Raw genomic sequence first — 230,686 nt, forward strand, 5'->3', positions numbered from 1 at the left:
GCTAATGATAAGTTGTCTCACCATATTTTTATAGAATTAGGTAAAAATTTCATTACCCCTTTTGATCGAGAAGATATACATCAGTTAACTTCTGCACTTGATGATATTGCTGATATCTTGTTCGCATCCTGTAAATACATATTACTGTACAAATCTCCGTATATTCCGGCATATTTTACATTTGCAAATCTGATACATGACTGTGTATTAGAGCTGCAAAAAGCAATCTATAATCTAAGAAACTTTAAGAAACCCAAAGAGGTATTGGCTTCATGTGTAGAAATCAATAGAATTGAAAATGTTGCCGATGACTTTTTTAGCAAAGAAATTGGAGATTTATTTGAAAGCAAAAGAGATGTATTAGATATTATAAAACTGAAAAATGTATTAGAATATTTAGAAGATGTCACAGACAAATGTGAAGATTCAGCAAATATTATAGAATCTATTTTAGTTAAATATTCATAACCTTTTTTCATGACTCTACTTATAACCATCGTCATATTAGCATTAATATTTGATTATATTAATGGTTTTCACGATTCGGCAAATTCAATAGCCACGATTGTATCGACAAAAGTATTAACGCCATTCCAGGCAGTATTATGGGCAGCATTTTTTAATTTTGTTGCCTATTTTGTTTCTTTATATATCGTAGGAGAATTTAAAATAGGAAATACGATAGCAAAATCTGTTCATGAGAATTTTATTACTCTCGAAGTTATCTTTTCAGGACTGGTAGCTGCAATCATATGGAATTTATTTACCTGGTGGGCGGGTATTCCTTCTTCTTCATCCCATACATTAATAGGAGGATTTATAGGAGCGGCTGTTGCTCATGTTGGCGGTTTCAGTAAAGCAGGAGAAACAGTAGTCAATTATCCCGTAGTTATCCCAATTATTTTATTTATTTTCATAGCACCGATAATTGGAATGATCGTCTCATCCATCATTACACTCATAATAATGAATATTTGTAGAAATGCCAATCCTTACAAAGCAGATAAATGGTTTAAAAAATTACAATTAGTGTCTTCTGCAGCTTTTAGTATAGGTCATGGAGGTAATGATGCTCAAAAAGTAATGGGAATTATTGGTGCAGCCTTTATCTTCTATGAAGTGAATATTGCCCATTCTGCAGAATATGTTAATCTAACGACAGCCGAAAGATTTCAGCATTTTACAACCGATTATTGGTGGGTGCCCATAAGCAGTTTTATAGCAATTGCTTTAGGAACTATGTCAGGAGGATGGAAAATTATTAAAACAATGGGAACTCGTATTACGAAAGTAACTCCTTTAGAAGGGGTAACAGCAGAAATATCCGGTGCAATTACCTTATTCCTTAGTGAACATTGGGGGATTCCGGTAAGTACAACCCATACTATAACAGGTTCAATAATTGGAGTAGGATTGGTTAAAAGGGTATCTGCCGTACGCTGGGGAATTACCATTAAATTATTGTGGGCATGGGTTCTAACTATTCCGGTAAGTGCAGTATTAGCAATGATCGTTTATTCTATAGTTAAACTCTTTATGTAATACTAATAAGCCTATCTTTTAGACGAAAAAAAATTTTTTAACAATAAAGAACATTCATCTTTTAAAACTCCCGATACGTATTCCGTTTGAGGATGAAGAGATAAGCCTTTAGACTGAAAGCCTCTTTTTTCATCTGATGCCCCTACAACAACTCTGCTTATTTGAGACCAATATAAAGCTCCGGCGCACATTGTACAAGGCTCTAAGGTAACATACAAAGTACAATTAGTAAGATATTTTGCACCCAGTAAATTACTGGCAGCGGTAATAGCTTGCATTTCGGCATGAGCCGTAACATCAACTAATAATTCAGTTAAATTATATGCTTTAGCTAAAATTTTGTTATTACTGACTATAATGGCACCCACCGGGACTTCATCCTTATACATAGCTTCTTTAGCTTGTTGTAAGGCTATTTTCATATAGTATTCATCGGTAAACATGATTAGTTATAAAATTTTAAATCAACTGTTTAAATCATTATTTTTAGTAGGAGTATTTAAAATATGACCGCAATGTTTACAGTATATAGCATCCGCTTCATTATTTATGGTATTACAAAAATTACACTTTTTACTGTTTAATTGATTTTTTTTATGTCTGGTATATTCAGCAGATAACAAACCTGCCGGAACGGAAATAATAGAATATCCTAAAATCATAATTCCCGATGCAATAATTTTCCCTAAGACCGTTACAGGAGCTACGTCTCCATAACCAACAGTTGTCAAAGTAACTACGGCCCAATACATCGATTGAGGAATACTGGAAAAACTTTCTCGATTTCTTCCTCCTTCAATTACATACATTAAAGATCCTAAGATTAACGTAGTAATTATGATGAAATATAAGAATACAAAAATTTTACGTTTACTTCGTCGTAAGGAAATTAAAAGAGAATTACTTTCATCGATATAAGTACCCATTTTAAAAATCCTGAAGATTCGCAAAAGCCTTAGTATACGTATGATGGCTAAATAATGCGATTGTACGAAAAAAATACTTAAATAGGTTGGAATGATCGATAATAAATCAATAATTCCATAAAAGCTGGTCGAATATTTTTTTGCTTTTTTGGCACTGGATATTCTTAAAATATACTCTACGGTAAAAGAAATAGTAACCCACCAATCCAGTATATAAAGCCAAAATCCGATTTTTGAACTAATACCAGGAACACTTTCCAACATAATAATTAGAGTGCTTAAAGTGATGAAAAAGAGAAGAATGATGTCAAATATTTTACCTTTCACCGTATCAGACTCAAAAATAATGTCGTGAAGTTCAGCCTTCCAAATGGCAGTACCTTTTTTACATTCCGGTGTCTTACCTATAAAAAATAATTTTATTTCTTTTACAATTTTTTTCACAACTAAATTATTAATAGTAAAAAAATTATCTTATTATTAATTAATATGATAACAAAGATAAAAATAAAATTAATTATACTTAAAATGAATACCCTGAATTGTTCATTTAGTAGCGAATTTGTTTATATTTTAAAGAATTTATATAAAAACATGTATAGGTTGAAGATTAATTTTATATATTTGTAAAATAAAGATAAATTAAATTAACAAACAATAAAGTTTTTTACCATGAAAGAGAAATTTTATATAGATGAAACTGATAAGAAAATTTTACAATTTTTATCTATTAATACCAGAATGCCTTTTACCGAGATTGCAAAAAAAATGGATGTATCCGCAGGAACAATACACGTAAGAGTTAAAAAGATGGAAGATGTAGGAGTTATTAAAGGAACATGTTTAAATATTGATTATAATATTTTAGGTTATAGTTTTATAGCTTATGTTGGGATTTTATTAACCAAATCAAGCAAAACTCAAAGTGTATTAGAAAAATTAGCAGCAATACCAAACGTAACAACCGCTAATGTAATTTCAGGTAAATACAATATTTATTGTAAAATCAGCGCAAAAGATGCTGAAGATGCAAAAAATGTTATTTATAAAATAGATGATATTGATGACGTATTAAGAACAGAAAGTATGATTTCTTTAGAAGAAAGCATCAATGATCAAAACCGATTAATGGATGCTTTGTTTAAATAAAAATAATGCTTCCTGAAGAAAAAGAAATTTATTTTAAAGTAGCAATTTCTGTATCTTTGGTTTTATTTGGGTTTGATGGGGAAATGCTGCGTATTTTATTAAGTAATGATACAAAAAATGGACCTTTTAAAGGAGCTCCAAGACTTCCCTCAGTTTATGTGAAAGCCCATGAGGGCATTGATTCAAATGTAGAAAAATTATTATTCTTACATACACAAAAAGACCACATATTTGTTGAACAACTAAAAGCTTTTGCAAAAGTTTTTAGAAATCCACTAGGAAGGGTAGTAAACATTGCTTACTACGCAACGGTAAAATTAGATGAAGAACTATTGCAATACACTAAAGAAAGAGGTGAAGAATGGGTTGAATACTCAAAAATCCCGGACTTAGCATTTGATCATAATGAAATCATTGATTATGCAAAAGAACGGTTGAAACGGAGAGTTAAAAGAAGACCCATAGGTTTTTATCTATTACCGGAACATTTTACCATTTCGCAATTACAAAAGTTGTATGAAACCGCATTAAATCGAGAAATGGATAAAAGGAATTTTAGAAAAAAAATTGTTAATTCTCAATTGATTTTAGAAACAGGTTTAACAGATAATTCCTCGTCAAGAAAATCAGCAAAATTGTATAAATTTGATGAAGAAAAATATCAGAAACTTAGCTTAAAAGGATACGATTTTTTATTTTAAAATTATCAAAAAATACTTCATAAATTAGATGAACAGGAGGAATATTATTCCTCCTGTATTTTTTATATACCATTATAAATGTTGTATATTTACTTAAGTTACTAAATAATAATATATGAGTAGTGATGAAGAAATTTTCGGAAAGCGCCCAAAAGAATATTTTGAAGTAAAAGAAAAAAAATCAATACCTTTTATTCTTTCATGTATTTACATGGGCTTTATGGGCTTTATACCTATCTTTCTGGGTATTCTTGGCTTTATGAAAATTTATTTTCCCGGTGCTCCCGCTTGGTTTTTTATTCTAAATATCATTTTAGGAATAGTAATGATTATCGGATCGATCAGTACCTATTATTTTAAAAAATGGGGAGTTTTTCTTTTCGGTTTGACCTTATTTGTAGATATTTTATTTCATTTATCGTTAGGATTTGAAGAGCTTGATGCAATTAACGGCTTATATTTATTTATAGGTTTTGCTTTAGTTCCCATAATACCTCGATGGAAATTTTTTAACTAAATGATACGATCATACAAAATATTGAAAAATTAAAATATCCTATAGGCACTTTTAAAATTCCTGAAAACATATCTAAAGAAGATATAACTTTATGGATTACTCAATTAAAATCTTTTCCGGAAAGATTAAAACAAGCAGTACTTCCACTATAAGACACGCAGTTAGATACGCCTTACAGATCGGGTGGATGGACTATAAGACAGCTAATGAGCAAGTAATCGGTTATTTACATGGCATGGATATTATCATTTAGCCCATATAACAAATTCAATTGATTTATAGCTATATAGTTCTAATACTCAGTAATCCTTTAAGTTAGTTATAATTGTAATATATAATTTTTTTCTGTATATATACGAAAATCTTAAATGATCCAAAGGTCAGAATCGGCTGAATTTAAAATATGTAGATATTCGAATTAATAAAAAGGCCATAAAATACTGAGAATTTTTTTAATAGCTAAATTAAAATAATAAAGACTTAGTTAACATTGTCGGTTGATATAATTAATCATTAAACGTTACTTTTGTATTTCAATCATTGCCAAATTAAAAATGTATGAGAATAGATATTATAAGTGCGGTGCCAAAACTACTAAAAAGTCCTTTAGAAGAATCAATTATGAAAAGGGCGCAAGACAAAGGATTGGTACAACTATATTTCCATGATTTACGGGATTATGGACAGGGAAATTATAGGCAGATTGATGATACTCAATATGGAGGAGGTGCAGGAATGGTTTTAATGATTGAACCGATTGATAAATGTATTTCCCAACTACTTTCCCAAAGATCATACGACGAAATTATCTATATGACTCCTGATGGCGATACTTTAAATCAGAAAACATGCAATACACTTTCACTAAAAGAAAATATAATTATACTTTGTGGGCATTATAAAGGTGTAGATCAAAGAGTACGTGATTTATATATTACCCGTGAAATATCTATTGGTGATTATGTACTAAGCGGAGGAGAATTAGGAGCTTGTGTACTGGTTGATGCCATAGTCAGGCTGATACCCGGGGTTTTAAGTGATGAGACATCTGCCTTATACGATTCATTTCAAGATAATTTACTTGCACCTCCGGTTTATACCCGTCCGGAAGAATATAAAAATTTGAAAGTTCCGGATATACTCTTGAGTGGTAATTTTGCAAAGATAGATGAATGGAGACAGGAAATGTCTTACAAACATACACAAGAGAGAAGACCCGATTTACTAAATGAAAATTAATACCACTATTAATTAAAAATTATGGATGAAATAATTAATAAAGTCGAAAAAAGCGGACTCATTACTCTAGATTTAGAAGATTTTTATCCTAAAGAACCCAGGATGCTATTTGATTTAAAAGACTATTTATATGAAGGTTTAGTTTTAAGAGAAAAAGAGTTTCGTGAGAGTCTTTCAAAATTGGATTGGAAAATGTATGAAAATGCTTATGTAGCAGTAACTTGTACATCTGATGCAATTGTGCCTTCCTGGTCATATCTATTAATTGCTAATTATTTAACAGGAGTGGCAAAGTTAATATCATTCGGCACTTTAGAGGATTTGGAAAGAGACATATTTACAGAAATTATAGATAAAATGGACGTGGATAGTTATAAAGATAAAAAAATTATTATTAAAGGCTGCTCACGCAAACCCGTTCCACAAAATGCTTATTTACAACTTATACAAAAACTTAAGCCTATAGCTTCTTCCTTAATGTTTGGAGAGGCTTGTAGTACTGTTCCTATTTTCAAAAAGAAAAAATTATAATTTAAAATTTCAAAAAATTACTGACAGGAATAAAAAATTGTTAATAATTTTTAGTTATTTAACTGTTTCATTCACTAGTATTTGACTGTGAAATTATTAACTTAATAAAAGTTTTTGAAAAAGTAAAATTTAGAAAACTGAAGCTAATAATTCAACGATTATTTTTTCTCTAACTTATTTTTTATTCGGTTAGCTTCTTTAATGAATTCATATAAATGTTTAGATTCTCCATTTTCCAAATAAGATTTAAATTTAGTCAACTTTTCCAAATAAGTAGTAAGAATAGGTAGAATATATTTGGAATTTTGTTCAAAAATAGGAAGCCACATATCAACGGAACTTTTAGCCAGTCGAACAGTAGAAGCAAACCCTCCGGATGCTAAATTGAATATGGCAGCATCATCTTTTTCTTTTTCAAGAACGGAAACGGCCAAAGCATAGGAAATAGCATGAGAAAGATGTGAAACATACCCCACATGTTCATCATGAGATTCCGCATCCATAAGAATAAGTCGCGATCCCAAATGATAATAAACTTGAGAAACCAGATGAACTGCTTTTGGATGAGATTCATTGGAGTTGCATAGGATAGCAGCCCGATCTTTAAATAAACCATGAAAGGCAGCAGATGGACCGCTATATTCCGTTCCTGCCATGGGATGAGAAGGGACGAATGATTTTCTGTTTGAATGATTTTTAACCTTTTCAATCAAAGAAGATTTAGTACTTCCCACATCCATAAGTACCGAACCGTCAGGGAGAATATCCAATAGGTGAGGTAGAAGTTTAATGCTTACATCGACCGGAGTGGATAGAATGGTTAATTCGGAAGAACGTATTGCCTCGTCCATCGGCATAATTTCATCGACAATGGATAATTCCAAGGCTTCTTTTTCGTGAAGTTTAGACTTATCGGTCCCTATAACTTTTGAAGCAAATCCGCTTTTTTTAAGATCCAGAGCTATAGAACCTCCAATCAAACCTAATCCGATGACACTTATAGTTTTTGACATATAAAGATTCAAAGATAAAAAAAATCGGTTCTTAAAAAAAGAAACCGATTGGGTATTTTAAAAGTATGTTAAGAACGGCTTATACTGTCATGATCTCTTTTTCCTTAACGGAAAGATGTTCTTCTGCCAATTTAACATATTTATCAGTCAACGATTGTATTTGCTCTTCTCCATTTTTCTTTTCATCTTCTGAAGCACTCTCTATCTTTTTTATATCGGCATTTGCTTCTTGTCTGGCTTTTCGAATACCAACCTTAGAATTTTCGCATTCTGCTTTTGCTTGTTTTACTAAGTCTTTTCTTCTTTCTTCTGTTAAAGGAGGAATGTTAATAATAATATTTTCCCCGTTATTATTTGGAGTAAAGCCTAAATTGGATTGAAAAATAGCTTTTTCAATAGCGCCCAAAGTAGATTTTTCCCAAGGCTGTATACTAAGAGTCATTCCATCGGGAACGGAAATATTGGCAACTTGAGATAAAGGAGTAGGAGTCCCATAATATTCCACTAAAATGTTTTGTAGCATGAGTGGGTTAGCCCGCCCTGCTCGTATTTTATTAAAAGCTGACTCTAAATGTTTTAGAGAGGATTCCATGCTTTCCTTAGTCGTATCTATAATTAAATTTATTTCTTCCATAATTTTCAGATAAGTTGCCTTGCAAATATAAACTATTAATTAATTAAATAGAAACTAAAGTTCCTACTTCTTTACCTTCAATAATTTTTCTTAAATTCCCTTCTTTGTTCATATCAAATACAATGATAGGAAGCGCATTTTCTTGACTTAACGTAAAAGCAGTCATATCCATAATTTTAAGTCCTTTTTTATAAACTTCATCAAATGAAATACTGTTGAATTTTACTGCATTTTTATTTTTTTCCGGGTCTGTATCATAAATACCGTCTACTCGAGTCCCTTTTAAGATAACTTCAGCGTTAATTTCGATAGCTTTTAATGTAGCGGCTGTATCAGTAGTAAAGTAAGGGTTTCCGGTTCCTGCACCAAAAATTACAACTCTTCCTTTTTCCAAATGTCTGTCAGCTCTTCGCTTAATAAAAGGTTCTGCAATTTGATCCATTTTTATGGAAGTTTGCAATCGGGTATGTACTCCCATTGCCTCCAAAGAACTTTGTAAAGCCATTCCGTTAATAACCGTGGCAAGCATTCCCATATAGTCGCCTTGAACCCTGTCAATACCGGTAGCAACTCCCGCAACTCCTCTGAATATGTTTCCGCCTCCTATAACAATTGCTATTTCTACTCCCATTTCAGAAATTTCTTTTATCTGTTTAGAGTAACTTTGAAGAATTTCAGAGCTTATTCCATATTGTTGATTTCCCATTAAAGCTTCTCCACTTAACTTTAAAAGTATTCTTTTATATTTCATGATTAACTAGCGTATATTTATTATTTTTTGACAATGAATTCGAAAAGGATAGTAATGCTATATACTTAAATAGAAGAGTTAAAAGAAAGTAAATAGTTACAGAAAGTACTATAAATAGTAATAAAATCATTTATGTTAAATTTCTGTATGCAAATATAATAAGGAATTTTTTAAAAAATGTAACTGCTTTTTATTTTTCCCTTAATGTGCTGTTCTCACTTCCATTTAAGAATTAAACATATTTTACGATTTATGAATTCATTAAAAATGTTTTCAAATCGGAAAAATTATTTTCAAGAGGCGTAGCCGAACTTATTTTATGATCCAACTCTTTTACTTGTTCAGGTATAATAATTTTATTTTTTAAGTTTTCAGGATATACATCCATAAATTTACAAGGATGAGCAGTAGATAAAAATATGGTGAAATCTTGTGGATGATTATACTTCTTTGCAGCTAAATAAGCAACTGCAGTATGAGGACAAGCGATATAGTTGTATTTTTCATATAATTCATTAATACCGTTCATCGTTTCTGAATCTGTAAATGAATAAGCAGATATAAGATTACGCAAAGAATCTAAGCTTTCATTAAATAAATCGGTTATTCGTACCCAATTACTAGGATTTCCTACATCCATGGCGTTAGATAAAGTTTGTATGGATGGTTTAGGTTCATAAGAACCCTTTTGTAAATATACGGGAACAGTATCATTTACATTAGTAGCTGCAACAAAATGTTTTACAGGGAGACCTGATTTATAGGCTAGTAACCCGGCACCAATATTACCAAAATTTCCACTGGGAACTACAAAAACTATATCTTTCTTATTCTTTTTGACTGCTTGAGCATAAGCATAAAGGTAATAGAAAGTTTGCGGCAATAACCTTGAAATATTGATGGAATTAGCAGAAGTTAATCGTAATTTTGAATTAAGTTCAGCATCATTAAAAGCCATTTTAACTAAAGCCTGACAGTCATCAAAAGTTCCATTTACCTCCAAAGCTCTAATGTTTTGACCGTTTGTAGTCAATTGTTTTCTTTGTATTTCACTGATTTTACCTTTCGGGTATAAAATAGTTACCCGAGTACCTTCAACCCCTAAAAAACCTAAAGCGACAGCACCTCCTGTATCTCCTGAAGTAGCCACCAGAATATCCAACGTTTTATCGTTTTTGTCGGATAAATAAGCCATAAGTCGACTCATAAAACGAGCTCCGAAATCTTTAAATGCTAACGAAGGTCCGTGAAATAATTCCAATACAGCCAAATTTTCTTCTAGTGATACCAATGGGGCATCAAAACTAATCGTTTCCTTTATAATTTTTTCCAAGTCTTTTTTAAGGATATCTTCTCCAATAAAAGAATGGGCAATTTCTAAAGCCATTTCAGGAAAAGAATAATCCGTAATATTCTGAATAAAAGTTTCCGATAATTTTGGGATATGCCAAGGCATATACAATCCTTTATCAGAAGGAAAGCTGGTAAATACGGCTTCTTTAAAAGAAACGGAAAGATTTTTATTATTTGTGCTATATAGTTTCATGATAGAGTAGATTATATGGCTGAATTATGAAAGTACAGTTGCTCCTTTACAATTTATAGGAGAGGAATAACCATTGCTTTCTATTTCGTGATTTTTAAGATGTTCTTTAAGTTTTGAAGTAATTGTTTTTGCTGTTTCAATTCCTTTGGTAAAAGCAACTACTGAAGGTCCGGAACCTGAAATACCGAAACCTAAGGCCCCGCATTCCATAGCAATTCTTCTCATGGCTTCAAATTCGGGTATAAGAATGGAACGGGTAGGTTCAATTAATTTGTCTTGTAAACTTCTGGACAGTAAGTTGTAATCCTCTGTAAATAAACCTGTTATTAATCCGGCAATATTTCCCCATTGGGAAACGGCGTCTTTTAGTTCAACTTTATTCTTTAAAATTTGTCTGGCTGCGCGAGTCTGAACCTCTACATGAGGAAAAATAATGGAACAACAAAGTTCCGTAGGCACGGGAAGGTTAATTACTTCCAACGGTTGATAGCTTCTAATTAAAGTTATCCCACCCATTAAAGAAGGGGCAACATTATCGGCATGGCCATGCCCGCAAGCCAGTTCTTCACCCTTTAAGGCAAAAGGCAACAGTTCTTTTTTAGATAATGGTTCTCCTAAAAGCTGGTTAATAGCATACAGACCCGCTATTGTACTTGCAGCACTAGAGCCCAGACCGCTACCGATAGGCATTTTTTTATGAAGTTCTATTTCAATTCCGTAATTTTTTTTACCTAAAAAATCGAGAATCATTTTTACACATGCACTTACCGTATTTTTATCCGGATGGGTAGGTAAAAGTCCTTGATCTCCGGTTATCTTAGTAATTCTTATTCCGGGTTCATCCACGCGTTTTAAAAAAACTTCATCTCCCGGCTCATTCAACGCTAATCCTAAAATATCATATCCACAAATAAAATTAGCTGAAGTCGCCGGAGCAAATACATGCACACTATCTTTTTCTTTCATCGAAATTTGAAAACGTTCAATTTTTAGTGAGACAAATGTAAGCTAATTATATGTGATTTCAAAAGACTAACTTTTTTAAACAATAGGTGTATCAGGTTTATAATTCTATAAGATTTAATACTTTTCTTAAATATTACGATGCGATTAAGTTGTCCTATTTTTTAATAAATTTTATATGTCTTATTTTATAATAAAGCCTATACCTAAATTAAAAAAAATAGTTTTCAACCTAAAATCTAATAGATATCTAGATTTTATAAAAAATTAATTAGCTCCTACATTAATAAGATCAGCAAAAACCCCCGCTGCGGTAACTTCAGCACCTGCTCCCGGACCTTTTATTACCAATGGATTAAATTTATATCGCTCTGTTGTAAATGAGATAATATTATCACTTCCCGTTAAATTGTAAAAAGGATGAGAAGCATCCACGAATTCCAAATTTACGGAAGCCTTTCCATCTTCCAACTTTCCTATATATCGTAATACTTTATTTTCATTTTCAGCCTTTTCTTTCAGCTCGTTGAAATAAGAATCAGATTTTTTTAATTCTTCATAAAAGTCTTCAATCGAGGGAGCTTTGAAACAGCTTTCAGGAAGGATAGCTCCTAACTCAACATCTTTTTCTTCAATTTGATATCCGGCATCACGCGCGAGAATTATCATTTTACGCATAAAATCTTTTCCGCTCAAATCCTCTCGAGGATCCGGTTCCGTATAGCCTAATTCATGAGCTTTTTTAACAATCTCATAAAAAGAAGTATTGCCTCTAAAATTGTTGAATATATAAGAAATAGTACCGCTTAAAATAGCCTCAATTTTGATGATCCTGTCCCCGCTGGTCATTAAATCCTTTAAAGTCCGTATGATGGGTAATCCGGCTCCTACATTCGTTTCATAAAAGAAATCGACGCCTCTTCTTCTGGCAGTATCTTTTAAATCTTTATAATCTTTATATGAAGAGGAATTAGCTATTTTATTACAGGTAACTACCGAAACATTAGATTCGAAAAGTTCTTTGTAATAAGTTCCGGTCATTGGACTTGCAGTATTATCCACAAAAATACAGTTGGAAAGATTCAATAACTTTATTTTTTGGATGAATTCATCCAAATTAGAGGGTTCTCCCTTATTTATTCTTTCTTGCCATTGTGTAAGATCAATGCCTTCTTCATCAATAATCATTTTTCTGGAATTAGCTATTCCGTTTATCTTTACTTCAATACCATTGTTTTCACGTAAAAAATCACTTTGAGCATCGATTTGTCGCAACAAGGTTGCCCCGATATTTCCTGTTCCTACACTGAATACATGAAGTGTTTTAGTTAGTTGAGTGAAAAACGCATCATGAACAGCATTCAGAGCTTTAGATATATTTTTACGTTTTATTATAACCGAAATATTGTATTCGGATGATCCTTGTGCAATAGCATGTATGTTGATTCCATTACGTCCTAAAGCCTGGAAAAGCTTGCCCGAAATCCCCGGGGTTTGTTTCATATTTTCACCAACTATGGCTAATACACATAAGTTTTCTTCAATGATTGGCGGATTTAGTTTATTGGTTTCCAGTTCCAATTCAAATTCATTGTTGAAAAGCTGTTTTGCTTTATGAACATCCTTGGGCTCAATGGCAAATGTAATGCTGTGTTCGGAAGACGATTGGGTAATAAGGATTACATTAATATGTTCGCGTGCTAATAAAGAAAAAAGTTTGCCGCTGAAGCCAATCTTGCCAATCATTCCGCTTCCCGTAATATTGATCAGGCTGATTTCATCTATGGAAGAAATACCCCGAATCGGGTATGCATTTTTATGAGTATGTTCTTCAATCCTTGTTCCTTTAAAAGAAGGATTAAAGGTGTTTTTCAATACAATAGGTATTTTTTTTCGAAAAGCCGGAATCATGGCTGGAGGATAGATAACTTTCGCTCCAAAATAAGATAATTCCATTGCTTCCGTATAGGAAAGTTCAGATAATGAAAAAGCCTTTTTTACGACACGAGGATCTGCGGTTAACATACCGTCTACATCAGACCAAAGCTCAATTTCTTCTGCATCTAAGGCGGCAGCTATTATGGCCGCCGTATAATCACTGCCTCCTCTTCCTAATGTCGTAATTCGATTGTTTTCATTGGAGGCTATAAAACCTGTAAAAAACATGATTTGATGTGAATGCTCTTTGTAAAACTCTTGCAATAAATGTTCTGTAACGGGAGTATGTACTCGGGCATTTCCAAAATTGCTGTCTGTTTTTATAAGGATTGAAGCATCTACATAAATACTTTCTGAAAAATATTGTTTGGCTATTTGACTCAATAAAAAAGTGGAGCATTTTTCTCCATAACTTAAAATAAGATCTTTGCTTTGAAGACTGAGTTCCCTCAAGCTATAGACTCCTTGCAAAAGATCTTCGATCTCGTTTATAAAAATCTTAATCTGAGTAAATGCAGGATTTTGATTTTTAACCGTAATCATTTCTTTAATAACCGTAAAATGTCTTTGTTCAATTTCAATAAGACCTTTTTTAAAATCCTTTCCCTCAGAGGCAATTTGTGCTAGTTCCGTTAAAATATTGGTAACTCCGCTCATGGCAGATGATACAACTATAAATTTTTCGCCTGAAGCATATTTGTTCTGCAGAATATTAAGTACATTTTGTATACTTTGACCGGAACCGACAGATGATCCTCCAAATTTTACTATTTTCATACGATTACTATCAATTGGTTACAATTTTAGTGAAATTTTATAGGATTAAAAAATATTACTTGAAAATGCATTTAAATATTTTTTATAGAATAAAAGTATATTCAGATAAGTTGTTAAAACTTTGAATTAAATATATGCATAATTTAAGATCAGTTATTTTTATGTAATGTTTGATAAAAAATTAATTATGATTTAACAGAAGTATTACAGCTCAAGATTGTTAATTATATATAAATACATTATATATAAAGATATAAACCATATTAAATAAAAAATAAGTTTTTATTTATTTTTGTGTGGAAAATAAAAGCTTATTAGAGAAAAATATGAATTGGATCTTGTTAATTATCGGCGGTTTGTTTGAAGTCGGATTTACCTTTAGTTTAGGGCAAGCAAAAAATTCTCAAGGAAATGCCGTATACTATTGGTATATCAGTTTTTTAATTTGTATGATTTCGAGCATGTTATTGTTGATTAAGGCTTCTCAAACCCTTCCGTTAGGTACAGCTTATGCAGTATGGACCGGTGTAGGAGCAGTGGGCACAGTATTGTTAGGAATATTTGTTTTTAAAGAACCGGCAACCTTTTGGAGAATATTTTTTATAATTACTCTGGTTAGCTCCATAGTAGGCCTTAAATTTGTATCTAATCACTAAAAGCAATTGATTAATTGTTTATTATAATTTACAAAAGAATTTATTTAAAATTTTTATACATAATTAAAAACGATTTAATCTACTAAATTTTATAAAACAAAAAAAGCAATTAACTTTCAATTAGTTAATTGCTATTTATTTTGATGCATATGAAGGGAGTTGAACCTTATAATTTATTTACATTAGATTATTATTAAATATATTTATATAAAATGTATAAATATAAATAGGTGTAAAATAATCTAATTAAATACAATATAATCGTGCAAATATCATTCATATTCTTGCTTTTGTATAAGCGCAATTATAAATCATAAAACCTTGGCTAATAGTTAATTTCTCTATTGAAGCAAATCTAAATTGGAAATAAGAGCAATAACACTTCGCTTAATTTATAAGAACGAAATAGACCTATTTTATTAATACAGGTTATATTTCACATAGAAAATTTTGGTTTAAAAGTGATGGTAAACAACATGATTTGCCTTATGATAAACTTGCAGGAGTAAAAAAAGAGAAAGATGATTTAGGTAAATTAGAAAACCATATTATTGAAATATTCAATCTAGATAATAATGATGATATTGAAATAAGTAAAGATTTGTTAAAGTTAAAAATAGATATTTTCATTAAGAGAAAACCAGAGAATGAAATTAGCCAATATGACATATCAGAGAAGTATTATAAATTAGGAAAATTAGTATATTTATATGAAAATTAAAACCTGTTATAAATGAAGAAAGTTCTTGCATTTATAAGTATATGTTATCTTATATCAGGTATAATAGGGGTAATTATCTGGAATATTCCGAAGTCACAAAATACTGTTAATCCCATTCAGTTACTATTCACATTGTTATTAATGATTACTCCTGCTTTAGTAGCATTTAAAGTAGAAAAAAGGAAATTTTTGGTAACATCAGAAAAATTTCAATTAAATTTTAAAAATATTAACTGGAAACAAACTTTTAAATATCTGCTGATAACCAATTTGTTACTTCCGATTTTAGTGATGTTTTATGGGTATTTATTTGGGAATGTATTAGAAATTGAACCCTTTGGAAAACTAATTACAAGTTATCGACAATTAAGTCCAGAAATTTTACAAAAAATACCATCTATATTAAAAATCGACTATTTATTATTCCTATTGGTTCCACTAATGTTCATCGCAAGTTTAATGTCCTCAATATCTATAAATGGTTTCATTGCTTTGGGGGAGGAAATTGGTTGGAGAGGCTTTTTAGAGAAAAATTTAAATTTTTCTTTTTTTAAAAAAAATATAATAATCGGGATCATTTGGGGAGCATGGCACACACCCATAATAATATCTGGACATAATTATCCTAACCACCCTTATTGGGGGATTCTTATGATGGTTTTATTATGTATTGCTATATCATTCTACTTTTCTTTTGCCTTAAAAAGAACACAAAGCCTATTTGTCATTGGCGCTTTACACGGAGGGATTAATGCTATTGAACAAACGTTAGCTTTTATACAGATTGATTATAATGATTTATTTGGCCCTATTGGATTATTAATGTTTTTCTCAGTATTAACAGTATTTTTAATAGATTTTACTTTAAGTAAAAAAACAAATGAACCATTAAATTTTATTTCATAAATTTATAATAAGAATATCTCTTTTAAATTTTTTTAAAAAAATAAATGAAAATCCAGTAAATTGTTGAATAAAAAAAATTATGGAAGCTATCTTTTTAGCATCCCTAGAGCTTTATAAGATCATTGTTGAGGAACAGTTTATAAATAAATTTTCTCAAAACAGTATTTATACTTTATTAAAATACCTGTCAAGAATGATTACAAGTTGTACTCCTATTGAAATATCTGTCGGAGTTAGTTTAGGCATATTTTCAAATGATAAGAATCGAATCATGCTAAATAGGTTGAAGCTATTTAAAAATCATGTTTAATTGAACATGAACGAACAATTTACAATTATTTAGGAAATAAATAAACAGCCTCTAAATATGATCTTTTTACATCCATAAGCGAATATTCTTATAAAGAGACGTTAAAATATTTTGAATATGTTTACAAAGATGGTATTAGAAATCATTCTTAGTGTTAATATAATCGTGCAATAGTTTTGAAAATTCTATAAAATAAAAAAGCAACTAACCTTTATTCAGTTAATTGCTTTTAATTTTTGTACGGATGAAGGGAATCGAACCCCCACGCCTCACGGCACTAGATCCTAAGTCTAGCGTGTCTACCAGTTCCACCACATCCGCTTACTGGTTTTGGACTGCAAATATACATTTATTTTATAAAACGGAAAATAATATTTTAATTATTTTTTGAGATTTTGATTAATACATTGATTCAATATAATTTAAAAATCAAACTATTTTAGTAAGGACTATTCATTTAAATATACTAATAATGAATGAGAATAAATTTCAATAGAGTAAGATAATGCGTTGTAAAACAAATCTTATAGGAATAAGGAATGTATAAAAAGTAAATTTAACCCGAAATAAGGTGAGCAAAGGTTCTTATAAACAGTTTAATCACTATAAAACAGTTATTTTGTGTTATTTATAATGATTCCAGATTGTTAAATATAGATTAAAAACAGTTACTTAAACTTTTCAAGTAAAATTCATTATTGTATATTTGCAACCTAACATTAAAATAAAAATGACTAAAAACGGTGTAAGCCCTGATAAAGAGATAGTTTTTAGCAGCGAATCCTTAAATAAAGTACATGAAATAATTGCAAGATATCCGGAAGGTAAGCAAAAATCTGCTTTAATTCCTGTGTTGCATTTGGCTCAAAAAGAATTTGGAGGATGGCTAGATGTCCCTGTTATGGATTATGTGGCTTCTTTATTAAATATTTCACCAATAGAAGTATATGAAGTAGCTACTTTTTATACAATGTTTAATATGCAGCCTGTCGGAAAATATGTGTTGGAAGTATGTAGAACCGGTCCATGCATGTTAAATGGAAGCGATCAAATCATAGAACATATTAAAGAAAAATTGCAGATAAAAGAAGGAGAAACAACCGCAGATGGTATGTTTACTCTAAAACCGGCAGAATGCTTAGGCGCTTGCGGGTATGCCCCTATGATGCAAATTGGTAAATTTTATCATGAACATCTGACAAAAGAAAAAGTAGATGAAATCATTGACCTTTGCAGGGCGGGAAATATTGCAATTGATTAAACAATAAGTTAGAAGCATATATTATAATATAATGAGTAAAAAATTATTGCTTAAAAATATTGATGTAGAAGGAATAAAAACTTTTGAAGTTTTTAGAAAGCATGGAGGCTACACTGCAGCGGAAAAAGCCCTTAAAATGACTCCTGATGAAATTTTGGAAGAAGTTAAGACCAGTGGACTTAGAGGGCGTGGAGGTGCCGGATTTCCTACGGGGTTGAAATGGAGCTTTTTGGCTAAGCCGGAAGGAGTGCCGCGCTATTTAGTGGTTAATGCAGATGAATCAGAGCCGGGAACTTTTAAAGACCGATATTTAATGGAATATATACCTCATCAATTAATAGAAGGTATACTTATTTCATCTTTTTGTTTAGGAGCCAACGTTTCCTATATATATATACGAGGAGAATATTCTTGGATTCCCGAGATCTTAGAACACGCAATACAAGAAGCAAAAGCCAATGGCTTTTTAGGTAAGAATATAAAAAATACAGGATATGATCTGGAAATTTATGTTCAACGCGGTGCAGGAGCTTATGTATGCGGAGAAGAAACCGCATTGTTGGAATCTTTAGAAGGAAAACGAGGTAATCCTAGATTGAAGCCACCTTTTCCGGCCGTTAAAGGGTTATACCAATGCCCTACCGTGGTTAATAACGTAGAAACCATTGCAACTGTACCGGCTATTATTTCCATAACCGGAGCAGAATATGCTAAAATGGGAGTAGGAAGATCTACGGGGACTAAATTAATTTCCGCTTGTGGAAACTTGAATAAACCGGGAGTATATGAAGTTGACTTCAATTTAAGTATAGAAGAATTTATTTTCAGCGAAGAATATTGCGGAGGAATACCTAAAGGTAAAAAATTGAAAGCCTGTATTCCGGGTGGATCATCAGTTCCTATTTTACCCGCTAAATTATTACTAAAGACAGCTAACGGCGAAACCCGTTTGATGAATTACGAAAGTATGGCAGATGGAGGGTTTATTACTGGAACAGCCTTAGGTTCAGGTGGATTTATAGTGTTAGATGAAGACCAGTGTATAGTAAGACATACGATGACTCTGGCGCGTTTTTATAATCATGAAAGTTGTGGACAATGTACACCTTGTCGCGAAGGGACCGGATGGATGTACAGAATACTAAAAAAAATAGAAGAAGGACGGGGAACATACGACGATATCGATTTGCTATGGAATATACAAAGTAAGATAGACGGTAATACGATATGTCCTTTAGGAGATGCAGCGTCCTGGCCGGTTGCAGCAGCTATTAGACATTTTAGAGATGAGTTCCAATGGCATATAAATAATCCAGAATGTTTAACAAAAAATTATGGTATAGCTGAATATGCAACTATTTAACAAAAGTAATTTATTGTTTTTATTAGCAATATTTACAATTGGTGCAGTAGATGCCCAAGAACAAGAAAAGAACAAAAGAAAAGCCCACAGAAAAGGTGAAGTATACGCCTACTGGGGTTGGAACCGAGCCTATTATGGAAGGTCATCCGTCCATTTCACAGGTAATGATTATAATTTTACCCTACATGGAGTAAAAGGCGATGATAAGCCGATTGGCTGGAATTTTCACGATTTTTTAGACCCAACCAGAGTAACGATACCTCAAGTAAATTATAGAATCGGTTATTTCTTCAAAGATAACTGGGCAGTTTCTTTAGGTATGGATCATATGAAATATGTAGTTAGACCGGGGCAATGGGTTAAATCAACAGGAACAATTAACACTCCCGGATATGAGGATGCAATCGTTGACGGAGAATACATTTATTTAACTGATGATTTTTTACATTTAGAACATACTGACGGTCTAAATTACTTGAATGCAGAAATAGAATATTATCACAATTTCATAAGCTCCGGCTTTTTTAAATTTAATAGTATAGCAGGAGGAGGTTTAGGATTGCTGATCCCAAAAACCAATGCAACTATAATGAATAATGAAAGACATGATAAATTTCATTTAGCAGGATGGGGGGTAGATGCAAAAGTGGGAGCAGAATTGCTGTTCTGGGATCTTTTTTTCCTTAGAACAGAATTAAAAGAAGGAGTTATATCCATGCCGGATATTAGAACAACATCCAATAGTTCAGATAAAGCTTCTCAAAATATTTTGTATCTCCAATGGAATTACACATTCGGATTCAGTTGGCATTTTTAATGCACCAAGATATATTAAAATCTAATGAACGAAGAACCAAATAAAATAAAAGTAACAATAGATGGAATTACTGTAGAAGTAAATCCAGGGATTCCAATTGTAGAAGCAGCACGACAAATAGGAGGAGCCTCTGTTCCGCCTACTATGTGCTATTATAGTAAATTGGAAGGAAGTGGGGGACGTTGCCGCACTTGTTTGGTGGAAGTGACTAAAGGATCAGAAAAAGATCCACGTCCTATGCCTAAGTTAGTACCGGCTTGTCGTACCAATGTAATGGATGGTATGGAAGTTAAAGTTATTACTTCTGAAAGAGTAATACAAGCCGTACAAGGAGTTACAGAATTTTTATTAATTAACCATCCTTTAGATTGTCCTATATGCGACCAGGCAGGAGAATGTAAACTTCAGGATTTGGCTTATGAGCATGGGTTGGATAAAACCCGTTCTGAATTCCCAAGAAGAACTTTTCAATCCGATGATTTAGGACCGTACATAAAATTAAACATGAACCGATGTATTCTTTGTGCAAGATGTGTATTAGTTGCCAATCAACTTACCGACCAAAGAAATCAAGGGATACTATTCAGAGGAGATCATGCGGAAATAAGTACATACATAAGCAAAGCTATTGAAAATGATTTTTCAGGAAACATGATCGATGTTTGTCCGGTAGGAGCTTTAACAGATAGAACCGCTCGATTTAAAAGTAGAGTTTGGTTTACAGAACCTGTAAATGCAACTTGTACTTGTGAAAAATGCAGCGGCAAAGCAGTATTATGGATGAAAGGAGATACCATTATACGGGTAACAGCGCGAAAAGATGCATACAATGAAGTAGAAGAATTTATATGCAATGATTGTCGATTTGAAAGAAAAGACCTGAATTATTGGAATATAGAAGGTCCTGCCCATATCAGCGATCATTCTGTAATTTCGGTAAATCATTACGAATTACCATTACCTAAAAATGATCCGCATTATAAAATCGAAAAATTTAAAGCTAAAACATTAGAATAATATATATAATATGTGGTTTACAGTAGTATTGGTAGTTATTTTATTTGCGTTGTGTTTAGGAGCTGCAGCTTATGAAACCTTAATGGAGCGAAAAGTAGCAGCCTTTTTACAAGATAGAATAGGACCCAATAGAGCAGGAATATTTGGTTTAATGCAACCTTTATGCGACGGAGGAAAACTTTTTTTCAAAGAAGATTTTGTTCCAAAAAATGCAGAAAAATGGTTGTTTATCATATCACCGGGAATATTAATGCTAATAGCATTAAGCACAGGAGCAGTGATTCCTTGGGGAAAATCTTTATTTATAGCAGGAGAATCTCATTTAGTTCAAGTAGCAAACATTGATGTAGGAGTTCTGTATATAATGGGTATTGTATCCATCGGAGTATACGGAATCATGCTGGGAGGTTGGGCTTCCAATAATAAGTATTCATTGTTAGGGGCTATAAGAGCTTCTTCACAAATGATCTCTTACGAGTTGGCTATGGGATTATCCCTTCTTTCAATCATTATGATGACAGGAACATTGGATTTAAGAGCCATGGTAGAGCAACAAGCTTCCAACTTATACGGATTATCATTTTTAAATGGTATGGCTTGGAATGTATTTTATCAACCCTTAGCATTCGTATTGTTCGTTACCTGTTCGTTTGCAGAACTAAACAGAGCCCCTTTTGATTTGGCAGAGTGTGAATCCGAGCTGATCGGAGGTTATCATACAGAATACGGATCCATGAAATTCGGTACATTCCTTTTTGCTGAATATATAAACATGTTTATTAGTTCAGCTTTAATAAGCACTCTATTTTTTGGAGGTTACAGCTTTCCGTTTATGAATGAATTGGCCAAAAACGGAACACTCGGAGAAAATGCAATAGGAATTATAAGTATAGTAGCATTTTTAATAAAAATAGTCTTTTGTATATTCTGTTTTATGTGGGTAAGATGGACATTACCTAGATTCAGATACGACCAATTAATGCGTTTAGGTTGGAGAGTCATGATACCTTTGTCCATTCTCAATTTATTAATAACTGCTACTATAGTAGTATTTGGCTAAAATAAAGAAAAAAGTAAAGAAAGAAATTAAATTTATGCAGAGGCTTACCAATAAATCTAAGATAATTTCAAATAAAGAAATGACCTTAAAAGAAAAGATATATCTTCCTGCAGTATTAGGAGGTATGAAAATCACTTTTAGTCATTTTTTCAAAAAACCGGTTACCACTTCATATCCAGAAAAGAAAAGAGAGTTTAGTCCTGTATATAGAGGCAGACATGTACTCAAAAGAGACGATGAAGGAAGAGAGCGTTGTACAGCTTGTGGATTATGTGCATTAGCCTGTCCGGCTGAAGCCATTACAATGGTTGCCGCTGAAAGAAAGCGAGGAGAAGAACACTTATATAGAGAGGAAAAATATGCTGAAAACTATGAAATAAACATGTTACGATGCATATTTTGCGGAATGTGTGAAGAAGCATGTCCTAAAGAAGCCATATTTCTTACTGACCGTTTAGTAATGCCGGAACATTTACGCAAAGAATTTATCTACAAGAAAGATAAGCTTGTAGAAAGCATGGACAATAGAATAGACGTTTCACAAAGGCAAATAAAAAAATATACGGTAGAAAAATAAAGAATATGGAAGCAATTTTGTTTTATTTAATATCTGCTAGTGCAATTGTGAGCGCATTATTTGTTGTATTCAGTAAAAACCCTATGTACAGCATCATTTCATTGATCATAACCTTTTTTTCCATATCAGGTTTATATATAATGTTAAATGCTCAATTTTTAAGTGTAGTTCAAATTATAGTTTACTCCGGAGCCATTATGGTTTTATTCCTATATGTGCTCATGATGTTGAATTTGAAAGAAAAAGACGAGCCATTAAAAGGAAGTGCTTTTCGAATTTTGGCAACCATATGCGGAGGATTAGTATTCATTGGATTTATTGGAGCATTAAGAGGATATCAACAAATAGATTTTCCTACGAATCCCGACAGTCAAATTGGATTAACTAAAAATTTAGGACACTTATTATTTAGTCAATACGTATTACCCTTCGAATTAGCTGGGATTCTATTTTTAGGTGCATTAGTTGGTGCAGTTATGATAGGAAAAAGAGATTTATAAAAAAATATTTATTTTCTTGAAACAAAAAAGAAATGGTTAACAGTTTATTACAAAGTATACCGGTAGATTATTTTATATACTTATCCGCATTACTATTTTGTATAGGAGTAACAGGAGTATTAGTAAGAAGAAATGCAATCATAATTTTAGGATGTGTGGAGCTGATGTTGAATTCAGTGAATCTATTGTTGGCAGCATTTTCTGCCTACAAAGGAGATGCAGACGGTCAAATATTAGTATTTTTTATTATGGTTGTGGCAGCAGCCGAAGTTGCAGTAGGATTAGCCATCATAACCATGATGTATAGAAATACACGATCTGTAGATGTTAGCTTATTTAATAGATTAAAAGGATAAGAAATGGAGAATATAATATATTTAATACCAATTTTACCACTTATAGGATTTATTATTTGTGGAATTTTTGGAAGTAAAATGCCTAAAACGGCAGTAGGAACAATTGCTAATCTTGCTGTTTGGATACCTTTTTTTCTATCCGTATATTTATTTTGCACGTTTACAGAACCCGTTAAAGCATCCCTGTTTAATTGGTTTGCAGTTGACGCTTTAAAAGTTAACTTTTCCTTTCAAATAGATCAATTATCCTTAGTGATGATGATGATTGTTACAGGAATCGGATCTTTAATTCATCTGTATTCCATTGGATATATGCATGAAGATAAAGGCTTTTATAAATTCTTTTCTTATTTAAATCTCTTTATATTTTCCATGCTCTTGTTAGTAATGGGAAGTAATTTCTTAATACTATTTATAGGATGGGAAGGAGTAGGATTTTGTTCCTATTTACTTATTGGCTTCTGGTATACCAATAAAGAATATGGATATGCTGCCAGAAAAGCATTTGTAATGAATAGAATAGGAGACTTAGGGCTCTTAATAGGAATATTCATGTTATTTTATTACTTTGGAAGTGTAGAATACTCCGACATAGCAGCTAAAGCCCATTTATTTAAATTAAATGACCCTATATTAATTACAGCTACTGTATTTCTATTCATAGGAGCTATGGGTAAATCTGCTCAAATACCACTTTATACATGGTTACCTGATGCGATGGCAGGGCCTACACCGGTTTCTGCATTAATTCACGCCGCTACCATGGTAACAGCAGGTATTTATATGATTATCAGATCCAATGCCATTTATAGTTTAGTGCCGATTACTCTGGACTTTATCATGTATATTGGTTTAGCTACTTCTATACTCGCAGCATTCATCGGATTAAGACAGAACGATATAAAGAAAGTGTTGGCTTATTCAACAGTTTCACAACTGGGACTAATGTTTACCGCTTTAGGAGCAGAAGCTTACACTACTGCTTTATTCCATGTAATCACTCACGCATTCTTTAAAGCTTTATTATTTTTAGGTGCGGGTAGTGTTATTCATGCGATGAGTGGAGAACAAGATATGAGATACATGGGAGGATTAAGAAAAAAAATCCCGGTAACTTATTGGACATTCCTAATTGGAACATTAGCTATTTGCGGAATACCACCTTTAGCAGGGATGTTTTCTAAAGACGAAATTTTAGTAGCACTTTGGACTAAAAACAAAATTATTTGGGGACTTACCTTGTTCTCAGCTGCTTTAACCTGTATATATATGTTTCGCTTACTATTCCTTACATTCTTTGGAGATTTCAAAGGTACTGAGGAGCAAAAGAAACATTTGCATGAAAGTCCGGCTATAATGACCATACCTTTATTGGTTTTAGCTTTATTAACCGTTGTAGGCGGAGGAATAAACTTACCTCATTATTTAGGAGAAGGAATTTCTCAAAAATTGTCGCATTGGTTGCATCCTATTTATGTAGGTTTACCTATACATCAAGAACCTTCTTTAGGTACTGAAATGATGTTACTAGGAATAACTTTAGCTGTAATAGCTGTTGTAGCCCTTGTTACCTACAACAAATATGTTACCCGAAAAGTACAGGCAACTATTGTAGAAAATATGACCGGATGGGAAAAATTTTCAGCACATGCTGCTTATATCAATGAATTTTATAATGAAGTTATTGTTAATCCGGTTTTAAACTTAGGAAAATTTCTGAAAAATATAGTTGATAAATATATAGTAAACGGAATAGTAGAAGGAACAGCAAAAACAGTTAAGGGATGCGGAAGTGTCCTTAGACTAATACAAAACGGAAATGTAGAATTTTATGTATTTGCAATGTCCTTGGGAATATTCATATTATTATTAGTTGCAGAATTTTTAAGTCATTAATTAAAATACAAAAAGTAAAAAGATATAATGTTAACTTTAGCAGTACTACTTTTACCAATCATAGGATCAGGCTTATTATTTGCCTTAAAAGGGAATATTTCAAAATATATAGCATTTATAATTGCAATATCCGAATTGGTATTAACCGCTATTATATGGTGTAATTTCAAAGCAGATTCAGGAATTCAGTTTGAATTTGGAAAAGAGTTGTATTTTTCACCGATTAAATCTACGTTACATTTCGGAGTTGACGGATTAACTGTCCTAATGCTTCTATTAACCAATGTATTAACGCCAATTATACTTTATTCATCATGGAACGATGAACGCCCTTCCGGCTTTTATGCATTAATTTTATTAATGCAATTTGGATTAGTGGGTATTTTCTCTTCCTTAGATGGTTTAATGTTTTATGTATTTTGGGAAGTAACTTTAATTCCTATTTGGTTTATATGCGGAATTTTTGGAACAGGTGAAAACAGATTGAAAATAAACTATAAATTTTTTATTTATACTTTTTTTGGATCTTTATTTATGCTTGTTGCACTAATATATGTTTACTTGCAAGCGGGATCATTTGACTTAAATGCCTTATATGCAGTTAAAATTCCTGCACAAGCTCAAACATTCATTTTTTGGATGTTTTTCTTAGCATTTGCAATCAAATTACCCATATTTCCTTTCCACACTTGGCAAGCAGATACCTATACAATGGCTCCTACCCAAGGCTCCATGCTATTATCCGGTATCATGCTTAAAATGGGAGTATTTGGAATCATAAGATATTTATTACCTCTTTCACCTGAACCGGTAGGAGGAACTTCCGGTTCCATAGCCTTAATTTTATCAATTATTGGAATTGTATATGCATCTTTAATCGCTATCGTTCAAAAAGATATTAAGCGACTAATTGCTTTCTCTTCAATGGCACACGTGGGACTTATTGCTGCAGGTATATTTGCAAGTGCAATCGTATCCATGCATTGTGGTATTGATAGTACCGGTATTGAAGGAGCCTCAATTCAAATGTTGGCACACGGAGTTAATGTGGTCGGTTTATTTTATGTAGCGGATGTATTAATTAAAAAATTCGGCACCAGAGATTTAAGTAAAATGGGAGGATTAGCATCTAAAGCTCCATTTTTAGCTGTTTTATTTATGATAATCTCTGTTGGAACTATGGCTGTTCCGTTAACCAATGCATTTATAGGTGAATTCCTTTTATTGAAAAGTATTTTTACATTAAGCATTTGGGGAGCAATTATAGCCGGATTAACCTTAATCTTATGTGCCGTTTATATTACCAAAATGTACGGAATGTCAATGTTTGGTAAAGGAAATCAAGAATTTTTAGAAGGTCAGAAAGATATTAATTTACAAACTAAATTAGGATTGATCGTAATAGCGGCTTTAATTATAGTTTGTGGAATTTATCCTCAACCCCTATTATCATTATCTTCAGAAACGGCTCAACACATAGTATCTCTTTTAGTTAAATAAGTTACTTGATCAATAAGTAGCAATTTTTCTAATAGTTGTAATTTTCGGGTTAGTTTAAAAAATTTAACATTTTGAAATTTGGCAGATATTGATGATATAAATTCATTTCTATTGATAATTTTACTATGAAAATGAGTGATAAATGTGAAAAATTTGGAAAAAGACTATTCCAAGAAATAAATCATTTATTATTCATATCAATTGTTGTTGAAATTTATCTTCCTTTTATTATTTACAAAATTATTTAGCTAATTAAAGCATAAAATGTTTTTTTATTTCCAATTTCTAATCTAAAATTAGAGATTAAGAAACTATCATCTTTAAGAAAAGGAAGAAAATAATTCAAAAATTGTAAATAATAATTTTAAAGTTGTTTACTTTTTATATTTCTCCAGAAGTTTTAAATTTACAAAATGTCAGATTTATTAGATCCGGATAAGAATAAATATTCAAAAGAAGATATCGCTCAAGAAGAGCAGGTGCGTCCTAAAAGTTTTTACGAATTTGTAGGTCAATCTCATATTATGGATAATCTGGAGATTTTTGTAAAGGCTGCCAAATTAAGACGCGAATCTTTGGATCATGTATTACTACACGGTCCTCCGGGGCTAGGTAAAACTACTTTAGCTAATATCATTGCAAATGAATTAAATGTTGGAATAAAAATCACTTCAGGGCCTGTATTAGATAAGCCCGGTGATCTGGCAGGTTTATTGACCGGATTGGAAGAAAATGATGTACTGTTCATTGATGAAATCCATAGGCTTTCTCCCATAGTTGAAGAATACTTGTATTCAGCCATGGAAGATTATAAAATAGACATAATGATTGAAAGCGGGCCCAATGCTCGATCAGTTCAAATCAATTTAAATCCTTTTACCTTAATTGGAGCAACGACCCGCTCGGGATTGTTAACAGCTCCGCTTAGGGCGCGTTTTGGAATTAACTTTAGATTTGAATACTATCACACAGAATTATTAAGCAGTATTGTGGAAAGAAGTTCGCGCATAATGAATATGCCGATAGATACGAAGGCTGCTATAGAAATAGCTTCCCGTAGCAGAGGAACTCCGCGTATTGCCAATGCGTTGCTACGAAGAATCAGAGATTTTGCGCAAATTAAAGGTAATGGAAAGATAGATCTTACCATTTCTGAAATTGGTTTAGAAGCGTTAAAAGTAGACAAACACGGTCTAGATGAAATGGATAACAAGATTTTAAGTACCATTATTGATAAATTTAAAGGAGGACCGGTAGGATTAACAACTATAGCAACAGCAGTAGGAGAAAATCCGGGAACTTTAGAAGAAGTATATGAACCTTTTTTAATTCAAGAAGGCTATCTTATGCGTACACCCAGAGGTAGAGAAGCAACTGAAAAAGCCTATAAACATTTAGGCAAAATAAAAATGCCGGGTAATCAATCTGAACTATTTTAATATGAAATCCTATATCTATTTATTTATAGCTATATGCTTAGAGACGGCGGGGACCTCTTTACTTCCGATGACTAAAGAATTTACTAAATGGAAACCAACAGTCCTTTTTTTTGCTCTCTTTTTTGCAGCTTTATATAGCCTGACTAAAGCCATTAGAGTCATACCAATCGGGATAGCCTATGCTATTTGGTCAGGAATAGGAATTGTATTAATAAGTCTTTCAGGCTATTTTTTATACAAACAAAAATTAGATATTCCGGCTATTATTGGAATCGTATTTATCATCATAGGCGTACTTATTATAAACCTATTTTCCAAAACAGCAGGACATTAACTTCAAATAAATAAACAAATGATACTTATTGAAAACGCTACAATTATAAATGAAGGACAATCGTTTATAGGATCGGTTTTACTGGAAAAAGATATCATTTCCGAAATATACAGAGGCGAGGTTCCTGCGGAAATTAGCGCTCAATCAACCAAAATAAATGCAGAAGGTTTATGGCTGATTCCCGGAGTTATCGACGATCAAGTACATTTCAGAGAACCGGGATTAACCCATAAAGGAGATATTCATAGTGAAAGCCGTGCTGCTCTAGCCGGTGGAGTAACTTCATATATGGAAATGCCTAATACCAATCCACAGACCACAACAATTGAAGCCTTGGAAAATAAGTTTGCCCTTGCTTCACAAAAATCGTATGCGAACTATTCATTTTACCTGGGAGCGACCAATGATAATAGAGAAGAATTAATGAAAGTTAATCCCAAGAAGGTTTGCGGAATAAAAATATTTATGGGTTCATCCACAGGAAATATGCTGGTTGACAATAAAAAAGCCCTGGAGACTATTTTTTCTGAGGTTAATATGCTGATTGCAGTTCATTGCGAAAAAGAAGAAATTATAAAGAAAAATATCGAAAAATATAAAGCTATTTATGGCGAATATATACCCATACCCTGTCATCCTTTAATTAGAAGCGTAGAAGCTTGCTATCAATCCTCATTCGAGGCAATTGAATTAGCCCATAAATATGGAACACGTCTTCATGTTTTACATATATCCACAGAAAAAGAATTGAGTTTATTTGAAAATAAACCATTAGAAGAAAAGAAAGTTACCGGAGAAGCTTGCGTACACCATTTGTGGTTTACCGATGAAGATTATGAAAAATTAGGATCCAAAATAAAATGGAATCCAGCAGTAAAAACAAAAAAAGACCGAGATTCTATACTTAAAGCAGTTGTAGAAGATCGGTTAGACGTTGTTGCAACTGATCACGCTCCGCACTTATTGAGTGAAAAAGAAGGCGGATGCTTGCAAGCTGCCTCAGGAGGTCCTTTAGTACAACATTCTTTAGTAATGATGATAGAATTATTTAAACAAGGGAAAATTACCAAAGAAAAAGTTATTACTAAAATGTGTCATGCCCCGGCCCAACTGTATCAGATTAAAAAAAGAGGCTATATACGTAAAGGATATTATGCAGATTTAGTTTTGATTAATCCTGAAAAGCCATATACAGTATCACAAGAGAACATTCTTTACAAATGTCGATGGTCACCGTTAGAAAATATAACTTTTAGTTCATCCGTTGAAAAAACTTTTTTGAACGGAAAATTGGCTTACAGTGAAGGAGAAGTAAAAGAAGTAAGAGGAATGGCATTAGAATTTGAAAGATAAAATTGTATAAAAAATTAAGTCAAGAATTAAAGTCTGGGAAATATTTGCATGAGTAAGCAGAAAATACATAAAACGAATGCGGCGAGATTACTAGATTTACACAAAATTACATATGATCTTATTCCCTATGAAGTAGATGAAAATGATTTAAGCGCCATACATGTAGCAGAGATTTTAGGGGAAAATATAAATCAGGTTTTTAAAACCTTGGTATTAGAAGGGGATAAAAATGGTTATTTTGTTTGTGTAATTCCCGGAAATGAAGAAATTAATTTAAAGCTTATGGCATTATTATCCGGTAATAAAAAATGCGACTTGATTCCGATGAAAAATCTAATAGGATTAACGGGCTATATCAGAGGAGCATGCTCACCCATAGGCATGAAAAAATTATTTCCAACCTATATAGAAGAATCCTGCTTGAATTTCGATTCCATTTACATTAGTGCCGGACAAAGAGGATTACAAATTCAATTAAAAGCACAAGATTTAATTAAACTCCTTCAAGCAAAAATTTTTAAAAACAATTGAATAAAATCAATAAATATTTTTTGTGTTCATAAAAACAAAAAAGGTTTTAATATTAAGATAACAATTTCGTAAAGAGATAATTACAATCCAAGAATAAATAAAAAATTATTTTCGATATATTTAAAAAACGCAATAATTTCATTTATAAAACTTTCGTAAATTTGTATCCTAAAAATTTTAGAAGAATGATAAAAATTACTCTTCCTGATGGAAGTGTGAAAGAATTTGAAAATTCCGTAACACCGTTGGACATTGCCAAATCCATATCTGAAGGTTTGGCTAGAAATACAATTTCTGCAATAGTAAATGGTAAACAAGTTGAAATTACTGATCCTATTACGGAGGATGCAACGGTACAATTATTAACATGGAATGATGATTTAGGTAAGAAAGCGTTTTGGCATTCTTCTGCCCACTTATTGGCACAGGCGATTATGGAGTATTATCCAAATGCCAAATTAACTATTGGTCCGGCCATTGAAAACGGATTTTATTACGATGTTGATTTTGGAGATGAAGTTTTTTCAGAAAAAGATTTTGAAAAAATTGAAAAGAAAATGTTGGAAAATGCCAAAAAAGACTCCACATTCGCAATCCGTTCTGTTTCCAAAAATGAAGCATTAGAAGCCTATAAAGATAATCCGTTTAAAACTGAATTAATTGAAAATTTAGAAGATGGATCGATCACATTTGTAACACACGATAATTTTACTGATTTATGTAGAGGTGGACATATTCCTTCTACCGGAATAATTAAAGCCGTAAAAGTATTAAATGCAGCAGGTGCTTATTGGAGAGGCGATGAGAAAAATAAACAGTTGGTTCGTGTCTATGGAATTTCTTTTCCAAAACAAAAAGAATTAACAGAATACTTAGAAAGAATAGAAGAAGCAAAAAAGCGTGATCATAGAAAATTAGGAAAAGAGCTACAATTATTTACTTTTTCCGAAAAAGTAGGAGCAGGATTACCTTTATGGTTACCAAAAGGAGCAAAACTAAGACAAAAACTTATTGACTTTTTAGGAGCGGCACAGCGAAAAGCAGGATATGAAATTGTAGCAACCCCTCATATTGGGCATAAAGATTTGTATGTTACCAGCGGACATTATGAAAAATACGGAGCAGATAGCTTCCAACCTATAAAAACACCTAATGCGGGTGAAGAATTTTTATTAAAACCGATGAATTGTCCACACCACTGTGAAATTTATCGATCTTCCCCTTGGTCGTATAAAGATTTACCGAAACGATTCGCAGAATTTGGAACCGTTTATAGGTATGAGCAAAGTGGAGAGTTGCATGGACTTACCCGAGTAAGAGGATTCACTCAGGATGACGCCCATATCTTTTGTACTCCGGATCAATTGATCGGGGAATTTGAAAATGTAATAGATCTCGTATTATATACATTTAAATCCTTAGGATTTAACGAATTTATTGCCCAAGTTTCATTGCGAGATAAAGAAAATAAAGAAAAATACATTGGAAGTGATGAAAATTGGGAGAAAGCTGAAAATGCGATTAAACAAGCAGCTGAAAAGAAAGGATTGCCGACAGTTGTTGAATATGGCGAAGCAGCTTTTTACGGACCAAAGCTCGATTTTATGGTTAAAGATGCCTTAGGTAGAAATTGGCAATTAGGTACTATTCAAGTAGACTATAATTTGCCTGAAAGGTTTGATCTTTATTACATAGGAGCAGATAATGAGAAACATCGTCCTGTAATGATACATAGAGCGCCTTTCGGTTCTTTGGAACGCTTTGTGGCCATTCTGTTAGAACACACTGCCGGAGATTTACCTTTATGGTTAAGTCCTGAACCATTTATTATACTTCCTATTAGTGAAAAGTATGTAGATTATGCAAAAAAAGTTTTGGATTTAATGGAAAATTCGGATATTTGCGGACGAATAGACGATCGTAACGAAAAGACAGGTAAAAAGATACGAGATGCAGAGATCAATAAAATTCCTTACATGTTTGTAGTAGGAGAGAAGGAAGCTTCCTCCGATACTGTGTCGATTCGTAAACGTGGAGAAGGAGATTTAGGTACTTTTTCTTTAGAAGAAGTAGTAACGATGATGAAAAAAGCAACAAATAATCAATAAAATTTAAATACCATAGCACTTAACAGAAATAATTCAAGAGGGAAGTATATCCCAAAGAAGCAAGAGCCAGAACACAAAATTAACGGAAAAATTGATGTTCCGGAAGTTCGTTTAGTAGGAGATAATGTTACTCAAGGAATCTATCCTATAAAAGAAGCATTAGCTATTGCCGAAGATTTAGAGTTGGATTTGGTAATGATCACAGAAAGTGCAAATCCACCTGTTTGTAGAGTTGTTGATTATAAAAAATTCCTGTACGAACAGAAAAAGAAGCAAAAAGAACTTAAATCTAAGCAAACCAAAGTAGTGGTTAAAGAAATTCGTTTTGGACCACAAACCGACGAACATGATTTCGAATTTAAAAAGAAACATGCTCAAAAATTTTTGGAAGAAGGTTCTAAACTAAAAGCTTACGTTTTCTTTAAAGGGCGTTCCATTGTTTTTAAAGACCAAGGACAAATTTTATTATTAAGATTAGCGCAAGAATTAGAAGAATGGGGTAAAGTAGAGCAAATGCCAAAGCTCGAAGGGAAAAGAATGATTATGATGATGTCTCCCAAAAAATAAGATAAAAATAAATAGCTACAAAAATAGCTATTTATTCTTTTATAGTAAGTATACATAAAAAGAGCTCTTTATTTTTTATTCTGATCTTATCTTGATAGTAACTAAATTTGTATTACTTATCAATTGAGTAAGATAAAACATCAATTTTAAATTTAAAATTGATACCTATAGACTTATATAATTTTTTACAATTATTAGTTAGTTAACTTGGATGTTATTTTTTCCATGTTCAAAGAATACGTAATTTATTTTCATAATTTTTTTAGATATGGTTATTTTACTCATAAATAAATGTAATTAAACCATTGATAAAGAAATTCATTGGTTTTATTAATATATTATATTGTATTTTTTTAATGATATAAATTTATCATTTGGGAATTTTAAAAATAAAATATCAGAATAGAAAAGGAAAGTCTAAACAAAAAATTTTGCTAAAGTCTAAATGATTTGTTTATTTTTTGAAAAATATCTAATTTTGTATCATTGATAACGAGGTAAATAAATAAGAAAATGCCAAAATTAAAAACAAAATCAGGTGCTAAAAAGCGTTTTTCAATTACCGGATCAGGTAAAATTAAAAGAAAACATGCATTTAAAAGTCACATTTTAACTAAAAAAAGCACAAAACGTAAACGTAATCTGACGTATTCTACTTTAGTAGATATCGCAGACGAAAAAAGCGTTAAAAGACAATTATTAATTAAGTAAGAGAGAATATCTTTTTAAAGATATTCCGGTTTTTTAAAAATCATTTAAGAGTTTAACCCTGGATTGGGTAAAAGAAGAGAAGATAAAAAATACTTCCACCCACTTCAAAAAAACAAAAAAGTATGCCAAGATCAGTCAATTCAGTAGCGTCAAGAGCGCGCAGAAAAAGAGTCCTAAAATTAGCTAAAGGCTATTACGGGAGAAGAAAAAATGTTTGGACAGTAGCGAAAAATGCTGTTGAAAAAGGTTTGCAATATGCCTATGTAGGTAGAAAGCAAAAGAAAAGAAATTTCAGAGCTTTATGGATACAGAGAATTAACGCAGGTGTCAGACAATACGGTCTTTCTTATTCTAAATTTATAGGTTTACTAAAAGAAAAAAATATAGATTTAAATAGAAAGGTTCTTGCAGATTTAGCTATGAACCATCCAGAAGCTTTCAAAGCGGTTGTGGATACTGTAAAAAAATAAATTTAATAATATTTTCGTTATCATAATAAAAACACTCACTATATAGTGAGTGTTTTTTATTTTTAGTATACTTGATTTAAATGCTAAAAATACGCAGAAGACTCACAAGATGCTGCCAAAGTTTTAAAAAGGCATATCAGAATCCTGATCATCAATAGTATCATCAATTCCAAACGAATCGCTAGGATTAATAGATGGAATATTTATGGAACTGTCAAATGAAGTTTCATCATTGATTTTACTTTCAAAAGTGGTAGAACTTATACTTTCCTGTACGGAAAAATAATCTTCATCTATATCCGAAAATTTAGCCTGAGAACTCGTAAAACGCAATCGAACATCTTCCAGAGCACCGTTTCTATGCTTTGCAATAATAAATTCTGCTTGACCTGTACAAGGTGTTCCGTCTTCCCAAGTATCTAATTTGTAATATTCCGGTCGATATATAAAGGTTACAATATCGGCATCCTGTTCAATAGCCCCCGATTCCCTCAAGTCCGAAAGTAAAGGTTTTTTACTTCCTCCTCGAGTTTCCACAGAACGGGATAACTGCGAAAGTGCTATAACAGGTATTTCAAGCTCTTTAGCAATAGCTTTTAATGAACGAGAAATCGTAGCGATCTCTTGCTCCCTATTTCCTATACCTTTTCCTCCTGCCGACATTAATTGGAGGTAATCGATCATAATCATTTTTACTCCATGCTGAGAAACAAGTCTACGAGCTTTAGCTCTTAAATCGAAAACAGAAATCCCGGGAGAATCATCTATAAATATCGGCGCATTTTCCAATTTATTAACACGGGAATAGAGTTGTTGCCACTCTAATTCGGATAAATTCGCTTTTCTCAACTTTTCAGATTCTATTCCGGTTTCACTGGATATCATACGCATCATCAATTGTTCCGCGGACATTTCTAATGAAAATACACCGATAGGAGTTTCAGCCCCTATGGCAATATTTCTGGCCATGGAAAGAATAAAAGCCGTTTTACCCATACCGGGTCTTGCTGCAATAATTATAAGATCCGAAGGTTGCCAACCGGCAGTAATTTTATCCACATGCTTAAATCCGGAAGGAATACCGCTCATCCCTTGTTTAGATTCTAAAGATTTAATCTTTTTTAAAGCATTGGAAACTAAATTTTTCGCTTCATTGAATGTTCGTTTCAAAGTACCGTTGGTAATTTCATATAACTGACTTTCAGAATAATCCAACAAATCGAAAACATCTGAAGTTTCATCATACGATTTTTCAATCATATTAGATGATATTTCAATAAGTTTCCTAAGTATATATTTTTCAAGAATAATTCTTGAGTGGTATTCAATGTGAGCCGAAGAAGATATTTTGTTGGAAAGTTGAATCAAATAAAAATCTCCTCCTGCAGCGTCTAAATTACCTTGAGATCGTAATTTATTGGATATAGTAAGAATATCAATAGGGTCTGTTTGCTTAAAAAGATCTTCTATGGCTTCATAAATTAGTTGGTGCTCTCTTTTATAAAATACTTCGGGAGATAAAATATCTATAATTTCATCTAACCCTTTTTTATCGATCATCATGGCACCTAGTACAGCTTCTTCTAAATCAATAGCTTGAGGGGGAAGCTTTCCTTTTTCTAAGTTAATGATTTTGTTGGATTTAGGAATTTTATTGTATTTAGATTCTAGTTGTTCCATATCAGTTTCAAAAATATGCAAAATTATAAGGTAGACCTATCTTTTTTCTAAACAATTTTTTTAGAAGTCAGATGTAACGTTCAATAAACTATTGCAATAATTATTCATATATGTAAATTCATCTAAACAACTTATGAACAATTTTGAGATATACTGCCTTCTATTCGTTTTAGTAAATAATGTAAACGATTTCCGGCTATCGATTTCCTGTCTATATAAAACTAAATTAATTAAGCCTGAGATAAAAAAAGTAAACTTGTCAAATAATTCAATTATTATATAAAGGTAAGGGAATTAGAAAAGTTGATCTATCTTTGTTTACATGAAATGGGATGAAATAATAGGCCAGCAATATTTAAAAAAGCAATTGCAAAATTCAATCAAGGAAGATAGAATTAGCCATGCGCAACTGTATATAGGAAAACCGGGTTACGGAGTTTTACCGCTTGCACTTGCCTATGCTTCAGAAGTTATTTGCAAACAATCTGAAAAATGTTTATTACAGATTAATCAATTGCAACATCCCGATTTGCATTTATCTTTTCCTACCATTAATAATTCAACAGAAAAAAAAGAAGCCATAAGCTCTGACTACATTAAACAGTTTAGGGAGTTTATTATCGAAGATCCTTATAGGGATATAAATCAATGGTATGCATATATTAATGAAGATAAAAAACAAGGGATCATCTCTGTTAAAGAAATAGAAAATATAATTGATAACCTAAACTTAAAAAGTTTTGAAGGAGGCTATAAAGTTCAAATAGTTTGGATGGTAGAAACTATGAGAGTAGAAGCTGCCAATAAATTACTTAAAATATTGGAAGAACCGCCTGCTAAAACTTTGTTTATACTCATTGCTGAAGATGATAAAAAAATTCTTCCAACCATATTGTCTCGTTGTCAAAAAATAACTGTTAATGCTTTGGAAAACAATGAAATATCCGATCATTTACAAAATAGGTTTTCCTTAGACAAAGAAACGGCCGATATTTTAGCAAAAAGGGCTGAAGGCGATTGGGATGTAGCTTGTAAGCTAATAAAAAACAATACCTTACAAGAAGAATTCGAGAAATATTTTATTCGATGGAACCGTGCAGCGGTCATGGCTCCTAAAAAACCACAATTTTTAAGAGAAATAGTAGATTGGTCTTTAGAAATATCTGCTTGGGGTAGAGAAAAACAAAAGAATTTCTTACAATTTTGTGCCGAAACTTTTAGACAAGCCTTACTTCAAAATTACGAATCATCAAGCTTAGTAAATAATCCATTAACATATGAAAACTTTAAATGGGATAATTTTAGTCATTTTGTTCACGGGAAAAATATAGAAGATATTTTAGAAGAAATTAATAACGCATTTTTTCATATTGAAAGAAATGGAAGTGCTAAAATCATTTTTTTAGATATGGGTATTAAATTAACACGATTTTTGGCTAGAAAAAATGAGTAAATTTTGCCGTATAAGATAAAAAAAGCTGTTTTTTCATCTGGTTTTTAGAAAGGTTATTTGCGTGTATTTCAATTTAATAAGCTGTTTAACAGCTAGATAAAAGCGATCGTTATTTAGAATAATTACAAATTAACAAAAACTAAAAGATATGTTAAAAAAAACATTTGGCAATATAGAGCATATTTTTATTTTTGCATAAGTCGCTTTTAATGGGACAATTATATTATAAATAAGTTTCATTCAATTGAAATCAATTATTATGAATAAAATTATAGCAGTCTGTATGCTGACTCTCTTTACAAGTGTTTCTGTTTTAGCGCAGAAAGTAAATGGAGATGTAAAGAATGGAGAGAAATTATTCAAAGACAATTGTACCGCTTGTCACGCGTTAGACCGAAAACTTACAGGACCTGCACTAAAAGGAATTGTAACAAAATTAACTGAAGAAGGCGCTGATGTAGAATGGATCCAAAAATGGATCATGAATAATGAAGCCTTAAGAAAAAGTGGAGATAAGCGTGCGAATAAAATCTTCGAAGAGAACAATCAAATTGCTATGGATGTTTTCGAAGGCAGATTATCAGTACAAAATATCGATGATATTTTAGCCTATCTTGAAAATCCACCGGCTCCACCGGAAGAAGCTGCTCCCGCCGTAGTTGAAAAGAAAACATCAAATGATCTTAACTATATTTTACTTTCCTTTGCCTCAATAGGGGTAATATTGATTTTTACCTTACTGAAAATCAACAAACTAGTAAAACTAAAAACTTCTAGCGCTGAATTATCAGAACTTGAATCTACAAGAATTAGAACTTTTTCACAATTTTATGTACAATACAAAGGGGTCTTGTATGGATTGGTAACTTTACTATTGGCTTTATCTTTTTACGGAGTATGGGCTTGGTTGATGGGAATAGGAGTCGATAAAGGTTATGAACCGGATCAACCTATTTATTTTTCACATAAAATTCATGCAGGAGAAAATAAAATCAATTGTCAATTGTGTCATTCCGGAGCAAAATATGGAAAAGTTTCCGAAATTCCTTCTCTAAGTGTATGTATGAATTGTCATAGAAATATCAGCGAATATACCGGAAAATATATCGAACCGGGCAAATCTAAAGAATTCTATACTGCTGAAATTAAGAAAATTTATGACCATATTGGTTGGGATGAAGAAAACCAAAAATACACAGGTAAACAAAAACCGGTGAAATGGGAAAGAATTCATAATATGCCGGATTTCGTATATTTTAATCACTCACAACACGTAGTGGCAGGAGAAAAAACAATAATAGCCGATTTCAATAAAAAGAACCCGAACCATCAAATTGACGTGGTATGTAAAGCCTGTCATGGTTCCATAGATACCATGAATGTTGTAAGAATGGCGAATGATTTCACAATGGGATGGTGTGTAGATTGCCACCGTACCACAGAAGTCGATATGACCAATGGATATAATGCAGCTTACTTCAATAAACTTCATGAAAAATTGAAGAAAGAATATGGAGAAGATAAATCTAAAATAACGGTAGATGCCATAGGAGGTTTAGAATGCGGTAAATGTCATTATTAATTAATTAAAATCATCAGAAGATCATTATGGCTTCAAAAGATAAAATAAAATTTAGGAGTTTAGAAGAATTACAAGATCCTTCACTACCAGAGAAATTAGCAGCAAATGAATTTGTAGAAGAGCTTTCTATCGATGAATTTTTAGGAGATGATCAAGCAATGTATTCTACAAAAACTTCTCGAAGAGATTTCTTAAAATTCTTAGGTTTTGGAACAGCAGCTGTAACTTTAGCAGCCTGTGAAGCTCCAATTATTAAATCGGTACCTTATGTGGTTAAACCCGAAGGTATCATTCCGGGAGTACCCAGTTATTACGCCTCAACTCTTTACAATGGATTTGACATTGCCAGTGTTTTAGTTAAAACAAGGGAAGGAAGACCCATTAAAATTGAAAGTAATAAAAATGCAGCCTTTTTTGGTGAAAGCACCGCCAGAAGTCAAGCTTCTGTTCTTTCATTATATGACAATAACAGAGCTAAAGCACCTAAACTGAATGGATCTGAAACTGATTGGAAATCATTAGATGAATATGTAAATAAAGAATTACAGGCAGCTAAGGTTTCGGGTAAAAAGATTGTAATTTTAACACCATCTTTTCCTTCTCCCTCCACTAAAAAAATCATTGAGGATTTTACAACCCTATTCCCAAGCACAGAACATGTCGTTTACGATGCGATTTCGTATTCACCGGCTTTAGATGCTGCTGAAGAAGTTTATGGAGTAAGAGCTTTACCATTATATGATCTAACTAAAGTCGAATTATTGGTTTCTTTTGGTGCTGATTTTTTGAATGATTGGAATGGAGGGCATTTTGAGGCAGATTATGCGAAAGCCAAAACCCCGGGGAAAACTATGCTTAAGCATATTCAAATTGAACCCAATTTAAGTTTATCAGGGGCTAGTTCCGATGAAAGAATGCCGTTAAAACCTTCGGAAGTTCAAAAATTATTGGGCGAAGTGTACAAAGCATTGGATGGAACTTCTTCCAATCCTACTGCTCAAAAAATAGCTAAAGAACTCACAAAAAAAGGTTCAAAAGCGGTTGTATTTGCGGAAGGCGATAAATCAGCCTATGTGATAGCCAATCTGATAAATCAAAAATTAAATTCATTAGCAGTTAGAAAAGATAAAGTATTATTGACTAAAGAATCCAATGATGCTCGTTTTTCGGAACTACTATCTTGGTTGTCAACCGGACAAGTTGGAGTATTACTTAACTTTAATACCAATCCGATTTATTCATACTCAGAGGGAGAAAAACTGAAAGATTTATTTAAAAAGGTGAATTGTTCTGTATCTCTTTCAGAATATGAAAATGAAACAGCTTCTATATGTAAAGCCATTGCACCGGTTCCCCATTGGTTAGAATCATGGGGAGATTTAAATCCGGCAACAGGGGTTTACTTATTATCACAACCAACCATCCAAAGAATTTTTGATACACGTCAATTCCAAGATTCATTATTGGTTTGGAGGAATGCGGGATTACAAACAAATGCGGTTAAAGAAAATATCACAATTGCTCCCGTTGGTTCGACTCCTTCGGTTGATTCTTTAGCTACTCAATCTAAAAAAGATACGGTTCAAGATGCAACCACTCCGTTTAATTCTACCTATACTACTACAGCAACACCTCAGCAAACCAATGCTTATTATAATTATTTAAAACAATATTGGCAAACGCAGTTAGGAACTAAATTAGGTTATAGTTTTAATCAGGCTTTATATAATGGATACAATGAAACATCCGAAATTACAGAATTAAATGTAATCGGAGGAAATGCTGAACAGGCATTGTCTAACTTAGCAGCTATTAAAGCGGGAACATTTGAATTAAACTTATATCTTAAAACAGCTATTGGAGACGGAGTTCAAGCAAATAATCCTTGGTTGCAAGAGTTGCCGGATCCTATCTCTCGTCTAGCATGGGATAACTATATTACAATTTCATTAGAAGATGCTAAACAATTAGGAATTAAGAATGAGACCAATGGCAGAATGCAATTGGATGGTTCCTTAGTAGATTTAACGGTTAATGGAAAAGTAATAAAAAGTGTTCCGGCATTAATTCAACCGGGACAGGCTAAAGGATCGATTGGATTAGCCTTAGGTTACGGTCAATCAAAATCCGGAAAAGTTGGTCAAACCGGAATAAATGCCTATCCTTTTTATCTTAACTCTAATTTAATTCAATATAATATAACTATTAAACCGACTCAAGGAATTCATGAATTTGCGTCAATGCAAATGCAAGGCACCTTAATGGGCAGGTATGAAATAGCAAGAGAAGTTTCCTTAGATACTTTCTTAAACGAGGATCCTAAAAAATGGAATGAGCCGTTAAAAATGGATTCATACGTAGGAGAAGTTCCTATGAATAAAGTAGATCTATGGAGAGATTATGACAGTACAGACGGTCCACATTTTAACCTTTCAGTTGATTTAAATGCATGTACCGGATGTGGTGCTTGTATTATAGCATGTCAAGCCGAAAATAATGTTCCCGTAGTTGGAAAAGAAGAAATAAGGATGTCAAGAGACATGTATTGGTTACGGATAGACAGATATTATTCTTCTAAAAAGCAAATAGAGCAAAAAGAAGAAATTTTGGAAAATTTGGATCAAGTTCCTATGTATAAGGAATTAATTGAGCCTAATCCAACTAATCCGGATGTAATTTTCCAACCGGTGATGTGTCAACATTGTAATCATGCACCTTGTGAAACGGTTTGCCCGGTAGCGGCTACCTCTCATGGAAAACAAGGACAAAATCATATGGCTTATAATCGATGTGTAGGAACACGCTATTGTGCCAATAACTGTCCGTATAAAGTACGTCGTTTCAATTGGTTCAACTACGCGCTTAACAATAAGTTTGACTATAATATGAATAATGATTTAGGAAGAATGGTATTAAATCCTGATGTCGTTGTTCGTTCCAGAGGAGTCATGGAAAAATGTTCCATGTGTATACAAATGACTCAGGCTACCATCTTAGAGGCTAAAAAACAAGGCAGAAAAGTGGAAGATGGAGAATTCCAGGTAGCATGTTCACTGGCTTGTTCTAGCGGAGCAATTAAATTTGGAGATATTAATGATCCTTCATCAGAAATTGCAAGGCTATCAAAAGATAAAAGGAAATATGTATTGTTAGAAGAAGTAGGTACAAAACCTAATGTATTCTATCAGCACAAAATTAGGAATAGAAAAGAATCATAAAAATTTTAAGAAAGTTACTATGTCAGGACATTACGAAGCACCTATTCGCGAGCCGTTAATTTTAGGGGATAAAACCTATCATGACATTACGGAAGATATTGCCCGTCCTATTGAAACCAAAGCCGGGAAACTTTGGTGGTTTGCTTTTTATATTGCTTTAGTAGCCTTTATCTATGGTGTAGGGTGTATCGCTTATACGATAGGTACCGGAATAGGGGTATGGGGACTAAACAGAACGATAAATTGGGGATGGGATATTACAAATTTCGTTTGGTGGGTAGGGATAGGTCATGCAGGAACTTTGATTTCTGCTGTATTATTGCTTTTCCGTCAAAAATGGAGACTTTCCATTAACCGTTCTGCGGAAGCCATGACTATTTTTGCGGTGGTTCAGGCTGCCATGTTCCCATGTATTCATATGGGGCGTATATGGTTAGCTTATTTTGTATTTCCTATAACTAACCAGTTCGGAACTTTATGGCCCAATTTCAACTCCCCCTTATTATGGGACGTATTTGCCATCAGTACCTATTTTTCGGTTTCTGTGGTTTTTTGGTATATCGGACTAATTCCTGATTTTGCCATGGTTAGAGATCGAGCGGTTAAACCGGTAACTAAAAAGATTTATACTATATTAAGTTTTGGATGGGGAGGAAAAGCCAAGCATTGGCAAAGATTTGAGGAAGTTTCATTAGTTTTGGCAGGTCTTGCAACTCCTTTAGTTTTTTCTGTTCATACCATTGTTTCCTTTGACTTTGCAACTTCAGTTATTAAAGGATGGCATTCAACAGTATATCCGCCGTATTTTGTTGCGGGTGCTATATTTTCCGGTTTTGCTATGGTTCAAACCTTGCTTAGCGTGGTGAGAAAAGTATGTCATTTAGAGGATTATATCACTCAAAAGCATATCGAATATATGAATATTGTAATTGTTGTGACGGGAGGAATGGTAACAGTAGCTTATATTACAGAATTCTTTATCGGATGGTATTCAGGTAGCAGATATGAAGATTTTACTTATTTCTCAGTTGGAGCTGCCACTGGACCATATTGGTGGGCATTTTGGTTATTAATCCTTTGTAATGTATTAATTCCTGCTTCTCTTTGGATAAAAAAATTAAGAAGAAATTTTCTATGGACCTTCATTGTTTCCATTGTTATAAATATCGGTATGTGGTTTGAAAGATTTGACATTATTGTTATCAATCTGTCACGTGATTATTTACCGAGTGCATGGACAATGTTCCAACCTTCTTTTGTAGACGTAGGAATATTCATTGGAACAATAGGTTTCTTTTCAGTATTATATCTATTATATGCAAGGACTTTCCCTGTTATAGCGCAGGCAGAATTGAAGACAATTATAAAAACATCAAGTGAAGGGTATAAAAAACATCATTTAGAAAATGAGCACCACTAAGACAATTATTTACGGTTTATACGGAGATGATGATCTCCTTATAGATGGGGTTAAGCAACTTCGTGATAGAGGAATTGAAATTAATGAAGTTTATACACCTTTTCCGGTACATGGATTAGATAAGGCAATGGGATTAAAAGAATCGAGAATGTCTGAATTTGCTTTTTTCTATGGAGCTATGGGGTTAGCTGTTGCTTCTGTGCTTACTTGGTATACGATGAATTATGATTGGCAGCAAAATATAGGAGGAAAACCGAGTTTTACTTGGACAGAAAATATGCCTGCTTTTATTCCAATTATGTTTGAGCTGACTGTATTTTTTGCCGCTCACCTTATGTCCATAACATACCTTATTTTAAACAAGCATTATCCGGGACAAAAAGCTCAAAATCCTGATCCAAGGACTACCGATGATAAATTTTTAGTTGAAATTTCTAATCAAAATTACGACCAAGTAAAGGAAATTTTGATTGCTACAGGTGTTGAGGAAATAACTGTAAAAAAAATTGAAGATGAAAAAAATAACTAAATATATTCTTTTTGCTATAACAGGAAGTTTGTTTATAATTTCTTGTAGTAAGAAAAAACCCAGTTTGGTTTATTTTCCAGATATGTACTATCCGGTAGCCTATGATCCTTATCAAGAGGCAGTAATTGCTTATGGGGAACAAGGCACGACGGTTCCTTTATTTTCAAAACAAGGAGGAGCAACCGCATTAGCGCCTGTACCCGGAACCATAGCTCAAAATCCCGAAGGAATTCTACCTATGGATTTGCCAAATACCCCTGAAGGATATGATGCTTCTAAAAAAATAACGGTTTCACCGCTAAACCCTTTAAACATAGATAAGGACTTAGACAGAGGAAAAGATTTATATATAAAAACATGTTCGGCTTGTCATGGTACAGCCGGAGACGGACAAGGTGATATTGTTCAATCCGGAGCATTTTCGGGAGTACCTAATTATAAGGATAGGGATATAACAGTCGGATCTGTACATTATGTTATGGAACATGGAAGAAATGCCATGGGATCTTATGCGGGGCAACTTTTACCCGGAGATATGTGGAGAGTTGCAGAATATGTAATAAACGAATTTAAACCTTCTGCAACATCAAACTCTGCAGAACAGACACAAACAACAGAACAATAATACAGCTATGAGATATACATTTTCATCAAGTCTTAAATTAACGTCCATAGTATTAATCGTAGTAGGATTGATAGCCTTTGGTATAGGGTATTATCAGAATTCACGTATAGATGAACATGCTGTTAAGGAAATTTTACATCATAATGAAGAATTAGCGGGAGCTCAACCCATGAATTCAGTTTATAAAGGAGATGTTTCGCACTCCAAAGAACATATTGAACATGCTGAACATCAGATTCATAACAGACCGTGGTCGGCATTTTTTGTTTCTTTGATGTTATTTTTTGGTATTTCAGCTACCGCCTTGTTTTTTGCTGCTGTGCAACATGCAGGTAATGCCGGTTGGTCTATTGTTGTTATCAGAGTAATGGAAGGTATAGCTTCATTTTTACCTGTTGGCGGCTTATTAATGGTCATATTTATTCTTCTTTCATCATATGGTGGTGAACACGGAGGACTTAATCATTTATATCATTGGATGGATCCGTCTTTAACCGATCCTAATTCTTCGCATTTCGATTTACTTATAAAATCTAAGGAACCGTTTTTAAATAGACCGTTTTTTGTTATTAGAACTCTGATTTATGTAGCCGGATGTATTTTCTTTTTATGGAAAATAAAATCTCTAACTAGAAAGTTGGACGAAACTAAAGATGTTTCCGATTATAAAAAAGTTTATAACTGGAGCGTAGGTGCTATTGTTTTCTTTGCTTTGGCTTCCGCTTGCTGGGCATGGGATTGGTTAATGTCCATTGATCCTCATTGGTATTCTACTTTATATATGTGGTATGTATTAATCAGCTGTTTGGTTTCTTCTGTTGGAGTGATGTTGATTATTTCCATATATCTGAAAAAGAAAGGTTTTTTACCGGCATTTAACGATAATCATATGCATGATCTTGCTAAATTTTTGTTTGGATTTAGTCTTTTATGGTCTTATCTGTGGTTTGCGCAATTTATGTTGTATTGGTATGCTAATATTCCTGAGGAAACGGTATATTTCTTTGGAAGATACAAGTTATATGGACCTACTTATTTTACCATGTTGATTCCGAATTTAGTTTTACCGTTTTTGATATTAGTAAGCAGTAAAGTGAAGAGAAATTATGTCATTGTCCCTATTATGGCTTGTGTGGTACTATTCGGTCATTATTTGGATATGTTTAATATTATTATGCCGGGAACAGTTGGTGCTTTCTGGGGTATAGGACTATTAGAAATTGGGGCTTTTATTTTTATGTTGGGATTATTTATATTTACTGTAATGTATTCTATAAGTAAGCTTAATTTAGAAGCTAAAGGTAATCCATACTATCATGAAAGTGAATTATTTGAATATCCTTTCTAATCATTAAAAGTATTTATTATAAAAAAAGCATCTCTATTATGAGATGCTTTTTATTTATTATGGAATTTATTTTTGTCTGAAATATATTTCAATCGGTACACCTGTCAATTCAAAATTTTGACGTAATTTATTTTCAATAAATCGTTTATAGGGTTCTTTGATATATTGCGGCAGATTTGCAAAAAATGCAAATTGTGGAGTTCTGGTGGGAAGCTGAGTACAGTATTTAATTTTTATATATTTACCTTTTATACTTGGCGGAGGTGTAGATTCAATTATAGGAAGCATAACTTCATTTAATTTACTGGTTTTGATCCTGCGTGAACGATTTTCATAAACTTTCATGGCAGTTTCTACCGTTTTATACACACGCTGTTTAGTAATAGCCGAGGTAAAAATGACGGGTACATCCGTAAATGGAGCAATCTTTTCTTTTATAAAATTTTCAAATTGTTTTAAGGTATTGGTTTCTTTTTCAACTAAATCCCATTTGTTAACGACGATAACAACTCCTTTTCGGTATTTTTGGGCTAAAAATAAGATGTTCATATCTTGTTTTTCCCAACCTAAGGTTGCATCTATCATTAAGATTACAACATCTGAATCCTCAATTGAACGTATGGAACGCATTACGGAATAAAACTCAAGGTTTTCATTTACTTTAGTTTTTTTCCGCATACCGGCGGTATCAATCAATACAAATTTATATCCGAATTTTTCATATAAGGTTTCGATACTGTCTCTGGTAGTACCGGCTATATCTGTTACGATATTACGCTCGTTTTCCAATAAAGCATTGGTAAACGTTGATTTTCCCACATTAGGCCTTCCTGCAATGGTTATTCTCGGCAAGCCTTCAAAAGGGTCTACATAATCATCTTCTTTAAATGTGGCAACTATATCATCCAGCAGGTCTCCTGTACCGCTACCCGTCATTCCTGATATAGTATAATATTTCTCCATTCCCAATGAATAAAACTCCATGGCTTCCGTTTCCAACATAGCATTGTCAACTTTGTTAACAACTAAAAAGACAGGTTTGTCTGTTTTTCTTAAAAGATTGGAAACCTCTTTATCCATATCGGTGATGCCTTCTGTTACATCAACTAAAAATATAATCGCAGAAGCTTCATCTACAGCAAGTTCAACTTGTTTTCTTATTTCTTCTTCGAAAATATCTTCTGATCCAACTACGTAACCTCCGGTATCAATAACAGTAAAATCGACTCCGTTCCAGTCACTTTTTCCATAATGCCGATCACGAGTAACCCCGGCCACACTATCAACAATTGCTTCCCTCTTTTGTAGTAATCGATTAAAAAGAGTAGATTTTCCTACATTAGGCCTTCCTACAAGCGCTATAATATTTGACATATCATATTTTTTGCAAAGGTAAATAAAAATAAATAGCAGATTTATATATGGAGTATATAAACGTTATTGACGCTATTATAATAATTGTTTTAAATGTTTGTATTCAATAAATTATGCTCTAAATATAAAATTATGTATATTCATTGTGAGAATTATAAATTTTGTTATATTTTTGATTTTTAAATTTTAATAATTAAAGGCGTTTTTTGATTTTGGAAAAAAGAATTAATGTAACTAAGGTATTTTTACCTCCTTTATCTGAATATAATACATATTTAGATAAAGTTTGGAAAAATCAATGGCTGACCAATAGAGGTGAATTAGTTTTAAAACTTGAAGAGAAACTCAAGAAGTATTTAAATATTACTAATATATTAGTTACTAATAACGGTACCGTCCCTATTCAAATAGCATTGAAAAATATTGCTGAGGGAGGAGAAGTTATTACTACACCTTTTAGCTTTGTGGCCACTACTTCCGCCATTATATGGGAAAGCTGTAAACCGGTGTTTGTGGATATTGATCCGGATCATCTGACTATAGATGAATATAAGATTGAAGAAGCAATTACAGATAAAACTACGGCAATATTAGCAACCCATGTGTTTGGTAATCCTTGCAATGTAAAAATAATTGAAAAAATTGCAAAGAAATATCAAATAAAGGTTATTTATGATGCAGCGCATTGTTTTGGAGTAGAGCATGACAGCAAATCCGTATTCGAATATGGTGATATAAGTACCTGTAGTTTTCATGCTACCAAGCTATTTCATACGGGAGAAGGAGGAGCTATATTTTGCAAAGATTCAGAATTGATGAAAAGGTTAAATTATAGTCATAATTTTGGATACACTGAAACCAATGATATATGTGGTGTAGGAATTAATGCTAAAATATCTGAACTACAAGCAGCAATGGGCTTGTCCGTATTACATTATATTGATTATATAATTGCTGAAAGGAAAAAAGTAGTAGATTTTTACAATGAATCTTTAGATTTTAGTAGATTAAAATCAATTCAAATAAGAGAAAATACTAAGTGGAATTACAGCTATTATCCCGTTATATTTAATTCTGAAAAGATACTATTAAAGGTATTACAAAAATTAGCAGAAGAAAATATTTTACCCAGACGTTATTTTTACCCTTCATTAAATACAATAAATTATGTTAAAGGTAATAAAATGCCTGTATCAGAGTCCATATCAGAAAAAATTTTATGTTTGCCTTTATATGTTGGTTTAGAAAATAGTGATTTAGAAATAATAACAAAACTTGTAAATAGGTATAGTGAATAATAATTTTATATTTTTAAAAAAGTAATCATTTATAAATTAAAACGGGATTCTTTAAAAATTTTTGTTAGTTATAGATATTTAGTAACTTTCAAATTAAATTGTATTTAATTTTAATTTAATAATATGATCAAATAGTAAATCATAAAATTCACATTATGAAAGTAAAAGAACCTGAGTCTAAATACAGAGTACGATTTGCAGATTGTGACCCTATAGGTCATCTTTCTAATCTTCGTTATTTTGATTATATGCTAAATGCTAGGGAGGATCACTGTTTAGATAATTATCAGTTAGATAATTTTGAACAATCTAAAAAAACCGGATGTTTATGGGTTGCTTTACAAAATCAGATTGCTTATATCAAAGAAGTTAGATATAATAAAGATATTATAATTACTAGTAAAATAGTAAAATATACAGACAGGACTAACACAGTTGAAGTGTTAATGTTAAATAAAGACAAAAGTTTGACACATGCTGTTTTATGGGTTACTTTAATATATTTTAATTTATCTACCCGAAAATCTGAAGTTCAACCGCAAAATTTTTTGGATTTGTTTCAAGAAATATGTGTAAGTATACCGGAAAATTTGTTTGAGGAACGAGTGGAAAGTTTAAGAAAACAAAATAAAAAAATTAGTTAAAAAAATAGATGATAGTAACTGAAACCACACTTAAAGGATGCTATATTTTAAAACCGCAATTTTTTGAAGATTCACGCGGATTTTTTATGGAGACATTTAATCTTGATACATTTGAAAAAAAAGTAGGATATAAACCCAATTTTGTTCAAGATAATGTCTCTAAGTCTTCATATGGGGTTATACGAGGTTTACATCAGCAGTTACCCCCCTATTCTCAAGCTAAATTAGTATATGTATTGCAAGGTAAAGTAATTGATGTTGCCGTTGATGTTCGAAAAAATTCTCCGACTTTCGGGCAATATATATCAGTTGAATTATCGTCAATCAATAAGAACCAATTGTTTATACCGAAAGGTTTTTTACATGGATTTTCAGTAATATCAGAATCAGTTATTTTTGCTTATAAATGTGAAGGATTTTATCATAAGGAAAGTGAATTGGGTGTTAATCCTTTAGATAAAGATTTAAATATTGATTGGGGAATAGATGCTGGGGATAGAATTATTTCTGAAAAAGACTTAAATGCGATTTCTTTTAAAGAATTCAAACCCGTTGAATTATAATAGATTATGAAAAAAATATTAGTTACAGGGGGAGATGGGCAATTAGGAAGATCTTTAAAGCAAAGATTAAAAGAGAAACCTCTTGCAAATTATAGTTTTACATTTACAGATGTTCAAGAGTTAGATATATTAGATGAAATATTTGTAAAAACGTATTTTTTTTCAAACAAGTTTGATTACGTAATTAATTGTGCTGCCTATACTGCTGTTGATAAAGCAGAAACAGATATTGAAATGGCCGAAAAACTTAATGCTGATGCTGTTAAGTTCTTAGCAAAAGCAAGTGCTTCTCAAAAAGCTACTTTCATACATATTTCAACAGATTATGTGTTTTCAGGAGATGAATCAACACCACGCAAAGAAGATGATCCAGTAGCACCTTTAGGTATTTACGGTAAAACCAAATTAAATGGAGAGATACTAGCTCAATACTATAATCCAAAAACATATATAATAAGAACGGCTTGGCTATATTCTCCTTTTGGGAATAATTTTGTGAAAACGATGTTAAAATTATTTAAAGAAAAAGAAGAAATAAATGTTATTAACGATCAAATAGGATCTCCTACAAATGCATTAGATTTAGCAGATGCTATCTTAACTATTATACAAAATGATATAGGAGCTTATGGAATATACAATTTTTCAAATGAAGGCGAATGTTCTTGGTATCAATTTAGTGAAGAAATAAAAAAAATAAGTAAATCTAAAATTAAAATCAATCCTATTCCTACTTCAGACTATCCTACTCCCGCAAAACGACCGCAGTATAGCTTGTTAGATAAAACTAAAATTAAAAATACATTTGGAATTTCAATCCCTGAATGGAAAGATAGTTTAAAAGAATTGCTCAATAGATGAATATAATAATTTAAATTATCTATATTTGTATAAAAAAAATATGATAAAATTTATTTCAATCTTCATGTTAGGGCTAACTCTACTACTTACTAGTTGTGATAAACCGGTTAACGGTCAAGAAGTGGCGCCACCAAACAGGTATTCTTTCCAAGTTATTGAGTCTGCTGAAGGATTAAGAACCTATGTTTTTGATGGTAAAACTGGAGACGTTTTCGTTAGAACCCCTGACGGAAAATGGTGGAATGATTCTGGTATTAAAACTGCACAAAAAAGCAAATAAGAAGATAAATACTTCTATAAAACTCTTAATTATACTTTTTACTAATTAAGAGTTTTTAATTGGTTAAATCTTCAAAGTATTAATTTATTAAAAATATATTTACATATAGTTTGCTATTTATATATATTATAATGAAATATTTTAATCAATCATATTTATAGACTATATTTTAATAAATATTATATGGGCAATAAATTATTTCTATTTTATGGGTAGAGATATAAAAGTTCTTTTATTTGATTGTAAATTATTCAATAGGAAATGGCGATTTCATCACGCAAAATTAGTTTAAACATCTTTATTATAAAGGCACTTACTCTTGTTATAAATTTATTAATTGTTAGTGTTTCTGCAAAGTATTTTGGATTATCTTTAGATAGGGATATATGGATTATAGCTACTGCATTTATAGTCAATTTAAACAATACATTTTTTAATCCTATATCAGATGTTTTTAGGATAAAATATGTTCAAGTTAAAGAGGAAGAATCGGTTCAATCAGCATTAATTAAAACGGGTTCTTTATTGCTTGTCTATACTATTATGGTTATTTTACTAGTAGTTATTTTTTTCTTTTACGGTAAAAATATTATTCATAGTTTATTCACTGTGGATGGTTTATTACTAAATAGATATTGTTTATTTGTTAATATTTTACTTTATAGTATTTTGTTTACGCAATTTACTTCAATCGGTATAGGTATATTAAATGCAAATAATATATTTTATATACCAGAAATAACATCATTTTTTACATCATTTTTTAACTTAGGGATAATATATTTTGGTACATCATATATAGGTATTTTCTCTTTATATGTGGGTCAATACTTTAATTTACTAATTTTATCTTTAGTAATAATCTATTTTTTAAGAAAAAATAAATTATTACCTATTTTTAAATGGAATAAAACTTTTATATCTCAAGCGAAGGTATTTATAGTATTTGGTATCCCTTTTTATTTTCCTTATATAGTTGGTCAAATAAATTCATTAATTGAAAAAAGTTTATCCAATAAAATGGGAGTAGGTATTGTTTCAATGATTGATTATGCACAAAAATTCACTTTATTATTTCAGGTTGTTTTTACTAGTATTATATTAACAGTCATAATTCCTCAACTTACTAAAAATTTTTATAGAAAAGAATGGGAAGAATATTATACTTCCTTTTATAATTACTTGAAATTTATAATTTTAATAGTGAGTTTTTTTGTTCCCTTACTATATTTAAATGCTTATGAGATTAATTATATATTTTTTAAAAAAGGAGTAGTTAGCATAAGTAACATAGAACAAATTTCGCATTTAACTAAATTATATTCCATATCTTTTATAGCCATTTGTTTATATGTTTATATATCACCGGTAATGATTTCTCAATTAAAAAATAAACAACAAGCGGTATTGGGAGTTTTAACTCAAATAGGAATTATTATATTTAATTGTTATTTTTATAAACTATATTATCAATTTACGTTTCCCGTATCTATAGGTCTTTTTCATTTATTAATAGCTTTTATTATGCTTTATATAATATCTATTCACAATAAGAAGAAAATATTTTTATATCTATTTAAATCTATCTTATTATTAATATTATTACTAGTAATTGGAGAAATCATAAACCATTTTATCCATTTTAATAATATTTATTTTTCACTCTTATTTAAAACCGGGATAATGTCAGTTATTATTTTAGCTTTCACTCCTTTGTTAGGAATAAATGTTTTATTTTATTTTAATCAACACTTAAATAAATGGAATTTAAAAATTTAACCTTAATTTTTGCTCATTTTGAAAAAGAACATTTAGGAAAAGATGTTTTTCTAGTCCCTTATTATCTTGGAAAAGAATTATCCTATGAAGTAACCATAGTATATAAAAAAACTAAAACAAACAATTTATTTAAAAATAATAGCTACAAGGGAGTTAAATTACGTTCCTTAATAAATATATTTAAGCTAAATAAATTACAAAATACATCATTTTTTTTATCTTCATTGCTTTATGTTATTAAGAATGGTAAAAAGATTGATTTATTAATGACTTTTCATTTCAGGTTTACAAGTGCCATATTATGCGTTTTATATAAAATGATCAATCCTAATGGGAAGTTTTATTTAAAAGTGGATGGTGGAAAAGACATTGTAGAAGTGAGAAAAAAAGCATCATATTTTAAAAATTTATTATATAATAAATTGCTCAATCAAAGTGATTATATTTCATTAGAAACGAGTAAAGTATATAAATTGTGGATAGATCACTTAAATATACAAGAAAAAATATTTTTAGTTAGAAATGGATTCGATGAAAAGGAGCTTGAAAAATCGTCAATTAAATTAATTCCTTTTACAAAAAAAGAAAATATAGTTATCACGGTTGGACGAATAGGTGCGGTTGAAAAAAATACATTAATGTTTTTAAAAGCTATTGAAAAATTATCTGAATTAAAGGATTGGAAATTTTTTTTAATAGGCCCAATCGAAGAAAAGTTTAAAAATAGTATAAATGAGTTTTATATTAAAAATCCGAAATTAAAAGATAAAATTATTTTTACAGGATCAATTTATGAGAAAAAGGATTTATGGGAGTATTATAATAAAGCAAAAGTATTTGTTTTAACTTCGATTACGGAAAGTTTTGCTTTAGTATATACGGAAGCATATAGATTTAATAATTATATTATTTCAACGGATGTAGGTGGGGCAAAAGATACCATAGAAAAAAATCAAAATTTTGGAAAATTAGTGGGACAAAATAATGATGAAGAATTAAAATCTATTTTAGAACAAATAATTAATGATAATGATTATTTTTTAAAATATCCTGATAAGGATCATTCTGATAATTCATGGCAAATATGTTTAAAATCATTAGTTGATAGTATTAAAAATAATAAAATTGGAGTATAAAATTATTATAGTAAATTATAATGGATGTTCAGACACTATAGAATGTTTGGAATCATTATTAAAATCTACCAATCAAAACTTTCAATTGTTTATTGTAGATAATTCATCAAAAAATGATGATTATGAAATATTTAAGAAATGGGGTCAAAACATTTCCACGGATATAGAAACCAAATTCCCAGAATTGGTTTTTCCAATTTCAGAAAAGTCGAGTCAAGATTTGTTGTATTTAAATGAAGAAGAATTTTATGAGTTAAAAGATATTGAACAAAAAATTGTTTTTATTAGAGCAAAGGAAAACAAAGGATTTTCAGCTGCAAATAATATTGTTTTAAAATATTTAAAAAAACAGGATAAATATGACTATATTTGGCTCTTAAATAATGATACTGTAGTACCCGTAGATTTTTTGAATAATATTTCGAAAAAATTTGAAAAAATACCTAAATATATCGGTATAATAGGAAATTCTTTGTGTTATTATAATCAGCCGGAAATATTACAATGTGTAGCTAATAAATATAGTGATTGGCTTGCTCATACCTTTCCTTTATATGAATGCATGAATTATTCGGATATTCCTAAAAAAGCAATATACAATTTAATACCCATAGGAGCTTCAATGTTTATAAAAAAAGAATGTTTTATGGAAGTAGGATTTCTCGAAGAAGATTATTTTTTGTATTTTGAAGAGTGGGATTATACTAGTAGAGCAAAGAAAAAAGATTGGAAATCAATAATATTTACTGATTTATATATTTATCATAAACACGGAACAACTATAGATAACGGAAATAATGAAGGTAAATCTAAAACTTTATTTTCAGATTATTATTTGTTAATTAATAAACTGGTTTTTGCAAAGAAAAACTTAAAATGGTATCATTTACCATCAGTTTATTTAAGTTTTGTACCCGTCATAATTAATAGAATAAGACGAGGGCAATGGGATAGGGTGAAGATGATATTTAAAATAATTTTAGGATTAAAATATGATGTGAAATGAGTAGTAAGATTATGATCTTATCTTTAGGTAGGACAGGAAGTTTACCACTATATTCTGATAATATAGTTTTACATTTTCCTGAAAATAGTTACGATTACTATAAATCTAAATATGCTATAGAAGGTATTTCAATACCTAATCAAAAATCATTAATAACCTATAAATCAGCTTTTTCCTTTATTTTAAATACACTTTTTATACTCCCATTTTATAGTTTAGTTCTTTTACCTAAAATAGTGAAAAATTACAGAATTCTATATTTACCATATTTTCATTTATGGAATTTACCATTTATATTGCTCTTTAGATTATTAGGTCGCGACGTAATATTGACAGTACATGATGGTATATTGCATAAAGGTGAAAACGGTTTTTTGCTTCAACAATATTCTAATTTAAATATTAGATTGAGCTCTAAATTAATTTTTTTAACAAACTATGTTAAAGTTAATGTGGAAAAAACGTTAAAATTAATTAAAACGAGTATTATAGTTCCTCATGGATTGATTGAAACAATATCATTAGTTGATTCTCCTTCTAAAATAAATAGGGGGAAAAATATACTTTTTATAGGAAGAATTAGTCCTTATAAAGGTGTAGAGCTTTTAGCTGAGGTCATTGAAGATATAAGGGATAAAATAGATAAATGTATAATTGCCGGAAAAAGCATTTATGATTTAAAAATTAAAGATACGGATAAATTAAAAATTCAGGATAAATACCTATCTGATGTCGAAATAGGTGGACTTTTAAATTGGGCAGATATTTTAGTTTTACCTTATTTGGAAGCGACACAATCGGGAGTTATAACTCTCGGGATTAGTTCAGAATTACCTATGGTTTGTACAAATGTTGGAGGTTTTAATGAACAATTAGATCAAGATGAATGTATTTGGGTTGAGCCCAATAAAGATTCATTAAAGAAAGGTTTAGTACATTTAATTGAAAATCAATCTCAAAGAGATTATTTAATTAAGAAAATGCATAAAAAGAAACTATCTCTTAAATGGGATACAATTTCATTACAAATATTTAAATTTTTAAATACTAATGAATAATCTGAAGATTACAAAAAGTAAATTCATATTTTTTAGTTTTGCTTTTTTAGGTTTAATTATAGCCATTAGCAGTAGCTTTATATTACCTAAAAAATATTTTTCCGATGCATTAACGATTATTCATAATCCATGGAATTTAAGTGGAATAATAGGAGGTTTTCAGTTTTCAATTTTTTTTTATTCCATTACAGGGATGAGATGGATGCCTTTTCCTTTAGTTGCTTTAATACAATATCCGATTCTAATATATATTTTAACTAAAATAGGAATTCCTTCAAATTTTGATAAAGCAAAAATGACCAATATTATCATGTATTTTTCTTTTTTTGTAATTGGTATATATATATCAATGCAAACGAAGGAATTTATTTCATTTATATTTTGTGCATTTCTTGTTTTTTTAATTAGGAATAAAAAAGATATTTTAAAAAATAGAATAATAATATGTTCATCATTAATATTATTTGCAATGATATTTAGGACTTATTTTTATGCAATTTTAATTTTATGTATATCTTTTAGTTTTTTAAGTTTTTTAAAATTTAAGTTTAATACATTTTTAATTATTATCTTCGGATTGTTAGTTATCATTCTTATAAGTTTTGTGCATAATATTGGTAATAAGGGATATATGTCTGATAAAACCCGCACGGAATTAAATGAAGAGAGATTAGATGATCCTAAAATAAAAGAAGAATCAAGATCAGCTATAATTCCTCCGTTACCGACCAATACATGGTATGGGGAAGTCGTGTCAATATTATATGGTTTTATAGTAGTAAATATTCCTATCACATCAATTTTCTCTACATCACCCCAGATAATTATATTTGCAATTTGGCAACTAGGATTATTTTTTTGTTTATCTTTAAAATTTGACCAAATCTTGAGGGTTAAAAAAAATAATAATATTAGTTGGGCATATTATATAACATTTTCATTTTTTATTGTTCAAGGCTTATTTGAGCCAGACTTAGGATCCTCCATAAGACATAAAGCAGGTATATTTCCATTGATTTATTTTATTTTATTTTATGATGCTAAAAAAAAATAATTTTCAACAGATAAATTTTATTTTTTTAATATTAATATTAAGTACTATACTATTCAGATCGATTTGTACGATTTTAATTATTGCCTATATCGTTTTCCAATTTTTTATTTTTATTAAATTTAAAGTCAAAATAAAATTTAACGGGTTGATAATTTTATTATCGATGCCTTTTCTAATTGAAGTTTTAATGTTTTGGAATAATGATTATGCTTATTATGGTTTTAAATCTTTAGAAAAAAAAATTATCTATTTATTTTTTCCTTTTTTTATTCTTTTATCACCTTTTAAAATTGATGTATTTAAAATAATTAATTATTGGGCGAAAATTTTGTGCTTAATATTAATCTGTTTTTTAATTAGGTATGTGGTTTTATATCAAGATAATATAATTAATTATTTTAATGGAATTGATGTATGGGATATGGGATATAGTTTTTCTAGAAGTATAGACAATAATCATGCACCGGCACTTAATTTAATTGTATCGTTTTGTTGTATTTGTTCCTTATATAATTTTTATAAAATCACCTCAAAAAGGCGTTTCGAAAAAATTATTAATTTTATAACCTACATAATGTTGTTGGTTTTTGTTTTCTTAATCAATACGCGGATAGCTGTTTGTAGTTCAATACTGGGTTCAATATTTATAACCTTATATAAATTTAAATCTTCATTTACTATTAAACAAAGCGTTTTAATTACAGCCATAGTTTTTATCTTTATAGTCATTTTTATAACACTTTTCCCATATACAATAAAGAAATATACAACGGTTTCATTTGGAAACATGGATAAAATTGGAAAACTTGATGAGGTTGAAAATCCTGAAGGTGAAATTTACAATTCGTTAGTAACAAGAATAAGTATTTGGAAATCAGCTTTAGACTTGTCTAAAAGGAATATTTGGTTTGGAGTAGGAGCCTCAGACGGGAAAAGAAAACTATTTGATTACTACTATGAAACAGACCAGATGTTTTTATTTAAATATAAATTTCCGGTTCACAATCAATACTTAGATTATTTAATAAGGTTTGGAATTGTAGGCCTGGTGTTGTTAATTATTTTTATGGCATTACCACTTTATATTGGGTTTAAATTACATAACTCTTTAATAATTTATTATTCTCTATCATTTATAGTAGCCAATATAACAGATGATTTTTTAATTCGTTTTGATGGAATCGTATTTAGCTGTATTTTAGTTAGTTTTTTTGGGTATTTATATGTACGGAATCAAGATAAATATTTTTTAAAAGAGTAAAATTTTTATTAAGATCAAAATATTCCATACATCTTTCTAATCCTAATTTGCCCATTTTTTCACGGGTTAAATGATCTTTTAAGATATTAATAAATTCTTGAATATCATTTTCATTCGTAAATAAAAATCCGGTTTCTCCGTGTTTTACGATATCTTTATTTCCAATTATATTTGTTGCTAGAATCGGCTTTTGAAATGCCATAGCTTCTAAAGGGGCAATAGGTAGTCCCTCCCATAAGGATGTTTGAATATATATATCTAATTGGTTTAAATAATCAAAAATATTTTCACGATTTAACCAACCCGTTATAGTTATATTTTGGGAAGTAATAGCATCTCGTAATTCTCCGTCTCCAATCCATAAAAAATCTATATCAGGGTTATTTTTGGCAATATTATTAAATAACCAAGGATTTTTAATATGTGATATTCTTCCAATGATACCTATAACTAACCGATTATTTTTAATTATTTTACGTTTAAATTTATCTGATATAGCTTCAATATTAATCCCATTTCTTACCAATAATGTTTTGCCGAATTTTTTTCCATATTCAAATTCACTATCTCCACATGCAATTGTCGTTCCCCCAAAAAATTTGGAAGTATATTTTTCTATATAATAAAAAAATTCTTTTTTTAAATAAGAAATATCTTTACGTAAAAAAGAATAAGCATGAGGAGTATAAAATACAACTGCTTTTTTGTAAAATAAGGATACAAATCTTCCAATTACTCCCGCTTTAGATGAATGAAGGTGTATAATGTCAGGTTTTAATGATTTACATATATTTAATAATTCATATATGCTTTTAAAATCTTTTAAAGAAATTTCTTTATTAATATCTAATTCAATTAATGAAACCCCGTTAGATAATTCCTTTTTAATATCTATATTAGCAACTTCACGACGTTTTCCACAATATGCAATAGTAGTATCAAATAAATTAGATTGTTTTCCAAAAAAAATCGTTAAGTCTTTGATATACGTATAAATACCCCCACCAAGGGCCTCAACAACATGTAAAACTTTTATTTTATCCATAATTTTGTGAAATTAATAATTTTTATGTAAATATTATGTTCATATTAAAACAAACTAAAATACTAAAATAAAAAATATTGGTTTAAGAAAAAATAACTATTTTTATCGATTAATAAATTTATTTTTTTTTTATAAATTATAGGATGTATGAGGTATACTCGATATTTAAAAAATAGTTATTTTTTACAACTATTGTTCGATATAGTTTTCATAATTATTTTATTCTTTCATTTTTTAAAAATTCAATATTATCATTTAGGTATATATGTTGTTTCATTAAGAGAATTATTAGATGCACATTATAAGGCGTTAATATTACTTTTGATGAGCTGGTATTTTATTTCACTGAAAACCCATTTATATGAGATTAAAAGGAATACCGGTATTGGAATAATTTTAAAAAACAACATTTTTCAGATTATTTTATTTGGTGTCATAACCTTTTTTGTGTCAGGATTAAAAAAGGATGATCTATTTTCAAATAAAGTGACTATATATTTTTTAATATCTCTATTTCTGATTACTTTTTTTATTAGAGCTGTTCTTTTTCTATTTTTAAAAATTTATAGAACTTTAGGAGGAAATTATATAAGAGTTATTTTTATTGATGAGAATAATAATACCCCATCATTTATAAAATTTTTGTCTAAAAGAAAAGATTATGGATATGTAAATTGTGGAAGTTTTTTAGCAAACATTGAAGATGATATAGAAAAAAATAAATACAAATTTGATTTAGAAAAGTTAAAAAGTTTTATACTTGAAGAAGAAATATTAATAATATTTTTTTCATTAAACGGTAAACTTTCGCATTCTGTTCATGATCAATTAGTCGTATTAGCACAAAAACTTCATGTAGAAATTAGATTTATTCCAAGCACTTTATACAATTCATTTTATAGTCTGGATTTAGAATATTATGATACGTATCCAATATTGTTATTTAAAAAATTTCCTTTAGATGATTTTTGGAATCAATTTATCAAAAGGCTATTTGATATTCTATTTTCATTGTTTGTAATAATTTTTATTTTAAGTTGGCTATACCCTCTTATTGCAATAGCAATTTTGCTAGAATCGGGCAAACCTGTAATCTATGCTCAAAAAAGAGTGGGATTAGGAGGGAATATATTTTATTGCTATAAATTCCGAACGATGAAAAACAGTAAAGATAATGACATTAAAGCTACTGTGAAAGATGATTCCAGAGTTACTCAATTAGGTAGAATATTACGAAAATCAAGTTTAGATGAAATGCCTCAGTTTTTTAATGTATTGAAAGGAAATATGTCTGTTGTTGGACCTAGACCTCATATGGTTGTTCAAGATATTTATTATAATGATCTTTTATTAAGATATAGTCGTAGACACCATGTTAAACCTGGAATTACCGGATTAGCTCAAGTAAAAGGTTTTAGAGGGGAAATAAATTCCAGAGAAGATATGCAAAAAAGAATAATTGCAGACATTTATTATGTTAGAAAATGGACTTTTTATTTAGATATGATTATAATCTTGAGAACCGTATTTAAGACTATTGGAGGAGATAAGAAAGCAATTTAATTTTTTATAGTAAAATAATACATAAAACATATAATTTATTTTAATAAAATATATATTTTTGTAATGTTTGAAAATAATAAGTAAAATATTCATATTTTTTGCTACGTTACTAATTGTAGCACATTCCTTTGTTCCTCATCAGCACAAGGTTAAATTTGAAATTGTTTTTCACGAATGTTTTTTATCTGAGGCTAAAAATACTCATTCTATAAACTTATTCGAGAAACTCGAAGATATAATCAAACATATAAATTTAGGAGAAAAAAATTTAGACGATTTTAAATTATCTATCTCTAATTATGAATTTTCTCAACAACTCATTTATATTATACCGGAATCTTTTTTGGGGCATAATTTTTTATTATTAAATTCTTCGAATAAAGATTCAAATTTCTACTATGCATATACAAAAACCACTTCTGATAAATTTTTAGGAAGAGGTTTGAGAGCTCCCCCATTAATAAATCCCTAAAATTCCAACTGATTTAAGTATTCGGAGATAATAAATATATTATTAATTCTTATTCTCCGTAACTAAAGTTTCTATTCAAAAAATTAAGTAACAGTTAATTTTAACATAAAAAATAGTATAGATGAATTACAACTCATTATTTAAACTTTTGTTTAAATAATGAGAATAATGATCCATTTCAATTCATAATTCAAACAATTTAATCATGTTTCAAACCATAATTGATTTATCAATAAAATATAAATTATTGGTTGCATTGGGAGTAGTAGTATTAATGGTTTGGGGTCTATATTCTCTTAAACATATACCCATAGATGCTACCCCTGACATAACCAATAATCAAGTGCAGGTAGTAACTACCTCACCTACCTTAGCTCCACAAGAAGTGGAACAATTATTAACCATACCTCTTGAATCAGAATTAAGAAATATTCCCGGAGCTATAGAAGTACGATCTATTTCAAGATTTGGTTTATCCATAATTACCGTTGTATTTAAAGAAAACATTCCCATAATACAAGCCAGACAACTGGTTAAAGAACAAATAGATATCGCTAAAAGCGAAATTCCCGATGGAATAGGAGAACCGCAATTAATGCCTATTACTACAGGATTAGGAGAAATTTGTCAATATATAATTAAAGTTAATCCCGGATATGAATCTACTTATAATCTTGAGGAATTAAGGACAATTCAAGAGTGGATAATTAAAAAGCAACTCAACGGAATCGAAGGAATAATAGAAATTTCAAGTTTTGGAGGAAAAGTTAAAGAATATGAAGTAGCTATAGATCCCATCTTATTACAAAGTTACAATATCACTTTAGAAGAAGTTAATAATGCACTAGAGAAAAATAATCAAAATTCCGGATCCGGTTACATTCAACAAAAGCATAATTTGTTCTACATACGAACAGAAGGGAGACTAAAAAATTTTCAAGATATTGAAAATACGGTTATAACAGTAAAAGATCAAGTACCCATTAAAATTTCAGATATAGCGATTGTAAAATATGCTTCAGCCCAAAGATTTGGAGCTATGACAATGGATGGAAAGGGAGAAGTGGTTGGAGGAATCACGTTGATGTTAAAAGGAGAAAACTCTTATAAAACAGTTAACAAGGTAAAAGAAAGAATCAATCAAATTAAAAAAACATTACCCGAAGGCTTAGATCTTTATATTTATTTAGATAGAGCAAATCTTATAGAAAAGACTATTTCAACCGTTAAAAAAAATTTACTAGAAGGTGGAATAATAGTAATGTTAGTTGTAATTATCTTAATAGGCGATATAAGAGCTGGGCTAATAGTAGCATCCATTATTCCACTTTCATTATTATTTGCGCTGATACTGATGAATTTATTCGGAGTTTCAGCAAATTTACTTTCCTTAGGAGCTATAGATTTTGGAATAGTTGTAGACGGGGCAATTATAATTATAGAATCGGTCATTTCAGTTTTACATGCAAACTATTTAGGAAAAAAGCTTACTCAAAAAGAATTAGATAACGTAGTATCTAAAACAGCAGGAGAAATATATAAATCAGCAGCTTTCGGAATCCTTATTATTATTTTAGTGTTTATTCCCATTATGACTTTACAGGGAATAGAGGGTAAAATGTTTAGGCCCATGGCCTTCACTGTTAGTTTTGCCATAGTTGGAGCTTTTATATTATCATTAACCTATGTACCCGTATTGTCAACATTTGTCCTTAAAAAAAATATTGAAAACAAAGTAACCTTCGCAGATAAAATCATGAATAAATTAAAATCAATTTATTTGCCTGTTTTAGATAAAGTATTGCAAATACCCTATATTCTCATAGGTAGCATTTTTGTAATCTGGCTTTTTTTTCTCTTGGTTTTCGCTAATATGGGAGCCGAATTTGTTCCCACCTTACAAGAAGGAAATATAGCTATGCAAATGAGCATACAGCCCGGAAGTTCATTAGAAGAGAGTATACGCACTACTTCAAAAGTTGAAAAGATAATTAAAGACAATTTTCCGGAGGTAGTACATGTAATTTCAAAAATAGGAACGGCCGAAATACCAACGGATCCAATGGGTATAGAAGATTCAGATATCATGATTGTTTTAAAAGAAAAAAAACAATGGGCTTCAGCCAAAACACAAGATGAATTAGTGGAAAAAATAAAAGAAAAGTTGTCGACAATATTAGGGGCTTCTTTTGAATTTTCTCAACCAATACAATTAAGATTTAATGAGCTTATGACAGGAGCAAAATCAGACATAGTAATTAAAATTTATGGAGAAGATGCAAGAGAATTAAAAAAGTTGGCAGATCAAACGGCTCAGACTATAAATAAAATAGAAGGAGCAGCCGATGTAAAAGTAGAACAAACCGAAGGGCTAAAACAAATGAAAATAAGTTATGATAGAAATAAGTTAGCACAATATGGATTAGATATAACTACCTTAAATGAAGTAATCCGATCTTGGGTAGCAGGAGTAAAATCAGGGGTTATAATGGAAGGAGAACGCCGTTTTGATTTAGTAATGCGACTGGATGAAAAATATAGAAAAGATTTAAATTTAGATCAATTACCAATACGTACGGCTACCCAAAATTTAATTCCCGTTTCCGAAGTGGCAACCGTGAATTATGAATCCGGACCAATGATGATTTCAAGGGAACAAGCACAAAGAAAAATTAATATAGGAGTAAATGTGCGTAATTCCGATATAAATTCCCTGGTACAAAAAATTCAATCAAGAGTAGAAGATAACATCAAATTACCACCGGGATATTCCATTGAATATGGTGGAGCATTTAAAAATTTACAAGAAGCAACTTCGAGACTGAGCATTGCTATTCCCATAGCTTTAGTAATCATACTTATATTATTGTATACAACCTTTAAAAGCTTTAAAGATGCAATATTAATTTTTACCTCCGTACCCCTGGCTTCCATAGGAGGAATTATAGCTTTATGGATACGTGAATTGCCGTTCAGCATTTCAGCAGGAATAGGTTTTATCGCCCTTTTTGGAGTTGCTGTCTTAAATGGAATCGTGTTAGTAAGTGAATTAAATAGACTGAAAAATTCAGGCAACTATATTTCTCTCAAAGAAATAATTAAAAAAGGAGGACTAAACCGTCTGCGTCCGGTGGTTATAACGGCAATGGTTGCAACCTTAGGCTTTATTCCAATGGCCATGTCAACATCAAACGGAGCAGAGATACAAAGACCCTTGGCTACTGTAGTTATCGGAGGATTAGTAACCTCAACTTTATTAACCTTACTCGTTATTCCGGCTTTATATTATGTTTTTGAAAATAAAAATTTTCAAAAGAATATAAATGTAAAAAAGATGCTAATCATAGTAATTTTTTTAGGCAGTATTGGCTCAGTGAGTGCTCAAAAAAAAGTTTCTCTTTCCTACCTTGTAGAAAGAGCTTATAAAGAAAATAGAGAGCTTAAATCCAGTCAATTGCAAATTCAGAAAGAAAAGATTGAAAAAAAATATGCCTATACAGTCAATTCTACTTCAATGACTATCGGTTTTGGACAATTTAACAATAAAGATGCTGATTATCAATGGGAAGTGTCACAAGATTTAGGAAATCTATTTTCACAAACTAAAAAAAAGAGCCTCATTGATAGCCGGTTAGAATGGTTGACGGCTAAATCTAACTTACAAAAACATATAATAACCTATCATTTAGAACAATTATATAATAAATGGATTTATATCTTAGAAAAGAATAATTTATTTACCCGAATAGATTCCATATATAGAGAAGGATTAAAGAAAGCTGAATTAAAATATGTAAAAGGAGAGACGGATTATATGGAAAAACAATTTTTTAAGGTAGAATTAGAACAAGTAATTCAGCAAAAAACTATAAATGAGCAAGAAAATATGGAAGTTGAAAATAAGATATATTCATTATGTGGAATAAGTGCTGATGAAAATATAGTACCTCTTGAATCATTTAAAAAATTAGAAAAAAATCCCTTGACGGATAGTTTGAATAATCTATACTTGGATGAATTAGATAAAGAGCTGCATGTTAATAACAAAACATTGATTCTGGAAAAAGCCAAAAAATTACCTGAATTTTCAATTGGCGGATTAATGCAAAGCATTGAACGCAAAACCAGTTATTTTGCGGGTGTGGTTAATATAAGCATTCCCTTATTTAACAATGTTTATAAAAAAATTAAAGAACAGACTCTTCTTGAAAATAACAATGTTGAATTTAAAAAAAAGGAGATAACACGAAATTTAGATTTAAGAATCAGGCAATTAGAAAAGCAGCAAAAATATTTAGATAAGGAATTAAGCATATTTGGAACTTCACATTCAGAAGAACTACAAAAAATGATAAAAATAGCAACGATTAAATACCAATACGGAGAAATAGACTATTTGCAATATTGCAGTATATTAAAATCTTCTATAGATGCTCAAACCACCTATTTAGATTTATTGAACAACTACAATCAAACCTTAATTGAGCTAAACTATTTAACACAATCCAATTAATTTATCCATCATGAAAATAATAACTCATATAATACTATTTTTTATTTCAATATTGCTTAGTTATTCCTGTTCATCCAAAAATAAAGAAAACTCTATCGAAAAAGAATCCCGTGTACATTCAGGAATTACCTTGAGCGAAGAACAGATTAAAACCAATGATATAAAATTCGGTACTGCAGAATTACGTCCCATTGAATCCAAAATTATGGTTACCGGCGTCATACATGCCTTGCCTCAAAATAAGGCATCTATACATAGTAAAGTAGATGGATTTATTGGAAAAATAAACTTCATAACCGGTGATTTCGTTCGTAAGGGGCAAGAATTGGCAACGGTAAATAACCCTTCATTCATCTCTTTACAAAAACAATTTCTAGAGAGTTATTATACAATGAACTTAGCTTATAAGGATTATCAGCGAAAAAATGCCCTATTAGAAAGTGATGCAATTAGCAGAAAATCGTATGAACAATCTTTAGCAACATATCAAGTTTCAACTGCAGAATATGAAAGTCTGAAATCTGAATTACAATTACTGGGATTTTCTCCTGCCACTATAATTAAAACAGGAAAAATTAATCCGGAATTAAAAATTGTAAGTCCTTTAAGTGGATTTATTCAAGCAAAGGAAATTTCTCCCGGTAAACAAATAACAACTACAGATGAATTATTCTTAATAATAAATCAGGAAAAACTTCATGTGGAACTAAATGTTCCCGCAAAATATGCTTCAACCCTCTTTGTAGGACAAAAAATTGAATTTACATTGCCTGAAATTTCAGATACCTTACAAGGAACAATTCACATCATAGGTAAAGTAACAAGTACCGAAAACAACACCATACAGGTTCATGCAGATATTCAAACAAAATTGCCTGACACAAATTTCTATGAAAATCGATTTGTAAATGCATATATAATTAATAAAAGTAAAGAAGTGCTAACTGTACCTAAAGAGGCAGTATATGAAGAAAAAGGTAAAAATTATGTATTTATTAGAAAAAATAATCAAATAGAACAAAAAGAAATACTAATTGGAAATTCAAATAATAATTTTTTGGAAGTGACTAATTTAGATCCTCATCAAGAACTTGTAATTTCAGGGGTTTATTATCTACAATCAGGAGAAATGGAATCCGGACATAATCACTGATTAAAAAATTACTAAACTTATTGAATAAATAATAAAAATCAGTCATTTGGTTATGGCAAGTTAATAAACACAACTTGGCATAATTAAATGATCAATAACATCCAATTATGAAAATAGTTTTTTTTAATGGCTAAATTTAAAAAAACTAAATAAAAAATTTATCTTAAGTAGTTGTTAATTAAATATTTAAGTTTCTTTTATGATTTAATATTTCCTTAAAAATAGCAGTATTTGTAATTTTGTTATATATGAATGAACAAATTATCAATAAACTCGCAACTTTAGCAGAATCAGCTAAATATGATGTTTCTTGTTCCTCAAGTGGAGTTGGAAGAAAGAGTAAAGTCGGAGGTATAGGCTCAACTTCATCTTCAGGAATTTGTCATACATTTACTGAAGATGGACGATGTGTTTCCTTATTAAAAATTATGATGACCAATTATTGCATGTACGATTGTGCATACTGCATTAGTCGTAAAAGCAATGATATAAAAAGAGCTTCGTTTAGCGTTAAGGAATTGGTGGAATTAACCCTAGAATTTTATAAAAGGAATTACATAGAAGGCTTATTCTTAAGTTCAGGAGTGGTTAAAAGTCCGGATCATACAATGGAAAGAATGGTGCGGGTAATTAAAGAACTCCGAACGGTTCATAAATATAATGGATATATCCATATGAAAAGCATCCCTGGCGCCAGTAAAGAATTAGTTACACAAGCCGGATTATATGCAGACAGGCTCAGCGTAAATATTGAAATACCCACAGAAAAAAATCTCAAATTTTTAGCTCCCGAAAAAGACCATAAAAGTGTCTTTGCACCTATGAAGTACATTCAAAACGGGGTATTAGAATATAAAGAAGAAAAGAAAAAATATAAATCTACTCCTAAATTCACCCCTGCCGGGCAGAGTACACAAATGATTATTGGAGCAACTAATGAAACCGATCAAGATATATTGAAAGTTTCTTCACTTTTATATATGCAATCAAGCATGAGAAGAGTGTATTATTCGGGATTCATACCGGTCAATCCTTACGACAATAGACTTCCTGCTTTACAACAAGCGCCTCTAGTAAGAGAAAATCGATTATATCAGGCGGATTGGTTAATGAGATTTTATCATTTCACGGCTGATGAAATAATTGATGATACAAACCCAAACCTTGATTTGGAAGTAGATCCAAAATTATCCTGGGCTCTTCGTCATCCCGAAATGTTTCCTGTTGATGTAAATACAGCAGAATACAGGCAAATAGTACGAGTGCCCGGCATCGGAATTAAATCGGCTAAATTGATTATAGCTTCCCGTAAGTTTGGTAAATTAGATAGGTATCAATTAAAAAAAATAGGTGTTATCATAAAAAGAGCCCAATATTTTATTACTTGTAGAAATTCGTCAGGAACAACAATTAATGAAATAAAGCCTGAATTCGTAAAAAAAATACTTGTAAACAAAAAACATACATCCCAAAACACCAATCAAATATCTTTGATTTTCCCTTAAAAAAGCTATTAAAATTATGATAGTATTCTCTTACGATAAATCGTTGGATGGACTTTTATGTGTAATTTATGAAGCATATGAAAGAAAAATTTTTCCTGAACTATTAATTCAATCGGGAGAAATACCCCCTTTGTTCGTTGATCAATTACTTGAAATACAAACACGAGATAAAATAGTTAGTAAAACTTGGGCATATTTAGAGAAAAAGATGTCTAAAGAATCTCTCAATATGATGCAAGCTGTATGGTTGTCAGAGCAAGACGATAGAGATTGGCTATTATATAAATTTATTAAAAAAGCCATTGATACAAAATTTACTGGACATACTGATTTTGGGGATGAAGTCATTATTAACATTCATAATCTGGCTAAAAAAGTATACAAAGAAGGCTATAATTGGAAACAATTTGTAAGATTTAAAAAGTCGAAAGACGGAATTTTTTTTGCTCCCGTATATCCAATTTATAATAGTTTACCATTGGCGATTCCTCATTTTAAAGATCGATTTTCTTCACAGTCTTGGATTATTTATGATTTAAACCGCAATTATGGATTTTATTATGATGGAAAAGTAGTGATTGAAATGACTTTGGAAAGCGATAATGAATATTTTAATTCAGATCAACCCAACGAAAAATTATTAGATTCAAAAGAAATTTTATTTCAAGAATCGTGGAAAAAATACTTTCAAGCTTTATCAATAAAAGAGAGAATTAATTTGAAACTACAAAAACAACATATGCCTAAAAGATATTGGAAATATCTCACAGAAATGCAATAAATATAAAAAGGTATTTGAACTCTAATTTCTTAGGTCATCTATTTTGAAGAATAACTCATATATTCAATTTCGTTTCAAAAAATGTAAACAAGTTTTTAAGACACATGAAAAATTACGTAATACATACGGAATTTTAAACCTGGCAAAAGTGGTATAAGTCATAAGTTAATTTTCAAAAATTATCAATCCTATTTATATCATATTGAATTATTAAGAAATAAAAATCTTTTATAAATAAAAAACTACCTGCAAAGCAGGTAGTTTTTATAGTGTAATTAAAAATTATTTTATGAAAAAATTAGAAATTATATGAAAGTTGAAGTTTAAAATTTCTAGGATCGATTTGATTAATATAACCTCCTCTATAATATGAAGTATAACCAATTTTATCGAATATATTATTAAAGAAGAATTTCAAACCAACTTTTTTATACGTATATCCCAATTGAGCATTAACAGTTGTATAATCCGGCATGTTGAAAGGTTTAATGCCCGGTGTTGAACCGTGTCCATCTGCTCTTAAGTTTGAACTGTAGTCATTAATTGGGCGATCTCCCACATAATAAACACCTACACCCAAAACAAGATTTTTTAATGTTCCTCGATTAAATAAATATTGTACCCATCCGTTAGCGGTAGAATATGGAGCATTCATTGGTCTGGAACCGTTTACATAAGCAACACTGTTTTTATATTGAACATCCGAATAAGAATATCCTAAAATTACTTGTAAATTTTCTAAAATATGCCCGTTTGCCTCAATTTCAATACCGTTTCTACGTAAATCACCTGCTTTAGAGTAAAAGCCTGTTCCCACTCCATTTTCGTATATCTGATATGAAATATCATTATTTTTAATAAAGTAATAGGTTACATTGAAATCCAATTTTTTATTAAACCAATCAGATTTAACTCCAACTTCAAATTGGTTAGTAACTGAAGATCCAATAGTCCCTCCATCTTTGGTAGGATTACTTGCTGAACGCAAATTGGTTGTAGTAGCATAATTACCAAAAAGACTTATATTTTTTACCGGACTAACCATGATTCCTACAAAAGGATCCCATGCTTCATTAGCAGCTCCTATATTGGGTTTTTTAGCATCTTGACTATAACGTAATCCAACATTGGCTCTTATATATTCATTGATTTCCACAGCATCTTGAATCATAATACCATAAACTTCAGATTCGCTGGAGCTGGTAGAAGCTATGGCATCAAAAGATGATTTATTGATTCCCTTAGGTAATACATTAGGTATTTTGTCAAATATATTAATAATATCAACTTCAATGGATCTGTCAATAAGAGGCAATCCGGTTTTTGGATCTAAGATAACTTTTCCGTCTTTATCTTTTCTGTATTTTCCGTGAGTGGTAGAATTCGTATTATTGATCTTATAATCAAATCCTGTTTGAAAAGTATGTTTAACTTTACCGGTATATAAATTTTTTCCAATTAAATCAATCTGAATCACTTTGTTTTTATCTTCACTTTCGGACCAAGTTAGAGTTCTTGTACGTCTTAAAAAATCCGAAATTTTTTGTCCTTTTGCTTCTACATTAAAGGTATATGGACTAGCTATGGAACCTAATCCATAAGTTTCTTCGTTGTTTATTGATGCCGCATATAAGGCACGTAAACTTAATACTTCATTTAATTTTCGTACAATTTTGGCGCTATAGGTTGTAGTCCTAGTATTTTGATTATCCGTTGCCCAGCCAAAAAATTTATGCGTAGCATCTAATAAATTATTTTTATCGGCATCAGTTGAATTTACAGTACCTCTGTCGGGAGTTATATTGTTATTAATATAATCCATTTCCAATGTAACAGTCGTTCTATCATCCGGTCTCCATTCAAAAGAAGGATTTATATAAACTCTATTATTGTCAACTCTTGGTTTATAGCTGTCCGCTCTTTGATATGCACCATTTAAACGAAATGCAGCAGTACCTTTTTTGTCCAAAATGGTTTGATAATCAAAAGTTGGTCGAAATAACCCCCAGCTTCCGGTTTCAATAGCAACATTTCCTCCGGTTAAAAATAATGGAGTCTTGGTAACTACATTAATTACACCTCCCGGACTTCCTAATCCGTTACCAATACCTTGAGTTATAGCCGCTGATCCACGTAAAACTTGGATGCTTGATACCCCTTGCATATCAGTCAAAAGAGAAGCAGAACGAAAATCGGAATCAACCTGAACTCCGTTTTTCAATACAGGAGTTCCACGATATCCCCTGATAGACATACTTTCCGAAGACCCCCCATAAGTACCGAATAAATTAACCCCCGGAACATTTCTAACTGCATCGGTTATAGTAAGTGCACCCTGTTCGTTAATAATTTCACTGGAAATTACGGATATATTTTGTGGTAATTCTCTCGGAGCAACCGGCAAACGAGTAATCATGTCTAAACCATGTATTTGTTTAGTTCCGTATATAGTAACATCATCAATATCTCCTTTACCGTATAATGTTATATTAATTTCTTTTACCTCATCAGGATTGAGAATAAAGGATTCGTTATAATCATTGAATTTAGGAGAAGAAATGGTCAAATTATGAAATCCATCACTTAATCCCGATATTTCAAAAAAACCGGTTTGATTGTCGATCTCAGAAATTTTTTCACCGTCAATGTAGAAAGTTGCTTTTTTTATCGGTTTGTCTTCTACATCAAATAAATATCCTTTGATCCCTGATGTATATTGCGCTATTAGAAGCTGCCCTAAACATAAAAGAACAAAAGCTATGTATGTTTTTTTCATAATAATTTTTATTTTTGGGCAAATATAATTTTAATTTAGACCAATTACAAATAAAAAAGGTGTTTTTATATTATCTTTTTTTATAAACAGTTGAAATATAATAAGATATGTGTTTTTGAACGATTTTTTAATATGAATAAAATAAGGACTAATTAGGTGATGTTTACAGGTTTAAATAGAGATCAACTCTAAAAAATATATTAACTTTGCAATCTAAATTAAAAAGTATAATAAATTAGAAAGGATGAGTTTACCTATAGATTATGTTCCGGTACTTATACAGGTTGCAGTTGCTTTGGGTTTCAGTGTGATAGCACTGGTCGGTTCAGCAATGTTAGGTTCGAGAGTACACGGTAAAGTTAAGGATGATACCTTTGAATGCGGGATTGCTTATGAAGGTGATGCCCGTTCGCCTTTTTCAGTTAAATATTTTTTAACAGCAATATTATTTGTACTATTTGATATTGAGATTATTTTCTTTTATCCTTATGCGTTGAACATCAGAGATTTTGGAGTTGAAGGCTTTTTAGCAGTATTAACCTTTATCTCGGTTTTTCTTTTAGGATTCGTATATGTAGTTAAAAAAGGAGCGTTAGATTGGGAAAAATAGGAATAAAATATCTATTTTAAATATTTTTTAAAAAAGACATGGCAGAAAAAAAAGTTAAGATTGTTGATGCTCCTGAAGGAGTAAGTGGGCCCGGATATTTTGCCGGAAGTTTTGATAAAATTATAGGATTGGCAAGGTCATATTCTTTATGGCCGTTACCGTTTGCTACCTCTTGTTGCGGAATTGAGTTTATGGCTATACAAGCTGCCAATTATGATTTATCGCGTTTTGGAGCAGAAAATATGTGTTTTTCGCCAAGACAGGCAGACCTTTTAATGGTTTGCGGAACGATATCCAAAAAATTAGCTCCGGTTTTAAAACGTGTATACACTCAAATGGCAGAACCAAAATGGGTAATGGCTGTCGGAGCTTGTGCTTCCAGCGGTGGAATTTTTGATACCTATTCTGTATTGCAAGGAATAGATAAAGTTATACCTGTTGATGTATACGTACCCGGTTGTCCTCCAAGACCCGAACAAATTATAGAAGGTTTTATGCAGATACAAGAAATAGCTAGAAATGAAAGCTTACGAAGAAGAGAATCTGCTGAATATAAAGAGTTGTTAAAATCCTATGAAATATCGTAATCATGGAAGGAAAAATTATAGATAATCAATTGGTATTACAACTCATATCAGATGAGTTTGGTGATGGTATTATAAGGGCATACGAGCCGGATGGAATTTTAACCATTGAAATAAAAAAAGATATTGTACTTTCCTTACTAACATTTATTAAAAATCATGAGATAAAAATTGATTTTTTAACTGATGTGTGCGGAATACATTATCCCAATAATAAAGGATCGGAATTAGGAGTTATTTACCATCTACATAGTTTCATAAACAACTTTAGAATACGAATTAAAGCATTCTTTTCTATTGAGAATCCTGAAATTGATTCGGTTACCTCAATTTATTCTGCAGCTAACTGGCAGGAAAGAGAGACTTTTGATTTTTACGGAATAGTATTTAAAGGACATCCTAATTTAACAAGGATTTTAAACAGGGATGATATGGACTATCATCCGCTTTTAAAACAATATACGCTGGAAGATACTACCCGTACGGATAAGAATGATGCCATGTTCGGCAGATAATTAGTAAATTAAAAAAGTTAGAATTAAAAAATGTCTAAACAAAAAAATATAAGTGATTTGGTCGATTTATCCAATACGGTGGACAAATACATTGTGAAGGAACAAGTCGATGGAGAATTACAAAAAATAAATTTAGGACCAACACACCCATCTACCCATGGTATTTTTGAAAATAAAATATTAATGGATGGGGAAAGGATTGTTTCAGCAAAATCAACCGTTGGATATATTCACCGTGCATTTGAAAAAATCTCTGAAAGAAGAACATATTCACAAATAACCACCTTAACCGATAGACTTAATTATTGCTCTTCTCCTATAAATAATATGGGATGGCATATGACCATGGAAAAATTTTTGGGCGTGAAAGTATCCAAAAAGATTGATTATATGCGTATCATTATTATGGAGTTGGCAAGAATTGCGGACCATTTGGTTTGCGATTCAGTAATGGGAGTTGATACAGGTGCTTTAACCGGATTTACTTATGTATTTCAGGATAGAGAAAAGATATATGACCTATATGAACAGGTTTGCGGAGCTCGAATGACTACTAATATTGGAAGAATTGGAGGGTTTGAGCGTGATTTTAGTCCAAAATTCCATCAATTAATTAAAGAATTTATTGCAGAATTTCCAAAAAGATTGGAAGAATTCGCTAAATTATTGGAAAGAAACCGAATCTTTATGGATCGTACGATCGGGGTAGGAGGTATTTCAGCTGAAAGAGCTTTGAATTATGGATTTACCGGTCCAAACTTACGTGCAGCAGGGGTAGACTATGATGTGAGAGTCATGAGCCCTTATTCTTCTTATGATGACTTTGATTTTATTATTCCTATTGGGACTTCAGGAGATGCTTACGATCGTTTCATGGTTCGTTTGCAAGAAATGAGGGAAAGTTTCAAATTGGTTAAAAATGCTTATGAAAATTTACCTGAAGGAAATTATCATGTAGAGGTTCCCGAATATTATCTACCGGATAAGCCGGATGTTTATACCAGTATGGAAGCTCTTATCTATCATTTTAAAATTATCATGGGAGAAACAGATATTCCTACCGGTGAAGTTTTTCATTCAGTTGAAGGAGGAAATGGTGAATTAGGATTTTATATGGTTAGTGACGGAGGAAGAAGTCCTTATAGATTACATTTTAGAAGACCTTGCTTTATTTACTACCAAGCCTATCCGGAATTGATCAAAGACCAAATGCTGTCTGATGCTATTATTACGTTAGGAAGTTTAAACGTGATTGCGGGTGAACTTGATGCGTAAAAGTTACTCAACACAAAATTAAATTAATATAAAACTCTCATTATTGAGAGTTTTTTCATTTTGAAATAGTTGACATTATAATTTAATGTTTTATAATTATATTCTTTATTATTGCTCTAAGATACTTTGTTAATAAAAAATAATAACATTATATATTATAATTTTTATTGAATTATGGCTTAATAGATAATAATTGTTGTTTTTTATGTGTTAATAATAATGTGGTTTACATTAATTGTATATTATAATATAAATATCATATAATTATTATATATATTTCAATATGGGACAAAATTATTTATTTTTAGTTTAAATTTAATAATTTTGCGGGGTATATAGCGTGTAAGCATATTTTATGAAATCAACCTTCCCCTACAAATTTTTTAATTGGAGTATTATAATATTATTTTTAGCAACTTTATTTCCCTTATTACTTTTAAGTTTTTATTCAGAACCGATCCTTGATGATTATGTATATGCCATTAAACTTTTATCGAGATCTTTTTTTGACGTACAAGTTTATGAATATATGTATTGGGGTAGTAGGTATACAGCGACCGGAATATTAATTACTAATCCAATCTATTTTGGATGGTTTGGGGGATATCATGTACTTTCATTCTTAATGATATTTTTATTTGTCTTGGGATCATATTTTATGTTTTATCAGATTTCAAGAAATAAAAAAATCACAGTGGTTTTAATGGCTACATTTTGCTTTACCTATTTTTTTATGTTACCGGATATAACCTCGGCTTTTTACTGGTTGGCGGGTTCAGCTACTTATAATTTAGGTAACATTCTTTCTTTATTTTTTATAGGAAGCATAATAAAGGCAAAAAAATGCGATAATTATTTTTATAAGATCATTGTTTTTGTATTAGTATTTTTAATTATTGGATGCAATGAAATATCCATGATCTATATAGATGTTTTTATTTTCCTATTGTTCGTCTATTCATATTTTAATAATAAGAAAATCGATGTATTATATTTGTCATTGTTTATTTTTGCGGGGGCATTAACATTGCTCATTTTTGCATCGCCCGGAAACCAACTCAGGTCTTCATCAACAATTGCTCATCATTTGTCTTTGTCTCAATGTATTTTAAAAACTATAAAAAAGTCAATAACGATCATTGTAAGATATTTCATATTAGTTTTTATAATTCAACTTTTAGTATTATTTAATATAAGGGAATGGCTAAAAAAAAGAAATTTTTCATATTTAAAACATTCCATAGCATTTTTTATATTTCTTTTACTAGCTGTTTTATTTTTAGGTTCTTTTCCAAGTTTATGGTCCGTTGGTTTTTTTCCGCCTTTGCGAACGGTAAATGTGATTTTCTTTGAAATGTTAATCTTCTCCATGATTATAGCACATAAAATAGTTATAATGCCGTATTTCGATACTATTAATATTTCACCCTATTTTTTAGTAGTAATCTTATTTGTAACTATTTTTAGTTATGTATTTGCTGTTCAAGATAAGAAAGTTTATGATTTAACAAATAATCTATATCATTCTTATAAAGACATAGTAAGCGGTGATATGATAAAATATAAAAAAGAAATGGAGGAAAGGTATGAATTTATACGCAATTCTAAAGAAGATACAATCTATGTTAAGCCTATTAAGATTAAACCAGAAACTATTTTTAGAAGCGATTTAAAGGAAACTAATGACCATTTTTATAACAAAAATATGGCAAATTTCTTTGGTAAAAGTGCAATAATACTTAGAAAATAAAAATTCTTAAAATGGTGGATAATCAAAAATGAATTTTCATGTAATTTATAAACAGCGTTCGATATAATTCATTATTTTCATCAAGAGGTACAAACTTATAAATAATCATATGTTCAGAATCTAATTTATATAAATAAAAGCTATCTTGAATCGGGTTATATTGAGAATTTATACATTTTTTTAAAAATTTATCCGTTTTATTTTTCGGAAAAGTTATTTCGGATGGTTCAGAAACAGATTCAGTAGTTAGAATTCCACTTTTTTTATTTAAGTTAAAACATCCTGTATATGTACTTGTAGAAGATACAGGCTTTTTTATAAATAAATGAGTAAAATAGTTGAACTCTAATGTTTCATTAATTTCATATTTTTCCCATTCTTCGAAATTTTTTCCCGAAAAATCCGATACAGATTTTAAAATCCAGGCTCCGTGTAAATCTTTTATTTTAAATTTTTTCTGAGTTCTTTTTTTTAAATATTGTAAAACATCTTCACGTACCTCATAATTAAATTGATCGGGATTAGCTTCCATTTCAAAGACTGTCCCTGAAGCAAGATCCTTAAAACTTCTTTTAATATATTTTCCGCTGGTATCTTTTTTTATTTCAAACAGTACAGTAACATTTTCTTGATCTATTTCCATTTGGGAATAGCTATAAACGCTCCACAAAAGAAAAAATATTAAAATAACTTTCATAAATAATATGATTTTAAATTACAACTGCAGTGCCACAGATCGAAACCATCAACATACTGCCTTTAGCTCCTAAGGCTTCATAATCAAAATGAATACCGATTACAGCGTTAGCTCCTAAAAGAATTGCTTTTTCTTCCAATTCTTTCAATGCGGTTTGTTTAGCTTCAACCAATACTTTTTCATAAGCGTTAGATCGGCCACCGAAAAAATCTGTAAGATTAGCCTTAAAATCCTTAATAAAATTAGCACCAATTATAGTTTCTCCGGTTACAATTCCTTTGTACTCTTTGATTGAAGATCCTTCAATAGAGTTAGTTGTAGTTAAAATCATTGATTGTTAAATTTAAATGATAAAAGTAAATATAAAGATATTCTTATAATTTGAATACATAGTCACTTAAATTACCAATTTATACGTATGAAGTTTAGGTCAAATTTCTAGCCTAATGAGATAAGTTAATTGTTAAATTAATGACAATTAGTTATGATTACAATAGATCTATTTTAATTAAATACGTTTTTAAATAAAAAGACTAATATAATTGATTTTATATAGTATTACCCTTATTTTTGATGTTTATATAAATAAAGTATTTATGAAAGCACCGGTAGCAAAAAAAATTCCTAAAAAATTAATTACGCATAACGATATTCGAATTGATAATTATTATTGGCTTAACGATAGAGAAAACCCTGAAGTAATAAAATATTTGGAGGAAGAAAATGCTTATACAAAAGAGCAGATGAAATCTACCGATTTATTGCAAAAAAAATTATTTGAGGAAATGAAATCCAGGATAAAAGAAGATGATGAGTCCGTTCCCTATAAATTCAATCAATATTGGTATACCACCAAATACATAAAAGGAGGAGAATATCCTCTCTATATAAGAAAAAAAGACTCTTTAGAAGCCAAAGAAGAAATCATGTTTGATGTCAATGAGATGGCCAAAGGACATAAATTTTACCAAATTGGAAGTGTTAGCGTTAGTCCGGATAATACCATGGCTTGTTATTCAGTTGATACAGTGAGTCGAAGAATATATACCATTCAAATAAAAAATTTGGTAACCGGCGAAATACTTTCCGATGAATTAAAAGATACCACAGGAAATGTAGTGTGGGCCAATGATAACCGAACCATTTTTTATTCTGTACAAGATCCTAAAACTTTACGTTCATCTAAAATATATAAACATATTTTAGGAACTTCTCAAAAGGAAGACCTATTGGTCTTTGAAGAACATGACGAAACATTTAATGTCTATGTCACCAAAACTAAATCCTTACAATATATTGTAATAGCCTCCGGAAGTACCTTAACAGATGAATATAGATTTATTCCTGCCGATCATCCCGAAGATAAATGGAAAATATTTCAAGAAAGGATTAGGGGATTGGAATATTCCTTTGATCATTATGAAGGATTTTTTTATATCCTTACGAACAAAGACGGGGCAACTAATTTTAAATTAATGAAGACCCCAATAACAGATACTTCAATTGAAAATTGGATTGAAGTAATACCACACAATGAGGAAATTTTATTGGAGGGTTTTGAGCTATTTAAAAATTATTTAGTAACCGAAGAACGAGAAAGAGGGTTGACTCATATAAAAATTAAGAGTTGGGATAATTCAATTAATTATGAGATACCTTTCGAAGAAGAAGTTTATACAGTAGGAACTTCTGTAAACAGAGATTTCGATACAGATATTATCAGATATCGTTATACTTCAATGACCACCCCATGGAGCGATATTGATTTTAATATGCGCACCAAAGAAAAAAAGGTTTTAAAAGAGCAAGAAGTATTGGGTAATTTTAATAAAGATAACTATGTTACTAAAAGAATTTGGGCTCAAGCACGAGACGGAGTACAAATCCCTTTATCTTTAGTAATGAAGAAAGACACTCAGCCATCTAAAAATACCCCTTTGTTATTGTATGCTTATGGATCCTATGGATATTCAATGGATGCAACATTTAGCTCCATACGGTTATCCTTGTTAGATCGAGGCTTTATATATGTAATTGCCCACGTGAGAGGAGGAGAAGACTTAGGAAGGCCTTGGTATGAAAATGGAAAAATGTTAAAAAAGAAAAATACATTTTTCGATTTTATAGACTGTGCTGAATATTTAATCAAAAAAAAATATACATCGTCTAATCATTTATATGCCAATGGAGGTAGTGCCGGTGGATTATTAATAGGAGCAGTTATTAACCATGCCCCCAAACTATTTCATGGAGTAGTGGCAGATGTACCTTTTGTAGATGTAGTTACAACTATGTTAGATGACAGTATTCCTTTAACGACGGGAGAATACGATGAATGGGGTAATCCGAATCAACTAGAATACTATAATTACATGAAATCGTATTCACCCTATGATAATGTTGAAAATAAAGAATATCCCAATATGTTGGTAACAACCGGCTTACATGATTCTCAAGTACAATACTGGGAACCGGCCAAGTGGGTGGCTAAACTTAGGGATATGAAAACAGATTCTAACCTTTTATTACTTCAAACTAATATGGATGCAGGACATGGAGGATCTAGCGGACGTTTTGAATCCTTAAAAGAAGTAGCCTTAGAATATGCCTTTTATTTATATTTAGAAAATAAATTAAACTAGTAAATGACTTTAGGAAATTTGAAAAATGATTTAATTATTTTTTAAATTTCCTTACCTAATTCCAATATAATTTTTTATACATATTTATATGTTGGCGCGTGGTAAATATAAGTTTACTTATAGGTAGAAAATAAATAATTTTTTGGATTTTACTAATATGAAAATAATTGCAAATTGAAGAAATAAGTCGAGGTAATTTAGTGTTTTCTTTCAATAACGTATTTAAGCATCAATTCCAATGAATCTCTATTTTCATTTTTTGGAAAATTAACTAAAATATCGAGCGCTTTTTGCTTATACTCATTCATCTTATCAATCGTATAATTAATCCCCCCGTTTTCCTTTACAAATTTGATTATTTCAGCAACTCTTTTTTTATCTTTATTGTGATTTTTAATGGAATTTATCAACCATTTTTTATTTTCTTTACTTGCGTTGTTAAGCACATAAATTAATGGAAGTGTCATTTTCCTTTCTTGAATATCAATACCGACCGGTTTCCCGATTAAATTAGTACTTGTATAATCAAACAAATCATCTTTTATTTGAAATGCAATTCCGGTATATTCTCCAAAAAGGCGAAGTTTTTCAGCATTTTCATCCGAAGCATAGGTAGAACGTGCTCCCGATTCACAACAGGCAGATATTAAAACAGCTGTTTTTTGGCGTATAATTTCAAAATAGACCTCTTCCGTAATATCAAGTTTTCTACTTTTTTCCAATTGCAGTAGTTCTCCCTCAGACATTTCTCGTATAGTTCTGGAAATAATAGATAATAAATCAAAATCTTGATTATCAGTAGCTAATAATACACTTTTAGATAGAAGATAATCGCCCACTAAAACAGCAATTTTATTTTTCCATAAAGCATTGATTGAAAAAAAACCTCGTCTCATGTAGCTTTCATCTACTACATCGTCATGAACAAGTGTGGCTGTATGGATAAGTTCGATTAATGAAGCTGCTCGATATGTTTTATCCGTTACAGTACCGGTAAGCTTAGCTGTTAAAAAAACAAACATGGGACGCATTTGCTTACCTTTTCTTCTAACTATAAACTGGGTGATTCTATCCAATAATGGAACTTTACTTTTCATGGATTCATAGAACCTTTTTTCGAAAAGCTTCATTTCATCTGCTATTGGAATTTTAATTTGTTCAGTAACTTTGGACATTAGGTTTCAAAAATAATCAAATTTTACATATTTTAATTTGAAACTTCCATTTTATTTTATAAAGAAGAGGTAAAAAGATAATTAAAATAAAGGTTATATACTAAAAATAAGTTAATAACAAAATAAAGAGTATAAACATAAAAAGAATTATTATCTTTGTTGCTTGAGAAGATATATAATATTGCAGAGGATAATGCAACAAAATGACTTTATTTCACGTTTAAAGCAATTATGCAATTACGTGAAATAATATTAAATTAAAATGAAAAAAGTTTTCTTACTGGTTATTCTGATTTGTACTTGTTGTTTAATGCATATAAAAGCTCAACGTAATGAAGTAGGAATATCTATTGGAAGAGCCAATATAATTGGTGATATAGGTAAAACCGATTATATTGAAATATTCCCTATGGATAGGTATAGAATTCCAATTTCATTAGGAGTACTTTATAGGTATAATTTAGATAATAGACAAAGTTTACGTTTAAATTTAATTTATAACAGAGTCTATTTTGACGATGAGAAAGCAAGTGAAGATTATAGATTTAAAAGAAAAATATCAGGAAGTAATACCATTTTTGAAACTTCAGTTTTATTTGAATATTATTTCTTTGATATCAATGATATAAAATATTCAGGTTCTTCTCCATATATATTTGCCGGAGTAGGCGGGTATGGTTTTTATGACAGGAAATATACAATCAATCATACGAGAGCTAAAGATTATAATGGTTCTTACAGGAATCCTTTAAATTTTCAGGATTTTGTAACAGAAGAAAATTATAAGAAATCTATGAAATTCGATTTTAATATTCCTTTTGGCGTGGGATATAAATTTAAAATTAAATACGATTGGTTATTATCTCTTGAAATAGGAGCAAGATATACATTCCAGGATAATCTTGATTATAGTTCTATAAAAAACAAAAATATAACTATAAACATAGATCCTCAATTAAACAATATAAGTACTGTAGACCCTAAGCTTAAGGATGAGATAAATAGAAGAAATGCTAAAATCATAGGAAAACATCAAACAGGTAATACATATAAAAGTAACGATTGGTATTTAATATGGGGGATAAATCTTACTTACACATTTGGAAGACCTCCATGTTATTGTTATTAAATTATAATTATTAATGTCTAAAAAAGATATATTTATAGAAGAAAATAAAATGCCTAAACACGTTGCCATTATTATGGATGGTAATGGAAGATGGGCTAAAAAAAGAGGTATGATTCGTAGTCTTGGCCATCAAAATGCTATTAAAGCAGTTCGAGAGGCGATTGAATTTTGTGATGATGCAAATATTCCCTATCTTACCTTATATGCTTTTTCAACAGAAAATTGGAATAGACCTATTTTAGAAGTGAATTCTTTGATGAGTCTATTGATTAACACTATAAAAAAAGAAACAAAAAAATTAAAAGAAAAAGGTATTAGAGTTAAAGTTATCGGCAATATTGATAAATTTCCAACTAACGTCCGAGAGGAATTAATCCTGCTTACCAAAGATACATGCAATAATCAAAGGGGCACATTGACATTGGCATTAAGTTATGGGGCTAAAAATGAAATTCTCGATGCTGCCAAAAAAATTGCTCTGGATTATTCAAATAACGAAATATCTTTGGAACAATTAAATGAAGATACCTTTAATCAATATTTATATACAAACGATCTACCGGATGTAGATCTTCTCATTAGAACGAGTGGAGAGCAAAGAATAAGTAATTTTTTACTTTGGCAAATAGCATATGCAGAATTATATTTTACAGATACATTATGGCCTGATTTTAATAAAGAAGAATTTTTAAAAGCATTAGATTTTTATCAGAGCAGAGAAAGAAGATTCGGGAAAATAAGTGAACAATTAAAAGTAAAGTAAAAGAAGTAAAAAGTGTACATGAAGAAATTATTAGCGGCCGTTTTATTCTCAGTAAACATATTTATATTTGGTCAGGTTGCAGACAGTGTTCAAATATCACCACAAGAACCAAAGGCTGATGTTCAAAAAGATATAGACCCTATTAAAAAAGACGATTCTGCTTTACGTATTAAAGAAATCAAAATTACCGGAACCGATAAATATTCTAAGAATCAAATCATGAGGTATACGGGGTTGTATGAAGGAGATTTTGTGGAAATACCGGGAATGCAAATTAACACGGCAGTCAAAAAACTTTGGGATTCTAAGCTTTTCGCTAACGTAGAAATTTTTTTAACTAAAGTAATCAACAATGAGGTGTACCTTCGTATAAATTTGGTAGCACTTCCGGATTTAGGTACTGTAAAATTTCATGGAATCAGTAAATCTAAAGGCGAAAAGTTAATAAAAGACAATGGTCTTAAAACAAAGGCTAAAATTACCGATGATCTGCGTTCTAAACTTCAAAACTCAATAAGAAATGAATATACAGATAAAGGATTTCCGGATGCCAAAGCAATAATAAAAGAATCGACCAATCCAACAGATCCTAACTTAGTCAATTGGAATGTAACTATAGATAAAGGTCCTAGAGTTAAAGTTAAAACAATTAAAATAGAAGGAACTAAAGTATTAAAAGCTTCAACCGTCAGATCACGAGCTTTCAAAAATACTAAACAAAAAAGATTTTATCGCTTTTGGAAGAAATCAAAATATGTTCCTGAAAAATACCTGGAAGATTTAAATAGAGTTGTTGAAACTTTTCAATCGTACGGTTTTAGAGATGCGAAAATAACTTCAGATACTGTACTCAGAGCTAATAAAAAGAATTTTGATATAGATGTTCATGTATCAGAAGGAAAAAGATATTATCTGGGAAATGTAACTTTCTCAGGAAATTCTGCATATTCTAGTGAGACACTTTCAAAAGTTATCGGATATAAAAAAGGAGAACCCTATGATGCAGTAGGTTTCAATAAAAAAGTATCAGGATCAGAAAAAAACGATGATATTTCAACACTATATTATAATAACGGGTATGTTTTTGCCAATGTAGTTCCCATTGAAAAAGCAGTTAGAAATGATACGATAGATATTGAAATTAAAATAAGAGAAGGAGAACAGGCTTATTGGGACAAAGTTACTTTCTCAGGAAATACCAAAACTCACGATCACGTGATCCAACGATCATTGAGCACAAGACCCGGAGATCTTTTCTCAAAAGAAGATATACAAAGAACCATTATGGAATTAGCCCAAATGGGATACTTTGAAGCACAGACTTTGCGCCCTGATATTACACCGAATGTTGAAACTCGTACGGTAGACGTTAATTATAAATTAGAAGAAAAGGGAACAAACAGTCAAATAGAATTACAAGGAGGTTATGGAGGAAATCGTTTTATTGGAACTTTAGGTTTAACTTTTGGTAATTTCTCATTTAATGATTTTTTCAAGAAAAAAGCTTGGAAACCTATTCCTTCCGGTGATGGACAAAGTATATCTTTAAGAGCCCAAGCAGGAAGTAATTATCAGAATTACAGCATTTCATTCACAGAACCATGGATTACAGGTAAAAGGCCTACTTCCATGACTGTTTCTCTTTACAGCACGATATTGAATTATAATAACTATTATGCAGAAGGAAGAAACAAACTAAATATATATGGAGGTCAAGTGGGATTAACCACTCGTTTAAATTGGCCGGATAATTATTTCAGGCTTTCCTATGGTATCAATTATCAATTATACTCTTTTAGAAATTATCCGTTTAATATAGCAGATGAAAATGCCTTAGGATATACAACATGGGATAATGGAGAAAGTAACAATTTCAGTTTTTATGCAAGTTTAGGTAGATATTCAGCAGGATTTGATCCTATATTCCCGACAATGGGTTCTGAATTTGAGCTTTCAGTGAAATTTACTCCCCCATATTCCGCATTTAACAATGAAGATTACAGCAAAAAAACCGATAAGGAAAAATACAAATGGCTGGAATATTATAAAATAAAGATGAAAGCCTATTGGTATCAGGAATTAGTAGGTAAATTTGTTTTAAAAGCAGGAGGAGAATTCGGATTTTTAAGTAATTATAATTCTAAAGTAGGAATTCCTCCTTTTGAAAGATTCTATTTAGGAGGAACCGGGCTATATGGAAATAGATTTGATGGTAGAGAAATTATCCCTTTACGTGGGTATAGAGATGCTACATCCTTCGGAGGAGTTTCCGGTGAAGACATTACCCCATTAGGAGGGGGTACTTCATATTCAAGGTTTATGTTGGAATTGCGTTATCCGGTATTATTAGGAGGAGCTACGAAAATTTACGCGTTAACATTTGCGGAAGGAGGAAATACTTGGAGCAATAATAAATCTTTTAATCCGTTTGAGCTAAAAAGATCTGCCGGTTTTGGTATTAGAATTTTTATGCCACAATTCGGAATGTTAGGTTTTGATTTTGCTAAAGGATTTGATTCAACCATTAATTCAAACAGTGCCAACGGATGGGAAACCCATTTCATATTTGGTCAACAATTTTAGATGATTTTTGCTTATATTGAATTATAATAATATATTTATAGCAAAATAAAGTTTATAAAAACTTGGTATGATTTTAGAAAAGCCTTATATATAGTTACCATGAAGAAAACATTGACATATGCTCTGCTCTTGCTTTTTAGTTTTGGCATTGCTCAAAAAATGGCTTACGTAGATACGCAGTATATTTTAAAACAATTGCCGCAATATCAACAATCAGAACAAAGACTTGACCATGAAGTTAAAAAATGGCAGGAAGAGATTGTTAACAGACAATCCATGTTAGAAAAACTTCGTATTGAGTATGAGAATGAAAAAGTTTTATTAACAGAGGATCAGCAAAAGTCAAGGTTGATGTCAATTGATAGCACAGATAAGGCGCTCCATGAATTTATTGAAAAAAAATTCGGATCAAAAGGAGAATCAGTCAATCTAAGAATTAATTTGGTTAAACCTATACAAGATCAAATTTGGAATGCAATAAATGCCATAGCTATAAAAGATAAATATAATTTAATCTTAGACAAATCGTCAGATTTAATTATGGTTTATACAGATTCCAAATATGACATCACAGATAAAGTGTTGAAACAATTAGGAATTGCAACCAAAAAGAAAGAGGATAAAAATGGTAAATCATCTTCTATGATATCCAATTCAGATGAAGTTGATGATAAAGAAGCTAAAATTAAAAATGCTAAGAATTCTGATGAAAATGCAATAGATAAAAAAGATAAAGAATCTACTAAAAAGCAACAAAAATCAGGATGGGGAAGAAAGTATGTTCCTAAAAACAAACAAACTAAAAAGGAACAGGTTCAAAAAGAAGAAGTAAATGAAGTTTCTTCTGAAAAAGTAGATGAAGTTTCAGAGGAAAAAAATATAAATAATGTAAAAAGTAAAGATTATCCTAAGGAGGAAGATGTACATGAAATAACTGCACCGGCTCCTAAGAATAAAGAAAGTAAAACAGTAAATAATAAAGAATCTAAAACTACCATTAAATCGCAACCAAAATCAGGATATGGTAGTAAGTATATACCTAAGAAAAAAACTCAAAATAATAATCAAACTAATGATAAAACAAGTAAATAATAAAATTAGAATAAAAATGAAGAAAATCACATTAGTATTCCTCTTAACTGCATTTGTTGGAGCTTTTCAATTAGTTAAAGCTCAAAATATAGCTCATGTTAATTCAATGGAATTATTAAGCCTGATGCCTGAAAAAAAAGCAGCTGATGATCAATTAAAAACATTAGCAGACCAAAAAAAGGCAGAAATTAAAAAACAAGAAGACAGTTTTTCTGCTAAGTATGAAAAAATTCAAAAAGATTTGCAAGGAAAATCACAAGCTGATCTTGAAAAAATGAAAGATCAACTTCAAAAATACGAAGAAGATTTCCAAAAAGATCAACAAAGTCTAGTAGCTTTAAGAGAAGAAGCAGCAAAAGCTTTAGATAAAAAACAAGCAGATTTATATGAGCCTATCATGAAAAAAGCACAAGATGCAATTGATAGTGTTGCTAAAGCTAAAGGTTACCTTTATGTTTTTGATACTTCTCAACCATCTCTTTTATATGCTGAAGGACCAAATATTCTAAATGATGTTAAAGCTAAATTAGGAATAAAATAAGAATTAAGATAGAACAAAATAAAAAGAGGCTATTAAGCCTCTTTTTTTTATTTATAAAAACAAAAAATTAGATTAAAACTTTAAATAAATGGTAAAAAATTTATGATGTAATAAAACCTTATATGATAATAATTTACCCAAGAAATTACACCTAAAGAATTTTAGGGTAAAAAATCGATAAGCCTTTCTAAAGCCATGGCGCGAGAACCTTTCAATAAAATATTTTGCGTTGGTAGGGTATGGCTTTTAAGATATTCTTTCATATCATTAGTTGAATGAAATTTTTGAACTCTGGTAGTCATCGTGTTGGTTGAATAAAAATTTTCACCAACTAAATAAATAAAATCAAAATTTAACTTTTCTGCAAGATTTACAATCTTTTGATGTTCTAAAACCGATTCGCTGCCCAATTCATACATATCTCCAATAATTATAGATTTAGTTCCTTTAAAATGAGAAAAATTTTCTAAGGATACTTCCATACTGCTCGGATTAGCATTATAGGTGTCTAATACTAAAACTACGTTTTCCTTTTCCACAACTTGTGAACGTTGATTTTGAGGGGTATAATTTTCAATCCCTTTTTTAATCTTATGCGTATCTATGCCAAAATAAAGCCCTAAGGAAAAAGCAGCGCAAATATTTGTAAAATTGTATTGACCGGTAAGTTGAGAATTAATTACAAGGTCTTTATATTGAATACTAACCCGATGGTTATTTCCTAATAAAGAGAAAGTATATGAGCCATGAGAACCGAAAGTTATTTTTTCTATTCCTTGACTCAAGGAAACTTGTAAAGGATCGTCGGTATTTATCAGAGCCGTTTTTTTATACTCTCTCAAGAAAGCATAAAGTTCTGATTTTCCTTTAATTACTCCTTCTTTGCCACCAAAGCCTTCTAAATGAGCTTTACCAAAATTTGTTATATAGCCAATAGTTGGTTGTGAAATACCGCTTAATAATTCAATTTCTTTACGATGATTGGCTCCCATTTCAATAATAGCAATTTCATGCTCAGTATTTATAGATAAGATGGTAAGCGGCACTCCAATATGGTTATTTAGATTGCCCTTTGTGTATAAAACATTAAATTTTTCACTTAAAACGGAAGCTATTAGTTCTTTAGAAGTAGTTTTACCATTACTTCCGGTTAAACCAATAACAGGAATGTTTATTTGATTTCTATGATATCTTGCTAAATTTTGTAAAGCAACTAAAGAATTTTCAAAATAGAAAATGCCTTTTTCAGGATTTGATACATCAATATCATCTACAACGGCAGCTAAAGCGCCATTCTTTATTGCTTGTTCAGCAAATCTATTTCCATCAAAATTATTTCCTTTTAAAGCAAAAAATAAATTGCCTTTTTTAATTTTTCTGGTGTCCGTTGCAATTCCTGAAGATTGCAAAAAAATGGAATATAATTCAATAATTGTCATATATAATCTTCCTAGTTTATTTTGAAATTTACTATACAAAAATAAATAATTGTTAGCTACATAGATCAATAATCAATCTTTAATAATTCAATCATATAAATATAGTCAGAACAAACAAAAGTTGTTTTTGATACATGTTTTATTTAAAAAAATCAAAAATTTCAAATAAATAAATTTATGAAGTTAAAGAACGGTTAATTAAATTGAAGTTAAATTTTCTAATTTGTAATGTAGGGATTAATTTTAAAATTAATGTGAAAGGAGATATAATAAAAAAACAGCTTACTAATAAGCTGTTTTAAATTTATTTAGTTTTTACAACTTTATAGAACCTTCATTTCGTATAAAACATTATTCATATTCCTTACCGCATCAGCTGAAGCTTTAAATTTAGCTTTTTCAGTATCATTGAGTTCCAATTCAACAATTTTTTCAATACCGTTTTTACCTAAAACTACAGGTACTCCAATACAAATATCGGTTTCACCATATTCACCGTCTAGGTAAACGGAACAAGGAATTACTTTTTTCTCGTCTCTAATAATGGATTCAACCACTGCAGCTCCGGCAGCTCCGGGAGCATACCATGCTGAAGTTCCTAATAGTTTAGTTAATGTAGCACCACCAACCATTGTATCAGAAGCAACTTTTTCTAATTTATCTGCAGATAATATTTTTGAAAAAGGTACCCCTTGGCAAGAAGCAAAACGAGTTAAAGGAATCATCGTTGTATCCCCGTGTCCCCCTATAACCGTAGCTTGAATATCGTTTTGAGAAGCTCCACTAGCTAAAGATAAGTAGGTTTTGAAACGAGATGAATCCAATGCTCCTCCCATACCAATAACTCTAGATTTAGGTAATCCTAAAGATTTAAGAGCTAAATAGGTCATAGTATCCATAGGATTCGAAATGATTACCAATATAGCTTCCGGAGAATATTTTAATATGTTAGTTGCAACGTCTTTAACAATTCCTGCATTAGTACCAATAAGATCTTCACGACTCATTCCCGGTTTTCTGGGAATACCTGAAGTAATCACGGCAACGTGAGATCCGGCAGTTTTAGAATAATCGTTAGTACTTCCCGTAATAGTAGTGTCAAATCCTAAAAGTGATGTGGTTTGTGTTAAATCTAAAGCTTTACCTTCGGCAAAACCTTCTTTTATATCAACGATTACTAGTTCGTCAACTATTTCTTTCCTTGCAATGTTATCAGCACAAGTAGCCCCTACGGCTCCGGCGCCTACTACAGTTACTTTCATATTTTTATACTTAATTTATTGTTAATAATCTTCTCAAAGGTATAATAAGTTTAATTATAATAAAATGTCGTTTATCATCTTTTAAAACATAACTCTTCAATTTTAAATTCACTATTTTTTTAATAAATTTGATAATTATTTTACATCCCACATACATGGAATATGAATTAACGGTAATAATACCGGTTTTTAATGAAGAAGATAATCTTGAACGAGTTAAAGAAGAAATGTTGGCATTTCTACATGCTGCTAAGAAAAAGTCAAAAGTACTTTTTGTTAACGACGGTTCTAAAGATTCAAGTCTTTCGGTAATTCAAAAAATTTGCAACGAGAATCAAGAATTCTTTTATATATCATTCGATAAAAATTATGGATTAAGTGCCGCAATAAAGGCCGGATTTGATTATGCCGATACACAATGGGTTGGATATATTGATGCAGATCTTCAAACATCTCCCATGGATTTCAACATTCTTTTAGATTATGCGGATCAATACCAATTGGTTACAGGAGTTCGATCCAACAGGAAAGACAGTAAAGTTAAGAATCTTTCATCGAAAATTGCGAATGGAATCCGACGTGCTTTTACTCATGACGGGATGGATGATACGGGGTGTCCTTTAAAAATTATTCAAACTGAATATGCGAAAAAAATTCCGATGTTTAAAGGATTGCATCGTTTTCTACCGGCAATGATATTACTTCAAAACGGGAAAATTAAACAACTTCCGGTTCAGCATTTCGAAAGAATAGCCGGTAAATCCAAATTTCATTTATGGAATCGTCTGATTGGACCTCTAAGTGATTGCTTTGCTTACATTTGGATGAAAAATAAATATATCAATTATAAAGTAGCTGAGAAAAAAATATGAAAAATATCTTAGCTGAGAATCTTTTTTTTAATGATCTATTTGCAAAGTATTTTACCTTAAGTTTAGGTTTTCTTGCACAAATACTTTTTTCAAGTAGAATGATAATTCAATGGATTTCAGCAGAAAAAAATAAAAAGGTTACTTCTGATCTCATCTTTTGGCAGGTAAGTCTTGTTGCTTCCTTCTTTTTATTCGTTTACGGATATTTAAGACATGATTTTTCAATTATGTTAGGGCAGTTGATAACTTATTACATTTACATTAGGAATATTCAGCTTCATGATGCCTGGATGAAATATCATGTAGTTTTTAGATATATTTTATATTTATTTCCTGTAGTGGCAATTATATTTAGCCTTTGGAACAGTGCTTTTGATTTACATAAACTTTTTAGCAGGGAAAATATACCCTTATGGTTACTTATATGGGGAAGCCTCGGACAAGTTTTGTTTACTATGCGATTTATCTATCAATGGATTTATTCGGAAAAAATTAAGAAATCTGAATTGCCTATGGGCTTTTGGATTTTAAGTCTTACCGGATCATTGATGATCTTTATTTATTCAATTATTAGAAAAGACCCTGTATTATTTGCCGGGCACATTATAGGAATTATTGTTTATACAAGAAACATAATTATCCTGAAGAAAAGTGATAGTTAAATAAAATAGTTAATAAAATATATTTGACTATTTTTCGATTATATAGTAATGAAAATTTTTTATTTAAAAATATCATTTTAAATAAAATAAAATATGCATGAAAAATAATAACACTAAGCATATAATAGTATTGTTTTGCACTTCTCTGATTATATTAGGGGTAAACTTAGGAGTCATGCCGGTTAATATAATGGAGGCACGAAACTTTATCACTGCAAGAGAAATGGTGCAAGACGGACATTGGTTTTTGACTACATTAAACGGTGAACCTAGGTATGAAAAACCACCTCTTCCAACTTGGATGACTGCTTTTTTTGGGTATTTATTCGGATTTCATTCGGTGGCAATTTTACGTATATCCGTAGTTCTTGTGACTATGCTCCTCGTATTTTATATCTATAAATTTTCACTGAAATTAGGGCTTACGGGGCAAACCGGTTTTCAAAACGGATTGATTCTATTAACTTCTTTTTATGTTTATTTTGCGGGTAGAGATAACCAATGGGATATTTATTGTCACAGTTTTATGATTGTTTCAATATTTTATCTATGGAATTTATTACGTTTGAAAAACGGTGCAATAAAAAATTCAATACTGGGAGGAATTTTTCTTGCCTTTTCCATGCTTAGTAAAGGTCCTGTTTCATTATATGCATTGATTCTTCCGTTTTTAATTTCTTATGGGTTTATTTACAAATTTAATTTTAAAAATAAAAAGATTTTAAAACCACTATGTATATATATACTTATTGGTCTTATAGGAGGCCTTTCTTGGTCGGCTTATGTACATTGGATGGATCCGGAACATTTGAATTCAATGGCAAAAAAAGAAACGGCCCGATGGATTAATGATTATAACTCCAAATCCTTTTTTTATTATTGGAGCTTTTTTACTCAATCCGGAGTATGGACGATATCTTCCTTAGTAGCTCTCTTTTATCCTTATATGAAAAATAAGGTTTCCAACCTTAAAGCCTATCAATTTACCTTACTGTGGACACTATTTTCCTTGCTTTTACTCAGTTTTATTCCGGAAAAAAAAGTACGGTATATTTTGCCCACCTTAATTCCCCTTGCTTTGAATACAGGATTCTATATAGAATTCATTCTTAAGGGAATTAAAAATAAAAAAGATTCTGTGTTGATTAAGATAAACTTTGGGTTATTAGGTTTAGTAGGAATTGTTTATCCTTTGGTAATATATTTATTTTTTAAAGAAAAAATTACGCGACAATCCGATTGGGCTTTATACTCATCCCTGGTTTTATTTATAGTAGGAATTAGTATTATGTATTTCCTTATTAAAAAATCTTGGCACCGTGTATTTAATTCAATTATACTATTACAATGTGTGGTTATCATTTTTGTTTTCCCTCTAGCCAAAAGTTTTTTGTATAATCCCAATTACAAATCTGTAAAAGATTTGCATAGATTTACTGCGAATAAAATGACCTTGTATGATTATAAATACATGTCACCCGAAATTGTTTGGGATTACGAAGATAAGATTCCATCTATTGACAAGGTAGGAATTAGAGATCAATTGGTATTAAAAAATAAAAATTATGTCGGAGTCCTTTGCTTTCAAAAAGATACGGAAAATTTAATTAAAGAATTAAGCTCAATTTATAACGTTAAAAAAGTTTCGTATGTTGATTTAAATACTGTGGCTCCTTCCGGCAAATCATACAAAGAGAGATTAGCTCGTGACTTCCTGATTATTTATAAAAAATCAAATTCAAATCAAGAATAAATGATAGCTATTTAAATATTTTTTTTAAAAAACGTTTAAATTTTGCTTTCGATTCAATTTTACGATTAAATTCTTTCTGATAATGATCAATTTTAGATTTTACTTCATGTAAAGGATATCCGGAAACCTTAGAATATTCTTCAATTAATAGGTCCAGATAGGGTTGCTCCTTAATATTATTTGATAAACTTTTCATCTTAATATCAAAAGATAACTCTTCATGAAATTCCATTCTGTTTAAATCTACCAAATACATTTCGTAATCGTTATTTTTACGGATAATAAGAGTATTTCCGGGTGTATTATCTTTAATATAAACCCCTTTAGTATGAACATAGTAGGAAAACCGAGCAAAGGCTTTCACACATTCAAAACCATCCGGTTGATCATATAATTCACGCAAGGTAAAATCATAGGAAACATATTTTGATATGTAATAACTGGAAGTTAAACCCATGATATCAAAATTTTCAATATAGCCTAAAGGTTCAGGATTTAATATATCTAATTCCAAAAGTTTTGTTCCGTGTTCAAAAGATCTTCTAGCTTTGGATTTTCTAAAATATCGGTATACAAATTTATTTATTAAGTGAGGTTTTTTAAAACTTTTAATCGTAATATAATCTCCCTTAAAAGGAACTTTTTTTATAACATTTCTTTCCGGGTTTCCAAGTATTTCATCATAACTATCAAAATTATTGATAATGTTTAATAATTCATCTTTGCTTTCCTGATATTTTTTGTTTAGAATGTATTTGCGCATTTAATATAAAAATTATAATTATTTTTAATAACAAATTTAGCTTATATTTAAGGTTTTATAAGATAAGAGATAATAAGTGAAATAGTAGGCATTTAAAAACAACAAATTTAATAAATTTTCGTTTTTTTATTAGCTTTGTCAATTATAAGAAATAAATGAAGAAAATTATATATTCAATTCTGATTTTAAGCCTTTTGGGAGGCTGCTCAACCAAAAAAAACGGGATAACTCATCGTACGTATCATCGGATTACTACTTGGAACAATACTTTATTCAACGGGCAAGAAGCATTAAATGAAGAATTGAAATCAAGAAACTCAAGATACAGGGATAATTTTTCTGCCATTTTACCGGTAGAACCGGGTAATCCTTTTGTGGAGGAAAAAGAAAATTCTCTTGATAATTTCTTAGCAAGTTCAGATAATAACACTGCAAATCTATCAGGAGAACTAAAAGATAATTTAAAAAATTTAGATGCCCAAGGAGCCATAAATTCCTTATCTGACGCTTTTGGAAAGATGTTAGGTGCAGGTAATGATTCAAAAGCGCAAGGTTATGACAAAGCTATAGAAAAAGGAAAGAAAGCCGTCGAAAAACACTCAATGCTTATAAAAGGAAAAGAATATAATTCTATGATGAGTGAGGCTTATCTTTTATTAGCCAGAGCTTATTATTATAAAAGAGATCCGTTTGAATCTCTTAACTATTTGAATTATATGAATTCAACTTTAGTAAAAAATACAAAAAAAGCTCAAGTTGAAGGTTATATGGCCTTAGCACAAGCGCAGTCAGGAAATTCTTTTCAAGCGAATGAGATTTATGAAAAACTCATCAATCAAAAATTAAAAAAAAGAGATGCAAAATTTATCTCTAAAATATATTCTCAATTTTTAATTGATGAAAAAAGATATTCTGAAGCTGTAAAAGCTCTAGAAGTTGCAAAAAAATATAATAAATGCAATACAAACCAAGCTCGTTTTAGTTTTATTCAAGGTCAATTATCAGAAAAATTGAACGAAAAGGATTTGGCAAGAAACTATTATAATTTAGCTTTTAAGAAAAAATCTACTCCCGAGTTGGAGATCAAATCACAAATTGCTTTATCTAGATTGTATAAAAAAGAGGATAGCTTAGCTTATACGAATAGAATTAAATTTTTAAAAGGGTTAACCAAAAAAGGATTGTACCAATCCAGAAAAAATGAAATATACTATGCAATGGGTCTAACTTCCCTAAAAGAAGAAAGAAATAAAGATGCGATGAACTATTTTTTTGCCTCTTTAAAAGAGGAAGAGAGTGATCCTCAAATACGAGCATTAGTTTATCAAGAAATAGGAGATAATTATTTTTCAAAACCTGACTATGTCTATGCAAGTGCCTATTATGATAGCGCAATTTCAAGATTTGTTGATCCGGCAATGAAAAGAAAATTAACAGCTAAAAATAAAGTTTTAGGAGAAGTAACCAAAAAATATTATTTAGTAAAAAAGAATGATAGTATTATAACGGTTGCTAAAATGTTACCCGAGCAAAGAAATAATTATTATCAAAAATATATAAATCAACTAAAAGAAAAAGAAGAAAAAGAAAGATTACAACAAGAAAAGAATCAAAGAAGAGAAAATAATACCGAGTTTGCTACCGAATCGTTTGAAAATACAACATCTGCATTTACGATGATTACACCCAATACCAAAGGAAAATGGTATTTTTATAATAATAACCTGAAGCAAGTAGGTCAATCAGAATTTAGAAAACAATGGGGGGATAGAATGTTGGAGGATAACTGGCGAATAAGCAATAAGATTTCTAATTTAGATGATGTTAAAACGCAATTATCCGGTCAATCGGATTCTAAGAATCCTAGACGATTTGAGGTTGAATATTATACAGAAAATTTACCTAAAAGTCAATCAGAAATAGATGTTTTAAAAAATCAAAGAGATTCTGTGGAATTATCATTAGGAATTTTATATTACGATCAGTTACATGATGTAAAATCAGCTACCTCCACTTTAGAACATTTATTATCAACTCAACCTTACAATGAGGAAATAAAAGTTTTGGCAATGTATAACTTGTATCGATTTAATCAAGGAGAAAATCAAGTGTTAGCAAAAAAATACTCAGATATAATAACTAGCCAATATCCTGATACTAAATATGCTTACGCTATTTTGCATCCTCAAGTTAATGAGTTAAAAACTAATTCTTCAGATGCAATCTTGTTTTATGAAAATGCCTATCAAAAATACAAAAGAGGTAACTATTCAGAAGTAAAAGACATGGCAATTCAGGCACTTTCCAAATATCCCAAAGATGAGATAATAGCTAAATTTGCCTTACTTTCTGCTTTTTGCGATGCAAAATTAGGAAATAAAGAAGAGTTTGAACAATCGTTAGAACACATTGCTGTCTTATATAAAGATAAAGAAGAGGGAAAGAAGGCTGCAGATTTATTAAAATTCTTTAAAGATAAAGAAAAGGAAAGCAACAAAAAATCTGTAAAAGCAAATGATCCTGATATCAAAACTAATATGCCGGTATTAGAAACAAACTCAATGAATTTGCCTACATTAGAAAATTGGCAAAACAATGACGTGGATATTGATAGTAAAGATTAAATGGGTTCGCTTAGCTTAGTAAGTATAATTTTTAAAAAGTTGTATTTAGCTAACTAAATGCTATCTATTAGATTATATGATTTAAATCATATAATTATTTAAAATCATTCTAAATAAAAAACATAACTTTGAATTGATAAATGAAAAATTTACTTTATATAAATAAAGTAAAGGAGTAATTTTCACTGTGTGTTCTCACAAAATTGGTTTTATTTTATTTAGTTTATAAAGCAAAATTTTTGGTTACAAAAATTTTGCTTTTTATTTTTTACTAGGTATACTATAAGAATTGATTTATTCTTTGGTTATTTTTAAGTTTAATTCCTCTAATTGTTGCTCATGAATATAGGAAGGAGCATCTATCATAACATCTCTTCCCGAATTGTTTTTTGGAAATGCAATATAATCTCGGATTACTTCTTGTCCTCCTAAAATAGCTACAAAACGATCAAAGCCAAAAGCTATTCCGCCATGAGGAGGAGCACCAAATTTAAAAGCATTCATTAAAAAACCAAATTGAGCTTCGGCTTCTTCTTGAGAAAATCCTAATAAAGAAAGCATTTTCCCTTGTAATTCTTTATTATAGATACGAACAGAACCTCCTCCAATTTCATTACCGTTTAAAACGAGGTCATAAGCATTGGCTCTAACTTCTCCGGGGTGGGTATCCAAAAGAGGAATATCTTCAGGTTTTGGAGAGGTAAACGGATGATGCATGGCAACATACCTGTTTTCTTCCTCATCCCATTCTAGTAACGGAAAATCGACAACCCATAAAGGAGCATAAACCTCAGGATTTCGTAAGCCTAAACGTTCAGCCAATTCCATACGTAGCGCACTTAATTGAGGGCGTACTTTATGAGCTTGCCCCGATAAAATTAAGATCAAATCACCGGGTTGAGCATTTGCTTTTTGTATGACAACTTTTAGTTTTTCTTCAGAATAAAACTTATCTACAGAAGATTTAATACTACCGTCTTCATTGTAACGTATATAAACCAATCCCGATGCACCAATTTGAGGTCTTTTTACCCAATCGGTCAATTCGTCCAGCTGTTTTCTAGTATAAACAGCACATTTTTCAACATTAATACCAACCACTAATTCCGCTTCATCAAATACTTTAAAACCGCTGTTCTGTAATTCTTCATTGAATTCAATAAATTCCATTCCGAATCGAATGTCCGGCTTATCATTACCGTATTTCTTCATTGCTTCCGCATAAGTCATTCTAGGGAATTTATCAAAAGAAAGATTTTTCAGCTCTTTTAAAAGATGTTTGGTCAGACCTTCAAATGTTCTGAGAATATCTTCTTGTTCAACAAAAGACATTTCGCAATCAATTTGAGTGAATTCGGGTTGGCGGTCAGCACGTAAATCTTCATCACGAAAACACTTAACTAATTGAAAATATTTATCTAGGCCTCCAACCATAAGTAATTGTTTAAAAGTTTGAGGCGATTGAGGCAAGGCATAAAATTGTCCGGGATTCATACGAGACGGCACCACGAAGTCTCGTGCTCCTTCAGGTGTAGACTTTATTAAGACAGGGGTCTCCACTTCAATAAAACCTTCTTGAGATAGATAATTTCTTACCAGTTGAGCAACCTTACTTCTGAAAATTAATTTTTCTTTAACCGGATTACGTCTTATATCCAAATATCTGTATTTCATACGTAATTCTTCGCCCCCGTCCGTTTCATCTTCAATTGTAAATGGAGGAACCAACGATGGATTAAGTATGGATAATTCTTCAACTAAAATTTCAATAGCACCTGTAGGTAAATTAGGATTTTTGCTGGATCTTTCAATTACTGTTCCTGAGGCTTGAATAACAAATTCACGACCTAATTTTTTTGCTTTATCAATTAGATCCTTATCGGTTCGTTGTTCATCAAAAACAAGTTGAGTGATTCCATATCGGTCGCGTAAATCTATCCAGGTAAGGAATCCTTTATCACGAATAGTTTGGATCCATCCGGCAAGAATTACTTTTTGTCCTATATTTGATTCATTAAGTTCTCCGCAGGTGTTGGTTCTATACATGTTGACAATTTTTATACAAAAATAATTATAATCTGTTGAATAGGAATTAGAAATTTTACGTTAATGTAAAATTTAAAAGTCACTTGATTTATCAACAATTTTTTTTTGATTAAGTAGTCTTTTCAATTATTTACTAGGAGAAATATTTAGTTTAGATTTAACCTATAGAAAATTAAAAGAATAACTAATCATAGTTATTTGACTCGTTAGCATTAAAATCCTCTTGTATTATTTTATCTTATAAATAAAAAAATATTTAAAAACCTTAAATGATTATAAAAAAAGAGTTAAAAGTAAAATTTCACAAATTGGAAATTGTTTTGAGATCGTAGTACTTAAGTCAAATTAATTGAAATTTTTTGAAAAAGTTTTAAAGCCATTTTTTTTTCTTCAACCAATAATAAATAATCAGGGTAATAATAAACATAATCAATAATATGATCGGATACCCCAATTTAAATTCCAGTTCAGGCATATAATGAAAATTCATCCCGTAAATACCCGCAATAAATGTCAAGGGCATAAAGAATATTGAGAAAATGGTAAGTGTTTTCATTATCTCATTGGTCTTTTGTGAAGATAGGGAAATATATAAATTGAGTAAATTATTGAGGTCGTCTATTACTTGTTCATAAAGAGTTGTTAACTTTAGATATAAATCCTTAGCATCTTGATGGGCAGCCTTTTCTTGCTTAGAGGGTTTAATAGAATTAATCACCTCATCCGAAAGAATTAAAAGTTTAGTACAAAGATTGGTTTTTCTTTTTAAAGAATAAATGCTTTGCAAAACTTTGGAAGAGGGATCTTTTAAAAAAAGTTTATTTTCATAAGATTCCAATCTATTAATAATGTGTAATATGGAATCATTATAAGTTTGTAATACACTTTTTAAAATTTTTATAATAACCATATTTGTCGAGAAAGTTTGTCCCATACTTTGACATTTGTTGGCAATATCATCGATAAAGGGCATTTCAATACGGTGTATAGTAATTAGTAAAGAATCATTAAAAAAAACGGCAATTTTGTTGGAAAGACTTTCAATATTGGTGTCTTTTTTATCGCCTTTATGTACTACTCTTAATATTAGGAAATTAATGCCATTTTCAGTTTCAAATTTTGGTAAATGATTAGGCTCTAAACTATCTGCTAGATTATAGAAATTAAGATTGCATTTTTCCGCAATCTTTTGCATTTCTTCTTTCGTAGGATTAAGTAGGTCTATCCATTCATAATTGGACTGATTAATTATTTTTACTGCCATTAAATACCTTTTTTGTAAAAGTACTACTTTTAGAAATAAGAATATTCAAAAAATAAATTAAATCATTGCAATTTTAAAAGAATTTTATAAAATAAATTACTAAATAGATAAAACTAAAATACATTATTTACATTTATCTTAATTTTTGATAATTTGAAAAACAGATTTATATGGAATTTATTACGTATTTGTGGACAATAGATTTGTTTTAATAAATCATAGGTCTAGTAAAGTACTTGCGTAGCAAAACGTATATTAAATAATTTCCAATTCATATTTTTGTGCATGCGTAAGGAATGCTTCTTCAGATCTTGCAGAAAAATAAATATCCTCAATTCTTACATTCTCTTTATTGTAAACATACCAAAGTAAACAATCCGGTTTCCAATAAATTTGTAAACCGTTATACCTTACCACATCTTCCCATTCCGTATGGATGAAAATTTCAAAATCTTCTTCTGAAATGTTGGAAATTCCTAAATATTCATATCCACCTTGAGCGCATTGATAATACAACATTACTTTTAAAAATTCAATCAGCGGAATTTGTTCCTCATACCATTCATTTTCATTTAACAATTGATATACTTTTGGATTAGTATTTTCCGGATCAATTTCAAATCCCCAATAGCATATATTTTGATTTTCTTCTAAAAAAACTATTTTATTATCATCTCTTTGAAGTTGCGTAGGTAAAGCAAAACGATTGAATGATTCCATCAACATTCCATTTTTTCCGGTCATCAAATAAAGATCACGAATAATATCAGGCAGTGCGAAACCCAATTTACTTTCAACTTTATCGAGTTCCGAAGACTTAACTCCGTCACTTTTAGTTAATTTTCTACCCAATAATCGCTCTGCCAAAGAATTAATAGTATTCATTTAAATAATTTTTTTCAAAATTATATATAAAATTAAATTGATAAAATGATATTTGTAACCAACAGTAATAAAAATTTAACGAATTGAAATAACCATATTCTACTTCAAATTTATTTATTCAATTCATAAAATGGAATTTGAGTTAATTTCTAGTTATATTTGACTTTAAAATGTAACAATTTATTACTTGAATTATAACATTAGTTATAGCTATTAACGTTCTCATAATGATTTATTTTAAGTAATAAATAAAGAAAAATTATTTATTTTAATAATGATTGGTAATAGTAAAAAAATGAAGCTTTTATTACTCAGTAATTCCACTAATGTTGGAGAAAAATATCTTGAATTTTCAAAAAAACAAGTACAATCATTCCTGGGTACTGAAAAAATAACTATTATATTTATACCTTTTGCAGCAGTAACTTTCTCGTATGAGGAATACGAAAATAAAGTTAATGAAGCCTGGAAAGAAATAGGTATAGAAGTGAAAAGTATACATCATTTTTCAGATCCTAAAGAAGCGATAAAAAGGGCAGACGCAATTGTCGTAGGAGGGGGAAATACCTGGAATTTGGTAAAAAAATTACAACAAGAAAAATTACTTTCGCTTATCCAAGAAAGAGTTAAAGAGGGAATACCCTATATAGGTTGGAGTGCAGGATCCAATATTGCATGTCCCAGCTTGAGAACAACTAATGATATGCCAGTAGTTGAACCGGAAAATTTCCAAACCTTAAATTTGATCCCTTTTCAAATTAATCCCCATTATATAGATACACATCCTGACGATTTTGGTGGAGAAACCCGTGAACAAAGAATTAGAGAGTTTATAACCTTAAATCATAATTTATATGTAGTAGGATTAAGAGAAGGTACTATGTTGCATTATGAAAATGAAAAGTTAAAGTTGATAGGAGAAAAAACGGCAAGAATTTTTAAATACAATCAACCCATTAAAGAACTGGGCTCTGAAGAAGATTTTGACTTTCTATTTACATTAAGTTAAATTAAAAATAAGATAAATACAATTTTAAAATTGTATTTTTGCATATAAATTAACATAAGTATGTCACTATATCCATTGGTATTTCAACCTTCCTACCATTACAGAATATGGGGGGGAAATAAACTAAAACAATTCGGTAAAGAAAGTAAGGAAGAAAAACTGGGAGAAAGCTGGGAAATTTCAACTGTTCCGGGATATGTTAGTATAGTAAGCAACGGAAGCCTAAAGGGTAAAAATTTAGACGATTTAATCAAAGAGTATAAAGACCGTTTAGTAGGGAAAAAAGTATATAAGAAATATGGAGATAAATTTCCCTTACTCATTAAATTCTTAGATGCAGCTCAACCCTTATCTGTTCAAGTTCATCCCAACGATGAGTATGCAGCAGTTCACCATCATTCTTTCGGAAAAACGGAAATGTGGTATGTATTGGATTCAGAGCCCAATTCAGAGGTTATACTAGGATTTGAAAAAGGAACAAATAAGACTATTTTCACAGAAAATATTGAAAAAAATACTTTAGATACAATCCTCAGAAAAATACACCCTGACAACGGAAGTGTTATATATATACCGTCCGGTAGAGTTCATGCCATGGGAAAAGGAATTTCAGTAGTTGAAATCCAACAAAATTCAGATGTGACGTATAGAATCTACGATTATGATCGTATTGATAAAGACGGAAAAAAAAGAGAATTACATCTTGATCAAGCTAAAGAGGTAATGGATTATTCTTTTGTTGAAGATCCATTTTCACATTATGATAAAAATGCAAAAGAGACAACACTATTAGCATCTCCATATTTTACGGTTTCATCGATGGAAGTTACAGAAAATAAAATTTTAAATAACTTGTCCAATTCATTTCGTATACTGATTTGCTTAGAAGGAGAATGTACCCTATTGAATAAGACCTTACCCGTAACCCTTAAAAAAGGGGATACGGTGTTGCTTCCTGCGGAAGTTGAGAATGTTGAAGTAACCCCCCTTGTACAAACAAAACTCTTAGAAGTTCATATAGATTAAATATGAAATATCTTAGGACTGTAGCTACCATACTTTGGAGAATCTGGTTTTATATTTTAGCTGCCCTTTGCACACTTACCATTGGTGTGGTAATTTATCTGATGACTTATCAGAAAAATAATAAGCTAACCTATTTCTTTATGCGAATGTGGGGATGGGTGCTTTTCTATGGATCGGGATTTACCTATTCATTACTATCGGAAGTAAATTTAGATCCTAAAGAAAATTACATATTTATTGCCAATCACACTTCCTTAATAGACGTGGTCTTAATGTATGTACTCCATCCTCATCATCCGATCATATTTGTAGGAAAAAAAGAGTTGGAAAAATATCCCGTATTCGGAAGAATTTATAAAAAAGTATCCATCCTGGTAGATAGATCCAGTAGACAAAGCAAACAAGCAGTTTTTTCTGCCGTAAAAAAAGAATTAACCCAACAAAATAAAAATGTGGTTATCTTTCCGGAAGGAGGGGTTCCCAAGAGAAAAATAAAATTGGAAAAATTTAAAGATGGAGCATTTATAGCTTCAATTTATTGTAATAGTCCTATTGTTGTATATGCATTTCATAATCTAAAAAATATGTTTCCATTTGTATTTAATTTAGGATATCCGGGTAAAGTTAAAGTAGAGCGTGTAAAAATATTGTATCCGAATGGAGAAACGAAAGAATCACTTAAAGAAAAAGCCTATCACCTAATTTATGAAAGGATAAAAGATGATAAGATAGATTTTATGAATGTAAAATAAGTAATTTTATATGTTAGACGGATTAGTAGACTATGGATATATAGGATTATTTATTGCTTCTTATCTCGCAGCAACCATTTTACCCTTTAGCTCCGAAGCTGTTCTTACAGGAATACTCATTATGGGCGGGAATCCATGGATAAGTATTCTGATAGCTACCATTGGAAACTGGTTAGGAGGAATGACCGGTTACTACCTGGGAAGGCTGGGTAAAATAGAATGGATTGAAAAATATTTAAAGATAAATAAAACAAAAATTGATAAAGTCACTCAAAGATTAAATAAAAAAGGAGCATATATTTCCTTTTTTTCTTTTTTACCCATTATTGGAGATATCATACCTGTAGCCTTAGGATATATGAGATCCAATGTCTATTTCGTATCCCTGTCTATGTTAGCCGGTAAACTATTTCGTTACCTTTTAATTATGTATGCTTACAAAGGTTTTGCGAATTTCATTAAATAGAAAAATCCCTTTTAGAATCTTTCCACTCCTGAAAATTATTGAGCTTATTTATATAGGAATAAATTTGCTGTGATAAAAGATTAATTTCCCGAAGCTGGTAAGAAATTAATGATTGATCATCTGCTAAAACATTTAATTCTTCCTCTTTTTCTTGACATTCCGTATCACAATCAAAGGAAGACCCTTTGATATTTCGTAAACATTTATTTAAAGTATTTTCAATAGATGAGATCAACTGTTTATCTATATCAGATGCTTTACTGTTTTCATTAATATAGGATCTAAGGGATGATATTCTTGTAGAAAGAAGGTTTATAAAAGTTTGAATATTATATATATCGGATTTGTAATTTTTTGAAATTTTAGGTTCTGATACAATTCTTTGAAAAGTACTTGATAAATTAGAAGTTCCCAACAAAACGTCCTTTCTGGACAGTTTTATATCGGTATCAGAAAGCTTATCAACATTCAATAAATTATAAGTTATTTTTGTAAAATAATCTAAATTATATTTCAATAACTTTTCAATCAATACAGGAAGATTTTTATATTCCCAAGTAGGAAGAAAAGAAAAACTTAAAATAAAACTGATCACAACGGCAATCGTTGTTCCTCCCAATCGATGATAAATATTTGTCCAACCATCACTTCCGCTGTGTTCCAGAAAAATCAGGAGTATAACAAATATGGTAACAAAAGCAACCCCCGTTCTATAACTGATTGGTATAAAACTATAAGCGCCCACAATACAAATAAAAGTTACTATAGAAATCACATAAATGTTATGTGTAACAAGAAGGAGACCCAACGTTAATACTCCCCCGATTAGAGTACCTTGCAACCTTTGAATAGAAGAGTTTTTCGTATTTCCATAAAAAGGTTTTAAAATTAAAATGATGGTTAAATAAACCCAAGCAAAATACTCAATTTTAAGTAAAGTACAAATTATATAAGAAACCGATATGGCGACACTTACTCGTAAAGCATGTTTAAAAATGTTGGATTTAAGATTTAAATTAGCTTTAAATGTAGAAAAGCTATAATTATATTGTCTGGTGAACTTTTCCAAATCCAAATCCTCATATTGTTTTCTCTCCGATCTAAACTCTCCGTTGATAAGTGATTTAATAAAACCGGTTTGTTTATAAAATGATTTAAAAATAAAACGAACATGTTTTAAAGCATTGATATCAATAACGGATTTCTCATTATTTTTTTCCTTTTCTTCAATCGAAAGTATTTTTTCTTTAAAACGATCCAGTGGAGCGGTATCAATAGTTACAGTGACCTTTTTATGGAAGTTTATAGACCAACTTAATTCATAGAGGATTTTTTCCATATTGGCTAAATGATATTCAAAATCCCTTTTTAGCCCACTTTTAACCAGAGATTGAATCAACTTGTCATCTTGACAATTTAATGATAAAAGTTGTTCATACAGATCGATTAATGCGCTGAAAATTAAAGTCATTTTTCTACCTTTTGCAGAAAAACTTTTAGCATTAATCCGCAGTTTAAAAAGATTTTCTCGGATATCCTCATGAGTACTGTGTATTTTTGTTTGTTTTTCAAACAGCTTATTTAAAATCTCTGTTTGTTTTTGACTATTAGCAGGATTTTTAATTTTTAACAAAAAGTACTCATGTATTAGCTCAGTATACTCATTTAAAAGTTTAATATTTTCACTAATTTTTTGTTCAATCACCCGATACGGTTGAATTCTCCATAAAACCAAAGAAATAAATCCATACCATACAATACCCATCATCATTCCCAACGTATTAGTTATAATGTGATTAGCTTCAAAACTACATGCATAGACCACACATAATAAAGAAGAGGTGCTAACACTAACCGCACGAGAGCCGTAAATAAAAAACATGGAAAAGAAAAAGCCACACAAAGTAATCCAAATACCGAAAATAATTTCATGCGATATCAACAACTGACACACAAAAACCACTAAAAAGTAAAATAAAGCAGCAATAGATTGAGTATAAAATTTAACACGAATTGATCCGGGATTATCTCCCAGTCCGGCTACAAGAGCTCCGGAAGAAGCAACTATACCAATATCGGGTCTCTTAAAAAACCATCCGGCGAGTAGGGGGATTACAATAGCAAGAGCAATACGTAAGCCACGACTAAAATAAAAACTAAAAATAAAAAAGGTACTTTCGGAGACTATATGTTTAATTTTTTGCTGCATGAAAATAAGTAAGCAGTGATTAGTAAATAAAAATTTCCGGTTAGTTTTTATCCTTCCAGACCAAAAATCATATTTGATAAGATAATAGCTAAAACAATACAGGTTATAACAATATACATTCGATCTTTTTCAATAGCAAAAGCCACTATTGAAAAAGCCACCCGTAAAATAGGAGTGGCGATCAAAACGGCAACTCCCAGCTGTATGATTGCTAACCCGTCCAATTTTAAAACAGCGGGTAATAAAGTAGATAATTCCCTCAAATAATTTGGGGCCCCTACAAATGTTTTAAAATTGAGTTGTTGATCCGGATGTTGAGATATATAAATTACTCCGCCGGTAATAGTAATAATAGAAGAAAGAATAACTCCGTAACGCAGCAATTTACCAATATAAAGCTCTACATCACGTTCTACCCAAAATTTTCTCGAAAATAAATTACTCATAACACACTCAGCTTAAAGTTTAGGAAAATTGATATGTGGAAACCATTTAATCAATGAAGGTTCCAATCCTCTATAGATCATTTGAATTGCAAGAATAGCAATAACCAAACTGAAAATTTTACGTAACAACTGAACGTTTATAGCCATCAATATTTTTGAACCGAGAAAAGCTCCAAACAAAACCCCTACCACTATAGGCATGGCAAGAAAAGGATCAATTTGACCTCTTTGAAAGTAAATAACTGCACTGGCGGCCGCAGTAACCCCTACCATAAAATTAGAAGTAGTAGTCGAAACTTTAAAAGGTATTTTCATAGCCGTGTCCATAGCTAATACTTTAAGCGCTCCCGATCCAATACCTAAGATACCGGAAAGCACACCGGCTATAGTCATTAGAGAAAAACCCGCACCAATATTTCGAACATTATATTTTTTAATTCCGTCAGGAGTAGGATACGTTCCGTTTAATTTCAATGTAGTAGCTAATTTACTCCCCGGAGCAGTATAATCTATAGATGCATTTTTCTTTCTTAAAGTCATGACAGATGAAAAGATAAGAGTGAAACCTAAAATTATATAAATTGCGGAAGTAGGTAGAAAAACAGCAAGTAAGGCACCTAAAACTGCTCCCAGGGTGGTAGCAATTTCAAGAAACATTCCAATACGCACATTAGTCATTCCTTCTTTAATGTAAGCAGCTGCGGCCCCCGAAGAAGTAGCTATCGAAGTAACCAATGCGGTTCCAACAGCATATTTAATATCAACACCAAAACCCAGAGTTAATAGAGGAATTATGACTACTCCGCCGCCAAGTCCGGTAAGAGAACCCAGAGTACCCGCTGCAATTGCTCCAAAAAATAGAATAATTGTAAAAGTTATTATAGTCAAAATGAATTAAAATTAAGAAATTAAGTAACAAATTTAAAGATTCCTACTTTAATCTGTTACTATTAATTTAAATTTAATTCTATAGTCCAATAATTGAAAAATTAAGGTAAAAAAACAACCCTTTACATAGAGTTTTATTATACTGATGATCAAAGGGTTAATTGCAAAATATAATTACTTTTATTTAATAGGTAACTATCTATTATAAAAGGAAATCATGCCATACCTATCCGTTTAATTGAGAAAACATGTTCTCCCACTCATGAGTAATTCGGGTAAGCTTTTCCTTTAATTCAGAATACTCCTTAATATCTTCCTCTTTTGGGTTTTCCTTACTAAATATATCTTCAAAAGCAGAAATCTTTTGTTCTGTATTTTCAATGTCATTTTCAAGTTTAGACAATTTATTTTCTAACGATTTTTGTTCTTTCGATTTAAATTGCTTTTCCTGAGAAGTTTTAGTAGGTGTATTTTCTGAAGTCACTTTACGGGTAGTTGATTTTTCGATATCAACTTCTCTCATATTTTCTTTTTTACGATACTCTAAATATTCATTGATATTACCTAAAAATTCTTTTACTTCTCCATTTCTGAATTCAAAAATCTTGTCGGCTAAGTCATCTAAGAATTCACGATCATGAGATACTAAAATCAGTGTCCCCGTAAAATTCTTTAAGGCGTGTTTTAATATCGCTTTAGATTGTATATCCAAGTGATTTGTAGGCTCGTCCATTATCAACGTATTGAAAGGTCGAAGAAGTAATTTACATAAAGCCAATCGATTTCTTTCCCCTCCGGAAAGTACAGACACTTTTTTATGAACATCATCTCCTTGAAAAAGAAATGAACCTAACAAGTCTCGAACTTTAGGACGAGATTCTTCTGTAGCCGAATCTTCAGCTTCTTCTAAGATAGTTTTAGAAGCATTTAGCTCTTCAGATTGGTTTTGAGCAAAATATCCAATTTGAACGTTGTGGCCTATTTCAAGTTTTCCCTGATAAGATAATAAGCCATCCATAATTCTAGCCATAGTAGTTTTTCCCTGACCGTTTTGACCGATGAAAGCTATTTTCTCTCCCCGTTCGATGTAAAAATTGGCATTTTCAAAAATAGTATGAGTATCGAAAGATTTACCTAAATTTTCTGCTTTAAAAATTATTTTTCCGGGAGTAATACTCGGTTCGAAACGAATATTAAAACGAGTTATGTCATCATCTTCCACCTCAATGCGTTCTACCTTATCTAATTTCTTCATAAGAGATTGAGCAAAAGAAGCCTTACTAGCTTTTGCACGAAATTTATTGATTAATTGTTCCGTACGCTTAATCTCTTGTTCTTGATTTTTTTGTTGCTGAAGAAGTTTTTCCTTTCTTTCTTGCCTTAAAATAAGGTATTTGGTATAATTAGCTTTATAATCTTGTATGGATTTATTGGAAATTTCAATAGTTCGATTGGTAACATTGGTTAAAAACTGTTTATCGTGTGAAACTAGCACCACCGCTCCACTATAAGTAATTAAAAAACTTTCCAACCAAATGATGGATTCAATATCTAAATGGTTGGTAGGCTCGTCAAGAAGCAGCACATCATTTTCTTCCAATAAGAGTTTAGCTAACTCAATTCTCATTCTCCATCCTCCTGAAAAATCATCAGTAAGCCTATTAAAATCGGATTCTTTAAAACCTAACCCTTTTAATATTTTTTCAATTTCTCCATCAATATTGTAGCCGCCTAAATGAGAAAATCGATCGGTTAGATCGGTTAAATCATGAATAAGCTTGTGATATTCCTCAGATTCATAGTCGGTCCTTGTAGCAAGAGCATGATTGATTGTATCAATTTTTTCATTGATTATATTTAATTCTTTGAAAGCCAGTTTTGCCTCATCCCATACGGTTCTTCCTTTCTCAAAATCTAAATCTTGTTTTAAGAATCCAATGCGAACTTCTCCTTCTTTTTCAACATTTCCTTCAGTTGAAGGTTGCTCACCGGACAAAATTTTTAATAAAGTTGATTTACCTGCACCATTTTTACCCGCTAATCCAATACGATCATTTTTATTAATTCTAAAATTTACATTTTCAAATAGATAAGATCCTGCAAAATGTAAACCTAGATTCTGGACTAATATCATTTTCTTGTTAAATTTTGAACATGCAAAGATACGATTTTAAACTTAATTCCTTCATTTTTGTCTTTGTTATAAGAAAAATATGTAAATTAGTTTTTTAATATAATTTTATGAAAAAAATAGTATCAATAGTAGTACTAACATTATGTTTTACTGTATTTTTAACTAGTTGCAGTGACGATGATGACAAAGGAAGTGTTGTAGTTAACACGGATACAATTTCAAGAGTATTTGAAATTGAAAGTTCTTTTAGATTTGACAGTCAATTGGGTTGGGTGATCAACGGAGAGCTTAGACCGGCCATAATAAACGGAGATCATTTATTAATATATAGGCTTTCTGCTGAAAATGCTTCCGGTAAAGATGTATGGCAACTTATACCTCGAACTTTTTATGTTGATTTGAATAATGATGGGATTACTGAAAGCGAATTTTCTTATGATTATGATTTTAGTATTGAAGATTTTAATATTTATGCCGGTGGAAGTTATGATTTGACTTTAACTCCTGGATTAATTAATAAACAAGTTTTTAGAATTGTTATTATCCCGGGAAGCTCTTCTGGTAATGCATTTAGTAGTAAAATGCCTATTGATTACAAAGATTATAACGCTGTAATTAAATACTATCATATTAATGATGACCAAGTAATTAAATTACAACCGAAACTGAAATAAAAGTATTTCTATAAAAAAGAGGCTTTAAAATAAGCCTCTTTTTTTTATAGAATTTTATTAACCAATTATTTTTCAAAACGTTTCATAACTCTTTCACTAACTCCAACATTGGAGAAACCTCCATCATGGAAAAGATTTTGAAGAGTTACTTTTCTGGTTAGGTCGGAAAATAACGTAATACAATAATTTGCACATTCCTCAGCGGTAGCATTACCAAGCGGAGAAATTTCTTCAGCAAATTCAATAAATCCACCAAAACCTTTTACCCCGTTTCCTGCAGTAGTAGGAGTAGGCGATTGAGAAATTGTATTAACTCTAACTTTGTTACGGATTCCCCATTCGTAACCGAAACTTCTTGCAATACTTTCCAAATAAGCTTTATTATCAGCCATATCATTATAGCCGGGAAAAGTTCTTTGAGCGGCAATATAAGAAAGAGCCAAAATACTACCCCATTCATTCATAGCGTCTTTATCCCAAGCAGTTTTCATAACTTTATGGAAAGAAACAGCAGAAATATCCCAGCCTTTAGTTAACCATTCGTAATTTATATCAGTATAATCTTTATTTTTTCTGACATTAATAGACATTCCTATAGAATGTAAAATAAAATCAAGCTTTCCGAATTTTTCAAGAGCATGATCGAAAAGTTTATTCAAATCTTCCATTGAAGTGGCATCAGCAGGAACCGTATCAGAGCCGGTTTTTTCAGCCAATGCGTTAAGTTCCCCTTTTCTAAGAGCGACTGGGGAATTAGTAAGGATAAATTCAGCTCCTTCTGCATGAGCTTGTTCTGCAACTTTCCATGCAATGGAGTTAGAATCTAGCGCCCCGAAAATAATTCCCTTTTTCCCCTTTAATAATCCGTGAGACATAGTATTTATTTAAAAATGTTAACAGAACAAATTTATGTAAATATTTTTATATGTAACCGAAAAGTTTAGTATCTAACCCGATTAATAAATCAATTCATAAAAACTAAAGAAATTATACGATGTATTTTGCATAATCCCTTATAAATGAAAATTGAGCATGATTTGTGTATTTTGGTATAATTTAATCTAAAATGCATCGATTTTTATAAAAATATAGATAAAAAATACTTAGTATACTAAATAGTATCCATTAGTATTTAACATATCAACCATTGTTTATAAATTTGAATAAATATTCTAAATATGAGTAATACTAAAGACAGAATTGAATTTTTAAGGAAGGAACTAACGGATTTAAATTACAAATACTATGTATTAGATCAATCTGATGTTTCGGATTATGAGTTTGATCAAATGATGAATGAGCTGAAGCAATTAGAAAAAGAAAATCCGGAATTAGACAGTCCCGGTTCACCTACCCATAGAGTAGGAGGGCAAATAACTAAGATTTTTCCTACCGTAAGACATGAAAGACGCATGTATTCGCTCGATAATAGTTACTCATTTGACGATATCAAAGATTGGGCAACAAGAGTAGCCAAATCTATAGATGAAAAAGTAGAATATGTATGTGAATTAAAATACGACGGATTATCCATAAGTATATTATATGAAAACGGACAACTAGTTCAAGCAGTTACCCGAGGTGACGGTTTTCAAGGGGATGATGTTACCCATAATGTGAGAACTATTCGATCTGTTCCGCTTCATCTCAGAGGTAAATATCCGCAACGTTTTTATATAAGAGGAGAGATAATCATGCCCAAAAAATCTTTGGATAAACTCAATGAAGAAAGAAAAAAAGAAGGATTAGAACCCTATGCCAATCCAAGAAATACGGCTAGTGGAAGTTTAAAGCTTCAGGATAGCGAGGCGGTGGCAAAAAGAGGCCTCGATTGCTATTTGTATTATGTACTTACTGATGAAAGAGGATACAGTACCCAATGGGACTCTTTGCAACATGCTAAAGACATGGGATTTAAAGTAGGAAATTATGCCCGATTGTGTACCAATCTAGAAGAGGTAACGGCTTTTATTGAACATTGGAATACGGAAAGATATCATCTTCCCTTTGAGATTGACGGAGTCGTAATAAAAGTAAATTCCATTTCAGAACAAGAAGAACTAGGTTATACGGCTAAATCTCCTCGATGGGCCATTGCATATAAATTCAAGGCCGAAAAAGTAGAAACACAATTATTAAGTGTTGACTATCAAGTAGGAAGAACGGGAGCAATAACTCCGGTAGCCAATTTGAAACCGGTGTTAGTTGCAGGAACCACAGTAAAAAGAGCCTCTCTTCACAATCAAGATTTTATCGCTAATATGGATTTACGAATCAATGATATCGTTTTTGTAGAAAAAGGAGGGGAAATTATCCCCAAGATTGTGGATGTGAATTACGATAAAAGAGAACCGGGCACGATTAAGCTGGAATTTATTAAGAATTGTCCGGCTTGTGGTACACCTTTAGTTCGGGAACCGGGAGAAGCTGCTCATTTTTGTCCCAATGAAAAAGCTTGTCCGCCACAAGTGATGGGAAGAATGGAACATTTTGTTTCCAGAAGGGCCATGAACATAGACAGCGTAGGAGTAGAGACGGTTTCAATGCTTTATGAAAATGGATTGATCAAAGATATCTCGGATTTCTATACCTTAAAAAAAGAACAATTAATCGGACTGGATAGAATGGCCGATAAATCGGCTCAAAATATAATTGACGGTATCGAAAATTCAAAACAAATCCCTTTTGAAAAAGTTTTATATGCGTTGGGAATTCGTCATATAGGAGAAACCATGGCCAAGAAACTGGCTAAAAGATTTAAATCAATTGAGGGATTACAAAATGCGACGTTAGAAGAACTGGAAAATACAGCTGATGTAGGAAATAAAATAGCCATAAGCATTCAAGAATATTTTGCCAAACCCGAACATTTGGCACTCATTGACAGATTAAAAAAAGCAGGTTTACATTTCGAAACAGAAGATTCTCAGGAAGAAATCTCCCATATTTTAGAAGGAAAAACCTTTTTATTTACAGGGAAATTAACCGCTTTCACACGAGAACATGCCGAAGAATTGGTAGAAAAAAATGGAGGAAGAAATATTTCATCCGTAAGTAAAAATTTAGATTATTTGGTAGTAGGAGAAAAAGCCGGATCGAAACTTAAAAAGGCTGAACAATTGGGAACAGTACATATATTGGATGAATATCAATTTTTAGACTTATTTGAAAAAGAAGGCATAAAGCCGAAAGAAAATGAGTCAACGCGTTAAAAACGAATGGAAAAAATTAGAGTATGAACTGCAATTAAAAATTGCAGTTCTTATATTTAATGGTTTCGATCAAATAATACTTTTTCAATATCTTCCAGTTGAAAACCCTTTGCTTTCAAAAGGATAAGGTAATGGTATAGCAGATCTGCTGCTTCATTCTTAAACAAAACATCATCCGTATCCTTTGCTTCAATAACAACTTCAACAGCCTCTTCACCTACCTTTTGTGCTACTTTGTTAATTCCTTTTTGATAAAGTTGATAGGTATACGACCCGTTTACTTTTTCGTCAATTCGTTGACTGATTATATTTTGTAATTTATATACAAATCCTTTTACATTTTGTTCCTCAAAACAAGAATAACTTCCCGTATGACAGGTAGGTCCTTCTGGAGAAACTTTAATTAGAAGAGTATCGTGATCGCAATCTATATCAATTTTTTTTACCCATAAATAATTATGGGAGGTTTCACCTTTCGTCCATAATCGATTTTTGGAGCGGCTGAAAAAAGTCACTTTTCCTTCCCTTTTTGTTTTTTCAAAGGCTTCTTCATTCATATAACCCAGCATGAGTACTTGCAGGGTAAGTTCATCCTGAATAATTACAGGAATCAATCCGTTATTTTTATAAAAATCTAATTTCATCGTATAGGAATATTTTTAGTTTTTAAAAATCTTTTTAATTCGGGAATGGGAATCTCATTAAAATGAAATACACTGGCAGCCAGAGCCGCCGATGCTTTAGTGTTTAAAAATACATCCGAAAAATGCTCTTTAGTACCGGCTCCTCCTGAAGCAATAACGGGAATATTTACGCTAGATGCAACATCATGCGTAATATCAAGAGAAAATCCGTTTTTCGTACCGTCACTATTCATGGAAGTAAGTAAAATTTCACCAGCTCCCAATTGTTCCGCCTTTTTTACCCAATCTAATGTTAAAATCGTAGTCGGGGTTCTTCCCCCGTGAGTATACACTTTCCAACCTGTATTTTCTTTTTTGGTATCCACAGCAACTACCACGCATTGACTTCCGAAACGGGAAGCAATTTCTGAAATCAATTCCGGTCTTTTTACAGCTGAAGAATTTATGCTTACTTTATCTGCACCGGCTTGAGTTAAAGAAAATACATCTTCTACGGAATTTATTCCTCCTCCTACCGTAAATGGAATGTTAATTTCATTAGCAATTTTTTCTACTAAGTGAAGCAAGGTGGAACGGTTTTCAATAGTTGCGGTTATATCCAGGAAAACTAATTCATCTGCTCCTTGTTGTACATAAGCTTTAGCCAATTCTACCGGATCTCCGGCATCGGTGAGGCTCACAAAATTTACTCCTTTAACAGTTCTGCCGTTTTTTATATCCAAACAAGGAATTATACGTTTTTTTAGCACTTCTTTTTATATTTTTTTTAAAAAATTAAAATTTGCATGAAAAGTCTAAAGCGATTGTTTAGTAACCATACAAAGTTTCTATAAAATTACTTTACCCGTTTTATAAAAATTGCTTAAGTTCCTTCAATTTGATTTTTCCTTCATAAATAGCCTTTCCGATAATAGCGCCTTCACAACCTAGTTCCTTTAGTTTAAGCAAATCTTCCAGCGAAGACACCCCCCCACTGGCTATTAAATGTATGGAAGTCGATTGAAGGATTTCTTCATACAATTCATTTGATGGGCCTTCTAAAGTTCCGTCTTTGGAAATATCTGTGCAAATTACATTACGAATGCCTTTTTTCTCATATTCTTTAATAAAATCAACTACATCTAAAGAAGAAGATTCTGTCCAACCTTGGGTGGCTATCATTCGATGATTACAATCTGCCCCTAAAATAATTTTATCATTTCCAAAAGTTGAAAGCCAAGAAAGAAATAATTCAGGATTTTTTACGGCAATACTTCCGCCCGTAATTTGTGAAGCTCCATTTTCAAATGCAATTTTCAAATCATCATCGCTTTTTAAGCCCCCTCCAAAATCAATTTTTAAATTTGTTTGGGAAGCTATTTTATAGAGTGTTTTATAATTGATGATTCGGTTGGATTTTGCGCCGTCTAAATCAACCACATGCAAATATTGAATTCCGATATCCTCATATTCTTTAGCGGCATCCAAAGGATCTTCCCGATAAATTTTTTCCGTAGAATAATCTCCTTTAGTTAAACGTACACATTTTCCGTTAATAATATCTATGGCGGGTATAATTCTCATTTTTTATTTCAGCTTTATTATTTTTTATTAAAGTTACGAGGGTTTACTCGTAACATACCATTGATTGAATGATAACTTTTTATCTATGCGGAAATTTACAGTTCAATAAAACTTTTTAATATTTGATCACCCACATCTGCCGATTTTTCGGGATGAAATTGAGTAGCAAAAAAATTGTCTTTTTGTAAAGCAGCACTAAACGGTAAAATATAAGTACAGGTAGCAGAAGTATCTGCACATAAATCCGCATAGTAACTATGCAAAAAATATACATCATCATGGTCAGTATTTTTTTTAAAAATTTCTCCCTTTAAATCATAGATTGTATTCCAACCCATATGAGGCACAATATCGGTAGAAGGAAATTTTCGAACGTTAACATCGAAAATATTCAGACAATGGGTGTTGCCTTCTTCCGAATGAGAACACATTAACTGCTGTCCTAAACAAATCCCCAAAAAAGGACGTGTAATCGATTTTATTAAAACATCCATACCTCTTTCCTGCAAATATGACATAGCACTTCCGGCTTCACCTACTCCCGGAAAAATAACTTTATCGGCATGTATTATCGTGTTGGGATCATCGGTAACAACAGATTCAACCCCCAAGCGTGTTAGTGCGTTTTGTACTGATTTAATATTACCTGCATTGTATTTTATAATTGCTATCATTTTTCACAAGCCTTTTTTATAATTTTTGAAAGTATGTATTTTTCTTAAATGTTTGAATTACTTAATTATTTAAAACTTTAGAAATAAGCGGTAAAAAGTAAAAAATAAGTTTATGTATTTTATAAACTGCCTTTTGTGCTTGGAATGGCAAAATTATCATCGGTTTGTTTAACAGCCATTTTGATAGCTTTTGCAAAGGCCTTAAAAATAGCTTCTATTTTATGATGTTCATTACTTCCTTCCGCTTTTATATTTAAGTTAGATTTCGAATTATCGCTAAAAGATTTAAAAAAATGATAAAACATTTCGGTTGGCATTTCTCCGATCCTTTCTCTTTTAAATTCTGCCTCCCAAACGATCCACGGACGCCCCCCGAAATCGATGCCTACTTGAGCCAAACAATCATCCATCGGCAACAGAAATCCATATCTTTCAATTCCTTTTTTACTTCCAAGCGCTTGTAAAATAGCTTCACCTAAAACAATTCCCGTATCTTCTATTGTGTGATGTTCATCTACATTCAAATCTCCGTCTACTTTAATATATAAATCCATAGAACCATGTTTGGCTATTTGTTCCAACATATGATCAAAAAAGCCTAAGCCTGTGGATATGGAACTTTTTCCCGAACCGTCCAAATATATTTCCACGGAAATTTTGGTTTCTTTAGTATTGCGAATCACTTTAGCTTTTCGGGGTTGCTTTTTTAAATATTGATAAATTTCTTCCCAGCTTTGCGTTTGTAATTCTGCACCGGAGTTTTCTTTCATTCCCATATATATAGAACGACAGCCTAAATTTTTTGCTAATTGTACATCGGTTAATCGATCGCCAATTACATACGAATGGGAGAGATCATACTTTCCTTTTATATAATGAGTTAACATTCCCGTTCCGGGTTTTCGTGTAGGTAGATTTTCATGTTCAAAACTTCTGTCTATCAGAATTTCAGAAAACGTTATTCCTTCATTTTCAAAAGCTTTGATGATTTTATTTTGTGAAGGCCAAAAAGTTTCTTCCGGAAAGGATTCGGTACCCAATCCATCTTGATTGGTTACCATAACCAATTCGTAATCCATTTCACGAGATATTTTGGAAAGGCTTTGGAAAACCAGGGGATAAAATTCCAATTTTTCCAAGCTGTCCAATTGGTAATCTATCAGAGGCTCTTTAACTAAAGTGCCGTCACGGTCTATAAATAATACTTTTTTCATAAGGTATCGTTTAGCCTAGATAATGAATTAATTAATTTTAAATTTTCTTCCGGAGATCCAACCGTAATACGAAGACTGTTGTTAATTTTGGAGGATTGATCTCGTACAATGATACCTTCTTGCATTAATTGGTGGAAAACTTGATTGGAATTGGAGAATTCAACGAGCAAGAAGTTCGTATCGGAAGGGTAAATTTTCGTTACTAGCGATAGCTTTTCCAAAGCAGAACGCAATTTTTCTTTTTCTTCAAGAATAATTTTTTTTCTTTTTTCAAATTCACTGCTTTGATTCAGCGCTTCCAAAGCAGCCTTTTGATTCAATTCGCTGATGTTATATGGATGCTTTACTTTGTTAAGTAAATGAATAATTTCAGGTTGAGCATAGGCCATACCAATACGTACTCCCGCAATTCCCCAAGCCTTACTGAGCGTTTGGAACAGTACAAGATTTGGGTATTGATCCATTTTTTCCATATAGGAAGGTTGGTTGGTAAATTCTATATATGCTTCATCGATTGCAACAATTCCGTTAAATTTTTTTAGTATAAAATCAATATCTTTTGGATTAATCGCATTGCCGGTCGGATTGTTGGGAGTACAAATAACAATTACTTTTAGATTTTCATCGTTGAAATATTTTTGAGCTTCTTCGATATTGATTTGAAAATCGGATGTTAAAGGAATATCAACAATCGTAACATCGTTCAACTCTGCTGCTACCTGGTACATTCCGAAAGTTGGACTGAAAAACATGGCTTTGTCTTTACCGGGATTGCAAAATACCCGATAAATATGATCTATTATTTCATCACTTCCGTTCCCAATAAAAATTTTTTCCGTTGCAATATTTTTAATTTCACTTAATTTTTGTTTTAAATCTTTTTGGTAGGGATCCGGATAACGATTATTGTTTCCAAAAGGGTTTTCGTTGGCGTCTAAAAAAATTCCTTTTATTCCTCCGGATTCATCTCTTGCGGAAGAATACGGATGCATGGCAAGCACATTGGGACGGGCCAGTTGATTTATATTTTTCATGGTTATTATTTTTATTGAATTAAAAGCGTTCATTCTACCCTATTTGTTTTTAAATAAAATATATAAATTAGTTTAATTGGATCGTAAACGTATGCTCACCGCATTTTTATGAGCTTGCAGCTCTTCAGCTTCAGCCATTAATTCTATAGTATTTCCGATCTTTTGCAATCCCTCTTTGGTTAGTTCTTGAAAAGTGATTTTTTTGTAAAAACTATCCAGAGAAACCCCGCTGTAATTTCGTGCATAGCCATTAGTAGGCAATGTGTGGTTCGTTCCGCTTGCATAATCTCCGGCACTTTCACAGCTATAATTGCCTAGAAATACAGATCCTGCATTTTCAATAGAGTGTGTATAGTTTTTGGCTTGATCAATAGCTAAGATCAGATGTTCCGGAGCATAAAGATTACTCAATTGAAAACATTCTTCTAAGGAATTCAATAAAACACCTAAACTATTACGTAAAGCTTTTTTAGCAATTTCTTTTCGAGGAAGACTTTCGAGTTGAGTATTGATTTCGGCTAGGGTCTGATTTAAAATTTCTGAATCCGTGGTTAGGAATACAACTTGACTGTCAGGGCCATGCTCTGCTTGTGAGAGTAAATCGGAAGCAACATACGCAGGATTAGCGGACGAATCAGCCACTACTAATACCTCACTGGGCCCAGCAGGTAAATCTATGCTGACTTTGAATTCTTGGGCGTATTGTTTAGCTGCGGTTACATATTGGTTTCCCGGACCGAAAATTTTATAGACTGGTGAAATGGATTCTGTACCTACAGTCATCGCTGCGATGGCTTGAACACCTCCTACCTTGTATATATTTTTGATACCTATCGTTTTTGCTGCATATAAAATAGCAGGATGTATTTTGCCTTCTTTATTGGGAGGGGTGCATAATACAATTTCTTTACATTCTGCAATTCTAGCGGGTACTCCCAACATTAAAACGGTCGAAAAAAGCGGTGCAGACCCTCCGGGAATATATAATCCAACTTTTTCTATAGCTCTGGATTCCCTCCAACATTCAATGCCGGGTTGTATTTCAATAATTTTCTTCTTTTCTTTTTGAGAAAGATGAAATTTTTCAATGTTGGATTTAGCTTGTAAGATGGCTTGTTTCAATTCATCGGAAACTAATGATTCCGCCTCAAAAAGTTCTTGTTCTGAGACAGTAAAGCTAGTTAAAGACACTTGGTCAAATTGAAGAGTATATTTTTTTAAGGCTGCATCGCCTTCATTTTTTACATCGGTAAATACATTTTTTACGGTTTCATACAATGAAACTTTTTCATTTTCAGGTCTTTTGACTAAATGGTGCCAATCATTTATTGGAGGATATTTTATAATGTTCATTTTTGAGCTCTATTAATAGATAAAATGGTTGATTGTTAAGTAAACTGAATGGGTTTCCTTTAATTTTAAAAATTTAAAGAATCATTTTTTGAATAGGAATGACTAAAATTCCTTGCGCTCCAAATTCTTTTAATTGTTCAATGATGTCCCAAAACTTATCTTCTTTAATTACAGAATGTATGCTGCTCCATCCTTCTTTTGCCAGGGGTAAAATAGTAGGACTTTTAACTCCGGGTAATAAAGAAATTATGTCTTTCAGGTTTTCATTAGGAGCATTCAACAAGATGTATTTATTTTCTCGTGAATATAGTACCGATTGAATTCTGAACAATAATTTATCTAGAATTTCTTGTTTATCTTGGGAGAGTTTTTTTGATTTTATAAGGGCTGCTTCGCTTTTAGTAACGGTTTCCACTTCTTTTAGTCCGTTCATGAGAAGTGTACTTCCGGTGCTGACAATATCGAAAATGCAATTAGCCAAACCTATTCCCGGAGCTATTTCAACGCTTCCGCCGATTTCTTCAATTTCAACCTTTACATTGTTTTTTTTGCAAAATTTCTTTAAAATTTTAGGATAACTAGTTGCAATTCTTTTATTATTAAAATAAGCAATTCCCGTATATGTTTCTTCTTTAGGTATAGCCAAACACATTCGGCAATTACCGAAACCTAATTTCTTTATGATTTCTACATTTCGGTCTTTTTCCCAAACTTCGTTTTCGCCTAAAATCCCAATATCGGCTACATTTTGTTCTACATATTGTGGGATATCATCATCTCTAAGAAATAAGATTTCAATAGGAAAATTGGTAGATACAGTTTTCAATTTCTGATTACCATTTGGAATTTTTATTCCGCATTCACTCAATAATTCCAGTGATTTTTGACTTAGCCGTCCGTTTTTTTGGATAGCAATTTTCAGTTTACTCATTAGCCATAGTTTTTAAATTTTTTTACTATTGAAGTGATCCTAAAAAAAAACCGCCCGAAAACTCAGGCGGCTATTATTTATTTTGACATTTTGCATAACAAAATTACTTACCTCACCTGATTGTAAGTGTGTAAATAATGATGATGTATATGTGTTTGAATCATTTTTGTTTATATTGATTGGTACAAATTTATAAAAAATATAATAAAGCACTAATAATAAATTACAATTATATTATCCTATATAAATGAACGGGTTACTATATAAATTAATAACATAATCTTATATGTCTAGTAAATTTGTTTGATGACATCAATATCTAACTCATCATATTTGCCATCAATGAATTTTATAAAATCTTTAAATAGTTTGGTATTATTATGAATATTAATAGCCTCTTGGGATTTCCATACTTCAATTATAGAAAGTTTAGAAGGATCTTTTATGCTTTCATGTAAATCATAAGATACATTACCTTCTTCTTTACGGGAGCCATCTGCTAAGGAATACACTATTTTTTTAACATCATCAAGATAGTCAGGTTTTACTTGTATGGTTGCAATTATTTTTAATTCTGACATGGTATAAATAATTTAATATGTCAAAAGTAATTAATATAATTAAAACCCTATATATGTTGTTTAAATAAATTTTAATAGTATGTAATGAATATGTTTTGATTAATGAAGTATTTTATATAACATTTCCATTAAAATATCTTTAGAAGTTGCATGAGATGAAACATCCACTCCTTTGGATTTCATGTCTGCATCTCGCAAATAAGCGATACATGCAGTAGTTTTTTTTAAAGAATAATTTTTAATGGCGGTTAAATACTCATTAGCAAAGAAAGGGTTAATACGAAGTTCTTTAGCTATATTTTGTGGAGTTTTTATCGGTAAAGTGTGTACAATAAGAATATTGGAAAATAAACTTATTAATGTTCCAAAAGTCAAAACAATAGGATTTGCTTTTGGGTTTTTTTCAAAATAGTCTATTATTTTATAAGCCTGTTTCGTATTTTTCTCAACGATGGCCTTTCTTAATTCGAAATTGTTGTACTCTTTACTAATTCCAATATTTCGTTCAATAATTTCAGGAGTTATCTTTTTGGAATTACCTACAATTAATTTAAGTTTTTGAATTTCGTTATCAATACGGGAAAGTTCAGTGCCTAAAAATTCGGCAAGTAAAATCCTGGATTTTTCGTCAATTTCCAAACCGTTAGACTGACATAATGAACCGATCCAAGTGGGTACTTGGTTGTCATATAGCTTTTCGCTTGTAAAAATATATCCTTGTTTACTGAGTAATTTAGTCACCGACTTTCTTTTATCTAAAGATTTGTATTTATAATTGATGACCAATACAGTTGAATGCTGAGGATTTTTTATATAATTATCAAAGGCTTCGGATTTGTCAAAAGGCAATCCCTTTGCTTCTTTAATTATTATAAGCTGCTTATCGGCTCCCATTGGAAATTGCTTTGCCAAAGATATAATTTGATCCAAATCAGATTCTGTACCGTAAATAATATTTTGGTTAAAAGCCTTTTCTTCTTCCTTTAGGACATTTTCTTCCAGTAATTCGGTAAGTTTATCGATGTAAAAAGGCTCATCACCCTGTAAAAAATATACAGGCAGAAACTTTTTATTTTTAATATCTTTGACTAAATTATTATATTCTTTCATAATTAGAATAATGGAACTTCCGGTTTTAAATTTCCCCAAAAAATATAATTTTCAAATAAAGGAGAAAGAATCTCTTTGGTATATTTTTGACGAAGTTAGAAAAAAATGGTTAATTCTAACACCTGAAGAATGGGTAAGGCAACATATTATTTTTTATTTTAAAACCGAAAAAAAAATTCCTCAATCAGCATTTATAATCGAAAAAAAAATAAACCTCAATCAACAAACCAAACGTTTGGATATCTTACTGTATAAAAAATCAGAACCCAGATTATTGGTTGAATGCAAAGCTCCTGAAATACCTATTACTCAAACTACCTTTGAACAGGCAGCTCGATATAATACGCAAATTAAATCCAAATATATTTTATTAACCAATGGATTTAAACACTTGTATTTTACTTACGACGCTGTTAATAATCAGTATAAAGTTGTTGACGATTTTGATTGGTCTTAATAATTTAAACAACCTTAACACAAAAAACAATTAAATTAAAAATTAGTAGCTTATTTATTTCTTTTCTTAGTTTCGGGTAGAAAAGATGCTACCAATCCCAATAAAGGCAAAAAAGAACAAAGATAGTATACGTATTGAATACCCGTTTTATCGGCAATTTTACCTAGAATAGCAGAAGCTATTCCGGCTATTCCAAAAGCCAAACCAAAAAAAAGTCCACTTATAAGTCCCACCTTTCCTGGTACTAATTCTTGAGCATAGATAAGAATGGCCGAAAAGGCTGACGACAAAATCAATCCTATGATAATACTTAAAATGCATGTCCAAGTAAGATTCGCATAAGGCATTAAGAGAGCAAAAGGAGCAGTTCCGAGAATGGAAATCCAAATTACATATTTTCGACCTATTCGATCGCCAACAGGGCCGCCAATAATTGTACCTGCTGCAATAGCAAATAAAAAAGCGAAAAGATAGATTTGAGCTTCATCAATACTAACACCAAATTTATTAATAAGATAAAAAGTATAATAACTGGTAAGACTTGCCATATAAACATATTTTGAAAAAACCAGAAGTAATAAAATACCTATAGCTAAAACTACTTTAGATCGAGGCAAAGAAATATTTTTTATGGAATTTTGATCTCCGATATTTTTTTCGGATTCTTTTTTGGTTTTTAAAAGAACTAAATTTTTTTTGTACCATTTGCTGATTACAAGCATTATTCCAATACCCAATAAAGCGATGATGGCTAACCATCCCACATTTTTTTGGCCATAAGGGGTTATGATCCATAACGCAATTAAAGGACCTATGGAACTTCCGAAATTACCGCCCACTTGAAAGATGGATTGAGCCAGACCGTGCTTACCTCCAGAAGCCAGATAGGCAAGACGAGAGGCTTCCGGATGAAATATGGACGATCCTAATCCTGTAAAAAAAACAGCTAATAGCACATGAGTGAAATTCGTGGCAAGGGCCAGCGATATAACGCCCATCATGCTGAAAGTCATTCCAACGGGTAAAGAATAGGGTTGAGGGTGCTTGTCGGTAAAAATTCCGATTATGGGTTGGAATAAGGAGGAGGACATTTGATAAACAAGGGTTATCAAACCTATTTGAGTAAAAGTTAGAGCCAATGAATTTTTTAAAAGCGGATATATGGCAGGTATAACCGATTGCAATGTGTCATTAAACATATGAGATAGTGCTAATAACGACAACAAGGTGAATGCGGTACCGGTTGGTTGAGATGATTTTTCCATAGTTACAGGTATGGTGAAAAAAATAACTGCAAATATATTACTAATTGTACGAATTGGAATAAATTTGGATTATAAAAAGTTGATAAACTAACTTTTACGATGATTATAAGTATCGAACTATGGTAATTCACTTAATGGGACAAAAAAGAAAATGAATACAATTAATTCAGAAAAATACATAAGTTCGATATGGAAAATAAATCAGGTTCATGGAAAAAATCAATGATAATCCTATTCTTAATTATCAGTGTTTTAGGGGGTGCAATATTTTATGTGTATTATTATGTACCTTACGGAGACAGCAGTGTAAAGTCCGGGCAATTAAATTATATCATGCATAAAGGGATTATTTTTAAAACTTATGAAGGAAAATTAATTCAAACCGGTTTCAAATCAAGAACCACCGGAGGTATGCAATCCAATGAATTTGAATTTTCTGTGGATAATGAAGAATTGGCACATCAATTAATGAAGCTTACCGGAAAGGATGTTATCTTGCACTATAAGGAATATTTCGGAGCATTACCTTGGAGAGGATATACTAAATATATTGTTGACAGTATAATTTCTTCACAAAACCATGCGGAAACCATACCGTAAAAGTTGTGTTTAAATCTTTTTTTTTCAAATAATCACATTATTTTTCGGATAAACCTTCAAAATGATTTAAGATTTTTTTAATTTAAATCCGGTATTTTTGCAGACCTAAAAGAAATAATAAAATAATGCAATTTTATTCCTTACGTGTACAAAAAGTGATACCGCTTACTTCAGGAAGTGTTCGATTAGACTTGTCAATTCCTGAAGAATTAAAATCTATATTCCGTTGGAAAGCGGGGCAGTTTATTCGCTTTCAATTTGAGATCAATGGAGAAATATTTGAAAGGGAATATTCGATATGCACTGCACCGTATGAAGGATATCTGTCTTTTGCTGTAAAGAAGGCTAAAAATGCATTTGTATCTGAATTTGTGCAAAACCATGTGAAGGAAGGATATCTTGTATCGATTTCTGCTCCCATGGGGACTTTTGGAATTCCCTCGCGACCCAATGAAAAAAGAACTTTGGCAGCATTTGCCTCCGGTAGCGGTATAGCTCCGATTGTAAGCATTATCAAAGATACCTTATATCATGAGCCTAATGTTCAATTCTATCTTTTTTATGGTAATACGAATGAAAATGAAGCAATTTTTAAAGATGAATTGACTGAATTACAAAAACAAAATCCTACTAATTTTTTCCCTTATTTTTTTTATACCCGCCAAGAAATGCAAGATAAATTTTTTGAGGGAAAATTGGATGCTCACAAAATTAAATTAATCATAAATCAAATTATGGATTGGGATGAATTGGACGAAGCGCTAATTTGCGGTCCAAAAGATATGATCGTTACCCTGGCTAATGCTATTTATGAGCAAGGTATCCCTAAAAAAAATATACATTACGAATTGTATGAGCCGGTAGAAAAAGTTTTTTTTGATGATAAAGTCAAACGGTCTACAGTTAAAGAAGTAAAAGTGACCTATACATTTCGGAAAATTACAAAAACAATGAATTGGATAAATAACGGTTCTTCCTTACTTACTGCTTTGCTGGATAGTGGAGTAGAAGCTCCTTATTCCTGTAAAGGAGGAGTTTGTGGAGCATGTATTTGTACTAAAACTGAAGGGGAAGTATATTTAGATGAAAACTTAGTTTTAACAGAAAATGATCTAAAAAAAGGTAAAATACTAACCTGTATGGCTCATCCTAAAACAAAAACATTGACCATTAATTTAGATGAAGCATAAAAATTTTTTAAAACATTCTTGTGTGTACTATATTAATTTTCATCTTTCTTTAATGATAGGAATAGAAGCAAAATACCGTATGATAAAGTAAAAATAAGTATATTTACCACAAGTCAACAGTAAAATTAAAGATTAAAAATATACTACCATTAAAAAATGAAAGAACTAGTTATTGTTTCTGCTGCGAGAACACCCATAGGAAGTTTTTTAGGCAGTCTATCAAGCCTTTCAGCGGTGCAATTAGGGTCAGCAGCCATTGAAGGGGCACTGAATAAAATTAAATTGGAAAAAACTTTGATCAATGAGGTTTTTATGGGTAATGTTTTACAAGCCAATGTAGGACAGGCACCGGCAAAACAAGCTTCATTAGGAGCCGGAATACCAAATAACGTCCCTTGTACTACCATAAACAAAGTATGTGCTTCAGGAATGAAAGCGGTAATTATTGGTGCACAATCCATTCAAGCAGGAGATAATGAAATAGTAGTGGCAGGAGGAATGGAATCCATGTCGCAAGTACCTTATTATCTAACAAAAGGAAGAATTGGAAACAAGTTGGGAGATCAAAAGTTAGTTGATGGTTTACTAAAAGACGGGTTGATAAATGTATACGATCGCAATCATATGGGTATATGTGCAGATACTTGTGCAGAAGAGTATAATATTTCCAGAGAAGAGCAAGATGCTTTCGCCATACAATCGTATACACGTTCGGAATTAGCATGGAAATCCGGTAAATTCAAAGATGAAGTTGTGCCTGTGACTGTTCCTCAGAGAAAAAAAGATCCGATAGTCATTTCAGAAGATGAAGAATTTAAAAATGTAAATTTCGATAAGCTAAAACAACTATCCCCTGTTTTTCAGAAAGAAGGAACTGTAACTGCAGCCAATGCATCCACTTTAAATGATGGAGCATCAGCACTAATACTAATGACAGCTGAGAAAGCTAAAGAATTAGGATTAAAACCGTTAGTAAAAATTATTTCCTATGCAGATGCTGCTTGTGAGCCTGAAAAATTCACTATAGCACCTTCCTTAGCTCTTCCCAAAGCCCTAAAAAAAGCAAATTTATCTTTAGATGATATTGATTTTTTTGAGTTCAATGAAGCATTTTCCGTAGTTGGATTAGCGAATGCCAAAATACTAAACATAGATAGTTCAAAAGTAAATGTAAATGGAGGCGCTATTTCTTTAGGGCATCCTTTAGGCAATAGCGGTTCGAGAATTATAGTTACTCTAATCCATGTGTTAAAACAAAATAATGCAAAGTATGGAGCGGCAGCAATCTGTAATGGAGGTGGAGGAGCTAGTGCAATTATACTTGAAAATATATAAGCTTTTATAAAATATAATAAAAAGGCAGATTTAAAAAAATCTGCCTTTTTTATTATCAATTCAGATAATAAGTTTTAATCGATTATAAACTATTTAATATAATTTAAATTTAAATTATATTAATATTATAAAAATATTTAATTGATTTATATATATTTGTTAGATAAACAAAAATTATATTTTGAATTAAATAATATTAGAAATCATGAAGAATACATTAAATATTATCTTGCTTTCGTCAGCCTTTAATGGATTAACTCAAAGAGTCTGGCTTTCATTGAAAGAAGCAGGATATCAGGTTAGTTTTTTACTTTTTACCACAGAGCAAGAGGTTATAGATTCAATCGAAACTGCCCATCCGGACCTTGTTATTTGTCCTTTTTTAAAAGATAGAGTACCTGAAGTTCTTTGGAAAAATGAGACAAGACCTATTATAATTATCCATCCGGGTATTAGAGGAGATAGAGGAGCCTCTTCTTTAGACTGGGCAATTTTAAGAAATTTTGACACATGGGGAGTAACTGCTTTACAAGCCGTAGAAGAAATGGATGCCGGACCCATTTGGGCAAGTCATGAATTTAAAAAACCTGCTTTAATAAGAAAATCAGAGCTCTATAACAATTTTGTAAGTGATGCCGCTATAAAATGTATTTTTGAGGCTATTGATAAATTTATAAATAAAGAAAAACCCATCCCATTAGATTATAATAACGAAAATGTAAAGGGGAGGCTAGAACCTAATATGAAACAATCGGACCGTCATTTTGAATGGACTAGTTCGGCAAAAGAAATTTTAAATATAGTAAATTCAGCAGAAGGAATTCCGGGAGTATTAGCAGAAATAGAAGGTGAAAAATTTTATATATATGATGCTTATTTGGATCATCGTGAAGGTGAAGCGGGAAAACTTTTAGCCCGCCGTGAAGATGCAGTTTTAATTGGAACAGGAGAAAAAAGCTTATGGATTGGTTCGTTAAAAAGAGCAGCTAAAGACCAATTGCCCTTTAAACTACCGGCTGTACAAGTTTTAAAAGAAAAAGCAGAAAGTCTAAAAGATTTAACCCTTTCATTGTACAATACGGTTTTATCTAATGAGGAATACTGTACAATACATTATTCCCAAAAAGGAAAAATAGGAGAGTTAACCTTTAATTTTTATAATGGTGCTATGAGTACCCAACAATGTGAAAGGCTGATAAAAGCTATTCAATTTGCTAAAGAACAGGAAACTAATGTGTTGATAATTAAAGGGGGATATAATGCTTTTTCCAATGGTGTACACCTTAATACGATAGAAGCAGCAGAAAATCCGGCAGAAGAGGCCTGGAAAAATATACATGCTATAGACGATGTATGTTTAGAACTTTTAGATACGAAACAATGGGTAATTGCCGGTGTGACAGGAAGTGCCGGAGCGGGGGGAGTAATGTTAGCTTTAACAGCTGATTTTGTAGCTGCAAGAGATGGAATAATACTTAATCCTCATTATGCCACGATGGGATTATATGGTTCAGAATATTGGACATATACTTTGCCTAAACGGGTAGGAGAGCAACAGGCTAGAAGGTTAACCGAAGAATGTTTACCCGTAAGTGTAACCCGAGCATTGGAGATTGGATTAATTGATTCTATAGGTCCCAGAGAAATACACAATTTCAATGAATGGTTATGGGTACAAGCTAAAAAAGCAGAAGAAGTAAATAAAAAAGCCTCGAAAAAACCTTTTGATTCGGAAAAAGCAGCTGAGTGTAGAAAAAAAGAATTAGAAGAGATGAAAGAAGATATGCTTTACGACCGAAATTCTTTTTCTGTAAAAAGAAATTGTTTTGTGCTTAAAAAAAGAGCTTGTAATACTCCGGATCGATTGATCGCCAATTGGGCAAGAGTTAAACAAAATAAGGAATAATAAAAAACCATCTCAATTGAGATGGTTTTTATTGAGGCTTCGAGCGGATTCGAACCGCTGTACAAGGTTTTGCAGACCTCTGCCTAGCCACTCGGCCACGAAGCCGTTTTGTTGGATTGCAAATCTACAATTTTTTTTGAATTAAAATTAAAATCTAATAAAATTTCTTTTTAAAAGTTACTTTTACCTGATCTAAATTTACATGTAGAGGAGGGTTTACCTTTGCAACAGAGACTTTTATAGCTTTTACCTTTTTACATTGAAATTTAATTTCTCTTATAATTCGATTGGCAACATGTTCTAAAAGATTAGAACGAATAGCCATTTGATCTTTAACTATTTGTGCAACAATTCCGTAATTAACAGTGTCATTAAGCTCATCAGATCTTCCGGATTTTTCTAAGTTTAACCATATTGTCACATTAACTATATAAAAAGAACCAATTTTAGCTTCTTCTTCTAAGCATCCATGATAGGCGTAAATTTTTATATTTTTTAATTTTATTTTTTGCATTTAAAAAAGTTGTTTAGCAATTTTTCTTATATTTTCAGATCTTCCCATAGAATAAAAATGAAGTACAGGAACTCCTTGCTTCATTAATTCCTTGCATTGACTAACCGTCCATTCTATTCCCACCTCATATACTGCTTTGTTATCCTTACATTTTTCAACGGCCATAACTAATTCTTGAGGCATATCTATGTGAAAAATGTTTGGAAGAATGGTGAGATGTTTTTTTATGGATACAGGCTTTATGCCGGGTATGATCGGAACAGTAATTCCGACATTTCTACACTTCTTTACAAACTCAAAATATTTAGTATTATCATAAAACAGTTGAGTAACAATGTAATCAGCTCCGGCATCAATTTTTTGCTTTAAATAATTTAAATCCGTATCTAAATTAGGGCTTTCAAAATGTTTTTCAGGATATCCGGCTATGCCAATACAAAAATCAGTAGCTCCATGAGCGTATTCTTCATGAAGATATTTACCTGAATTCATGTTTTGAACTTGAGACACCAGTTCATTAGCATATGAATGTCCTTGAGAGTGTGGTTTAAATATACCCTCACTTTTAATGGGATCTCCTCGTAAAACTAAAATATTATCAATACCTAAAAAATTAAAATCGATAAGAATATTTTCAGTTTCTTCTTTATTAAACCCACCACATATTAAATGAGGCACTGCATCAACTTTATACTTTTGTTGAATTGCAGCACATATACCCACTGTACCGGGACGTTTTCTTGTAACAATTTTTTGTATCAATCCATTAGGTAACTCTCTATATTCGTATTCTTCTCTATGATAGGTTACATCAATGAAAGGAGGATTAAATTCCATTAAAGGATCAATATTGGAAAATATATTTTGTAAATCTTCTCCTTTTTTAGGCGGGAGTATTTCGAAGGAAAATAAAGTTTTTCCCTTTGCTTTGGAAATATGTTCTGTAACTTTCATATTAATTATTTTTGTTCAAAACAGGCCATTTTATTGGGAGATGAAAAATATTTTTAGTTGTTATTATTATCATTTATAGTTTTTTCATTATAATTATAAAGCACTTTCATTAAAAGAAAAGGGTAGTAAATCTGCACATTGATTAAATTTAATTACTTTTCCTTTCATACCGGTAAAAAGAAATTCAATAGGCATTTTTTGTCTGAATTCATATTCAATAAGTACTTGTCTACAGGCTCCACAAGGAGAGACAGGAATGGAACTGTTATCATCTTTTCCGGCAACTACAGCCATTTTTATTATTTTAGCAGACGGATAATTTGCTATAGTATAAAAAATAGCGGTCCTTTCAGCACATAAACCACTGGGATAAGCGGCATTCTCTTGATTGTTACCTGTTAAGATTTTACCATTATCTAATAATAAGGCGGCTCCAACTTTAAAATATGAATAATTGGCATAAGCAGAATTACGGGCTTCTTTAGCCTGATTAATAACTACTAAGTCTTGGTCGGAAAGATCTTCCCATTGGGAATACTCTTCATATTTTAGATCTAAGACTTTAATCATGTTTAATACTTATTATGTGCACCTAAGTTACTAATAAATTATAAAAATGGGTAAAATAATTATCCTGTATGATTTATTTGCTAAAACAAAAAAACTATAAAACAGATTTTTATAAGAGAGAAAAGATTTCTCTTTCTGCAAAATGAAAATGAGCTTCAATCGCTGCATTTTCGTCGCTGTCTGATCCATGAATGGCATTTCGTTGTGTGCTTTCAGCATATTTTTTGCGGATAGTACCTTCTTCTGCCTGATCGGGATTGGTAGCACCGATTAACTTTCTAAAATTTTCCACAGCATTTTCCTTTTTTAAAACAGCTGCAATTATAGGTCCGGAGGTCATAAAATTCACTAAGTCTTCAAAAAAAGGTTTGCCTTGATGTACTGAATAGAATCTTTGGGCATCTGCTAAGGTGAGGGAGGTTAGTTTTAAAGCAATGATACTAAAACCGGCTTCAGTAATATCTTTTAAAATAGTTCCCGTTAGCCCTTTAGAAACAGCATCGGGTTTTATCATAGTAAGAGTAAAATTGGACATAAAAATATATATTTAAAAAAGTTAAGATAAGTAATAATAAAATAAAGTTAAAAAAAAACACTCAATTCTGTAAAGAATTGAGTGTTTTTTAATTAAATATTTTAATCTCTTAAGCCAATAATGATACCGGATTTTCAAGATACATTTTAAGAGTTTGTAAAAACTGAGCTCCGGTAGCACCATCTACTACACGGTGATCACATGCCAATGATATTTGCATTGTGTTACCAACCACAATTTGTCCGTTTTTAACTACCGGTTTTTGTATGATAGCTCCCACGGATAAAATACATGAATTCGGTTGATTAATAATAGAATTGAAAGATTCCACTCCAAACATTCCTAAGTTAGAAATAGTGAAAGTAGATCCGTCCATTTCATTAGCTTTTAATTTTTTATCTCTAGCTCTTCCGGCTAAGTCTTTTACTGCTGATGAAATTTGAGTTAAAGATAAGTAATCGGTGTTTTTAATTACCGGAACTACTAATCCGTCTTCAACTGCTACGGCAACTCCTACATTTATGTTTCCACGGTGGATAATTTTAGTATCGGACCAAGTACTATTAATTTGTGGATGTTTTCTTAAAGCAATTGCAACGGCTTTAATTACAATATCGTTAAAAGATACTTTGGTATCAGGAAGGCTATTGATAGCTTTTCTAGCTTCCATAGCATTATCCATATTGATTTCAAATACCAAATTGTAATGAGGAGCAGTAAATAAACTGTGGCTAAGACTTTTAGCAATAGCATTTCTCATGGAAGAGTTTGGAGTTTCAGTGTCTACACCCGGAGTTATTTGCGGAGCAACCGGCGCAGATTTAGCTGAAGAGGAAGTAGCTGTAGTTGTAGAAGCTGTTGGAACAAAATTTTCAACATCTTTTCTAATAATTCTTCCATTGTCTCCACTTCCTTTAATTTGATCTAGGCTAATTCCTTTTTCTTTAGCAATTTTCTTTGCTAAAGGAGAAGCGAAAATTTTACCGTTGCCGGATGAAACTGTATTAGCTTCAGAAGAAGGTTTAGAGTCATTGGATGCGACAGCTGTCGGCTCAGAAGCAGCAGGTTTAGAAGTTGCAGTAGAAGCAGCAGAGCCTCCGGCAATAATTCCGCTAACATCCGTACCTGCAGGTCCTACGATAGCCAATAAAGATTCAATTGGAGCAGAATCTCCTTCTTTTACTCCTTGGTATAATAAAACACCGCCGTTACCATCGTATTCAAAATCTTGAACCGCTTTATCTGTTTCTATTTCAGCAATAACATCGCCTTCTTTAATGGTATCACCAACCTTAACATTCCATTTAGAAACTTTACCTTCAGTCATGGTATCACTAAGTCTGGGAACTTTGATAATTTCCACATCTTTAGGGATTTCTACAGAAGCAGAAGGGATAGAAGTTGTATTCGTATTGCTAGAATCGTTATTAGTTGTTGGTTCAGAAGATGAAGAATTGCTGTTAGCACCTCCAATTAATGCGCTAATGTCTTCCCCTGCTTTTCCGATAATAGCTAACAGAGAATCCACCGGTGCAGCATCACCTTCTTTAACTCCTTGATATAAAAGGATACCATCATCACCATCATAATCAAAATCCTGAACAGCTTTATCTGTTTCAATTTCTGCTAAGATATCGCCTTCTTTTACAGGATCTCCTACTTTTAGGTTCCATTTAGATACTTTTCCCTCAGTCATGGTATCACTCAGACGAGGCATTTTTATAACTTCAGCCATAATTTGGTTTTGATTCGTGTTTTTATTGGTTTTCTAATTTATCTAAAAAAGGATAATTCGGCTCAGAGTATATATATTTATATAATACGTCATCATCAGCGTAAGGAGCATCTTCTGCAAACTTACCAACTTCATTCATTTCATCCTTTAATCTTTTATCTATTTCATCTAATTCTTCGATGCTTGCCCAATTATTAGACAAAATTTTATGTTTTACGAATAGAATCGGGTCTTCTTTTTTATGCTCTTCCACTTCTTCTTTCGTTCTGTAAGGCTCAGCATCAGACATGGAATGTCCTCGGAAACGATACGTTCTAGCCTCAAGGAATGTAGGGCCATCACCTCTTCTTGCTCTTTCAATAGCTTCGTAAGCTGCTTCTGCAACTGTCTCAGGATTCATTGCATCCACTGGAGCGCATGGCATTTCATACCCTAGTCCTAATTGGTAAATATCCAAATTATTAGTAGTTCTTTCAACTGATGTACCCATAGCATATTGATTGTTTTCACAAACAAATACTACCGGTAATTTCCAGTTCATAGCCATATTGAAAGTTTCATGTAGAGTACCTTGTCTTACTGCACCGTCACCCATGTAGCAAATAGTAACCGCGTCGCGTTCAAAATATTTATCTGCGAAGGCTATACCGGCACCTAACGGGATATGACCACCTACAATACCATGTCCACCGTAAACATTGTGTTCACGGCTGAAAAGGTGCATAGATCCACCCAATCCTTGAGATGAACCGGTGGCTTTACCGCATAATTCAGACATGGCTACTTTAGGATCCAGCCCCATGGCTAATGCATGAGCATGACAACGATAAGAGGTTATAATCTTGTCTTTGGTTATATCCATTGCATGAGTAAAACCTGCTGCAATTGCCTCTTGGCCATTATATAAATGCAAAAAACCTCTGATTTTATCTTTTAAATATAGAGAACGAGCTTTGTCCTCAAATCTTCTCCACATAGTCATATCCTCAAACCACTTGAGGTATACTTCTTTACTAAATTCTTTCATCCTTGTACAATTTGACACGCAAATTTACATCAAATACTATGAACTAACAAAATTTAGATTTTATAAGTTTAAATACTTATATTATGATTATTTATATTAAATTATTTATAATAGTAATTATTTATTTTTATTTAATGCTGATTTAATAATTGAGTATGATAATTTATTCATATTATTATTTGTTTTATTTTTATTTAGTAGAAATATTATTTGTCTAATTTTTCAATGCATTAAATTTTATTTCGATATATATCTGATCATTTAAAAGAATTATTATAGAAGTTATAGTTATGAAAAACTATTCATTAAATAAAATTTAATCATTTGATTAAATCAAAAATTTAAATATATTTGCATTAAAATATATTTAGTGGTATAAAAAATGCAATACGATTGCAATGAATAAATTATAAAATTGGAAATGAAAATCAGGATATGGTCAGAGATGTTTCAACAGAGCAAAAAATTAAAGAAGCTGCAAAGCGCGTTTTTCAAAAAAAAGGTTTTGGTTTAACTCGTACCCGAGATATAGCAAAAGAGGCGGGTATCAATTTGGCTCTGCTAAATTATTATTACAGAAGTAAAGAAAATTTATTTGAAATAGTGATGCAGGAGAGCATAGAAGAAATGTTTTCTTATCTGGAACATATAATGAATAATAAGCAAACAACCTTGACCGAGAAAATAGATGCAGGAGTCTTAAGATATATAGAAGGAATGTCCAAAAATTCAAATTTGCCTCTTTTTTTATTCAGTGAATTACAGGCTAATCCTCAACATCTTTTTGATAGCGTTAAAATTCCTGAAGGTTTTATCCAAGAGACTTATATGTTTAAACAGATTAATGAGCAAATAAATAAAGAAAAGTTAAATTTTACAGCTATACATTTTTTTATAAATCTTGTTTCCATGTCTATTTTTCCGATAATAGGGCAACCCTTTATAAAATATGTAACTAAAATGGATGAAAAAAGTTTTACAGATTTCATCGAACAACGAAAAACTTTAGTTCCAATCTGGTTAAAGTCAATGTTAAAGCTAGTATAATAATGAGATTATGAAAACTAAAACGTATATTTTTTTACAAGTATGTTTACTTCCTTGTCTATTGTTTTCACAGTTATCGGTAATAAATCTGGAAGAATGTCAGGAAAAAGCAAGAGAAAATTATCCGTTAATTAAACAATATGATTTAATTTCTCTAGCCGAAGACTATACTTTGGACAATTTGGCAAAAAATTACTTGCCGCAAATTTCTCTCGGTGGACAGGCTTCTTATCAAACTCAAGTAACTAAAATACCCATAAAGATTCCGGGTTACAATATTCCCGAAATGGACAAAGATCAATACAAAATAACTTTAGATGTTACACAATTGCTATGGGATGGAGGAGCAACGCGATCTCAAAAAAAAAATACCCAAGCGAATTCAGATTTTGAAAAGCAAAAGCTTGAAGTAAACTTATATACTGTAAGGGAAAAAATTAATCAATTGTATTTTGGAATTCTAACGATTGACAAGCAATTAAATCAATTGGATGTTTTAAACTCCGATTTACAAACCAATTATAACCTGGTTAGTGCCATGCTAAAAAATGGTGTTGCCATGGTATCTGATTTAGATTTGGTTAAAGTGGAATTATTAAATACCGATCAAAAAAGAATTGAGCTTACCACTTTACGAATGGCTTATATAAAAATGCTTTCTTTATTTATACATGAAGAAATAAGTCAAGGAGTTGAACTGAAACTTCCGGACAAAAGTATCAATTTTGATCAAGAGATTTCTCGTCCCGAATTAAGGATGTATGATAAGCAAAATTTAGTATATGAAGCTAAAGAAAGTACAATAAAAGCTAAAAATATGCCTAAATTTTCACTTTTTGCTCAAGGAGGATATGGAAAACCCGGTTTAAATATGTTGAACTCAGATTTTAAAACGTATGCTATTGGCGGGGTGCGTTTAAGTTGGAATTTTGGAAACTTATACACAAAGAAAAACGAATATCGATTGTTAAAAAATGACAGGAATTCACTTCAATCTCAAAGAGAAACCTTTTTATTTAACACCCATGTTCAGCTTACCCAAATTCAGAATGAAATAAATAAATATCAACAATTGATGGTAAAAGATGATGAAATTATTCGGTTGAGGAATAGTGTTAAAAAGGCCGGAGAAAGTAAGTATAAAAATGGAATTTACAATATGAATGATTTAATCGGAGATATTAATGCAGAAAATCAGGCACGAGTAACACAGTCTATACATGAAATGCAATATTTACAAAGTATCTATAATTATAAATATACACAAGGAAATTAGAACTATGAGACAGTTAATAATATTTACCCTGGGAACGTTTATGTTCCTGTTATCTTGTAATCGAAATAAGTTTGAGCATGATGCGTCGGGAACGTTTGAAGCAACTGAAGTAATTGTTTCATCGGAAGCTAACGGTAAATTGGAATCTTTTCAATTAACGGAAGGAGATCAATTGGCCAAAGGACAATACGTTGGATATGTTGACAGCATTCAGCTGTATTTAAAGAAAAGACAATTATTAGCCACCAATAAAGCCATACAGGTAAAAAGACCGGACATATCCGTCCAAGTTTCTTCCATAAAAGAACAAATTGCGAAAGCTGAATTTGAAAAAAGAAGAATTCAAAGATTATTGGCAGATAATGCAGCTACTCAAAAACAACTGGATGATGCAAATTCACAAATTGAAGTTCTTAAAAAATCTTTAAATGCGCAAGAAAATTCACTTTCAACATCGGTTAACAGTCTCAATGAGGAAAGTAACACCAATACAGTTCAAGTATCCCAAATAGAAGATCAATTAAAAAAATGTAAAATTATTAATCCAATTCAGGGTACTGTTTTAAACAAATTTGTAGAAGAAAAAGAAGTTGTTACCCAAGGTAAAGCACTCTATAAAATTGCAGATACCAAAAATTTATTTTTACGAGCATATATAGTTTCAGAACAATTAGAAAAAATTAAAATAGGACAGAAAGTAAAAGTATTTATAAATATTTCAGAAGATAAACAAAAATCCTATCAGGGCACTATTACATGGATATCCGATAAAGCCGAGTTCACTCCAAAAACTATTCAGACCCAAGATGAGCGTCAAAATTTAGTGTATGCGGTAAAAATCGCAGTAACAAATACTGACGGGCTTATTAAAATAGGTATGTATGGTGATGTAGATTTCTGATAAGTTCTATATTCATTTTCTATAAGGAAACAAGAATAAATTCTAGTGAAGATATAATAAAGATAATGAGTGTTATTTCCATACAAAATATTTCAAAAACCTATACGGGTAAAGTTCCGGTTGAAGCTTTACAAGATATATCTATTGAAATTAATAAAGGAGAATTATTTGGTTTAATAGGTCCCGATGGAGCAGGAAAGACCACTCTATTTAGAATATTAACCACTTTGTTGGTGGCTGATAAAGGAGAGGCATTTGTAGATGGGTTTGATGTAAAGAAAAACTTTTTACAAATACGGGAAAGAGTCGGGTATATGCCCGGTAAATTTTCGCTTTATCAAGATTTAAGTATTGAAGAGAATCTTAATTTTTTTGCTCGAGTATTCAATACAACGGTAGAAAAAAATTATGATTTAATTAAAGATATATATGTTCAAATCGAACCCTTCAAGAAGAGAAGAGCAGGTAAACTTTCGGGAGGAATGAAACAAAAACTAGCCCTATGTTGTGCCTTAATACATAAGCCTTCGGTTTTATTTTTAGATGAGCCGACCACAGGAGTAGATCCCGTATCCAGGAAAGAATTTTGGGATATGTTAACCCGACTTAAACAACAGGGAATTACTATTATGGTTTCTACACCTTATATGGATGAAGCAAGTTTATGTGATAAGATTGCGCTAATTCAAGAAGGAAAAATACTTTCTGTCAATACTCCTAAGCAGATTACGCAAGAATATCCGTATAAATTATATTCGGTGCGATCTGATAATAATTATAAACTTCTTCAGCAATTACGCAAACAAAAAGAAATAAACAGCTGTTATATATTCGGAGAATATTTGCACGTGACATTTAAAAATGAAAAGGTTACGATAGAGGGAGCTGAAGTAAAAGAAATTGAACCGGGAATCGAAGATTGTTTTATTTATTTAATGAATAAAAATGAAAACCATAGTAACGAAAGGGTTAACTAAAAAATTTGGCGATTTTATTGCAGTCAATCATATAAGCTTTGAAGTATCCAAAGGTGAAATTTTTGGTTTTTTGGGAGCAAATGGTGCAGGAAAAACAACAGCCATACGAATGCTTTGTGGATTGTTATCTCCCACCTCAGGGGAAGGAATTGTTGCAGGATACGATATTTACAAAGAGTCGAATAAGATTAAAAAAAATATCGGATATATGAGCCAAAAATTTTCGTTATATGAAGATTTAACCATTAAAGAAAATATGCGATTGTTTGGTGGTATTTATGGAATGAGCACTAAAGATATTAAAGTAAAAACAGAACAATGCTTAGAGGAACTTTCCTTAAAAACAGAAAGGGATGTTTTGGTTAAATCTTTACCCTTAGGAATTAAACAAAAAGTTTCTTTTGCAGTGTCGACCTTTCATTCTCCTGAAATTGTTTTTTTGGATGAACCCACCGGAGGAGTAGACCCCATAGCAAGACGTACTTTTTGGGAAATGATTTATAAGGCATCCAATAACGGGATAACCATTTTTGTTACGACTCACTATATGGATGAAGCAGAATATTGTAATCGGGTTTCAATTATGGTCGATGGTAAAATTGAAGCATTGGATACGCCTGCGGGACTTCGTCATAAATATCATGCGGAAACTATGGATGAAGTTTTTCAAATATTGGCAAGAGGAGCAAAAAGAGAATAGATTTTAACTAAATAAAGGAAAAAATAAGAATAGGGCATGAATCAATTTTTTAGTTTTATAAAGAAAGAAATCTTTCACATCACCCGTGATTTTAGAACTATGCTTATGCTTTTAATTATGCCTATAGCACTTCTTATGATATTTGGGTTTGCTATTACGACAGAAATTAAAAATACCTCTTTCATTGTATTAGATAATTCTAAAACCATCCAATCCATACAACTTATAGAACAAATAAATGCCAGTAAATATTTTGACCTTACAGGCTACCTGGACAAATTAGAACAGGTTGAACAACGTTTTCGCCTAGGAAAAGCTAAATTGGCGGTGGTTATTCCTCAAGGATTTGATAAAGACTTGTATCATCAAGGAACTAGTGATGTTCAACTTATTGTAGATGCATCAGATCCTAATGAAGCATCTACTATTGTTAGCTACTTGCAACAAATTATAGCGGAATATCAAAAACTACAAATGAATAAAGCGAGTTCAGGTTCTTATGTAATTAAAAGTCAGGTTAAAATGCTTTATAATCCACAATTAAAAAGTGCGTATAATTTTGTGCCGGGAATTATGGGATTGGTTCTTATGTTAATTTGTTCAATGATGACATCTATTTCTATTGTAAAAGAAAAAGAACAAGGAACTATGGAGATATTATTAGTTTCTCCTCTAAAACCCATAAGCATCGTATTAGCGAAAGTGGTTCCTTATTTCCTGATCTCCATTATTGACGTTTTTTCTATATTAATTATATCTGTTACCATCTTGGAAGTGCCAATTGAAGGAAATTTACTTTTACTTCTTTTTCTATGTACAATTTTCATTCTATCCACCTTATCGTTAGGGATTTTAATTTCATCCATAACGGAAACCCAACAGGCTGCCATGTTAATTTCGGGTATGGGATTATTGCTTCCCACATTATTGCTTTCTGGATTAATATTTCCCGTCGAAAATATGCCCTTACCGCTTAGAATAATATCAACCATTTTACCCGCTACCTGGTTTATTACTGCCGTTAAAGATGTAATGATTAAAGGGCTTGGTTTTTTTGCTATCTGGCAAGAGTGTCTGATACTTATTGGTATGACTCTTTTCTTATTAGTGGTAAGTATCAAAATGTTTAAAAACAGGTTATGAGAACATTAAAATTTTTATTAGAAAAAGAATTCCTTCAGATATTCAGGAATAAAACTATTTTGAGATTGGTATTTTTTATGCCTGTTTTTCAATTATTAGTATTGCCATGGGCAGCCACTTTTGAACAGAAAAATATCTTATTAAGCATAATAGATAACGATCACAGTTCTGCTTCCAGAGAATTGATACAAAAAGTAATTTCATCCGGATATTTTAAATTGGCCAATTATTCATCGTCTTATTCAGATGCATTGAAGATCGTTGAAAAAAATGAAGCAGACTTGATTTTAGAAATTCCCCATAATTTTGAAAATACCTTTATAAGAGAAAAATCAACCGATGTTATGCTATCGGTAAATGCCATAAACGGACAAAAAGCAGGATTGGGATCTTCGTATTTAGGACAAATCTTAGCAGCTTACAATCGGGAACTGGTTAGTCAGTCTCAAGGTTCGGGACAAATTATTGTTAAGCCTTATTATATGTATAATACAGAAATGAATTATCGTAATTTTATGGTACCCGGTATTTTGGTTATGCTACTCAGTATTATAGGCGGAGCGCTTTCTTCCTTGAATATTGTTAAAGAAAAAGAAGCAGGAACCATTGAGCAAATCAATGTTACACCTATTCCAAAATATATTTTTATTATAGGAAAATTGATTCCATTTTGGGTTATGGGAATGTTTATACTAACTGTTGGTATGCTAATAGCCTGGTTGGTATACGGGTTAGTTCCGGCCGGTCATGCTCTAATAATTTATATATTTTGTTTTTTCTACCTGATTGCATTTACCGGATTTGGGTTAATAATTTCAAATTTTTCATCTACACAACAACAGGCCATGTTTGTGTTGTTTTTTATTATAATTATATTTTTCTTATTGGGCGGACTTTATACTCCGATAAGCAGTATGCCCAGATGGGCGCAAATCGTTACCATGTTTAATCCGGTACGTTACTTTATTGAAGTGATGAGGCTGGTTTATATGAAAGGAAGTACCTTGGCTGATATCTCTCATCAATTATATATAATTATTATCTTTGCTGTAGTGTTAAATGTAGGTGCAATTGTAAGCTACAAAAAAACAAATTGAGAGTCTGAAAGAGTTATTTAAAGGCATAGAACATGTTCTTTATAAGTTTCTTAAGCATTATTTTTGACATTAATAAATTAATGAAACAACATATACTTTAAACTAAAAGTAATGAAATCTAAAATCATAAATTCTTTTTTTTGGGGAAATTCGGTTGCTCTATCCTGGTTGTGGGGATTAGGACTGTTTTTTTCCGTGCAAATAACTTATTTATTCGGTTTAACAGGTCTATTGGGTTTTGCTTTGTTAAACTCAATCGGATTATTTTTATTTGGTTATGGTACTCAAAAAATTGCCAATCGGGATAAAGGACAAGAATCATTAGAACGTTTTTATAAAAAATGGTATAAGCCGTTTCGCCTCAGTTTATATTTATATCAGTTATTGGCAATTACTTTAACCGTTTTTGCTACTGTAAAATATTTGTTTATTCCTTTGCTTACTTCTTATTGGCCGGGCTGGGATGATGGGGGAAGTATATTACAAATTTTTTCTTTATTACTTGTGGTTTCATTGGTTATTTCTGCTTCCTGTTTACTGGGTGAAGAATTTTCGATTAAATCTATTAAATACTGGCATCTATTAATTGGAGCAGTTTTATTAGTCATAATTGTTTCCTTATTATCTTATTTACAACCTAAAGAAATATACAATTATCAAGCATGGGTAAAAAGTGAAACTCAAAAACCTATTTTCATAGGCTATATGGTAGCCATTTTTGTTGGTTTTTTTGTAGGGCCTTGGCTGGATTTACAACAATGGCAGCGAGCTATACAAATGAGAAAAGAAGAAACCAATATATGTACCGGATATTTTTTCGGATCCGTTATATTTTTTTTCCTGCTTATTTTTCATGGATTAATGGCAAGTTTTGTTTTTAACAGTAATTGGTTTAATCCGAATATGGCATCGATTGGATTGGGAGGTATAAAATACGGTCATGAGCAAATTGTAAATTATATGATCCACTTTCGATCTACACTTCCCGAATGGGTTCCGCTTTCCTATTATTTATTTATAGTATTCGCAGTATTAACAACTTTAGATAGCGGATATGTTTCGACTCGGTGGTTTGTGAAAGAAGTTTCCAAATCCAGTAATAGTCCTGTTTTATCCATAATACCTAAAGGAATTGCAGATTCTCCCATCCCTACCTATATTTTGGCGGGTTTAATTACGATATTCTCTGTATTGGCAAATTTTGAATTGGAATATTTTATGGTATTTTATGCCACTTTTTTTGTGGCTTATGCCTCATTAGGTATAGCGCGTTGTTTTGTACCCAATTCACAGCATTCTTTACCTCAAGTGAAACTTTTTTCGATTGGAGCACTTTCATTAGTAATATTTGCCGGAGGTTATTTTATGCAAATGGCCGTATTGATGATAATAGGCTCAATACTTCCAATACTCTATGTGTTTTGGTTGGTTTTAAATACTGACTTACTACGAGTCGTGAAAGAGAAAGTTGAAGAAGTGATAGATGCTGCGTCCGAAATTCCTGTATTAAAAAATTTATCTAAAGCAACTCATACAGCTATTAACGGGAAAACCTTGGAAGTTAGCACGGGAAGTCATTTTGAAGGTAAATGGTTTGTGCATTCCTTTATGGCAACCTATGCAGATACCAACTCAGTTGGAAATGTTTATTTTGGAGTTTATGCTCTTTGGGTTGGAAAGACGCGCGAATTATTTTTTAATTACGTATTACCCGATTTTAATTTAAAAGATACAACCTATTTAATATTAACACGATCTTTTGAACATAAATACATTACTGAAACTCGAGAATTCGAACGGATAAGCGTAAAAATACGAGCTTCGGAATATAATCGAAAGATTGCCACTTTGGAACATCAAGTTTTCGATTCCGCCGGAAATTTATTGGGTAAAGGAAAACAACAATTAATATTTGTTTCTCCTAAAGATTACCGATTATTGGATATTCCTCCCGAAGTTATAAAAGCTTTTATGCCTTATATGTAATTTAATATTTCCAAGAATTTCTAAACTATTACAAGGTTGTGACTTATTTTAATTCGATCTTCAAAAGAATATAAATTAATTACTTAAAACAGTAGAACCTAAAAAAGCTGTAATAAAAAATAATAAGTTAATATTCAAAAAAATTTACTCATCCTTATGCCGAAAATGTCTTTTTCAGTATTTACAAAATTTATCCTACATTCATTGTAAATGGATAATAATATTTAATATATTACAAGTTAATGAGACATTAATCGGTTGATTGTCAAAAACTAAATTTATATATTTAACGTTTTTGATAAATTTAAATGAAAATAATAGGTTATAGCTTACTTATTACTTAGGCTTTCTGAACATTTTCTTCTTCCAACAGCTTTTTTTCTGCTCCTTCAGGATCAAACTCTCCTTCCCATCGGGCAATTACAGCAGTAGCTAAACAATTTCCAATTACATTTACCGTAGCACGAGCCATATCCATTAACGTATCAATTCCTAATATCATTAAAATGGGCCATTCTTGCAGATTAAAAGTACTTGCCGTACCCATTAAGATAACTAAAGAAGCACGAGGCACTCCGGCTACACCTTTGCTGGTTACGATTAAGGTAAGTATCATAATTAATTGGGTAGTAAAGGATACATGAACTCCCGTTGCTTGTGCTACAAATATAATAGCTAAAGATAAATATAAAGTAGTTCCATCTAAATTAAAGCTATACCCGGTCGGCATTACAAAAGCAATCACTTTTCGAGGAACGCCGAGTCTTTCCATCGCAATCATGGCTTTGGGTAGAGCAGCTTCTGAACTAGCCGTTGAAAAAGCTAAAAATGCCACATCTTTGATTTCTTTAATGAATCGTTTTATAGGCATTTTTATAAGTAAAGCTATCGGAAGGAATACGATGAGAACAAATACGATGAGAGCACCATATAGAGTTAATAACAACTTAATAAGTGGGATTAAGGCATCCAGTCCCATATGTGCAATAGTATAAGCCATAGCGCCCAAGACACCGAAAGGAGCAAAATACATGATGATATTAGTAAATTTAAACATCGTATCGGCAAGACTGTCTGTAAAATTTACTAAATACATTCGCTTTTCTTTGGTTACCATTATAAGGGCTACTCCAAATAAGATACTAAATATGACGATTTGTAATACTTGCCCTTCTGCGACAGACTTTGCTATATTTTCAGGGAAAATATGCAGTACAATATCCTCCCAAGATTGGGATGCTACTTGTGGTAATTGTTCATGGGCTATATTTATTTTTTTCGTTCCTACTCCTGCTTGAGTGAGGTTGATGGCTGCTAGTCCGATAAAAAGCGCAAAGGTAGTAACGATTTCAAAATAAACCAGAGATTTCCAACCCATTCTACCTACTTGTTTAATATCTGAATGACTGGCTATACCATGAACTAGGGTCGCAAAAATCAAAGGAGCAATAATCGTTTTTATCAGCTTAAGAAATACTTTACTTAATATATCGAATTTTCCGCTAACTCCCGGAAAATCATACCCTAAACAAGCACCAACTAGTAACGCTACAAAAATCCATATGGTTAAATTTTTCTTTTTAAATGCAAAGATGATTATTGAAATCATAAATAACCAACGACAAGCGAAAAAAAGATTTTCCGGAATAACTCCAAAAAAGTAGTTGATTAGGTACAGTGCGCCTGTAATAGTAATAAAAATAAAAGGGAGTATATTAAAAAAACGAGATATATTCATGTAAGTTTATGATTTTTTATAAAATTTTACGAAATTATTACCCATTTATAGATAATAATTTAACAAATATATTAAAATAAAATTTTTTATAAAAACTCTTACATGAATATTAGCATTTTATTTATCCTTTTTAACAATAAATTTATTACGTAAAATTTCTAAAATGGCAGGCAAAATAGATACTACAATAATTAAAATCATTAATAGAGGTAAATTATTTTTAACCCATCCAATGTTGCCTACAAAATATCCCAAGAATAAGAAAATAAACACCCATACAACGCCTCCTATAATATTATAGGAAATAAAGTATTTATAACTCATACGTCCCATTCCGGCAACAAAAGGAGCAAAGGTTCTAACAATAGGAACAAAACGGGCAAGTATAATGGTTTTGCCTCCGTGTTTTTCATAAAATTCATGAGTCTTTTGAAGATAGCTTTGCTTAAATATTTTAGAATTGGGATTACTGAATAGTTTATGTCCAAAATATTTTCCTATCTCAAAATTGACCGTATCACCAATAATAGCTCCAACCACAAATAATAGGGCTAATAAATAGATGCTAAATTCATCACTGGAAGCAGCAAGAGCTCCCGCGGAAAATAATAAAGAATCACCGGGTAAGAAAGGGGTAATTACTAATCCGGTTTCACAAAAAATGATTAAAAAAAGAATAGCATAAACCCAATTTCCGTAGTTGCGCATTAATTCATCTAAATGAACATTTATATGAAGAATAAAATCAACTAAATAGTGTAAAGTTTCCATGAATAATATTGATACTGGTTATTTTAATAAATAGTAATAAAAAATAGTAAAATTTTTAATTAAGATTGCAAATATAGTAAAAACGAACAGGGAAGTTAAATGAAATAAAAAATAAAACACTGTACTATAAATCTATTTACAAAATGACAAAATGGCGTAAAAAATAATATTTAAATCAAAAAATAAGACAAAATGACATTATTTTAAAATTTGCTTTTTATCTAAAAGGTTTTGTTTTAATAAATTACAATTCTTTTTAAGTATTTGGTCTGTAATTTGAAAATCATAAAACATAAAAATCTTAAAAAAATAAATAAAAGTTATGGCAGATTTAATTAAAAGCAACAACAAAAGTTTTGGAAATTTATTAGATGAATTTTTCTCAAATGCTCCTGCATGGAATAGAGCAGAAGTAAAATTTCCACCTGTAAATATTTCTGAAGATAAAGCCAATTTTGAAGTGGATTTATACGCTCCGGGATTGAAAAAAGAAGATTTTAAAGTTAATTTAGAAAAAGGATTACTAACGATTAGTTATGATAAAAAAGCTGAAACGCATAATAAAAAATCTCACAGAACTGAATATTACCAGTCTAGCTTTAAACGTAGTTTTACTTTAGATGACAGTAATATAGATGCAGCCAAAATACATGCTACCTATCATGATGGAGTTTTAAAATTAGTTTTACCTAAGAAAGAACAAACAGAAATTGCACCTAAACAAATTGAAGTAAAATAAAATTTTACTTATATATTTACCTATCAATATTTATAGTTAGTTAAAGGGGTTAAAGTTTTTATGCTTTAGCTCCTTTTTTATGGATTATAGCGCGGAAATAAATCTATATAAATAACACTCATAAAAACCCATTATTTGGTAAAAGATATTGTTCGAGGAGTATAGTTTGAAGCCAATTCACTAAAAAGCTTAATATGATCAGGAGTTGTTCCACAACATCCACCCAAAATATTCACCAGTTGATTTTCCAAATATAATTGAACTTTTTCAGCCATCATTTCCGGCGTTTCATCATATCCGCCTAAAGGATTGGGTAATCCGGCATTAGGATAGGCGCTAAGGTAAAAAGGTGCTTTATTAGCCAATATTTCCAAATATTGAAAAAGTTGTTCAGCACCCAAAGCACAGTTTAATCCAATGGACAATAAAGGTAAATGTGATAAAGAAACTAAAAAGGCTTCCGTCGTTTGTCCGGATAATGTCCTTCCCGCCGCATCAGTAATTGTGCCTGAAGCCATTAGGGGAAGTTTTTTGCCGGTTTTATCGAAAGCTTCCTCAATACCAAAAAAAGCAGCCTTAGCATTTAAAGTATCAAAGATAGTTTCCACTAAAAGAATATCGGCTCCGGCTTGAATAAGAGATACTGCTTGTTCTTTATAAATTTCCGCTAAATAATCAAAATCTACTTCACGGTAAGCAGGGTCATTAACATCAGGAGAAATAGAAGCGGTTTTTGAGGTCGGGCCCATGGAACCGGCAATAAAAAGAGGTTTTGTGCCATTTTTGTTCCAATATTCCTCTCGGGCCTGTTTAGCTACTTGAACAGAAGCAAAATTAAGCTCATGTACCCAATCCTGCATATCATAGTCAGTCATGGAAATTCGGTTCGAATTAAATGTATTCGTTTCGATAATATCAGCTCCTGCCTCAAAATATTCCAAATGAATATTTTTAATAATATCCGGTTGTGTAATGGACAACAAATCATTATTTCCCTTTAAATCTGTTTTCCAATCCCTAAATCTAGCGCCTCTATAATCTTCTTCATTTAATTTAAAACGTTGAATCATGGTTCCCATGGCTCCGTCCAAGATCAGAATCTTATGTTTAATGAGTTCTTCTATTTTCATGTTACAAGTTACCTTCATACAAAAGTACATAAAACATTATAAGTTTCTTAAAATTAAAATTCTTATAAACTATTTGTGTGTACACTTGCAATTAAAACAGATAAATACAATTGAATAAATAAAAAGGATCGAAATGAGAAAATCAAGAGTAGTTTATGAGCAAAAAAACAGACTGAATTTAAATTCAGTCTGTTTTTTACTATTATATTATTTATTGAGCGATAAACTCTAAATTTATTTGCAATTTAACTTCATTGCTCACTACCAAACCTCCAGCTTCAGTCATTTGACTCCAGTTTAAACCAAAATCTTTACGATTTAATTTTCCGGTAAATTCAAATCCGGCTCGTTGATTATTCCATGGATCTTTGATGATTCCTCCAAAATCTGCATCTAAGGTAATTTCTTTACTTACATCTCTGATAGTAAGGATGCCTGTGATTTTATTGTCTTTAATACCGGAATCGCTGGTAAAAGTCAGTTTAGGATAATGAGAAACGTCAAAGAAATCTTCTGATTTTAAATGTGTATCTCGATCAGCAATTTTTGTATTGATAGAATCAACATCGATGGAAAAATCAAATTTTGCATTTGAGAAATCATCACTTTCAGATTCTATGGAACCTTGAAATTTGGTAAATTCTCCGGTTACGGTTGATATTACCATGTGCTTTACTTTGAAAAAGATCTCGGAGTGAGCGGGATCAGTTAACCATTTTGTTTTCATGTTACATTTTTTATTAGTAATGAATAATCTTTTAACTATTGATACTTATAGATCAGATATTTTTAAAACATATACTGTACCATATATAAATAAATGATAAGGATAATGGTTATTATTTTTTAATCGATTTCTTGAAAAGAAATTAATAGAAATTTTTTATCATTTTTCCAAAGTAGTTGTTTAGGATGTAATAATTCAATAATTTAAGATTCCGAAAACATTTACAATGATAATAAGTGATTAGACCTTATTTTCTCTTTTGATTTTTTTTAAAATTTTTCGCGGATGGGCACTATTTATTACTGATATTTTTTAAAAATAAGTAGGAGATCAAAGTAAAGAAAAATATTTTCCGGGTAGGGTTTCAATGATGTTTTTAAGTTCTAATTGTAACAAAATCGGCATGAGTTGAAACGTAGGTAAATTTAATTCTAAAGATAAGGCATCAATTTGCAATTTCCCTTTACGTTTTAACAATTCAATAATTTTTAATTCTTGATCTGTGAGATCAATCCATAATTCTTGTTGTAAATTTTTTATAGGAGCTTCTCCAAATAAGGATACCACATCTTCAGGACGGGTGAGTATTTGAGCTTCCAAGTTTCTGATAAGCTGGTTGCATCCCTGACTGCAAGTATCCGTAACTTTTCCGGGCAAAGCAAATACCTCACGATGATACGAATTAGCAAATTTCACAGTGGAAATGGCACCGCCTCCGTATCCTGATTCTACAATGACCGTTACAGAAGACAACCCGGCAATGATACGATTACGCTGTATAAAATTAGCTCTTTCGGGTTTTGTATTAGATGCAAATTCGCTAAGGATACCTCCGTTTTGTATCATTCTTTCTGCTAATCCTTTGTGTTGTGGCGGGTAAAGAGTAGATAGGCCGTGAGCAAGTACTCCCAGAGTGGGAATGGCAAGTTCATTAGCTTTCTTATGAGCGCATCCATCCACTCCTAAAGCCAATCCGCTGACAATATTGATTTTTTTGTTTTGAAAGCATTCTACTAATTTTTTTGTAAAATTTTCGCCGTAAGAGGTCATTTTACGAGTCCCTACTATGCTTACTGCGGGTAGCTTCCAATTTATAGCACCTTTATAATAGAGTATTACAGGAGCATCCGAACATTCCTTTAATAAGTTAGGATAGGAATCATCCCATAGATGCACTATTTGAATATTATTAGAAATGCAATAACCAAACTCTTTATAAGCTTGATCTAAAAGCGATTGATTACCTAAATGTTGAATGGTTTTATGACCTATATGATACACAGAAAGCAATTCTTGAGAAGTTGCAGACCAAACATTTTGTGCGCTTCCGAAATGGCTTATTAATTTCTTAATCGTCATATCGCCGATATGAGGACACATTCGTAGGGCAATAAGATGTACAATTTCCTGATTCATTAGTAGATAGCTTTATCAATAGTCTGGATAAAGATAAAGAAAAAATATCGATGAAAAAGAATTTATGGAAAATGTGACGGCTATATTTTTATAAATCAGATTAAAAATTCAACCTTATCAACAGATTTTAGTAAAAATAAAAATTTACTCAATCAGGTAAACCATCAATTCAAATAGGAATTAAATTGCTTGATCAGCAAGGAGGTTGTCAAATATTTGGTTCAATTCTTCTAACGTTAGAGCTGAAAGCAATTGAGTTTTATAGATTTTAAAATTAGGAATTCCCCTAAAATAATTAGAATAATGTTGACGCATTTCTAAAAGGCCGGTGCGTTCGCCTTTCCATTCCACTGACCAATTAGCATGATTTTTAACAGCTTCAATACGTTGTTGCAAATCGGGCGGTGGAAGCTCTTCTCCGTTTTTCAGATAATGTTTAATTTGGCTGAATATCCAAGGATTTCCAATAGCAGCTCTTCCAATCATAATACCGTCAACTCCATAGGTGTCTTTATATTCTTTCGCTTTTTTAGCAGAGTTGATATCACCATTGCCAAAAATAGGAATTTTAATTCTTGGATTGTTTTTAACCCGCGCAATATGAGACCAATCAGAGTGACCTTTATACATTTGAGATCGTGTTCGTGCATGAATAGTCAGTGCTTGTATTCCTTCGTCTTGCAAACGTTCAGCAATTTCATCAATAGTAATGGAAGATTCATCCCATCCTAAACGGGTTTTGACGGTTACCGGAAGATGAGTACTTCGTACAACAGCTCGAGTTAAACGAACCATTAAATCAATGTCTTTCAGCACTCCCGCACCTGCTCCTTTGCAGGCAACTTTTTTAACCGGACACCCAAAATTAATGTCAACTAAATCAGGTTGTACGGTTTCAACTATTTTGGAAGATAGAGACATAGCCTCTTCATCTCCGCCAAATATTTGTATTCCTATAGGACGTTCGTAATCGAATATATCAAGCTTTTTCTTACTTTTTATGGCATCTCGTATCAGACCCTCCGAGGAAATAAATTCGGAATACATGAGATCTGCTCCATGCATTTTACACAAACGACGGAAGGGTGGGTCGCTAACATCTTCCATAGGTGCCAAAATAAAGGGAAAGTCGGGTAATTCTATGTTTCCTATTTTAACCAATTATTTAAAATTTTTGCAAAGATATAATCTGCCATTTAAAATACCTAAGGTCTGTAAAAAATACAAGGGTATGAAAAGATTATCGGGTTGAAAATTAAAAATTTATATCCCAAATACCTACAATTCTTTCCAATCTTACTAATGCAGAACAGAAATTATATAAGGTTTGATAATAATTTTCCTGTACATCATTATACGTTCTTTGTGCGTCTAAGACTTCAAGAAGAGACGTATTACCTCTTTTATAGGAGTAAATTTTACCTTCAAGAATGGCCTTGGACTCGGAAAGCAAACCATTGGAAAACTGCTGCATTTGTTTTTTGGTATTTACATAATTTTGATACGCCTGAGTAACTTCAGTTTGAATTTGAAGTTCCACTTGCTTATATTCTAAATCTGCTTGTTGAATGGTATAATGTGCTGTTTGCACTTCCCCTTTTCGATTGTTTAAAAAACGAAGAGGTATGGAAAGTCCGGCTGTTACCCCCGTATGATATGGTGAAGGCGCTTCTTCATTAGTAGCTTTTCCGTTAAATTGCATTCCGGCACTAATTCCTAAATCCATTATCCGATTAGCTTTCGCTAACTTCAGCATTTTTTGTGAAACTTCTTTATTTTGTAAAGCGGCTTGTAAATCGGCACGATTATTTTGTGCGGTTGTTATCAAATCAGCCAAATCAAAATCTCTGGTAAAGTCGGTAAAATTGCTGTTAGCTGTATATAAAGTATCTTTTTGAGATTTACCCATGACTAAATTTAAGGCAACTAAAGAGTTTTTCCATTCCGACTCGGCTTTAAAGACTTCATTGAGCATGAATTGAGCTTCCAACTTACTTTGTTTAGAATCTGTTAGAGTAATATCTCCTAATTTATATCGAATGCTGTCGGATGCAGCTAAATTGGATAACGTTTTATAAGAATTGAGTTGTACATCCAACAGGTTTTTATTTTGAATACATTCCAAAAACTGCAAAGAAGCATCCGCATATAAATTTCGTAAGTAATCTTGTAACAAATAGCGATTTAAATCAACTTGACTTTTAGCTAAGTCGATACGGGCTTTTCGTTTTCCTCCCAGCTCGATAGTCCATCCTAAGCCGGTTTCCAAATTGTTACCCATATGTTTTTGGTTGCTGTTTCCTTCTATATTCCATTCAATATCAGGAATAATTTTCGCATTTTCAACCTCTGCTTCAGCGAGATTTACCGTATATTTTTGTGCTGCGTATTCCAAATTGTTATTCTTAACCTGCTGAATAAAATCAATATAGTTCAGTTGTTTTTTAGCAAAGGTGGTATCAACAACTTGAGCCGGTACTATTATCGGTATAAACAGGAGGCATATGAATATCGATAGAATCGTATACTTTAATTTCATAAATTTCAGATTTTAAATTTCTTCCGTTTGTTCATCTTTTCCCCATTTGTTTTCTATAATATAATATAGAGCCGGTAAGGCAAACAAGGTAATAACAGTTGAAAATAATAGTCCATATACAATTACGGTAGCCAAAGGACGTTGTACATCCGAACCAATACCCGTAGCTAAAGAAGCAGGGAGCAAACCTAAAATAGCCACTGTTGCAGTCATTAGTACCGGTCTGAATCGGTCTTTTGCACCCAATAGTACCGCCCGGAGAAGTGTTTGTCCTTGTTTTCGTAAAAAGTTAATATGCGAAATCATAATTACGCCATTTTGTATAGCTACTCCCGATAAAGCAATAAATCCAACTGCTGAAGAAACATTTAAAGTCATGCCCCTTACATTTAATGCTAACATTCCGCCAAATAAAGCCAAAGGAACAATGCTCATTAGCAAACCGGCTTGCCTGAAATTTCCGAAGGCACTGTATAATAAGATAAACATAATTCCCAAAGACAAAGGAATGATAAAGGCCAAACGAGCATAAGCCCTGTTTTGGTTTTCAAATTGTCCTCCCCATTTGATATGGTATTTTTCGTGATTATATTTTACTTCTTTTTCTATTTTATGTTGTGCTTCTACTAAGAATTTACCTAAGTCTCGATCTCGCAAATTAAGTTTTACCGTTAAATGCCTTTTATTCATTTCTCTCGTAATGGTACTTTCTCCGGTACTTAACTTGATATCGCAAACTTGTGATAGTGGTATTTTGGCTCCTGTTTCAGAGGTAAGCATCAAATTTGAAATTTTATCAGGCGTATTTCTGCTGTTTTCATCGTAACGACAGATGATATCGTATACTTTATTTCCTATAAAAATTTGAGAAATGGCTTTCCCGCCAATGGCTACTTCAATAAGTTCTGCAACATCCGCTACATTTAAACCGTATTGGGCAATTTTGTCCCTGTTTGCAATTATTTGAAGTTGAGGTAAGGGCGGTTCTTGATCGATAGCTAAATCTACTGCTCCTTTAACAGTTTTTAAAGTTTTCATAACATCCTCGGCAATTCTTCGAGTTTCCCCGAAATCATCTCCGTAAATTTTTACTACCAGCTCACTATGAGCTCCGGATATTTTATCCATTACCCCATCTATCATAGGTTGAGAAAACCCGACGGTAAAACCGGGAAGTTTTGAATATTCTTTTTCCAGTTCAGCAATAAGGTCGTATTTGGTTTTTCCTTTTTTCCATTCCTTGTAAGGCTTTAATCCAATAGAAACCTCAAAATGAGATGCCGTCCATGGGTCGGTACCGTCGTCATTTCTACCGGCTTGTACCGTGATATAAGTTACTTCATCATATTTCATGGTACGTGCGCGTAGCGTGTCGCTTAATTCTTTAGACTTTTCAACAGAAATACCCGGAGGAAGCTGAACTTGAAGCCATATAGATCCCTCATCCAAAGGAGGCAGAAAATCTTTTCCAACATAAAAAGCCAGTAGAAAAGTAACTCCCAGTAAAATACCTAAAGGAAGAAATATTTTTTTCGGAGCTTTCATAATCCTTTGTATGTTTATAAAATAGCGATCGGTCAGCTTTTCCAGCCATTTATTATGATAGAGTTTTTGGGGTTTTTTGTATATAAAATAGGCCAATCCGGGAATCAATAATAAGGCAACGAGCAGGGCACCAAATAAAGCATAGCTGACTGTAAATGCCATCGGAGTAAATAATTTTTTTTCAACTCTTTCGAAGGCAAAAAGAGGCAGATAAGCAGTAATAATGATGATGGTGGAAAATAAAATAGGTTTTGCAACCTCGGCAGCCCTTTGTGCAATGGTTTTTTCTTGCAATTCTTCATTAGGTTCTTCTTCTCGTTTCCGCAATATGGTTTCCATCATAACGATGGCACCGTCTACAATGATTCCAAAATCTATAGCACCCAAAGAAAGCAAATTTGCGGGAATATGTGTGAAGTACATCAAGATGAATGCAATGAGAAGGGAAAGTGGAATGGTTACGGCAACCAACAAAGCACCTCTCCAACTTCCTAAAAAAACTATTAGTACAACAATAACCAGTGACATCCCTTCAAACAGGGTGTGCGAAACAGTATTCAAGGTGGTGTTCACCAATTCGGTTCTGTCTAAAAACGGATGTATTTTTACGCCTTCCGGTAAGATTTGAGTATTCAAATCGTTTACCGCTTCATGAACTCCTTCTAAAACCTTAGAAGGATTTTGTCCTTTTAATAAAAGTACGATTCCTTCAATACTCTCAGAATAATTTCTTTTTTTATCTGTATAACCTAAAATCCCTTTTCGTTCAATGTTTCCGTATTTAAGCTTTCCTATGTCATTTAATAAAATAGGAACTCCATTTTCCGATTTGACTACTATTTTACCGATATCTTCCAGGTTTTTAACTAATCCGATTCCACGAATAACATATCCTAAATCTCCATGAGGTAAAATACTTCCACCTGCATTAACATTGTTATTTTCAATGGTTTTAATGACTTCTCCTAACGATAATTGATACTGATCGAGTTTTTTGGGATCCAGCTCAATTTGAAACTGGGTAGTAATTCCTCCGAAATTTGTTACATCGGCAACTCCTGCTACTTGCTTAATTCGTGGAATAATTACGAAATTTTGCAGATCGGTCAATTCGCGTAAATCGTGCGTTTTACTTTCTATTATATATCGATAAATTTCTCCTATAGGAGAAGTTAAAGGGTCTAATTCGGGAGTTGCTTCATAAGGTAATTCTACATCATTTAATCGTTCTTGTATTCTCATCCTTGCCCAATAATCATCTACACCGTCTTCAAAAACGATGGTAATAATGGAAAGTCCGAAGGTGCTTTTACTGCGCATTACATGCATTCCCGGAAGACCGTTTAGGGCCCGTTCCACCGGAATGGTTATTTGTTGTTCTATTTCTTCCGCCGCTAATCCGGGAACTTGGGTGACCACTTGAGATGTTACATCCGCGATATCCGGATAGGCTTCAATGGAAAGGTGTTTCCAGGAATAATACCCGAATAGAGCAAGCATAACAAAAAGGGCAACCAGTACCCAACGTTTGTGTATAGTTGTTTGAATAAGTTTATTCATGTTTTTCTTTTTGTTTTATTGGGCTTCCAGTAAATATATTCCTCCTTCGGTCACTATATTTTCTCCTGCTTTAATTCCCTTTTTTATTTCGGTTTTGTCTTTTGAAATATCTTTGGTTTCAACCTTTTTCTTGATGAATTTATTTTTATCTACTTGTACAAATACAAATTGATCATCGTTTACTTGATAGATTGCCCGGGTAGGAACTGTTAAAGTTTCTTCCGGTTCATTTTTAAAATGAACGTTTACATACATTCCCGGTTTCAGGGCTCTGTCCGAATTGTCGCATTCAACCAATACTTCAACACTTCGGGTGTCTTCATCCACCATTTCATTGACGTGGAATATTTTGCCGGTTATATTTTTATCGGGAAAAGCGTCTGCCTGTATGGTAACTTCTTTTAGTTTATTAATGAATCCTAAGTCTTTTTCTTTTATTTGTCCGGCAATCCATACTTTATTTAATTCTGCTATGGTGGCTATTGGTTCAGCTTCTTCTTTGATATATTGACCGATAACTATTTTGCTGGTAATAATTTCCCCTTTGATTGGAGAGGTAACAACTAAGGGTTGCCCTAGTTTTAAACTGCCGGGATTTATATTAAAAACTTTTAACGCAGCTTTTGCATTTTCAAGTGCGGATCTTTTGGTTTCGTAATCGGTTTTAGCTTCTTCTACCACTCGTTGTATTCCTACTCCGTGCTCTAATAGGTCTTTTTGTCTTTTAAGATTTAAATTTGATAAGGAATATTCTTGTTGTGCTTCAAAATAATCTTTTTGTGCATTGAAATATTCGGGAGAGCTGATGGCGAAAAGAGGTGAACCCACGTCTACCTTTTGTCCGAGCTTTACAAAGGATTGGGTAATTCTGCCTGCAAACGGAGGTACTATTTCCGCATAACCGGTTGGTATGGCCCTGACGACTCCTACGGTCGTTAAGTCGGGACTTAACCATTCACTTTTTACGGGTTCTATTTTTAAGTGATTTTTTATGTTAGAATTATCCGGTAAAATAATTGTGTTTCCACTAACAGTAAATTCCGGTCTTTCTTCTTCTGTATTTTGTTTATGGCATGAAAAAGTTATAAAGCATAATCCTAAAATTAGTAAGTTGATGTTTCGGATTTTTATAGTTTTCATATTTTCCGCCTTTTTTAAAAATTCTTAATTTTTTTTGTATACAAAAATAAGGTAACTAATTGTTAATGAATATTAAAAAAGATTTAAAAAAAAATTAGAATTTTATTAGAAAAGAATGCAATACAAAGGTTATAATAGAATGATAAGGGTAGTACCTTGATGCAATTGACTGGTTACGTTGATAGTTCCGGAATGCAGTTCAATAATTTTTTTAGTAAGAGAAAGGCCGATTCCGTTTCCGTAGGTAAAGCTTTTATTTTTTCCTCTGTAAAAAGGAGTGAAAATTTTGGTGATATCTTCCGTTGGAATTCCAATTCCACGGTCTGAAAATTTCAGTTGAAGTTTTGAATTACTAGTTGAAATGGATATATGGCACAGGTGATCTTCGGAAAACTTACATCCGTTTTCAATAAGATTAATAAAGGCTACTTTTAACAAATATTCGTTGCCCATTAGTACTGTTTCACTATCGAGAATGAAATCATCTTCAAAAGATAATTTTGTTTGATAGGCAGCATTTGCTTGTTGTATTTGACTGCAGGCATCTATAAGGATTTCATCGATCCTTGTTGGCTTAAATGTTATTTTAGAGGGATCATAACTGGCTTTTGCCAGATCAAGCAAATTATTAGATAATTTGGTGATTTTTTTAGCATCTGATAAGGAGTTTTTCAAAATCCTTTGATATTCTTCCGTTGTTTTTTGATGATGTAAAGAAAGTTCCAGTTCAGCAATAATGGCTGCTAACGGGGTTCGTAATTCATGGGAAATATTGGAAACAAAATGTTTTTGCGTTTCAAAAGAATTTTCCAACCGATTCAGCATTTGATTAAATGTAATTGCCAATTCGGAAAGCTCATCCTTTTCAGGTTTGGTTTTTAATCTAACCGTTAAATGATTGGCTGATATTTTTTTCATTTCCGTGGTTAGATTTTTAATTGGTTGGAATACTTTTTTAGAAAAATAAAATCCGACAAGGATGATAAAAAGTATGGAAAATATAAAGATAATACATGAATTTCTTAATAAGGACTTGAGTTCATTGTATCCGTATTGGTCATAGGCAGCCGCAGTAATTATGTATTTGTTGTTATTATAGGAATAGATAAGCCCTATTACTTGCCAGTCGCCCTGATGAAATTTGATCTCTCCTTTGGTATAAATTTCATGAATCATGTCAGGAGTTTCTTTCACAAAATCAATATCTACCGCATCATGATAGAGAAGATGAAATTCTTTATCGTATACAGCTACTTCAACCTCTTGAATTGTTTGATAATTGTTATGATAAATTTGTTGAAGAGTTTGTGGGGGTACTTTCGCTTTAAAATAAAGATTTGCTTTGGTTATGGCTTCTTTTTTTAATAAAGAATAAAATTCATTGTCTCTGTTTTGTTTGGCTGAAATATAAATGATACTGGCAAATATCAGCAATATGGATGCTGTAATCAAAGAAAACAATAGGGTGATCTGAGTACGAATTTTCATGTATCGGATTTTAATATAAATCCCATACCGGAGCGAGTATGAATAAGTTTTTTTTCAAAATCTTTATCTACTTTTTTTCGTAAGTAGTTAATATACACATCTATAAAATTAGTTCCCGTATCAAAATGAGTATTCCATACTTTTTCGGCAATTTCCGTTCTGGAAATAATTCTGCCTTGATTTTGTAATAAAAATTCCAGGAGTTTAAATTCTTTTAGGGTAAGATTTAATTCTTTATTGCTTCTTGTCACAATTTTCGTCTGCAAATTCATTTCCAGATCACAAAATTTTAAGATAAATCCTAATTTATTTTTGGATGATCTTTTTAACAGAGCTTTTATTCTTGCAGTCAACTCTCTCATTTCAAAAGGCTTGACTAGATAATCGTCTGCTCCGGCATCAAAACCGTCAATTATATCGTCGGTAGTTCCCAATGCGGTTAACATGATAATGGGAAGTTCCGGTTTTAACATTCTTATTTCTTTACAAAGAGCTATTCCATTAATTTCAGGCAATATAATATCCGTAATTATCAGGTCAAAATCATGGCAGAGAAACAAATTTTTTGCCGATAAACCGTCATAAGCTAAGGTTACAGTAAATCCTTGTTCCTTAAGACCCTTTTTTATCAGTTCCGAAACTCTTAAATCGTCTTCAACTAATAGAATATTCATAATTGCAAATGTACCTTTTCTTTTTATATTAGATAAGGAATTATTGGCTTAGTAATGTTCTCTATAAAGAAAAGTAGTCTCTTGTTTAGCTTTTATAAATATTTAATTCATTCCTTTTAAAAACAAGAATAAAAGTGAGATAGTAAGATTCTTAGGCTAAATTAGGTTTAAGCCAATATTGTGCATCTTCAAGTTTTATTTCTTTACGTTTAGCATAATCTTTAACTTGTTCTTGCGTAATTTTACCTAATCCGAAATAGTTAGATTGTGGATTGGCAAAATAATATCCCGAAATTGAAGAAGCCGGATACATTGCAAGACTCTCAGTCAATTGTACTCCAATACGATCCGTAACATCCAACAATTCCCAAATAGTGAGCTTTTCTAAATGATCCGGACAAGCAGGATAACCGGGAGCGGGACGTATGCCTTGATATTTTTCTTTAAATAGTGATTGATTGTCCAAGATTTCATCGGGAGCATATCCCCAAATTTCTTTTCTTACCTTATGATGCATGTATTCAGCCAAGGCTTCCACAAATCTATCCGAAACAGCTTTTATCATAATAGCCGAATAATCGTCATGGTTTGTTTCGTAATGTTTGGCCAAGGCTTCTGCTCCAAAAATAGAAACAGCGAAACATCCTATATAGTCGTGTAAATTTTCTTTGTTTTTAGGTAAAATAAAGTCGGATAGGGCTAAATTCGGTTTGCCTTCGGACTTTACAGATTGCTGCCGTAAGGTTCGAAATGTATGAACTAGTTTATTGTCATTCGAGTAAATTTCAATATCGTCTTGTTCATTGGAATTGGCTTTAAATAATCCAATTACGGCTTTGGGTTGCAATAGTTTTTCAGCAATTACTTTTTCAATCATTTGTAACGCATCATGATATAATTTTGTGGCTTCTTCACCGGTTACTTCATCTGAAAGCAAATCGGGATATTTTCCTGTCAGTTGCCAAGTTCTAAAAAAGGGTTGCCAATCGATATATTCCGTCAGATCTTCCAGGTGTATGGAGGAAAAAACTTGCACACCTAGCTGTTTGGGTTTACAGGGAATGTATTGATTCCAATCAATAGTTAGTTTATTTTTACGAGCTTGTTCTAGCGTAAGATATTCTTTTTCAGTACTTCTATTTAAATAGCCTTCTCTTAAATGGGCATATTCTTCTGATATTTTTTTCTTAAAATCCTCGCTTTGTGAAGAGAGTAAAGAAGATGCAACGGTAACAGACTTAGAGGCATCTAAGACATGAACAACTGTATGACTATATTTAGGGGCAATTTTTAAGGCGGTATGGATTTTTGAAGTAGTAGCTCCTCCAATCATGACCGGAAATGAAAGATTTCTTCTTTCGAGTTCTTCAACCACGTGGATCATTTCATCTAAAGAAGGAGTAATTAAACCGCTAAGTCCAATCAAATCCACCTTCTCACGGATGGCGGTTTCGATAATTGTTTCCTTAGGAACCATAACTCCTAAATCTATAATTTCATAGTTATTACAAGCCAATACGACTCCGACTATATTTTTACCGATATCATGAACATCACCTTTAACGGTAGCCATAAGTATTTTACCGTTAGATTGAGATTCTCCGTTTTTTTCTGCTTCAATGAAAGGTTGTAAGTATGCAACGGCCTTTTTCATTACTCGAGCAGTTTTAACCACTTGAGGAAGAAACATTTTACCCGCTCCAAATAACTCGCCAACCGTATTCATTCCATCCATTAAAGGGCCTTCAATTACATCCAAAGGTTTATTGGCTTGTAAACGGGCTTCTTCAACATCTTGTTCAATGTAGTCCGCATTGCCCTTTATCAAAGCAAATTCCAATCTTTTTTCAATCGGCCACGACCTCCATTCTTCTATTTTTTGCTCTTTTGTATCCTTATTTTCAACAATAGTTTCTGCATATTCTATAAGCCTTTCGGTAGCTTCTTCATCTCTATCAAATAAGACGTCTTCAATCTTTTTTAGTAATTGCGGTTCAATCTCTTGATAAATGGCCAGTTGGGTGGGATTGACAATTCCCATATCCAATCCGTATTGGATGGCATGATATAGAAATGCTGCATTAATCGATTCCCGAACTTTATTATTCCCTCTAAACGAAAAGGATACATTACTTACTCCTCCCGAAACGAAACACCCCGGAAGATTTTCTTTCACCCATTGAGTTCCTTCAAAAAAATCAAGCGCATTTCTTCGGTGTTCTTTCATTCCGGTACCTACCGGGAAAATATTTAGGTCGAAGATGATATCATAAGGGTTAATGTTTAATTGATGAACCAAAATATTATAGGAGCGTTGGGATATAATTTTTCGTTTTTCCAAATTATTGGCTTGTCCTTCTTCATCAAATGCCATAACAATCATAGCCGCGCCGTATCGTTTGATTATTTTGGCTTTTTTTATAAATTCTTCTTCTCCTTCTTTTAGGCTGATGGAATTAACTATTCCTTTTCCTTGAATGTTTTTTAATCCGGCTTCAATGACTTCCCAATTTGATGAATCGATAACGATAGGAACTCGTGCTATATCGGGTTCAGAAGCAATCAAACGTAAAAAGGTAGTCATAGCTTTCACGCCGTCAATTAAGCCTTCATCCATGCAAATATCAATGATCTGAGCTCCTCCTTCCACTTGATCTCGGGCAATTGAAAGAGCTTCATCGAATTTTTCATTTTTTATCAGATTTAAAAATTTACGCGATCCGGTAACATTGGTCCTTTCACCGATGTTTATAAAATTGCTTCCAGGATAAACAGTAAAAACTTCTAATCCTGATAATTTTAATGTATTCTGCATGGGGTAATTCAAAGAATAAACAAAGTTACGATTTTTGTAACTTATCTTGTTGAATGTTTTATGCTATTCGTTATTACTTATTTTATGAAGAAAACATTGTTTAATTTAATGTATGTTATTCTTGTAAATCTTATTTTTTATTAAAAAATCAATAAAGTTTCTTTAAGTCCACTGAGCGTTAGTTTCCATAGAAAATTAAAAAATGATTTGTCTTTACTTCTTTCTACTTTTTTAATTTTCGACATTTTTAGGGAGTCTTTTGAATTTTTTATTAAGGCAAGATTTGCAAGAGAAGAAAGGAATTTTTTTTCTCTTTCACCATCCTTTTTATATAGGGTAATTTTTAAATTTTTATAATTCATACCGAATGTACCGTTTCCAACTGTATTATCGCCATTAAAATTAAATGAGACTTTTTGGATATCTCCGTTTGCCGATATATGTAAATACGGTTTTATAAATGGATTCAATTTTTCGGCAGGAAGTCCGTATAAATTTCCTTTAACGGTAAAATTATCCGATTTATTTAATGTATTAAATTTCCAACTGGCAGATAGTTTTCCGGATTTCATGAAAGTACTTTTAAAATCTATGACTACATCGGGTAAATGAGAAACATTATATCCACCGGAAATATTTTTGATTTTTGCATTGATATTGGTAAAGAAAATTTTTCCAATATTGTTAGTAAGGGATTCTTCTTCATACGTTAAGGAAGAATTATAAAAATGAATTTCTTTAATATTTAACTTAAATTTTAATTTTCTAAGTTTTTCGCTGAAAAAAGGTTTGTAAACTGGTTTGTAAACATTGTCAGGAATGTCGTATTGATGGATAGTGGTTTGCATATTTTCAACGATGACTTTAGGAGCAATAAAATCGATTTGTTTATCTAATGGACCCCAATTTATTTTGGGTATTGCAATTTTGGAAAGATTTACCGTATAAGCATCAATACCCTTTTTTTTCATAAAATTCAATTGACTTTTTTGGGGCCGTATATTTATAGTGTTTGCATATAGGGAAGTATGGGTAAGTAACAGATGGTTCATTTGTAACGTATGAGATCCCATATCATAATAAATATTTTTGCCTGTTATATTAAATTTTGAAAAAGAAAAAGGGAAACCGAAGGTATGGATATCGGATGAGTCCTTTACCTTAATATCGTATAGTGAAAGCTTTAAATCTTTTACTGATGTAGTGAGTGTTGTATTGGCTGCGTTATATTGATTGATGGAGGATTTGCCGATTAAAAATGTATCTAAACGAATTTCTGTATCCAGGTCGTACGTGTTGAAATGTATATTTTTTGATTTGACTTTAACTTTTGGATTTTGAAATACAGAAGCTTTCATTTCATTTATAATCAGAGAAGAAGCTTGTAAACTGAATTTATTGTTATTCAAATCCCAATTTATCCTCGGGAGTAGTATATGATCCATATGGATTTTATAAAGGTTTTTGCTTACTTTTTGTGCTGCAAATTTTTGAGGAGATATAGTTGGAAGAATGTTTAAATTCTTTGCTTCAAATTTATTGTCAGATAAAATCATTTTATCTATTTTGAAATTATAATATTTAAATCCCGTATAAAATATATGGTTTGCTTCCAATTGAAAATTTGAGTAGGAGAAAGGAATATATTTTTTTGTATTAGTAAATATCGTATTGATATTTATATCATGAATCGAATAATTAATGTTTCCCATTTCCAATAATGAGTTATTAGCCGGATTGAAATATTGTATATGTGAATTAGCTATGATGAAATTTTTTATCTCAAGAACATCGTCGAATAAATAGGTAAATTTGCCTGCATTGTTTTTAGCTGATTTAGTTTCATAAGGTTGTTTTATAATTAAAAAATTATCATATAATTTTAAACGTTCCAGGGTGATTTTATCATTAACTTTGTTGATTATTTTTAGAATTTCGATATTTACATTATTGCTTGTTAAATGATTATTGAAATTTAATTTCGATTTAAGTATTTGGATGGTATCAATACTCAAATTAAAAGGGATTATTCGGTCAATATGCTCCGTAATGTTTTTAGGTTTTGAATTTGAATTTTTTTCAATGATTGCGATATGAGTGGAATCAACTTCAATTTTAGAGGTTTTAAGATAAAAGTAACCGTTTTTATCATATCCCCAATCTAAATTTTTGACCTTTGCGGTCGGGACCTCTATAGAAAGTAAGGTTTTTTGAAAATAATTTCCGGTTTTAAAATTCTCTTCGGATATATTCGGATATAAAAGTATTTGATTGGTTTCAAGAAATCCGTTGGTAAACTTAAACTTTTTTAATTGTAATTGGTGAATTTCATCGAGCTGATAAAATATATCTGACACTTCCAATTTTACTTTATCGTAAGTAAGCGGTATACGTTTTTCATTATCTACCATATCCCATAATACCCCGGAAAGATGAAGGTTTAGATTTCGTAAAGAAGCTTTTTTAGCTCCGTCTGCCTTGTCGTAAAGAGCTAAATTTCCTTTGTTAATTTCAAATTTTCCAATTTGAATTGAATTTCCAAGTTTGTACCTTACTAAATCATTTTTGTGATTTAATGAATCCGCATATTGTTTACAAACAATATCCGGTTGGTCAATTTCGATGAGATCTGCCGCTAAATCTTTGAACAGTAAAAATCGTATAAATTTTACCCCGTGTATTACTATTTTCTTTACTTTGATGGTATAAATGCCCTTTTTGTTGGACTTGGGAGCAATATTGATATCACTTATGTTCATTTCTCCCTGGAGTAGCGAATAAGTAACATCAGAATAATTAAAATTATATGGTGTATCATTTCTTTTAGAAATGAAATCAGGTAAACTGTTTTTAATCCAACTATTAATTCCAAAGTTAAGTACAACTCCCAGAATAAAGAGAAAAATTAATCCTAATGAAATTTTTTTCCATTTCATACAATTGGATTCTTTTTTATCAAATATATATAAAAAATAAATCCAAGAATAATAAAATAAAAATAAAAGTGAATTATTGGGTTGGAAAAGTAAATGATAAGAGAATTATAATTTTGAAAAGATTTAAATCCTAGATAATATTTTATCCAAGATTACTATCTTTAACCCATTAATAATTAAAAGATGATCTATGAAAAAAATTTTATTAGTTTTATGGGTAAGTGTTCTTACTTTACAAAATTTTAATGCGCAAAATTCAAAAGCAGTTTGGGAGAAAAAATTAGATGAGGGAAATCTTTGTTATCCTAGCATTAATGATATGGCCAAAACCCGATCTAGGGGAGTTGCGCTAATTGGAGATTGTCCTTTAGCATTAGGGATATTATCTAAAATATTTTTTCTAAACCCAAACGGTGAATTAATCAAGGAAAATTTCTTAGATACTGATTTAAATGGTGGAATCAGAATAGCTAATAAGATAATTCCCAATTCTGACGGTTATGTTATTTTTGGTATAGATGAAAAGAAATTTTCAGATAAATCAAAAAATAAATTGGATAATTTATGGATGATGCAGACCGATTGCAATGGTGGTGTAATAGAAACAAAAATTATTTGGAGTAAGAAATCTTTTGATAAGAATAATAGTGGATATGGAACGATTGAAATTCTATCTGTTAAAACAATTAGTGACGGTTACTTACTTACAGCAAAAATATACGATGAAAACAATCAATTTGTTAAAGTTGTTTACAAACTTGATAAGAATGGTCAAGTTTTATGGGAAGTTAATTTTGATGAAAAGTTAAGTTTTGAATATTTTGAGGTACTAAAAGAAACTGTTCATAACGAATACTGTATAATAGGGTATATTAAAGAAAGTTATAGATCATCCAATAAAAATTTTTATGTCAAGTTAGACAAGGAAGGAAAGATTTTGACTCAACATGAAATAGTTGAGTTGGGTGATTTTAAAATGAAACCCATCACAAATAAAAAAAATAAGCTCTTATTTTCAGTTAAAAATGAAGAAAATAAATTTATGGTAGTTGAGCTAAATGAAGATGGAAAAGTGATATCTAAGATTATCTATGATAAGGTTATGGAAAATGATTCCACTTGGATGGAAACTGATGATGATTGCTATCTTATCGGAGGAAATGAATTTGTTAAAATAAATAAAAAGGGAGAAATCATATGGAAAGAAAAAGTAAATAATAATTATGGTTATAATAATCTATTTAATTTAGGAAATAATGAATATATAGCTTTTAATAATTTTAATATTTTAAAACTTAAGGATCAGCAGCCATTCTTAGGAATAGATGATGTTACTGAAAAAAGAGAGAACGTATTTTTATATCCTAATCCGGTTGACAGCTATTTATATATAAATGTTCCAAAAGGAGAAAAAATCAAAAAAATATTGGTAACCGATATTAGTGGGAAAAAGGTGTTTGAACACAATACATATCAGGATAAATTAGATGTTTCAATGTGTCTGCCTGGTGTATACTTTTTAAAAATAGAAACCGAATCTAAAGTATATGTTCAAAAAATACTTAAAAAGTAAAAAATTATTTTTTATTTAATAATTCACCAAAAAATAGAGACAATGAAAAATATAATTATACTACTAAGCATATTATCTTTTACAACTGTATATGCGCAAAACCCTAAGATTAATACCTTAAATACTTTTGAAGGTCCGAGTCAAGTAAAAACTATTATAAAGAATACGAAAGGCAATTATGTGCTATTAGAAAATATATGGTGTTTTGAGCCTGAATTTGGAAATGTTTATTCCATAATAATAAATGAATTAAATGATGAAGGCAAGGTTATATGGTCAAGAAATTTAGAAAAAGTAAATTCAGATGAAAAAGGTATTTTTTTAATAGAGAATGATAAAGGGTATTCAATTTTTACAGAGGATGGTCAATTGATCAAAATTGATAATTCAGGAATTATTTATTTTAGAAAGAAAACAGGTTTTATGATGCCTCGAAATATATTGGCATCAAATAAAGGAGGTTTTTTTATTTCAAACACTTTTAATAAAGAGGATATATGGATATCAAAGCTAAATTCACAAGGTGAAATAGAATGGGAAATAACTAAAGATCAGTATAAGGCAGTATATGTTTCAATCAGACAAAAATCTGTAAACGGAAATTATTTGGCGTTAGTAAAAAAGAAAGATAAATCAGATGTTTCAAATTTCTATATAATGGAATTTACTGATTATGGTGAAATAATATCAGAAAAACAAATACCTAATCATATCATTTATCAATCTAATAAAAATCTAGGTTTTTATCAAGACAGGTCCGGTAATTATTTAGTTTCCAGTACAGAAGATACTTCTGATCATGAAGTCAAATATGATTTTAGTTCAGAAGATATCAGATTAGTGAAATTAGATAAAGATTTTAATGTAATATTTAATAAATTATATGGTTATGCAATAGGTAATGACTTTTATTCAACCTATTTAGGAAAAATTATTGAATCGGAAGAAGGAGGATATCTTTTTAGCTGTAGGGAAACATTTAATACAACAACTTATTTTGATAGCAGTATATTTAAAATTGATGAGAATGGAAATTTACAATGGTATGAATCTTTTCATCTTAATAAGGCTACTTTTATTGATTCTTTAATTCCAATGGGTAAAAATACCTATATGGTTTCTGTCTACTCAGAGTTTAATCCAATGGATTATTTTTCAGAATCAAAAATTTTTAAAATTACAGATATTTTAAATTCTAACTTTAATCCGTTGTTGTGTCCGGCAGAAGATTAAAGATTAAAAAAAGTGATTTAAAATTTTATTAATTATAAAACTAGATTATTTGAAAAATAATCTAGTTTTTTTATGAAATATAAAAAATAAATTTATTACTCTAAACAACATAGTTTCCATTTGTTTATAGTCGGATAATACTTTTTTAAAATAAATATTAAAATCCCGTAGAGTATTTTATCCAAGATTACTACTTTTATGCACTAAAAAATAAAAGTGATTTATGAAAAAAATTTTACTAGTTCTATGGGCAAGCGTTCTTACCTTGCAAGAAAGTAATGCGCAAAGTGCAGAGGTACTTTGGGATAAAGAAATTGGTTCTTTAGTCGAGGATTTTAACAAGCTATCTAATGGTGGATTTGCATTAGCTACTTTTAAAGAGGAAAATTTTTTGGATAACAAGGTTTATTCACATTCAAAATTAATTTTAACGGATTCTCTAGGGAAAAATCTAAAAGAAACCTATTTAGGTAAGGATATCTATGGAGGAAATAGATATGTTTATAAAATAATAGCAAAACAGGATGGTTATACAATTTTTGGACTGGATAGAAATCACTATTCGGATATAGAGGAAAATGATAGAAGTGGTGTATGGATGATGGATGCAGATTGTAATGGTACTGAAATCTCTTCAAAAGTAGTCAGGCCGATTAATTGGGAAAATAATTCATGTGGGTTGGATAAATGCTTAATAGAGATAAATTTTCTTCAACCTGTTGAAGATGGTTATATAATAAATGTAATAGACTATTCTGATTATTATAATATTGGTGATAATAGTGTACTTTTTAAAATTGATAAATTAGGGCAATTAAAGTGGAAAAATGAATTAAAATTTATAGAAGCTCTATCCATGAGAGAAACCATAGATAATGAATATATCTTTATAGCAAAATTCTGTGATCATAACAGGTCTTGTAAAAATTATTTATTAAAATTAAATAAAGAAGGTGATATACTCATTAAAAAAGAAATTTTGGATTTAAATGAAATTAGTTATATCACTAATAAAAACAAAAAATTTTTATTTTCATATTTTAACGAGAATAATAAACTTCAGATAGTTGAACTAAATGATGAAGGGGAAATTATATTTAAAAGTCACTATGATGAGATTAGTAAACAATACTGCAAATTAATTGAAACTGAAGATAATAACTTTTTTGTATTATTAAGTAATGAACTTATTAAAATTAATAAGAAAGGGAATATCCTATGGCAGCAAGATATAAATATAAAATGTGGAAATTATCAAATTTCCAATTTGGGAAATAATGAATATTTAATTTTCGGAGGATATAGTGGATTGAATAAAAATAATGGTTTTGTTATTAAAATAAAAGATAATCAGACTTATCTGGGAATTGAGGATCAGGATAAAAAAAATGAATCAATATATTTATACCCCAACCCGGTTGAAACCTATTTATATATAAAAACACCCGATAATCAAATAGTTAAAAAAATAATTATAACAGATATTACGGGGAAAATACTAATAGAAAGAAGAGAGATGCAAGATAAAATAAATATGTCAATGTATGCTCCGGGTATATATGTTATCAAAATTGAAACCGAAAACAGTCATTATATACAAAAAGTATTAAAAAGGTAGATAATTTAATTTGAAAATATAAAATGAAAAATATAATTATAATAATAAGTATTTTATTTATAACTAATTTATCGGCGCAATTTCCAACATTAGTAGAAAAAAATTCTTTTGAAAATTTTGAAATATCCTCACTAATAAAAACTAAAAATGGAAGTTTTGTTTTAACAGGTTTCTTTTGTCCAATATTGGAAGTAAATGAGGAAAAAGGTGAAGAAATTAATTACAAGAATCGATTATGGAGTGCAGAATTAGATCAAAACGGGAAAACTATATGGTCAAAAATTTTAACCGATGGAATAAAAGATAGTATAATTGGAAAATACATAGCAGAAGGAAATTCGGGCTTCTTAATATTAACAAAAAATTTAGGTAATAATCAACATCAGTTAGTTAAAATTAATAATTCTGGTGATATATTATGGAAGAAAAATGTAGGAAAATCTTCAAAATTAATATCAGCTAATAAAGGAGGTTATATTCTATTAGGAAAATATAATAAAGAAAATAATTGGATATATAAATTAAATGAAAATGGAGAAGAGCAATGGAAAATATCAATGTCCCAATTTAATAACCAAAAGATGGTGGATGTTATAAACACAATAGATTACCAATATATTGTATTAGCCTATGACATTAATGAAATAGGTGAAAAAAAATGGAATCTGGTTAAGTTTAATGATGAAGGTAAAATAACTTGGAAAAAAAAATTAGTGAGTAATATTTTTGCAAATTCTGATTATAAATTAGGCAATTTTATTCAAGATAAATTAGGAAATTATATAATAGCGACTACGGAAAAATATGTAATACATTCTGATATAAGAATAACAAAAGTAAATGAAAAAGGTGCAATTTTATACAGTAAACTGTATGGGTTTGATATAGGTAAAGATAAGCCAATTAATGAAATTGCTTATGGAATTATCGAAGCGGAAAATGGTGGATATATCTTTGGGGGCAGAATTTATGAATTTGCAACTTCCGTGGGTAGAGATGTTTTATGTTTATTTAGAATTGATGAAAATGGAAATTTTTTATGGTTTGATAGTTATAGGAAATTTAAATATAATAATATCATTTCTTTTCAAACTTTAAATGATAATAAATATATTATAGGATTAACTTCAAATTGGGATGATGAGAGAAATAAAAATTATACTTTCATATTATCTTTAACAGATAATTTTGATGCTAAAAACGATCCAATGCTTTGTCCATTAGTCGAATAATTATTTAATCGGCATTTGATAGTCTAAAAAAATTAAAACATATGTAAACTAGATTATTTTTTGAATAATCTAGTTTTTTTTGTGAAATATAAGAAATACATTTGCAGCAAATTTTGCACTAAAAATGAGGGCAGCAAGGTATATATTATTACGCTTACCAAGAAAGTCAAAAGCACTGGTTGGGAAATATGGAAAAGGATCCTTTTTTAAAGGATCATTGAGCGCAATTATTTCATCCATGACCTATGGATTAATTCCTTTATTTAGCATTCCTTTAATGAAAAAAGGATTGAATTTTGATACTGTTTTGTTTTATCGATTTTTATTAGCATGTATTGCTGTCGCAATACTGATGAAAATAAAAAAAGTACATTTTTCAGTTTCCTTGAAAGAATTTAAAGCATTAACAGTTCTAAGTTTACTTTGTAATACTTGTTCACTCTTTTTCTTTCTATCCTATACGTATTTAGGAGGAGGAGTTACCACTACCGTCCATTTTTTATATCCTGTTTTTGTTACCATCATTATGGGAATCTTTTTTCGTGAAAAAATTTCCGTTAAAGGTTTTATTTCAATACTATTGGCTGTAGTTGGTGTTGCACTTTTATCTTTGGGAGAAGGAATTGGTCACATCAATTTCAAAGGAATTGTGTTTGCTCTTTCAGCAGCAATATTTTATGCATTTTTCCTGGTATTATCCGTTAAATCAACGGTAAAAGATATGCCGGTGCTTAGATATACCTTTTATATTCAAGTTATTGGCGTGGTTTATCTTCTTATATTCTGTTTATTGACCGGTTCTTTTCAATGGTTTCCGGTAAAAGATACTTCATGTGTTCTAAATATAACATTATTAGCTTTAATTCCCACTATAGTATCAATTATAACTTTAGTTGAGGCAGTTAGAAGAATAGGATCTACTCTTACCTCAGTTTTAGGCGCATTTGAGCCCATTACCGCTGTTATTATAGGAGTAGTAGTGTTTTCAGAACCCTTTTCCTCCATGATGTTAGTTGGTATTCTCCTCATAATAACGGGTGTTTTTGGGATTATAGTATCTCAAAAAAAGTAATGATATGATTTAATTTATTTTTACAATATTAAACAATACAAATAGTAAGCTTCAATTTTATTTAGCACTAGACTGTTAAATTTAATAAAAAATCTATTTTCTGTAATCATCGTATAAAAGAATCCAATCGGAATGCTTAAAATAATCCCAGCTTACATCTGCTAAATCAATTTTTGGGTCAATAAACCTCTTATAGGGATGAGCATTCACGGATACTTGAGTATCGGCATAAATTTCTACATCTATATGACGCAATTTGAAATCCTCTTTTACATATTGAGCTGCTTGCCATATAAAGTCAGGGTAACAATTGATTCTAAGTATTTGTTTATCAGTAAATATATCCTGCATACGAAACGGTAGAATTTTTTTAGTTTTTTTATCAATAACAGTAAAATGTGTTGACCCATTACGTTGTCTCAGCATCATTCTCCAACTTAACCGATGCCCCTCTTCAGTCCAAAATACATTTCCTTTAATGAAATAATGGCGTATTGGCAAAATCAATTGAATGGTGAAATAAATTACTAAGAGAAAATACACTGTTTTTTTATTAGAGTAATTATATTTATTTTCTTCGAAAGAAAGATTTGGACGCTTTTTGAAAAATATTTTACGGATGGTTTCCGGAGGATAGAAAAAAACGGTAAAGCTTAAGGCAAAATAGGGGAAAATTCCTACGTTTAGAATAAACGAATTAGCAAGATGAAAAATTAAACAGGCAATTAAGGCTAACGTTCGGGTTTTTTTCCAAAGCATTAAAGGAACAACCAATCCGTCAAATAAAATTCCAAGATAAGCTATAGAAATATAAAACCATTTTTGGGTAAAAAATTGGCCGATCAAAGGGATATTTGTTTTATTGGAATATAATAAACGCGTAAAGGTTCCATCTAACCAATCAGGATAAAGTTTGGCAATACACGCAAAAAAATATAAAATGGATATTTGAAATAATAAAACGAATGAGCACCATTGAGGCATGGTCAATGACCTTATATTTTTATTTCTTCTTGAGTCCAAAGAATAATAAGCATTCGCAGGTAAAAAGAGCATAATAATACATATTAGAATTAAAAAATAATAATGATTATTATAGGCAGTTTTTTGCATTAAATATTGAGCCGTCCACAATATAGTAAAGCATGAAAGACTTAAACGATATCTATAACCTATCATAACCAAAAGTCCCAATATACCTAAACAAATAAAATAAAGATACATACCATATCCCGGTAGAGGGTGGAGCCAAGTAAAACCAATAAACGGGAAAAAGACTTTAGGAGTAATTAAATTGATATTTACCCAACCTGTTAAAATTGCCCCCCAAGTTTCCGTCAATAGCAAAAATCCAAATAGTATACGGAATACAATCAATGGCGAATTATCTATTTTGCGAAATAAACTTTGTCTTGATAGTACCATGCTATATTTATTTGTTATATAATAAAGGTAGTAAATAAAAAGTAATTCAAAATAAATGATTTCGAGTAAATTTAATAATGATATAATTCCTATTGCTAAATGGATTCTTAAAATAAGAAAAAGATATTTAGTATTAATTACCTTAGAATTTCCAAATATTGATGATCAAGTAAGGCCACTTATACAAAGAAATCGTTTAACTGTTACCAATGATGACTTGGTAAGAAATTTAATTTTGATTAGATCTTATTATAATGCATATGATTTATTACAATTGAGCACAGCATTAAACTTTTTAAAAATTTAAAGCGGCCATACAATGACCGCTTTATTTGTTTTCACAGCATAGAAAGAATATCTATCTGTGAATGCTCAAAATTATAATTATAAGATAAAATAAATATTAATGCAAATATAGTAAATTTATTTTAATATGCTATTATAAATATTTATTTATATATTTAATTATTATAATTAATAGAATAAATGAATATATTTATTTAAATATTCTATGGTTAAAGTACGTTAAATAAAGGGTTAAACAATAATTAGAAATTATAAATTTATTTCATAAAAATTTATTTATTATTCATAATGATATAAAATAATAAAATTGAATTTTTTACTTTAAAATTTTTTGTCTTTTAAAAAAGTATGATTAACAATCAACGTTGTTCTTGGTTATATGTAAGAGATAGTAGGGATATAGAAAGATGAATATTTGAAAACGATGATTTCTATTATGAGAAAAAACTGAATGTAGTAAAAACTTCTGAAAATTAGTTCTTTTTGCGTTTTTTCAGTTGTACGAGTTTTTTCTTAAAAATTTTTACATCCCTATATTCAATTTTTAAAGTCAGGTATAAGAAAATAAAAAATAAAATATTACCAACCCCAATTCTTACTGCCATGCGATTGCTGCAATAATAGGCAATAAAGCTTAACAATGAACTTCCACCTATATAAAAAATCAGTTTTCGGTAATTGTAGGGTATGGGATACTCTTTTTGTCCCCAAAAATAGGATATAAGCATCATGGTTAAGTATGAAACAAAAGTTGCAATTGCGCACGCCCAATAGCCAAGATCCGTATATTTCAATCCAATAAAATTTAAAGCAACAGTTATAAACGCGCCAATTCCCGATATAATTGCACCATAATGAGTATTGTCAGATAATTTATACCAAATGGATAAATTGAGATATATTCCCAGAAACGTAGACCCTATTAATAGAACTGGTACAACCTGGAAGCCGCTCCAATAGTCGGTGTTTCTAATATAAAGACGACCGATCCAATCTAAGTTGGCTACTAAGAATAATAAAATAAAGGCACTAAATATAGCATAATACTTCATTAAAGTAGCATACGTTTTTCCTGAATTTTTGTCGTCAGCGTGAGAAAAAAAGAAAGGCTCAACACCCAACAGGTAAGCAGTCTTAAACAACGTTATAAAAGTAGCAATTTTGTATACAGCGCTGTAAATACCCATTTGAACTTCGGCAATGCCTTCCGGAAGGATATATTTAATAAATTGTCGATCCATGGTTTCATTAATAATTCCGGCTAGACCGGCAATGGTAATTGGCCATGCATATTTTAACATCTTTTTCCATAAAGAAAATTCAAAAGCATATTTACCATCAAGCATCGTGGGAATTAAAGCAAAGAATGTAATAATACTTGCAAATAAGTTTGCAGCAAAAGCATAACCTATTCCATAATCAAAATTGTAAATCTTACTAAAAAAAACAGCGCCAATTCCACCATTTTCAATTTGTTTAGGAATCCAAAATATTAATATAATTGTGGAAAAGAACATGGTTACTGAATTCAGTATTTTTAAAGAAGCAAAATATAATGATCTGTTTTGAATCCTGAGTTTTGCAAAAGGAACAGCTGAAATAGCATCAGCAGCAAGAATAAATAGAAACCATACTAAAAAAATTACCTCATCAGGGTGTTTAAATGCTGAGGCTAAGGGGTGTCTGGCAAGTATGCCAAACACTAAGAATAAGAGAGAAACAATGCAAACAGATGTAAATGAAGTAAAATAAACTGCATTTTGTCTTTTTTCGTGGTCTTTAAATTTTTGAAAAAAACGAAAGAAAGTAGTTTCCATTCCATGGGTAAGTAAAACAGAAAGTATACCCGCGGCTGAATAAAAATCAGCATATATTGAATATTTAGACGGACCGAAAGCTCGCACTAACATTGGAGTAAGGATAAATGGAAATACCCGGACTAAAACATTGCTTAATCCATATATTAATGTCTGACTAAATAACTTCTTATACAATGAGTTCTTTTTAAATTATTTCTGTTTCAGTTACGATAAATGTAATAATATAATTTTTAATTTTATATTATTGACAAATTTAATAAATTTGATTAGGTTTACAGATGTCAATTTTAAAATAGGGTAAAAGCTTAATGAAATTTATAATGAACTAACAGAGAGGTTTATAAGATTATTAAGTTCGCAATTGATATTGCATAGGCCTATATAAATATAATTATCTAAATAGCTACTAGGCAAGCTAAAATTACAAATGAAAAAAATATATTTTCTTCACGGATATCAAACTTCAGGAAAAAAATTCAATTGCTTACAAAATTTTTATCGCAATAGTAAAGAATTTAGTCTTATATATTGGGAATGGGATGAATTTATGGACATTCCCAAATTTTTAGAAGAAAAAGCAAAAATTTTCGAGGAAGATAAAGGAGATAAAATTATTATGGCAGACAGTATGGGGGCAAATCTTGCTTGGAATTTGGTAAATTTCTTTAAAGATATTCATTATGTTATGACTAATCCTGTTTTCTCTTCGGAACAAATTAAAGATCAAAAACGGATTCCTCCCGAAATGAAAGAAAAAATATTTTCGGCTACTTCTGAAAATATTTTAAACAAAAATATACATCTTATTATCTCTAAAAATGATGAAGTTCTTTATCCGGAATGTTATAAAAAAGTATTTGGTGAGTCTTTAAAGGTGTTGGAATTGGATGATTTACATGCCATTTTTCATATGGCTGAGTATATGCCTTTAATTCATCAAGTAATTTGTGAGGCATTTGAAAAATCCAAACGGTAAAAATTAATATTTATACTAGCTTCATAGAATTTTATTAAAAATAAATATTTGCATTATCGTCCAATAAAGATCTTGTTTAAAATTTATCAATATTAGTATACTATTTAATTGAAAATACACATATAAATGTTAACTGTCTTTTATAAAAGTATACATATGATTAGTTAATCTTACTTATGAAGTAGTTAACAAAAGATAATTATTTAAAATCTATAAAAAGATCTCTATAAGTTTTGTAAATCTTTTAGCATGATTACTAAAAGTTTCTAAAACGGATTTATAAACTACATTATATGTTTAATATAGATATGTGTTTTAAAATTATTTCTTACTAGAATTCATAGAACTGTTTATTAATAAAGAACAACACTTTAAAATTATAAAAAACAATACCCGACTATACAATAGTTTACATTTTGTATAGTTAAAAATTAGCAAAATAAAATTTTAAGAATGTATTGTAATACATTCTGAATAAACAAGATATTAAAATTTTATGATTCTTATAGCAATGAAATTTGAAATGGTAAGAACTTAAAAATTAATATCAGTTAGTTTTTTAATTAAATTTAATTAAGCATGTACCGCAAGAATAGCCGCCTCCAAAAACGGAAAGACATACAAGATCACCTTCTTTAAAAATATCATAATTCTGAGCAAAAACCAAAGGGGCACTTGCACACCCTGTATTGCCTAATTCTTCCACATTTGTAAGCGATTTATTTTCAGCTAACCCTAATTCATGACATACATTATTTAAAATTCTTTTATTTGCTTGATGACCGATAAAATAAGTTAGATCAGATATCGTATAACCATTTTTCTTGATTATAGCATCTGTTAGCTTTGTTAAATATATACACGCTTGAGTAAATACATCTTTACCATAAGGCATATGTAAACCATTTTTAGGCTCCATAGTAACCGCTTTAGGTCCATAGCCTATATTACCAAGACCAAGTGTATTAATATCTAAAACTTCAGCTTCATTTGGACGCATAGGTTCTGAGGAAAAAAATAGAGCAACGGCAGCATCCCCCCATAAATGTCCGGATTGAATGTCTTTATCATCTGAATAGCTGGAGTTTCTATCAGCACTTATTAATAATGCTTTTGAAGATATTTTGCTTTTAAAAAAAGAATTAATAATTTCCATACCATTGATGGCAGAAGAACATGCAGAAGATACATAAAAAGCTTTGGCATTGTTGATGTTAAACTCTTTTTGAATAATATGAGCTGTAGTACCCACCGTATCATTGGGTGTATAAGAAGCAAATACAATTAAATCTACTTCACTAATGTCGTAAGGCAAATTTTTAACAGCATCTTCAACGGCTTTAATGCTCATGTAGTCTATAGTTTCTTCTTCTGAAGCTCTGGCTCGGGTCAAAATCCCGGTCCTCTTAAAATACCAATCTTCGGATAAATCATTAAGTTTTGCAAAATAACTATTAGTAACTCTCTTAGTAGGTATATAACATCCTTTAGAATTTATAAACATTTTAAAATATTTAATTATTAAAATTTTTGCAAATATAGTCTTCTAATAAGTTATTTTTTAATTTATTTAGCTGAGTTTTATTAAAAGAACGCATATATTAACATATTATTAAGGGTAATTTAACATCAAATTTTATGCCATTGCTAATTATTTGTAAAATTAATTTAAAAAAAATGATTATAATTTAACTAATTGGCTAAATTTATATTTATAATGTATTTTTTGTTTTTAAGAAAATATTGAATCATCTGCGAATATTTTTTTTAATAATAAGATTAAATTATCTTTATTATTGCGAAAAAATATGGGTTTATATCCTATATATATTCAGAAAAATTATTATAATTGTAGCCTAAAATACCTAATAATAGTATAATTATTTGTGAGTCAATACCTAACTACAAATTTTAACATATAAATGAAATATTTAGACTTGTTTAATTATTTAAAGAAAATTGAAAATTATACAGCGGATGAAATTGAAATAGACGAGAATTTGGTTATTAGAAACTTTTCATTTAAATCAAATTATCGATTTATACTTCCAGGTGGTTTAGGTAATAATGATGATTATGAGTTCTTAAGTAATCCAATTAACGATCATGATCCGGATGTCATACAAAAGATGCTTAATAAAAAAGATGCAGATATATCCGAGAATATTGATTTTCGTTATCATATAATAATGCCTAAAAAAGAAAAAAAGGCAAAAGAAATAATTATTCTATTTCATGGGTTTAATGAAAAGTATTGGAGTAAGTATTTACCCTGGGCAACCTATTTAGCAGAAAAAACCGGAAAAGCTATTGTTTTATTTCCAATGGCATTTCATATGAATAGGGCTCCCTTGTTGTGGAGTAATTCCAGAGAAATGTATCGGGTAAGTGAGGAACGAAAAAAAAGAATTCCCATACTTATATGTTCCAGCCTTTCAAATGTAGCAATAAGTACACGTATAAATAATAAACCTCAAAGGTTTATTTGGTCGGGTTTACAATCCTATTACGATGTTATTGATTTTGTTGAAGATATTAAAGAAGATCTACATCCGGCAATTGATAAAGATGCTAAAATTGACTTTTTTGCCTATTCCATTGGTGCTTTTTTAGCTGAAGTTTTAAAAATGAGTAACAGAAACGGTTATTTCTCAGATACCAAATGTGCCATTTTTTGTGGAGGTGCCGTATTTAACCGATTAACACCCGTTTCCAAATTTATTTTGGATAGTGAAGCCGGAGTTGGGTTATATTCCTTTATTGTTGAACATATGGAAAGTCATATGAAAAGAGACGAGATTCTTCGACACTATATGTATACTGAACCGGAGGGGCCTAATTTCAGGAGTATGCTTTGTTATAAAAACCTAATTAAAGAAAGGGAAGAAACATTTAGAAAAATCAGCGATCAATTTTATGTAATTACTTTGGCTAAAGATGAAGTGATCCCTTCCTACGAAATTATGAATACATTGCAAGGAACGGCAAGAGATATTCCGGTAAAAATTGAATTAATGGATTATCCATACACATATATTCACGAAGACCCATTTCCTTGTGGAAAAGAAATCTCAGATGAAGTTGATGAATGTTTTACCTTTACATTTGATAAAATTTGTAATTTCTTAATGGAAAAATAAATTATTGTTCTTCCATCTATTTAAAAATATCTTTTTTCTTGGTATAAAAAATAAAACCTATTTTAAATTTAGTAGCAGATTATCCGGGTTTAGCTTGATGTATACTAAATTAGAATTGGAATTTTTTATATTAAATCATATAATGCTTAAAAAAACATAATATATTCTGCAAATTGAAATCAATAGATGGTAAGTTTTAAAAAATTTCCGACTAAATCTAATAGGTATATTATATAGAGTAGATTTAAAAAAATTCATCGATTTTAAATAACCGATAAATTGTCTATTGATTATTAATTAAACATTTTTGTTCTTTATAAATTTTAATTACATAAATTATTTTATGGTTCTTATTTAAACATTTAACGTTTTAGCTATCAAGAAGTAAAGGGTTAAAATTTTTACGAACCTAATTAATAATTTATAATTTTTATATAAGAAATTTAAGAAATCTTCAAAATTTTAGGTATAAAAGGCTAATTAATTGTGAAAAATTTTATAATTTTAAAAAATACAATTAATAATAATACTATAACTACTAAAATTTGATTATGAGCAAGCCTAACTATTTGATTATTTTCTTATTATTTATTTACACACTTAATGCGCAAGTAGGAATCGGAAATGAATTTCCGGATCCCCAAACCATGTTAGATATCTCTTCCCCTAAAAATAACAAGGGAATTTTAATACCAAGACTAAGTCAGAAACAAAGAGATTCTATTGAAACCGCTGTTAGCAAAAATGGTTTGTTGATATTTAATACAACTGAAAACTGCTTTAATTACTGGAATAAGATCGAAGCGAGATGGATAAGTATTTGCGGTAATAAGTTAAATGCTGATTTCAGCATAGATTGTTCCACTATTAAAGTATTAGGAAATTATGTTAACGATGAAGCTCTTACCGCGGAAAATAAAATCGCTGTAACGGTGCATGTTACTAAACCGGGGCCCTATACAATTAGTGCTGTTTCTTCTCCGGATAACAGGTATTTTTTTTCTAAATCAGGAGAATTTCTTTCAACAGGGACTTACACAATTGAAATTCCGGGATATGGTACTCCTATAGATTTTACCCCTGAAAATAATTCAGGAGATGAATTTACTTTAACAACTCAGGAAATAAATGAAGTTAATTCATGTAAATTTAATGTCATTGTAAAACAGCGGGTAATGAAATCGGCATATAATTTAGATTGTTCTTCTATATCCGTTAAGGGATCTTATACAAGTGGATCTCAATTATCGCCTAATAATTATATTGAAGTAACCATAGGTTTTAATCCGATTAACATTGGAGCTCCATTATCTTTATATACAAATATTGTTGATGGTATTGGTTTTAAGACTGAAAATTTAACATTAGAAGGAGATCAGCAGAACAATAATAATATAATAACTCAAACGGTAAAGCTGAAAGGATATGGAATTCCGGAAGGTTATTCACCCAAAGAGTTAACTATATATTCTAACAGTGAATTATCAACCAGTTGTTCAGCATCGGTACCCATGACTTATTATTATGATTATGTGAAATTATATGCTACCGGTGCGGGAGTATATAATGCTTTGTCAACCGGTCCATATGGTGGTAATTTATCTTTAATGGTAAATAGTTCCGAAAATTTTGGTCCTTCACCAAACAGTATAGTTAAATTTAAAGGATGGATTGATAATAAAAATATATTAGATTCTCCCAAAGAAACAGAGTTAGAAAATTTGTTGCTGGGGGATAATCCACCGGATATACTTATTACCGGGCAAACATCTGAAATCACGCTTAAATCAGCTCCAATTTATGTAGAGTATCTTAAAAGAAAAGGGATTGTGCTTCTTTTTATAGAAGATCAAAGTCGTGTAGAACGTTTTTTTAAAGCTTTATATCCTGATTTGGCGATCAAAGGCTCATTGTATACTGATCAAAAAGGAAATGGTATTGTATGGGATTTTACAGACGCAGATAGTTCTGTTTTAAATGGTCCTTTTGGAGACATACGAGGAAAAAAATGGGGTGATGATGCTAGTCAAACAGTAGTTTTAGAATCATTGCCTATAGAAGATCTTGAAATATTTTCAGGAACTGAAGATGGAAGAATTTCTGCATTTAAACATAAAAAATATAATTTAATCTTTGTTGGAGATGGAGGATTTAATTCGTCACTAACTAATTATCCCAATAAAATGAATGGAAATGATGCAAGTTCTTATAAATATCCTATGTTAATAGATAAAGTTACAATTAACGATTATACATATCCTTATTATCCAATACCCAAGCCTAATTATGGGAATGTTAATATAGGAGGGCCTATTCATACTATATATAATTCAATTTTTACCGCAAATGCAATTGCTTGGGCTATAGAAACAGCTCAAACCAACGGAATTAATTCTCAGTCAAGAGAATAAATCGTTTGAAACCATGTAAAACAGTATAGTTTTTTAAGTTTCCGTTTGATTAACTAAAATAATATTTTTAGTAAAAGGTTACTGAATTATTGTAATAGTTTTATGTATTTAAACTCAATAAAAAAATTAAAATTTAGAAAGAAATTCTGATTTAAAAGAAAATAAATATAATTCTTAAATTAGATAATTAGCTTTATGTTACTTTTACTTTTGATTCTAAGTTTGCAATTTCAACAATTTTAAGAGTAGTTTTTAATCACATCTGATGTTTCCATAGATGTTCACTAGGAATCGTGCGATAATGTGTGATATTAATAATATTAATATATATTAGATCAATATTTATATTCATTATTTAATAAATTTCACTTGATAATAATAATTAATTATTTATTCAGTTAATTAAAAATAATTATAATTACACATTTTATTTTATTTGTAATTTTGAGGAAGTTTATAGATTAAGATTAAGCTGTTAGCTTTTTATTTTGTTATCTGAATTCTACCAAATTTAAATATATATGATAATAAGTAGAAACGATGGCAAATATCCAATGGAGGAAAAATACTTGTTCATTTATTTTAGGTTCTTTCAGATTACAATTAAGAGACTACAAACTCACAGCTTATTTTTATTAAAAAAATTGACTTTTGAGTTTGAAGTCCTTAAATAACTATAATCATGAAAAAATTATTAATTATTACATCTTTTACTTTAACAGCTGTGAGCTTTCTAACTTCATTTACAAATTCAGAAAAGATATCACAAGAAAGAAATTGCCAGTACGGTCAATGTATTAAAATAAAAAAAGACGGGTACCAATGCCGAAATTGTGCACAACAAGGAAGCTATTATTGTTGGTCACACCGTTAGATATTTACATTGGAAAAATAAGAAATCAATCAATTAATAAGAAAATTTTTATTGTGATATTTCCAAATCTAAATTTATAAAAAGGTATTTGATTTTAAATCTCAATATTTTTATATTTTAAAATTTGAATTAAATATGTTTAGATATAAATGTATTGAGATTTTTTAAATTAAATAATTATCAATTCAAAGAAAATAAAATGAATGATAAATATAATATTCGATTTATACATTTATTTAAATGGTCCGCAAAAAGGTTATGATTTAAAAAGATTTAGGAAAGAAATCTCAACTGATCCTGAGTATAATAAACGTGTTTATAAATATATTGGAGGTAAAAAAGCAGGAATTAATTACGATGCCTTTGCTGCTGCTACCGGGCTAACGGATTATTTGAAAAGAAAAAAAATAAATTCAAAGAAAGTTATCAACCCAATGATCCTAATAACTCCGCTGATCAAATTTATGAGGCAGATTATGCATATGTCGAAAAAAGTAAACCAAATAAAAGAAACTAAAGTAAAACAGGTTAATTCACAACGAGGGGAACATATACAATATGTATTTTCAAATTATGGAATAATTATATATATATTAGTTATTGTAATAGGTTTTACATGTAAAAGACTACTGTTGAATAATAAAATAAATAAGAAAAATCAAGAATAAACATATCAATAGTAAATATTTTTAATTTCATTTAAAATTAATGTAACGATTGTTTTATGATGGAATAATCTTATGCATTAAAATAATTTATTTAAAAATATATTTTATTGTAAAATAAATCCGTAAAATTTAGATAATAATATACTTTTGGTTGAAAATCTAGCATCAAGCTTAATATATTTAAGGATTTATGACTGACTTTAATAGTGTAAATAAATGGATAGAATTAGTAGTTAGCGATTTAAAAGGAAAATATAACTCTGTAAATGCCCTTTTTTGTAACTAATATGAGTTAATCTATTTTATATTACAAGTTGTTACAAAATTTTTGTTACAAATTTAAAAAAGTGTAACAAAAAAATGGCAGAATATGACAGAATATGGCACAGGTAAAAAAACGTAAAAAAGAGCTATAAACCGCGTAAAAACAAGAAAACCCGCTATTTAAGCGGGTTTATTAGCGGAGAGAGAGGGATTCGAACCCCCGGACCTGTTACAGTCAACGGTTTTCAAGACCGCCGCAATCGACCACTCTGCCATCTCTCCGGCTACCTTATAGGTAGGTTATTTTTAACGGTTGCAAATATACAAACCTTTTTTCTTTTTCCAAATTTTTTAAATAGAAATTTCCTCCGTAGTAGTTAATAAATCGTCTAAATTTTCTCTTCGTCTGATTAAGTGAGGTTTACCGTTTATTAATAAAACCTCAGCAGGTTTCAATCTTGAGTTATAATTGGAGGACATGGAGAAACAATAAGCCCCTGCATTTTGGAAACAAAGCAAATCACCTTCGTGTATTTCGCTTATCTTTCGATTCGTTCCAAAAGTATCGGTTTCACAAATATAGCCTACCACAGTATAAAATCGGTGTCTTCCTTCAGGATTGGAAAGATTAGTAATGGTATGGTGAGCATTATAAAACATAGGGCGTATCAAATGATTAAAACCGCTGTCAACTTCAGCAAAAACAGTTGAAGTAGTTTGCTTGATTACATTTACTGAAACAATAAAAAATCCGGATTGACTAACTAAAAATTTACCCGGCTCAAACATAAGGGTCAATTCATGAGGATATGTTTTTTGAAACTCATTTAAACGCTCTCCCAATTTTTTACCCAAATAATTAATATCGGTTTCATGATCTCCTTCCTTATAAGCAACTTTAAATCCGCTTCCGAAATCAATATAATCTAGATCATGAAATTCCTTAGCAACATTAAAAAGTATTTCAGCTCCTTTAAGAAAAACTTCCACATCAAGTATATCGGAACCTGTGTGCATGTGTACTCCTTCCACTTTGATTCCCGTATTATTTACGATTCGCAAAACATGAGGAAGCTGATGAATAGAAATTCCAAATTTCGAATCAATATGGCCGGTTGAAATTTTAGTGTTTCCACCTGCCATAATGTGAGGATTAATTCGAATGCAAACAGGATAATTTTTTATTTCATGACCAAAAGTTTCTAAAATCGAAAGATTATCAATATTGATACGAACGCCTAACTGAACGGCTTGTTTAATCTCTTGAAAAGAAACCCCGTTGGGAGTGTAAATAATTTCTTTTGGTTCGAATCCGGCTCTTAAACCCAACTGAACTTCTTGTATGGATACAGTGTCCAATCCGGAACCAATACTTTTAATGAATTTTAAAATATTAAGATTGGTATTAGCTTTACACGCATAATTTAACTTGACTTTTTTAACGCTTTTAAATGCTTTAACTAGCCTGTTATATTGATTTTTAATTATATCGGCATCATAAACATAAAGAGGAGTGCCAAATTCTTTGGCTAAATTTTCAAGTTGTTGTATTCTTGCTAATTCCATAGTTTTATAAAAATATACAGTTTGTAAAGTTATAAAAAAGTAGATAGCTAAATAAATTAATAAGAATTTATTTTAAGCGCGTGTACGTATTCCTTTTTTCAACAAAGTATTGAAATATAATGTATTTTTTGTTATAATAATTTTTGATTCCGGCTTTACGTTTTTTTAAAAATTTAGGCAACATTCGATAAACAGCAAAATGAGCCCGAACGATAGCCCAACAATGTTTCCAACCATTTGAAAAAAGAAATCTAATTCCTGCCAATCCATCTAATAACAACCGGAATAAAATAATCCATACCACTTGATCGGACGGTAAATTCTTAATAAGCATCAAAAGATTATTCCTGAAATTAAGATAAGTCTTTTCAGGATTGTAAACATCCAAAGTGCCACCACCCACATGATATACCGTAGACTCAGAACAATAATAAATAATTTTACCTTTATTTTTTAATCTCCAGCAAAGATCAATCTCTTCCATATGAGCAAAAAAATCGGAATCGAATCCTTCATTTTCCCAAAAATCCTCCCTTCTTATAAATAAACAAGCTCCGGTTGCCCAAAATATTTCGCAGTTATCATTATATTGTCCCGTATCTTTTTCGAGATTGAAAAAAACTCTTCCACGACAAAACAGATAACCTAAATTATCTATAAAACCACCTGCAGCTCCTGCAAATTCAAAATGATCTTTTTCCTTGTAACTTCTAATTTTAGGCTGAATAGCTGAAATATTCGAATTGTCTTGAAATAATTTTAAAATGGGTACTGTCCAGTTTTCAGTAACTTGCACATCAGAATTTAATAAACAATAAATATCTTCCGAAATAAATTTTAAACCTTCATTATATCCACCCGCATAACCATAATTTTTATTGTTTTGTATGATTTTTACCGACGGAAAATTTTTTTGCAAGTAATATATAGAATCATCCGTTGAGGCATTATCAATTACATATATAGATGAGCCCGGACTGTAATCGATTACCTTTTGTAAAAATTTCTCAAACCAGCCAATTCCATTATAGTTAAGTATAGCAATTGCTAAAGTTGATAATCTATTCCGCTTGTGTATTTCCATCTTTTATGAGACCAAAGCCAAAGACTTGGATTGGATTTTATATTTTGTTCTAATTCAGAGTAAAATTTTTCGACAATTTCGTTTTCCCTGAATTGGTCGCCATCAGGAAGAATACGTTTCAAATGAGCTTCATATTTTCCTCTTTTCACCTTAACCATATCAACATACACAATCGCATAATCTTTTTTTCGAGCAATTTTATCATATCCATTAAAAGCGGGAGTTATTCGATTAAAAAAATTTAATTCATAATGAATTCTACTTTTAAAAGGGCTTTGATCTGCAACAAACAAAAATACATGAGAACCGTCATTAGGCAATTTAATCATGGATCTTACCACCTCTTTAACCGAAAGAGGAACAGTTCCAAACCTGGCGCGCGATTCATGTACTTCCTGATCAAAAAAATTATTTGCCACTTTTTTATATACAGCATATGAATGCTTCTGACTTAAATCCATGGAAATTCCTGTTAACCACTCCCAATTGAACATATGTCCGATAAGCATAATGATATCTTTTTTTTCTTTATGGCATTGTTGCGAAACTTCCAAATTTACAAATTTGATTCTCTCATCATAATCTTCCTCCTTCATCGAAAATGTTTTAATCAGTTCAATCATAAAATCCATAAAATTTCTGTAAAACTGTTTTTGAATTTTCAATCTTTCTTCCTTGGTTTTATCAGGAAAAGCAATTAAGAGATTATTTCTGACAATTTTTTTTCTATAACCAATGATATAATAAATGATAAAATATAAAAATGTTGAGATACCATATAGAACGGGAAAAGATACTTTGGATATCTGAAGTAATATATTCTTAATTAACCTTTTCAAAACAATTGAATATTAAAACAAAAGTAGTAAAGAATTTTATAATTTAAATTTTCTATTGGATAAACCATTGATTAAGATTGATATAAAAAACTGTTAATTTTTTCTTGTAACCAATTAATCCAATTCTCATCTTCATTCAGGCATTTTATATAATGAAATTCTTTGCCACCGCAATCCATAAATAATTTTTTATCCGTTATCGCAAGTTCTTCCAAAGTTTCAAGACAATCGGATACAAAAGCAGGTGCCACAACCGCTATTTTAGATACCCCTTCAGAAGGAAGAGATTCCAAAGTTTTATCAGTATAAGGTTTTAGCCAGGGATCTCTGCCTAATCTGGATTGAAAGGTTTGCCTGATTTTAGATGTATCTAAACCTAATTTTTGGCGAACTTTTTCGGTAACGTAATAGCATTGATGTCGGTAGCAGTAGGGATGAGATGCCAATCCTTTTTCGAAACAACAAGTATCGTCAATTCGGCACTGCTTAGTCGGATCGGTTTTGTAAATATGACGTTCTGGAAGACCGTGATAACTGAATAAAATCAAATCGTAGGATTCGGGCAGCTGTTTTTTTATAGAATTGCTTAAAACCTCTAAATATTCTTCATCATTATAAAAAGGAGGTAGAAAGCTCATTGATATATCCGGGTAATACTTTTTTTGAATTTCTTTAGTCTTTTCTACTACAGTTTCAGTTGTGCTCATTGCATATTGAGGGTATAATGGAATAACCAAAACTTCTGAAACTCCTTGATTTTTTAATTCGAGCAGACCATTTTGAATGGAAGGTTCTTGATATCTCATCGCTAATGCAATGGGATATTTTAACTTTTTTTGCAATAGTTGAGTAATTCTTTTTGAAATTACAACTAAAGGAGAGCCTTCCTTCCACCAAATATTTTGATAGGCATGAGCAGATTCTTTAGGTCTTTTAGGTAAGATCATGCATTCCACAATGAATTTACGAATTAACCACGGCGCATCAATTACCCGTTTGTCCATTAGGAACTCACGCAAATAAACTCGAACATCTTGTTCTGATGGAGTTTTTGGTGATCCCAGATTGACCAAAAGTATCCCTTTCATCTTTTTTTAGTATATATAATTACAAAAATAAGAATCTATTGGTAATAAATTTCTTTTTCTCATAATAAGAACTGATTATATTATAAAATAATTAATTAATTCGTAATACACACCTTATAGAAAAATAGAATGATAAACTTTTTTTAAAAAAAATGTTTAAATTGAATTTAACTGAAAAGGTTGGGTTCTGAAATAACAAATTTTTGTAACTTATTTAAAATGAAAAATTTATTACGTATTTGAAGTAAAATTTCAGCATTTATGGTGGATGGTACCATAATTTTTTTTATTTGTTCTACATTTTTTATTTGTGTGTGCAGAGAATAAAAACCGTATCCTTTAAAATGACCGTTTTCAAAAAACAAAAAAGATTTTTCACCTAATGTTCTTCCCTTATCTGTTAATAAAATATACGTATCTTCTTGAAAATTTATTTCTGAAAGTATATTTACACCACTGTCTATTTTTTTTTGTAAAGAAAGTAATGCATCTTCGGCTTTATCTAAGGTTTCAAAAGCGAATAAAGCATATTTTTTATTTTTAAAATTGATTAAATCAATGCTTAAAGTGGGTGGCGTAAAGAAAATACCGAATATAGTAGTATAATTTTCTTTAGTAGGCTTATAAAGGGGGCGATTAATTTTAATTTCATTTAAAGCCTTTATGTTCGCAATAATTTCATTTCCGGTAAGCTCAAAACTGATTTCTTTGGTTTTAACTTGTAAAATTCTTGACCTTTTACTTTTTGAAGTTAAAATCTGTCTGGCTTTAGTAGAAATATCTAAACCTTTATCGATGTATATAATTTTGTCATTTTCATCATGAAAATAAAAAACTCCGGTTTCAAGGGGAAGCTTTTCTAAAAAAGAAAGTATTTTTTTATTTAAAGATTGGTAGTTGCTATGCTTTATGGATGATCCAATAATATTTTTATGTAAATCTTTAGCTAATAAAAGCTGAAATAATTTAACGGTAGCGCGAGCATCTCCATGAGCTCTGTGTCTATCGCTTACAGGAATTCCCAGCGAATCACAAAGTTTACCTAAAGAATAGGAGGTCATACCCGGAATTAGATTTCGGCTTAATGTGATAGTATCCAGGGTGGGGCGTTGATAATCATATCCTAAACGAGAGAATTCACTGCGTATTACACGATAATCGAAACTAATATTATGTCCAACAAGAATGGCATCATCCGTGATTTCAACAATTCGCTTTGCCAATTCATAAAATTTGGGTGAAGTTTTTACCATTTTTTGCGTAATGCCCGTGAGCTTTTGAACATAAAAATGTATTTCCTTTTCAGGGTTGACTAAAGAGCTAAAAGAATCTGTAATTTTTTCTCCATCGAATCTATATATGGCGATTTCAATTAAACTTTCTTCATTAAATTTACCACCGCTGGTTTCCACATCTAAAATTGCATAGTCCATATAAAAATATCTATACTCGTCAAAAATTAATTTTTTCTTCTTGTATTTTTTTTTATCCCTAAAGCTCCGAAAAACATTTTTGACCCTTCTCGTACAAATGTTCTTCCGATATCTCTAACAAATGGTGAATTCATTATTTTTTCAAATAAAGAGGGTTCGGATTTTTGAGTAGTTGTATTTCCTTTTTTGTTCGTTTGAGTTTCTGTAGTTGTAGAATTTTTATCATCAGAAACGGCATTCATTCTTTCACTAAGAATTTCATAAGCACTTTCTTTATTAATATTTTCCGCATATTTTTTAACCAAGTCTGAATTATTTACAATCTCATCAATTTCATCGGAAGTAAGTACATCCATACGAGAACTCGGTGAGATCATGAATGTATCTGCCAAAGGAGTAGGGATTCCTTTTTCATCTAATGAAGTTACAAATGCTTCTCCTATACCTAATTGTTGTATCAGATCATTGGCTTTATAATACGTAGAAGTCGGATAATTTTCTACCGCTTTGTTTATCTCTTTTTTGTCCTTTGCGGTAAAGCCTCGCAAAGCATGTTGTATCTTTAATCCTAACTGACTTAAAACGCCATCGGGAACATCTCCCGGAACCTGGGTGCAGAAATATAATCCAATACCTTTGGAACGTATAAGCTTAACCATAGTTTCAATCTGATTAAGTAAAGCTTTAGAAGCCTCATTAAATATAAGATGGGCCTCGTCTATAAAAATGGCAAGTTTAGGTTTGTCAAGATCACCTACCTCAGGAAAGGTCTGATATATTTCAGACAATAAGCTCAACATAAAAGTTGAAAAAAATTGGGGTTGATTTTGAATATCTGTTAAACGAATAATACTCACAACTCCCAACCCGTTTCTAACTTCCAATAAATCGTCTGTATTAAAGCTGGGTTCTCCAAAAAAACGACCGGCGCCTTGTTGTTCTAAAGAAACAATCTTTCTTAAAATTGAACCTAAAGAGCTGGGAGCAATTGAACCGTAATTTTGAGCTAATTCCGATTTACCTTGATCATTGTCGGAGACAAATTGTAAAACTTTTCGTAAATCGTCAAGATCAAGTAAGGGAAGTTTTTTATCATCACAATATTTAAAAAGTATTGACATGATACTGGTTTGAACATCATTAAGTTCAAGGATTTTACTTAATAATATAGGACCAAATTCAGTAATCGTAGCTCTGAGTTTGACTCCCTTTTCTTGTGAAATAGTTAGTAATTCCACTGGGAAACCTTGCGTATGGTAAGATAAACCTAATTTTTTATAACGTTCCAGTATTTTTGGGTTATTAGGATCACCGGCTTTTGCAATACCGCTTAAATCCCCTTTAATATCCATTAATAAGGTTGGAACACCTTTAAGAGAAAGTTGCTCGGCCAATACCTGAAGAGTTTTGGTTTTTCCGGTGCCCGTAGCACCCGCAATTAAACCGTGTCGGTTTATCATTTTTAAAGGAACTGATATTTCAACTTCCGGTACTATTTGGCCATCTAACATAGCTTTTCCAAGCATTATTTTCTCTCCCTTATAATTATAACGAGAAGTAAGGTCTTTAATAAACATTTCTTTCATTATAAGAAAATTATAATTATTATAAAGTTGTAAAGTTAGTGTTTTTATATAGTATGTAAGAGGATATCTTTGCTAAATGTATATTATTATATTACATTCCTATTTATGTATAAATTTAAAATGGCTATCCTTTAAATAAGTAATTAGATAATTTAAGTTATTTTTTGTAATTTGTGAATTTTATTATTATTTTGTAAAGTAATAAAAATAGGGATAATTATAATGAAAATTAAAATTATAAATAAATCAAAGCATGAGCTGCCCGAATACAAAACTGCCTTTTCCGCAGGAATGGATCTAAGAGCAAACTTGGAAGCTTCTGTATTATTAAAGCCTTTGGAAAGAAAAATAATACCTACAGGACTATACATTGAAATACCTCCCGGATATGAAGGGCAAATCCGTCCAAGAAGTGGATTAGCCATTAAACACGGAATTGGTTGTCCTAATTCTCCGGGAACTATAGATGCTGACTATAGAGGTGAATTAGGGGTAATTTTAGTAAATCTTTCTAAAGAAGATTTTATTATAAATGATGGAGAGAGGATAGCGCAATTAGTGATAGCAAAACATGAAACAATAGTTTGGGAAGAAGTGGAAGAATTGAGTGAAACGGTGAGAGGTGCAGGGGGATATGGAAGTTCAGGAATCAAATAAAATTAGTAATACTAAAAAAACTTTTTAAGAACATTTTAATTAGATAAATTATGAGAATTATTGTTCCAATGGCCGGTAAAGGGTCAAGGTTAAGGCCGCATACATTGACTATTCCAAAACCATTGATACCTATTGCAGGAAAACCCATCGTTCAAAGATTAGTTGAAGACATCGCTAAAGTAGTGGATGATAAAATAGAAGAAATAGCATTTATAATAGGCGATTTTGGACAAGAAACGGAAAATCAATTGATAGATATTGCTGAAAAATTAGGAGCTAAAGGTACTATCTATCATCAATTATGTCCCTTAGGAACGGCACATGCCATTCATTGTGCGAAAGAAAGTATGAAAGGCCCCATTATAATTGCATTTGCGGATACTTTATTTAAAGCAGATTTTCAATTAGATAAAAATTCAGATGGAGTAATATGGGTTAAAAAAGTGGAAGATCCGAGTGCTTTTGGAGTGGTGAAATTAGATGAATACGGTATTATAAAAGGAATCGTTGAAAAACCCAAAGAGTTTGTCTCCGATTTAGCAATTATTGGTATTTATTATTTCAAGGATGCAGATAAATTAATGAATGAAATAAATTATCTGATTGATAACGATATTAAAGTTGCTAATGAATATCAGCTGACCAATGCTTTAGATATTCTAAGAGATAAAGGTGCTAAATTTACACTCGGAAAAGTAGATGACTGGATGGATTGTGGAAACAAGGATGTAACGGTAGAAACTAATTCTAAAATTTTAAATTATGAAAAAGATGAATTAGCTTTATATCCTGAAAGTGCTAAAATTGAAAACAGTTTAATTATTCCACCGTGTTTCATCGGTGAAAATGTAGAAATAATTAACTCAAAAATAGGTCCCAATGTTTCTTTAGGCAATGGAACTAAAATTAATAAAAGTAATATAGAAAATTCGTTGATACAAGAAAACACTCAAATCAGTCATGGAAATCTTACCAATTCAATGATTGGTAATTCGGCTAAGTATATTGGGGTCTCTCGATCATTAAGCTTAGGTGACTTTAGTGTATTGGAAACTAAATAAAAGATATGAAAAAATTACTGATTCTATTCTTGGCTTCTGCATTGATATTTTCATGTAAAACCCAAAAAGAAATATCCATCAATGAAAAAGAAATTAAGTATGAAAATGCAAGTGTTGAAAATTTAATTAAAACTATTGCTCAACCTGTCGATTTTACTACTTTAAAGATAAAAGCCAATGCAGATATAGAATCGGGAAATTCATATCCTTCGGTAGCCTTAACCCTATATATCGATAAAGGAAATCAAATTTGGGCTAACGCATCTTTAATTCTTCCTTTAGCAAGAGCTTCCATTTATCCGGAAGGATTTAAGATGTACGAAAGATTAGGAAAAACATATGTTGATTCAAATTTTGATTATTTAAATAATCTTTTAAAAGTTGATTTTTTAACCTATAAAAATATTGAAGATTTATTGATAGGTAAATTATTTTTTCCTTTAGATATCAACGATTTTAATTTTTCAATTGAGAATAATTATTATATACTTACTTCCAAAAAAACTATGAAAGTAGGCAGCGGTAAAGATGCAAGAAATTTTTCAAGAAGACTTACCTTCGATTCCAATTTTAATTTGAAACAGATACGTATGGATGATCCATCAAAAAATACGTATTTACAGATAGATTATGATGATTATATAAATATTGAGAATAAAATTTTGCCAAGAAATATTAAAATTTTCATAAAAGGAGAAAAAGAGATTAAAATTACATTGAATTATAATAAATTTGAGTTCGTTAATATGGAAACGCCTTTTGAAATTCCAAAGGGATATTCGCAAAGAAAAATTAATTAATGGCTATTAATAAAAAAATATATACATTTTTCTTTCTTTTACTAACTATATTTATCTATAGTCAGTTACCCTATAAGAAAGAAGACCTTCAAAAACAGAGTGCTCAGTTAAAACAAGAGATTGCCGAACTAAACAAGGCTTTGATTTCAAGTAAAAATGAATCGAAAACATCTATTACATATATTGCGAATCTTAATAAAAAAATCAGCGTACGGGCAAAATTGATCAACACCACACGGAAAGAAGCCAGAGTATTAGATGAAGAAATATATTTAAATCAATTAGCAGTTAATAAATTACGAAGAGAATTAAAAAAGCTGAGAGAAGATTATGCAGATGTATTGATACGATCCTATAAAAATAAATCCGTTCAAAATAAGATTTTATTCATTTTATCGTCAGAAAACATATCCCAAGCTTTTCGACGCATAAAATATTTACAGAAATATTCGGAATTCCAAGATGAAAAAGTTGCTGAAATTAATGAAAAACAACAGCAAATTTTACATACCATCGAATTAAGAGAAGCCGCAAAAAAAGAAAAATTAGTGGTTTTGGCTCAACAACAAGCCCAAATTAATCAACTAAACACAGAAAAGAAAGAAAAAGAAATTTTAGTTGAGCGATATATGAAGGAGCAAGGTGATTTAGCTGAAAAAATAAAGCAAAAGCAATCACAAAGAAAGGCTTTGGAAAGACAGGTTCAAGCAATTATTGCAGAAGAGCTTAGAGTCGTTAAGGCGAAAGAGGCTGAAGAAAGAAGAAAGGCAGAAGAAGCAGAAAGATTACGAAAAAAAACAATAGAAGAAGAACGAGCTAAAAAAGCAATGGAGGCTCATATGGCGGCAGAAAAAATGGCTGCGCAAAAAGCGGCTGCAGCTAAAAAAGCAGCAGAACAAGCCTTAGCCGCTAAATTAGCAGCTGAAAAAGAGGCTAATGATAAAGCAGCAGCAAAAAGGGCGGACGACGCTAGAAAAGCTGCAGAAAAGGCAGCTGCAGAAAAGGCGGCAGCCGAAAAATTAGCATCCCAAAAAGCACAAGATGCAAAAATTGCAGAAGAAAAAGCAGTTGCAAAGAAGAAGTCCTTAGATATTCCTAACATAAATACGAGTGCTTCAGAAACACTGTCTAGAAATTTTGAAGCCAATAAAAACTCACTTCCTTGGCCGGTTGCAGGAACAGTGGTTTCCGGATTTGGTAGAACGCCACATCCGGTAGTACCGAATATTTATGTAGAGCATCAAGGCGTTGAGATAGCTGCTGCACCGGGTAGTTTGGCTAAATCCGTATTTAACGGATCGGTAAGCAGAATTTTGATAGTTCCCGGAGGAGGGAAAGCTGTATTGATCAGTCATGGAAATTATTTTACCTTATATTCAAACCTTTCAACCGTTATTGTTTCCGTAGGAGACAAAGTAAAAACAGGTCAAGCGTTAGGTAAAATTTACACAGACGATACGAATACCACCCTTTTAGGGTTCCAGGTATGGAAAGGTACTGTTCCTCAAAATCCATCCAACTGGTTATCCGGTATGTAAGTTATTTATAGAAAATGTATTATTGAAGTTAAGAATTTTCAAAAATTCATTAACTTTGAAACAAATCAAAAAAATTATGAGATTATTTGAACATCCTATGTCTATAGTAATAATATTGATTGTAGTATTATTATTGTTTGGTGGGAAAAAAATTCCTGAATTGATGAGAGGTTTAGGAACAGGTTTGAAGGAGTTTAAAGATGCTACTAAGTCAGATGATGAAAAGAAAAAAGATTCTCAATCATCAACCAATTCCAAAGAAGAAAACTAATCACGAATTAATTATTAGTAAAATAATAAATAACAACATGAAATTTACAGAAAAAGCCTGGAAAATATTTAATCAAAGTATTCAGGATTATCATGTAAAAGATGATGTAAACCAGAAAATTAACAATCCATATCCTCAAGATAGCCTTGAACATTTATTGTATTTAAAAAATTGGATTGATACCGTTCAATGGCATTTGGAAGACCTAATTAGAGATGAAAATATTGATCCGATTGAAGCCTTACGATTAAAAAGGTGGATTGACAAATCTAATCAAGAAAGGACTGATCGGGTAGAAAATTTGGACAGCTGGTTTTTAAATAAATATAAGGACGTTCAAATTCTTCCCGATGCAAAAATAAATACGGAAAGTCCGGCTTGGGCGATAGATCGTTTATCGATTTTATCTTTAAAGATTTATCATATGAAAGCTGAGGTTGAACGTCCGGATGCAGGGCAAGAACACAAAGAAAGCTGTCAGAAAAAATTAGACGTTTTACAACAACAGTATGTGGATCTGTCTACTGCAATAGAAGAACTTTTAGAAGACTACTTAGCCGGGAAAAAGTATATGAAAGTATATAAACAAATGAAGATGTACAATGATGATGAATTAAATCCGGTTCTTTATAAAAGCAAAAAATAAAATTTATCTTTTAGTTAGTATAAATTAGTTACATCATATATAGCTGAATAATAACAATAGCTATATATGATATAGCTCTTATAGTTATTTTTATTTTTTTTGCATTCATGTTCATTTTGATTTTACCTCACTATAAAACACTCTCCATTTATATTTCTATGAAGTATTTTGCGACCAATAAATACTTAAAAATTCTCATTTTTTAATAAATAATTAGTAAGGTTATCAACAATACGCATATTTAATTTTGAATTTAGATAATATACGAATATATTCGTATATTATTTATTTCATTAAACAAGAAACTTACATAACACAAGAAAAACAATATCAATTCAATCCTTTAATTGATAAATAACGAAATAAAATGTAAACTAATGCGTAAATTGAATACTTGCTATATTTAACTTTTTTTAAAACCAATAAATCGATCAAGAATGATGAAGAAAATTTTATTATTTTTATTTGTATCCATCCTTTCACAATTTATTTATGCTCAACAATTAGGTACAGAAAATCCTGTTACAGATACGGTAACCGTTCCCAAGAAAACTAAAAATTGGAAAATTAGTGGAGACCATTCACTTATAGTAAATCAAAGTTCATTTTCACATTGGATAGCCGGAGGAACAAATTCTTTTGGAGGATCAGCAAGAATAAAATATTCCTTAGATTACAAAAAAGGAAAAAATATTTTTAAAAATACAATAACTATCGGTTATGGTCAAGTTAACAACAAAAACGATAAGATGAGAAAAACAGATGATATCTTGTTACTTGAATCGATGTATGGACGGAGCATATCTAAGAATTGGTATGCAAGTATAGATATGTCTTTTAAAACACAAATGTTTAACGGATATGATTATTCTGCCCATCCGGATTACACTTCCAAAGACAGAATTTCCTCTTTTATGTCTCCGGGCTATTTAACGTTGGGGGTTGGTTTTGAATATAAACCGGATGGAAATTTTCAATTATCATTATTACCCATAACCTCTAAAAATACATTTGTTCTGGACAGAAAATTGCAGAAAAAAGATAATTACGGATTAAAACATGACGGAGACTGTATGTTTATGGAACTTGGGGCAATGGTTACCGCTAAATATAAAGTTGAAATCATGAAAAATGTTGTTTGGGATAATGCTTTGTCTTTATTTACCAATTACTTATCTCACACCGAAAGGGTTGATGTGAATTTTGGAAGTGTTATAGATATGAAAGTCAATAACCATATATCCACGAAACTAACCTTTGACTTAATTTATGATCACGATCAAATAGAAAGAGTTCAAACAAGACAAACATTTGGGATAGGCTTATCCTACGGATTTAAGTCAAAAAATAAATAGCCGTAAGGAGAATAGAATTAGTTATCGAAAATAAAAATCAACCTGAATTAATTTAAACATATATTTAATAACTATTGAAGAATAGGCATTTAAGTAAAAAATATTTTATAAAACAGGATATATTTTTCGGTAAAACTTTTCTTATCTTTTACAATAGGTTTATCTTTGTAGACACACAATTTTAATTAAAATAAATGAAATTACTAGCAGTGGGTACCGTAGCATACGATGCCATAGAAACCCCATTTGGGAAAACTGATAAAATTTTAGGCGGAGCTGCCACTTATATAGGTTTGGCTGCTTCCAAGCTGGAAGCAGAAGTTAACCTTGTTTCTGTAATTGGCGGTGATTTTAAACCTGAATATATAGAGGTATTTCATAAAAATTCCATAGGTATTGAAGGAGTAAAAAAAATAGAAGACGGAAAAACTTTTTTTTGGTCAGGAAAATATCATATAGATATGAATAATCGAGACACATTAATCACCGAATTAAATGTGTTGGAAAATTTTGAGCCAAAAATACCCGATTCTCAAAAAAATTCTGAAATTGTAATGTTAGGAAATTTACATCCCGCCATACAATTATCCGTTTTAGAACAAATGACTGATAAACCAAAATTGGTAATCTTAGATACTATGGACTTCTGGATGAATACCGCTTGGGATTCATTGCTTCAAATTATTTCTAAAGTAGATGTATTAACAGTAAACGATGCAGAAGCCCGACAATTATCGGGGGAATTCAGCTTAGTTAAAGCAGCAAAAAAAATTCAAAGCATGGGTCCTAAGGTAGTGATTATAAAAAAAGGTGAACATGGTGCCTTATTGTTTAATGAAAATAAAATATTTTTTGCTCCCGCTCTGCCTTTAGAAGATGTTTTTGATCCAACGGGTGCCGGAGATACTTTTGCCGGAGGATTTGCAGGTTACATAACCCAAACGGCAGATTTATCCTATGAAAACATGAAAAAAGCCATTATCGTGGGAAGTGCATTAGCTTCTTTCACGGTTGAAAAATTCGGTACAGAGAAATTACAAGAGTTATCTTCCATGGAATATGAAAATAGACTTAATGAATTCAAAAATTTGACCGAATATAATTACAGCTTTTAATATTTTTAACATCCATAATTTTATCTAACCTTTAATTTGTTAATTAAAGGTTTTTTTTAATTTTATAATTATTAATTAGTTTTTATGATAAAACCAAAAATAATTACGTTAAGTTTAGTCTCATGCTTAACCGTAAATGCACAACACATGAAATATCCTAATACAGAAAAAGAATCGGTAGTTGACGAATATTTTGGAGAAAAAGTTCCGGCTCCTTATAGATGGTTGGAAGATGATCAATCTCCCAAAACTAAACAATGGATAAAAACTCAAAATGAGTTGACATTTGAATATTTACATAACATACCGTTTAGAAATCAACTAAAAGACCAGCTTAAAAAGCTGTGGAATTATGAAAGAATTTCAGCACCTTTTGAGGAAGGAAATTATATCTATTATTATAAAAATAATGGATTGCAGCCTCAGTCGGTGCTTTATAGAAAATTAACTTCCGGAGGAAAAGAAGAGGTATTTTTAGATCCCAACACCTTTTCTAAAGACGGTACATCTTCTTTAGGTGATATTTCTTTCAGTAAAGACGGAAGCCTGGCCGCTTATCAAATATCGGAAGGTGGTTCAGATTGGAGGAAAGTAGTAGTAATAGAAACCCAAACTAAAAAACAGATTGGAGATACATTAACTCACGTTAAATTTTCAAACATAGCTTGGAAATCCAATGAAGGATTTTATTATTCGAGTTATCAAAAGCCGAAAGAAGGAAGTCAATTATCAGGGAAAACAGAACATCATATCTTGTATTTTCATTCCTTAAAGGAATCTCAATCCAAAGACCCGATAATTTTCGGGGGAGAAGAAACACCAAGAAGATATATCAATGCAAAGGTTTCCGAAGATCAACGATATATAATAATCACGGCAGCAAATTCAACATCGGGTAATGAACTATATATTCTGGACACCCAAAATAAAAATAAAATACAACCCATCGTAACCGGTTTTACCAATAATTACGAAGTAATCACTACCGATGGAGATTGGTTATATATTGAAACCAATGAACAGGCACCCAATAAAAAATTGGTTAGATTGAATGTAACACAATTAGGGCAGAAAGAGCCGAAATGGGAAACGATCATACCGGAGTCTGAATCAGTCTTACATGTGACCGGTGCTAATAAATATTTTTTTGCTAACTATATTGTTGATGTACATTCTGAAGTGAAGCAATTCGATTTAAATGGTAACTTAATACGAACCTTACCATTACCCGGATTAGGTCAGGCAACAGGCTTTACAGGAAAATCTCATCAAAAAGAAATATATTATTCCTTTACAAGCTACATATATCCATCAACCGTTTTTAAGTTAGATACGGAAAACGGAAAATCAGAGCTGTACAAAAAACCTGAGATAAACTTTGATCCGCATCAATTTGAGAGTAAACAAATTTTTTATACTTCATCAGACGGAACGAAAATTCCGATGACAATTACTTATAAAAAAGGGACACAGTTCAATGGGAAAAATCCAACCCTTTTATATGGATATGGAGGATTCGAAATTAGTCTGCTTCCCGTATTTTCTGTAGCGACTGCCGTGTGGTTACAAAATGGAGGAGTCTATGCAGTTGCTAACCTTCGAGGAGGAGGGGAATACGGTAGAAAGTGGCATGACGCAGGAACTCAATTAAAGAAAAAAAATGTATTTGAAGATTTTATAGCCGCCGGTGAATATTTAATATCCAACAAATATACCTCTTCAGAATACTTAGCCTTATCGGGAGGATCCAATGGAGGATTGTTAGTAGGAGCAGTAATGACCATGCGACCAAATTTAGCCAAAGTTGCCTTACCCGCTGTGGGTGTTCTTGATATGTTACGATATCATACGTTTACCGCCGGAGCCGGGTGGGCGTATGATTATGGAACAGCAGAAGATAATAAAGAAATGTTTACTTATCTTAAATCCTATTCTCCGGTACATAATGTTAAAAAAGGAATTTGCTATCCTGCAACATTACTTACTACCGGAGATCATGATGACCGAGTAGTTCCTTCTCATTCCTATAAATTTGCTGCAGAATTGCAAGAAAAACAAAATTGCAAAAATCCGGTTTTAATAAGAATTGAAACCAGGGCCGGACATGGAGCCGGAAAACCTGTTGATTTACTTATTGAAGAAACTGCAGATAAATTTGCTTTTGCTTTTAAAAATTTCGGAATTAAAGAGTTAAAATAGATACAAAAAACCAAAAATAACCCCGAGGGATTGCTTTATTTTATAGCAATCCCTTATTTTTTTAAATAAAAATATAATTACATGGTATTAAATTAATTTTATTTTATACCTTTGATAGATAATAACTATTTTAAATTCATTACTATGAAATATTTTTTCTTCTTTCTATTCTGTTTGTTAATAGGAATAATCTCTTTAACTGCCCAGAGTCTTCACTTTGGTTATGATATTTCCGGAAATCAAGAGTTAAGAATATTACAATATGATGGTGATCATAAGCCCATTCCCAAACGGCTGGATCCTGAGGATGTCATGCCCATTCTTGAAGAACCTATAATGTATACTGCCACAAATGGATTAGAGATATATCCTAATCCGGTGGAAACTGAATTAATCATCAAGTGGGATACTCAAATAGCTAACTTACTAGTTAAGATAGAATTGTCTGCTTATAATGCTAAACTGATAGAAGAAGTTAAATTTAGGGCTTCGGATCAAAAAGCAGTTCTTTCAATGAATCAAAGGCCTTCAGGAGTATATTATATTAAAATATATTGTTCAGATGGAAGAATAATTAATCACTCCATTATTAAAAAATAAGCCACAACCCTCAAACTAATTACATAAAAATGAAATTTATATATACCTTAGGTATGTCAGTCTTTCTCTCTATGACAGTACCGATTACAGCCCAATCGCTTTTATCTGAAGATAATGATTTAGATAAAAACGTAAATGGAATTAAAAATAAAATGGATAAGGAAGATCTCGAGAACCCTAATAAACCTTTGCTTCGTGTAATAGGTGATTTCATCGAAGAAGATCGCAACGAATTGTACCCTCCGGAAAACGGACCATTAGCCCACTTTGCGGATTCTAAAGGAGAATTAAATGTTTCCACTTTCGGGTCAACTAATTATAAAGTTCCCATAGCTTTACCGCCCGGAATAAAAAATGTTGCTCCCCAAATAGCTTTAACTTACAACAGCTCTTCAGATAATGGAGTAGCCGGGTATGGGTGGAATATAGCCGGAATTTCTTCTATTTCATTAGTTTCTACCCGAATAGATATTGATGGATTTGTGGATGGAGTTAATTTTAATGAAAATGATAAGTATTCCTTAGATGGACAACGTTTAGTTATTAGAGAAGGAGACTACGGAAAAGAAAATACAGTATATCAAACTGAAATTTATTCGAATCTTTATATTGTGTCTGTGGGTATGGTATCAATGCCGGGAATAGATGGGAAAAGGCCAAAATATTTTAAAGTACTTTTTCCGGATGGGACCATGGCTTTATACGGTTCATCAGACGATTCCCGAGGTGTAACCGAATGGCTTATAAAAAAATGGGTTGATTTACAAGGTAATTATATCGAATACTTTTATGACAAGAATCAAAATACAACCTATATTAATAAAATAGTATGGGGAAAAAATGAAAAGAAAGATACCGGATACAGTAACACTATTCAATTTTATTATAAAAAAAGAGAGCGTCCGGAGTTTGCTTATGTACATGGAATAAAAATGGTCAATAACCGTATATTGGATAAAATAGAGGTAACTGCAGGTAATCAATTATTTAGAAAATATCAAATTAATCATAAGGCAATCACAGGCAATTACCAACGAGTGGTTTCAGTACAAGAATTTAATGGAAATGGAGAACCGTCCAATCCAATTAATTTTTCTTATAATACAACAAATAATACATTTGATTCATATATAAAAGATAAATCCGATGCTTTATGGGATTTAAAGTATATAAAAATGATCGGAGATTTCAGTGGAAACGGCCAAGTAGATGTAATAGCCGGAGGAAAGTTGTATAAAGATTTATTTCAAAATCTTGGAAAAGAAAGCGGTAGTGTAATTCAGATAAATACAGAAAAGCTTTTAAATTATCCAATTTCAACCTTAACTCGGGGTAAAATGAATAATTTTCAATCTATAGTAACTTATAAGAATAACGATTTGAGTTATTTGGCACCTTCAGATTTCAAAAATCATACGGATAATGAATTAATTTTGACTGTATCTAACTTTAATAAGGAACAAAATAAATTTGAACAAAACTACATTAGAAAAATTAAGTATCCGCACGGAGGTTTCCATGCAGATGAATGTGCCGGTGATCCGAGTAAAAAATTTACTTATACCAATAAAGTATATTATGATTTCATCGAGGGCGATTTTAATGGAGACGGAATATCTGAGATTATAGTTTTGGGGAGTGTTGATAAAAGTATAAAAAGATTACGTGATGTAGACGGTACAGATTACCGGAAAAATGGAGACTATCTACATTCAAGAAGGCCGAACCTCCATTGTATAAGCAGCCCAAGTAAAGAATATATTTTACCGTATTATGTTGATATGAATCCCTTATTGCCTGATAAGGAAAGTTATCGAGTTTTAAATAAAGCTGATTTTTTAATGTATACAAACAATTATGTGATTGATTTTGATGGAGACGGAAAATCAGATATTATCAGTTTTAATAAAAAAGCCGGTTATGGAAAAGTTGGCGATTTTAGTATTTCGACACTAACCAAAGACAAAGAGTTGAAAATTATAGTAAGTGGTAATATACCGGAATATGATGGTATAAAACCCGTTCTTTTTGGCGATTTCAACGGAGACGGAAAAACAGACCTTTTGATTCCTGAAAAGGAAGGATCTTCTAACTGGTATTTATATTTATCCAAAGGAAACGATTTTGAAAAAGTCTTTTATCAAAATTTAGCAGAATATCTTCCCTTATGGAAAGGTAAAAGTCACACCAAAAGAAGAAGATATAAAACCTATAGGGTAGCAGATCTCAATAAAGACGGTAAATCGGATTTTATAATTTCAATATATGAATCATATGGAAACGGATGGGACGGATCGAGAAACGGAAAAGCAAGTTTGCAATACTATGAGAATTTGGGAGGAGAACAAAAACCGATGTTTGCCTCACCCATTGATACCGGCATATGGTCTAAATACGGATATAGTGATCCAATTACCTTGCTTCTTGCGGATTATAGTAATAATCAAAAAACAGGGAATTTAGTTTTTGTACAAGGAAATGAAATTTGGAAAGGCGCTTTTAATAAAGATTTGAGAAAAGATATATTATTGACAGGCATTTCAGAATCTGATGGAAATATTGTTACTCAAATTGAATATGCTCCTTTGGAACCTAATTCAAAAAATAACGGATTAGGAAATATAGAAGGAGTTTATCATTCTTCTTTAACAGAAAAATATCCCTTTAAAGAAATTTCACAAGCATCTAATTTGGATGTTGTCAAAAAGCTCTCTATAACAGCCGGAGGAAAAAAACGAGAAAAAGAGTACAAATATTTCGGGTTAGTATCTCATGCTCAAGGATTGGGATTACTAGGTTTTAAAAAAGTTGCAGAATCAAGTTGGAAATCTCAAAATATTTCTTCAATTAACTGGAATGTTACTCAATATTCACCTCAATATCGTGGTCTCCCGCTATCCAACTGGATAACTCGAGGAAATAATCTTAATTTGATTATGAATGAGCGGAAAGAAGACTATTTAATAAGTAAAAAAGATTTTAAATATTCAATCATGAGATCAAGTGATAAAAAGTGGACAAAATTACTTGATAAACAATATGAAAAAGATTACTTAACAGGTATTGAAACTAAAACAAAATATAGTTATGATGGATTTTATAATATAAAACAAAAAACCATCGATAATGGAGTAGAAATAAAAACTATAAATTATACGTACGATGATTTTCCGTATGCCTATGATACCAGATATTATGTAGGAAGATTAATTCAAACCAATAGCCAAATATCAGCATATGGAGATGAATATACTTCGGAAGAGAAATATTCCTACTCAGGTAACTTAGTTTCCAAGGTAATGAAAAAAGGGCACCGTACCGATTATATAACCGAGGATATGAAGTATGATGTTTTTGGCAATTTGATAGAAAAAACAGTATCTGCTCCGGGAGTTTCTCCTCGAACAACTAAAGAAGAATATGATTCTACCGGAAGATTTGTTGTTAAAAAAACAGATATAAATAATCTAACCGAATATTTCACTTATAATAATTTGGGGCAGGTATTGAGTCATACCAGTCCACAGGGTGTACTTACAGAATCTCGATATGATAATTGGGGGAAAGTTGAAGATGTAAGAATAATAGGTTCTACAATTGATCCACTATTCAATATTACCCTATATGAAAGAACAGAAGGAGGAGGAATAAAAATTACCACTTTCAATGAAGATACCCATGAATATTCCCGGATACATAAAGATATATTTGGAAATGAAATAAAATCCACGATCAAAGGAGATCAACCTGAAATGTATATATCCAAACAAACCGTATATGATGAATTAGGAAGAAAAATTAAAGAAAGTGAACCATACATTGAAGGGCAAGAACCCTTAAGATGGAATACGATAGAATACGACGAATTCAGTCGACCTGTAAAACAAAAACTTTTTACAGGTAAAACCATAACGACTACTTATAAAGGATTGTCCGTTACTACTGATGATGAAGTTAAAAAACAAACATTAACTCGAGATGCAAGTGGAAATATACGTATGCTTAACGATAATGGTGAAATAATTCACTATACCTACTTTGCCAACGGAAATCAAAAAACAGCTAAATATGGTGACCACACTCTGACTTATTTATATGACGGATGGGGTAGAAGAATATCTTTTAAGGATCCTTCGGTCAGCACCAAACCTTATACTCAAGAATATAATAATTATGGAGAATTGTTGAAAGAATCCACTCCGGAAGGAACTACTACTTATACTTATTCACCCACCGGAAGACTACTCTCTAAAAAAATGGATGATATAGGTAATTATCTAAATGTTAATTATGAATATTCCAACACAGGTTTATTGAAAAAAGAATACGGATATTATAACAATCAACGTTTTACGTATAATTATACTTACAACAACAATAACCTATTGGTAGGAACAGAAGAAATTACGCAGGATGTGACATATTTAAATAAATATAAATATGATTTTTATGGAAAAATAGTAAAAGAAGAAAAAATAGTTTACTATGGTAATTTATATTCTTCTGTCATAGTTGCTTACGGCTATAATGAAAACAACGGAATGTTGGAAAAAATAGATCGTTTAGAAAATGGAAAATATGTACCTGTTTGGCAAATAACAGGAGTCAATGAAAGAATGCAAGCTCTTTCGATTAAGTTGGGTAATGGTATAAATATTCATAATACTATTGATAAGGCTGGATATATAACAAGAATGAGGCATTCATCAAGACGGTCTCATCTCCTTGATATTGAATATGAATTTAATTGGAGAAACGGGAACTTAAATACTCGAATCAATAATTACTCCAATTGGAATGAAGAGTTTGATTATGACCGATTTGAGCGATTAGTTACCTGGTACGATGCCAATGGAATTCATACACTTCGCTATGCAAACGATGGGAGAATTACCGATAATTCGCATGTAGGAGAATATCAATATCAAACATTGGCACATTATAAAAAATCCGATATATATCTTAATTCAAAGGGTAGAAATTATTACGAAACTGCCCCACTTCAACAAATCAGATACAACGCATTTAAAAAACCATCATCAATTAGAGCAGTAGAAAAATTATCTTATGGCTCTAATAAGGAATTTAAGAATATTCATGACTTAAAATTTATCTACAATATCCATGGTAACCGCAGTTCGGCATCCTTTCAATTAAATTCAAAGGAAGTACAAAAAAAATATTATTCAAATGCCCAAGATGTAGAAATTGTTACCGATAAGAATTCAACCACGATTATAACCTATATAGGGGGGAATCCCTACGAAGCACCGGCTGCCAATATCACTAATTTCAAAAAAGGGAATTATCAGAAAACGGATGAATCTTTAGTTTATTTTCATAGAGATTATCAAGGTTCCATACTGGCTATAACAAATGAAAAAGGAGGTATTATTGAAAAAAGATTGTATGATCCTTGGGGGAAACTTATTCAAGTAACCGATAGACAAGGAAATATAGAAACTAAAAATCCTAAACTTATATTTATGGACCGCGGATATACCGGTCATGAACATTTTAGCCAAGTAGGGTTGATTCATATGAACGGACGTATGTACGATCCGGTTTTAAAACAATTTTTATCACCCGATAATAATATCCAAGATCCTTACAATTCACAGAATTACAATCGCTATGGATATGTATTGAATAATCCTTTAAAATATACCGATCCGAGCGGAGAATTATTTACTCTAGCAGGATCAGCCTGGTTAGGTGCGGCAGTATTAGGAGCTGCTATAGGAACCGTAACTTATACCACTTATGCATTATGCACCGACTCTTTTCTATGGGGGGGCTTTTTAAAAGGTTTAGCCTTGGGCAGTGCCGGTGGAGTTGCTGCTTATGGTGTAGGAAGCTTGGCGGGTGTAATACGAACCGGAATATGTACTTCTACGCAAACCTTGACAAATTTACAGGTTGATATATTAGCCTCAGGAATAGAGGGGGTTATGAATGGATTGACACAAGGAATCATACAGGGAATAAGCGGGGGAGATATACAACAAGGGATCAGCAGCGGAGGTATAAGTAGTCTGGTATCTTCAACAGTAGGAATTGGAGGTATGCTTGCAGGAATGGATGAAAATACAATAGGCGGAACCCTATTTTTTGGAACTTTAAGCGGAGGTTTTGGTGCGGTATTGTCTGACGGAAATTTCTGGCAAGGTGCGGCTACAGGATTAATAGTAAGCGGATTGAATCATGTGGCACATAAAATGCTGGATCCTAAGCGAGGAGAGCTGTATATATTTGAAAATACAAAATCTGTTAATGGATACGGTCATTCAGCAATAGGAGGAAAATTAAAAGATTCCGGAGAAGAATCTTATCGCTTTATATCCAAAGAAGGACGTAATCAATTGGATGGAAATGAAATAATTGGGGGTGAGTCAAAGAAATTTGATAAATATTTTTCTTCCTTTAAATCTATGATGAATGATAAAAAAATTTCAGGTATGTACAATAAAATGATGACTATAAAAAAACTAAGCTATAGAGAAGTAGCCCAAGCATTGAATGTTGCATATCAAAGTGCCACATCCAGATATCATTTTATATTATCCAACTGTTTTCATGTAGTTAAAGATGCATTAAACTCCATAGGAATCTATGGAGGGGGATTGGGAACTTTTATTCCTAATAATGGATTTTACAACATATATTATCATTATAACCCTAAAAAATGGTATGAATAAAAAAATACGAAAAATTTTAACAAGTGTATTCCTACTAAGTATGGTAGGGTGCAATATCGATGTTCCTGATAGAACATTATCTACCCAGATAAGTGAGACAATAGAAGAATCGAAGGCTAATGGAGTTTTTTTGGCTGAATATAGGCCAAATAGAAAGATAATAAAAAAAGCATGGGTAGAAATCCCCTGGGTATATGATACTCTTGGAAATATCAAAAAACAAGGAGGAAACGAGTTATACATAGAAGCCATAGATAGTATAGGTCTCTCCCGAACATGGGAAAGATGCATGAATGGTGATACTTCCAATGGTAACTTTAGTATGGGAGCCGACTATTTAATTTTTGAATTAACAGAAGAAGAATTATCCAAAGACACTTTAATTTATTATATATACGGAGGAAAAAAGAGAAAATGTATGGGAGAATTGCAATTGATAAAGAAGAAATAGTTTTTTTATAACCACCCTTTAAATGTCTTTATAAAGATTAAAAAAATGGTATGAATAAAAAAATACGAAAAATTTTAGCATGTGTATTCCTATTAGGTATGGTGCTAGGATGCAATATCGATGTACCCGATAGAACATTATTTACCCAGATAAGTGAGACAATAGAGGAATCGAAGGCCAAAGGAGTTTTTTTGGCCGAATATAAGCCGAATAGAGAAATAATTAAAAAAGCATGGGCGGAAATTCCTTGGGTATATGATACTCTTGGAAATATCAAAAGACAAAGAGGAAACGAGTTATACATAGAAGCCAAAGACAGTATAGGTCTCTCCCGAACATGGGAAAGATGTATGAATGGAGATACTTCCAATAATAATATTAGTATGGGAGCCGAGTATTTATTTTTTGATTTAACAGAAGAAGAATTATCCAAAGACACTTTAATTTATTATATATACGGAGGAAAAAAGAGAAAATGTATGGGAGAATTGTTATTGATAAAGAAGAAATAGTTTTTTTTATACGGATCAGAATAATGGTATGAATAAAAAGATACAAATAGCTTTTAGTAGTTTTTTCCTAATAATTATAATAGGATGTGGTATAGATGCTGAAGATAAAACAAGAGTAATTCAGATAAGTGAGACAATAGAAGAATCAAAGGCAAGAGGAGTTTTTTTTGCCGAATATAGGCCAAATAGAGAACTAATAAAAAAAGCATGGGCAGAAATCCCTTGGGTATATGATACTCTTGGAAATACAGTAAAATACGAAGGACAAATACTATATATAAATGCAAAAGATAGTATAGGTCTTAGCGATAATTGGTCAGAATGCGATCAAGGTGATACATCCAATGGTACTATGCGTAGGAATATGGATTATCTTACCTATAGATTAACAGAAGAAGAATTATCCAAAGACACTTTAATTTATTATATATACGGAGGAAAAAAGAGAAAATGTATGGGAGAGTTGCTGTTGATAAAGAAGAAATAGATTTTTTATACAGATCCGAAAAATGGTATGAATAAAAAAATACAAATAGTTTTAATAGGTGTATCCCTACTAAGTATGATAGGATGTAATTTCGATGTTCCAGATAGGACAAGATCAATTCAAACAAGTGAGACAATAGAAGAATCTAAAAAAAGAGGAGTTTTTTTTGCCGAATATAGACCGAACAGAGAAATAATAAAAAAAGCATGGGTAGAAATCCCCTGGGTATATGATACTCATGGAAATACAGTGAAATACGAAGGACAAATACTATATATAAATTCAAAAGACAGTATAGGTCTCTCACGAACATGGGAAAGATGCATGAATGGAGATACTTCCAATGGTAATATTGGTAATGGGGAGAGATATCTTATTTTTAGATTAACAGAAGAAGAATTATCCAAAGACACTTTAATTTATTATATATACGGAGGAAAAAAGAGAAAATGTATGGGAGAGTTGCAATTGATCAAGAAGAAATAGATTTTTTATACAGATCAGAATAATGGTATGAATAAAAAAATACAAATAGTTTTAACAAGTGTATCTCTATTAAGTATGATAGGGTGCGATTTCGATGTACCCGATAGAACAAAGATTACACAAATAAGTGAGACAATAGAGGAATCGAAGGCTAATGGAGTTTTTTTGGCCGAATATAGGCCAAATAGAGAACTAATAAAAAAAGCATGGGCAGAAATCCACTGGGTATATGATACCCTTGGAAATATCAAAAAACAAAGAGGACATGAGTTATACATAGAAGCCAAAGACAGTATAGGTCTTAGCGATAGTTGGTCAGAATGCGAACAAGGAGATACTTCCAATGGTAATGTGGGTGTTAAGGGGAAATATCTTACCTATGAATTAACAGAAGAAGAATTATCCAAAGACACTTTAATTTATTATATATACGGAGGAAAAAAGAGAAAATGTATGGGAGAATTGCTATTGATAAAGAAGAAATAGATTTTTTATACAGATCCGAAGAATGGTATGAATAAAAAAATACAAATAGTTTTTAGTAGTTTTTTCCTAATAATTATAATAGGATGTGGTATAGATGCTGAAGATAAAACAAGAGTAATTCAGATAAGTGAGACGATAGAAGAATCGAAGGCAAGAGGAGTTTTTTTGGCTGAATATAGACCGAACAGAGAAATAATAAAAAAAGCATGGGTAGAAATCCCTTGGGTATATGATACTCTTGGAAATACAGTGACATACGAAGGACAAATACTCTATATAAATGCAAAAGACAGTATAGGTCTCTCCCGAACATGGGAAAGATGCATGAATGGTGATACTTCCAATGGTTCTATGCGCAGGAATATGGATTATCTTACCTTTAGAATAACAGAAGAAGAATTATATAAAGACACTTTAATTTATTATATATACGGAGGAAAAAAGAGAAAATGTATGGGAGAATTGTTATTGATCAAGAAGAAATAGTTTTTTTTATACGGATCAGAATAATGGTATGAATAAAAAAACACGAAATATTTTAGCATGTGTATTCCTATTAGGTATGGTAGGGTGCAATATCGATGTTCCTGATAGGACAAGAGTAATTCAGATAAGTGAGACGATAGAAGAATCGAAGGCCAAAGGAGTTTTTTTGGCCGAATATAGGCCGAACAGAGAAATAATAAAAAAAGCATGGGCAGAAATCCCATGGGTATATGATACTCTTGGAAATACAGTAAAATATGAAGGACATATACTATATATAAATGCAAAAGATAGTATAGGTCTTAGCGATAGCTTGTTAGAATGCGATCAAGGAGATACTTCCAATGGTAATATGATTGCTGGTCCGAGATATCTTACCTATAGATTAACAGAAGAAGAATTATCCAAAGACACTTTAATTTATTATATATACGGAGGAAAAAAAAGAAAATGTATGGGAGAGTTGCAATTGATCAAGAAGAAATAGTTTTTTTATACGGATCCGAAGAATGGTATGAATAAAAAAATACAAATAGTTTTAACAAGTGTATCCCTACTAAGTATGCTAGGATGCAATATCGATATACCTGACAGGACATTATTTACTCAGATAAGTGAGACAATAGAGGAATCGAAGGCTAATGGAGTTTTTTTTGCCGAATATAGGCCGAATAGAGAACTAATAAAAAAAGCATGGGTAGAAATCCCCTGGGTATATGATACTCTTGGAAATATCAAAAAACAAGGAGGAAATGAGTTATACATAGAAGCCATAGATAGTATAGGTCTTAGCGATAGTTGGTCAGAATGCGATCAAGGAGATACTTCCAATGGTAATATGGGTGTTAAGGGGAAATATCTTACCTATGAATTAACAGAAGAAGAATTATCCAAAGACACTTTAATTTATTATATATATGGAGGAAAAAAGAGAAAATGTATGGGAGAATTGCTATTGATAAAGAAGAAATAGATTTTTTATACAGATCCGAAGAATGGTATGAATAAAAAAATACAAATAGTTTTTAGTAGTTTTTTCCTAATAATTATAATAGGATGTGGTATAGATGCTGAAGATAAAACAAGAGTAATTCAGATAAGTGAGACGATAGAAGAATCGAAGGCAAGAGGAGTTTTTTTGTCCGAATATAGGCCGAACAGAGAACTAATAAAAAAAGCATGGGCAGAAATCCCTTGGGTATATGATACTCTTGGAAATACAGTAAAATATGAAGGACAAATACTATATATAAATGCAAAAGATAGTATAGGTCTTAGCGATAATCGGTCAGAATGCGAACACGGAGATACTTCCAATGGTACTATGCGTAGGAATATGGATTATCTTACCTATAGATTAACAGAAGAAGAATTATCTAAAGACACTTTAATTTATTATATATACGGAGGAAAAAAGAGAAAATGTATGGGAGAGTTACTGTTGATAAAGAAGAAATAGTTTTTTTATAACCAACCTTTAAATGTCTTTATAAAGATTAAAAAAATGGTATGAATAAAAAAATACAAATAGTTTTAACAAGTGTATCTCTATTAAGTATGATAGGGTGCGGTTTCGATGTACCCGATAGAACAAAGATTACACAAATAAGTGAGACAATAGAGGAATCGAAGGCCAATGGAGTTTTTTTGGCTGAATATAGGTCGAACAGAGAACTAGTAAAGAAAGCATGGGTAGAAATCCACTGGGTATATGATACCCTTGGAAATATCAAAAAACAAAGAGGACATGAGTTATATATAGAAGTCGAAGACAGTATAGGTCTCTCCCGAACATGGGAAAGATGTATGAATGGAGATACTTCCAATGGTACTATGATTGTTGGGGCGAAATATCTTACCTTTAGATTAACAGAAGAAGAATTGTCCAAAGACACTTTAATTTATTATATATACGGAGGAAAAAAGAGAAAATGTATGGGAGAGTTGCTGTTGATAAAGAAGAAATAGTTTTTTTTTATACGGATCCGAAGAATGGTATGAATAAAAAAATACAAATAGTTTTAACAAGTGTATCCCTACTAAGTATGATAGGATGCAATATCGATGTTGCCGACAGAACATTATTTACCCAGATAAGTGGGACAATAGAAGAATCGAAAGCCAATGGAGTTTTTTTGGCTGAATATAGATCGAACAGAGAACTAATAAAGAAAGCATGGGTAGAAATCCACTGGGTATATGATACCCTTGGAAATATCAAAAAACAAAAAGGACATGAGTTATACATAGAAGCCAAAGACAGTATAGGTCTTAGCGATAGTTGGTCAGAATGCGAACAAGGAGATACTTCCAATGGAAATATGGTTGATGGGGCGAGATATCTTACTTATAGATTAACAGAAGAAGAATTATCCAAAGACACTTTAATTTATTATATATACGGAGGAAAAAAAAGAAAATGTATGGGAGAATTGCTATTGATAAAGAAGAAATAGATTTTTTATACGGATCCGAAGAATGGTATGAATAAAAAAATACGAAAAATTTTAACGAGTGTATTCCTACTAAGTATGGTAGGGTGCAATATCGATGTTCCTGATAGAACATTATCTACCCAGATAAGTGAGACAATAGAGGAATCGAAGGCTAATGGAGTTTTTTTGGCTGAATATAGGCCAAATAGAAAGATAATAAAAAAAGCATGGGTAGAAATCCCCTGGGTATATGATACTCTTGGAAATATCAAAAAACAAGGAGGAAACGAGTTATACATAGAAGCCATAGATAGTATAGGTCTCTCCCGAACATGGGAAAGATGCATGAATGGAGATACTTCCAATGGTAATATGGGTGTTAAGGGGAAATATCTTATTTTTACATTAACAGAAGAAGAATTATCCAAAGACACTTTAATTTATTATATATACGGAGGAAAAAAAAGAAAATGTATGGGAGAGTTGCAATTGATCAAGAAGAAATAGATTTTTTATACAGATCAGAATAATGGTATGAATAAAAAAATACAAATAGTTTTAACAAGTGTATCCCTACTAAGTATGATAGGATGTAATTTCGATGTTCCAGATAGGACAAGATCAATTCAAACAAGTGAGACGATAGAAGAATCGAAGGCAAGAGGAGTTTTTTTGGCCGAATATAGGCCGAACAGAGGACTTATTAAATAAGCATAGGAAAAAGGCATATAATACACTTATAGGATGATTAATCAAATCCCTTATAAATTTGTTATTTTTACAGATGAATTCAGCTTTTATTAAACGGAAATAATAAGTATATTCGCTATCCTTGCACACTTCAAAATAATGAATAGTATCATAAAATTTGAAAATTGATGCTAAGGGATAAAAAAAACTGACTATAATTTAAGCTAATTCCCATGGCAAATCTCGTCGATTATTTACCGGTTTAATACACCTTCATTTCTTAATGATTGGGCAGCCCAACGAATATCATATTGCCAAGTATAAAGGCTATCACCGGAATTCTTTTAATTCAGTTTCATAATGTTCCCAAATATATTTGCTAACATCCCTTGGTCGTGCTTTTCCACCTAAGTGATTTAAAGCTTCAATAATCCAATTTTTCATTATTATTCTGTTCATAATCATATCTTTAAATAATTAATTTCTAGTAGAATTAGTATTTTTCGCTATATCCTAAACACTTCTCCCACATGCCATTCAACAAATCGGTCATGCAAATAATCTTCCTTAAATCTTGGTCGATAAATATCCTTCCCTTCAAAATTCCAAATTAGTCTCTTGACCATTTGATGCCCATTAATTCTACTTGATATAAGGGCGGCTTCAATTGCACTTGATACTGATTCATGCATTAAATCAAAACCACAAATTTTTAAGCTTGTAAGACTAACTAAACATAGGAATCACGTTGACGATTAAAATCGGTTAAACCAAAATCAAGTCGATTAATTAAACTTTCATGCACACTTTCAGGAAAATGTTGACTTAAAATCTGTTCTGCTATGAGATCGATAGTAGATGGATTTTTTTTAAGATATTGATAGGATGGTTCATCAAATCCCCCATAAACTTGTGATAAAGCTAGCTGTTTACCCGTCGGCTCTTTACTTGGATTATTGATATTGATGCAATTTTCAATATTGGTTAATTGCCAGAATCCATCATTTTTCAATCGCCAAAATGGCATATTAGGATAGTAATGCGTACGCTTGGGACCAAAACACTTCAATAAATCAAGCAACTGTGCCTCAATTTCAGTTTTATAATGAAATAAACGTGCATGACCTTGTTTATATTTTGATAAAGCATACAGTAGCAATAAAGGCTTATGTGGTGCTCGTTGTTCGCCTTTTTTCCAAATGGTGATATCGATGATTTTATTTTGTAATTGATTGATATCCATTGTTATATATGATTTATCATAAAGAACAAATATTATTACAAATATAAAATTATTTTATGTGATTTACCTCATATTAGTATGAAAAAAAATATACAAAAATTTAAACTAAACACAGAATAGGCTCTACAATAGTTCGTCAGAATGCGATCAAGAATAAAAAAACTCTAATAGTAATTTGAGTAATTTCGATTAATAGAAGAAGAATAATCCAAAGACACTTTAATTTATTATATATACGGAGGAAAAAAAAGAAAATGTATGGGAGAATTGTTATTGATCAAGAAGAAATAGTTTTTTTATATAAAAAACCGGAAATATAACTTTAGATATGCTAAAGATTATTTGATAAAAAAACTGAATTATGAAGTGAAGTATAACAAATAGTAAAAAGATAAGAATATAAGTAATTTGATCATAATAGATTTAAAAAAATTGGATCGAATAATGATAAATTTTAAATTAAAATTTTAATCAAGTTAAATCTATTAAAATCAAAATAAAAACTAATTATAAAAAATTTTGAATCAGAATGTTAAATTGTGAAAAAAATTTTTTAATTTTGCAGTCCGAAAAAATATATAAATAGAACAAATGTCAGGTATTATTGGAAAAAAAATTGGCATGACCAGCTTGTTTGACGAGGAAGGTAAAAACATTCCTTGTACTGTTATAGAAGCGGGTCCATGTACAGTTTTACAGGTCAGAACCGAAGAAAAGGACGGCTATTATGCGGTTCAACTAGGTTTCGATGACAGAAGTGAAAAAAATGTCGGCAAAGCCCTTTTAGGTCACTTCAAAAAAGCAGGTTCAACACCAAAAAGAAAAATGGTGGAGTTTCGTCATGGGTTTGACGGATTGAAAATTGGAGAAGAAGTAAAAGTTGATTTATTTTCAGAAGGAGAATATGTTGACGTTACCGGAACTTCAAAAGGTAAAGGATTCCAAGGGGTGGTTAAAAGACACGGCTTTGGAGGGGTTATGCAAGCAACACACGGTCAGCATAACAGATTAAGAGCTCCGGGTTCTATTGGAGCAGGATCAGATCCATCCAGAGTATTTAAAGGAATGAGAATGGCTGGAAGAATGGGTGGAAATCAAGTGACAGTGCAAAATTTACAGGTTATAAAAGTGGACAATGAAAAAAATCTTTTAATTGTAAAAGGTGCAGTTCCGGGTCCTAAAAATTCATATGTAATTGTAAGAAGATGGAATTAGTAGTACTAGATAGAAGCGGAAAAGAAACCGGAAGAAAGGTTACTTTAGACGAAACAATATTTGGAGTTGAACCGAATACACATGCTGTTTACTTAGAAGTAAAGCAATATTTGGCATCACAGAGACAAGGAACCCATAAATCTAAAGAAAGATCCGAATTAAGTGGATCAACTCGTAAACTTCACCGTCAAAAAGGAACAGGAGGTTCCCGAAAAGGGGATATCAACAACCCTTTGTTCAGAGGTGGAGCAAGAGTATTTGGACCTAGACCAAGAGATTACAGGTTCAAATTAAATAAATCATTAAAAAGAATAGCAAAAAAATCAGTTTTTAGTCAAAAATTAAAAGAAAACAACTTAAAAGTAGTTGAAGACTTAAATTTTGAAGCACCTAAAACAAAAGATTTTACTAAAGTTTTACAAGATTTAGGACTAGCTAACAAAAAAGCTTTGTTTATTTTAGGGCAGTCTAATAAAAATGTATACTTGTCATCACGAAATTTACAAGACGCTAAAGTATTAGGATATAACGAGATAAGTAGTTATGATATCTTAAAAGCGAATGAAGTGGTTTTGTTTGAAAGCTCAGTAGAAAAAATACAAGAAAATTTAAGAAAATAGAATTATGTCTGTACTCATAAAACCTATTATATCAGAAAAAGCTAACGAAATCGCTGAAAAAAGAAATCGTTATACTTTTTTAGTAAATACTAAAGCGAATAAGTCAGAGATTAAATATGCTGTAGAACAAGCTTACGGAGTTAATGTAGTTGCAGTAAGAACATTAATTTCTGCACCTGTTGTTAAATCAAAATATACAAAAACAGGTCTTCAAGTTGGAAAAACTAATAAATTGAAAAAAGCAATGGTTGACATAAAAGAAGGTCAAACCATTGATGTATTTGGAAATATATAATTTATAAAGAATCATGTCGGTAAGAAAATTAAAACCTATCACCCCCGGACAAAGATTCAGAATTGTTAACAATTTTGAAGAAATCACTACTTCAAAACCGGAAAAATCCTTACTAAGAGGAATTTCTAAATCAGGAGGTAGAAATAATTCCGGAAAAATGACCATGCGTTATACCGGAGGTGGACACAAGAAACGATACAGAGAGATCGATTTCAAGAGAAATAAGTTTGGCATTCCGGCTACTGTAAAATCAGTAGAATATGATCCAAACAGAACTGCATTTATCGCATTATTGGTTTATGCAGACGGTGAAAAACGCTACATTGTGTCTCCTCACGGTATTAAGGTAGGACAAAAAGTCGTTTCAGGAGAGAGTGTTGCTCCTGAAATTGGAAACGCAATGAAATTAAAAAGCATACCTTTAGGTACTGTTATTTCATGTATTGAGTTACGTCCCGGACAAGGAGCGAAAATGGCAAGAAGTGCCGGAACCAGCGCACAACTTATAGCCAGAGACGGTAAATATGCCGTTCTTAAAATGCCTTCCGGAGAAACTCGTATGATTTTAGTTGAATGTATGGCAACAATTGGTTCAGTTTCCAATTCAGATCATCAGCTAATCGTATCTGGTAAAGCAGGTAGAAGCAGATGGTTAGGAAGAAGACCAAGAACAAGGCCGGTAGCAATGAACCCTGTAGATCACCCAATGGGAGGTGGTGAAGGTAGATCAACCGGAGGACATCCAAGATCTAGAAAAGGTATGCCTGCAAAAGGATACAAGACTCGTTCAAAGAAGAAAGAATCGAATCGTTATATTTTACAAAAAAGAAAATAATCTAGTATGGCACGTTCGTTAAAAAAAGGACCTTATATTCACTATAAATTAAACAAGAAAGTTCAAGCAAATATAGAGTCAGGAAAAAAAGTCGTGATTAAAACATGGTCTAGAGCATCAATGATATCTCCGGATTTCGTTGGTCAAACGTTTGCAGTACATAACGGAAAACAATTTGTACCGGTATATGTAACTGAAAATATGGTTGGACATAAGCTAGGAGAATTTTCACCTACTCGTGTGTTTAGAGGTCATGCAGGAAATAAAAATAAAGGTAACAGATAATAAGCAATGGGTAACAGAAAACAAAATAGTGCAACAGCACGTAAAGAAGCTAAGAAAAATTTAGCAATTGCTCGCTTGAATAATTGTCCTACCTCGCCTAGAAAGATGAGATTAGTAGCAGATATCATTAGAGGCGTTGATGTTGATAAAGCATTATACATATTAAAATATTCAAAAAAAGAAGCTTCAATCAGATTAGAAAAACTTTTATTAAGTGCCATAGCTAATTGGCAAGTTAAAAATGAAGGTAAAGACATCGAAGAAGCTAAACTTTATGTAAAAGAAATTTTTGTTGACGGTGGATCTATGTTAAAAAGATTACGTCCTGCTCCTCAAGGGAGAGGATATAGGATTAGAAAAAGATCTAATCATGTAACAATTATTCTAGGAAACAAAAACGAAGTAAATTAAGTATGGGACAGAAAACAAATCCAATAGGTAATAGATTAGGAATCATTCGAGGATGGGATTCTAATTGGTATGGTGGAAAAAACTTTGGAGATAAAATAGCAGAAGATTATAAAATCAGAAGATATTTAGAAGCAAGATTATCCAAAGCAGGTGTTTCCAGAATTTACATCGAAAGAACTTTGAAATTAGTTACTATTACCATCACCACAGCAAGACCTGGAATTATCATAGGAAAAGGTGGTCAGGAAGTAGATAAATTAAAAGAAGAGTTAAAAAAGATTACTAAAAAGGAAATTCAAATAAATATTTTTGAAATTAAAAGACCTGAACTGGATGCAAAATTAGTTGCAGAAAGTGTAGCTCGTCAAATTGAAAGCCGTATCTCATATAGAAGAGCTGTTAAAATGGCTATCGCATCTACAATGAGAATGAACGCTGAAGGAATTAAAATTATGATTTCCGGACGTTTAAACGGTGCTGAAATGGCAAGATCAGAATCTTTTAAAGAAGGAAGAATTCCTTTGTCAACTTTCCGTGCTGATATCGATTATTATATTGCTGAAGCTCATACAACTTATGGTCGCTTAGGGGTAAAAGTATGGATTATGAAAGGCGAAGTGTATGGTAAAAGAGAGTTATCTCCGTTAGTAGGTCTTCAGAAAAAGACTCAGAAAAGAAAAGTTAAAGAAAGAAGATAAAAAAATATCTTAGGTAATTATGTTACAACCAAAAAGAACAAAATTCCGTAAACAGCAAAAAGGACGTATGAAAGGTCTTTCTTACAGAGGAAGTAAATTAGCATACGGTACTTTTGGAATTAAAGCGTTAGATTCAGTATTTATTACTGCAAGACAGATAGAAGCTGCACGTATTGCTGCCACTCGATATATGAAAAGAGAAGGACAATTATGGATTAAAATATTCCCGGATAAGCCTATTACCAAAAAACCTGCTGAGGTTCGTATGGGGAAAGGAAAAGGTGCTGTGGAATATTGGGTAGCAAGAGTATCACCGGGAAGAATTTTATTTGAAATAGGGGGAGTTCCTTATGATGTTGCAAAAGAAGCATTACGACTTGCAGCTCAAAAATTACCGGTGAAAACTAAATTTGTTGTTGCTAACGATTTTGTGCAATCATAAATAATAAAATCGATGAAAGCAGTTGATATAAGAAATTTAAGTCAAGAAGAAGTTAAAGCAAAATTAGCTGAAACAAAAGCTGAGTATGCTAAACTAAGATTATCACATAAAGTGTCTCCAATTGGAAATCCGATTCAATTAAGAGAGATGAGAAAAACAATAGCAAGGTTGTTAACAGCCTTAAAGTAATTTAAAATCCGAAAAAGAATTTAATTTCAATTATGGAAAGAAATTTAAGAAAAGAAAGAATCGGAGTAGTATCTAGCAATAAGATGGATAAAACTATCGTTGTTAGTGAGACAAGCAGAATGAAACATCCCATGTATGGGAAATTCGTTTTAAAAACTAAAAAATATACTGCTCACGATGAGAAAAACGAATGCAATGAAGGAGATACCGTTCGCATTATGGAAACTCGTCCATTGAGTAAGAGTAAAAGATGGAGATTAGTAGAAATATTAGAAAGAGCTAAATAATTTAGAGATGCTACAAACAGAATCAAGATTAAAAGTTGCAGATAATACTGGAGCAAAAGAGGCTTTAGTTATCAGAGTGTTAGGAGGTTCAAAAAGAAGATATGCATCTGTAGGTGATAAAATAGTTGTTACTATTAAAGATGCTACTCCATCAGGAAACGCTAAAAAAGGTCAAGTATCCAAAGCAGTAGTGGTTAGAACTAAAAAACCTGTAAGAAGGAAAGATGGTTCTTATATTAGTTTTGAAGATAATGCATGTGTATTGTTAAATGCAGCAGGAGAAATGAGAGGAACTCGTGTTTTTGGACCGGTAGCCAGAGAATTACGTGATAAAGAGTATATGAAAATTATATCATTAGCTCCTGAGGTATTATAAGGTAAATTAAAAAAAATGGCAAAAGTTAAAATAAAAAAAGGAGATAAAGTTCAAGTTCTTGCCGGATCATACAGAGGAAAGCAAGGACAAGTTTTAGTAATTTATCCTGAAAAAAACAGAGCGATAGTTGAAGGAGTTAATATAGTTAAAAAACATAGAAAACCTTCAGCAGAAAATCCTCAAGGAAGTATTATTGAAAAAGAAGCTTCTATACATATTTCTAACTTAGCTCTATTGGATCCAAAATCCGGAAAACCAACAAGAGTAAGTTATAAAATGGATGGTGAGAAAAAAGTTAGAGTTGCAACCAAATCAGGAGAAGTGATTTAATTAAATTTGAAAGATTATGCAATACATAGCAAGACCGAAACAATTATATAAAGATAAAATCATCTCTGCTTTAAAAGAGGAATTTGGTTATACATCTGTGATGCAAGTTCCAAAACTAGAAAAGATTGTGATAAGCCAAGGATTAGGGGCAGCAACAGCAGATAAAAAAATTGTTGATTATGCAGTTGAAGAAATTTCTTTAATTGCAGGACAAAAAGCAATACCATGTCTATCTAAAAAAGATGAAGCCGGTTTCAAACTAAGAAAAGGAATGCCTATCGGCGCAATGGTTACCTTACGTGGTGATAGAATGTATGAGTTTTTAGATAGATTAATTACTGCTGCTTTACCTCGTGTTAGAGATTTTAATGGAATAAAATCAGATGGTTTTGACGGTAGAGGTAACTATACATTAGGAATTACTGAACAAATCATATTTCCAGAAATAAATATTGATAAAGTGAAGAAAATTCAAGGTATGGATATTACCTTTGTAACTAATGCAAAAACCGATAAGGAAGCAAAAGCATTATTAACCCACTTTGGATTACCATTTAAAAAGAATTAATTAATAGTATGGCTAAAGAATCAATGAAAGCGCGTGAGCGCAAAAGAGAAGCACTTTCAGCTAAATATGCCGCTAAAAGAAAAGCTTTAAAAGAAGCCGGAGACTACGAAGCACTTCAAAAGCTTCCTAAAAACTCTTCTCCGGTAAGATTACACAATAGATGTAAGCTTACAGGAAGACCAAGAGGATATATGAGAGTTTTTGGAATTTCCAGAGTAACTTTTAGAGAAATGGCTAACGAAGGATTAATACCGGGAGTTAAAAAAGCTAGTTGGTAAAAATTAAAAAATAACAGATTTTAAAAGTAGAATTTAAATTCTATACTCTAAAATTAAATAAATATGGTTACAGACCCAATTGCAGATTACTTAACAAGAGTAAGAAATGCCATGAGAGCAGGACACAAAGTTGTTGAAATTCCTGCATCAAAAATTAAAAAAGAGATTACTAAAATTCTCTTTGATCAAGGATATATCCTTAACTACAAATTTGAAGAAGGTAGTGTACAAGGAGTTATTAAAATTGCTTTAAAATACGATAAAGCAACTAATCTTCCGGCTATCAAAAAAATTCAAAGAGCATCTAAACCGGGCTTAAGAAAATATTCCGGTTGTAAAGAACTTCCAAGAGTTTTAAATGGATTAGGTATCGCTATTATCTCAACTTCAAAAGGAGTAATGACAGATAAGAAAGCTAGACAAGAAAATGTTGGTGGAGAGGTAATTTGTTATGTTTATTAAAAAATTGAAGAAATGTCAAGAATAGGAAAAGCAATAATAAATATTCCAACAGGTACTACCATTGATTATAAAGATAATGTAGTTACAGTTAAAGGAAAAAACGGCGAGTTAAAACAAGAACTTACCGGAGGAATAACTATAAATATTGAAAATTCTGAATTAGCAGTTCAACGTCCATCCGACAGTAAAGAACATAAATCTTTGCATGGATTATACAGAGCCCTTATTAATAACATGATAGTTGGTGTATCTGAAGGATTCACCAAAAAATTGGAATTAGCGGGGGTAGGTTATAGAGCATCTAATCAAGGCCAAAAATTAGAATTGGCTTTAGGATTTTCGCATTTAGTAGTTATAGAGTTACCTCAGGAAGTAAAAGTGGAAACTTTAACTGAAAAAGGTAAAAATCCAATAATTACTTTATCTTCGTATGATAAACATTTATTAGGGATGGTTTGTGCAAAAATAAGATCACTTCGTAAACCTGAACCTTATAAAGGTAAAGGAGTTAAATTTGTAGGAGAACAAATCAGAAGAAAAGCAGGTAAATCTGCATAAAAAATTAAGTTATGGCATTAACTAAAAGAGAAAAAAGAATAAGAGTTAAAAGGAGAGTACGTAAAAATATATTCGGTACAGCTGAAAAACCTCGTTTGTCAGTTTTTAGAAGTAATAAAGAAATTTACGCTCAACTTATAGATGATAATTCTGGCAAAACTTTAGCTTACGCATCTTCGCGTCAAAAAGAAATTGCCGGAGAAAAAGGAACTAAAACTGAAATTTCTGCTTTAGTAGGTAAGAAATTAGCTGAAAATGCTAAAGTAGCCGGTATTGAAACTGTAGTTTTTGATAGAAATGGCTTCATATATCACGGAAGAGTGAAAGCCTTAGCTGATGGTGCTAGAGAAGGAGGTTTAAAATTTTAATACATTAAAAAATTATGTTAGGAATAAATAATATTGAAAGAGTAAAACCAGGTGGGTTAGAACTTGTAGATCGTTTAGTAGGTGTACAAAGAGTAACAAAAGTAACCAAAGGTGGTAGAGCATTCGGATTTTCAGCTATTGTGGTTGTAGGTGATGAAAAAGGAGTTGTAGGATTTGGTTTAGGTAAATCAAAAGAAGTAGCTAGCGCTATTTCAAAAGCTGTAGAAGATGCTAAGAAAAATTTAGTTAGAGTACCGATATTAAACGGTTCACTTCCACATGAACAATCTGCAAAATATGGCGGTGCTGATGTATTTATACGTCCAGCATCTCATGGTACAGGTTTGATTGCTGGGGGAGCAGTTCGTGCCGTATTGGAATCTGCAGGAGTTAAAGATGTACTTTCAAAATCTAAAGGATCTTCAAATCCACATAACGTAGTAAAAGCAACAGTAAAAGCACTATTAAATTTAAGAAGTGCTGAAACCATTGCACAACAAAGAGGAGTTTCACTTTCTAAAGTATTTAAAGGATAAGAACATGGCAACGATAAAAATAACTTTAAAAAGAAGTTCAATTAAAAGACCGAAAAATCAAAAGCTTACTTTAGAAGCATTAGGTTTAACTAAATTGAATAAGACCGTTGAACATGAAGCAACCCCACAAATATTAGGTATGGTTGCAGTAGTAAAACATTTAGTAACTGTTGAAGAATAATAAGATATGAATTTACATACTTTAAAACCTGCACAAGGTTCAACACATAATAGCAAGAGACTAGGTAGAGGTCAAGGAAGTGGTAAAGGAGGTACTTCTACTAAAGGTCACAAAGGAGATAAATCTCGTTCAGGACATAAAGATAAAGTAGGATTTGAAGGAGGTCAAATGCCTTTACAAAGAAGGATTCCTAAATTTGGCTTTAAGAATATCAATAGAAAAGAATATGTGGGTATTAATTTAGACACAATTCAAGGTTTAATTGATAGTAATAAAATTTCTACTGAAATCACCAAAGAAACTTTAATCCAAAATGGATTAATTTCTAAAAATGATTTAGTTAAAATTCTTGGTAGAGGAGAATTAAAATCAACCGTTAATATAACTGTTGATAAATATACTAAATCAGCAAAAGAGGCTATAGAAAAAGCCGGAGGGAAAGCTAACATCTTATAAAATAGCATGAAAGGATTTATACAGACATTAAAGAATATCTGGAGTATAAAAGAGTTAAGAGATAAACTTATTTTCACTTTTGTTCTAGTATTGGTATACAGATTTGGTACGCATGTTTCTCTTCCTGCTATCAATATGGTAGAAGTAGATAATATTCTTGAAATCTACAAAAACAATGGTGGAAACCAACAGGCTACCGGTCTGTTAGGGTTATTATCTTCATTTACGGGAGGTGCATTCAGTAAAGCATCAATTTTTGCTTTAGGTATTATGCCGTATATATCTGCTTCTATTGTGGTGCAATTAATGGGATTAGCTATACCTTATATACAAAAACTACAAAAAGAGGGAGAAAGCGGTCGTAAGACGGTTAATCAGATTACTAGGTGGTTGACAATTTTAATATGTTTAATACAAGCTCCTGCCTATTTGACATCTATTACACAAGTCTTTCTACCTATTGAGCAATTTAGAACAGCCTATTTAGTAGATCCCAATAATATTTTCTTATTTTGGGTGCCTAGTATTATAATCTTAATTTCAGGCACAATTTTTGCTATGTGGATGGGGGAAAAGATAACTGACAAAGGAATCGGTAATGGGATATCTATTTTAATTATGGTTGGTATTTTAGCAGGTTTTCCAACTGCATTTGTTCAAGAAGTTGGTGTACAAATGGGAGATACCGGAAAAGGACTTATCATGATGTTTGTAGAAGTAATTGCTTGGTTGTTAGTTATCATATTATGTATTATGTTGACTGTAGCCGTAAGAAAAGTTCCTGTACAATACGTGAGTAGAACAAAATCTGGATCATTACGTTCCATAACAAATGCGGCTAGGCAATATATACCATTAAAAGTTAATGCAGCCGGTGTAATGCCTATCATTTTTGCACAAGCACTAATGTTCATACCGGGTTTATTGGTTCGTTCTGAAACAACTACTAATACTTTTTGGGCAGGATTTAGTCAAGTATTTAGTTGGCAATATAATTTATTATTTGCCCTGTTAATAATAGTCTTTACCTTTTTCTACACAGCTATTACAATTCCTATAAATCAAATGGCTGATGATTTAAAAAGAAATGGAGGATTAATTCCACGTGTAAAACCAGGTAAAGAAACAGCTGATTATTTAGATGATGTTTTATCTAAAATTACACTACCTGGAGCTATTTATTTAGCTCTTATAGCAGTTCTTCCTGCAATAGTTAAAATTATCGGTCTCACCGCAACCGATAAATTTGCTTTATTTTTTGGTGGAACTTCTTTATTAATTATGGTAGGTGTATTATTAGATACTGTACAACAAATTAATACTTATTTATTAAACCACCATTATGATGGTTTAATGCAGTCAAGATTAAGTAGAAATCCGAATTAATATATGGCAAAACAAAAACATATAGAACAAGACGGAACTATTATTGAAGCATTGTCTAATGCAATGTTCAGAGTAGAATTAGAAAATGGCCACATTTTAACCGCACATATTTCTGGTAAAATGAGGATGCATTATATTAAACTATTACCTGGAGATAAAGTACGGTTGGAAATGTCACCCTATGATTTATCAAAAGGAAGAATAACTTTCAGATATTAAAATAGAAAGAAAAATGAAAATTAGAGCATCACTTAAAAAAAGAAGTTCAGATGATATTGTTGTAAGACGTAAAGGTCGTCTATACATTATAAACAAAAAAAATCCTAAATTTAAACAAAGACAAGGTTAATACTATGGCTAGAATTTCCGGTGTAGATTTACCAAAAAATAAAAGAGGAGTTATAGGCCTTACCTATATTTACGGTGTTGGTAAAAGTACTGCAGCTAAAGTTTTAAAAGATGCAGGAATTAGTGAGGATAAAAAAGTTTCTGAATGGAATGACGATGAAGTTAATGCTATCAGAAAATTCATTTCCGAAAACGTTAAAGTAGAAGGAGAATTACGTTCTGAAATTCAATTAAATATTAAACGTTTAATGGATATTGGATGTCAGAGAGGTATCAGACATCGTCTAGGTTTACCACTTAGAGGTCAAAGAACCAAAAATAATTCTCGTACAAGAAAAGGTAAAAGAAAAACTGTAGCTAATAAGAAAAAAGCCACTAAATAATAAATAGAAACATGGCAAAAACAGCATCAAAAACAGCTAAAAAAAGAAAAGTTAAAATTGAAGCAGTAGGAGAAGCTCATATCCAAGCCTCATTTAATAATATTATTATCTCTTTAACAAATAAAAACGGAGAAGTAATATCATGGGCATCTGCTGGAAAAATGGGTTTTAAAGGCTCTAAAAAAAATACCCCTTATGCAGCACAAATGGCAGCTGAAAATTGTGCGCAAGTTGCGTATGAATTAGGATTAAGAAGGGTAAAAGTTTTTGTGAAAGGTCCGGGAGCTGGAAGAGAATCCGCTATTCGAACTATTCATAATGCTGGTATTGAAGTTAGTGAAATCATTGATGTAACTCCTATACCACATAATGGATGTAGACCACCAAAAAGAAGAAGAGTTTAATACTATTAATATCATTCAAATTTTATAATGGCAAGATATATTGGTCCAAAAACGAAAATAGCTAGAAAATTCGGACAAGCTATTTATGGGGAAGATAAGTATTTTGAAAGAAGAAAATACCCTCCAGGACAACACGGTCCGAACAAGAGAAGAGGTGCTAAAAAATCTGAATATGCAGTTCAGTTGGCTGAAAAACAAAAAGCAAAATATACTTATGGTATATTAGAAAGACAATTTTCAAATTTGTTTGACAAGGCACAAAGAAGTAAAGGGATTACCGGTGAAGTATTATTACAATTATGTGAATCAAGACTAGATAACGTAGTTTATAGATTCGGTTTGTCTAATACTAGAGCAGGATCTCGTCAATTAGTATCACACAAACATATCACAGTTAATGGAGAGATTGTAAATATACCTTCTTATCTTTTAAAACCGGGTGATGTGATTGGAGTTAGAGAAAAATCTAAATCATTACAAGTAATTAAAGATGCTTTAGCTAATAATTCTCATAAAACTTATGAATGGTTAGTATGGAATGATGAAAAACTATCAGGAGATTTTAAAGTAGTTCCTGAAAGAATTCAAATTCCTGAAGATATCAAAGAACAATTGATAGTCGAATTATATTCTAAATAAAACAAAAAATTAGCTAAGATTTATATGGCAATTTTAAACTTTATAAAACCTGATAAGGTAATTTTAGTTGAATCAGATGATTTTAAAGGTCAATTTGAATTCAGACCCTTAGAGCCTGGATTTGGATTAACCGTTGGAAATGCTTTAAGAAGAGTTTTATTATCTTCGTTGGAAGGGTATGCTATTACATCAATAAGAATTGAAGGAGTTGAACATGAATTTTCAACTATTCCGGGTGTAATAGAAGATGTGACTGAAATCATATTGAATCTTAAAAAAGTTAGATTTAAAAATCAAATCAATAAAGGTGGAAATGAAATTGTAACAGCTCAAATATCCGGAAAATCAGAATTGACAGCCGGAGATTTAGGTAAATTTATTTCTTCTTATCAAGTTTTAAATCCTGATTTAGTGATTTGTCATATGGATAAATCAGTTAAATTTAATATAACTTTTAATATAGATAAAGGAAGAGGGTACGTACCTGCAGAACAAAATAAATCTAATCACGCTCCAATAGGAACTATAGCAATTGACTCTATTTATACTCCAATTAGAAATGTTAGTTATAGCATTGAAGATTATCGTGTAGAACAGAGAACTGATTATGAAAAGCTTATTTTAGATATTCAAACAGATGGTTCAATAACTCCTCAAGAAGCTTTAACAGAAGCAGCTAAAATATTAATTCATCATTTTATGTTATTTTCTGATGAGAGAATAACATTAGAAGCAGATGTTGTTTCATCCGCAGACACTTATGACGAAGAAGCTCTTCATATGAGACAGTTATTAAAAACTAAACTAGTTGATATGGATTTATCTGTTAGAGCTCTTAATTGTCTTAAGGCTGCAGAAGTTGAAACTTTGGGAGAATTAGTTTCCTTTACAAAATCAGATTTAATGAAGTTTAGGAATTTTGGTAAAAAATCTCTGACCGAATTGGAAGATTTAGTTTATTCTAAGAATCTGACTTTTGGTTTGGATGTTTCAAAGTATAAATTAGAAGCAGAATAATAAGAAATCATGAGACACGGAAAAAAGTTTAATCATTTAGGGAGAACTGCATCACATCGTAAAGCTATGCTTTCCAATATGGCTACTTCCCTTATTCTTCATAAAAGAATTAACACAACTGTTGCTAAAGCTAAAGCATTAAGAACGTATATAGAACCATTATTAACTAAATCTAAAGAAGACACTACTCATAATAGAAGAACGGTTTTTAGTTATCTTCAGAGTAAAGAGGCGGTTACTGAATTATTTAGAACAGTAGCAACCAAAATTTCTTCTAGAAATGGTGGATATTGTAGAATAATTAAAACTGGTTTTAGGCTAGGAGATGGTGCAGATACAGCTCTTATTGAATTAGTGGATTTTAATGAAACCTATAATTCAGGAGAATCTAATAAAAAAGTAACTAGAAGAAGTCGTCGTTCAACTAAAAAGGCGGATTCTGCAGAATCAACATCTGAAGCTGTAGTTAATGAAACTAGTGAAGTTGAATCTGAGAATAAATCAGATGAAACAAAAGAATAAAAAATAAATTCAATTTAAAAAAAAGCAGGTTTTTAAACCTGCTTTTTTATTTTATACTTATCCCTTTTACTTACATAGATTTACAAATCGATTAATTATAGATCAACATATTAGTATCTATTCATTAAAGACTTATATATAATAGATAAAATAATTAATTGAAACTATATTATTATTTATAAACGTTTAAATATGGCAGTATTTGAATAAAATAGATTAAAAGGTCTTTTACATTAA

General features: G+C 31.1%; 221 protein-coding genes and 3 tRNA genes (1 of these 224 running past the window's edge). 152 read left to right on the plus strand and 72 right to left on the minus strand.

What is annotated here, in order from left to right; translation table 11 throughout:
* Together G8C41_RS00250 and G8C41_RS00255 are read left to right on the plus strand one after the other, a co-directional pair.
* Positions 1–468: the 3' portion of a DUF47 domain-containing protein gene (locus tag G8C41_RS00250; protein ID WP_105296771.1), read on the plus strand. Its footprint begins 174 nt before the window's first position; 468 of the gene's 642 nt are visible here — the last part of the coding sequence; the start codon falls outside the window, past its left edge; it ends in the stop codon at positions 466–468.
* A 9-nt stretch (positions 469–477) separates the two neighbouring features.
* Positions 478–1,542, plus strand: coding sequence for an inorganic phosphate transporter (locus tag G8C41_RS00255; RefSeq protein ID WP_160556941.1), 1,065 nt, complete (start codon positions 478–480; stop codon positions 1,540–1,542).
* A gap of 11 nt (positions 1,543–1,553) precedes the next feature.
* Here G8C41_RS00255 and G8C41_RS00260 read toward each other — a convergent pair whose 3' ends face one another.
* Together G8C41_RS00260 and G8C41_RS00265 are read right to left on the minus strand one after the other, a co-directional pair.
* Positions 1,554–1,985, minus strand: a complete 432-nt coding sequence (locus G8C41_RS00260) for a nucleoside deaminase (RefSeq protein ID WP_160568914.1) — start codon at positions 1,983–1,985, stop codon at positions 1,554–1,556.
* Positions 1,986–2,006: 21 nt separating this feature from the next.
* On the minus strand, positions 2,007–2,912 hold the full coding sequence (locus G8C41_RS00265; protein ID WP_255466945.1) for an ion transporter: 906 nt from the start codon (positions 2,910–2,912) through the stop codon (positions 2,007–2,009).
* Between the two features lie 228 nt (positions 2,913–3,140).
* Between G8C41_RS00265 and G8C41_RS00270 the strand changes: the two genes are divergently transcribed.
* The 6 genes from G8C41_RS00270 (at position 3,141) to G8C41_RS00295 (ending at position 6,605) form a co-directional block, all read left to right on the plus strand.
* The gene (locus G8C41_RS00270; protein ID WP_105296768.1) at positions 3,141–3,617 is read left to right on the plus strand and encodes an Lrp/AsnC family transcriptional regulator; all 477 of its coding nucleotides are present in this window, start codon (positions 3,141–3,143) and stop codon (positions 3,615–3,617) included.
* Between the two features lie 5 nt (positions 3,618–3,622).
* The gene (locus G8C41_RS00275) at positions 3,623–4,318 is read left to right on the plus strand and encodes an NUDIX hydrolase (protein WP_160568916.1); all 696 of its coding nucleotides are present in this window, start codon (positions 3,623–3,625) and stop codon (positions 4,316–4,318) included.
* Between the two features lie 115 nt (positions 4,319–4,433).
* Positions 4,434–4,835 (plus strand): hypothetical protein, encoded by a 402-nt coding sequence (locus G8C41_RS00280; RefSeq protein WP_160568918.1) that lies wholly within the window; start codon positions 4,434–4,436, stop codon positions 4,833–4,835.
* Between the two features lie 91 nt (positions 4,836–4,926).
* Positions 4,927–5,088: a hypothetical protein gene (locus tag G8C41_RS00285; RefSeq protein ID WP_160568920.1), complete on the plus strand. Its 162-nt coding sequence runs from the start codon at positions 4,927–4,929 to the stop codon at positions 5,086–5,088.
* A gap of 305 nt (positions 5,089–5,393) precedes the next feature.
* The gene (trmD, locus tag G8C41_RS00290; protein ID WP_166005761.1) at positions 5,394–6,074 is read left to right on the plus strand and encodes a tRNA (guanosine(37)-N1)-methyltransferase TrmD; all 681 of its coding nucleotides are present in this window, start codon (positions 5,394–5,396) and stop codon (positions 6,072–6,074) included.
* A 21-nt stretch (positions 6,075–6,095) separates the two neighbouring features.
* Complete coding sequence (locus G8C41_RS00295) at positions 6,096–6,605, plus strand: DUF2480 family protein (protein WP_166005762.1); 510 nt, start codon at positions 6,096–6,098, stop codon at positions 6,603–6,605.
* A 158-nt stretch (positions 6,606–6,763) separates the two neighbouring features.
* On the opposite strand, the gene G8C41_RS00300 is transcribed toward G8C41_RS00295, so the two are convergent.
* The 6 genes from G8C41_RS00300 to thrA form a co-directional block, all read right to left on the minus strand.
* Positions 6,764–7,618: a prephenate dehydrogenase gene (locus tag G8C41_RS00300; RefSeq protein WP_166005763.1), complete on the minus strand. Its 855-nt coding sequence runs from the start codon at positions 7,616–7,618 to the stop codon at positions 6,764–6,766.
* Positions 7,619–7,697: 79 nt separating this feature from the next.
* Entirely contained in the window at positions 7,698–8,252 is a 555-nt protein-coding gene (gene frr, locus G8C41_RS00305) for a ribosome recycling factor (RefSeq protein ID WP_160541719.1), read from the minus strand.
* A 43-nt stretch (positions 8,253–8,295) separates the two neighbouring features.
* Positions 8,296–9,003: a UMP kinase gene (pyrH, locus tag G8C41_RS00310; protein WP_105296761.1), complete on the minus strand. Its 708-nt coding sequence runs from the start codon at positions 9,001–9,003 to the stop codon at positions 8,296–8,298.
* A gap of 250 nt (positions 9,004–9,253) precedes the next feature.
* Positions 9,254–10,549 carry a threonine synthase gene (gene thrC, locus G8C41_RS00315; protein WP_160568925.1) on the minus strand — a complete coding sequence of 432 codons (1,296 nt, stop codon included), beginning with the start codon at positions 10,547–10,549 and terminating at the stop codon, positions 9,254–9,256.
* Between the two features lie 24 nt (positions 10,550–10,573).
* Entirely contained in the window at positions 10,574–11,515 is a 942-nt protein-coding gene (locus G8C41_RS00320) for a homoserine kinase (protein ID WP_166005764.1), read from the minus strand.
* Positions 11,516–11,779: 264 nt separating this feature from the next.
* Positions 11,780–14,227 (minus strand): bifunctional aspartate kinase/homoserine dehydrogenase I, encoded by a 2,448-nt coding sequence (gene thrA / locus G8C41_RS00325; RefSeq protein WP_166005765.1) that lies wholly within the window; start codon positions 14,225–14,227, stop codon positions 11,780–11,782.
* Positions 14,228–14,553: 326 nt separating this feature from the next.
* Here thrA and G8C41_RS00330 point away from each other — a divergent pair, with 326 nt between their 5' ends.
* The 4 genes from G8C41_RS00330 (at position 14,554) to G8C41_RS00345 (ending at position 16,820) form a co-directional block, all read left to right on the plus strand.
* The gene (locus tag G8C41_RS00330) at positions 14,554–14,883 is read left to right on the plus strand and encodes a DMT family transporter (RefSeq protein ID WP_160541723.1); all 330 of its coding nucleotides are present in this window, start codon (positions 14,554–14,556) and stop codon (positions 14,881–14,883) included.
* A 481-nt stretch (positions 14,884–15,364) separates the two neighbouring features.
* Complete coding sequence (locus tag G8C41_RS00335) at positions 15,365–15,604, plus strand: hypothetical protein (RefSeq protein WP_166005766.1); 240 nt, start codon at positions 15,365–15,367, stop codon at positions 15,602–15,604.
* A gap of 12 nt (positions 15,605–15,616) precedes the next feature.
* On the plus strand, positions 15,617–16,510 hold the full coding sequence (locus tag G8C41_RS00340) for a type II CAAX prenyl endopeptidase Rce1 family protein (protein WP_166005767.1): 894 nt from the start codon (positions 15,617–15,619) through the stop codon (positions 16,508–16,510).
* Between the two features lie 79 nt (positions 16,511–16,589).
* Positions 16,590–16,820, plus strand: coding sequence for a hypothetical protein (locus tag G8C41_RS00345; protein ID WP_166005768.1), 231 nt, complete (start codon positions 16,590–16,592; stop codon positions 16,818–16,820).
* Between the two features lie 239 nt (positions 16,821–17,059).
* Here the strand turns inward: G8C41_RS00345 and G8C41_RS00350 are convergent.
* Positions 17,060–17,141, minus strand: a tRNA-Leu gene (locus tag G8C41_RS00350).
* 409 nt (positions 17,142–17,550) lie between these two features.
* On the opposite strand from G8C41_RS00350, the gene nuoE reads away from it, so the two are divergent.
* The 18 genes from nuoE to rplT all read left to right on the plus strand — a co-directional run bounded on the left by nuoE (position 17,551) and on the right by rplT (position 34,680).
* Complete coding sequence (gene nuoE / locus G8C41_RS00355; RefSeq protein WP_105296755.1) at positions 17,551–18,081, plus strand: NADH-quinone oxidoreductase subunit NuoE; 531 nt, start codon at positions 17,551–17,553, stop codon at positions 18,079–18,081.
* 31 nt (positions 18,082–18,112) lie between these two features.
* On the plus strand, positions 18,113–19,444 hold the full coding sequence (gene nuoF / locus G8C41_RS00360) for an NADH-quinone oxidoreductase subunit NuoF (protein ID WP_160556953.1): 1,332 nt from the start codon (positions 18,113–18,115) through the stop codon (positions 19,442–19,444).
* A gap of 13 nt (positions 19,445–19,457) precedes the next feature.
* Positions 19,458–20,261 carry a hypothetical protein gene (locus G8C41_RS00365; RefSeq protein ID WP_166005769.1) on the plus strand — a complete coding sequence of 268 codons (804 nt, stop codon included), beginning with the start codon at positions 19,458–19,460 and terminating at the stop codon, positions 20,259–20,261.
* A 24-nt stretch (positions 20,262–20,285) separates the two neighbouring features.
* Entirely contained in the window at positions 20,286–21,278 is a 993-nt protein-coding gene (locus G8C41_RS00370) for a 2Fe-2S iron-sulfur cluster-binding protein (protein WP_160564608.1), read from the plus strand.
* A gap of 10 nt (positions 21,279–21,288) precedes the next feature.
* Entirely contained in the window at positions 21,289–22,338 is a 1,050-nt protein-coding gene (gene nuoH / locus G8C41_RS00375; protein ID WP_160541730.1) for an NADH-quinone oxidoreductase subunit NuoH, read from the plus strand.
* Between the two features lie 79 nt (positions 22,339–22,417).
* The gene (locus tag G8C41_RS00380) at positions 22,418–22,915 is read left to right on the plus strand and encodes a NuoI/complex I 23 kDa subunit family protein (RefSeq protein ID WP_105296887.1); all 498 of its coding nucleotides are present in this window, start codon (positions 22,418–22,420) and stop codon (positions 22,913–22,915) included.
* A gap of 5 nt (positions 22,916–22,920) precedes the next feature.
* Positions 22,921–23,415, plus strand: coding sequence for an NADH-quinone oxidoreductase subunit J (locus G8C41_RS00385; RefSeq protein ID WP_105296750.1), 495 nt, complete (start codon positions 22,921–22,923; stop codon positions 23,413–23,415).
* A 32-nt stretch (positions 23,416–23,447) separates the two neighbouring features.
* Positions 23,448–23,771, plus strand: a complete 324-nt coding sequence (gene nuoK, locus G8C41_RS00390) for an NADH-quinone oxidoreductase subunit NuoK (protein ID WP_105296749.1) — start codon at positions 23,448–23,450, stop codon at positions 23,769–23,771.
* A 3-nt stretch (positions 23,772–23,774) separates the two neighbouring features.
* On the plus strand, positions 23,775–25,667 hold the full coding sequence (gene nuoL / locus G8C41_RS00395; RefSeq protein WP_166005770.1) for an NADH-quinone oxidoreductase subunit L: 1,893 nt from the start codon (positions 23,775–23,777) through the stop codon (positions 25,665–25,667).
* A 27-nt stretch (positions 25,668–25,694) separates the two neighbouring features.
* On the plus strand, positions 25,695–27,167 hold the full coding sequence (locus G8C41_RS00400; protein WP_166005771.1) for a NuoM family protein: 1,473 nt from the start codon (positions 25,695–25,697) through the stop codon (positions 27,165–27,167).
* Between the two features lie 413 nt (positions 27,168–27,580).
* Positions 27,581–28,606: a Holliday junction branch migration DNA helicase RuvB gene (gene ruvB, locus G8C41_RS00405; protein ID WP_166005772.1), complete on the plus strand. Its 1,026-nt coding sequence runs from the start codon at positions 27,581–27,583 to the stop codon at positions 28,604–28,606.
* Position 28,607: 1 nt separating this feature from the next.
* Positions 28,608–28,940: a DMT family transporter gene (locus G8C41_RS00410; RefSeq protein WP_105296745.1), complete on the plus strand. Its 333-nt coding sequence runs from the start codon at positions 28,608–28,610 to the stop codon at positions 28,938–28,940.
* Positions 28,941–28,958: 18 nt separating this feature from the next.
* Positions 28,959–30,293: a dihydroorotase gene (locus G8C41_RS00415; protein ID WP_166005773.1), complete on the plus strand. Its 1,335-nt coding sequence runs from the start codon at positions 28,959–28,961 to the stop codon at positions 30,291–30,293.
* Positions 30,294–30,341: 48 nt separating this feature from the next.
* The gene (ybaK, locus tag G8C41_RS00420; protein ID WP_166005774.1) at positions 30,342–30,824 is read left to right on the plus strand and encodes a Cys-tRNA(Pro) deacylase; all 483 of its coding nucleotides are present in this window, start codon (positions 30,342–30,344) and stop codon (positions 30,822–30,824) included.
* A gap of 185 nt (positions 30,825–31,009) precedes the next feature.
* A complete protein-coding gene (gene thrS / locus G8C41_RS00425) occupies positions 31,010–32,932 on the plus strand; it encodes a threonine--tRNA ligase (protein ID WP_166005775.1) in 1,923 nt (640 codons plus the stop codon).
* A gap of 48 nt (positions 32,933–32,980) precedes the next feature.
* On the plus strand, positions 32,981–33,499 hold the full coding sequence (gene infC / locus G8C41_RS00430) for a translation initiation factor IF-3 (RefSeq protein WP_255410571.1): 519 nt from the start codon (positions 32,981–32,983) through the stop codon (positions 33,497–33,499).
* 513 nt (positions 33,500–34,012) lie between these two features.
* A complete protein-coding gene (gene rpmI / locus G8C41_RS00435; protein WP_105296740.1) occupies positions 34,013–34,210 on the plus strand; it encodes a 50S ribosomal protein L35 in 198 nt (65 codons plus the stop codon).
* A gap of 122 nt (positions 34,211–34,332) precedes the next feature.
* Positions 34,333–34,680, plus strand: coding sequence for a 50S ribosomal protein L20 (gene rplT, locus G8C41_RS00440; RefSeq protein ID WP_105296739.1), 348 nt, complete (start codon positions 34,333–34,335; stop codon positions 34,678–34,680).
* Between the two features lie 123 nt (positions 34,681–34,803).
* On the opposite strand, the gene dnaB is transcribed toward rplT, so the two are convergent.
* Positions 34,804–36,360 carry a replicative DNA helicase gene (gene dnaB / locus G8C41_RS00445; RefSeq protein WP_105296738.1) on the minus strand — a complete coding sequence of 519 codons (1,557 nt, stop codon included), beginning with the start codon at positions 36,358–36,360 and terminating at the stop codon, positions 34,804–34,806.
* A gap of 322 nt (positions 36,361–36,682) precedes the next feature.
* Between dnaB and G8C41_RS00450 the strand changes: the two genes are divergently transcribed.
* From G8C41_RS00450 to G8C41_RS00480, 7 genes are all read left to right on the plus strand, one after another.
* Positions 36,683–37,813 (plus strand): ATP-binding protein, encoded by a 1,131-nt coding sequence (locus G8C41_RS00450; protein ID WP_166005776.1) that lies wholly within the window; start codon positions 36,683–36,685, stop codon positions 37,811–37,813.
* A gap of 259 nt (positions 37,814–38,072) precedes the next feature.
* Positions 38,073–39,395, plus strand: a complete 1,323-nt coding sequence (locus tag G8C41_RS00455) for a c-type cytochrome (RefSeq protein WP_166004643.1) — start codon at positions 38,073–38,075, stop codon at positions 39,393–39,395.
* A 26-nt stretch (positions 39,396–39,421) separates the two neighbouring features.
* Positions 39,422–42,613 carry a TAT-variant-translocated molybdopterin oxidoreductase gene (locus G8C41_RS00460; RefSeq protein ID WP_166005777.1) on the plus strand — a complete coding sequence of 1,064 codons (3,192 nt, stop codon included), beginning with the start codon at positions 39,422–39,424 and terminating at the stop codon, positions 42,611–42,613.
* A gap of 19 nt (positions 42,614–42,632) precedes the next feature.
* Positions 42,633–44,033 carry an NrfD/PsrC family molybdoenzyme membrane anchor subunit gene (gene nrfD, locus G8C41_RS00465; protein ID WP_105296886.1) on the plus strand — a complete coding sequence of 467 codons (1,401 nt, stop codon included), beginning with the start codon at positions 42,633–42,635 and terminating at the stop codon, positions 44,031–44,033.
* Positions 44,020–44,562 carry a DUF3341 domain-containing protein gene (locus tag G8C41_RS00470; RefSeq protein ID WP_160541743.1) on the plus strand — a complete coding sequence of 181 codons (543 nt, stop codon included), beginning with the start codon at positions 44,020–44,022 and terminating at the stop codon, positions 44,560–44,562. The genes nrfD and G8C41_RS00470 overlap by 14 nt, the downstream gene beginning before the upstream one ends.
* Positions 44,546–45,187: a c-type cytochrome gene (locus tag G8C41_RS00475; protein ID WP_166005778.1), complete on the plus strand. Its 642-nt coding sequence runs from the start codon at positions 44,546–44,548 to the stop codon at positions 45,185–45,187. Before G8C41_RS00470 ends, G8C41_RS00475 begins: the two co-directional genes overlap by 17 nt.
* A gap of 7 nt (positions 45,188–45,194) precedes the next feature.
* Complete coding sequence (locus tag G8C41_RS00480; protein ID WP_166005779.1) at positions 45,195–46,535, plus strand: quinol:cytochrome C oxidoreductase; 1,341 nt, start codon at positions 45,195–45,197, stop codon at positions 46,533–46,535.
* Between the two features lie 66 nt (positions 46,536–46,601).
* Here G8C41_RS00480 and der read toward each other — a convergent pair whose 3' ends face one another.
* The gene (gene der / locus G8C41_RS00485; RefSeq protein WP_105296731.1) at positions 46,602–47,909 is read right to left on the minus strand and encodes a ribosome biogenesis GTPase Der; all 1,308 of its coding nucleotides are present in this window, start codon (positions 47,907–47,909) and stop codon (positions 46,602–46,604) included.
* 206 nt (positions 47,910–48,115) lie between these two features.
* On the opposite strand from der, the gene G8C41_RS00490 reads away from it, so the two are divergent.
* From G8C41_RS00490 to G8C41_RS00530, 9 genes are all read left to right on the plus strand, one after another.
* Entirely contained in the window at positions 48,116–49,207 is a 1,092-nt protein-coding gene (locus tag G8C41_RS00490) for a DegT/DnrJ/EryC1/StrS family aminotransferase (RefSeq protein WP_166005780.1), read from the plus strand.
* Positions 49,208–49,362: 155 nt separating this feature from the next.
* On the plus strand, positions 49,363–49,851 hold the full coding sequence (locus G8C41_RS00495; RefSeq protein WP_105296729.1) for an acyl-CoA thioesterase: 489 nt from the start codon (positions 49,363–49,365) through the stop codon (positions 49,849–49,851).
* 8 nt (positions 49,852–49,859) lie between these two features.
* Complete coding sequence (rfbC, locus tag G8C41_RS00500; RefSeq protein ID WP_166005781.1) at positions 49,860–50,414, plus strand: dTDP-4-dehydrorhamnose 3,5-epimerase; 555 nt, start codon at positions 49,860–49,862, stop codon at positions 50,412–50,414.
* Between the two features lie 6 nt (positions 50,415–50,420).
* Positions 50,421–51,275 (plus strand): dTDP-4-dehydrorhamnose reductase, encoded by an 855-nt coding sequence (rfbD, locus tag G8C41_RS00505; protein ID WP_105296727.1) that lies wholly within the window; start codon positions 50,421–50,423, stop codon positions 51,273–51,275.
* A 121-nt stretch (positions 51,276–51,396) separates the two neighbouring features.
* Positions 51,397–51,555 (plus strand): hypothetical protein, encoded by a 159-nt coding sequence (locus tag G8C41_RS00510; RefSeq protein ID WP_166005782.1) that lies wholly within the window; start codon positions 51,397–51,399, stop codon positions 51,553–51,555.
* A 261-nt stretch (positions 51,556–51,816) separates the two neighbouring features.
* Positions 51,817–53,334 carry a lipid II flippase MurJ gene (locus tag G8C41_RS00515; RefSeq protein WP_166005783.1) on the plus strand — a complete coding sequence of 506 codons (1,518 nt, stop codon included), beginning with the start codon at positions 51,817–51,819 and terminating at the stop codon, positions 53,332–53,334.
* Positions 53,316–54,470, plus strand: a complete 1,155-nt coding sequence (locus tag G8C41_RS00520; protein WP_166005784.1) for a glycosyltransferase — start codon at positions 53,316–53,318, stop codon at positions 54,468–54,470. Before G8C41_RS00515 ends, G8C41_RS00520 begins: the two co-directional genes overlap by 19 nt.
* The gene (locus G8C41_RS00525) at positions 54,460–55,476 is read left to right on the plus strand and encodes a glycosyltransferase family 2 protein (protein WP_166005785.1); all 1,017 of its coding nucleotides are present in this window, start codon (positions 54,460–54,462) and stop codon (positions 55,474–55,476) included. The genes G8C41_RS00520 and G8C41_RS00525 overlap by 11 nt, the downstream gene beginning before the upstream one ends.
* Positions 55,473–56,534, plus strand: coding sequence for a glycosyltransferase family 4 protein (locus G8C41_RS00530; RefSeq protein ID WP_160568966.1), 1,062 nt, complete (start codon positions 55,473–55,475; stop codon positions 56,532–56,534). The genes G8C41_RS00525 and G8C41_RS00530 overlap by 4 nt, the downstream gene beginning before the upstream one ends.
* A 177-nt stretch (positions 56,535–56,711) precedes the next feature.
* On the opposite strand, the gene G8C41_RS10130 is transcribed toward G8C41_RS00530, so the two are convergent.
* Complete coding sequence (locus tag G8C41_RS10130) at positions 56,712–56,846, minus strand: hypothetical protein (RefSeq protein WP_255410565.1); 135 nt, start codon at positions 56,844–56,846, stop codon at positions 56,712–56,714.
* 319 nt (positions 56,847–57,165) lie between these two features.
* Between G8C41_RS10130 and G8C41_RS00535 the strand changes: the two genes are divergently transcribed.
* Both G8C41_RS00535 and G8C41_RS00540 read left to right on the plus strand, forming a co-directional pair.
* On the plus strand, positions 57,166–57,588 hold the full coding sequence (locus tag G8C41_RS00535) for a hypothetical protein (RefSeq protein WP_146105547.1): 423 nt from the start codon (positions 57,166–57,168) through the stop codon (positions 57,586–57,588).
* A gap of 574 nt (positions 57,589–58,162) precedes the next feature.
* Positions 58,163–58,849, plus strand: a complete 687-nt coding sequence (locus tag G8C41_RS00540) for an O-antigen ligase family protein (RefSeq protein WP_166005786.1) — start codon at positions 58,163–58,165, stop codon at positions 58,847–58,849.
* Here the strand turns inward: G8C41_RS00540 and G8C41_RS00545 are convergent.
* Positions 58,791–59,894, minus strand: coding sequence for a glycosyltransferase (locus tag G8C41_RS00545; RefSeq protein ID WP_255466949.1), 1,104 nt, complete (start codon positions 59,892–59,894; stop codon positions 58,791–58,793). The genes G8C41_RS00540 and G8C41_RS00545 overlap by 59 nt on opposite strands.
* A gap of 147 nt (positions 59,895–60,041) precedes the next feature.
* Here G8C41_RS00545 and G8C41_RS00550 point away from each other — a divergent pair, with 147 nt between their 5' ends.
* From G8C41_RS00550 to G8C41_RS00575, 6 genes are all read left to right on the plus strand, one after another.
* Complete coding sequence (locus tag G8C41_RS00550) at positions 60,042–61,457, plus strand: exopolysaccharide biosynthesis polyprenyl glycosylphosphotransferase (RefSeq protein ID WP_166005787.1); 1,416 nt, start codon at positions 60,042–60,044, stop codon at positions 61,455–61,457.
* Between the two features lie 67 nt (positions 61,458–61,524).
* Entirely contained in the window at positions 61,525–61,929 is a 405-nt protein-coding gene (locus G8C41_RS00555) for a hypothetical protein (protein ID WP_160568974.1), read from the plus strand.
* A 205-nt stretch (positions 61,930–62,134) separates the two neighbouring features.
* Positions 62,135–66,442 (plus strand): CusA/CzcA family heavy metal efflux RND transporter, encoded by a 4,308-nt coding sequence (locus G8C41_RS00560; RefSeq protein ID WP_166005788.1) that lies wholly within the window; start codon positions 62,135–62,137, stop codon positions 66,440–66,442.
* A gap of 10 nt (positions 66,443–66,452) precedes the next feature.
* Positions 66,453–67,595 (plus strand): efflux RND transporter periplasmic adaptor subunit, encoded by a 1,143-nt coding sequence (locus G8C41_RS00565; RefSeq protein WP_166005789.1) that lies wholly within the window; start codon positions 66,453–66,455, stop codon positions 67,593–67,595.
* 248 nt (positions 67,596–67,843) lie between these two features.
* On the plus strand, positions 67,844–69,100 hold the full coding sequence (locus G8C41_RS00570; protein ID WP_166005790.1) for a putative DNA modification/repair radical SAM protein: 1,257 nt from the start codon (positions 67,844–67,846) through the stop codon (positions 69,098–69,100).
* Positions 69,101–69,116: 16 nt separating this feature from the next.
* Entirely contained in the window at positions 69,117–69,881 is a 765-nt protein-coding gene (locus G8C41_RS00575) for a TIGR03915 family putative DNA repair protein (protein ID WP_166005791.1), read from the plus strand.
* A gap of 298 nt (positions 69,882–70,179) precedes the next feature.
* Here the strand turns inward: G8C41_RS00575 and G8C41_RS00580 are convergent, their stop codons facing one another.
* Entirely contained in the window at positions 70,180–72,657 is a 2,478-nt protein-coding gene (locus tag G8C41_RS00580) for a TonB-dependent siderophore receptor (protein ID WP_166005792.1), read from the minus strand.
* Positions 72,658–72,901: 244 nt separating this feature from the next.
* Between G8C41_RS00580 and G8C41_RS00585 the strand changes: the two genes are divergently transcribed.
* The 5 genes from G8C41_RS00585 (at position 72,902) to G8C41_RS00605 (ending at position 77,391) form a co-directional block, all read left to right on the plus strand.
* Positions 72,902–73,267 carry an NADH-quinone oxidoreductase subunit A gene (locus G8C41_RS00585; RefSeq protein ID WP_105296712.1) on the plus strand — a complete coding sequence of 122 codons (366 nt, stop codon included), beginning with the start codon at positions 72,902–72,904 and terminating at the stop codon, positions 73,265–73,267.
* Between the two features lie 38 nt (positions 73,268–73,305).
* Entirely contained in the window at positions 73,306–73,854 is a 549-nt protein-coding gene (locus G8C41_RS00590) for an NADH-quinone oxidoreductase subunit B (RefSeq protein WP_055424507.1), read from the plus strand.
* A gap of 17 nt (positions 73,855–73,871) precedes the next feature.
* Positions 73,872–74,366, plus strand: coding sequence for an NADH-quinone oxidoreductase subunit C (locus G8C41_RS00595; protein ID WP_105296884.1), 495 nt, complete (start codon positions 73,872–73,874; stop codon positions 74,364–74,366).
* A gap of 30 nt (positions 74,367–74,396) precedes the next feature.
* Complete coding sequence (locus G8C41_RS00600; RefSeq protein ID WP_160541763.1) at positions 74,397–75,641, plus strand: NADH-quinone oxidoreductase subunit D; 1,245 nt, start codon at positions 74,397–74,399, stop codon at positions 75,639–75,641.
* Between the two features lie 355 nt (positions 75,642–75,996).
* Complete coding sequence (locus tag G8C41_RS00605; protein WP_166005793.1) at positions 75,997–77,391, plus strand: DUF6056 family protein; 1,395 nt, start codon at positions 75,997–75,999, stop codon at positions 77,389–77,391.
* Positions 77,392–77,413: 22 nt separating this feature from the next.
* Here the strand turns inward: G8C41_RS00605 and G8C41_RS00610 are convergent, their stop codons facing one another.
* Together G8C41_RS00610 and G8C41_RS00615 are read right to left on the minus strand one after the other, a co-directional pair.
* The gene (locus G8C41_RS00610) at positions 77,414–78,088 is read right to left on the minus strand and encodes a hypothetical protein (RefSeq protein WP_166005794.1); all 675 of its coding nucleotides are present in this window, start codon (positions 78,086–78,088) and stop codon (positions 77,414–77,416) included.
* 13 nt (positions 78,089–78,101) lie between these two features.
* Positions 78,102–78,419: a YbjQ family protein gene (locus G8C41_RS00615; RefSeq protein ID WP_166005795.1), complete on the minus strand. Its 318-nt coding sequence runs from the start codon at positions 78,417–78,419 to the stop codon at positions 78,102–78,104.
* Positions 78,420–78,684: 265 nt separating this feature from the next.
* Here G8C41_RS00615 and G8C41_RS00620 point away from each other — a divergent pair, with 265 nt between their 5' ends.
* The gene (locus tag G8C41_RS00620) at positions 78,685–80,730 is read left to right on the plus strand and encodes a S9 family peptidase (protein ID WP_166005796.1); all 2,046 of its coding nucleotides are present in this window, start codon (positions 78,685–78,687) and stop codon (positions 80,728–80,730) included.
* A gap of 197 nt (positions 80,731–80,927) precedes the next feature.
* On the opposite strand, the gene G8C41_RS00625 is transcribed toward G8C41_RS00620, so the two are convergent.
* Positions 80,928–81,905, minus strand: a complete 978-nt coding sequence (locus G8C41_RS00625) for a polyprenyl synthetase family protein (RefSeq protein ID WP_105296706.1) — start codon at positions 81,903–81,905, stop codon at positions 80,928–80,930.
* Between the two features lie 262 nt (positions 81,906–82,167).
* On the opposite strand from G8C41_RS00625, the gene G8C41_RS00630 reads away from it, so the two are divergent.
* The 5 genes from G8C41_RS00630 to G8C41_RS00650 all read left to right on the plus strand — a co-directional run bounded on the left by G8C41_RS00630 (position 82,168) and on the right by G8C41_RS00650 (position 88,013).
* Entirely contained in the window at positions 82,168–83,034 is an 867-nt protein-coding gene (locus G8C41_RS00630; RefSeq protein WP_160568992.1) for a DUF6089 family protein, read from the plus strand.
* A gap of 13 nt (positions 83,035–83,047) precedes the next feature.
* Positions 83,048–83,797 (plus strand): isoprenyl transferase, encoded by a 750-nt coding sequence (locus G8C41_RS00635; RefSeq protein ID WP_160556989.1) that lies wholly within the window; start codon positions 83,048–83,050, stop codon positions 83,795–83,797.
* Positions 83,798–83,815: 18 nt separating this feature from the next.
* A complete protein-coding gene (gene bamA / locus G8C41_RS00640) occupies positions 83,816–86,380 on the plus strand; it encodes an outer membrane protein assembly factor BamA (RefSeq protein ID WP_160541770.1) in 2,565 nt (854 codons plus the stop codon).
* A gap of 99 nt (positions 86,381–86,479) precedes the next feature.
* Positions 86,480–87,472, plus strand: coding sequence for an OmpH family outer membrane protein (locus G8C41_RS00645; protein WP_166005797.1), 993 nt, complete (start codon positions 86,480–86,482; stop codon positions 87,470–87,472).
* Positions 87,473–87,488: 16 nt separating this feature from the next.
* Positions 87,489–88,013, plus strand: a complete 525-nt coding sequence (locus G8C41_RS00650) for an OmpH family outer membrane protein (RefSeq protein ID WP_158254198.1) — start codon at positions 87,489–87,491, stop codon at positions 88,011–88,013.
* A gap of 161 nt (positions 88,014–88,174) precedes the next feature.
* Here G8C41_RS00650 and G8C41_RS00655 read toward each other — a convergent pair whose 3' ends face one another.
* Both G8C41_RS00655 and mdh read right to left on the minus strand, forming a co-directional pair.
* The gene (locus tag G8C41_RS00655) at positions 88,175–89,452 is read right to left on the minus strand and encodes a UDP-N-acetylmuramoyl-tripeptide--D-alanyl-D-alanine ligase (protein ID WP_166005798.1); all 1,278 of its coding nucleotides are present in this window, start codon (positions 89,450–89,452) and stop codon (positions 88,175–88,177) included.
* A 323-nt stretch (positions 89,453–89,775) separates the two neighbouring features.
* A complete protein-coding gene (mdh, locus tag G8C41_RS00660) occupies positions 89,776–90,714 on the minus strand; it encodes a malate dehydrogenase (RefSeq protein WP_105296699.1) in 939 nt (312 codons plus the stop codon).
* Between the two features lie 155 nt (positions 90,715–90,869).
* On the opposite strand from mdh, the gene G8C41_RS00665 reads away from it, so the two are divergent.
* From G8C41_RS00665 to G8C41_RS00675, 3 genes are all read left to right on the plus strand, one after another.
* Positions 90,870–91,586, plus strand: coding sequence for a glycosyltransferase (locus tag G8C41_RS00665; RefSeq protein ID WP_166005799.1), 717 nt, complete (start codon positions 90,870–90,872; stop codon positions 91,584–91,586).
* Positions 91,583–92,248 (plus strand): lipid-A-disaccharide synthase N-terminal domain-containing protein, encoded by a 666-nt coding sequence (locus G8C41_RS00670; protein WP_105296697.1) that lies wholly within the window; start codon positions 91,583–91,585, stop codon positions 92,246–92,248. The genes G8C41_RS00665 and G8C41_RS00670 overlap by 4 nt, the downstream gene beginning before the upstream one ends.
* A 97-nt stretch (positions 92,249–92,345) precedes the next feature.
* Complete coding sequence (locus G8C41_RS00675; RefSeq protein WP_166005800.1) at positions 92,346–94,001, plus strand: ArnT family glycosyltransferase; 1,656 nt, start codon at positions 92,346–92,348, stop codon at positions 93,999–94,001.
* 7 nt (positions 94,002–94,008) lie between these two features.
* On the opposite strand, the gene G8C41_RS00680 is transcribed toward G8C41_RS00675, so the two are convergent.
* Complete coding sequence (locus G8C41_RS00680; RefSeq protein WP_166005801.1) at positions 94,009–94,764, minus strand: Kdo domain containing protein; 756 nt, start codon at positions 94,762–94,764, stop codon at positions 94,009–94,011.
* Between the two features lie 155 nt (positions 94,765–94,919).
* Here G8C41_RS00680 and G8C41_RS00685 point away from each other — a divergent pair, with 155 nt between their 5' ends.
* On the plus strand, positions 94,920–97,388 hold the full coding sequence (locus G8C41_RS00685) for a tetratricopeptide repeat protein (RefSeq protein WP_166005802.1): 2,469 nt from the start codon (positions 94,920–94,922) through the stop codon (positions 97,386–97,388).
* A 294-nt stretch (positions 97,389–97,682) separates the two neighbouring features.
* Here the strand turns inward: G8C41_RS00685 and aspS are convergent, their stop codons facing one another.
* The 3 genes from aspS to G8C41_RS00700 form a co-directional block, all read right to left on the minus strand.
* Positions 97,683–99,434, minus strand: a complete 1,752-nt coding sequence (gene aspS / locus G8C41_RS00690) for an aspartate--tRNA ligase (protein ID WP_160569010.1) — start codon at positions 99,432–99,434, stop codon at positions 97,683–97,685.
* A 370-nt stretch (positions 99,435–99,804) separates the two neighbouring features.
* Positions 99,805–100,698, minus strand: a complete 894-nt coding sequence (locus tag G8C41_RS00695; protein WP_160564539.1) for a CorA family divalent cation transporter — start codon at positions 100,696–100,698, stop codon at positions 99,805–99,807.
* 255 nt (positions 100,699–100,953) lie between these two features.
* Positions 100,954–101,583, minus strand: coding sequence for a hypothetical protein (locus tag G8C41_RS00700; RefSeq protein ID WP_166005803.1), 630 nt, complete (start codon positions 101,581–101,583; stop codon positions 100,954–100,956).
* 295 nt (positions 101,584–101,878) lie between these two features.
* On the opposite strand from G8C41_RS00700, the gene pepE reads away from it, so the two are divergent.
* The 4 genes from pepE to G8C41_RS00720 are packed head-to-tail and all read left to right on the plus strand — an operon-like array spanning position 101,879 to position 104,836.
* The gene (pepE, locus tag G8C41_RS00705) at positions 101,879–102,592 is read left to right on the plus strand and encodes a dipeptidase PepE (protein ID WP_166005804.1); all 714 of its coding nucleotides are present in this window, start codon (positions 101,879–101,881) and stop codon (positions 102,590–102,592) included.
* A 60-nt stretch (positions 102,593–102,652) separates the two neighbouring features.
* On the plus strand, positions 102,653–103,618 hold the full coding sequence (locus G8C41_RS00710; RefSeq protein WP_166005805.1) for a type I phosphomannose isomerase catalytic subunit: 966 nt from the start codon (positions 102,653–102,655) through the stop codon (positions 103,616–103,618).
* A gap of 2 nt (positions 103,619–103,620) precedes the next feature.
* Positions 103,621–104,370: a lysophospholipid acyltransferase family protein gene (locus G8C41_RS00715; RefSeq protein WP_255466951.1), complete on the plus strand. Its 750-nt coding sequence runs from the start codon at positions 103,621–103,623 to the stop codon at positions 104,368–104,370.
* A gap of 10 nt (positions 104,371–104,380) precedes the next feature.
* Positions 104,381–104,836, plus strand: a complete 456-nt coding sequence (locus tag G8C41_RS00720) for a YqaA family protein (RefSeq protein ID WP_166005806.1) — start codon at positions 104,381–104,383, stop codon at positions 104,834–104,836.
* Here G8C41_RS00720 and G8C41_RS00725 read toward each other — a convergent pair.
* The 4 genes from G8C41_RS00725 to G8C41_RS00740 form a co-directional block, all read right to left on the minus strand.
* Entirely contained in the window at positions 104,829–107,045 is a 2,217-nt protein-coding gene (locus G8C41_RS00725; protein WP_166005807.1) for an FUSC family protein, read from the minus strand. The two genes, G8C41_RS00720 and G8C41_RS00725, sit on opposite strands and share 8 nt — an antisense overlap.
* 47 nt (positions 107,046–107,092) lie before the next feature.
* A complete protein-coding gene (locus G8C41_RS00730; RefSeq protein ID WP_166005808.1) occupies positions 107,093–107,491 on the minus strand; it encodes a DUF1634 domain-containing protein in 399 nt (132 codons plus the stop codon).
* 12 nt (positions 107,492–107,503) lie between these two features.
* Entirely contained in the window at positions 107,504–108,379 is an 876-nt protein-coding gene (locus G8C41_RS00735) for a sulfite exporter TauE/SafE family protein (RefSeq protein WP_160569020.1), read from the minus strand.
* Between the two features lie 226 nt (positions 108,380–108,605).
* Complete coding sequence (locus G8C41_RS00740) at positions 108,606–110,513, minus strand: ABC-F family ATP-binding cassette domain-containing protein (protein WP_166005809.1); 1,908 nt, start codon at positions 110,511–110,513, stop codon at positions 108,606–108,608.
* Between the two features lie 107 nt (positions 110,514–110,620).
* Here G8C41_RS00740 and G8C41_RS00745 point away from each other — a divergent pair, with 107 nt between their 5' ends.
* A complete protein-coding gene (locus G8C41_RS00745; protein ID WP_160541790.1) occupies positions 110,621–111,187 on the plus strand; it encodes a hypothetical protein in 567 nt (188 codons plus the stop codon).
* A 65-nt stretch (positions 111,188–111,252) separates the two neighbouring features.
* Here the strand turns inward: G8C41_RS00745 and G8C41_RS00750 are convergent, their stop codons facing one another.
* A complete protein-coding gene (locus tag G8C41_RS00750) occupies positions 111,253–112,062 on the minus strand; it encodes an enoyl-ACP reductase (protein WP_105296681.1) in 810 nt (269 codons plus the stop codon).
* A 303-nt stretch (positions 112,063–112,365) separates the two neighbouring features.
* On the opposite strand from G8C41_RS00750, the gene ligA reads away from it, so the two are divergent.
* Positions 112,366–114,399 carry an NAD-dependent DNA ligase LigA gene (ligA, locus tag G8C41_RS00755; protein WP_166005810.1) on the plus strand — a complete coding sequence of 678 codons (2,034 nt, stop codon included), beginning with the start codon at positions 112,366–112,368 and terminating at the stop codon, positions 114,397–114,399.
* 56 nt (positions 114,400–114,455) lie between these two features.
* Here ligA and hisIE read toward each other — a convergent pair whose 3' ends face one another.
* The 10 genes from hisIE to holA all read right to left on the minus strand — a co-directional run bounded on the left by hisIE (position 114,456) and on the right by holA (position 123,503).
* The gene (gene hisIE, locus G8C41_RS00760) at positions 114,456–115,043 is read right to left on the minus strand and encodes a bifunctional phosphoribosyl-AMP cyclohydrolase/phosphoribosyl-ATP diphosphatase HisIE (RefSeq protein ID WP_166005811.1); all 588 of its coding nucleotides are present in this window, start codon (positions 115,041–115,043) and stop codon (positions 114,456–114,458) included.
* Positions 115,040–115,792, minus strand: coding sequence for an imidazole glycerol phosphate synthase subunit HisF (gene hisF / locus G8C41_RS00765; protein ID WP_160564522.1), 753 nt, complete (start codon positions 115,790–115,792; stop codon positions 115,040–115,042). Before hisF ends, hisIE begins: the two co-directional genes overlap by 4 nt.
* A 100-nt stretch (positions 115,793–115,892) precedes the next feature.
* Positions 115,893–116,606: a 1-(5-phosphoribosyl)-5-[(5-phosphoribosylamino)methylideneamino]imidazole-4-carboxamide isomerase gene (gene hisA, locus G8C41_RS00770; protein WP_166005812.1), complete on the minus strand. Its 714-nt coding sequence runs from the start codon at positions 116,604–116,606 to the stop codon at positions 115,893–115,895.
* A gap of 95 nt (positions 116,607–116,701) precedes the next feature.
* On the minus strand, positions 116,702–117,280 hold the full coding sequence (gene hisH, locus G8C41_RS00775; RefSeq protein WP_160564518.1) for an imidazole glycerol phosphate synthase subunit HisH: 579 nt from the start codon (positions 117,278–117,280) through the stop codon (positions 116,702–116,704).
* A gap of 119 nt (positions 117,281–117,399) precedes the next feature.
* Complete coding sequence (hisB, locus tag G8C41_RS00780; protein WP_166005813.1) at positions 117,400–118,494, minus strand: bifunctional histidinol-phosphatase/imidazoleglycerol-phosphate dehydratase HisB; 1,095 nt, start codon at positions 118,492–118,494, stop codon at positions 117,400–117,402.
* Entirely contained in the window at positions 118,491–119,528 is a 1,038-nt protein-coding gene (hisC, locus tag G8C41_RS00785; RefSeq protein ID WP_166005814.1) for a histidinol-phosphate transaminase, read from the minus strand. Before hisC ends, hisB begins: the two co-directional genes overlap by 4 nt.
* Positions 119,529–119,600: 72 nt before the next feature.
* Positions 119,601–120,881 (minus strand): histidinol dehydrogenase, encoded by a 1,281-nt coding sequence (gene hisD / locus G8C41_RS00790; RefSeq protein ID WP_166005815.1) that lies wholly within the window; start codon positions 120,879–120,881, stop codon positions 119,601–119,603.
* Between the two features lie 73 nt (positions 120,882–120,954).
* Complete coding sequence (gene hisG / locus G8C41_RS00795; RefSeq protein ID WP_105296672.1) at positions 120,955–121,812, minus strand: ATP phosphoribosyltransferase; 858 nt, start codon at positions 121,810–121,812, stop codon at positions 120,955–120,957.
* Between the two features lie 290 nt (positions 121,813–122,102).
* Entirely contained in the window at positions 122,103–122,393 is a 291-nt protein-coding gene (locus G8C41_RS00800; protein WP_166005816.1) for a putative quinol monooxygenase, read from the minus strand.
* Between the two features lie 99 nt (positions 122,394–122,492).
* Positions 122,493–123,503 carry a DNA polymerase III subunit delta gene (holA, locus tag G8C41_RS00805; RefSeq protein ID WP_166005817.1) on the minus strand — a complete coding sequence of 337 codons (1,011 nt, stop codon included), beginning with the start codon at positions 123,501–123,503 and terminating at the stop codon, positions 122,493–122,495.
* 10 nt (positions 123,504–123,513) lie between these two features.
* Here holA and G8C41_RS00810 point away from each other — a divergent pair, with 10 nt between their 5' ends.
* Positions 123,514–123,960: a type I restriction enzyme HsdR N-terminal domain-containing protein gene (locus G8C41_RS00810; protein ID WP_166005818.1), complete on the plus strand. Its 447-nt coding sequence runs from the start codon at positions 123,514–123,516 to the stop codon at positions 123,958–123,960.
* A 50-nt stretch (positions 123,961–124,010) separates the two neighbouring features.
* Here G8C41_RS00810 and G8C41_RS00815 read toward each other — a convergent pair whose 3' ends face one another.
* Positions 124,011–125,225 carry an MFS transporter gene (locus G8C41_RS00815; RefSeq protein WP_166005819.1) on the minus strand — a complete coding sequence of 405 codons (1,215 nt, stop codon included), beginning with the start codon at positions 125,223–125,225 and terminating at the stop codon, positions 124,011–124,013.
* A gap of 189 nt (positions 125,226–125,414) precedes the next feature.
* On the opposite strand from G8C41_RS00815, the gene G8C41_RS00820 reads away from it, so the two are divergent.
* The 4 genes from G8C41_RS00820 (at position 125,415) to G8C41_RS00835 (ending at position 130,256) form a co-directional block, all read left to right on the plus strand.
* Positions 125,415–125,825 (plus strand): hypothetical protein, encoded by a 411-nt coding sequence (locus G8C41_RS00820; protein WP_221411727.1) that lies wholly within the window; start codon positions 125,415–125,417, stop codon positions 125,823–125,825.
* Between the two features lie 125 nt (positions 125,826–125,950).
* Positions 125,951–127,015, plus strand: coding sequence for a 2Fe-2S iron-sulfur cluster-binding protein (locus G8C41_RS00825; RefSeq protein ID WP_166005820.1), 1,065 nt, complete (start codon positions 125,951–125,953; stop codon positions 127,013–127,015).
* 156 nt (positions 127,016–127,171) lie between these two features.
* Positions 127,172–128,350 carry an acetyl-CoA C-acyltransferase gene (locus G8C41_RS00830; protein WP_166005821.1) on the plus strand — a complete coding sequence of 393 codons (1,179 nt, stop codon included), beginning with the start codon at positions 127,172–127,174 and terminating at the stop codon, positions 128,348–128,350.
* 205 nt (positions 128,351–128,555) lie between these two features.
* The gene (locus tag G8C41_RS00835; RefSeq protein ID WP_166005822.1) at positions 128,556–130,256 is read left to right on the plus strand and encodes an enoyl-CoA hydratase-related protein; all 1,701 of its coding nucleotides are present in this window, start codon (positions 128,556–128,558) and stop codon (positions 130,254–130,256) included.
* A gap of 34 nt (positions 130,257–130,290) precedes the next feature.
* Here G8C41_RS00835 and G8C41_RS00840 read toward each other — a convergent pair.
* The 7 genes from G8C41_RS00840 to pdhA all read right to left on the minus strand — a co-directional run bounded on the left by G8C41_RS00840 (position 130,291) and on the right by pdhA (position 135,591).
* Positions 130,291–130,361, minus strand: a tRNA-Cys gene (locus G8C41_RS00840).
* Positions 130,362–130,410: 49 nt separating this feature from the next.
* Positions 130,411–130,770, minus strand: coding sequence for a dihydroneopterin aldolase (gene folB, locus G8C41_RS00845; RefSeq protein ID WP_166005823.1), 360 nt, complete (start codon positions 130,768–130,770; stop codon positions 130,411–130,413).
* Positions 130,771–131,724, minus strand: coding sequence for a methylenetetrahydrofolate reductase [NAD(P)H] (gene metF, locus G8C41_RS00850; protein WP_166005824.1), 954 nt, complete (start codon positions 131,722–131,724; stop codon positions 130,771–130,773).
* Between the two features lie 93 nt (positions 131,725–131,817).
* Complete coding sequence (gene cdd, locus G8C41_RS00855) at positions 131,818–132,294, minus strand: cytidine deaminase (protein WP_185152301.1); 477 nt, start codon at positions 132,292–132,294, stop codon at positions 131,818–131,820.
* Positions 132,295–132,403: 109 nt separating this feature from the next.
* A complete protein-coding gene (locus G8C41_RS00860; RefSeq protein ID WP_166005825.1) occupies positions 132,404–132,829 on the minus strand; it encodes a nucleoside-diphosphate kinase in 426 nt (141 codons plus the stop codon).
* A 109-nt stretch (positions 132,830–132,938) separates the two neighbouring features.
* A complete protein-coding gene (locus G8C41_RS00865; RefSeq protein ID WP_166005826.1) occupies positions 132,939–134,564 on the minus strand; it encodes a 2-oxo acid dehydrogenase subunit E2 in 1,626 nt (541 codons plus the stop codon).
* Positions 134,565–134,586: 22 nt separating this feature from the next.
* Positions 134,587–135,591: a pyruvate dehydrogenase (acetyl-transferring) E1 component subunit alpha gene (gene pdhA / locus G8C41_RS00870; RefSeq protein WP_105296659.1), complete on the minus strand. Its 1,005-nt coding sequence runs from the start codon at positions 135,589–135,591 to the stop codon at positions 134,587–134,589.
* 435 nt (positions 135,592–136,026) lie between these two features.
* On the opposite strand from pdhA, the gene G8C41_RS00875 reads away from it, so the two are divergent.
* From G8C41_RS00875 to G8C41_RS00910, 8 genes are all read left to right on the plus strand, one after another.
* On the plus strand, positions 136,027–136,638 hold the full coding sequence (locus G8C41_RS00875; RefSeq protein ID WP_166005827.1) for a TetR/AcrR family transcriptional regulator: 612 nt from the start codon (positions 136,027–136,029) through the stop codon (positions 136,636–136,638).
* 10 nt (positions 136,639–136,648) lie between these two features.
* The gene (locus tag G8C41_RS00880) at positions 136,649–137,914 is read left to right on the plus strand and encodes a TolC family protein (RefSeq protein WP_166005828.1); all 1,266 of its coding nucleotides are present in this window, start codon (positions 136,649–136,651) and stop codon (positions 137,912–137,914) included.
* A 4-nt stretch (positions 137,915–137,918) separates the two neighbouring features.
* On the plus strand, positions 137,919–138,815 hold the full coding sequence (locus tag G8C41_RS00885; protein ID WP_166005829.1) for an HlyD family secretion protein: 897 nt from the start codon (positions 137,919–137,921) through the stop codon (positions 138,813–138,815).
* Between the two features lie 65 nt (positions 138,816–138,880).
* Entirely contained in the window at positions 138,881–139,792 is a 912-nt protein-coding gene (locus G8C41_RS00890; RefSeq protein WP_160557030.1) for an ABC transporter ATP-binding protein, read from the plus strand.
* Entirely contained in the window at positions 139,761–140,492 is a 732-nt protein-coding gene (locus tag G8C41_RS00895; protein ID WP_166005830.1) for an ABC transporter ATP-binding protein, read from the plus strand. Before G8C41_RS00890 ends, G8C41_RS00895 begins: the two co-directional genes overlap by 32 nt.
* A gap of 36 nt (positions 140,493–140,528) precedes the next feature.
* Entirely contained in the window at positions 140,529–141,635 is a 1,107-nt protein-coding gene (locus tag G8C41_RS00900; RefSeq protein ID WP_166005831.1) for an ABC transporter permease, read from the plus strand.
* Positions 141,632–142,732 carry an ABC transporter permease gene (locus G8C41_RS00905; RefSeq protein WP_166005832.1) on the plus strand — a complete coding sequence of 367 codons (1,101 nt, stop codon included), beginning with the start codon at positions 141,632–141,634 and terminating at the stop codon, positions 142,730–142,732. Before G8C41_RS00900 ends, G8C41_RS00905 begins: the two co-directional genes overlap by 4 nt.
* A 111-nt stretch (positions 142,733–142,843) precedes the next feature.
* Entirely contained in the window at positions 142,844–144,718 is a 1,875-nt protein-coding gene (locus G8C41_RS00910) for an acyl-CoA thioesterase (protein WP_166005833.1), read from the plus strand.
* A 340-nt stretch (positions 144,719–145,058) separates the two neighbouring features.
* On the opposite strand, the gene G8C41_RS00915 is transcribed toward G8C41_RS00910, so the two are convergent.
* Together G8C41_RS00915 and G8C41_RS00920 are read right to left on the minus strand one after the other, a co-directional pair.
* A complete protein-coding gene (locus G8C41_RS00915; RefSeq protein WP_255466959.1) occupies positions 145,059–146,327 on the minus strand; it encodes a dicarboxylate/amino acid:cation symporter in 1,269 nt (422 codons plus the stop codon).
* Between the two features lie 246 nt (positions 146,328–146,573).
* The gene (locus tag G8C41_RS00920; protein ID WP_105296649.1) at positions 146,574–147,227 is read right to left on the minus strand and encodes a DedA family protein; all 654 of its coding nucleotides are present in this window, start codon (positions 147,225–147,227) and stop codon (positions 146,574–146,576) included.
* A gap of 322 nt (positions 147,228–147,549) precedes the next feature.
* Between G8C41_RS00920 and G8C41_RS00925 the strand changes: the two genes are divergently transcribed.
* Positions 147,550–147,966 (plus strand): Hsp20/alpha crystallin family protein, encoded by a 417-nt coding sequence (locus G8C41_RS00925; RefSeq protein ID WP_160541821.1) that lies wholly within the window; start codon positions 147,550–147,552, stop codon positions 147,964–147,966.
* A 131-nt stretch (positions 147,967–148,097) separates the two neighbouring features.
* Here the strand turns inward: G8C41_RS00925 and G8C41_RS00930 are convergent, their stop codons facing one another.
* From G8C41_RS00930 to G8C41_RS00980, 11 genes are all read right to left on the minus strand, one after another.
* Entirely contained in the window at positions 148,098–149,096 is a 999-nt protein-coding gene (locus G8C41_RS00930) for a homocysteine S-methyltransferase family protein (RefSeq protein WP_166005835.1), read from the minus strand.
* A gap of 211 nt (positions 149,097–149,307) precedes the next feature.
* Entirely contained in the window at positions 149,308–149,823 is a 516-nt protein-coding gene (locus G8C41_RS00935; RefSeq protein WP_160564473.1) for a YceI family protein, read from the minus strand.
* 330 nt (positions 149,824–150,153) lie between these two features.
* Complete coding sequence (gene dprA, locus G8C41_RS00940; RefSeq protein WP_166005836.1) at positions 150,154–151,239, minus strand: DNA-processing protein DprA; 1,086 nt, start codon at positions 151,237–151,239, stop codon at positions 150,154–150,156.
* A gap of 180 nt (positions 151,240–151,419) precedes the next feature.
* Entirely contained in the window at positions 151,420–152,400 is a 981-nt protein-coding gene (dusB, locus tag G8C41_RS00945) for a tRNA dihydrouridine synthase DusB (RefSeq protein WP_160541825.1), read from the minus strand.
* A 94-nt stretch (positions 152,401–152,494) separates the two neighbouring features.
* The gene (locus G8C41_RS00950) at positions 152,495–153,778 is read right to left on the minus strand and encodes a TolC family protein (RefSeq protein ID WP_166005837.1); all 1,284 of its coding nucleotides are present in this window, start codon (positions 153,776–153,778) and stop codon (positions 152,495–152,497) included.
* A 12-nt stretch (positions 153,779–153,790) separates the two neighbouring features.
* The gene (locus G8C41_RS00955) at positions 153,791–156,883 is read right to left on the minus strand and encodes an efflux RND transporter permease subunit (protein WP_166005838.1); all 3,093 of its coding nucleotides are present in this window, start codon (positions 156,881–156,883) and stop codon (positions 153,791–153,793) included.
* A 15-nt stretch (positions 156,884–156,898) separates the two neighbouring features.
* The gene (locus tag G8C41_RS00960; protein ID WP_166005839.1) at positions 156,899–158,023 is read right to left on the minus strand and encodes an efflux RND transporter periplasmic adaptor subunit; all 1,125 of its coding nucleotides are present in this window, start codon (positions 158,021–158,023) and stop codon (positions 156,899–156,901) included.
* A 129-nt stretch (positions 158,024–158,152) separates the two neighbouring features.
* Complete coding sequence (locus G8C41_RS00965) at positions 158,153–159,511, minus strand: sensor histidine kinase (RefSeq protein WP_166005840.1); 1,359 nt, start codon at positions 159,509–159,511, stop codon at positions 158,153–158,155.
* Positions 159,508–160,185: a response regulator transcription factor gene (locus tag G8C41_RS00970; protein ID WP_166005841.1), complete on the minus strand. Its 678-nt coding sequence runs from the start codon at positions 160,183–160,185 to the stop codon at positions 159,508–159,510. Before G8C41_RS00970 ends, G8C41_RS00965 begins: the two co-directional genes overlap by 4 nt.
* Before the next feature lie 151 nt (positions 160,186–160,336).
* Positions 160,337–163,000, minus strand: coding sequence for a methionine synthase (metH, locus tag G8C41_RS00975; RefSeq protein WP_166005842.1), 2,664 nt, complete (start codon positions 162,998–163,000; stop codon positions 160,337–160,339).
* A gap of 140 nt (positions 163,001–163,140) precedes the next feature.
* Positions 163,141–165,936 (minus strand): hypothetical protein, encoded by a 2,796-nt coding sequence (locus G8C41_RS00980; protein WP_166005843.1) that lies wholly within the window; start codon positions 165,934–165,936, stop codon positions 163,141–163,143.
* Positions 165,937–166,126: 190 nt separating this feature from the next.
* On the opposite strand from G8C41_RS00980, the gene G8C41_RS00985 reads away from it, so the two are divergent.
* From G8C41_RS00985 to G8C41_RS01005, 5 genes are all read left to right on the plus strand, one after another.
* A complete protein-coding gene (locus G8C41_RS00985; RefSeq protein WP_166005844.1) occupies positions 166,127–167,509 on the plus strand; it encodes a T9SS type A sorting domain-containing protein in 1,383 nt (460 codons plus the stop codon).
* Positions 167,510–167,551: 42 nt separating this feature from the next.
* Positions 167,552–168,742 (plus strand): hypothetical protein, encoded by a 1,191-nt coding sequence (locus tag G8C41_RS00990; protein WP_166005845.1) that lies wholly within the window; start codon positions 167,552–167,554, stop codon positions 168,740–168,742.
* A 223-nt stretch (positions 168,743–168,965) separates the two neighbouring features.
* Entirely contained in the window at positions 168,966–170,360 is a 1,395-nt protein-coding gene (locus G8C41_RS00995) for a T9SS type A sorting domain-containing protein (RefSeq protein WP_166005846.1), read from the plus strand.
* A gap of 23 nt (positions 170,361–170,383) precedes the next feature.
* Positions 170,384–171,592, plus strand: a complete 1,209-nt coding sequence (locus G8C41_RS01000) for a hypothetical protein (protein WP_166005847.1) — start codon at positions 170,384–170,386, stop codon at positions 171,590–171,592.
* A 124-nt stretch (positions 171,593–171,716) separates the two neighbouring features.
* On the plus strand, positions 171,717–172,664 hold the full coding sequence (locus tag G8C41_RS01005) for a DMT family transporter (RefSeq protein ID WP_166005848.1): 948 nt from the start codon (positions 171,717–171,719) through the stop codon (positions 172,662–172,664).
* Positions 172,665–172,757: 93 nt separating this feature from the next.
* On the opposite strand, the gene G8C41_RS01010 is transcribed toward G8C41_RS01005, so the two are convergent.
* On the minus strand, positions 172,758–174,089 hold the full coding sequence (locus tag G8C41_RS01010) for an HTTM domain-containing protein (protein WP_166005849.1): 1,332 nt from the start codon (positions 174,087–174,089) through the stop codon (positions 172,758–172,760).
* 55 nt (positions 174,090–174,144) lie between these two features.
* Between G8C41_RS01010 and G8C41_RS01015 the strand changes: the two genes are divergently transcribed.
* Positions 174,145–174,396: a hypothetical protein gene (locus tag G8C41_RS01015; protein ID WP_166005850.1), complete on the plus strand. Its 252-nt coding sequence runs from the start codon at positions 174,145–174,147 to the stop codon at positions 174,394–174,396.
* Positions 174,397–174,868: 472 nt separating this feature from the next.
* Here G8C41_RS01015 and G8C41_RS01020 read toward each other — a convergent pair whose 3' ends face one another.
* Positions 174,869–176,389 carry a lipopolysaccharide biosynthesis protein gene (locus G8C41_RS01020; RefSeq protein ID WP_166005851.1) on the minus strand — a complete coding sequence of 507 codons (1,521 nt, stop codon included), beginning with the start codon at positions 176,387–176,389 and terminating at the stop codon, positions 174,869–174,871.
* Between the two features lie 253 nt (positions 176,390–176,642).
* Between G8C41_RS01020 and G8C41_RS01025 the strand changes: the two genes are divergently transcribed.
* Positions 176,643–177,191: a hypothetical protein gene (locus tag G8C41_RS01025; RefSeq protein WP_166005852.1), complete on the plus strand. Its 549-nt coding sequence runs from the start codon at positions 176,643–176,645 to the stop codon at positions 177,189–177,191.
* Between the two features lie 559 nt (positions 177,192–177,750).
* On the opposite strand, the gene G8C41_RS01030 is transcribed toward G8C41_RS01025, so the two are convergent.
* Entirely contained in the window at positions 177,751–178,695 is a 945-nt protein-coding gene (locus G8C41_RS01030; RefSeq protein ID WP_105296627.1) for a 3-oxoacyl-ACP synthase III family protein, read from the minus strand.
* Between the two features lie 418 nt (positions 178,696–179,113).
* On the opposite strand from G8C41_RS01030, the gene G8C41_RS01035 reads away from it, so the two are divergent.
* The 4 genes from G8C41_RS01035 to G8C41_RS01050 all read left to right on the plus strand — a co-directional run bounded on the left by G8C41_RS01035 (position 179,114) and on the right by G8C41_RS01050 (position 184,284).
* Positions 179,114–180,331: a DUF6051 family protein gene (locus G8C41_RS01035; RefSeq protein WP_166005853.1), complete on the plus strand. Its 1,218-nt coding sequence runs from the start codon at positions 179,114–179,116 to the stop codon at positions 180,329–180,331.
* A 551-nt stretch (positions 180,332–180,882) separates the two neighbouring features.
* Positions 180,883–182,742, plus strand: a complete 1,860-nt coding sequence (locus tag G8C41_RS01040) for a hypothetical protein (protein WP_166005854.1) — start codon at positions 180,883–180,885, stop codon at positions 182,740–182,742.
* Between the two features lie 682 nt (positions 182,743–183,424).
* The gene (locus G8C41_RS01045; RefSeq protein ID WP_166005855.1) at positions 183,425–183,616 is read left to right on the plus strand and encodes a hypothetical protein; all 192 of its coding nucleotides are present in this window, start codon (positions 183,425–183,427) and stop codon (positions 183,614–183,616) included.
* Between the two features lie 203 nt (positions 183,617–183,819).
* A complete protein-coding gene (locus tag G8C41_RS01050; protein WP_166005856.1) occupies positions 183,820–184,284 on the plus strand; it encodes a hypothetical protein in 465 nt (154 codons plus the stop codon).
* Positions 184,285–184,745: 461 nt separating this feature from the next.
* Here the strand turns inward: G8C41_RS01050 and G8C41_RS01055 are convergent.
* The 7 genes from G8C41_RS01055 to G8C41_RS01085 form a co-directional block, all read right to left on the minus strand.
* Positions 184,746–184,830 (minus strand) — tRNA-Ser (locus G8C41_RS01055).
* Between the two features lie 69 nt (positions 184,831–184,899).
* Complete coding sequence (lysA, locus tag G8C41_RS01060) at positions 184,900–186,114, minus strand: diaminopimelate decarboxylase (RefSeq protein WP_166005857.1); 1,215 nt, start codon at positions 186,112–186,114, stop codon at positions 184,900–184,902.
* A 67-nt stretch (positions 186,115–186,181) separates the two neighbouring features.
* A complete protein-coding gene (locus tag G8C41_RS01065; RefSeq protein WP_166005858.1) occupies positions 186,182–187,198 on the minus strand; it encodes a glycosyltransferase family 2 protein in 1,017 nt (338 codons plus the stop codon).
* The gene (locus G8C41_RS01070; protein WP_166005859.1) at positions 187,162–188,037 is read right to left on the minus strand and encodes a lysophospholipid acyltransferase family protein; all 876 of its coding nucleotides are present in this window, start codon (positions 188,035–188,037) and stop codon (positions 187,162–187,164) included. Before G8C41_RS01070 ends, G8C41_RS01065 begins: the two co-directional genes overlap by 37 nt.
* 71 nt (positions 188,038–188,108) lie before the next feature.
* Entirely contained in the window at positions 188,109–189,125 is a 1,017-nt protein-coding gene (gene hemH / locus G8C41_RS01075) for a ferrochelatase (RefSeq protein ID WP_166005860.1), read from the minus strand.
* A 167-nt stretch (positions 189,126–189,292) separates the two neighbouring features.
* Complete coding sequence (locus G8C41_RS01080) at positions 189,293–190,558, minus strand: exonuclease domain-containing protein (protein ID WP_160557062.1); 1,266 nt, start codon at positions 190,556–190,558, stop codon at positions 189,293–189,295.
* 26 nt (positions 190,559–190,584) lie between these two features.
* Positions 190,585–192,144, minus strand: coding sequence for a helicase HerA-like domain-containing protein (locus tag G8C41_RS01085; RefSeq protein WP_166005861.1), 1,560 nt, complete (start codon positions 192,142–192,144; stop codon positions 190,585–190,587).
* Positions 192,145–192,366: 222 nt separating this feature from the next.
* On the opposite strand from G8C41_RS01085, the gene dut reads away from it, so the two are divergent.
* The 24 genes from dut (at position 192,367) to G8C41_RS10135 (ending at position 215,138) form a co-directional block, all read left to right on the plus strand.
* Positions 192,367–192,801, plus strand: coding sequence for a dUTP diphosphatase (dut, locus tag G8C41_RS01090; RefSeq protein ID WP_166005862.1), 435 nt, complete (start codon positions 192,367–192,369; stop codon positions 192,799–192,801).
* 50 nt (positions 192,802–192,851) lie between these two features.
* On the plus strand, positions 192,852–193,862 hold the full coding sequence (locus tag G8C41_RS01095; protein ID WP_160557065.1) for a sugar phosphate nucleotidyltransferase: 1,011 nt from the start codon (positions 192,852–192,854) through the stop codon (positions 193,860–193,862).
* A gap of 5 nt (positions 193,863–193,867) precedes the next feature.
* Positions 193,868–194,662 carry a DUF4292 domain-containing protein gene (locus G8C41_RS01100; protein WP_166005863.1) on the plus strand — a complete coding sequence of 265 codons (795 nt, stop codon included), beginning with the start codon at positions 193,868–193,870 and terminating at the stop codon, positions 194,660–194,662.
* The gene (locus G8C41_RS01105; protein WP_166005864.1) at positions 194,662–196,200 is read left to right on the plus strand and encodes a murein hydrolase activator EnvC family protein; all 1,539 of its coding nucleotides are present in this window, start codon (positions 194,662–194,664) and stop codon (positions 196,198–196,200) included. Before G8C41_RS01100 ends, G8C41_RS01105 begins: the two co-directional genes overlap by 1 nt.
* Positions 196,201–196,276: 76 nt before the next feature.
* Complete coding sequence (tatA, locus tag G8C41_RS01110; RefSeq protein ID WP_160564305.1) at positions 196,277–196,471, plus strand: twin-arginine translocase TatA/TatE family subunit; 195 nt, start codon at positions 196,277–196,279, stop codon at positions 196,469–196,471.
* A gap of 37 nt (positions 196,472–196,508) precedes the next feature.
* The gene (locus tag G8C41_RS01115; RefSeq protein ID WP_166005865.1) at positions 196,509–197,117 is read left to right on the plus strand and encodes a DUF4254 domain-containing protein; all 609 of its coding nucleotides are present in this window, start codon (positions 196,509–196,511) and stop codon (positions 197,115–197,117) included.
* A gap of 437 nt (positions 197,118–197,554) precedes the next feature.
* Positions 197,555–198,472, plus strand: coding sequence for a DUF3078 domain-containing protein (locus G8C41_RS01120; RefSeq protein ID WP_160569130.1), 918 nt, complete (start codon positions 197,555–197,557; stop codon positions 198,470–198,472).
* A 194-nt stretch (positions 198,473–198,666) separates the two neighbouring features.
* Complete coding sequence (locus G8C41_RS01125; RefSeq protein WP_166005866.1) at positions 198,667–199,587, plus strand: PfkB family carbohydrate kinase; 921 nt, start codon at positions 198,667–198,669, stop codon at positions 199,585–199,587.
* Positions 199,588–199,671: 84 nt separating this feature from the next.
* Positions 199,672–201,786: a prolyl oligopeptidase family serine peptidase gene (locus tag G8C41_RS01130; RefSeq protein WP_166005867.1), complete on the plus strand. Its 2,115-nt coding sequence runs from the start codon at positions 199,672–199,674 to the stop codon at positions 201,784–201,786.
* A 144-nt stretch (positions 201,787–201,930) separates the two neighbouring features.
* Entirely contained in the window at positions 201,931–202,386 is a 456-nt protein-coding gene (locus G8C41_RS01135) for a T9SS type A sorting domain-containing protein (protein WP_160569134.1), read from the plus strand.
* Positions 202,387–202,415: 29 nt separating this feature from the next.
* Complete coding sequence (locus tag G8C41_RS01140) at positions 202,416–209,084, plus strand: RHS repeat-associated core domain-containing protein (protein ID WP_166005868.1); 6,669 nt, start codon at positions 202,416–202,418, stop codon at positions 209,082–209,084.
* On the plus strand, positions 209,077–209,535 hold the full coding sequence (locus tag G8C41_RS01145) for a hypothetical protein (RefSeq protein WP_166005869.1): 459 nt from the start codon (positions 209,077–209,079) through the stop codon (positions 209,533–209,535). The genes G8C41_RS01140 and G8C41_RS01145 overlap by 8 nt, the downstream gene beginning before the upstream one ends.
* Positions 209,536–209,585: 50 nt before the next feature.
* Positions 209,586–210,047 (plus strand): hypothetical protein, encoded by a 462-nt coding sequence (locus G8C41_RS01150; protein WP_166005870.1) that lies wholly within the window; start codon positions 209,586–209,588, stop codon positions 210,045–210,047.
* A 28-nt stretch (positions 210,048–210,075) separates the two neighbouring features.
* Positions 210,076–210,534: a hypothetical protein gene (locus G8C41_RS01155; protein ID WP_166005871.1), complete on the plus strand. Its 459-nt coding sequence runs from the start codon at positions 210,076–210,078 to the stop codon at positions 210,532–210,534.
* 27 nt (positions 210,535–210,561) lie between these two features.
* Positions 210,562–211,020, plus strand: a complete 459-nt coding sequence (locus G8C41_RS01160; protein WP_166005872.1) for a hypothetical protein — start codon at positions 210,562–210,564, stop codon at positions 211,018–211,020.
* Positions 211,021–211,047: 27 nt separating this feature from the next.
* The gene (locus G8C41_RS01165; protein ID WP_166005873.1) at positions 211,048–211,506 is read left to right on the plus strand and encodes a hypothetical protein; all 459 of its coding nucleotides are present in this window, start codon (positions 211,048–211,050) and stop codon (positions 211,504–211,506) included.
* Between the two features lie 27 nt (positions 211,507–211,533).
* A complete protein-coding gene (locus G8C41_RS01170; protein WP_166005874.1) occupies positions 211,534–211,992 on the plus strand; it encodes a hypothetical protein in 459 nt (152 codons plus the stop codon).
* 28 nt (positions 211,993–212,020) lie between these two features.
* On the plus strand, positions 212,021–212,479 hold the full coding sequence (locus tag G8C41_RS01175) for a hypothetical protein (RefSeq protein WP_166005875.1): 459 nt from the start codon (positions 212,021–212,023) through the stop codon (positions 212,477–212,479).
* A 27-nt stretch (positions 212,480–212,506) separates the two neighbouring features.
* Positions 212,507–212,965, plus strand: coding sequence for a hypothetical protein (locus tag G8C41_RS01180; RefSeq protein WP_166005876.1), 459 nt, complete (start codon positions 212,507–212,509; stop codon positions 212,963–212,965).
* Between the two features lie 27 nt (positions 212,966–212,992).
* The gene (locus G8C41_RS01185) at positions 212,993–213,451 is read left to right on the plus strand and encodes a hypothetical protein (protein WP_166005877.1); all 459 of its coding nucleotides are present in this window, start codon (positions 212,993–212,995) and stop codon (positions 213,449–213,451) included.
* Positions 213,452–213,501: 50 nt separating this feature from the next.
* Complete coding sequence (locus G8C41_RS01190; protein ID WP_166005878.1) at positions 213,502–213,960, plus strand: hypothetical protein; 459 nt, start codon at positions 213,502–213,504, stop codon at positions 213,958–213,960.
* Positions 213,924–214,448 (plus strand): hypothetical protein, encoded by a 525-nt coding sequence (locus G8C41_RS01195; protein ID WP_166005879.1) that lies wholly within the window; start codon positions 213,924–213,926, stop codon positions 214,446–214,448. Before G8C41_RS01190 ends, G8C41_RS01195 begins: the two co-directional genes overlap by 37 nt.
* 27 nt (positions 214,449–214,475) lie before the next feature.
* Complete coding sequence (locus G8C41_RS01200; protein WP_166005880.1) at positions 214,476–214,934, plus strand: hypothetical protein; 459 nt, start codon at positions 214,476–214,478, stop codon at positions 214,932–214,934.
* Positions 214,935–215,009: 75 nt separating this feature from the next.
* On the plus strand, positions 215,010–215,138 hold the full coding sequence (locus tag G8C41_RS10135; RefSeq protein WP_255466962.1) for a hypothetical protein: 129 nt from the start codon (positions 215,010–215,012) through the stop codon (positions 215,136–215,138).
* A 309-nt stretch (positions 215,139–215,447) separates the two neighbouring features.
* On the opposite strand, the gene G8C41_RS10140 is transcribed toward G8C41_RS10135, so the two are convergent.
* From G8C41_RS10140 to G8C41_RS01210, 3 genes are read right to left on the minus strand one after another with little or no spacing between them, the layout of a single operon-like run.
* Positions 215,448–215,576, minus strand: a complete 129-nt coding sequence (locus G8C41_RS10140; protein WP_255466963.1) for a hypothetical protein — start codon at positions 215,574–215,576, stop codon at positions 215,448–215,450.
* A gap of 47 nt (positions 215,577–215,623) precedes the next feature.
* A complete protein-coding gene (locus tag G8C41_RS10095) occupies positions 215,624–215,809 on the minus strand; it encodes a hypothetical protein (protein ID WP_221411729.1) in 186 nt (61 codons plus the stop codon).
* 38 nt (positions 215,810–215,847) lie between these two features.
* Positions 215,848–216,360, minus strand: a complete 513-nt coding sequence (locus G8C41_RS01210) for a phosphorothioated DNA-binding restriction endonuclease (protein ID WP_221411730.1) — start codon at positions 216,358–216,360, stop codon at positions 215,848–215,850.
* A gap of 591 nt (positions 216,361–216,951) precedes the next feature.
* Between G8C41_RS01210 and rplC the strand changes: the two genes are divergently transcribed.
* The 28 genes from rplC (at position 216,952) to rplQ (ending at position 230,449) form a co-directional block, all read left to right on the plus strand.
* Positions 216,952–217,575 (plus strand): 50S ribosomal protein L3, encoded by a 624-nt coding sequence (rplC, locus tag G8C41_RS01215; protein WP_055425373.1) that lies wholly within the window; start codon positions 216,952–216,954, stop codon positions 217,573–217,575.
* A complete protein-coding gene (rplD, locus tag G8C41_RS01220) occupies positions 217,566–218,195 on the plus strand; it encodes a 50S ribosomal protein L4 (RefSeq protein ID WP_105298129.1) in 630 nt (209 codons plus the stop codon). The genes rplC and rplD overlap by 10 nt, the downstream gene beginning before the upstream one ends.
* Positions 218,196–218,199: 4 nt before the next feature.
* The gene (rplW, locus tag G8C41_RS01225; RefSeq protein ID WP_105298128.1) at positions 218,200–218,490 is read left to right on the plus strand and encodes a 50S ribosomal protein L23; all 291 of its coding nucleotides are present in this window, start codon (positions 218,200–218,202) and stop codon (positions 218,488–218,490) included.
* A 13-nt stretch (positions 218,491–218,503) separates the two neighbouring features.
* A complete protein-coding gene (rplB, locus tag G8C41_RS01230; protein ID WP_105298127.1) occupies positions 218,504–219,325 on the plus strand; it encodes a 50S ribosomal protein L2 in 822 nt (273 codons plus the stop codon).
* Between the two features lie 6 nt (positions 219,326–219,331).
* Entirely contained in the window at positions 219,332–219,610 is a 279-nt protein-coding gene (gene rpsS, locus G8C41_RS01235; RefSeq protein ID WP_055425369.1) for a 30S ribosomal protein S19, read from the plus strand.
* A 6-nt stretch (positions 219,611–219,616) separates the two neighbouring features.
* Positions 219,617–220,021, plus strand: a complete 405-nt coding sequence (gene rplV, locus G8C41_RS01240; RefSeq protein ID WP_055425368.1) for a 50S ribosomal protein L22 — start codon at positions 219,617–219,619, stop codon at positions 220,019–220,021.
* Positions 220,022–220,023: 2 nt separating this feature from the next.
* On the plus strand, positions 220,024–220,719 hold the full coding sequence (gene rpsC / locus G8C41_RS01245; protein ID WP_055425367.1) for a 30S ribosomal protein S3: 696 nt from the start codon (positions 220,024–220,026) through the stop codon (positions 220,717–220,719).
* 19 nt (positions 220,720–220,738) lie between these two features.
* Positions 220,739–221,161 (plus strand): 50S ribosomal protein L16, encoded by a 423-nt coding sequence (gene rplP / locus G8C41_RS01250; RefSeq protein ID WP_055425366.1) that lies wholly within the window; start codon positions 220,739–220,741, stop codon positions 221,159–221,161.
* A 12-nt stretch (positions 221,162–221,173) separates the two neighbouring features.
* Positions 221,174–221,350, plus strand: a complete 177-nt coding sequence (rpmC, locus tag G8C41_RS01255) for a 50S ribosomal protein L29 (RefSeq protein ID WP_105298126.1) — start codon at positions 221,174–221,176, stop codon at positions 221,348–221,350.
* Between the two features lie 32 nt (positions 221,351–221,382).
* Positions 221,383–221,637, plus strand: coding sequence for a 30S ribosomal protein S17 (gene rpsQ, locus G8C41_RS01260; RefSeq protein WP_055425364.1), 255 nt, complete (start codon positions 221,383–221,385; stop codon positions 221,635–221,637).
* Positions 221,638–221,644: 7 nt separating this feature from the next.
* Complete coding sequence (rplN, locus tag G8C41_RS01265) at positions 221,645–222,013, plus strand: 50S ribosomal protein L14 (protein WP_055425363.1); 369 nt, start codon at positions 221,645–221,647, stop codon at positions 222,011–222,013.
* A 15-nt stretch (positions 222,014–222,028) separates the two neighbouring features.
* Entirely contained in the window at positions 222,029–222,343 is a 315-nt protein-coding gene (gene rplX / locus G8C41_RS01270) for a 50S ribosomal protein L24 (protein WP_105298124.1), read from the plus strand.
* 16 nt (positions 222,344–222,359) lie between these two features.
* A complete protein-coding gene (rplE, locus tag G8C41_RS01275; RefSeq protein WP_105298123.1) occupies positions 222,360–222,911 on the plus strand; it encodes a 50S ribosomal protein L5 in 552 nt (183 codons plus the stop codon).
* Between the two features lie 8 nt (positions 222,912–222,919).
* Positions 222,920–223,189: a 30S ribosomal protein S14 gene (gene rpsN / locus G8C41_RS01280; protein ID WP_055425360.1), complete on the plus strand. Its 270-nt coding sequence runs from the start codon at positions 222,920–222,922 to the stop codon at positions 223,187–223,189.
* Positions 223,190–223,252: 63 nt separating this feature from the next.
* On the plus strand, positions 223,253–223,651 hold the full coding sequence (gene rpsH / locus G8C41_RS01285; RefSeq protein ID WP_160541867.1) for a 30S ribosomal protein S8: 399 nt from the start codon (positions 223,253–223,255) through the stop codon (positions 223,649–223,651).
* Between the two features lie 12 nt (positions 223,652–223,663).
* Entirely contained in the window at positions 223,664–224,209 is a 546-nt protein-coding gene (gene rplF, locus G8C41_RS01290; protein ID WP_105298121.1) for a 50S ribosomal protein L6, read from the plus strand.
* A gap of 11 nt (positions 224,210–224,220) precedes the next feature.
* On the plus strand, positions 224,221–224,577 hold the full coding sequence (rplR, locus tag G8C41_RS01295) for a 50S ribosomal protein L18 (RefSeq protein WP_105298120.1): 357 nt from the start codon (positions 224,221–224,223) through the stop codon (positions 224,575–224,577).
* A gap of 14 nt (positions 224,578–224,591) precedes the next feature.
* The gene (gene rpsE, locus G8C41_RS01300) at positions 224,592–225,113 is read left to right on the plus strand and encodes a 30S ribosomal protein S5 (protein ID WP_055425356.1); all 522 of its coding nucleotides are present in this window, start codon (positions 224,592–224,594) and stop codon (positions 225,111–225,113) included.
* 4 nt (positions 225,114–225,117) lie between these two features.
* Positions 225,118–225,294: a 50S ribosomal protein L30 gene (gene rpmD, locus G8C41_RS01305; protein ID WP_055425355.1), complete on the plus strand. Its 177-nt coding sequence runs from the start codon at positions 225,118–225,120 to the stop codon at positions 225,292–225,294.
* Between the two features lie 6 nt (positions 225,295–225,300).
* Positions 225,301–225,750, plus strand: coding sequence for a 50S ribosomal protein L15 (gene rplO / locus G8C41_RS01310; protein WP_160541868.1), 450 nt, complete (start codon positions 225,301–225,303; stop codon positions 225,748–225,750).
* Positions 225,751–225,756: 6 nt separating this feature from the next.
* Positions 225,757–227,136 (plus strand): preprotein translocase subunit SecY, encoded by a 1,380-nt coding sequence (secY, locus tag G8C41_RS01315; RefSeq protein WP_160557076.1) that lies wholly within the window; start codon positions 225,757–225,759, stop codon positions 227,134–227,136.
* Between the two features lie 3 nt (positions 227,137–227,139).
* Complete coding sequence (infA, locus tag G8C41_RS01320) at positions 227,140–227,355, plus strand: translation initiation factor IF-1 (RefSeq protein WP_055425352.1); 216 nt, start codon at positions 227,140–227,142, stop codon at positions 227,353–227,355.
* 13 nt (positions 227,356–227,368) lie between these two features.
* Positions 227,369–227,485, plus strand: a complete 117-nt coding sequence (ykgO, locus tag G8C41_RS01325) for a type B 50S ribosomal protein L36 (RefSeq protein WP_073961215.1) — start codon at positions 227,369–227,371, stop codon at positions 227,483–227,485.
* Between the two features lie 4 nt (positions 227,486–227,489).
* Positions 227,490–227,867, plus strand: a complete 378-nt coding sequence (gene rpsM / locus G8C41_RS01330) for a 30S ribosomal protein S13 (RefSeq protein WP_105298117.1) — start codon at positions 227,490–227,492, stop codon at positions 227,865–227,867.
* Between the two features lie 11 nt (positions 227,868–227,878).
* A complete protein-coding gene (gene rpsK / locus G8C41_RS01335) occupies positions 227,879–228,271 on the plus strand; it encodes a 30S ribosomal protein S11 (RefSeq protein WP_160541869.1) in 393 nt (130 codons plus the stop codon).
* A 27-nt stretch (positions 228,272–228,298) separates the two neighbouring features.
* The gene (rpsD, locus tag G8C41_RS01340; protein WP_166005881.1) at positions 228,299–228,910 is read left to right on the plus strand and encodes a 30S ribosomal protein S4; all 612 of its coding nucleotides are present in this window, start codon (positions 228,299–228,301) and stop codon (positions 228,908–228,910) included.
* Positions 228,911–228,934: 24 nt separating this feature from the next.
* On the plus strand, positions 228,935–229,927 hold the full coding sequence (locus tag G8C41_RS01345) for a DNA-directed RNA polymerase subunit alpha (RefSeq protein ID WP_160541870.1): 993 nt from the start codon (positions 228,935–228,937) through the stop codon (positions 229,925–229,927).
* Positions 229,928–229,936: 9 nt separating this feature from the next.
* Positions 229,937–230,449 carry a 50S ribosomal protein L17 gene (gene rplQ, locus G8C41_RS01350; RefSeq protein ID WP_160541871.1) on the plus strand — a complete coding sequence of 171 codons (513 nt, stop codon included), beginning with the start codon at positions 229,937–229,939 and terminating at the stop codon, positions 230,447–230,449.
* Positions 230,450–230,686: the final 237 nt, after the last annotated feature.

Source organism: Apibacter sp. B3706 (genome assembly GCF_011082725.1).
Lineage (GTDB): Bacteria > Bacteroidota > Bacteroidia > Flavobacteriales > Weeksellaceae > Apibacter.

Bases quoted from the DNA above. Each gene is read 5' to 3' on its own strand.
- G8C41_RS00255 (WP_160556941.1), top strand. From the start codon at position 478: ATGACTCTACTTATAACCATCGTCATATTAGCATTAATATTTGATTAT.
- G8C41_RS00260 (WP_160568914.1), bottom strand. From the start codon at position 1,985: ATGTTTACCGATGAATACTATATGAAAATAGCCTTACAACAAGCTAAA.
- G8C41_RS00270 (WP_105296768.1), top strand. From the start codon at position 3,141: ATGAAAGAGAAATTTTATATAGATGAAACTGATAAGAAAATTTTACAA.
- G8C41_RS00275 (WP_160568916.1), top strand. From the start codon at position 3,623: ATGCTTCCTGAAGAAAAAGAAATTTATTTTAAAGTAGCAATTTCTGTA.
- G8C41_RS00280 (WP_160568918.1), top strand. From the start codon at position 4,434: ATGAGTAGTGATGAAGAAATTTTCGGAAAGCGCCCAAAAGAATATTTT.
- G8C41_RS00285 (WP_160568920.1), top strand. From the start codon at position 4,927: ATGGATTACTCAATTAAAATCTTTTCCGGAAAGATTAAAACAAGCAGT.
- trmD (WP_166005761.1), top strand. From the start codon at position 5,394: ATGAGAATAGATATTATAAGTGCGGTGCCAAAACTACTAAAAAGTCCT.
- G8C41_RS00295 (WP_166005762.1), top strand. From the start codon at position 6,096: ATGGATGAAATAATTAATAAAGTCGAAAAAAGCGGACTCATTACTCTA.
- G8C41_RS00300 (WP_166005763.1), bottom strand. From the start codon at position 7,618: ATGTCAAAAACTATAAGTGTCATCGGATTAGGTTTGATTGGAGGTTCT.
- frr (WP_160541719.1), bottom strand. From the start codon at position 8,252: ATGGAAGAAATAAATTTAATTATAGATACGACTAAGGAAAGCATGGAA.
- pyrH (WP_105296761.1), bottom strand. From the start codon at position 9,003: ATGAAATATAAAAGAATACTTTTAAAGTTAAGTGGAGAAGCTTTAATG.
- thrC (WP_160568925.1), bottom strand. From the start codon at position 10,549: ATGAAACTATATAGCACAAATAATAAAAATCTTTCCGTTTCTTTTAAA.
- G8C41_RS00320 (WP_166005764.1), bottom strand. From the start codon at position 11,515: ATGAAAGAAAAAGATAGTGTGCATGTATTTGCTCCGGCGACTTCAGCT.
- thrA (WP_166005765.1), bottom strand. From the start codon at position 14,227: ATGAAAATAGTAAAATTTGGAGGATCATCTGTCGGTTCCGGTCAAAGT.
- G8C41_RS00330 (WP_160541723.1), top strand. From the start codon at position 14,554: ATGAATTGGATCTTGTTAATTATCGGCGGTTTGTTTGAAGTCGGATTT.
- G8C41_RS00340 (WP_166005767.1), top strand. From the start codon at position 15,617: ATGAAGAAAGTTCTTGCATTTATAAGTATATGTTATCTTATATCAGGT.
- G8C41_RS00345 (WP_166005768.1), top strand. From the start codon at position 16,590: ATGGAAGCTATCTTTTTAGCATCCCTAGAGCTTTATAAGATCATTGTT.
- nuoE (WP_105296755.1), top strand. From the start codon at position 17,551: ATGACTAAAAACGGTGTAAGCCCTGATAAAGAGATAGTTTTTAGCAGC.
- nuoF (WP_160556953.1), top strand. From the start codon at position 18,113: ATGAGTAAAAAATTATTGCTTAAAAATATTGATGTAGAAGGAATAAAA.
- G8C41_RS00370 (WP_160564608.1), top strand. From the start codon at position 20,286: ATGAACGAAGAACCAAATAAAATAAAAGTAACAATAGATGGAATTACT.
- nuoH (WP_160541730.1), top strand. From the start codon at position 21,289: ATGTGGTTTACAGTAGTATTGGTAGTTATTTTATTTGCGTTGTGTTTA.
- G8C41_RS00380 (WP_105296887.1), top strand. From the start codon at position 22,418: ATGACCTTAAAAGAAAAGATATATCTTCCTGCAGTATTAGGAGGTATG.
- G8C41_RS00385 (WP_105296750.1), top strand. From the start codon at position 22,921: ATGGAAGCAATTTTGTTTTATTTAATATCTGCTAGTGCAATTGTGAGC.
- nuoK (WP_105296749.1), top strand. From the start codon at position 23,448: ATGGTTAACAGTTTATTACAAAGTATACCGGTAGATTATTTTATATAC.
- nuoL (WP_166005770.1), top strand. From the start codon at position 23,775: ATGGAGAATATAATATATTTAATACCAATTTTACCACTTATAGGATTT.
- G8C41_RS00400 (WP_166005771.1), top strand. From the start codon at position 25,695: ATGTTAACTTTAGCAGTACTACTTTTACCAATCATAGGATCAGGCTTA.
- ruvB (WP_166005772.1), top strand. From the start codon at position 27,581: ATGTCAGATTTATTAGATCCGGATAAGAATAAATATTCAAAAGAAGAT.
- G8C41_RS00410 (WP_105296745.1), top strand. From the start codon at position 28,608: ATGAAATCCTATATCTATTTATTTATAGCTATATGCTTAGAGACGGCG.
- G8C41_RS00415 (WP_166005773.1), top strand. From the start codon at position 28,959: ATGATACTTATTGAAAACGCTACAATTATAAATGAAGGACAATCGTTT.
- ybaK (WP_166005774.1), top strand. From the start codon at position 30,342: ATGAGTAAGCAGAAAATACATAAAACGAATGCGGCGAGATTACTAGAT.
- thrS (WP_166005775.1), top strand. From the start codon at position 31,010: ATGATAAAAATTACTCTTCCTGATGGAAGTGTGAAAGAATTTGAAAAT.
- rpmI (WP_105296740.1), top strand. From the start codon at position 34,013: ATGCCAAAATTAAAAACAAAATCAGGTGCTAAAAAGCGTTTTTCAATT.
- rplT (WP_105296739.1), top strand. From the start codon at position 34,333: ATGCCAAGATCAGTCAATTCAGTAGCGTCAAGAGCGCGCAGAAAAAGA.
- dnaB (WP_105296738.1), bottom strand. From the start codon at position 36,360: ATGGAACAACTAGAATCTAAATACAATAAAATTCCTAAATCCAACAAA.
- G8C41_RS00450 (WP_166005776.1), top strand. From the start codon at position 36,683: ATGAAATGGGATGAAATAATAGGCCAGCAATATTTAAAAAAGCAATTG.
- G8C41_RS00455 (WP_166004643.1), top strand. From the start codon at position 38,073: ATGAATAAAATTATAGCAGTCTGTATGCTGACTCTCTTTACAAGTGTT.
- G8C41_RS00460 (WP_166005777.1), top strand. From the start codon at position 39,422: ATGGCTTCAAAAGATAAAATAAAATTTAGGAGTTTAGAAGAATTACAA.
- nrfD (WP_105296886.1), top strand. From the start codon at position 42,633: ATGTCAGGACATTACGAAGCACCTATTCGCGAGCCGTTAATTTTAGGG.
- G8C41_RS00470 (WP_160541743.1), top strand. From the start codon at position 44,020: ATGAGCACCACTAAGACAATTATTTACGGTTTATACGGAGATGATGAT.
- G8C41_RS00475 (WP_166005778.1), top strand. From the start codon at position 44,546: ATGAAAAAAATAACTAAATATATTCTTTTTGCTATAACAGGAAGTTTG.
- G8C41_RS00480 (WP_166005779.1), top strand. From the start codon at position 45,195: ATGAGATATACATTTTCATCAAGTCTTAAATTAACGTCCATAGTATTA.
- der (WP_105296731.1), bottom strand. From the start codon at position 47,909: ATGTCAAATATTATAGCGCTTGTAGGAAGGCCTAATGTAGGAAAATCT.
- G8C41_RS00495 (WP_105296729.1), top strand. From the start codon at position 49,363: ATGAAAGTAAAAGAACCTGAGTCTAAATACAGAGTACGATTTGCAGAT.
- rfbC (WP_166005781.1), top strand. From the start codon at position 49,860: ATGATAGTAACTGAAACCACACTTAAAGGATGCTATATTTTAAAACCG.
- rfbD (WP_105296727.1), top strand. From the start codon at position 50,421: ATGAAAAAAATATTAGTTACAGGGGGAGATGGGCAATTAGGAAGATCT.
- G8C41_RS00515 (WP_166005783.1), top strand. From the start codon at position 51,817: ATGGCGATTTCATCACGCAAAATTAGTTTAAACATCTTTATTATAAAG.
- G8C41_RS00520 (WP_166005784.1), top strand. From the start codon at position 53,316: ATGGAATTTAAAAATTTAACCTTAATTTTTGCTCATTTTGAAAAAGAA.
- G8C41_RS00530 (WP_160568966.1), top strand. From the start codon at position 55,473: ATGAGTAGTAAGATTATGATCTTATCTTTAGGTAGGACAGGAAGTTTA.
- G8C41_RS10130 (WP_255410565.1), bottom strand. From the start codon at position 56,846: ATGATAATATTGGTCATTTTTGCTTTATCAAAATTTGAAGGAATTCCT.
- G8C41_RS00535 (WP_146105547.1), top strand. From the start codon at position 57,166: ATGTCTGATAAAACCCGCACGGAATTAAATGAAGAGAGATTAGATGAT.
- G8C41_RS00540 (WP_166005786.1), top strand. From the start codon at position 58,163: ATGTTGTTGGTTTTTGTTTTCTTAATCAATACGCGGATAGCTGTTTGT.
- G8C41_RS00545 (WP_255466949.1), bottom strand. From the start codon at position 59,894: ATGGATAAAATAAAAGTTTTACATGTTGTTGAGGCCCTTGGTGGGGGT.
- G8C41_RS00550 (WP_166005787.1), top strand. From the start codon at position 60,042: ATGAGGTATACTCGATATTTAAAAAATAGTTATTTTTTACAACTATTG.
- G8C41_RS00560 (WP_166005788.1), top strand. From the start codon at position 62,135: ATGTTTCAAACCATAATTGATTTATCAATAAAATATAAATTATTGGTT.
- G8C41_RS00565 (WP_166005789.1), top strand. From the start codon at position 66,453: ATGAAAATAATAACTCATATAATACTATTTTTTATTTCAATATTGCTT.
- G8C41_RS00570 (WP_166005790.1), top strand. From the start codon at position 67,844: ATGAATGAACAAATTATCAATAAACTCGCAACTTTAGCAGAATCAGCT.
- G8C41_RS00575 (WP_166005791.1), top strand. From the start codon at position 69,117: ATGATAGTATTCTCTTACGATAAATCGTTGGATGGACTTTTATGTGTA.
- G8C41_RS00580 (WP_166005792.1), bottom strand. From the start codon at position 72,657: ATGAAAAAAACATACATAGCTTTTGTTCTTTTATGTTTAGGGCAGCTT.
- G8C41_RS00585 (WP_105296712.1), top strand. From the start codon at position 72,902: ATGAGTTTACCTATAGATTATGTTCCGGTACTTATACAGGTTGCAGTT.
- G8C41_RS00590 (WP_055424507.1), top strand. From the start codon at position 73,306: ATGGCAGAAAAAAAAGTTAAGATTGTTGATGCTCCTGAAGGAGTAAGT.
- G8C41_RS00600 (WP_160541763.1), top strand. From the start codon at position 74,397: ATGTCTAAACAAAAAAATATAAGTGATTTGGTCGATTTATCCAATACG.
- G8C41_RS00605 (WP_166005793.1), top strand. From the start codon at position 75,997: ATGAAATCAACCTTCCCCTACAAATTTTTTAATTGGAGTATTATAATA.
- G8C41_RS00610 (WP_166005794.1), bottom strand. From the start codon at position 78,088: ATGAAAGTTATTTTAATATTTTTTCTTTTGTGGAGCGTTTATAGCTAT.
- G8C41_RS00615 (WP_166005795.1), bottom strand. From the start codon at position 78,419: ATGATTTTAACTACAACTAACTCTATTGAAGGATCTTCAATCAAAGAG.
- G8C41_RS00620 (WP_166005796.1), top strand. From the start codon at position 78,685: ATGAAAGCACCGGTAGCAAAAAAAATTCCTAAAAAATTAATTACGCAT.
- G8C41_RS00625 (WP_105296706.1), bottom strand. From the start codon at position 81,905: ATGTCCAAAGTTACTGAACAAATTAAAATTCCAATAGCAGATGAAATG.
- G8C41_RS00630 (WP_160568992.1), top strand. From the start codon at position 82,168: ATGAAAAAAGTTTTCTTACTGGTTATTCTGATTTGTACTTGTTGTTTA.
- G8C41_RS00635 (WP_160556989.1), top strand. From the start codon at position 83,048: ATGTCTAAAAAAGATATATTTATAGAAGAAAATAAAATGCCTAAACAC.
- bamA (WP_160541770.1), top strand. From the start codon at position 83,816: ATGAAGAAATTATTAGCGGCCGTTTTATTCTCAGTAAACATATTTATA.
- G8C41_RS00645 (WP_166005797.1), top strand. From the start codon at position 86,480: ATGAAGAAAACATTGACATATGCTCTGCTCTTGCTTTTTAGTTTTGGC.
- G8C41_RS00650 (WP_158254198.1), top strand. From the start codon at position 87,489: ATGAAGAAAATCACATTAGTATTCCTCTTAACTGCATTTGTTGGAGCT.
- G8C41_RS00655 (WP_166005798.1), bottom strand. From the start codon at position 89,452: ATGACAATTATTGAATTATATTCCATTTTTTTGCAATCTTCAGGAATT.
- mdh (WP_105296699.1), bottom strand. From the start codon at position 90,714: ATGAAAGTAACTGTAGTAGGCGCCGGAGCCGTAGGGGCTACTTGTGCT.
- G8C41_RS00665 (WP_166005799.1), top strand. From the start codon at position 90,870: ATGGAATATGAATTAACGGTAATAATACCGGTTTTTAATGAAGAAGAT.
- G8C41_RS00670 (WP_105296697.1), top strand. From the start codon at position 91,583: ATGAAAAATATCTTAGCTGAGAATCTTTTTTTTAATGATCTATTTGCA.
- G8C41_RS00675 (WP_166005800.1), top strand. From the start codon at position 92,346: ATGAAAAATAATAACACTAAGCATATAATAGTATTGTTTTGCACTTCT.
- G8C41_RS00680 (WP_166005801.1), bottom strand. From the start codon at position 94,764: ATGCGCAAATACATTCTAAACAAAAAATATCAGGAAAGCAAAGATGAA.
- G8C41_RS00685 (WP_166005802.1), top strand. From the start codon at position 94,920: ATGAAGAAAATTATATATTCAATTCTGATTTTAAGCCTTTTGGGAGGC.
- aspS (WP_160569010.1), bottom strand. From the start codon at position 99,434: ATGTATAGAACCAACACCTGCGGAGAACTTAATGAATCAAATATAGGA.
- G8C41_RS00695 (WP_160564539.1), bottom strand. From the start codon at position 100,698: ATGGCAGTAAAAATAATTAATCAGTCCAATTATGAATGGATAGACCTA.
- G8C41_RS00700 (WP_166005803.1), bottom strand. From the start codon at position 101,583: ATGAATACTATTAATTCTTTGGCAGAGCGATTATTGGGTAGAAAATTA.
- pepE (WP_166005804.1), top strand. From the start codon at position 101,879: ATGAAGCTTTTATTACTCAGTAATTCCACTAATGTTGGAGAAAAATAT.
- G8C41_RS00710 (WP_166005805.1), top strand. From the start codon at position 102,653: ATGTCACTATATCCATTGGTATTTCAACCTTCCTACCATTACAGAATA.
- G8C41_RS00715 (WP_255466951.1), top strand. From the start codon at position 103,621: ATGAAATATCTTAGGACTGTAGCTACCATACTTTGGAGAATCTGGTTT.
- G8C41_RS00720 (WP_166005806.1), top strand. From the start codon at position 104,381: ATGTTAGACGGATTAGTAGACTATGGATATATAGGATTATTTATTGCT.
- G8C41_RS00725 (WP_166005807.1), bottom strand. From the start codon at position 107,045: ATGCAGCAAAAAATTAAACATATAGTCTCCGAAAGTACCTTTTTTATT.
- G8C41_RS00730 (WP_166005808.1), bottom strand. From the start codon at position 107,491: ATGAGTAATTTATTTTCGAGAAAATTTTGGGTAGAACGTGATGTAGAG.
- G8C41_RS00740 (WP_166005809.1), bottom strand. From the start codon at position 110,513: ATGATATTAGTCCAGAATCTAGGTTTACATTTTGCAGGATCTTATCTA.
- G8C41_RS00745 (WP_160541790.1), top strand. From the start codon at position 110,621: ATGAAAAAAATAGTATCAATAGTAGTACTAACATTATGTTTTACTGTA.
- G8C41_RS00750 (WP_105296681.1), bottom strand. From the start codon at position 112,062: ATGTCTCACGGATTATTAAAGGGGAAAAAGGGAATTATTTTCGGGGCG.
- ligA (WP_166005810.1), top strand. From the start codon at position 112,366: ATGAGTAATACTAAAGACAGAATTGAATTTTTAAGGAAGGAACTAACG.
- hisIE (WP_166005811.1), bottom strand. From the start codon at position 115,043: ATGAAATTAGATTTTTATAAAAATAACGGATTGATTCCTGTAATTATT.
- hisA (WP_166005812.1), bottom strand. From the start codon at position 116,606: ATGAGAATTATACCCGCCATAGATATTATTAACGGAAAATGTGTACGT.
- hisH (WP_160564518.1), bottom strand. From the start codon at position 117,280: ATGATAGCAATTATAAAATACAATGCAGGTAATATTAAATCAGTACAA.
- hisB (WP_166005813.1), bottom strand. From the start codon at position 118,494: ATGAAAAAAGTATTATTTATAGACCGTGACGGCACTTTAGTTAAAGAG.
- hisC (WP_166005814.1), bottom strand. From the start codon at position 119,528: ATGAAAAATATAAATCAACTGGCCCGTCCCAATGTGCTTGCCATGCAT.
- hisD (WP_166005815.1), bottom strand. From the start codon at position 120,881: ATGAACATTATAAAATATCCTCCAATAAATGATTGGCACCATTTAGTC.
- hisG (WP_105296672.1), bottom strand. From the start codon at position 121,812: ATGAGTAAACTGAAAATTGCTATCCAAAAAAACGGACGGCTAAGTCAA.
- G8C41_RS00800 (WP_166005816.1), bottom strand. From the start codon at position 122,393: ATGTCAGAATTAAAAATAATTGCAACCATACAAGTAAAACCTGACTAT.
- holA (WP_166005817.1), bottom strand. From the start codon at position 123,503: ATGAAAGAATATAATAATTTAGTCAAAGATATTAAAAATAAAAAGTTT.
- G8C41_RS00810 (WP_166005818.1), top strand. From the start codon at position 123,514: ATGGAACTTCCGGTTTTAAATTTCCCCAAAAAATATAATTTTCAAATA.
- G8C41_RS00815 (WP_166005819.1), bottom strand. From the start codon at position 125,225: ATGGAAAAATCATCTCAACCAACCGGTACCGCATTCACCTTGTTGTCG.
- G8C41_RS00820 (WP_221411727.1), top strand. From the start codon at position 125,415: ATGGAAAATAAATCAGGTTCATGGAAAAAATCAATGATAATCCTATTC.
- G8C41_RS00825 (WP_166005820.1), top strand. From the start codon at position 125,951: ATGCAATTTTATTCCTTACGTGTACAAAAAGTGATACCGCTTACTTCA.
- G8C41_RS00830 (WP_166005821.1), top strand. From the start codon at position 127,172: ATGAAAGAACTAGTTATTGTTTCTGCTGCGAGAACACCCATAGGAAGT.
- G8C41_RS00835 (WP_166005822.1), top strand. From the start codon at position 128,556: ATGAAGAATACATTAAATATTATCTTGCTTTCGTCAGCCTTTAATGGA.
- folB (WP_166005823.1), bottom strand. From the start codon at position 130,770: ATGCAAAAAATAAAATTAAAAAATATAAAAATTTACGCCTATCATGGA.
- metF (WP_166005824.1), bottom strand. From the start codon at position 131,724: ATGAAAGTTACAGAACATATTTCCAAAGCAAAGGGAAAAACTTTATTT.
- cdd (WP_185152301.1), bottom strand. From the start codon at position 132,294: ATGATTAAAGTCTTAGATCTAAAATATGAAGAGTATTCCCAATGGGAA.
- G8C41_RS00860 (WP_166005825.1), bottom strand. From the start codon at position 132,829: ATGTCCAATTTTACTCTTACTATGATAAAACCCGATGCTGTTTCTAAA.
- G8C41_RS00865 (WP_166005826.1), bottom strand. From the start codon at position 134,564: ATGGCTGAAGTTATAAAAATGCCTCGTCTGAGTGATACCATGACTGAG.
- pdhA (WP_105296659.1), bottom strand. From the start codon at position 135,591: ATGAAAGAATTTAGTAAAGAAGTATACCTCAAGTGGTTTGAGGATATG.
- G8C41_RS00875 (WP_166005827.1), top strand. From the start codon at position 136,027: ATGGTCAGAGATGTTTCAACAGAGCAAAAAATTAAAGAAGCTGCAAAG.
- G8C41_RS00880 (WP_166005828.1), top strand. From the start codon at position 136,649: ATGAAAACTAAAACGTATATTTTTTTACAAGTATGTTTACTTCCTTGT.
- G8C41_RS00885 (WP_166005829.1), top strand. From the start codon at position 137,919: ATGAGACAGTTAATAATATTTACCCTGGGAACGTTTATGTTCCTGTTA.
- G8C41_RS00890 (WP_160557030.1), top strand. From the start codon at position 138,881: ATGAGTGTTATTTCCATACAAAATATTTCAAAAACCTATACGGGTAAA.
- G8C41_RS00895 (WP_166005830.1), top strand. From the start codon at position 139,761: ATGAAAACCATAGTAACGAAAGGGTTAACTAAAAAATTTGGCGATTTT.
- G8C41_RS00900 (WP_166005831.1), top strand. From the start codon at position 140,529: ATGAATCAATTTTTTAGTTTTATAAAGAAAGAAATCTTTCACATCACC.
- G8C41_RS00905 (WP_166005832.1), top strand. From the start codon at position 141,632: ATGAGAACATTAAAATTTTTATTAGAAAAAGAATTCCTTCAGATATTC.
- G8C41_RS00910 (WP_166005833.1), top strand. From the start codon at position 142,844: ATGAAATCTAAAATCATAAATTCTTTTTTTTGGGGAAATTCGGTTGCT.
- G8C41_RS00915 (WP_255466959.1), bottom strand. From the start codon at position 146,327: ATGATTTCAATAATCATCTTTGCATTTAAAAAGAAAAATTTAACCATA.
- G8C41_RS00920 (WP_105296649.1), bottom strand. From the start codon at position 147,227: ATGGAAACTTTACACTATTTAGTTGATTTTATTCTTCATATAAATGTT.
- G8C41_RS00925 (WP_160541821.1), top strand. From the start codon at position 147,550: ATGGCAGATTTAATTAAAAGCAACAACAAAAGTTTTGGAAATTTATTA.
- G8C41_RS00930 (WP_166005835.1), bottom strand. From the start codon at position 149,096: ATGAAAATAGAAGAACTCATTAAACATAAGATTCTGATCTTGGACGGA.
- G8C41_RS00935 (WP_160564473.1), bottom strand. From the start codon at position 149,823: ATGAAAACAAAATGGTTAACTGATCCCGCTCACTCCGAGATCTTTTTC.
- dprA (WP_166005836.1), bottom strand. From the start codon at position 151,239: ATGAATCAGGAAATTGTACATCTTATTGCCCTACGAATGTGTCCTCAT.
- G8C41_RS00950 (WP_166005837.1), bottom strand. From the start codon at position 153,778: ATGAAATTAAAGTATACGATTCTATCGATATTCATATGCCTCCTGTTT.
- G8C41_RS00955 (WP_166005838.1), bottom strand. From the start codon at position 156,883: ATGAATAAACTTATTCAAACAACTATACACAAACGTTGGGTACTGGTT.
- G8C41_RS00960 (WP_166005839.1), bottom strand. From the start codon at position 158,023: ATGAAAACTATAAAAATCCGAAACATCAACTTACTAATTTTAGGATTA.
- G8C41_RS00965 (WP_166005840.1), bottom strand. From the start codon at position 159,511: ATGAAAATTCGTACTCAGATCACCCTATTGTTTTCTTTGATTACAGCA.
- G8C41_RS00970 (WP_166005841.1), bottom strand. From the start codon at position 160,185: ATGAATATTCTATTAGTTGAAGACGATTTAAGAGTTTCGGAACTGATA.
- metH (WP_166005842.1), bottom strand. From the start codon at position 163,000: ATGCAGAATACATTAAAATTATCAGGATTAGAAGTTTTTACTGTTTAT.
- G8C41_RS00980 (WP_166005843.1), bottom strand. From the start codon at position 165,936: ATGAAATGGAAAAAAATTTCATTAGGATTAATTTTTCTCTTTATTCTG.
- G8C41_RS00985 (WP_166005844.1), top strand. From the start codon at position 166,127: ATGAAAAAAATTTTATTAGTTTTATGGGTAAGTGTTCTTACTTTACAA.
- G8C41_RS00990 (WP_166005845.1), top strand. From the start codon at position 167,552: ATGAAAAATATAATTATACTACTAAGCATATTATCTTTTACAACTGTA.
- G8C41_RS00995 (WP_166005846.1), top strand. From the start codon at position 168,966: ATGAAAAAAATTTTACTAGTTCTATGGGCAAGCGTTCTTACCTTGCAA.
- G8C41_RS01000 (WP_166005847.1), top strand. From the start codon at position 170,384: ATGAAAAATATAATTATAATAATAAGTATTTTATTTATAACTAATTTA.
- G8C41_RS01005 (WP_166005848.1), top strand. From the start codon at position 171,717: ATGAGGGCAGCAAGGTATATATTATTACGCTTACCAAGAAAGTCAAAA.
- G8C41_RS01010 (WP_166005849.1), bottom strand. From the start codon at position 174,089: ATGGTACTATCAAGACAAAGTTTATTTCGCAAAATAGATAATTCGCCA.
- G8C41_RS01015 (WP_166005850.1), top strand. From the start codon at position 174,145: ATGATTTCGAGTAAATTTAATAATGATATAATTCCTATTGCTAAATGG.
- G8C41_RS01025 (WP_166005852.1), top strand. From the start codon at position 176,643: ATGAAAAAAATATATTTTCTTCACGGATATCAAACTTCAGGAAAAAAA.
- G8C41_RS01030 (WP_105296627.1), bottom strand. From the start codon at position 178,695: ATGTTTATAAATTCTAAAGGATGTTATATACCTACTAAGAGAGTTACT.
- G8C41_RS01035 (WP_166005853.1), top strand. From the start codon at position 179,114: ATGAAATATTTAGACTTGTTTAATTATTTAAAGAAAATTGAAAATTAT.
- G8C41_RS01040 (WP_166005854.1), top strand. From the start codon at position 180,883: ATGAGCAAGCCTAACTATTTGATTATTTTCTTATTATTTATTTACACA.
- G8C41_RS01045 (WP_166005855.1), top strand. From the start codon at position 183,425: ATGAAAAAATTATTAATTATTACATCTTTTACTTTAACAGCTGTGAGC.
- G8C41_RS01050 (WP_166005856.1), top strand. From the start codon at position 183,820: ATGATAAATATAATATTCGATTTATACATTTATTTAAATGGTCCGCAA.
- lysA (WP_166005857.1), bottom strand. From the start codon at position 186,114: ATGGAATTAGCAAGAATACAACAACTTGAAAATTTAGCCAAAGAATTT.
- G8C41_RS01065 (WP_166005858.1), bottom strand. From the start codon at position 187,198: ATGGAAATACACAAGCGGAATAGATTATCAACTTTAGCAATTGCTATA.
- hemH (WP_166005860.1), bottom strand. From the start codon at position 189,125: ATGAAAGGGATACTTTTGGTCAATCTGGGATCACCAAAAACTCCATCA.
- G8C41_RS01080 (WP_160557062.1), bottom strand. From the start codon at position 190,558: ATGGACTATGCAATTTTAGATGTGGAAACCAGCGGTGGTAAATTTAAT.
- G8C41_RS01085 (WP_166005861.1), bottom strand. From the start codon at position 192,144: ATGAAAGAAATGTTTATTAAAGACCTTACTTCTCGTTATAATTATAAG.
- dut (WP_166005862.1), top strand. From the start codon at position 192,367: ATGAAAATTAAAATTATAAATAAATCAAAGCATGAGCTGCCCGAATAC.
- G8C41_RS01095 (WP_160557065.1), top strand. From the start codon at position 192,852: ATGAGAATTATTGTTCCAATGGCCGGTAAAGGGTCAAGGTTAAGGCCG.
- G8C41_RS01100 (WP_166005863.1), top strand. From the start codon at position 193,868: ATGAAAAAATTACTGATTCTATTCTTGGCTTCTGCATTGATATTTTCA.
- G8C41_RS01105 (WP_166005864.1), top strand. From the start codon at position 194,662: ATGGCTATTAATAAAAAAATATATACATTTTTCTTTCTTTTACTAACT.
- tatA (WP_160564305.1), top strand. From the start codon at position 196,277: ATGAGATTATTTGAACATCCTATGTCTATAGTAATAATATTGATTGTA.
- G8C41_RS01115 (WP_166005865.1), top strand. From the start codon at position 196,509: ATGAAATTTACAGAAAAAGCCTGGAAAATATTTAATCAAAGTATTCAG.
- G8C41_RS01120 (WP_160569130.1), top strand. From the start codon at position 197,555: ATGATGAAGAAAATTTTATTATTTTTATTTGTATCCATCCTTTCACAA.
- G8C41_RS01125 (WP_166005866.1), top strand. From the start codon at position 198,667: ATGAAATTACTAGCAGTGGGTACCGTAGCATACGATGCCATAGAAACC.
- G8C41_RS01130 (WP_166005867.1), top strand. From the start codon at position 199,672: ATGATAAAACCAAAAATAATTACGTTAAGTTTAGTCTCATGCTTAACC.
- G8C41_RS01135 (WP_160569134.1), top strand. From the start codon at position 201,931: ATGAAATATTTTTTCTTCTTTCTATTCTGTTTGTTAATAGGAATAATC.
- G8C41_RS01140 (WP_166005868.1), top strand. From the start codon at position 202,416: ATGAAATTTATATATACCTTAGGTATGTCAGTCTTTCTCTCTATGACA.
- G8C41_RS01145 (WP_166005869.1), top strand. From the start codon at position 209,077: ATGAATAAAAAAATACGAAAAATTTTAACAAGTGTATTCCTACTAAGT.
- G8C41_RS01150 (WP_166005870.1), top strand. From the start codon at position 209,586: ATGAATAAAAAAATACGAAAAATTTTAGCATGTGTATTCCTATTAGGT.
- G8C41_RS01155 (WP_166005871.1), top strand. From the start codon at position 210,076: ATGAATAAAAAGATACAAATAGCTTTTAGTAGTTTTTTCCTAATAATT.
- G8C41_RS01160 (WP_166005872.1), top strand. From the start codon at position 210,562: ATGAATAAAAAAATACAAATAGTTTTAATAGGTGTATCCCTACTAAGT.
- G8C41_RS01165 (WP_166005873.1), top strand. From the start codon at position 211,048: ATGAATAAAAAAATACAAATAGTTTTAACAAGTGTATCTCTATTAAGT.
- G8C41_RS01170 (WP_166005874.1), top strand. From the start codon at position 211,534: ATGAATAAAAAAATACAAATAGTTTTTAGTAGTTTTTTCCTAATAATT.
- G8C41_RS01175 (WP_166005875.1), top strand. From the start codon at position 212,021: ATGAATAAAAAAACACGAAATATTTTAGCATGTGTATTCCTATTAGGT.
- G8C41_RS01180 (WP_166005876.1), top strand. From the start codon at position 212,507: ATGAATAAAAAAATACAAATAGTTTTAACAAGTGTATCCCTACTAAGT.
- G8C41_RS01185 (WP_166005877.1), top strand. From the start codon at position 212,993: ATGAATAAAAAAATACAAATAGTTTTTAGTAGTTTTTTCCTAATAATT.
- G8C41_RS01190 (WP_166005878.1), top strand. From the start codon at position 213,502: ATGAATAAAAAAATACAAATAGTTTTAACAAGTGTATCTCTATTAAGT.
- G8C41_RS01195 (WP_166005879.1), top strand. From the start codon at position 213,924: ATGTATGGGAGAGTTGCTGTTGATAAAGAAGAAATAGTTTTTTTTTAT.
- G8C41_RS01200 (WP_166005880.1), top strand. From the start codon at position 214,476: ATGAATAAAAAAATACGAAAAATTTTAACGAGTGTATTCCTACTAAGT.
- G8C41_RS10135 (WP_255466962.1), top strand. From the start codon at position 215,010: ATGATAGGATGTAATTTCGATGTTCCAGATAGGACAAGATCAATTCAA.
- G8C41_RS10140 (WP_255466963.1), bottom strand. From the start codon at position 215,576: ATGAACAGAATAATAATGAAAAATTGGATTATTGAAGCTTTAAATCAC.
- G8C41_RS10095 (WP_221411729.1), bottom strand. From the start codon at position 215,809: ATGCATGAATCAGTATCAAGTGCAATTGAAGCCGCCCTTATATCAAGT.
- G8C41_RS01210 (WP_221411730.1), bottom strand. From the start codon at position 216,360: ATGGATATCAATCAATTACAAAATAAAATCATCGATATCACCATTTGG.
- rplC (WP_055425373.1), top strand. From the start codon at position 216,952: ATGTCAGGTATTATTGGAAAAAAAATTGGCATGACCAGCTTGTTTGAC.
- rplD (WP_105298129.1), top strand. From the start codon at position 217,566: ATGGAATTAGTAGTACTAGATAGAAGCGGAAAAGAAACCGGAAGAAAG.
- rplW (WP_105298128.1), top strand. From the start codon at position 218,200: ATGTCTGTACTCATAAAACCTATTATATCAGAAAAAGCTAACGAAATC.
- rplB (WP_105298127.1), top strand. From the start codon at position 218,504: ATGTCGGTAAGAAAATTAAAACCTATCACCCCCGGACAAAGATTCAGA.
- rpsS (WP_055425369.1), top strand. From the start codon at position 219,332: ATGGCACGTTCGTTAAAAAAAGGACCTTATATTCACTATAAATTAAAC.
- rplV (WP_055425368.1), top strand. From the start codon at position 219,617: ATGGGTAACAGAAAACAAAATAGTGCAACAGCACGTAAAGAAGCTAAG.
- rpsC (WP_055425367.1), top strand. From the start codon at position 220,024: ATGGGACAGAAAACAAATCCAATAGGTAATAGATTAGGAATCATTCGA.
- rplP (WP_055425366.1), top strand. From the start codon at position 220,739: ATGTTACAACCAAAAAGAACAAAATTCCGTAAACAGCAAAAAGGACGT.
- rpmC (WP_105298126.1), top strand. From the start codon at position 221,174: ATGAAAGCAGTTGATATAAGAAATTTAAGTCAAGAAGAAGTTAAAGCA.
- rpsQ (WP_055425364.1), top strand. From the start codon at position 221,383: ATGGAAAGAAATTTAAGAAAAGAAAGAATCGGAGTAGTATCTAGCAAT.
- rplN (WP_055425363.1), top strand. From the start codon at position 221,645: ATGCTACAAACAGAATCAAGATTAAAAGTTGCAGATAATACTGGAGCA.
- rplX (WP_105298124.1), top strand. From the start codon at position 222,029: ATGGCAAAAGTTAAAATAAAAAAAGGAGATAAAGTTCAAGTTCTTGCC.
- rplE (WP_105298123.1), top strand. From the start codon at position 222,360: ATGCAATACATAGCAAGACCGAAACAATTATATAAAGATAAAATCATC.
- rpsN (WP_055425360.1), top strand. From the start codon at position 222,920: ATGGCTAAAGAATCAATGAAAGCGCGTGAGCGCAAAAGAGAAGCACTT.
- rpsH (WP_160541867.1), top strand. From the start codon at position 223,253: ATGGTTACAGACCCAATTGCAGATTACTTAACAAGAGTAAGAAATGCC.
- rplF (WP_105298121.1), top strand. From the start codon at position 223,664: ATGTCAAGAATAGGAAAAGCAATAATAAATATTCCAACAGGTACTACC.
- rplR (WP_105298120.1), top strand. From the start codon at position 224,221: ATGGCATTAACTAAAAGAGAAAAAAGAATAAGAGTTAAAAGGAGAGTA.
- rpsE (WP_055425356.1), top strand. From the start codon at position 224,592: ATGTTAGGAATAAATAATATTGAAAGAGTAAAACCAGGTGGGTTAGAA.
- rpmD (WP_055425355.1), top strand. From the start codon at position 225,118: ATGGCAACGATAAAAATAACTTTAAAAAGAAGTTCAATTAAAAGACCG.
- rplO (WP_160541868.1), top strand. From the start codon at position 225,301: ATGAATTTACATACTTTAAAACCTGCACAAGGTTCAACACATAATAGC.
- secY (WP_160557076.1), top strand. From the start codon at position 225,757: ATGAAAGGATTTATACAGACATTAAAGAATATCTGGAGTATAAAAGAG.
- infA (WP_055425352.1), top strand. From the start codon at position 227,140: ATGGCAAAACAAAAACATATAGAACAAGACGGAACTATTATTGAAGCA.
- ykgO (WP_073961215.1), top strand. From the start codon at position 227,369: ATGAAAATTAGAGCATCACTTAAAAAAAGAAGTTCAGATGATATTGTT.
- rpsM (WP_105298117.1), top strand. From the start codon at position 227,490: ATGGCTAGAATTTCCGGTGTAGATTTACCAAAAAATAAAAGAGGAGTT.
- rpsK (WP_160541869.1), top strand. From the start codon at position 227,879: ATGGCAAAAACAGCATCAAAAACAGCTAAAAAAAGAAAAGTTAAAATT.
- rpsD (WP_166005881.1), top strand. From the start codon at position 228,299: ATGGCAAGATATATTGGTCCAAAAACGAAAATAGCTAGAAAATTCGGA.
- G8C41_RS01345 (WP_160541870.1), top strand. From the start codon at position 228,935: ATGGCAATTTTAAACTTTATAAAACCTGATAAGGTAATTTTAGTTGAA.
- rplQ (WP_160541871.1), top strand. From the start codon at position 229,937: ATGAGACACGGAAAAAAGTTTAATCATTTAGGGAGAACTGCATCACAT.